Source organism: Providencia sp. PROV252 (assembly GCF_033676005.1).
Taxonomy (GTDB): Bacteria; Pseudomonadota; Gammaproteobacteria; order Enterobacterales; family Enterobacteriaceae; genus Providencia; species Providencia vermicola.
Genome location: NZ_CP096294.1, coordinates 57,672 through 288,357 on the forward strand (window position 1 = coordinate 57,672; position 230,686 = coordinate 288,357).

Genomic DNA, 230,686 nt, shown 5'->3' on the forward strand with positions numbered 1-230,686 from the left:
GGGTTGCATAAATGCCCCTTCACGATCTAATCGCTTACCTCCAAATACCAGTGTTGCTCCCTCTTTTACGGCTACTTCAACTTGATGAACAACTTCATTCACCGCTTTTTCACTACTTAATGGAGCAAGTTGCGTGGCTGGGTCCATTGGATCACCCACAATAATTTTTTCATAGATTGCTTTTGCTTTTGCGATAAATTCTTTCGCAACGTTTTCTAATACAATAATACGTTTTGGTGAAACACAAACCTGCCCTGCATTCCATAGACGGCCAGCAGTCGCTGACGCAACCGCGCTATCAATATCTGCATCAGCTAGCACAATAAAAGCATCACTTCCTCCTAGCTCAAGGGTTGATTTTTTTATTGCTTTACTGGCTTCAGAGGCAAAATTGGAACCTGCAGGTTTACTACCTGTTAAAGATACGGCTTTGACTCGTTCATCTGAAACAAGAGCAGAAACTTTTGAGCCAGGAATGAATAAATTGTTGTAAACCCCATCCGGTAGTCCTGCTTCAATAAATATTTTTTCCATCATTTCAGCACATTGAGGAATATTTGAAGCATGTTTTAAAACAATGGTATTTCCTGCCATTAAATTAGCGGCAGCTGTTCGAGTTATTTGATAAAACGGGAAATTCCATGGTTGAACCGTCAGGAGTACTCCGATTGGTTCATAAGTTAAGAAGGCTTTTCCGTGTTTAACATCAATTTCTTTATCCGCTAATAAACGGCTTCCTTCATTTGCATAGTAGTCAAAAATATTTGCGCATAATTCAACTTCGCTTATTGACTCACTTAATAGCTTTCCCATTTCTGTTGTACATATTTTTCCGAGAAGTTCTTTTTTATCTCGCATAACTTTTGCTATGTTATGTAAAATTGCCGCTCGCTCTGTAAATGAAGTTTTTTTCCAAGTCAGGTAGGCGGTATCTGCTTTGGTGAGAATTGTATCGACTTGCTCCGCACTCATTTCTTCATAAATCTTTTCTACTTTGTTTGTTGCTGGATTAACTGATTTTATTGACGATGTCATATTCATTTTTTATTCCTTGTTGCAACTATTAAAGATAAATAATTCAACTTATCTTAAATTACAGTTGATATACCAACATAAATTAGGGGGAAAATGAAATTCAATGGCATTTATTATCAATAATTGTGTTTAAGGGTTTTTGATTGTTTGTGAATGTTTTTTTGTGTGTTTATTTATGAATCAATAGAAACGATTCAGCTATAAACTATTCAATTAGTTATCCTTTTTTATTTCTTTAACGCCAACGAAACGTTTCGATACCGATCACAAATATCAATCATCAATATTGAGTTGTGACTCATCTAAACTATGATTAGGTGAGCGAAACGTTTCGCTTATCAGGAATGGCGGTGAAAAAATGAAAAAAGGTGTTCTGCTTAATGCCAATATTACCTCAGTGATTGCTAAATTAGGTCATACAGATCAAATCACACTGGCAGATGCAGGTTTGCCCATTTCAACAGGGCCTGAGCGGATTGATTTAGCAATAACGCAAGGATTACCCGATTTCATGGCTGTTTTGCGGGTCGTTACGCAAGAAATGCAGGTAGAAAAAGCCATTATTGCTGAAGAAATTAGCGCGATGAATCCCACCATGGAAACGGCAATTTTAACGCATTTGAATGACCTACAAACTGTGCAAGGCAATCAAATCGAAATTATCTATTGTAGTCATGAGCGCTTTAAACAGCTGACGCATGACAGCAAAGCGGTCATTAGAACAGGGGAATGTTCGCCATTTGCTAATATAATCCTTTGTTCTGGTGTGACTTTCTGAGGTGACTATGCAACCTTTATTAGAACTTATCGGTATCGATAAATCATTTCCAGGTGTGAAAGCGCTCAGTGGTGCGACATTAAATGTCTATCCTGGAAAAGTCATGGCGCTGGTGGGGGAAAATGGGGCTGGCAAATCAACCATGATGAAAGTGCTTACGGGGATCTATCAAAAAGACGCAGGTAAAATTCGCTTTCTTGGCAAAGAAGTGGCGTTTAATGGGCCTAAAAGTTCCCAAGAAGCGGGTATTGGTATTATTCACCAAGAATTAAACCTGATCCCTGAGCTGACTATTGCAGAAAACATTTTCCTTGGACGCGAGTTTGTCAGTGCGTTTGGCAAAATAGACTGGAAAAAAATGTTCAGTGAATCGGACAAACTGCTAAAACGTCTTAACCTTGATTATGATAGCCACCAAACCATTGCAGAGCTTTCTATTGGTGAGCAACAAATGGTGGAAATTGCCAAGGTTCTCAGCTTTCAATCCCAAGTGATCATCATGGATGAGCCGACTGATGCGCTTACAGATACGGAAACGGAATCATTATTTCGCGTTATTGAAGACTTAAAAGCACAAGGCTGCGGTATTGTTTATATCTCTCACCGTTTAAAAGAAATTTTTGAAATTTGCGATGATGTGACTGTTTTTCGCGATGGCCAGTTTATTGGCGAAAAACCCGTTAGCGAATTAGAAGAAGAAAAACTGATTGAAATGATGGTGGGAAGAAAACTTGAAGACCAATACCCACGCGTAGATGTTCAAGCAGGCGATACTCGTTTACAGCTCGAAAGTGTTTCAGGCCCTGGAGTAACAAGCGCCAGTTTTATTTTGAAAAGTGGTGAAATTTTAGGCGTTTCAGGCTTGATGGGAGCAGGTCGTACAGAATTAATGAAAATCATCTATGGCGCCGCACCAAAGAAAGCAGGCACTATCAGCCTTGATGGTAAGCCTATCACGTTAAAAACCCCGCAAGATGGCCTTAATAATGGCATTGTTTATATTTCTGAAGACCGTAAACGGGACGGTTTAGTCCTAGGCATGTCGGTTAAGGAAAATATGTCATTAACGGCATTACGGTATTTCAGCCGTGCAGGTGGAAGCCTGAAACATGGTGAAGAGCAACAAACGGTCAGTGATTTCATTAGGTTATTCAATATAAAAACCCCATCAATGGACCAAATCATTGGCAACCTTTCTGGCGGAAATCAACAAAAAGTGGCTATCGCCCGAGGATTGATGACTAGACCAAAGGTGTTGATCCTTGATGAACCAACGCGTGGTGTTGATGTGGGGGCAAAAAAAGAAATTTATCAGCTAATTAACCAATTTAAGAAAGAAGGGCTGAGCATCATTTTAGTGTCTTCAGAAATGCCTGAAGTGATTGGAATGAGTGACCGCATATTGGTGATGCACGAAGGTCATATCAGCGGTGAGTTCACAGCCAAAGACGCGACTCAGGAAGCCTTAATGGCTGCCGCAGTGGGTAAAAATTACGGCTCAGTTCAGGAGTTATCAGTATGAGTTCAACAACTGCATCATCAAAACGCTGGTTCAGCAAAGCTTGGCTAATGGAGCAAAAATCGTTAATTGCGCTATTAGTCTTAATTGCTATCGTATCAACATTAAGCCCTAATTTTTTTACGGTGAATAACCTATTCAATATTTTGCAGCAAACGTCAGTGAACGCCATCATGGCGGTAGGCATGACGTTGGTTATCTTAACGTCAGGGATTGACCTGTCGGTGGGCTCACTACTTGCACTGACTGGCGCAGTCGCCGCATCAATGGTGGGCGCTGAAGTTAATGCTTTAGTTGCTGTTGCTGGCGCTCTAGCACTTGGCGCGGCTATTGGTGCATGCACTGGGGTCATTGTCGCGAAAGGGAAAGTTCAAGCCTTTATTGCAACATTAGTGATGATGCTTTTATTGCGCGGTGTTACTCGTGTGTATACCGATGGAAGCCCAATTAATACAGGTTTTAGTGATAATGCAGATTTATTTGGTTGGTTTGGTATTGGTCGTCCATTAGGTATTCCTACCCCAGTTTGGTTAATGATCATTGTTTTTGCTGCGGCATGGTACATGTTGCATCACACTCGATTAGGTCGTTATATCTATGCGCTAGGTGGCAATGAAGCAGCAACTCGCTTATCAGGCATTAACGTCGATCGCATCAAAATTATTGTGTATGCCTTATGTGGTTTACTGGCGGCACTGGCAAGTGTGATTGAAGTTGCACGTTTGTCATCGGCTCAACCTATGGCAGGTAATGGGTATGAATTGGATGCTATCGCAGCGGTTGTACTCGGTGGTACAAGCCTTGCAGGCGGAAAAGGGCGTATTGTCGGCACGTTGATTGGTGCATTGATCCTAGGTTTCTTAAACAATGGCTTAAACTTATTAGGTATTTCGTCTAACTATCAGATGATTGTCAAAGCGGTCGTCATCTTACTTGCGGTACTTGTTGATAATAAAAAATAACCCTACAGGAAAACGATTATGAAACTGAATAAATTAGCTACATTGTTATCAGCTGTTGCACTGAGTGCAACCGTTAGTGTTAATGCGATGGCAAAAGACAGTATTGCGTTAGTGATTTCAACATTGAACAACCCTTTCTTTGTCACGATGAAAGATAGTGCACAAAAAGAAGCGGACAGACTGGGCTATGAACTGATTGTCTTAGATTCACAAGATAATCCTGCCAAAGAATTGGCAAACGTTCAGGACTTAACGGTTCGTGGAACTAAATTGATGCTAATCAACCCAACAGATTCTGATGCAGTGGGTAACTCTATCTTAATGGCAAACAAAGCAAAAATCCCTGTCATTACCTTAGATAGAGCTGCGAATAAAGGTGAGGTAGTCAGTCACGTTGCTTCAGATAACCGTATGGGCGGTAAAATGGCGGCGGATTATATTGCACAAAAAACAGGTAGCGAAGCCAAAGTTATTCAACTAGAAGGAATTTCAGGTACTTCAGCCGCGCGTGAACGTGGTGAAGGCTTTAATACGGGTGCGAAAGAGCACAAATTTAATTTACTGGCGAGTCAGCCTGCGGACTTCGACAGAACCAAAGGCCTTAACGTCATGCAAAACCTGCTTACTGCACACCCAGCGGTTCAAGCCGTCTTTGCTCAAAATGACGAAATGGCACTGGGAGCATTAAGAGCACTGCAAACTGCGGGTCGTACTGATGTTTTAGTTGTAGGATTCGATGGCACGAATGATGGCATTAAAGCCGTAGAAGGCGGTAAATTAGGCGCAACAATCGCACAGCGTCCTGATCAAATTGGTATTGTCGGCGTGCAGATTGCCGATAAAGTCTTAAAAGGCGAAAAAGTTGAAGCAACTGTTCCTGTTGAATTGGAATTAGTGGTAAAACAATAAGATAAAGTAACCGCCGCGACAGCATTTGCGGCGGTTTATTGGTTTTGTGGTTATAAAGTCACAATAAAAAGGATATAAATGTTATGGGTACAGCAAAACTGGTAGTTCTAGGTAGTATTAATGCTGATCATATTTTGAATGTTAAGCAATTCCCACAGCCAGGTGAAACTGTTCGTGGCGACAGTTACCAAGTTGCCTTTGGTGGAAAAGGTGCAAACCAAGCTGTAGCTGCTGGTCGTAGTGGTGCTGACATAACCTTTATAGCCTGTGTGGGTGATGACGATATCGGTGCAAGTATAAAAAAACAGCTTCATCTCGATAATATTAAAACGGAATGCATTGATGCGATTAAAGAGGAAACGACAGGTGTTGCTCTGATTTATGTCAATCAACAAGGGGAAAACATCATTGGTATCAATGCGGGTGCCAATGCGCAACTAACAACGCAGAGACTTGCGCAATATCAGCAAAAAATTATTGAGGCAGATGCCGTCTTAATGCAGCTTGAATCACCGATTGAAACTGTTCAGATGGCTGCTGAAATTGCAAAGAAAAACAATACTCAAGTCATTTTAAACCCAGCTCCAGCGCAATCATTACCAGACTCATTACTAACGCTGGTGGATATTATCACCCCGAATGAAACGGAAGCGGAACATTTAACGGGGATTGCCGTTAATGATGACCAAGGTGCCCAAGCAGCGGCAGAAGTATTACACCAAAAAGGGATCAGTAAAGTGATGATTACTTTGGGGGCTCGCGGGGTTTGGTATAGTGAAAAAGGCGTACAAGGTAAAATAATTGCGGGGTTTCGCGTAAAAGCAGTGGATACTATTGCGGCAGGTGATACATTCAATGGGGCATACGTTACCGCTTTACTAGAAGGTAAGGCTGATGAAGATGCTATTATTTTTGCCCATGCGGCGGCGGCGATAGCAGTAACGCGCCCAGGTGCTCAGCCTTCAGTTCCATGGCGCAAAGAAATTGACCAATTTTTAGCTCAATAGGATTAACTTGTGGCAACAATGAAAGATGTGGCTCGCCTTGCGGGGGTGTCGACATCCACCGTCTCTCACGTTATCAATCAAAATCGCTACGTTAGTGAGAGTATTACTCTGCGCGTTAAAAATGCAATTGAAGAGCTAAATTACGCCCCTTCGGCATTGGCGAGAAGCTTAAAAATGAATCGCACGAATACAATTGGAATGTTGCTAACAACCAGTAACAACCCATTTTATGCGGAAGTGGTGCGAGGTGTAGAACGGAGTTGCTACGAGCGTGGTTATAGCTTGATTTTGTGCAACACAGAAGGTGACCTTCAACGGATGAATCATAGTTTAGAGACCCTATTACAAAAGCGGGTTGATGGGTTATTGATCATGTGTACTGAAGTTCAAGGGCCATCAAAAGAGGTACTGGCTCGTTATCCTGCGGTACCGACGGTAATGATGGACTGGTCGCCATTTGAATCTGGCGGTGATGTTATCCAAGATAACTCATTTTTAGGGGGCGAAATGGCTACTCGCTACTTAATTAATGCAGGGTTCACTCGTATTGCTTGCATTGCAGGGCCGCAAGATAAATCACCAGCAAGAGCCCGTCACCAAGGTTTTATTCAAGCTATGAATGACGCCGGCATTGAAATTGATGAAGATTATCTGATTTTCAGTGATTTTGAATTCGCTGGTGGTTTTGAGTCAATGAATGCACTACTTGAATTACCTATCCCACCTCAAGCTATTTTCGCGGGTAATGATGCCATGGCAGTTGGGGCTTATCAGGCAATATTCCAAAAGGGGATGAAAGTGCCTGATGATATTTCGATTGTCGGTTATGATGATATCGATCTTTCTTCTTATATGATCCCACCATTAACAACCATTCATCAACCAAAAGATGAGTTAGGGCAACAAGCGGTTAATCAACTGATTTATCGAATGGATAACCCAGAGGCAGAGACCAGTGTGTTAGTACTCACCCCTGAGCTTATCGAGCGCCAGTCTGTTAAGAAGGTGAATTCTTAGCTTTTTTGGTTTTTCCTTTAATTAAGTTATCACCATCGGTTTTACTTAATAATAAGAAGACAAAAGCGGAAACCAGTGTAACCACACCAATAGTAATAAAGGTATAGTGGAAATTATCCACGGTATTACTATTAGGTTGGCCATCATAGAAATTCAATATCGCGGCACTCACGGCAATGCCAAAACTAATGGATAGTTGTTGGGTGACGGCTAACATACTATTTCCTGCGCTTGCATTATTGTCTGTTAAATCCGCTAAGCAAATGGTATTCATCGCAGTAAACTGAACTGACATGACCATTCCTAATATGAATAATGGCACAACTAATAAATAAATAGACATACTCGGGGATTGCAATGAGAACTGGGCAATCATTAACCCAATAATTACAGTGATCACAAATAACGTATTACGGTATCCATATTTAGTGAGGATTTTTGTGACCCCTGATTTTGCTGTTATTGAGCCAATAGCCAATGGTGCCATCATCATTCCAGCGACAACCGCTTCATAACCAAATCCAACTTGTAGCATTAATGGCATTAAAAATGGAATACTGCCTGTACCTAGACGTGTAGCAATATTACCACTGATACCAATCGAAAATGTTCGAGTTTTAAATAAATTTAATGGGATGATTGCATGCTTAATACGTCTTGCATGGAAAACATACAACAATAAGAAAAGAAAACCGCCAACAGTAATCGCTGCAGGAATAGATGCAGGTAGCGCTTTATCGCCAAATAAATCCAAGCTAACGGAAAGCATGACTAAACCAAAACCAAATAATAAAAATCCGAGCGTATCAAATTTTCGTTTTGGCATTTTAAAATCAGGCATGTGTTTTAGAGCATAAAAAATACCTAAAACACCAATAGGAATATTAATAATGAATATCCAATGCCATGTGGCATAAGTAACCAATATACCACCTAACAGTGGACCTAATATTGGTCCGACTAATCCTGGGATGGTCACAAAGTTTAATATCGGTAATAACTCACTACGTGGATACGCCCTTATTAATGCTAATCGAGCAACGGGCATCATCATTGCACCACCAATTCCTTGAATAACTCGGGAAGTCACTAAAAAATTCAATGATGGGGAAAGGGCGCAAAGTAAAGAACCAAAAGAAAATAATGAAACGGCTAAAATAAAGATACGGCGAGTACCAAACCGATCAGCAAACCATCCACTAATAGGAATTAGCAATGCAACCGTCAATGTATAGCTAACAACGGCAGATTGCATTGCAAGGGGTGAATGATGAAGGCTTTTCGCAATATCAGGTAAAGCCGTATTCAAAATAGTGGCATCAAGCGCCTGCATGAAAAAGGCCATTGCCGCAATCCATGGAAGGCCAGACATATTTTTGGCTGTTTTGAACATCGAGTACCTATCTAAAAAGTTAAAGCCCGCTGGGATAAGTTACCTTGTTAGGTTATTTTTCGTTCACTGTTAATAGCTTATAGCAAAAATCGAGAGCTTTGGTACTTTGACCTTGGATAATGGCATTCGCTAATTGCTGGTGGATATCAACTTCGATAACTTCATTGTCAGTAATGACATCAAAATAACGTTGATAAATAGAACGAAATAAATTAGCAAAAGAGATTAGAAAAGGGTTTGCACAGGCTTTATAAATTGTTAAATGAAAATAGTAATCCACTTTTACCCAACGTTCTCTATCGAACTCTTTTGCGAGTAACAACATTTCATTCGCTAAAAGCTGTAAAGATTGCTTCTGTTCGGGTGTTGCATGTATAGCTGCAAGATAACAAGCTTGGGGTTCAATTGCGAGACGAACAATTTTGAAATGTTTAATCACAACGGATTGTTCTTCGCTATTTGCCCACCAAGTTAATAAATCTTGATCCAAAAAATTCCAATTTGATGAGGGCATAACACGAGTTCCTATTTTAGGACGTGCTAATACCATGCCTTTAGCAGCTAATATTTTGATGGCTTCTCTTATTGCAGTTCGGCTGGCTTGGTACTTTTCTGATAACTCTAATTCACTTGGTAAAATGGAATCAGGCAAATAGGCACTTGTTAAAATCTGTTGGCCCAGATTTTCTGCAATAATATAAGAACGATTTTTTTGCGAAGCCGTTTGTTGCTTACTTAATTCCATAATTCATCTCAAATCTTATTTCTTGGATATCTATATTACGTGAGTAAAGGACAAATTGCTGCTGAAATAGTCAATCATCGGGTGCAATTTAGCTTATAACTTCTTTTTTGGCTAAAAAAAACGCGAACGAAAAAAAAATGCAAAAAAGGGGTTGCCAGATTTTTCTGACTCCCTATAATGCGCATCCACTGACCGGGAACAAGACAACGCAAAGCGCGGTGAACACTGAAACGGCAGCGAGAGATTCTGAAAAGAAAAAGCAAAAAATTGCTTGACTCTCACGGAGGAAAACGTATTATACGCCTCCTCGCAGCAACGAACCAGAAGGTCAAACTTCACGACGAAATGCTGCAACGCTCTTTAACAATTTATCAGACAATCTGTGTGGGCACTCACAGGACACTATCAAAAAAATATTTGATTTTAAGTCTTGAAGAGTGACTAACACGTTAATTCATATATATGAACTAATAGGTAATATGTTTTCGTAAGAAGACATACGACAGTAAACATTCTTTGAGCATCAAGCTTTTTAATTGAAGAGTTTGATCATGGCTCAGATTGAACGCTGGCGGCAGGCCTAACACATGCAAGTCGAGCGGTAACAGGAGAAGCTTGCTTCTCGCTGACGAGCGGCGGACGGGTGAGTAATGTATGGGGATCTGCCCGATAGAGGGGGATAACTACTGGAAACGGTAGCTAATACCGCATAATCTCTAAGGAGCAAAGCAGGGGAACTTCGGTCCTTGCGCTATTGGATGAACCCATATGGGATTAGCTAGTAGGTGAGGTAATGGCTCACCTAGGCGACGATCCCTAGCTGGTCTGAGAGGATGATCAGCCACACTGGGACTGAGACACGGCCCAGACTCCTACGGGAGGCAGCAGTGGGGAATATTGCACAATGGGCGCAAGCCTGATGCAGCCATGCCGCGTGTATGAAGAAGGCCCTAGGGTTGTAAAGTACTTTCAGTCGGGAGGAAGGCGTTGATGCTAATATCATCAACGATTGACGTTACCGACAGAAGAAGCACCGGCTAACTCCGTGCCAGCAGCCGCGGTAATACGGAGGGTGCAAGCGTTAATCGGAATTACTGGGCGTAAAGCGCACGCAGGCGGTTGATTAAGTTAGATGTGAAATCCCCGGGCTTAACCTGGGAATGGCATCTAAGACTGGTCAGCTAGAGTCTTGTAGAGGGGGGTAGAATTCCATGTGTAGCGGTGAAATGCGTAGAGATGTGGAGGAATACCGGTGGCGAAGGCGGCCCCCTGGACAAAGACTGACGCTCAGGTGCGAAAGCGTGGGGAGCAAACAGGATTAGATACCCTGGTAGTCCACGCTGTAAACGATGTCGATTTGAAGGTTGTTCCCTTGAGGAGTGGCTTTCGGAGCTAACGCGTTAAATCGACCGCCTGGGGAGTACGGCCGCAAGGTTAAAACTCAAATGAATTGACGGGGGCCCGCACAAGCGGTGGAGCATGTGGTTTAATTCGATGCAACGCGAAGAACCTTACCTACTCTTGACATCCAGAGAACTTAGCAGAGATGCTTTGGTGCCTTCGGGAACTCTGAGACAGGTGCTGCATGGCTGTCGTCAGCTCGTGTTGTGAAATGTTGGGTTAAGTCCCGCAACGAGCGCAACCCTTATCCTTTGTTGCCAGCGATTCGGTCGGGAACTCAAAGGAGACTGCCGGTGATAAACCGGAGGAAGGTGGGGATGACGTCAAGTCATCATGGCCCTTACGAGTAGGGCTACACACGTGCTACAATGGCGTATACAAAGAGAAGCGACCTCGCGAGAGCAAGCGGAACTCATAAAGTACGTCGTAGTCCGGATTGGAGTCTGCAACTCGACTCCATGAAGTCGGAATCGCTAGTAATCGTAGATCAGAATGCTACGGTGAATACGTTCCCGGGCCTTGTACACACCGCCCGTCACACCATGGGAGTGGGTTGCAAAAGAAGTAGGTAGCTTAACCTTCGGGAGGGCGCTTACCACTTTGTGATTCATGACTGGGGTGAAGTCGTAACAAGGTAACCGTAGGGGAACCTGCGGTTGGATCACCTCCTTACCATTGAAGTGTTTTTGTGAAGTGCTCACACAGATTGTCTGATAGAAAGTAGAGCAATAGGCTATACGTGGGAGACTTATTCGCAAGAATAGGGCTTACATGAAAAGCGCAAAAAGTTTTTGTGATTTTCGTGTCCCCTTCGTCTAGAGGCCTAGGACACCGCCCTTTCACGGCGGTAACAGGGGTTCGAATCCCCTAGGGGACGCCAATTGCGCCGATATCGAGTGAAAGACGATGTCCCCAATAATGATTAAGCCAATTATGTAGATAGTTGGTTTAACAATTATGCTCTTTAACAATCTGGAACAAGCTGAAAATTGAAAACAACACACATTGTTTATCGCTTAAACAATGTGAGAGTCTCTCAAAAATCTCAACTTGAATAGTGTATTTTGACCTATCGAGTCGACGAGCGAAATGAGTTCAAGGCAGCCCGCGCACAGCAAGCGCAGCGTACTTAAGGTACGTGAGCATGGCGCGCACGGACTAACGCCGAAATCATGAAGCACAGTCACTCGTTATCAGAAGACACCTTCGGGTTGTGAGGTTAAGCGACTAAGCGTACACGGTGGATGCCTAGGCAATCAGAGGCGATGAAGGACGTGCTAATCTGCGAAAAGCGTCGGTAAGGTGATATGAACCGTTATAACCGACGATATCCGAATGGGGAAACCCAGTGCAATTCGTTGCACTATCGTTTGATGAATACATAGTCAAACGAGGCGAACCGAGGGAACTGAAACATCTCAGTACCTCGAGGAAAAGAAATCAACCGAGATTCCCCTAGTAGCGGCGAGCGAACGGGGAGCAGCCCAGAGTCTTAATCAGCATTAGCATCAGGAGAACAGTCTGGAAAGGCTGGCAGTAAAGGGTGATAGCCCCGTATCCGAAGGTGTTAGTGTTGTGAACTCGACGAGTAGGGCGGGACACGTGTTATCCTGTCTGAATATGGGGGGACCATCCTCCAAGGCTAAATACTCCTGATTGACCGATAGTGAACCAGTACCGTGAGGGAAAGGCGAAAAGAACCCCGGCGAGGGGAGTGAAATAGAACCTGAAACCGTGTACGTACAAGCAGTGGGAGCACCCTTCGGGGTGTGACTGCGTACCTTTTGTATAATGGGTCAGCGACTTATATTCTGTAGCAAGGTTAACCGTATAGGGGAGCCGTAGGGAAACCGAGTCTTAACTGGGCGAATGAGTTGCAGGGTATAGACCCGAAACCCGGTGATCTAGCCATGGGCAGGTTGAAGGTTGGGTAACACTAACTGGAGGACCGAACCGACTAATGTTGAAAAATTAGCGGATGACTTGTGGCTGGGGGTGAAAGGCCAATCAAACCGGGAGATAGCTGGTTCTCCCCGAAAGCTATTTAGGTAGCGCCTCGTGAACTCATCTTCGGGGGTAGAGCACTGTTTCGACTAGGGGGTCATCCCGACTTACCAACTCGATGCAAACTACGAATACCGAAGAATGTTATCACGGGAGACACACGGCGGGTGCTAACGTTCGTCGTGAAGAGGGAAACAACCCAGACCGCCAGCTAAGGTCCCAAAGTCATAGTTAAGTGGGAAACGAAGTGGGAAGGCTCAGACAGCCAGGATGTTGGCTTAGAAGCAGCCATCATTTAAAGAAAGCGTAATAGCTCACTGGTCGAGTCGGCCTGCGCGGAAGATGTAACGGGGCTAAACTATGCACCGAAGCTGCGGCAGCGATATTTAGATATTGTTGGGTAGGGGAGCGTTCTGTAAGCCTGTGAAGGTGTACTGTGAGGTATGCTGGAGGTATCAGAAGTGCGAATGCTGACATAAGTAACGATAATGCGGGTGAAAAACCCGCACGCCGGAAGACCAAGGGTTCCTGTCCAACGTTAATCGGGGCAGGGTGAGTCGACCCCTAAGGCGAGGCAGAAATGCGTAGTCGATGGGAAACGGGTTAATATTCCCGTACTGGTGATAATTGCGATGGGGGACGGAGAAGGTTAGGCTGGCCGGGCGACGGTTGTCCCGGTTTAAGGATGTAGGCAGGTGAATTAGGCAAATCCGGTTCACTATATGCTGAGGTCTGATGACGAGTCACTACGGTGGCGAAGTAGCTCATACCCCGCTTCCAGGAAAAGCCTCTAAGCTCTAGATTATCATTAATCGTACCCCAAACCGACACAGGTGGTCAGGTAGAGAATACTCAGGCGCTTGAGAGAACTCGGGTGAAGGAACTAGGCAAAATGGTGCCGTAACTTCGGGAGAAGGCACGCTGGCATTAGGTGAAGTGGTTTACCCATGGAGCTGAAGCCAGTCGCAGATACCAGCTGGCTGCAACTGTTTATTAAAAACACAGCACTGTGCAAACACGAAAGTGGACGTATACGGTGTGACGCCTGCCCGGTGCTGGAAGGTTAATTGATGGGGTTATCCGTAAGGAGAAGCTCTTGATCGAAGCCCCAGTAAACGGCGGCCGTAACTATAACGGTCCTAAGGTAGCGAAATTCCTTGTCGGGTAAGTTCCGACCTGCACGAATGGCGTAATGATGGCCAGGCTGTCTCCACCCGAGACTCAGTGAAATTGAACTCGCTGTGAAGATGCAGTGTACCCGCGGCAAGACGGAAAGACCCCGTGAACCTTTACTATAGCTTGACACTGAACATTGAGCCTTGATGTGTAGGATAGGTGGGAGGCTTTGAAGCGTGGACGCCAGTCTGCGTGGAGCCAACCTTGAAATACCACCCTTTAATGTTTGATGTTCTAACGTTGCCCCATTATCTGGGGTGCGGACAGTGTCTGGTGGGTAGTTTGACTGGGGCGGTCTCCTCCCAAAGAGTAACGGAGGAGCACGAAGGTTGGCTAAGCATGGTCGGACATCATGCGGTTAGTGCAAAGGCATAAGCCAGCTTGACTGCGAGAGTGACGGCTCGAGCAGGTACGAAAGTAGGTCTTAGTGATCCGGTGGTTCTGAATGGAAGGGCCATCGCTCAACGGATAAAAGGTACTCCGGGGATAACAGGCTGATACCGCCCAAGAGTTCATATCGACGGCGGTGTTTGGCACCTCGATGTCGGCTCATCACATCCTGGGGCTGAAGTAGGTCCCAAGGGTACGGCTGTTCGCCGTTTAAAGTGGTACGCGAGCTGGGTTTAGAACGTCGTGAGACAGTTCGGTCCCTATCTGCCGTGGGCGTTGGAAGATTGAAAGGGGCTGCTCCTAGTACGAGAGGACCGGAGTGGACGCACCACTGGTGTTCGGGTTGTCATGCCAATGGCATTGCCCGGTAGCTAAGTGCGGAAAAGATAACCGCTGAAAGCATCTAAGCGGGAAACTTGCCTTGAGATGAGTCTTCCCTGACTCTTTAAGGGTCCTAAAGGAACGTTTAAGACTAAGACGTTGATAGGTTGGGTGTGTAAGCGTAGCGATACGTTGAGCTAACCAATACTAATGAACCGTGAGGCTTAACCTGACAACACCGAAGGTGTTTTAGAGAGACGAGATAGTTTTCGAATGTGAGTGAGAAGCCGAAAGGTGACGGACACAGCAGCTTGTTCAAGATTGATGTTCTGGTTTAGCGAAGAAAAGCGCTGAACGGGAACGAACTGAATTTGTCTGGCGGCAATAGCGCGGTGGTCCCACCTGACCCCATGCCGAACTCAGCAGTGAAACGCCGTAGCGCCGATGGTAGTGTGGGGTCTCCCCATGTGAGAGTAGGGAACTGCCAGACATTAAATTAGTGAGAAAGCCACCCAATGGGTGGCTTTTTTGCGTTTGGGGAAATAAAAATGATGCTGTTTACGGTGGTTGAGCCGTTCGGTATGCTTCGCTTTGTTTACACTCTGCCCGCTATTTTTATGGTTGAAAGAGGAAGAGACTCAAAAGCCATAAGTTAATCAATAATCCACTCAGCAATTAACGTGTTTTTGATGATACTGTGCTGCGTAAGTGGATTTGATAAAGATTAGCGGGGATTCCTATTGTTGGCTCTGTCTTTTTCAACGCTGGTAAAGTATGGAGATGAAGCGACAAAGCCCCTCGTCAGCTAGTTATAAGCCAATCAGTAGTTCACTTAGCAATTAACAGGGGTTATCACATTGCTTATTGTTCCCACGCTTTTATTCTGCTTTTTACCATTCAATTGATTGCGTCTATGCATAGATAGTCGCTATAGCGATAAATCTATTTATGGAGTAGGTAGGTTAAAAGATAGGTGGCTTTCATTTACGGCTACTTTTTATCTCATTAGTAATAGATAAATTATGATCTATTAAAAATAATAATGACTTAACGTAATTATCTGGCTTGTTTGTTCTGATCCCGTTATATAATATTTATCAATTTTATGGTTTTTATGGTTTTAATTAATGGGGCAGAAATGTCCATTTTTTAAACGGTAAAGCTATAAAAATCAATAAATAAAAGAATATTAATTAATTTTACTCATATGATAAAACCTTATTCTGTGAGCGAATATTGAGTAAAAAAACAGGCAATTGTTTATTTTTTTATATAAAAATTGTTAAATTGATGTTTCATTTACTTGCATTTATACTGATTCAAAGTCGTTAATGGTGTATCTAGTTATCATGTTATCGATGAAGTTTGCTTATAAATGAAATTCTCAAAGGAAAGAAACTCGCGTTCTGATACGAAAGATAGACCGACTAAGCAAGTTATACCTTCTTATGCGTTGTATTTCTTGTAAACAAAACCTCTGTACCAAAGGTGGATCACATGAATAAAACAAAAAGCGCTAACCATAAAATTTTTGATCAAATCCTTTCTGTGAATAATCAGAAAGAGAAAGAATTTAACAATGGCCAAGATGGTGCAACGATTCTTTCTTTATTAGTGATGTTTTTTGTACCCTTTTTACTGCTAAATGCTGCGAGAGGCTTCCTTGGAATTGAGTATAGTTTTGCGTCCGTTGTGGGTATGTTAGCAATCAGTGGAATTATCACAGTAGCATTGTTTAAAATGCTAAAATTAGGTTCCCTATTTGCAGATAAACATGTTGTATTAGACCAATTACTTTCTCGTTATACGCCGAAAAATAAACAAGAATTCAAAAAATTACAAGAAGAGAGAAAAACAAATTCGGTTGAGTTTTATTCACTTGTAGAAAATTGGGCGGATGTAGAAAGACAACACTACGCAAGATAACAACGAATAACGAAAACAAAAATAAGTCCTTAAATATTATCAATATCCTTCTCTTCTCTATGTAGAAAGAAGGATTTTTTTTGCTTTGGTGAACTTACTATGGATTTTATTCAGGCTATAAACTTAAAGAGGTAAGGACAAAATTATAACCACCTACATAGAGGGTAGTTTGCTCTAGGCCTATAAAGGCTTGTTACCGACTGCGTCTAAATGACGCTTCTAGTTGTGTGTCTTTGTTACTTTGTCTTACCCTTGAGGGATCTATATGCTCTTTCGTACTCAGTTTATCTGAGATTAAATCTGGCTTTTCTTGCTCTTTGATATACTTCTGAATTGTTGCTTCATTTAGCCCTACCGTACTTACATAGTAGCCTTCTGACCAAAACTTCCTATTGCCAAATTGATATTTTAAATTCGCATGTCTATCAAAGATCATCAATGAACTTTTACCCTTCAAATACCCCATAAAGCTTGAAACACTTAGCTTAGGGGGATACTGACTAGCATATGAACATGATCTGGCATCAGATGGCCTTCGATTATTTCAACGCCTTTATACTTACAAAGGTCTCGTAAAATCTCACCTGCTCTTGAGCGAATATTATTAAAAATCACTTTCCGTCTGAATTTCGGCGAAAAGACGATATGGTATTTACACAGCCACTAAACTGGTTAAAGCCTTAAATAAAAAAACGGCTCGATATTCTGAGCCGTTTTGGGTGGCAATTAGGTGATGCTAGTGTGATTTACCTTGTTCGATACCCAAACCAATTTGTGAGCGAATAAACTGCTCTTTAAAGCGTTCTCTTTCCATTTTTCCTTGTTCTGAATTATCAGTCACAGAGAATAACCATGAAGCAATGAAAGCAACAGCCATGGAGAAAATAGCAGGGTATTCATAAGGATAGATTGGTTTTTCATGATGAAGGATACTGACCCAGATGGTTGGTCCTAAAATCATCAAGACAACCGCGGTAATTAACCCGAACCAACCGCCTGCTAGTGCACCGCGAGTGGTGAGTTTGCGCCAGTACATGGACAGTAAAATAATCGGAAAGTTACAACTGGCTGCAATGGAAAATGCCAAACCAACCATGAAGGCAATGTTTTGTTTTTCAAACAAAATACCTAGGCCAATTGCAACAAAACCTAAGATCACGACTGTAATTTTTGAGACGCGTAATTCGTCTTTTTCGTCTGCTTTACCATTCTTCATTGCCATCGCATAAAGGTCATGAGATACCGCTGAAGCACCAGCAAGCGTTAAACCTGCAACAACCGCAAGGATAGTGGCGAAAGCAACTGCAGAAATAAAGCCAAGGAAGAAGTTACCACCAACGGCATCAGCAAGGTGAACTGCTGCCATATTGGTACCGCCAATCAGCGCGCCTGCTGCATCTTTAAATGCAGGGTTTGAGCTGACAAGGACAATCGCACCGAAACCAATAATGAAGGTTAATATGTAGAAGTAACCGATAAATCCTGTTGCATAGAACACGCTCTTACGGGCTTCTTTTGCATCACTAACTGTGAAGAAGCGCATAATAATATGAGGAAGACCTGCCGTACCGAACATCAAGGCTAAGCCGAGTGATAAAGCAGATATTGGGTCGGAAACGAGTCCTCCTGGGCTCATAATAGCAATGCCATTTTTATGAACGGCAACGGCTTCTTTAAATAAGGTATTAAAGTTAAAGCCGACGTGCTTCATGACCATTACTGCCATGAATGTGGCACCCGCTAATAATAAAATTGCTTTGATGATTTGCACCCATGTGGTCGCTAACATTCCACCAAACAGGACATATAGCACCATCAAGATACCGACAATCACAACAGCAACATGGTAATTTAGACCGAATAATAATTCGATTAATTTACCTGCACCTACCATTTGGGCAATGAGATAGAGTGCGACGACGACCAGTGAGCCTACTGCAGATAAAATTCGAATCGGTCTTTGTTTTAGTCGATAGGATGCAACGTCTGCGAAAGTGTATCGACCTAAATTACGTAAGCGCTCAGCAATTAAGAATAGAATGATCGGCCAGCCAATTAAGAAACCAATTGAGTAGATCAGCCCATCATAACCAGAAGTATAAACCAGCGCAGAGATCCCTAAGAAGGAGGCGGCGGACATAAAGTCCCCAGCAATTGCCATCCCATTTTGGAAGCCTGTAATTTTCCCACCTGCTGTATAGTAATCAGAGCGAGAACGCGTTCTTTTCGACGCCCAATAAGTGATATATAACGTAAATCCGACGAACAACAAGAACATCACAATAGCTTGAATATTGACAGGCTGACGTTCAACATCCCCTGTCAATGCATCGGAAAATGCCATTGATGAGGTAAAAAAGAGAATGAGTGAGAGCAAAGATTTCATTTTTCTACCTCTTTTAAAATTTCGGTCGTTAAACGGTCGTATTCACCATTAGCACGGATAACGTATAGCCCAGTTAACACAAACGAAATGACGATCAGTCCAACACCCACAGGGATCCCCCTAGTGATATATGAACCTTCCGCAATTGGTGTACCTAACCAGCTAGGGTCAAAAGCGATAAGAAAAATAAAACCAACATATAGGACAAGCGTTATTACTGATAACAACCATGAAAAGCGACTACGTTTTCTAACCAGTTCTTTGAAGCGAGGGTTATCCTCTACCTTTTCGTAAGCAGTAGCATTCATCAGAGTTCTCCTCTGTTATACTCGTCATACTTCAAGTTGCAGCTTTGTTGACTTCACTCACTCACACGAGTCACATACTTATGTATGCTCCTCGTGATTTGTTCGCTTGTCGCCTAGCTGCACCTCGAATTATTTAGAGTAAACCATCTTGTTGGGATGTATGTAAGGCCGCCTCTATGAGTTGGCCTTTTGGCGTTATGACATACTCATAGACTGTTTTTCTTCGAGTAGTTTTTCGACAACACCTGGATCTGCCAGCGTGGAGGTGTCTCCAAAGTTGCTGGTGTCCCCTGATGCAATTTTTCGTAGGATACGGCGCATGATTTTACCAGAACGGGTTTTCGGCAAAGAATCCGTCCAGTGAAGAACATCTGGCGTTGCGATTGGGCCTATTTCTTTACGTACCCAATTACGAACTTCGGTGTACAGCTCAGGAGAGGGTTCAACTCCCGATATTAATGTGACATAGGCATAGATTGCCTGCCCTTTAATATTATGAGGGATACCAACCACAGCGGCCTCTGCTACTTTTGGATGTGAGACGAGGGCGGATTCAATCTCTGCGGTTCCTAAACGGTGACCTGAGATATTCAATACATCGTCAACGCGGCCTGTGATCCAGTAATAACCATCTTCATCACGACGAGCACCATCCCCACTAAAGTACATGCCTTTAAAGGTAGAGAAATAGGTTTGCTCGAAGCGTTCGTGATCGCCAAATAAAGTACGGGCTTGACCTGGCCATGAATCGACAATGACTAAGTTACCTTCGGTTGCCCCGTCGATAGGTTCACCGAGGTTATCCACGAGTGCAGGACGGACACCAAAGAAAGGTAATGTAGCGGAACCTGGTTTTAACATCGTTGCGCCTGGCAGCGGCGTGATCATAAAACCACCCGTTTCGGTTTGCCACCATGTATCGACCACAGGGCAACAGCTGTTACCAATTTTCTTGTAGAACCATTCCCATGCTTCAGGGTTAATTGGCTCGCCAACAGAACCAAGAATACGTAATGAACTACGGTCGGTACCTTCAATCGCTTTGTCGCCTTCCGCCATTAATGCACGGATAGCGGTTGGTGCGGTATAAAGAATATTGACTTGGTGCTTATCAACGACCTGACTCATTCGATTAACGGATGGGTAATTTGGCACACCCTCAAACATCACGGTTTTTGCGCCATTGGATAATGGCCCATAGAGTAAGTAGCTATGACCCGTTACCCAGCCTACATCCGCAGTACACCAGTAGACTTCACCTGGATGGTAGTCAAAGGTATATTTAAATGTGAGTGTGGCATAAACCAGATAACCGCCAGTGGTGTGAAGAACCCCTTTGGGTTTGCCTGTTGAGCCAGAGGTATACAGAATGAACAACGGATCTTCCGCGCTCATTTCCTCTGGTGGGCAATCAGCGCTAACGCCTTGAGTGACATCATGCCACCATAAGTCGCGTCCTTCTACCCAGCTTGGAACATTGCCTGTACGTTGGTAGACAATGACATTCGCAACAGTAGTGACTTGCGGGTTAGCTAGTGCGTCATCCACATTTTTCTTCAATGGAATCGCACGCCCTGCGCGTAAGCCTTCATCTGCGGTGATAATCAGCTTCGCTTTACAGTCAATAACGCGACCAGAGACCGCCTCAGGAGAGAAGCCCGCAAAAATGACTGTATGGATAGCACCAATACGTGCACACGCTAGCATGGCGACCGCCGCTTCGACGACCATTGGCATGTAAATCGCCACGACATCCCCTTTGCGGATGCCTTGTTTCTTTAAGACGTTCGCAAACTGGCTCACATCATGATGCAGTTCGCGGTAAGTGACATTTTTTGACGATGAAGGATCATCGCCTTCCCAAATAATCGCTACTTGATCGCCTTTTTCAGCCAGGTGGCGATCCAAGCAGTTTGCACTTAAATTTAAAGTGCCATCTTCAAACCAGCGGATATCAATATGACCAGGGTCAAAAGAGGTATTTTTGACACGGGTATATGGTTTAATCCAATCAACGATTTTTCCTTTTTCGCCCCAAAATCCTTCAGGGTCTTGAATCGAACGTCGGTACTCATCGTTATACTGTTGTTCTGTAATCAGGGCATTTTTTGCAATTTCAGCAGGAACGGGATGTTTAGTTATTTGAGTCATATTATTATCTCCTTGCAGATGTTAATACTATGTCAAAAAATAGTTAACTAAAGCACGAAATATAAATTTGTTTTTCTTTTGCGCGGAAGATCACGTATTAATTGTAATGAGATTTGCAGGATTATCATTTGATGCTAAATCCCATATTGAAATATTAACCTAAAAATATTGAAATTGTTGGATGTAAAGAAAAATAAATCGTGCAGATATTGGTATTAGTTACTGTATAAACTAATTCTCATAGGGAATGCAAAAGACCACAATTTTAACATGGGTTTGATAATGATTTTCATTAACAGTAAAATAACTATAATAGAAAGAAATTCACAAGGTGCGAAACTACGCAAGTGCCATACCCTATGAACCTTGTGGTGAAAATGAGAAACATAGTGGTATTTACGTCACTGGAGACAATAAAATGAGTTATACATTACCAGCTTTACCTTATGCTTATGATGCGTTGGAACCACATTTTGACAAGCAAACCATGGAAATCCACCACACTAAGCACCATCAAACCTATGTGACTAACACCAACACGGCGTTAGAAAAATTACCTGAATTAGCAGGTCTTGATATTGACGTTCTCATTCAAAAATTAGACCAAATTCCAGCTGATCAACGTACTTTTGTGCGTAACAATGCGGGTGGCCACTCAAACCACAGCATGTTCTGGAAAGGTTTGAAATTAAACACTGAATTAAAAGGCGACCTGAAAGCGGCTATCGAGCGTGATTTTGGTAGCGTTGATGCATTCAAAGAGCTATTTGAGAAAGCCGCAGCAACTCGCTTTGGTTCTGGTTGGGCGTGGCTGGTTCTGAAAGATGACGGTAAATTAGCCGTTGTATCAACTGCTAACCAAGACAGCCCATTAATGGGTGAAGCGATTTCTGGCGCTTCAGGCTACCCAATCATTGGTTTAGATGTGTGGGAACATGCATATTACCTGAAATTCCAAAACCGTCGTCCTGATTACATCAAAGCGTTCTGGTCAGTGGTTAACTGGGACGAAGCAGCGGCACGTTTTGCAGCAAAAGCTAAATAATTAGACTTTTTAATTAAGTCACAAGTGGGCGTAGCATCGATGGTGCTGCGCCTTTTTTATTTCCTGTCCATTTGATTGTTATCTCGATTGGCATTCTTTATGATAAGGGCTTCGTCACCAATTTATGTGGAGAGCGCCGCCCATGTCATTCTTACCCCAAGTCTTTATCGGTAAAGTCCAAGCAACGCAATCTTGCGGTCGAAGTGCGATTCATAAACATGCGGTAGATGGGTTATTGGCGTTGGGACAGCTTGGGTTAGAGGGCGATGAGCAAGCAGAAACACGTTTTCATGGCGGGCCTGATAGAGCGCTTTGCCACTATCCTCGTGACCATTATGAATTTTGGCTAAATGCGTATCCTGAACAAGACGATTTGTTTATGGCATCAACATTTGGTGAAAATATATCCACGATGGGAATGACCGAAGAGAATGTATTTATTGGCGATATCTATGCATGGGGAGATGCGCGAATTCAGGTTACTCAACCCCGCTCTCCTTGCTATAAGCTCAACAGCCTAACTGGTGTGGAAAACTTCGCTCAAATCATGCAAGACAACGGCCGTTGTGGGTGGTTATATCGCGTAATTAAAACGGGGAATGTCAGTGCTAATTCACCAATAACCCTATTGAGCTGCAACAGTGAGGTTTCAGTACAAGAGGCGATAATGATTGCATTTCACGCCCCTTATGATGAACAGCTATATCATAGACTCCTCAGTGCAGCGGGGTTATCTGCCAGTTGGAGCCTAACGATGCAAAACCGCCTCGATAATCATCGTATTGAAGAATTTAGCCACCGTTTATTTGGTAAACGGAGTTAGGAGTGACCGATAAATTGCTGGTACCAAGGCGTACCAGTCATAAGTTCCGCATGGCTGCCTTGAGCAATAATCTCTCCATCTTCCATATACACGATGTTATCTGCTAAACACGCAAGGTGAGGGTGATGGGTGACGACAATACGTGTTTGTTGTGTGGCCTGAGTAATGAGTTCAATCACTGACGCAGTATTGATGTTATCAAGGCTTGCTGTTGGTTCATCCATTAAAATGATGTCTGGATGGCGAAGAAGTAGCCGTGCAATACATAGGCGCTGTTTTTGCCCACCTGAAAGTGCCATACCACTCGCACCGACGTCTCGGTTTAAAAAATCAGGAATATCCTCAAAATTTAACCGTGAAAGCAGAGTGTTAACCTCTCGGTCATCAATATTAGGCTCTTCTAATGTTAGGTTTTGGCGTACATTACCGCGAAATAGCGCGCTGTTTTGCAATAAAACCCCCCGCTTTGAACATAATGCTTCTTGGGATAACTCCATCAGGTTTTTATTACCGTAACTGACGGCACCCTGAGTCGGATCTTGCAGACGAGCGAGTAAGCTTAAGAGTGTGCTTTTCCCTGCGCCAGATGGGCCAACGATGGCTGTGAAAGTATTATGAGTAAAATTGACAGTAAGATTATTTAAAATTCGTTTCTTTTCATCATTATAGAAAGATAATTGGTGGCAACGGATATCGTTACTTTCAGGTGCAGGGGCTCGATAGGGGAACGTTAATTCAGGGGTAATCAATGCGGATTCGACCTGTTTAATCGATTGTTTTGCTTGTCTTACTGATTGATTTAAATGCGAAAGAAGCCAAAGAGGTTCAATAAACCGAGCTAATAACACCATCCCAGCTAACCATAAGCTCAATGGCATGTCACCCTGGTTCATTTTTTGAATACCTAAATAAAATAAAGCGATAAAAATGATTTGTATAGTGCCTGAAAATAGTAAATGGAATGGCAAACTTTGGCGCTGTAATTGTTTTTGTGTTTGGTACTGTGACGTTAATGCACAGGTGAGTTGTTGGTGCTGTATCTGGCTTACCCCAGCTCGCCGGATTAGCGGCTGGTGGAGTGCAAATTGGTCGAGTTGGCGAATAACATCTTGTTCAGATGCATGGGTTTGTTGCTCAAAAAAAGCCATTTTTTGTCCGCAAAGGCGTAAGGTAAATAATAAAACCAACCCAACAAATAAAAGTATGCATCCAAAAATAGGTTGGTAGAGAAATACGCCTAATACGACAGTAAATGGCGTGATTAGTCCGCTAATTATGGGGTGCAATAAATGAGCGGGAACTGACATAATGTGTGAAACAGGCCCAGCCACTAGGTGATTGACATTTTTTATTGGCTGTAATGACAAGGGTAAGTGGCGAATTAACGCGTTAGCAAGGTAGCGCATCACTAATCCCCCCGCTAAATAGCCTTTTTGGGTGGCAATAAAGGTGATCATGACGGACATCAGACTGCATACCGTCAGTAAAGTCGTCGGTACTATGATGTCTGATGACCAACTGAAAATAACATATACCAGTAATAACCCGCAGATCCCATCTAAAATAGCCGCAAATACCATCCAAAAAATGGCGCTGCGCACCGTATACAATAAGGATTTAAGCATGGTTTTCCTCCAAAGCACGCAGTAATTGCTGATAATCCATTGATGTATTTGCTAAGTCTTCGTGGGTACCTTGGGCAATTAGCTGGCCTTCTTTCAGTAGCAAGACTCGATTAGCGAGGTTTAAGCTGCCTAGATGATGAGTCACTAATACGCAAGTTCTCGCGTCAGATTGCAGTAGTGACAATACTCGTTGAGCATTTTGTGGGTCTAATGCAGAGGTGGGTTCATCGAACAGCAATAATGGTGCAGGAGATAATAAAGCTCGGGCAATGGCGAGCCGCTGAGATTCTCCTCCCGATAACAGCATCTCTTTTCCAATCACACTATCGAGGCCTTTAGGGGATTGTTGCACCAGTGGCAATAAATTGAGGGCTTCAAGGTAGTGGTTCATGTCACTTTCTGTGGCGTGAGGGGCGAAAAGCTGTAAGTTTTCCCTTAGTGAGCAGGGCATTGGCTGCGGGTTTTGCATTACAATGGCAACTTGTTGATTTAACGCGGTTAACGAGAGTTCAGGTAACGGTATTTGGTTAAATAAAACAGTACCTTGTGAAGGGTCTAAAAAACGAGCCATGAGCTGTAATAATGTACTTTTTCCTGCACCCGAAGGCCCGACTATTATGATGAGTTCACCATTAGCAATATCGATATCAACTTGAGATAAAAGGGTTTTGTCACTAAGTACAACGCTAACTTGAGTCAGTTGGAGGTGGCAAGCTATAGTATCGAGCGTTTTTTTGCCGTAGTGCATTTCAGGCTCATTCAATAATTTTTCAATACGTTGTGAGGCACTGACCGCAAGGTTTAATGCATCAGCACCGTGCCCCATAGCTGCAACGGGTGTAGCTATGCTTTGTATTAATAAAATAAATAGAATAACTTGCGCGAGTGAAATGGGGCTGGGAAGCAATATCGCCCCCAAAACAACCCAGAAAGACAGTAAGGTGGCACTGATACCGATTTGGGTGAGTGAACTTAATGCACCAATTTTACCAATCCAACGCATAAAAGCGGTTTCAAAATCTTTCAGTGCGAGTGATGCTCGTTTTTGTATCCCTTGGTTTGGGTATTGCCTAGCGAGTAAAGGGTTATCGGCTAATTCAGCATATTGGCTATAGAAGTACCTTATGGTTTCATTGCGAGCGGTATATAAGTGTTGGTAGCGTGGTGCTTGCATTGCGCGGAACAAAAAAACTGCGGCAACTAAAGGGGTAAGGCAAAAAAGTGTGAGTAATACGTTTTGCCAGAGCAAAATGAGTATGGCAACAACGGGTACGATCATCAGTTTGGTGAGATCGGCAGGCGCGTGAGCCGTTAATTGGTGGAGATAGCGCACATCACGGTCAATCACCTGTGAAATACCCTCTCTCCCTTGCTGGGTGAAGTGATTTAAGGGTAATTTTCCTATTTTATCAATTAGTTGTAATTGAAGTTGGTGGCACAAACGGTTGTCTGTTTGGTGAGTGAGGTACATGGCGAGCGTTTGGCAAATTAACCAGCTTATTCCCCCAATGCAGGCGATAATGACCCAGTGGATATATTGATGAACGGGTGATACGGCAATTTGGCTGATGGCTACCCATGGTATGAGAGAGCAAAGACCTGCGATGGCTTGTAAAATCACAGCAACCAGTAAAATTGAGCGGTAGGGACGAAGCAATGTCCAAAGTGCGCGGTACATACAAACCTCCATAGCGAATCTATCACTGTAATTTATTTAGCTTTATTTAAGGGATTTAGTTGTTTTGCTGACCAGACTATTTGTTTTGTTTGCAGGGCAGAAAAGAGTGACGTTTCCTGTGTTTTGAGTAAGATAACGAAATGACATCGCAAGAGGATTGGGGAAAGTAAGATGCAATATGATTTAAATGACCTCTATTACTACGTCAAAGTGGTCGAACATGGCGGCTTTTCCCAAGCAGGTTTAGCATTAGGGATCCCAAAATCCAAGCTGAGCCGACGTATTGCTGATTTAGAGCAAAAGCTCAATGTTTCATTAATTTACCGCTCAACACGTCAATTTCATGTCACGGAAGTGGGGCAAGTATTTTACCAGCAGTGTAAAAATGTGGTGGATGAAGCGGAAGTTGCCCATGAATTGATTTGTTCTGTTCAGTCACACCCTAAAGGCACGATAAAGCTATCGTGCCCAGTTGCGTTATTACAAGTTTATCTCAACGAATTACTTATTGATTTTATGGTGCAATACCCTGATATCGATATACAGATTTTAGCCGTTAACCGCCCCGTCGATGTCATTAGTGAAGGGCTGGATTTAGCCCTTCGCGTGCGTTCATTACCGTTAGATGATTCAGGACTAATGATGAAAGTATTGGGGTATTCACGGCGAATATTGGTGGCTAGCCCACAATTATTTGCAGAGCAAGGTGCACCCGTTGAGCCTGAAAAGCTGGTGGATTACCCTATTTTGGCGAATACAGAACATTCACAGAATTACACACTGACCTTAAAAAATAGCGATGATCTCAGCTTTACGCAGCATTTCACCCCTAAATTGGCCACAACTGACGTGTTGACCTTGTACCGTGCGGCGTTGAAAGGTGTTGGTATTGCGAGATTACCTTATGGGGTGGTGGAAAAGGAAATTGCGTCGGGGGAGCTGGTGGAAGTGTTGCCTGAATGGCGTTTCCCTGAAGATATTATTCATGCGGTTTATCCGTCACGTAAAGGGTTACTGCCATCAATCCAATTATTATTAAATTATTTAGCAGATAATATTTCACCGTTAGTGAAATAAAAATCCCCCGATAGCCTAGTGCTACCGAGGGATAATGCGTTATTTATTGCGTTTCAGGAATACGACCAAATTTACCACTGTTGAAGTCATTTACCGCTTCATTAATTTCTTCCATGCTATTCATAACAAATGGGCCATAACCAACAACAGGTTCATCAATAGGGTCGCCGCTTAATAGCAACACCAATGCGTCTTCTGTTGCTTCTAACACAATGTTGCTCTGCGTATCATCAAGGATCATCAGCTCGCCTTCATTTAAGGCAGAACGCCCATCAACAAATATCGAGCCACGTAGCATCACTAATCCTACATTACGACCAGATTTAGTCTGAATACCAACTGTTTTGCCTTTATTGAGCTGTAAATCCCAGACATCTAATGGGGTAAAGGTTTTTGCTGCCCCTTTATGACCTAAGTAATCCCCTGCGATAACGCGCAGTGTGCCTGCGTCATTGGGCAGCGTGACGTTCGGCATCGTTTGGCTTTCCAGTAGCTGGTAGCCAGGTGCGGCAGATTTGTCTTTTGCAGGCAAATTGACCCACAATTGCACCATATCAAGGGTACCGCCTTTTTTCATAAAGTCATCAGACTGGTATTCTTGGTGCAAAATACCCGATGCTGCCGTCATCCACTGAACATCCCCTGGGCCAATGACGCCACCTTCCCCCGTAGAATCGTGGTGAGCGACTTCCCCATCATAGACAATCGTGACCGTTTCAAACCCACGGTGTGGGTGTTCACCGACGCCACGATTCGCGGCATCTGAGCTTGGGAATGCAAATGGCCCTGCTCTATCGAGTAGTAAGAAAGGGTTTAGGTATTTCCCGTGGTTGCTGTAGCTAAACATTGAGCGAACAGGGAAACCATCACCAACCCAATGGCTCCGTGGAGATTGATAGATGCCAATAATTTTTTTCATGGTGAGACTCCTAATTCTGTTTTGATGAGCCAATCATAAAGCAGTGGTAAAACGTCGAGTAGTAGCAAAAATAGGTTTCATTGTTCTAATAAAGGAACAATTAGGGTTAGGGGTATTGTTCTATTTATAGAATAGTGTTTATCAAAACTCGGACTACTCAGCCTAAAATCGATGAATTAATCTAAATAACACGAAAAAAGAGCGAGTATCGTTCTATTTTTCATTCTAAATAGATTTCTTACTTCATCGATTGAGAGGCTTTATTATGAGTATTCCAGCGAATTTTAATGGTCAGCGTCCTGTTATTAACCCAGATGATGCAGTGATGTTATTAATTGATCACCAAAGCGGGCTTTTTCAAACGGTCGGTGATATGCCGATGACTGAATTGCGTGCTCGCGCCGCGGTTCTTGCCAAAATGGCTTCACTGGCAAAAATTCCAGTGATTACTACGGCTTCTGTACCACAAGGCCCAAATGGTCCTCTGATCCCTGAAATTCACCAAAATGCACCACATGCCCAATATATTGCGCGTCGTGGTGAAATCAATGCGTGGGACAACCCTGAATTTGTTGCAGCTGTGAAAGCGACAGGCAAAAAACAGCTGATAATTGCAGGCACCATCACCAGTGTTTGTATGGCTTTCCCTGCTATTAGTGCAGTGATGGATGGCTATCAAGTTTTTGTTGTGATTGATGCATCAGGCACTTACAGCAAAATGGCGCAAGAAATTACGTTAGCGCGCGTGGTTCAAGCAGGTGTAGTACCGATGGATACGGCGGCAGTTGCATCTGAGTTGCAAGGAACTTGGAACCGTGAAGACGCGGCGGAATGGGCGATGGCGTACACACAAATTTTCCCTGCTTATCAATTGCTGATCGAAAGCTACAGCAAAGCGCAGGACGTTTTGAAAAATAATGAACAATTAGATTCAGAACGTTAGTGCGCGATGACACCCATATTTAGCTCACAAAATTAAATCAGCCCGCCTTTATGAATGATAAAGGCGGGCTATTTGCAATTGTATTCGACCTTTAATCTGTCGAAGTTGTGTAATAAGCACATCATTAATTTCATAAATATCTAATGATGTATTTAATGCGCTTATAAACATGGGGGAATAGTTTCCCCCATTGATCCCGATTTAAACGGTGAATACTACAGCTGAGGACGTTTTACAAAGCCAATCGCTTCGTACACTTTGTCCAAGGTTTCCTGTGCACGAGCAGCGGCTTTGGTGGCACCTTCATCCATAATTTGGTTCAGCAATGCTTCGTTATCACGGAACTCATGGTAACGCGCCTGTAAGCCTGTCAGCATCTCAGATACCGCTTCTGCAACGGCACCTTTAAGATGACCGTACATTTGACCTTCAAATTCTGCCTCTAATTCTGCAATTTTCTTACCTGTCACACCCGCCATGATATCCAGCAAGTTGGAAACACCAGGTTTGTTTTCTAAATCATAACGAATGCGAGGCGGCTCTTCAGAGTCTGTCATGGCACGTTTGATTTTCTTCACAACCGATTTTGGGTCTTCAAGTAGTGCAATGACGTTATTGCGGTTGTCATCAGACTTGGACATTTTCTTGGTGGGATCTTGCAGTGCCATGACACGTGCACCGCCACCTGTTGGGATGAACGGATCTGGAACTGTGAAAATATCACCATAAATGGCATTGAAACGCTGTGCGATATCGCGGCTCAGTTCGAGGTGCTGTTTCTGGTCGATACCAACAGGTACTTGATTAGTTTGGTAAATCAAAATGTCCGCCGCCATCAATACGGGGTAATCAAATAAACCTGCGTTGATGTTTTCGGCATGGCGCGCTGATTTGTCTTTGAACTGCGTCATACGGCTTAATTCGCCGAAATAAGTGTAGCAATTCAGTGCCCAGCTGAGCTGTGCATGTTGTGGCACATGGGACTGTACGAAAATAGTACTTTTTTTCGGGTCAATGCCACAGGCTAAATAGAGCGCAAGGGTATCGAGGGTTCTTTTACGCAGTTCGACTGGGTCTTGGCGAACGGTGATTGCGTGTTGGTCAACGATACAGTAAATGCAGTCAAAATCATCTTGCATCTGTACCCACTGACGTAATGCACCCATGTAGTTACCGATGGTTAATTCACCGGAAGGCTGTGCGCCGCTGAATACGATAGGTTTCTGGGATTGCTTTAGTTTTTCAGTGGGAGTGCTCATTTTAAATTATGTCCTTGCTTATTTTATTTCAGATAAACCGATTGCAGGTAATAGGCCTGAAAAATGGGTTAACACGCAGTCAGGTTCAGTCAATGCAATAGATTCACCATAGTTATAACCGTAGGTCAGACCGACACACGGGCATTCAGCGTTTCGCGCTGCGATAATATCATTACGGGAATCACCGACAAAAAGCAATTCTTCTTTGCGTAAACCGAAAATCCCCATTGTTAAATAAAGGGGAGCAGGGTGCGGTTTTAAGGCTTTAACATCATCGCTGCCTAGCACAAGGGAGAAATAGTGGTCGATATTCAGTTTTTTTAGCAGTGGGGCAATGAAGGGAGTTGCTTTGTTTGTCACAATTCCCATTGGTAGCCCATGTTTTGCCAACTGTTCGAGCGTTTCTCTGACTTCAGGAAACAACTCGCTGCCTGTTGTGACAGACACGGCATAATATTTATCAAAGCTTTGGCGAGCTTGTTTTTGCAAATCAGGGGTGATGGTGGCATTAGCCCAAGTGAGCGCCCGTTCAACTAAGACATCGACACCATTACCAACCCAAACTGAGACGCGTTCTTTGCCCGCAGGGGGGAAACCAAAATCGTTTAGCATGTTGTCGATGGCTTCTGCTAAGCCACCTGCACTGTCAACAAGGGTTCCATCTAAATCGAAAGCAACGGCTTTGATATTCTCTAATACAACTTGAGTCATTGAGATACCTTTTGTAATTCAACACGCATTGCATCGATAACGGTTTTGTAATCTGGTTGATCGAAAATAGCCGAGCCTGCGACAAACGTGTCGGCACCCGCTGCGGCAATCTCTGCGATATTATTCACTTTCACTCCGCCATCGACTTCCAAACGAATATCATAACCACTTTCATCAATTAATTTACGGACTTGGCGCAATTTATTGAGGGTTTGTGGGATAAAGGATTGGCCACCAAAGCCCGGGTTAACCGACATCAGTAAAATCATGTCTACTTTGTCCATTACATAATCAAGGTAGCTCAGAGGGGTTGCTGGATTAAATACCAGGCCCGCTGTACAGCCGCTTTCTCTGATTAATTGCAATGAACGGTCAACGTGATCGCTGGCTTCAGGGTGAAAGCTAATATGTGTTGCTCCTGCTTTTGCGAAATCAGGAATGATTCTGTCGACAGGTTTTACCATCAAATGCACATCAATTGGTGCGGTAATACCGTAATCACGCAATGCCTTACAAATCGGCGCACCAAAAGTCAGATTAGGAACATAATGGTTATCCATAACATCAAAATGCACGATATCTGCACCTGCCGCGAGAACCTTGGCGGTATCTTCGCCTAAACGGGCAAAGTCAGCAGATAAAATAGATGGGGCAATGAGGAAGTTTTTCATTATTGTCTCCGAGTATTAGTCGTTATCTGAGAGCCATTCAGCGCTAGGTACAGGTTGTTGCGTTTTTTTCTTATTCGTTTTTCTAGGAGAAAGGCTATTAAGTTCATTCGTATATAAAGCCAGTAATTCATTGACTTTACTACGGTTTAATATATTTCTACTAATGGTGCGACGTACTTTAACAATATGCAATTGAGCTTGATGATACCACTCTCTGGTTGAGGGGGTATCATGATTTGATATCAACACAGGGATTTTGCTTTCTGTTGATAGTTTATGTGCCAAAATCGCCAAATTTTGTTGTTCTAGCGCACTAAATGAATTGGTGTGGTAAGCCGTAAAATTAGCGGTCTCAGACAGTGGTGCATAAGGGGGATCGCAATATATGACGGAGCCCTCCCTTGCATTTAACAAGGTTTCACCATAGTGCTGGGTGATAAAGGTGGCTTGTTGCGCTTTTTCGGCAAACCACAAAAGTTCTTCTTTGGGGAAGTAGGGTTTTTTATAGCGGCCAAAAGGCACGTTAAATTCACCCTTTGAATTATAACGGCACAAACCATTATAACAGTGGCGATTTAAGTATAAAAAAAGCACGCTGCGCTTTTCCGTATCATCGGAGTTATTAAACGCTTCGCGCATCAAATAATACTGTTCTGAGGTATTAAATTCAGGTGTGAAGATGCGCTGGGCTTCTTCAATAAAAAAGTCAGTTCGGTGTTTAACTGTATTATAGAGATTGATGAGGTCACTGTTGATGTCTGCCAGTATGTATGAATTATAACTGGTATTCAAAAACACTGACCCTGCACCAACAAAAGGCTCAATTAAGCAATCGCCTAGTGGAAGGTGTTTTTTAATTTCTTCCACTAGGGGGTATTTACCCCCAGCCCATTTTAAAAAAGCGCGTTTTTTTTTCATGCCGTCTTATTATTACAATCGTTTAGAGTAACTGCATTTCTACTCTGTCAGGACAACATAATGCGCCCGGGGGAAAACGTTGTTATTTTTGATCCTGTTTGACTTGTTTCATATTTCTCACCCACGGTTTTTTCGCTTGAACAGCAGCAGGTAATGTCCCTATTGCATTTTTTGCGTCAGTGACTGAATTATAGTTACCGTGAATAAGAACATACCAAGTTTGCCCATTACGAATAGTTTTATAAACTTTGTAGTTGGCAAGTTTGTTTTCTTTTGCAAAAGCTTCTAATGTGTCTGAACGGCTGGCGCTACTTAATTGAAGCGTATAGCTTCCAGCAGGTGCAGACATAACATTACTGCTTTGATTATTGGTCGTTGCAGCGGCTTTTGTAGGTTGCTTCGGTTGAGCTGGTTGTTTCGGCTCTACCGTTTTAGGCGGTGTTCTTTCTGGTGTCACAGGTTTTACCGTTGGCTGTTGCTCAACAGGCTTCATAACAGGTGGGTTCAGTGGTGTCACATTCTGTGGCTGCGTTGTGTCTGGTGTAGAGACCTGGCCTTGGTTTAAGGCGTCAACAACATCACCTGGAATTTCGATTCGCTCACCTAAACCATTTGGCTGCGTTTGGCGCTCACCTTGGGTTGGGGTTGGTGTGATTTGTGAACCCGTAATTTCTTGGGCTTGTCCTTGCTGGGTTTGACCTTGAGAATTAGTCAACGAGGAAGAACCCGATAAATCAATGTTTTGCCCACTATTATTACTGGTTGTTTGCTGACGTTCGTGTTCTGTCGGGGCTTTTAATGCAGAACTGATGGCAATAATCAGTAGTAATAAAACAAGTACACCGACACCAATCATGATGTGCTGGCGTGATAAGGCAATTTTTGGTTTTACAGCCGTCGATTGACGAGAACGCCCTGTTGGCCTATCTGATGTATCTGGCCTAAGGTCATTTTGACCTTGTGGCTGGTTATCTGGTTTAAATTCGTCCATTTTCCTCTCCCGAATAAAATTTGCCCATAGTAGAGATAAAATGTCTCTTATCAGTACAACCTATAACGACCAAATAGAGCTTTATTGCTCACTTTTAAAGCATAGATTCTTTCACGATACCATACTAACCCGAATGGTATTTTTTGTATGCTTTTTTGAAGTTCGTGTAGAGGCGTAGGCATACTGTATAATTTAACGACTTTGAACTGCATCTACCAGTAACATTTTAAAACACCAGTATAAATTAGGCATTTTCTTTGTTTTTGGCGATGCACAAGGCCATTTTGTCATAATTTTATGGTGTACAGGATGTTATTGCGGCAATTACCGTTTGCGAATCAAGATCTGAACGCATTTCTGAGTGCCCGATAGTGGTTGGTAGGATTAAGTGTAATTTTCCCCCCATCACTTTTTTATCACGCATCATATGCGGTAGGTAATCATCCGGCTTCATTTGTGAAGGGCCTTTGACTGGGAGTGAGGCGCGTTCTAACAGTGTAATAACGCGTTGTGTTTGTGCTGGCGTTAATTGGCCAATCAATTCAGCGGTTTTAGCCGCCATGACCATTCCCGCAGCGACGGCTTCACCATGTAACCAGACACCGTACCCCATATGTGCTTCGATAGCATGGCCGAAGGTATGGCCTAGGTTAAGTAATGCTCTAAGGCCACTGGTTTCTTTTTCATCGGCAGCCACAACTTGTGCTTTGAGTTCACAGCAACGGCGGATACAGTAAGCCATTGCTTGGTTATCCAGAGCAACCAGTGAATCAATATTGTTTTCCAACCAAGTGAAAAATTCACCATCAAGGATGATGCCATATTTAATGACTTCAGCGAGGCCAGAAGCTAGCTCTCTTGGTGGGAGTGTTTTTAAGCAATCGAGGTCGATGACAACAGAGGCAGGCTGGTAAAATGCCCCAATCATATTTTTCCCTAATGGATGATTGACTGCGGTTTTACCGCCGACAGAAGAATCTACTTGAGATAGCAATGTCGTTGGAACCTGAATAAAGCGAACACCACGTTGATAGCTTGCAGCAGCGAAACCTGTCAAATCACCGATAACGCCCCCACCAAGAGCGATGAGGGTAGTATCGCGGTTATGGTGTTTTTCCAGTAATGCAGTAAATACATCATTCATAATAAACAATGATTTATACTGTTCGCCATCGGGTAGGGTGATGGAATCCACTTTGACACCAGAAGCCTCTAGAACACGTTTTATCTTCTCAAGATAAATGGGTGCCAGTGTTTCGTTTGTCACTATCATTGCTCGTTGACCTGCAGCTAATGGCCAAAATGCACCTGTTTGGTTATATAACCCAGGGGCAATATTGATTGGATAACTGCGTTCGTCCAGCGTAACGGTGACCTTTTCCATCTTGTTCTACCTTGAATTCATTACTGACAAAATAACACGATGATAAATTAGTTTTTTTCTAACATTTCGATGATTTGGCTAGCAACGACTTTGGCGCTTTGTTCATCCGTATGAATAGTAATATCTGCGATTTCTTCATACATAGGGTTGCGTTCGTCAGCCAATTTCTCGAGTACTTCACGCGCAGGTTCATCAACCTGTAGCAGTGGTCGTTTTTTATCACGTTGTGTACGAGAAAGTTGCTTCTCAATTGTGGTTTCGAGATAGACAACGACACCGCGAGCGGATAAACGGTTACGGGTTTCTTTAGACTTAACAGAACCGCCACCTGTCGCTAATACAATGCCTTGTTTCTCTGTGAGTTCATTGATGATTTTTTCTTCGCGATCACGAAAGCCTTCTTCGCCTTCAAGGTCGAATACCCAGCCGACATCCGCGCCGGTGCGTTTTTCTATCTCGTGATCAGAGTCGAAAAACTCCATATTAAGCTGTTGTGCCAACTGACGGCCAATAGTGCTTTTGCCAGCGCCCATCGGTCCAACCAGAAAGATATTGCGTTTCTCTGCCATGTTTTTTGGTATTACTACGATTATTCGTTAATGAACCCGCCCCGCCAATAAAAAATTAGCAGCGGGACCTAAACTGAAACCTCATTAGTGATGATGTGAGATCAGATAGGAAAATTATCTCAACACATCAACTAGGATTGCAACTATATAAATGTGGCACTAAGCGAACAAAGTGCCACATTTTCAATTACAGGTTTCTATATTTGAGCCGTCGTTATTGCCTAATGCATTGTTTAGCATGGTCTTTAACAGATTTAGAATACCATTAGGTGCATATAATTTCTGTTAATTGTAGAGCAAAATTATTGTGGCTGTTTTATAAGCGACTGACAGCTTGTTCTTTAATCTAAGGATAGTTAGAACATTCAATGGATAACCTTGTATGCTAAAACGACGTCAGCGTCAAATTTATCCGGTAGGTTTATGGCATAAAAAAAGTTTTTTTTTGTGCACTTTGACTTATTGTCTATTCAACTAATTGAAGTATAGATGTTATTTTACTCATACTAAATATTGATAAGTTTTGGTGTAATAAAAACGACAAGAACCCGTCTGTCGATATGTTCTGCGCTATTTGTAAACAATGCTCCTAAAAGAGGGACATGAGAAAGGAAGGGCAGACCCGTTTGTGTTGTTTCTTGTTTTTGCTGAAAAATTCCACCCAATATTAGGGTTTCATTATTTTTAATGGTGACTGAGGTGGCGATTTCTTGTTTGTTTATCGCTAAATGGTGATTTTGACTGCTAGTGAGCGCGGTATCTGGCGAGTTATGGCTAATTTTTAGGTTCAACTCTACTTTTTCATCACGGATAATCGTGGGTGTTACATCCATACCTAAGACAGCATCCTTAAATTGTACATGGGTCTTCTTTTCACTACTGGTGACATAAGGGATTTCGGTGCCTTGCTGGATGCTAGCGGCTTTTTGGTGTGAAGCCATGAGACGTGGGCTGGCAATAATAGATAATAAATTTTCTTTTTCTAACGCATTGAGCTTCATTTCAAGTAAACCTTCGCTTAGTTTTAAGACGTTAAATGAAAATTGCCCAGGTGCAAAGTGGTAGCGATTATAGCGATTAAGCCGGCTGTGTGTTGTATTGCCTGCAAGTAATCCCCATTCAAGGCCTAACTCCTGTAGTGCCGTTTTACTACTACTAATAATATGCGCGGTGATATGAACTTGTTGTTGAGGTAAATCTTTTTGTTTTATCCATTCTTCAATGAGTGTGAGGCGTTCTTGGCTATCTTTGATGATCACGCTATTTGTTGTCGCTTCGTGATGAATGGTTGCGTTTTTTGACAATAAAGCTATCTCGGGCTGTTTTAGTAATTGGTGAACCTCTTGCGCTTTTATTGAGACTAATTTGAAAATTTTCTCAATCAAAACCTCGTTATTGGTCTCTAAAGGTAAAGAATGTTTGGTGGCTTGAGGGGAAATATTTTCCTCAATTGGCAATAGTGGGACAAAAGGGTCGCGAATTTGCTCTGCAACAGCAGAGCTAAACATGAATATCAAAAAAACAGTTATTAGCCTTACAGCGGGGATTAAGGTGTTATTCATGGCCATTTTCATCCTTGAGAGTGGTTAAATGAATTATTGATGACAGTGTCATTGAAGCAACCAATAAATTTTTTTTCGGGTTAAGGGTGACCTCTGAGTAATGCCATTTATGGGGAGAGGGCGAGGAAATCAGCTTTTGAATAAAATGATAGATATCGGTGAAGCTGCCTTGTATTTCCATAAAATAACCTTCGTTGTTATTTATAGGTTGAAGCTTATTGAGTGTAACGGCGGACTGACTCATGAGTGCATTAAAATGCGAAAATAGTGCTAGAGGGCGGTTATCAAACACAGTGTGTTTTTCAATATTTTCAATTTGTTGTGCTAACTGATAGAGTGCAGGCAGTTGTTGAATTCGTTGTTCTTCCTTTTGAATGTAGTCAGATAAATGAGTTATTTCATTTTCTAATTCAATAAGTTGTATTGAAGACTTTTCCCAATAAATAAAATAGCCCGCAAATAGAAACAACCCAATAAAGACAACAACGGGTAAGGTTTGTCGCCAAAAAGAGCGATACCAAAAGGCATGGAATGTTTCATTCATTTGCCTCTCCTTGATGTTTTGCTGAAATGTGCAGACTATTTAATTGCTGATTTCGGCTGAGTTGTTTTAATTGAATTTCACTTAAATTTTTTTGGTTTTCCAGTTGTTGGCTAAAAAGAGCCATATTTTGAAAGTCATAGCTATTAGCTTTGATATTAAGTTGATCATTAATTAGCTGAAAAGAGGTCAGCCAGCTTTTTGACGGCGTTATCGTTGGTAAGCTACGCAGTAAAACCAGTAGTGCACGGTTGTTTTGTTCGATGACTTTATATTTGTTTTGTTTTTCCATTAGCTGGTTTAATTGAGCCTGTTGATGCGCTATCTTCAGGCTTAATTGCTGGATTTGCTGGCTTTTTTCTTGTGTACTATATAGTGAAACTTGTTTGTTATTAATGTTAATTTGTTGAAATATATATAAAAAACAACAAGCAGTAAGTGTGGAGCAGCACAGTGCGCTAGTGAAAAGAATAAACTCACGTTTTTTTTTCATTATTTTTTGTTGCCGCCAAGGTAAAAAATTGACTTGGTATAGATTTGTGTTTTTCATGTCTTAAATATCCCCATGGCGTAGCGCCAGCCCAGCTGCGATCACAAAGTCCCCTAATTGGCGTGGCAGTTTTAGATTATGGTGTTGAAAGGCTTGTCGTAATTCCCATCTGTATGATTGCCATTGAGCATGGCAGTCATGGTCGGTTTGTGGATTTGTGATATCGAGTGGTTGGTCTATATTTGGATGATCGGTAATGAGGTAAACAGGCAAAGTTGAGGCGTGACTTTCTGCGTTCAGATGAGGTAAAAGCTGTGAAAGGGAGGTGATTTCATTATCTAGAACATGATTATAATTTGTAGGTAGGCTAATGGGCCCTGACCATAACCATTCACCTTGCCTATAATGAACTAACCATGCATCATCAGGTAACTGGCAATGGCGAGCAACATAACGTAATGCGACAGGGGCGACATCAATTGCCAGTAAATTAAATCCACTTTGTGTTAATAAGTTTTGCCAAAAGGTGATATCAGCTTTTCGAGCCCCATTAAGGTAAACGTGTTGATTGATCACGCGATAGTCAATGGCGAGTTCATGAACATTCATTGGAAAGCATTTTTTAGCTTGAGATTGCAGATACCAGCTTAGTTCAGGCTGTTGCAGATGGACTTGGTTCGGCAATGACAGTTGCTGTTTTAACGTACGAACAGCGGGCAAGGCGATAGAAACGGTACAGTTTTTCGGTAATTTCTGACGCCACTGCGTTAAAACTTTCAGTAGAATTTGGTGTTGTTCTGGATCTGAACTCTCAGTTATTTCGAAAGGGAGTTGCTGTTGCCAACATTCACATAAAGACCAGTATTTACGGCGTTGTTTTGTGGCAACTAATTGAATTTTATTTTGATAGATATCGATCCCAATGTTCCATTTTGATGTGTACATAGTTAATTTCCTTATCATTAACGGTTAAATTACGTTTTCTATTGTGCTGTATAAGCTTTATACTATGCGTTAGTGATATCTAAACCCTCTTGTTAGCCGAGCATGGGAATTTTCCGGTGAAGTTCGTAAAATATTTTTTTATTCTTGTTTTCTGTTGCATTTTTTTGGGAACCGCCTCGATTTATGGCATGTATAAATATGTCGAAGGTGAGCTACCTGATGTTGCAACGATGAAAGACATTCGTCTGCAAATTCCAATGCAGGTATACAGCGCTGATAACGAGTTGATTGCCCAATACGGTGAAAAACGTCGGATTCCACTCCCATTAGCGGAAATTCCACCATTAATGGTGAAAGCGTTTATCGCGACAGAAGATAGCCGTTTTTATGAACATCACGGTATTGACCCGATTGGTATTTTCCGTGCGGTATCAGTGATGGCGTCATCTGGTCATGCGTCACAAGGTGCGAGTACCATTACTCAGCAGCTGGCGAGAAACTTCTATTTAAGCCCCGAAAAAACCTTAATGCGTAAAGCCAAAGAAGCATTCTTAGCGATTCGCATCGAACAGCTTTTTTCGAAAGATGAGATTATGGAGCTGTACCTAAATAAAATTTATTTGGGTAACCGTGCTTATGGCGTTGGGGCTGCGGCTTACGTTTATTTCGGGAAAACAGTGGATGAGCTCACATTGAGCGAAATGGCCATGATTGCAGGGCTACCAAAAGCACCCTCAACATTTAACCCATTATATTCTTATGATCGTGCCGTCAATCGTCGTAATGTCGTGCTTTCTCGTATGTTGGAAGAAAAGTACATTACGAGAGACCAGTATGAGCAAGCGAGAAACGAAAAAATTGTGGCGTCTTATCATGCGCCAAAGATTGATTTTTCTGCACCTTATCTTGCCGAAATGGCTCGCCAAACGCTGTATGATAAATACGGCGAAGATGCGTATACCGACGGTTACAAAGTGTATACCACGGTGATCCGCAAAGATCAGGAAGCTGCAACTGATGCTGTTCGCAATAACTTGATCGATTACGATACTCGCCATGGTTACCGTGGCCCAGCAGAAGTGCTGTGGAAGCCCACTGAAATGGCATGGGCAGCTGAAAAAATTATTGAAAAGCTGAAGAAATCCCCTGTTTACGGGCCGCTTATGCCTGGGGTCGTGCTATCCGCAACGGGTTCTGAAGCGAATGTTATGTTAGCAGATGGCTCAAAAATTGATATTACGATGACCGGTGTACGCTGGGCGCGTAAATTTATTTCTGATACGCAACAAGGCGCATCCCCAAGAGCGGTGAATGCGGTTGTTCAAGTGGGTGAGCAAATTTGGGTTCGTAAAGTGAAAGATAATTGGTGGCTGGGGCAAGTTCCTGATGTAAATGCTGCTTTTGTTGCACTTAACCCTAATGATGGTGCGATTATCGCATTAGTCGGCGGTTTTGATTTCAATATGAGCGAATTTAACCGCGTGACACAATCACTGCGCCAAGTGGGCTCGAATATAAAACCCTTTTTGTATACTGCGGCAATGGATAAAGGCCTTACACTATCTTCTTTGCTGAATGACGTGCCTATTAGTCGTTGGGATGCGGGGGCTGGCTCTGACTGGCGGCCGAAGAACTCGCCTCCACGCTATGATGGTCCAATCCGTTTACGTCAAGGGTTAGGGCAGTCAAAAAACGTGGTAATGGTTCGTGCAATGCGCGCTATGGGGGTCGATTACGCAGCTGATTATTTGATGCGTTTTGGTTTTCCGCGTGAAAATATTAACCGCACAGAGGCGTTAGCCTTGGGTGCGCCATCATTTACACCAATGCAAATGGTGCGTGGTTATGCGGTTATGGTCAATGGCGGGTATCTTGTTGATCCGTACTATATTTTGAAAATTGAAAATCACAATGATGAAGTGATTTTTGAAGCGAATCCTAAGCTAGCATGTCCTGATTGTACTAATATTCCAGTCATTTACGGCGATACAGAACGTACCATCGAAATAAAAGGGATTGATGATGAATCTACAGAAGAAGTCACTCAATCAGGCCATAATGTTGTGAATCAAGAGCCAACAATGGAAGTGGCAACCTCGGGTGACGAAAATGTGAGTTCAGAGCCTCAATACGCGCCTCATGTGATTAGTACGCCGCTTGCGTTCTTAATTCGAGATGCGATGATGACGAATATTTATGGTGAACCAGGCTGGTCTGGAACGGGCTGGCGCGCAGCAAGAGATTTAGGTGGACGCCGAGATATTGGTGGTAAAACAGGGACGACTAATAGTTCAAAAGATGCTTGGTTCTCGGGTTATGGTCCGGATGTTGTGGCATCAGCGTGGATCGGGTTTGATGATAATAGACGGACACTCGGCCGAGGTGAAGCAGGTGCGAAAAGTGCTCAGCCAATGTGGGATGATTTTATGAAATCCATCCTGACAGGTGTTCCAGTAAAAATGATGAAACCGCCGAAAGGGGTTATCTCTGTGTCAATTGACAGTCGTACGGGCAAATTAGGCTCTTCACGCCGTGAATATTTTATCGAAGGGACTGAGCCTAAAGAGTATTCTGTACAAGAAGTGGGAACAACCATTTCAACAGAAGGCGGTTTGAGCCAAGAGTTGTTCTAAGAAAATACGTTTAGTAATATCGTGATAAGCACCCCATTGTTATTAAAACATGGGGTGTTTTTTTATGCTCAAAAACACCAAATGAGTGTAAAATAGCTGATAACGATAAGAATAGGCGTAGAAAAAAAACGTGGCTTATATAAAATACAAAAAACAAGTAGTATTACTTACTGCTACAGGCTGCTGACAAACCGATTAGGTTTGACTGCAGGTTGGATAGGTTTTGAAAATAAACGAGAAAAATCAATTTATTGATTTTTGGCTGATAACACAAAGCAGGAAAAACCACGCTTTTATCCTGCTTTGTCAGCAACCTCAAGTAGTATTACTTACTACTTTTTAAGTAACGTTCTAAGTAGAAAAGTGCGCTAATATTTCTCGCTTCGTTGAAGTCTGGGTGTTCCAGTAGTTCCATCATACGCGCAATTGGCCACTTAACTTGTTGCAGTGGTTCAGGCTCATCGCCTTCAAGCTTTTCGCTATAAAGGTCTTGTGCTACTAATATGTTCATTTTACTGGAAAAATAAGATGGTGACATAGTCAGTTTAGCGAGCTGAATGATGCTGTTTGCGCCATAGCCAACTTCTTCTTTGAGCTCGCGCTGTGCTGCTTCTAGCGCAATTTCGCCTGGGTCAATAGCCCCTTTAGGGAAACCGAGTTCGTAGTTTTCAATCCCAACGGCATATTCGCGTATCAGAATTAAGTGGTCATCAATAATAGGAATAATAAGAACGGCTTCGCGTTTTGCTGGGCGCATTCTTTCATAGACTCGTTTTTCACCGTTGCTAAATTCGAGATCAACTGACTGGATACTGAATAATTTTGATTGAGCAACATCTTGAATATTCAAGATTTTTGGTTTTTTTAGCTCTGTCATAACGATTTCCAAACAAGATGGGTGGAACCTCTTGCTAAAAGCATGTTTCATTTATTTATGTGGTAAATTTACTCTGCGTTGCCAGTATGTTGGCATCATTATGTCACTATGACCTATATCAAAAAAAAATGATAGAGATGATCGAGTAGATAAAATATTGTTAACTTGCTTCGTGCACAAATGTAGCACAGATAAATAAATAAAGATTTTTTTACAACGTATTGTAAGTTAAAGAAAAAAGTATAAATAGAATAGGAATCGGCTTATTTTGAGAAGGCAGTAGGATTGCTATGCTTTTCTTATTCATTTTCTGTTGGGGAAACAATGTTAAACCATGTCATTATAACGGCTATAATTGTTATTAGCCTAACTATAATGGCTTCCTTCCTGTATTTCAGGCGGGGGCGGCATTCTGGCATCTATCAGATACCTTCGGTAGCCGCACCTTCCTTTCGCAAAATGATTGATTCAGATTACCAAACAATCACTCAGTATTTAAATTATTGCGCTACAGCTTCGAATTCCTCTTCACAAAGTCCTTGGCAAATTAAGCGAAATTCGACAATTGGTACAGTTTGTCATTCGGTAACGCGTTTTAATTTACGCCAGGAGCAAGGGAATAGCTGGCGTTATTTTATCGATACGATTGAAGTGCAGCTTCCATCACAGTTGGAGCCATATCTACAGCGACAAAATGTGATGGAGATTGTGGATACAGATCATCTGCCATTGATTATTTCAATGAATAGCCATTCACTTCGAGATTTTAGTAATGAATGGCTCGGTAACTCAGCATCGACTACGACCTTACCTGAAGCGGCTATTCGAGAGCGTGGACAACAGAATGTAGAATTATTACGTGTCCGCCAAGAAACAGCGGAGGAACATCGTCTACACAACTCCACGGGGTGGTTAGGCGCAGGGTTGATTTGTTTAAGTTTTGTATTGGGTTATCTCACGTTAATTTCGATTCGGATTTTGCAAGGATGGGGGTTAGCGAGTGCAGTACTGATTTTTATTATTGGTACATTAGTGCTCTTTCGTTCAAAAATGTTCCCTCGTAAGTACCAAGATATTCAATGTATTTATGGGCAGCCGAAGCGTTGGGAATTGTATGGTGAATTAGATAAAAAATATTCCACGAGTGCTTCCGTTAGCGGGACAGATTTACATTACCCTCTGCATTGGGAGGAGTATTTAAAATACGAATCAGATAAACCCGTTAATATTGATTTTTACCCTACGGGGGAGGTTGTTCGTCATGGGCAGTACCTCTCTTTACATGAAGAAGAACGTTATTACCCTTACAAGCGTTACAAAAAAAATGTCCTGATGTTTATTGGTGCGTTATTGGTGATTGTGTTGGTGTTTTCATACCAATCTATGAGTCTACCCATTAAGTTGGGTTTTGCTTGGTTTGGCGGAACACAAAAAATTAATGTAACGGAAGTGACGGAGCTTGTTTCTCATAAGCTCAATGTGGGGGATACCCTAACAGCACAGGGGCAGGGGATGTGCTATCGTCCACCGAATTTAGATGACACTAACCAGGCGAATTTTGTCCCATTTGATTGCTCTGGCATCTATTGGAATAACATCAATGTGTCGACAGAGCCGCAGTCTGAGATTGCTGATCTATCGATATCTTTGCTCAATATAGTTAGAAATCAATTACATCCTGATAAAAATTCTATTGGCGTGAACCCAAGGTTACAGCGCGATATTATGAAATCAGGGATGAACATTATCTTTGATTTTTCAGCCATTATTATAGAAACGAACAAGTTGTGTCATGATGAGAACGCTTGCCTAAAACTCAAAAATGCGCTGACAAACCTTGGTAGTACAGATGATTGGCCGACCTTAGTGAGTAAGGCGTCATCGGGGAAATTAAGTGGTGCGCATGTTTTATTACGAGCAGGAAGTGCCGAGGCCTTGGAAAACATCGTTGAAGACACCACATATGACTTTATCAGAAAAGAAATAGACAAAGAAGTGCGTAAAATTAATAGTCCTTCCCCAGGTGGCGTATTGTTTGTGAGTGATGAAAACAAGCCTCTGGTGGATTTAATGATAGGGCCATCTTTTAATTTTAATGAATTATCACAGTTGGAACGTTGGAAAGAGCTCCACCGTTTATCGAATTTGTTAAGCAATACTCCCTTTAGTGTGGAAGGCATTGTGACTAAATTATCGACAGATGCTAATGGCACTTTGCATATCGTGTTACATGAAGAGCCGAATGAAGATATCGTCTCTCAATATGTTTGTAGTGCGTTTTTTATCTTGTTTCTTATCTTTTGTGTATTACTAAACGGCTCACTAATTGTGTTCCGTATTTTGAATAATAAGAAGCGATTACGTAATATCACGCAATATTACGATAAATGCTTTGAGGCTAATAACCCTTCCAATCGTCATTAGCATTATCCCGAAATGGTGGGAGCCTCATTGAGTTTGATTCAGACTGATAGTGAGGAGGCACCATGAATCAATCGTCTATAGAACCTGTTCGCCTCGATAAGTGGCTTTGGGCTGCGCGTTTTTATAAAACACGTTCCATGGCGCGTGAAATGATTGATGGGGGCAAAGTTCATTATAATGGACAAAGAACTAAGCCTGGAAAAATCGTTGAACTCCATGCTTTAGTGAAGCTGAGGCAGGGGAATGATGAGAGAACGATTGAGATCCTTGAAATCAGTAGCCAGCGTAGAGGTGCGCCCGAAGCACAATTACTTTACCGTGAAACCGCCGAAAGTATTGAACATCGTGAAAAAATAGCGTTAGCGCGCAAAATGAATGCGTTAACCATGCCCCATCCAGAGCGCCGCCCAGATAAAAAAGAGCGACGAACTCTGCTAAAATTTAAACAAACGAATTCTCATGAGTCATCTGAATGATGGCCTGAGCAACTGCCCGAGCAATAGAGAGAAATTATGTCAAAACAAGACCAACTCCACCGTTTTCTGTTTGAACAGCATTCCGTTCGTGGAGAAATGATTAGTGTCGATGAGACCTACGAGCAGATTTTAGAAAATCATGACTACCCTGTTGCAGTAAAAGGCTTATTGGGCGAACTGCTTGTTGCTACCAGTTTATTAACAGCAACACTGAAATTTGATGGTGATATTACCGTTCAAATTCAAGGTGATGGCCCAGTTAAAATGGCTGTTATTAACGGTAATAACCTACAACAAATGCGAGGTGTTGCGCGTGTTGATGGCCCCGTTGTTGCGGGTAGCACACTGAACCAAATGATTGGCGATGGCTTTATGGTGATCACGATAACGCCTAATCAAGGTGAACGTTACCAAGGGATTGTAGCGATTGAAGGCAACTCCATCGAAGAAAGTATTGATGCGTACTTCCGCCAATCAGAGCAGCTGCCAACGCGTTTATTTATTCGTGTGGGTGAAGTGGATGGCAAAATGAGTGCGGGTGGGATGTTGCTGCAAGTTTTACCTGCCGCTGATGACACCAGCCACGATTTCTTTGATCACCTCGTACAACTGACGGCAACTATTAAAGGCCAAGAGCTGAGCACTCTGGGCGTCAAAGAGGTTTTACATCGCCTTTATCATGAAGAAGATGTCACTTTATATGACCCGCAATCTGTGGAGTTTCGTTGCACCTGCTCAAGGGAACGTTGTGAAAGCACATTAGCAACTTTGCCAAAGGAAGATGTTATCGATATTTTGCACAAAGATGGAAAAATTGATATGGAATGTGAATTTTGTGGCTCACACTACGTATTTATTGAATCCGATATTGAAGGGTTAAATGATGAGCGAAATCAGCAACTTCACTGATACGATTTAGCAACCTAATTATGTGACAAGGGTGCAATTCTGCACCTTTTTTTTATAATTTTAAAGCATTATTACGTGCTCTAAGTCTCATTATGAATTAAAAAAAATTATACATTTTCAATTCTTTGATAACTATCGCTGTTAATTAGTCGTAAAGAATTATGATCATCTGCAGATTAGTTATGTTTACCAGGAGCAATATAATGAGCGCTAAAAGCATTACCCTGAAGGAACTTGAAAAGTACGGTATTCATGATGTAGCTGAAGTGGTTTATAACCCAAGTTACGAGCTATTATTCACGGAAGAAACTAAGCCAGGACTTGAAGGTTATGAACGCGGCACGGTCACCACATTAGGTGCGGTTGCAGTAGATACAGGTATCTTTACGGGTCGTTCACCAAAAGATAAATATATCGTTCGTGATGATGTCACTCGCGATACTGTATGGTGGGCAGACCAAGGTAAAGGTAAGAACGACAATAAGCCAATGTCACAAGAAGTGTGGAGTGATTTAAAACACATTGTAACAGAGCAATTGTCTGGCAAACGTTTGTTTATCATTGATGCATTCTGTGGAGCGAACGCAGATACACGTCTGAAAGTCCGTTTTATTACGGAAGTGGCATGGCAGGCGCACTTCGTTAAAAACATGTTCATCCGCCCATCAGATGAAGAGTTAGTTGGCTTTGAGCCTGATTTTATCGTGATGAACGGTGCAAAATGTACGAACCCGAACTGGAAAGCACAAGGTTTGAATTCAGAAAACTTTGTGGCGTTCAACTTAACTGAGCGTATGCAGTTAATTGGTGGCTCTTGGTACGGCGGCGAAATGAAAAAAGGGATGTTCTCAATGATGAACTACCTGCTGCCATTAAAAGGCATCGCATCAATGCACTGTTCAGCGAACGTAGGCGAAAAAGGCGACGTTGCGATTTTCTTCGGTTTATCGGGTACTGGTAAAACTACGCTGTCTACCGATCCAAAACGTAAGTTAATCGGTGATGATGAGCACGGTTGGGACGATGACGGCGTATTCAACTTTGAAGGCGGTTGCTACGCAAAAACTATCAACCTGTCTAAAGAAGCTGAGCCAGATATCTACGGCGCAATCAAGCGTGATGCACTACTTGAAAACGTGATGGTATTGGCAGATGGTACCGTTGATTTCAATGATGGTTCTAAAACGGAAAACACGCGTGTTTCTTACCCGATTTACCACATTGAAAACATTGTAAAACCTGTTTCTAAAGCAGGTCATGCAACAAAAGTTATTTTTCTGACGGCAGATGCGTTTGGTGTGTTACCACCTGTTTCTCGTTTAACCCCAGAGCAAACACAGTATCACTTCCTGTCTGGTTTTACTGCGAAATTAGCAGGTACAGAACGCGGTGTTACTGAACCAACTCCTACGTTCTCAGCGTGTTTCGGCGCAGCATTTTTATCACTGCACCCAACACAATACGCGGAAGTATTAGTTAAACGTATGGAAGCTGCGGGTGCAAAAGCATACTTAGTGAACACAGGTTGGAACGGAACAGGTAAACGTATCTCGATTAAAGATACCCGTGCCATCATTGATGCAATCTTAAGTGGCGACATCGAAAAAGCCGATACCATTAAGCTGCCAGTCTTCGATTTAGAAGTCCCTACAGCATTACCAGGCGTGGATACCAATATCCTCGACCCACGTAATACTTATGCAGATAAAGCGCAGTGGGATGAGAAGGCGAAGGATTTAGCGAACCGTTTCGTGAATAACTTCGATAAATACACAGACACGCCAGCAGGTGCTGCTTTAGTAAAAGCAGGTCCAAAACTGTAATTTGCGAATGCGTTTTGTGTTATAGAGAAAGGCGCTACGTTGTAGCGCCTTTTTTGTTAGTGATTACTCAGCAGAAGGTAGGTCGAATAACAGAATTTCGCTGTCTTCATCAGCCTTGATGGTTAAGCGAGCTTCTTCCCAAATCGCTAAACCATCACTGGTAGAGGCTTTTTGGCCGTTAATTTCAACGGTGCCTTTGACGACTTGGATCCACACCACTCGTTTTTCGGCGATCTCGTGGGTTTGTACGTCGTTTGCAGGCAATGCCCAGCGCCATAATTCCATGTCTTGATACACTTTCAGTGAACCGTCACGGGCGTCTGGTGACAGAACCAACTGTTTACCATCAAGTGAATCAAAGCGTTTTTGTTCATAACGTGGCTCAATACCTGTTTTCTCAGGAATGATCCAAATTTGGTAAAGATGCAGCTCTTTATCACTGTTCGGGTTGTATTCTGAGTGGCGAATGCCCGTACCTGCACTCATGATTTGGAATTCACCCGCTGGAATTTGCTCCATATTGCCCATGCTATCTTTGTGCTCGACGGCACCATTAAGCACATAGGTCAAAATCTCCATGTCTTTATGGGGATGAGTACCAAAGCCTTGGCCTGCGGCAATAAAGTCTTCGTTAATCACTCTCAGAGCTGAAAAACCCATAAATTTTTCATCATAATAGCTAGAGAATGAGAAAGTGTGCCAGCTATCAAGCCAACCATGGTTAGCATGACCACGTTCATTTGCTTTGCGTAAATAGATCATTGTGTTATCTCCTAGTTGGATACCCAACCGTGGTTGAACTTCTCTCTAAATCAATTGCAAACAGTTTAACCGTTTCGCTAAGAGAGAAAAGTAGCCGCCATTAACCATAGGATCCAAAAAATTTGAATAAGTGTATTTGAGATAAGTTAAGAAAATGGATGGAGAAAGGGACGGGGGGAGTTTTAGTCAATTAACCAATTGATGCAGATAAAAAAATAGCCAGCACAAGGCTGGCTAAAGTAAACACTGGAAGCAATGTGAGCAATGTCGTACTCCCAACAATAAGTGACTAAGTAACCTTATCGAGGAAGTGATGATAATGATAATGCTTATCACTATCGTTTGTAAAGCATTATTTTTAACCAAAATAATATATCTTATAATTAATACTGCAATTATATGATTTCTATGAAGTTAAATATTAACCATTATTTTTCAATGGATTAAGGGATTTTTCCTAAAAAGATGTTAACAACAAAACATTGCGGATAACTATTAACCTTAAATTATTTATGGTTAACTGGCAGACTTTCTGCGCAAGCTGCCGCAGAGCTCCATGCCCATTGGAAGTTATAACCGCCTAACCAACCTGTCACATCCACAACTTCACCGATAAAATACAACCCTTCTGTTTTTAGTGAACCCATTGTTTTTGATGATATTTCATGGGTATCAACACCACCTAGAGTGACTTCAGCTGTACGGTAGCCCTCAGTCCCATTAGGTTGAACTTGCCAAGCATGTAGTGTGTTATGCAGCGCTTCAACTTGTGGGTGGTTCAATTGCTTTAGGGCGCATTCAGGGATTTGCCCTTGCGCTTGCATGATTTCGATTAACCGCTTAGGTAATAATTTTGCGAGGGTGTTTTTTAAAGATTGATTCGGGTGCTCTTGTTTTTCTTCCATTAAAAAATCGCTGAGCGAAAGGGTCGGAAGTAAGTTAATACTTACATACTCTCCAGGGTTCCAATAGTTAGAAATCTGCAAGATAGCAGGGCCAGAGAGGCCGCGATGAGTAAAGAGGATATTTTCTTTAAATAGCGTTCCGTCAGCCGCTGTCACAGTTGCCGCGACAGAGATCCCTGATAGCACTTGCAGCGCTTCTAAAAGGGGCTTGTGCAGTGTAAATGGGACAAGGCCTGCACGGGTTGGAATAATCGAGTGGCCAAATTGTTCTGCTAAGCGGTAGCCGAATGGTGAGGCACCAAGACCTGGCATCGATAACCCACCCGTTGCTACAACTAGTGAGCGAGCACTTACTTGGCTTCCATTCACGGTGACGAGAAAGCCCTCTGGCGTTTTTTCGACCTCGGTGACTTCACTGCGAAGTTTGATCGAAATATTCGGTAAATTACACTCATTTTGCAGCATATCGACAATATCTTGCGCACTATTGTCGCAAAAAAGCTGCCCTAAGGTTTTTTCATGATAAGGAATATTATATTTGGCAACTAACCCGATAAAATCCCATTGTGTATAGCGAGCAAGTGCTGACTTACAAAAATGTGGGTTCGTGGAAAGATAGTTGCTGTGCTCAGCGTACATATTCGTGAAATTGCAGCGTCCGCCTCCGGACATCAATATTTTTCTGCCTAATTTTTTGCCGTTATCAAGGACAAGTATGTTGAGTCCGCGTTTACCTGCGAGTGAGGCACAAAATAGACCCGCGGCACCTGCACCTAAAATAATAACGTCGATGTTTTTCACAATGGCTTTCTCTATAGCTATTTGATTTTTAGCACAATTAAATTATGAGTATGGGTATTTTACGTCATCTTGCGGTGGTTGTAATGTAAAGGTTCGAGCGAGATCGGATGAAAAGTGTGTAAGACGTATTATAATTAGAAAAATTCGCGCAAAAAGAGCAAATAACTTTTATTTTCGGGAAAAATCGTTAAAAAAGTTTCAAAAATTCAGAATAAGTTTGTTTTAGCTAATGCATTGATATTTATGGGGTAATTGCTATGAGGTACTTTTTTGATGGGTAGTTAAATCAAAAAAAGGTTAGATTTTGCTTCCACCGCCAGCGTTTGTCACTGATAATGCGCCGCGTTCATGTCCAACATATAATGGCTTAACGTCTATGCTACATCTTTTTACAGGTTTAGAATTTCATACAGGTCTATTATTAGTTCTAGCACTGTTATTTGTGCTAGTCTATGAGGCTATAAATGGCTTCCATGACACCGCTAACGCGGTAGCAACGGTTATTTATACCAGAGCAATGCGGGCACAGTTCGCAGTTGTCATGGCAGGGGTTTTTAACTTTTTTGGTGTCTTGCTGGGAGGGTTGAGCGTTGCCTACGCGATTGTCCACCTCTTACCAACAGACCTCTTGCTTAATGTGAGCTCTGCTCACGGCCTTGCAATGGTTTTCTCATTGCTACTGGCTGCAATTATTTGGAACCTTGGAACGTGGTACCTCGGTATCCCTGCATCCAGTTCCCACACACTGATTGGTGCCATTATCGGGGTAGGTTTAACCAATGCGATAGTGACAGACTCATCAGTGGTTGACGCTCTGAATATACCGAAAATGATCAGTATTTTCATGTCGTTAATTCTTTCTCCAGCGATTGGTTTCGTGATTGCCGGTTTGATGATTTTCTTTTTACGCCGTTATTGGAGCGGAACAAAGAAACGTCGCCGTATTCACTTAACACCTGCAGAACGTGAGAAAAAGGATGGTAAGCGTAAGCCGCCATTCTGGACCCGTACCGCGCTGATTTTATCCGCGGTTGGCGTCAGTTTCTCGCACGGTGCGAACGATGGGCAGAAAGGTATCGGTCTTATCATGCTTGTGCTGATTGGTGTTGCGCCAGCTGGTTTCGTCATGAATATGAACTCGAACGGTTATGATATCGCGAGAACTCATGATGCTGTAGTCCACCTGCAACAATACTATGAAACACATAAACCTGCGTTAAACCACGCGATAGAAAATGCCCCTGCAGTTGCTGAAAGTAGTAATGAGCCTGGTGGCGAATTCCATTGCGATAGTTCACGTACAGGTGCAATTTTAAATCAAGCTCAGACGATGCTAAACGGCATTCAGAGCTACGAAGAGCTAACGCCTGACCAGCGTAACCATGCGCGCCGTTTATTGATGTGTATCTCTGATACAGCGAATGCGGTAGCGAAATTACCAGAGACGAGCTCGAAAGATGCAAGTTTACTGAAAAAACTCAGTAATGACCTGCTGTATACTGTTGAGTATGCACCTCTGTGGATCATCATTGCGGTTGCTTTAGCCCTGTCTTTAGGCACCATGTTTGGTTGGCAGCGTGTTGCAGTCACGATTGGTGAGAAGATTGGTAAGAAAGGCATGACCTACGCACAAGGTGTTTCTGCGCAGGTGACTGCAGCAGTGTCAATTGGTGTGGCGAGTTATACGGGTATGCCTGTTTCAACAACCCAAGTTTTATCTTCCGCTGTTGCGGGAACCATGGTTGTTGATGGCGGCGGTGTACAAACTAAAACAATCAAAAGTATTGCGTTAGCGTGGTTACTGACTTTACCTGTCTCGATTGTTTTATCTGGTGGGTTGTACTGGTTATCTCTGCTGTTTATCTAACAGCACTTCACTTGGCTTCACTGTTGTGAAGCCGTCGAAAGTGACATGAACACAGTGATATAAGAATACAAAATAGTGATGATCGTAAGGTCATCACTATTTTTTTACGTCAAGAAAGCGGGTTAACCCGTCATTAAAAGATAAACTAAGCTCACAACAACAAGAATACTGAGCCGGCTTATTGTCATAAATTGTTTACGGATTCGTTCACAACGCGCAATGACTTCAGGGTCATAGTGCTCAAGATACTGTTTGCTATTGATATATCGGACAAGCCGAAGTTGTTTGTTCAGTTGACCATGGGTGGTGAAAAAACCATTCCCATCAACGGATTGGTAGAGTAACGGATCGGAATCCCGCAAAATAGATAATAAAACACGAATGGACGAAAAATAACGCATCATATTCAAGATGCATAAAATGCAGAGTGCCCAAAATAAAGCAATCATACTGAACATAATCCCCTCCTTAGAAACCCAGCTCACAGCACTTGTCAAAAAGGAAATACAGCAAGATATTTTATTTATACTCAGTCATTTCATTGTAGGATAAATTATTGTTTAAAAAAAGTGCAACCCCTGCAAATTTTTGATTACTTTTTGTTTATATTGAAAAAAATACTTCATTGCTGCTTATCATTGGATATCACACTTTAGTGTGAAATTATGTTGTTTCTTGTCTGTGGAAGTGTAGCCATAACTCGAATTACTTAGGTGAATATATTAATATTGAAGGAATGATGTTATTGTTTTATAAAATGTTATATACACTTATGGTTTTAAGGTTAATCTGCTTAGATGTGATCAGTGCAACACTTAATTATCACAGTTAGCAGGTATAGTATTATTAAGATGTGGTGAAGGCATAACCACTGGATTAATCAGCATTCGGAAGGAGTTTACTTATGGCTTACAAACATATTCTTGTTGCGGTAGATTTATCACCTGAAAGTAAAGTATTACTGGATAAGGCTGTCTCTATGGCAAAACCTTACGGTGCCAAAGTATCCATGATCCATGTTGATGTTAACTATTCAGACCTGTACACCGGACTTATTGATGTCAATTTGGGTGATATGCAGCAGCGTATCACTGATGAGACGCGTAATGCGCTGAAAGATTTATCTGCAGGTGCGGGTTATGATATTCAAGAAACGCTGAGTGGTAGCGGCGATCTTGGTCAAGTACTGGTTGATGCCATTAAAAAATACGACATGGACTTAGTGGTCTGTGGTCATCACCAAGACTTTTGGAGCAAACTGATGTCATCCGCACGTCAGTTAATCAATACAGTTCATGTGGATATGTTGATTGTTCCGTTAAATGACGATGAAGAGTAATCTATTCTCTCTTGTTTGAAATATTATTCACTAAAAACGCTTGCTTATGCAGGCGTTTTTTTTGTGTCAAAATATGACATTTAGGGTAGATATTGGCAGGTCAAGCAATTTTTTTTGCATTATAGTGAAAAAAAACCTTGAGTTTAGAATACAAACTAATGATATATTCAATAGGCAAAACACAAATCAACCTCACATTTCCTAAAAATAATGACAAGAAAGAGTGAGGCACATCACAACAACTACATGTTAAAAAAGGAAGACATAGATGACACAATCACTATCTTCATTCTTGGAGTCTGTCCAAAAAAGAGACCCTTCACAGCCAGAGTTTTTACAAGCTGTGCGTGAAGTATTCACTTCCCTTTGGCCTTTCCTTGAGCAAAATGCAAAGTACCGTGACCAAGCACTGCTTGAGCGCTTTGTTGAACCTGAAAGGGTTATCCAATTTCGCGTATGTTGGATGGATGACCAAGGCAAGGTCCAAGTTAACCGCGCATGGCGTGTGCAATTTAGCTCAGCCATCGGTCCATTCAAAGGCGGTATGCGTTTCCACCCATCTGTTAATTTATCCATTCTGAAATTCTTAGGCTTCGAACAAACACTGAAAAACGCACTAACTACCTTACCAATGGGCGGTGGTAAAGGCGGTTCAGACTTTGATCCGAAAGGAAAAAGCACGGGTGAAGTCATGCGTTTCTGCCAAGCATTGATGACGGAACTGTATCGCCACATTGGTTCAAACACTGACGTACCTGCAGGCGATATTGGTGTGGGTGCGCGTGAAGTTGGCTTTATGACGGGTATGATGAAAAAGCTGTCTAACGACACCTCTTGTGTATTTACAGGGAAAGGCTTGTCTTTTGGTGGTAGCTTAATTCGCCCTGAAGCAACGGGTTACGGTTTAGTGTACTTCACTAATGCAATGTTACAGCGCCATGGTTTAAGCTTTGATGGTATGCGAGTTGCGGTCTCTGGTTCAGGTAACGTGGCACAGTACACCATTGAAAAATGTATGGAACTGGGTGCGAAAGTGGTTACTGCATCGGATTCTAGCGGTACGGTAGTTGATGAGGCTGGCTTCACTGCAGAAAAACTCGCACGCTTAGAAGAAATCAAAAACAATTATGGCCGTGTTGAAGAATACGCGAAAGAGTTTGGTTTAACTTACTTAGCGGGTCAGCAACCATGGAATGTCCCTGTTGATATCGCATTGCCATGTGCAACACAAAATGAGCTGGATGTTGAAGCAGCGAAAGTGTTAATCAAAAATGGCGTTAAAGCGGTCGCAGAAGGCGCAAACATGCCAACGACGATCCCTGCAACAGAGCTGTTCCTTGAAGCAGGCGTGTTGTTTGCTCCAGGTAAAGCTGCTAACGCAGGCGGTGTGGCAACATCAGGTTTGGAAATGGCGCAGAATGCGGCTCGTCTTGGCTGGAAAGCAGAGAAGGTCGATGCGCGCTTACACCACATCATGTTGGATATCCATCACCACTGTGTTGAGTTTGGTGGTGAAGGAAAACAAACCAACTATGTTCAAGGTGCGAACATCGCGGGCTTTGTAAAAGTCGCTGATGCAATGCTTGGGCAGGGTGTGTTGTAATCCTCTGACAAAAAAACGTACGCGAAAGGGCGGTTGTATCATACTGATAATTCACCTGTACATACGCCCTTCGCCGTTACGTTTAATCGTTATTTTTAATGCACGGATAGATATCGAATCGATGGCTTTTTGTTGTAACCGCTGACGGTGCTTTTTGTCCCGCAAGGGGCTCTGCATAGTCAGGGCGTTTGACCACTACACGGCGTTTTGCCAAGGCAATTGCAGGCGCTAATAATGCATCTGCATCATCATCTGCTCCCACCAACGACTGAAATACCCGCATCTCTTTCTTAACTAACGCACTTTTTTGCCGATGTGGATACATCGGGTCAAGATAGATAACATCTGGTGCAGGAGTGATTTCACTCAATGCGGTTATACTTGATGTGTGGATCAAGGACATACGTTCTTGTAGCCACGGGCCGATTTCGGCATCTTGATAACCACGTTGTAAGCCATCGTCCAGCAATGCCGCAACCACAGGGTGGCGCTCTAACATTCGAACGTGACAACCAAGAGCGGCGAGCACAAAGGCGTCTCGGCCTAACCCTGCGGTGGCATCAATTACATCAGGCAAATACTCTTTTTTAATCCCAACCGCTTTTGCGACTGCTTCACCACGTCCACCGCCAAATTTTCGGCGATGAGCCATTGCTCCCGAAACAAAATCGACAAAAATACCACCGAGTTTGGGTTCATCAAGTTTGCGGAGCTGCAAATTTTCGGGGGTAAGCACCAGTGCCATAGTGGCATCTGGTGTATGGGAAAGCTGCCATTTTTCAGAAAGTTGAGAAAGGGTGCCTTGATCGGCACCCTCTTCACAGATCAACTGGATCTTAATGTGATTAGCCATGAATACCGTAGCTCTTCAACATCGCATCAAGTTCTGGTTTACGGCCACGGAAACGCTCAAACAACGCCATTGGCTCTTCAGAGCCGCCACGACTTAAAATATTGTCGAGGAACGATTGGCCTGTTTGGCGGTTAAAAATGCCTTCTTCACTAAAGCGTGAGTATGCATCTGCTGCGAGTACATCAGCCCATAAATAGCTGTAGTAACCTGCTGCGTAACCGCCTGCAAAAATATGGCTAAAGGCATGTGGGAAGCGAGCCCATTTCGGTGAAGGTACCACCGCGACTTTATCTTTAATCGCATATAGCGTCGGCATGACTTGCGCACCTTTTGCAGGGTCATACTCTGCGTGTAAGGTGAAATCAAACAGACCAAACTCTAATTGGCGCAGGACAAACATTGCGGATTGGTAATTTTTCGCGGCTAACATGCTACTTAACATTTCGGCTGGTAATGGTTCGCCAGTTTCATAGTGGCCAGATATAAATTCCAGCGCTTCAGGCTCCCAACACCAGTTTTCCATAAATTGACTTGGTAATTCGACGGCATCCCAAGGCACCCCATTGATCCCTGCGACATCAGCGACATCGATTTGCGTCAACATATGGTGCAAGCCGTGACCAAATTCATGGAACAGGGTGATGACTTCATCATGGGTGAAGAGAGCGGGTTTATCGCCTAATGGCTGGTTAAAGTTACATGTCAGGTAAGCCACTGGGTTTTGCAGTGAACCATCTTTATGCACCATACGGCCAACACAATCGTCCATCCAAGCTCCACCACGTTTGTGTTCACGTGCATAGAGGTCAAGGTAGAAGCTACCACGTAGGGTATTAGTATCATCATACAGTTCGAAGAAACGCACATCTTTATGCCATGTTTCGACGTCATTACGTTCTTTGGCGGTTAAACCATAGATGCGGTGAACAACTTCGAACAAACCATTTAGAACGCGTTGTTCAGGGAAATAAGGGCGTAATTGCTCATCACTTAATGAGAATTTATGCTGTTTTTGTTTCTCGCTGTAATACGCTAGATCCCACGATTCTAAAGACTCAATGCCATAATGTTCTTTAGCAAAAGCGGTGAGCTCAGCCAGTTCGTCTTTACCTTGCTGGTGGGCGCGATCGGCTAAGTCATTGAGGAAGCCTAAAACTTGCTCTGGTGATTCTGCCATTTTTGTTGCTAGGGATTTATCTGCGTAATTTTTGAAGCCAAGCAGTTGGGCAAGCTCGTGGCGTAACGCCATTAACTCATCGATAAGCTCGCTATTATCCCATTTGCCCGCATTTGGTCCTTGGTCTGAGGCGCGAGTACTGTATGCATGGCTCATTTCACGGCGCAGTTCTGCGTTATCCGCGTAGGTCATGACAGGCAGGTAGCTTGGCATGTCGAGAGTTAAGAGGTAGCCTTCTTCGCCTTTGGCTTCCGCCATGGCTTTTGCGGCGGCAATGGCGCTTTCTGGCATACCCGCTAATTCTTTTTCATCTTTAATGAGTTTAGTCCACCCCATGGTGGCATCAAGCACATTATTGCCGAATTTAGACGCGATCTCCGACAAACGTGCAACAATTTCACCGTAACGTTGCTGTTTTTCAGCAGGTAAGCCGATACCTGATAATTCGAAATCACGTAAGGTGTTTTCGATAGATTTACGTTGTGATTGGCTAAGTGAATTAAACTCAGCACTTTCTTTTAAGGATTTATACGCTTGGTATAAGGGCTCATGCTGGCCCATCCACGTACTGAATTCAGACAATAGTGGTAAACATTGCTCGTAAGCTTCGCGCAGTTCAGGGCTATTTTTCACGGAATGCAGATGGCTCACTGGTGACCAAACGCGAGACAGCTTATCACTCGCTTCTTCTAACGGCTGACACAGGTTATCCCATGTATAGTGGGCGGTTGCATTCAGGAGGTTTTCAACTGTTTGGCGGTACTCGGTGAGCACATGTTTGACAGCAGGAAAAACGTGAGCAGGTTCAATGCTAGAAAAACGGGGTAATGCAGAATCGGCTAATAATGAATTTGTCATAAAAACATCCTGTGATTGCAGGCTTGTGCTCGTAGGCCAAGGCTTACAGTGTTGACAATAAAAGTTAAATGGCGAGCTTATCTCCAAACAATTCATGTTATCGGGTGATAAAACCAGCACACCATTATGAATATAAGAAAGTATATGGGGGCGGATATGGAAACCTCAATATCAAGATAACGTTTTTTCTTATCAGTGCTTATCAATAAATGGGGTTTTTGTTGGCTTTTATCAATAAAGAGGATAGTTGTAGTTTCAATGCTTTGGAAAATAATGAATTCAGTCTATAATCACTTTCCAATCTATAGAGGAAGATCGTCGTCTCCGGTGAGGCGGCTGGATTTCAAATCCAGTTGGGGCTGCCAGCAGTCCCGGGCAGGTTCGACTCCTGTGATCTTCCGCCACTCAATGGCTATCCTGAAAACATTCTCTGTATTCTTATCATCTTAATAGCTCCTCTTTTTTCAATAAATTATTGTTGTTTTATTCTATACTTTCTGTAATTTAGTAAAAAATTATTTTTATTTACTAAATTCGGGGTGTTGTATGGATAGTGAAAATATTATTGTCTTAGCATTGAAGCAGTTATCTTGGACACAAAAACAATTAGCTCAGTTTTTAGCTGTTTCACCGACACAAATTAGCAAGTGGAAGAAAGGTGAATATATGTCTAACGAGATGGAAACATGCATTCGTGAAAAAATTGGTTTAGGTAAATTATCTGCTGAGCTTGTTTTGCGTGTTGGTAGTATTGAAAATGCTATGAAATGGGATCGTATTATCAAAATTATTGCTGATGATGAAAAAGAAAATGCAGAAACAGGCTATATTACGGTTCCTTTAGAGGATGATGTCGATTTTTTAAGCTCTCAAATTATAAAAATTTTTACTGAACTAGGTATTAGCATACCAAGTCAGTTTCCTAAGGAGCTTGAGGTTACACACGACGATGAGTGCGATGATAATTTATTTGATGTTATTAGCACTAATCAATATACAAAGCTTATTCGAGCTATCTTCCAATCGTTAAATGATGTTTATGGTTTTTATGCAGCGTATATAGAAGATTTAATTTTTGACGATAAATTAGAAATATATGACTCTGAAGCTATGAATATAGAGCCTTGTTTAATTTATTTAGCAGCATCCAAAATTGATATGGATAGTAACTTTGCACCTAATTTTAATTCTTTTAAATACAAAATTAATCGTGAATATATCCAGTGGATTAATCTTGTAAAAGAACGTGCATTTAGGGAACATATCCCACTACGTGCGGAGTTATTAGATATTGTTTATAAGTGTCATGATGAAGTTGGGCATGATGCTGAAGCACAAAGCTTAGGGGTCAATGAACATCGGTTGCACCCTGATATTTATATGAATGAATTACTCGTCGGTATGCGGTTAATTCATCAAGTTTTACCAAGAATTATGGAAAAACTTGAGATTACAGATTTTGTTCCCGATGATCCAAATTTAAGGGTTTAATGAAAACATACTTTAAGGCATCGAAAGGTGCCTTAAGCAGTTGTATTTTTGCTGAATAAAATCAGATAAGACTCTGACTAGCTAACTGATAAATATATGGATATTAAGACTCATTTTTTACCTTATTATATAAAAATAATGTATTGTTTTTAATGGTAAATTTGCTAATATAAAGTTGTTATTACCTATTTTTTAAAAGGAGTCGACTATGTTTTTAAAACAGAAGCTGTTGCGCTCCATTGCGAACAGAAAAGGTACTGTGATTTTACGTTCAGAATTAGAGCATCTAGGCAGTAAATCACAAATTGGCAAAGTGCTAGCGGCACTTGTTGAAGAGGGTATTATCATTCGAGTGAGTTTAGGTGTTTATGCGAAAACTCGTTTTAATCGATTTGCAGGTAAAAGGACGGTAGCAGCACCATTTGAGTCAGTTGTGGAGGAAACCTTTCAAAAGCTTAATGTTCAAGTAACTCAAGGACAGGCTTTAAAGGACTATAACGCAGGTAAAACGACTCAAATCCCAATGCAACTACAAATTCGAACTCCAGGAAGGAAAATATCTCGAAACATCACTGTTTCAGGTAGAAATGTTCAATATGAAAAAAATTACGGAAGACCAAATTGCTGATATTCAAGATGCAGAGGCGGCAGGGTTATTGAATGGGCTACCTGCATTTGTTGCAGAAAAAGATGTCCATGTAACAGATGCGTTGCGTGTTTTGGCAAGCTTGAATATCGTGCATGAAGCTCAGCTGAAAGGATTTGATTCTAGAAGTAAGAAAGTACCAAATGAACCCATCAATATTGATTTACCAGTCAGGTTTGTTTTCGCTGGTGGTACTTGCTTATCGAAGGCTTATAATTTAATTAACCGAATGTCAGAAGATATTGATATAAAAGTTATTCTTCAAGAAGTCCCTTCTAATTATAAATTAAAAAGAGAATTCCCTTCAGATAAAGCACGGCTAAAAGATATTCATCATCAACTTACTAAAAACCTTGAGGTTCTTGGCTTCTATCTCACAGATAAAGCTGGTGGAAATCCAGAAATTAATGATAAACATCGTCATTATAATGTTGATTTAAGCTATAAAGGGCACTTCAGTAGCGGGGGAACTAACCCTTTGCGTAGCTGCATCAAAGTTGAACTGATAAATCGTCCCATTAATTTAGAGACTAAAAAATTAAAAATTAATTATCTCTATCAGCAATTAATAAAAGGTAATAACTACCCTGATTTTGATATCGAGTGTATTAATATTGCAGAAACGCTTGCTGAAAAAGTGCTATCTCTTTTAAGACGATTTGCAATGTATTGTGCGGGTGTCAAACAATCTGAATTCGATGAGGCGTTAGTAAGGCATATTTATGATGTTTGGCGTATTAATACTATCCATCCAAACGCTATCCATGCAGCAGCAGGTATGTTTGAATATACAGTTAATACTGATTTAGAAGAATACGCTTGGCAATTTAAAGCGTTTGTAGATAGCCCTCACAGAGTATTAAGTAAATGCTTAAAAGTGATCAAAGACAGTGAGGATGATAAAGGGCAGTTGCTAAGCCAAATATATAAAACAAAATTAAGCCCACTGGTCTATTCTCAAGAGCCACATTCATATGAAGAGGCATCTAAAAGTTTTATTGAGGTTGCAGAGCATTTATTGCATCAATTAGCTAATAAATAAGTTCTTGGTAGTTATAGAGTTAATTATTTCATTACTATTTTCCCACCAGTGTTTGCCCCCAATTTTGCGCAGTAAAAGCACCAAAAAAATTTGGGGCAAAATTGGGGGCATAATTCTTCAGGGATTTTTTAATATTTCCTTAATAAACAGTTATTTAGTGACACTTGCTCCTGTGATTCGTAATATTCGCGCTAGCAAGTGACGCGTCCATTAACAATTTTCACTATGGTAGCGGACTACGAACTTTTCAGTTGTCGTGGCTTATCACAGGTTTCGTGGGGCTGATTTTCTAACTAGAAATCACTCTTAGAGAAACCCGTCATTTCATCCAGTTCCATTTCGCGACCTAAGGCCGTCATTGGGTGGACAATCACTAAACCGCGTACGGATTTCTTCAGTTTGCCAAGATCAGCTTGTTCTTTCTTAGTGATGGCGCGTTTGAATGGCATATTCACCAATTTTTGTGCTTCTTTGCTTAGCTTCTTGTTACGCAACGCTTTCAGATGAGTAATTTCAATTTCTAGCGTCGCTTTTTCTTTCTCAAGCTCTGCGTATTTTTCTGCTTCGCTCGTCAGTTGCATGCTTGCCATCTGGTGACGAATAAGGTCTAAACGGTCGCTAAGCAGTTTAATTTGTGTTTTTTCGATTTCTTTCATTATTAATTAACCGTGAATAAATTTCTTGTCGGCGAGTATACACTATTCTGAGAAGGAGGGTGAAAAGGGATAGGTGGGAACCGCGACGTAAAAATTTTATTTGGATGTGAAAAATAGTTAAATATTTGTGAGAATAAAGTTTTATTTAATAAATAAACGAATAGGATTTATCTTATAATTTTAGTTTTATTAAATTCTATCTTAAAAAATGCCCCATATACACTCGAAAAAGGTTTGAAATTTACGATAAGTATAAAATACAGATACACTCAATGGCGTGTATATGTGAATAAATCTGTCAATATAAAATAAATATACCCTCTAATAACCTGACTTATGATAAGTTTTGGCGATCAATATTATTACATTGATTGTTAATTTCTATCAATCGATGGGTATTTGATCGACCAAAACGATTAGCCAATAATCATTTTCATTGTTTACACTAAGTGAAATTTTATAGTCCATTAGTAATAGCATCGGTTTTAAAGCGTCACTTATTATAAACAAACCGGAGGAAGGATGTTGGATAAACCACGATCTCACAATATTTCCATTTATATAGGCTCATTATTAAGATGCTACCGAAAATCGTTGGGAATAACGGGAGCTGAACTTGGTGCACGCTTAAACATAAGCCAGCAACAAATTTCACGTTATGAGTGTGGAACAAATACATTAACTATTGATGGGTTAATGAATTTCTTATTTGCTCTAGGACTTAAAAACTGTGATATAGAATATTTTATGGAAAATATCCTAACATTTTATAAAAGTGAGCCTGAAAAACCAACGTATGAAAATTCATTTATAACAGTAAGAAAGAGATAGTTATTTCTCTTTTTTTAAAATTATATTTATTAATAAAATTTAAAAGTGTTTATCAATATAAAAACAATCATTAGGTTTCAAATCTAATGATTCTATTCGTCACGCGTTAATAAAAGTTTTTGTAGTACACATGTCCATTAGGAAATATTAATAAAAAGGTAAATTTCATGAAATTTAAAGTTATTTCTTTATCAATCGCTGCTGCGCTGTCTTTATCTTCAATGGTGGCTTCTGCTGCTACAACGACAGTAAATGGTGGCACAGTTCATTTTAAAGGTGAGCTAGTGAATGCGGCATGTGCTGTTGACGCGGGTTCCGTTGAACAAACTGTGCAGCTTGGTCAAGTTCGTACTGTTAAATTAGCACAAACAGGTGATGTGAGTACGCCTGTTGGTTTTAACATTCAATTAAATGACTGTGATACCACTATTGCGACATCTGCAAAAGTTGCATTTACCGGTGTGTCTGCAAATGCAGCAAACCCGACAGTTCTATCTGTAGCCTCTTCTGCTGCTGGTTCTGCAACGAATGTAGGTATCCAAATTTTAGATTCTAAAAGCATTCCTCTAGGCCTTGATGGTGCAACATTTAGCACCGCGATGACATTGAAAGATGGTACTAACATTCTGCCATTCCAAGCTCGCTACTATGCACTTGATGCAACTACCGCGGGTGTGGCAAACGCAGATGCAACATTTGCTGTTCAGTACGAGTAATTTTTAAGCAGATTTAGGATGTCGAATTAGTTAGCCAAGGACGGCTTTATTTATCAATAAAATTAGAAAGGTAAAGTCTCATGAGAGAGGTGATGTTTGCGCTACTACTTTTATTCGCTCCACTCCTTGAGGCTGGAAACAAGTGGAATGTTCAGTTACCAGGCGGAGGAATGCACTTCCATGGGGAACTCATCGCAGAAGCGTGTAGTGTCGAAACTTCAGACAAAAATTTGACTGTAAATATGGGACAACTACGAACGAATATGCTGACTGCCCCAGGTCAAGAAACCGCGCCTGTTCTATTTGATATCCATTTACGCGAATGCAGCAAAACCGCGACTGAGTATGTCTCCATCACTTTCTCGGGGATCGCAGATAATACCAACCCAGATATTTTTGCTATTGGTGATGGCCCGAATAGCGCCAGTGGCGTAGGGCTAGCTGTTTTTGATTCCGCTAACACCTTAATTCCTATTAATAGTACACCTCGGAAAATAGCACGCGTTATTAATGGTGATATGACGTTGCACTTTATCGCTAAATATCGCGCGACGAGTTATCAAATTACGGGTGGAAAGGCAAACGCACAGGCTCTTTTTTCGCTGACCTATGAATAAAACATCCGTAAATAATTTATATACCTATTTAATTTTTTGTTAGAAAAGGACAGACGTAACAATGAAAAACGTAACAATCCGCAAACTAATTAGCGCCTTATTAATATTACTCTGTTCAAATATATATACTCAGGCATATGCCGGTGTTGCATTAGGCGCGACACGTGTTATTTACCCTGCTGGGCAAAAACAAGTTCAGCTTGCAGTGACAAATAATGATGAAAAAAGCGTTTTTCTTATTCAATCTTGGGTAGAGAATACATCAGGGAAAAAAGATAGCCAATTTGCGGTTACGCCACCCTTATTTACCATGCAAGGTAAAAAAGAAAATACATTGCGTATTATTGACGCCACTAATAACCAATTACCTCAAGATAGAGAAAGCCTTTTCTGGCTCAATGTAAAAGCCATTCCTGCCATGGATAAATCCAAGCTGAATGAAAATACGCTTCAATTGGCCATCATCAGCCGGATCAAACTGTATTATCGCCCGACCAATTTATCTGTTTCGCCTGAAACTGTTGCGGAATCATTACGTTTCAGGCGCCAAGCTGGCAGCGTTACCGTTATTAATCCTACACCTTATTACGCAACAGTAACGTCATTAAATATCGGTTCAACCAAACTCGATAATGTATTGGTTCCTCCGTTTGGTGAGGCATCTGTCTCTGCGCCAACCAATGCGAATGGTGGCATTACTTTCCAAACGATTAATGACTATGGTGCGTTAACTCCCAAAATGACCAGAAACATCCAGTAAAAACGTTTTTTACTCACTACTACTTTGATTTAAATAACTTACTGGGCGACATGGTTGTTCAGGGAGAGGGAATATGTCATATCTGGCATCTGAAAAAAGGCAATTCATTTCGGGAAAAGAATCATTTTTTGGATATATATCCGAACGCCATTTTCCCTTAATTCCATTGACGCTATTAATTAGTGCTTGCCTGTATCCTGCTTGGGCTGAGGCAGAACTCTACTTTAATCCACGATTTTTAGCAGATGACCCTTCCGCTGTTGCAGACCTATCTGCTTTTGAGCAAGGCCAAGAAGTACCAGAAGGAACCTATCGTGTTGATATTTATTTGAATGATGGCTATTTATCAACCAAAGATGTTCGTTTCGTCGCAAATAAAAATGAACGCCAGCTTATGCCTTGTTTCACACTCGGCGAATTAGCAAAAATGGGTGTTAATACACCCGCAATTTCAGGAACAAATACCCCAGAGCAAAATAACTGCCAGCCTTTGAATATGCTTATTGAAGACGCGACAGCACGCTTTGATGTTGGTTTGCAACGGCTCTACATTACGGTTCCACAAATATTTATGGCTAATCGAGCTCGAGATTTTATTCCCCCAGAATATTGGGACTCGGGTATTACGGCGGGTATTTTAAATTATAGTTTAACGGGAAATAGTGCACGTAACCAAAATGGTAAGCACAGTAGCTATACCTACCTAAATATGCAAAGCGGGCTAAACCTTGGGGCATGGCGCTTACGAGATAACTCGACGTGGAGTCACAGCTCAGGAACGTCGACGACTGAAACTCGTTGGGAACATATTAATACCTATTTGGAGCGTGGGATAAATCAGATACGCTCCCGCTTAACAATAGGTGACAGTTATACCCCCGGTGAAATCTTTGATAGCTTTAACTTTAGAGGAATTCAGCTAGCTTCTGATGACAATATGCTACCGGAAAGCCAAAAAGGGTTTGCGCCAGTTATTCGCGGTATTGCTCGTGGTACGGCTGATGTCTCCATCAAACAAAATGGCTATGAAATCTACCGCAATACTTTCCCGCCAGGGCCTTTCATTATTAATGATTTATATGCCGCAGGAAACAGTGGTGACCTCAACGTTAGTATTACTGAAGCGGATGGTTCGGTGCAAAGTTTTACGGTGCCTTACTCATCTGTACCATTACTTCAAAGGGAAGGGCATACCCAATATGCAGTCACTGCGGGTGATTACCGAGCAGGAAATGGCCAGCAAGAAAAACCGAGTTTTATGCAAGCGACATTAATGAGAGGTTTATCGTACGGGTGGACACTTTATGGAGGTTCGCAACTCGCTAGTCGCTATCAATCCTTCAACATCGGTATGGGGAAAAACATTGGTGTATTTGGTGCGCTGTCTATCGATATTACACAGGCAAATGCGAAGCTGCCTGACGATAGCAATCATCAAGGGCAATCTATTCGTTTTCTTTATAACAAGTCGATGAATGAAACGGGCACAACCATACAATTGGCTGGCTATCGTTATTCAACCAAAGGCTATTATTCATTTGCGGATACCACTTATAAGCGCATGAATGGTTATAGCCTTGCGACACAAGATGGTGTCATTCAAGTCACTCCAACATTCTCGGATTACTATAATTTAGCCTATAACAAACGTGAAAAAATCCAGCTAAGCCTCACCCAACAATTAGGTGAGCAATCAACATTGTATGTGACAGGAAGCCATGAAACGTATTGGAACACGAGTAAGTCCGATAAACATTTACAGGTTGGTTTCAATACACTGATTGAAGGTATTAGCTGGGGGATCAATTACAGTCTGTCTAAGAACTCTTGGCAAGAAGCAAATGACCAGATGTTAGCGATGAATGTGAATATCCCATTTAGCTATTGGATGCGATCTGACAGCCAATCAATTTGGCGTAATGCGAGTGCTAGTTATAACGTCTCCCATGATCTAAAAGGCCGTATCACTAACATGGCAGGCCTTTATGGCACATTACTTGAAGATAATAACTTAAGTTATAACGTGCAAACGGGTTACGCAGGGGGCGGCCAAGGTAACTCTTCGGCATCTGGTTACACGGCGCTGAATTACCGCGGTACATATGGCAATGCTAACGCGGGTTACAGTTATACCGATAACGTACGCCAAATGTATTATGGTCTGAGTGGTGGTGTGTTAGCTCATGCTAATGGCATCACGCTGAGTCAGCCAATGAATGACACTGTTGTCCTCGTGAAAGCACCGGGGGCGGGAAACGTAAAAGTTGAAAATCAGACAGGGGTTAATACTGATTGGCGTGGCTATGCCATCTTACCTTATGCCACCGATTACCGAGAAAACCGTATTGCGCTGGATACCAACACATTAGCCAATAATGTCGATTTAGAAGACCCCGTTGTCAGTGTCGTTCCTACTCGAGGTGCAGTTGTTCGCGCTGATTTCCACCCTCGAATTGGGGTAAAAGTACTGATGACATTACTAAAAAGTGACGGAAAGCCCGTGCCATTTGGCGCGATTGTTTCTTCAAGTGATAACAATGGTAGCAGCATTGTTGCTGATGACGGTCAAGTTTACTTAACGGGGTTATCACTTTCTGGTCATCTTATTGCCCGCTGGGGAGAAGGTCCCGACTCACAGTGCCAGATTAACTACACATTACCTGAGCAAAGCCAACACGAGATGCTCAGTAAGTACCGCGCACTGTGCCGCTAAGGAGCCAATAATGCCGAATAAGTTCATGATTTTTTCTGCCTCTCTATTTGCACTTTTATCATTATCTCAAAGTGCATATGCGGCAGACAGTACGATCAACATTAAAGGGTATGTGCGAGATAACACGTGTGCGGTTGCACCGGGGTCGCAAAGCCAAGTTGTTGATTTACTTAATAACGCGGTGAAGCAACTTTATGCGGTGGGGGAAGTGACCCCTGTCATTCCATTTAATATTGAGCTCACCCCTTGTGGCAACTCGGTTACTGCGGTGAAAGTGGGTTTTGTGGGAATTGCGGATACCAACAATCAGACCTTATTGGCGTTAGACCCCGGAAGCCTCAATGCATCAGGCGCAGGTATACAAATTTTAGATGGTGCCAGAAAACCACTCGCACTCAATGCTACCAGTAACAACATGGTTTGGACCCCTTTAGTGGCAGGTAAGAATAATACACTGCATTTTTATGCTCGATTAATGGCGTCTAAATTACCAGTCACAGCGGGGCATGTTCGAGCTACCGCCACTTTTACGCTTGAGTTCCAGTAAGCAGAGGATGTCATCATGAACATTAAATGGAAGGGAGCAGCCCCGTTTATCTGGCTGATTTTATTTTCACTAGCCACATCCTCATATGCCGCTGATGTGACGATTACAGTGAATGGGAGTGTTGTTGCGAAGCCATGCACTGTTGCAACGACGAGTGCCAATGTTGATTTAGGTGATTTATACACTTTTAATTTAATCACGCCAGGTTCTTCCTCAATATGGCACCCCGTTTCATTAGATTTAGTCAATTGCCCTGTAGGAACGTCCACGGTGACCGCCACTTTCAGCGGTATCGCTGATACGACGGGTTATTATAAAAATCAGGGAACAGCAGGCAATATTCAGCTACAACTCCAAGATACCGCGGGTAATAACTTAAACAATGGTGCGCAAAAAAAACTGCAAGTTAACGACTCTTCATTATCCACCCGTTTTCCTTTGCAAGTCAGAGCGCTTTCCGTTAAAGGCCAAGCTACTCAAGGGAATATACAGGCTGTTATTGATGTTACCTATACTTATCAATGAGTTAATATTATGAATATAAAAAAATGTGTTCAGTTATTTGCAGCAGGTTTAACGATTTATACCGTGGGTATTTCTTTGAGCTATGCTTTCACCTGCACAGATTCTACGGGGAATATTGTAAATAGCGATAAAGGTACGAAAATCGCAGATGTTTATGTAAACCTACAGCCTAGTGTGCAGCCTGGGCAAAATCTAGTTGTTGATTTATCACAGTCCATTTCATGTAAGAATGATTCACCAACAACGCGTCGGGACTTGGTGAGTATGATCAGAGGGTCTGCATTTGGCGGGGCACTTGCCAGCTTTGATGGTTCACTAAAATACTATGGTATCAACAATAAGTTTCCATTAATACAACCCACTCACCAGCAAAGTTTTCCGCTAGGGAGTTATGCCCCTTGGAATACCCAATTATTCCTAACACCTATCAATGCCGCAGGTGGGATTGCCATTAAAAAAGGCTCTCATTTTGCCACCCTTGTTATGCATCAGGTGGGCTCTGATATTATTGGAGGAGGAAATGTACGGACGGCTACCTTTACATGGAACCTCTACACCAATAATGATGTGCTCATTCCTATTGGTGGATGTGATGTATCTTCACGAAATGTTATTGTAAATCTACCCGAATACCCTGGCACAGCACCTGTTCCGCTTTCGGTCCACTGTGCCTCAGGGCAAAACCTGTATTATTATCTTTCAGGGACCACAGATACTCGTTCAAATATTTTTGCGAATACATTTTCGGGAACAAATGCGGCAAAAGGCGTCGGTATTCAACTGGTCAGTAATGGGAATGCGATAGCTGTTAATCAAAAAGTGGCTTTAGGTAGGGTCACCACAGGTGCTGTTAGCCTTGGCTTAAGTGCACGATATGGACGTACTTCAGGCCAAGTTTCAGCAGGGAAAGTGCAGTCTATTATTGGTGTCACTTTTACTTATGATTAGCATGCTGGTTGAATTATTGGTTAAATCACTGGTGGGGTTTAATTCTCCACCCATCAATATTCACCATTGCGAGCCAGATTATGAAATATAAAATTCGATATAAAAACAAGGTGATTGGGATTACTGCATTAGAAGGGGGAGATCCTCCGATGGGGTTTGTGTTTGGTATGCTGGAGCCAACTGTATTTTATACCGCAGATATCGATAAAGTACATTTGAGCCTATATACCGACGAAACCAATGAAGAAATTGCCTGTAACTCTATCTCGTTTGACGATTATTCCGCAGAACTGGGCGAGCAATGTATCGAGGTCACTGTTTTAGTTGAATCCGCCGAAGAATATGCGAAATTTTTTAAGCATCACCTCGATGCTTATGAAAAACAATTTGGGTAGTACACACCTATCGCCTTCATTATTTACCATTCATTGTAAACTCTGATATTTTAGCTTATTTAATAACCATATGGCTGCCTATCACTATGGTCTCTGGATAGTCTTTGGAATTAAAAGTACTCACGCCATATTAGGGTGTAGCTAACGTTTTTTAATCGAGCGTTAAGATCTTTGATTTTGTCGTCAAAAATTACCTAAGTGATTCTTCTTCCGATCTCTCTAATATGAATGGGCGTGTATTAGCCGTTTGGGGAGCGAATGACCTGAATGTAGATGCACAATTGGATGCATGCCTGACCCCAAAGCGAGCGTCATAGTATTGCCAAATGCAAGCCATGGGTTACTTCGTTCACCTGAGTTTAATTACCAGCTTGAAAGTGATTGGCCCGCATGGCGGAAGGGGTATTTTCTTTGGTCTGGACGTGAGGCATACTCCCCTAATGGATTGAAGGTCATTGTTGAATGGATAAAAAATGAAAAGCCAAACTTAATGCCATATGATGTGGTATGTAAGTCTGGTGGGTAGCAAGGTTTTATCTGTATGGATAGGTGAGAATAAAATCGGATTGAGTCCCTAAAAAGACCAGCCATGGTGATAAAGACTGGCTGTAATATTCTGATCGTTTAAACTAGGCTTTTCCAAATTATGTCAGGAGACAATGATGAGTAAAGAGCAAGCCAACAGCAGCTTATTCAATGATGATCCTGTACTACACGCAACATGGTTATATTACCAAGAAGGTAAGAGCCAGACTGAAGTTGCTGCCCTAATGGGAGTTTCTCGTGTAACGGTCGTCAAATACCTGCAAACTGCTAGGGAAAATGGCTTAGTACAAATTAATCTAGATACCAATGTCTTCGGCTCCATTGATGCGGCTTTACGTATTCGTGATAAATTTGGTTTGCATAGAGTTATCATCGTGCCAGATGGTGAACATGCAGGAAAACGAACAGATTCCAAATTGATGCGTTCTCGTCTTTCTCGCGCTGGTGGGATGTATTTGAACCAAGTCATTGAGAATGATGATGTTTTAGGTGTCGCTTGGGGAAGAACTATCCATGAGATGAGTAAAACGATGACACCTAATTCATGTAAAAATGTCACCGTTATTCAGATGCTCGGTTCTATGCCTTCTCAGCCAGACCTGACAATCCTTGAGTCTTCCTCACAGATAGCGTTTAAACTTTCAGGAAAAGTCGCTTCACTTCATGTTCCCGCCGTTGTTTCTAGTGCAAGACTCGCGATGGAATTACAGGCTGAGCCGATCATTCGTGCGAATTTCGAGGTATTAACCCATTGTACAAAAGCGTTCTTTGTTGTTGGTAGTGCGCTGGATGAAAATCCATTAATTCGTGTGGGTGTATTGAGCAAAAGGGAGATGCAAAGTTATCGGGATGCAGGCGCGGTTGGGGTCATTTGTGGGCGCTTTTATGATAAAGACGGAGTACCTGTTATTGGTGATGTTGACCAACGTATTCTCGGGATCAGTCTTGCTCAGCTAAGGCAAATTGAGCGTAAAATATTTTTAGCAGGTGGCGAGAATGGCTATGCCGCAACGTTAGGTGCATTGTTGGGTGGCTATGTGACAGATTTAATTGTTGATGAGGGAACTGCTGAGTTTTTATTAGCGTGTGAGTTGCCCAACGATAAGCCATGATATTTGCCCCACGATAGACATCATGGGGCGAAATATTTTACTGATTCGCGGCGATGATGAGGACAATGCCTGCGATATACAGGAAGAACATTGCCATGATCAATTTATTCGTGCCAGCGGGTGCGTTGGCAAATTCACGCCAAACAAATACGCCCCAGATAACCGCAATCATCGTCGCCCCTTGGCCTAACCCATAAGATATTGCATACCCTGCTTGGCCAGAGGCAATGAGGCTGAACCCTAAGCCGATACACCAGATTATGCCGCCTAACCAGCCACACAAATGGTCACGTAAACTACCCGAGAAATACATTTTCCCTTGAACGGGCTCCCCAACAATGGGTTTTTTCATCACGAGCGTATTAAGCACAAAGTTGGATAAAAATAGACCCAGTGCAAATAGCACAAGTGCAGTATAAGGTGTCATCAGCCCTGCTTCAGGTTCACTTAAATTGCCAGAGATGGACTGTGCTAAGAAGCGGAAAAATGACCCCATGATGATACCCGCAAAAATAGCGGTTATCAGACCTTTATTACGTCGACTTTTATCTGATGACTGAGTGACTCTGCTGTATGTAATCGCGGTTAAGATGATAGCTGCAACAACACAACCAACGCCTAAGAATAGAATGGTTGGATCACCTTGCGGACTACCTATATAGGTGGTGATCACGCCAAGAACCAACGCTAAACCTACGCCAACAGGGAATGCGACGGCCATTCCCGCTAAACTAATGGACGCGACAAGAAGGATGTTTGAGACGTTAAAAATCATCCCTGCAAGTATTGGAAGGAAGATAATATTGATATCCGCCTGCAGAATATCCGAAACAAAGTCTCGGCCTTCTTCTCCGATCGAACCGAGAGTGAAAGCGAACAGCAATGAGCAGACTAAAACGCCGATGGAATAGTCCCAATAAAATAGCGGAAACTCCCATTTGTTATTACTGACCAGTTTTGTTGTGTTAGCCCATGACCCCCAACAAATCATCGTGATAAAACACATAATTATTGCTATAGGATATGATTCCACGATAAACATACATAACTCCTTGAGGTAGTTATTATTAATCGTTATAGGTAGAGGTTGACAGCCATTTTCGACCATGGCTGTCATCGATGTGAAAATAGGTGAATTTAATCGTCGGTTTTTAAGCCGTACGTTTTAAATTTTCCGATGACTTTTGTCATTTCTTCTTTAGATAATGTAGGGACTTTGCTGTGTAGTCCGCCTGTTTTGATGTAAAGCTCAGCTAGCGTTTCAGTTTCTCCTGCAAGCCAAAGTGTTTTTTCCAATGAGGTTTCCATGGCTATCATCCCGTGATGTTGCATAAGAAGCGACTTACTGGATTTAATACCTTCAAATACGCTGTTGGCGAGCTCAGCACTGCCAAATGTATGGTACGGAATACAGGGAATATGATCTGTTCCTGTCACAGCTATCATGTAATGAATTGCTGGAATATCATGGTTCATGATAGAGACGGCAGTACAGTTGACCGCGTGAGTATGAATGACAGCGTTTAACTCAGGCCTAGCCTGATAACAAGACAGATGAAATAACCATTCGCTTGACGGTATTTTCCCAGGTTCTGAAATGCCCTGACCATCCACAAAGACAATCATATCTGGCGTCATTTTCGCGTAAGGTATGCCGCTTGGTGTGATGAGCATGCCATCAAGATACCGGACGCTAACATTACCTGATGTCCCCTGATTGAGCCCTGAAGCATTCATCTCTAGACAGGTAGTAATGATATCCGCTGCTAACGTGAGTCTTTTCATCTTCGTTCCTTAAAAACCTGCATCTTATGCATGCGGGCTCAATTAAATAGCCGCATTTTTTAGATCAGCAAACATGCTACTGAGTGCAGGCTCATTCGCGCCACACACTCCCCGTTCGGTGATTAAGCCTGTGATATATCTAGCGGGAGTGACATCAAAAGCATAATTCCCACATGATGTTCCTTCGGGAGCCGTATTCACCCAACTTAGTTCGCCTTGAGGGTTGATCCCATAGACATGTGATTGCTCTGTGCCATTACGTTGTTCAATAGGAATTGTTTTCCCGTCCTTAAGTGTCCAGTCAATTGTTGGTGAGGGAAGCGCCACATAGAATGGAATTTGATTATCATAAGCAGCGAGGGCTTTAAGATAGGTACCAATTTTATTGCAGACATCTCCTTGCGTTGTGGTTCGGTCAGTTCCGACGATGCAGAGGTCAACTTCTCCGTGTTGCATGAGGTGACCGCCAGCATTATCCGCAATCAGCGTGTGTGGTACGCCGTGTGAGCCTAATTCAAATGCAGTTAGTCCCCCTTGATTACGTGGGCGAGTTTCATCTACCCAAACGTGCACTTTAATGCCTTCTTCATGGGCTTTATAGATAGGCGAAAGCGCGGTTCCCCAGTCCACTGTTGCAAGCCAACCTGCGTTACAGTGAGTGAGAATATTCACGACGCTACCCGCAGGTTTTTTCTGTGCGATTTCTCGAATAATTTCAACGCCATGACGGCCAATTTGCTCACACAGTTCGACATCTTCATCTGCTAATTTTCCAGCAAGCTCCCAAGCGATATCACGGCGTTTTTGTTCTGGTGCATCTTTCAAACTTGCCATCATTCTATCGAGAGCCCATTTTAGGTTGATAGCCGTTGGGCGAGTTTTAATAAGAAGGTCATAGCTCGATTGCAGGTTTTTATCACTCGGATCGTGTTGCATACCAAGTGCCATTCCGTAGGCGGCAACAACGCCGATCAGCGGTGCACCGCGTACCCACATCTCTTGGATGGCGGTAGCCACTTTTTGTGCGGAGTTGAGTGTTAGCAATTCAAACTTAAACGGTAGTTTGGTTTGGTCGATAATTTCTACGGCCTTTCCATCTTTGGAGACCCAAACGGTACGGTAGTGTTTCCCTTCAATATTCATGCGTTCCTCTTACTGTTTTTTGGCTAATTGAATAACGGAAGCCATGTCTTTATAGCGATAGGCATGGACAATGAGCTCGCGAGCCAGGGTGAGTGCGCGTTGTTCGCATTCCGCGCGAAGTGCTATGTCTTTAATCTGTTTGAACTCCGCAACGCCAGCAAATCCAACGATTCGGCGGTTCATTTCCATACCTGCATTGACTAAAGTATCTTCGAGAAGAGTGGTGAAGAATTGATCTTGGGCTTCTTGTAAGGCTTGATGGCCAAGCTCATTTTGATAGAGCGCTAAAGGCCATGCATCGCCTTCTATTTTGCTATTCCACAGTTGGCGGAAACGTTGCACAAACACAGACCAGGTTGTCTCAACTTGGTTGAGAAGCCAATTTTGATATTCGACGCGGTTTGATGTGTTTTCGTCCCAGGCTGGTCTCGAGAAGAAGGCCATGAGTAGATTACCCATGTAGTTTCCGATATCGAAAGCCATCGGCCCCATAAACCCAAACTCAGGGTCAATGACTTTTGTATCAGTCTCTGTCACCATGACAGACCCTAAGTGTAAATCCCCATGTAATAATGCCTGTGCTTCAGTCATAAATTTGTATTTATAACGCATGGCAACTTGGATCATTTCTTTATCTTGCCACATCTTTTCGACAGCTTGATCAAGCTCAGGAGATAGCCAGTTGTTACGTTCAGCGTTGAAATATGGCTCAGTAAAGATAAGGTCTTCTGTAATTTTGCAAAGCTCATGGTTGAGTGCAAATTTGGCTGTCAGCGCTTTTTTCTGATCAGCTGGCATACCGATATCAGAGGTATAAAAAAGGGTTTTGGCGATAAAGGTTCCAATATCTTCAGCGAGATTTGGAAACTTTTTCCCTGCCATCACCTCTTTACGAAGGATGATGTGGGGTGAAAGGTACTCCATCGCAAATAGAGCCATCTCTTGGTCATAAAAATAGACTTCAGGGACGAGCTCGTGACCTGCACAGCGGGCTTCTTGCGATAAGATATTATATTCAAAACCAGCTCGAGTCAGCGATAATGGCCAACTTTCCCCACCTGCACGAACCCAAGGCAGAGCTTGTTTAACGACGATTGTTTTGAGCGTTCCTTTTACAAGGAACACCATGTTCAGATTACCATCACCCACTTCACTGACTTTCCATTGTTCAGGCGTTCCGCCCAACTCAGATGACTCGGTCAATTGAGAAGCTAGATAAAGTGGCAGTGTTTCACATGTCAGCGGCTTGTAGCCTGCTGGAATTGAGTCCAACATAACAAATCCCCTTACTCTTGTTATTATCATCATTGCTTTACATGTGTAAAGTATACATTATCAAATGTATATTAATGTGATCGGTGTTTAATTTTCGATAAGCCTTGTTTTGAGTTGATTCTGTGCATTTTATCTATTGGTATGGTGAGGTGTCTTTTGATTTATCTTATCTTATGTATATTTAGTTATTCATTTGTATTGTTTGAGATGGTGAAAACTATTGGTTAGAGTGTGGTTGGCATCAAGTTAATGAACTTTTGCCCTTTAATTTGCATTCATATGCTGACTCCGTACAGACTCAAAAATTACAGGTATAATCCCCCATTATCTCACTGACAATTTTATTGATGCGGAAATAGAAATGGCAAAACTCACTTTACAAGAACAGATGCTACAGGCAGGGCTGGTCACCAGTAAAAAAATGGCTAAAGTTCAACGAACTGCGAAAAAATCACGGGTACAAGCTCGGGAAGCCAGAGAAGCGGTCGAAGAAAACAAAAAAGCACAGCTTGAGCGTGACAAACAGCTGAGTGAGCAACAAAAACAAGCTGCACTGTCAAAAGAATACAAAGCGCAAGTGAAGCAGCTGATCGAAATGAATAAAATTGAAATAGCGAAAGGCGATATCGCTTTTAACTTCACCGACAACAATGTTATTAAACAAGTGATGGTAGATAAAACCACACAAAAACAATTGATTAGTGGTCGCTTGGCGATTGCTCGTTTAATCATTGATAACAGTGATGTAAATGGCTACGCGATTATTCCTGCGGTTGTGGCCGATAAAATTACTCAAAGGGATGTGGATAGTATTGTATTAAATAATGCGTTGAGTGAAGAAGCTCAGGATGAAGATGATCCGTACGCTGAGTTCCAGATCCCTGATGATTTGATGTGGTAATACTCGTCATACTTCAAGCTGCAGCGTTGTTGACTGCGTTCATTCGCACTAGTCACATACTTGTGTATGCTCCTAGCGTCTCATTCTCTTGTCGCCTAGCTGCAACTTGAATTATTTAGAGTATTAAAGTTTGGGCTATATAGAGTATTAGAACGGGCTATCATGAATAAAATGAAGTGGTTTGTGGCTGATCGGATGTGTAAAACGTAGCTCGCTGGCGTGTAACATCAGCCTTGGTGCATGCTCTGTACCTGGTAAACACTCGCCGCCATATAAATCGCACCCCAAAATGGGATACCCCAAATATTGGCAATGAATACGTAGCTGGTGGGTGCGCCCCGTTTCAGGGGTGAGCTGCACTCGTGTTAATGGGACAGTTGTACCACCCACTATTTCTTGTTGAAAGCGTTCCAGTACCAAATAACGGGAACGTGCGGGTTTTCCATTCACTTTGCAAATAGACATCCGTGGAAATAAAGCTGGGTCTTTTGCTATCGGCGCATCAATTATCCCTTCGTTATCATTCAAGTGCCCGCACAGTAGCGCTTGATAAACTTTAGCAACAGTACGTTGGCTAAACTGTTGGCAAAGTGCGGCATTGATGACTTTATTAAGGGCAATGATCATCAGCCCTGAAGTGCCAAAATCTAATCGATGGACAAGGGTACAATCTGGAAATAACTTCACCAGTCGATAATGTACAGAATCTAAATTCTGAGGGTTTTTCCCTGAAAGGCTGAGTAATCCCGAAGGTTTATTGATAATCAGTAAATGTTCGTCTTGATAGAGGACATCAACCTGCTCATAGCAAGGCGGGGCAATAAAGGTATCAATAATCGTAGACATCGACTTCTCTAAATAAAAAAGGGGAAAGAATAATAACTAATTTATCATCTGCCGTCGCCTTGGGGGGTTGTAAATTTATCATCCAGCTAAAAACCAAAGGCATGGTCTGAGCCTACATTGTGCTTTATACTGCCGTCAGAGAAACTGAGTTTAAAACGATTAATTAGGTGGTAATGCAATGAAAGGAACAATCACAACGTGGTTTGAAGATAAAGGCTTTGGATTTATCAAAGATGAGAACGGAGATAACCGTTATTTCCATGTGATTAAGGTTGCTAACCCTGAACTGATCAAAAAGGGTGCAGAAATCACCTTTGAACCAACAACCAATAATAAAGGCTTGTCTGCTTTTGCTGTTAAAGTGATCCCTGAAAGCAAGTATATTTTTATTGCGGGCGAGCGTTTGAAAATCACTTCAATTAAATCTTTCCTTGTATACAGTGAAGAAGTTCCCGCAGATGCGGGTATTGATAAAGCGAATACCGTGTTATCGGTAGGTGCGCTGATGAGCAGCATTCGTCCAAAAACGGAAATTAAACCTGGTGATATGCGCTCACTGAAAAAATTAGCTATCACTACGCTACATGGCACCACATTGACGTTTTCAGAAGATGAAATCGATATTGAAGAAACGGTAAAACGGTTGAATTCATGTAAGAATTAGTCCTTGGATAGAGCAGAAAATTGATGAGTACCAGAGCGCTATTTTATATGGCGCTCTTAGCTAGATAACGTTAATAAATTCCCATTGTTATAATATCGTTTGTTATTCTAGGTAAATCCACTTAATATCGATGTAGTGTGTTAAAGAGGCTGGCTTCTTTTTTGGGTTTAAACGCGTAATCGCCTAAATATCGATGATAAATTTAATTTACGCATACTCGTAATATTGGTAAAGGTAAATACATCACGAGAATAGGCTGATAGTCGCATTTTGGCTTACTTTTTCATTGGTTTATTAAGTTGAATTTTTATTTTTTTAGAGATAAATATTGGCTTGGCCATTACTTTTTATGGGTAAAACTAAAATCATCCATATTTATAGTTTATTGTTTCACTCATATTATGAGTTTTTATAATTAAAATTAATGTGTTTTGTGTCAATTTGTAATTCAATGTAACTTTATGTGTTTTAATCCTTATGAGAGTAATTAATCGTTCGGAATTACTCTCAATAATACACTTCATAAATTATAATATACTAATAATATTTAATTAATATATTTATCATATAGTTAATTATCCATTCCTTAACTTAAATACACGTTAAATGTGTATATCAATCAGTTAAAGTGATCGATATTCATCATTTAATAGTCTACACCTATCAAATAAAGCGATTCGATCGATATAAACGTTTTTACTCTTATTTTAATGTATTTATTATTAATAAAAGTTAAATGTTTAATTAATTATTTTATATTGGAGTGTGGTTAATGAAATCTAATATAATTAGTTGTCATGTCGGTATTTTTTTAAGACGTGCCCGTAAAGAAAGAAACATGACAGGAAAACAGATGGCTAAATTAATGAATATTAGTCAACAGCAAATCTCACGTTATGAAATAGGGACCACAGCTATCACGTTAGATCAATTAGAACAATTTTTGAGAATATTAGATAAAAGATGGATTGACGTACTTCGATTTCTTGAAGATGAATCAGTGATTGGAATAAAAACAGATAAAAACGAAAGTAAAAATAAATACCTTTCATGGAAAGGCTATTCTACTAAAAGCTTCATTAATAATTTCTAATTATTAGAACAGGCAGAATAAAATAATCAGGTTTTCTGATTATTTTATTGATTATATTTTATAAAAAGCACGGTTAAAAGTGTTTTTTATACTATGTAATTATTTTTTGATATAAATTAAATTAGAGAGAATAATATGTTAAATAAAAAAATGGCATCTGTTTTGCTATCAACAGTTATTGCTGCGTCTTTTGCAACCGTTGCTAATGCCGATACACGTACAGCTCAAGCGACTGCAACTTGGCAAGCAACCGCAATTAAAGATACAACAAGTATGTTAGTTGTTACTCCATTAAAAAGTTTAACGTTTAATTATGCTGAAGGCCAAAAAAGCTTTAACCAGCAAAATGGTGCGTTCGATATTGCAATTCAAGGGCAAGCAGGCGCTACAGACTTTAAATTAGCATCAAAAATTATTGCGAACACATTAGCAAGAACAACTGACGATTCTAAATTAACGGTTGGTGTTAAATGGAATGGTGAAGATCTTAATAAAAATACAGATTTAGTTTTAATTGATACATCAAAAGGCTTAACTTCTGGTTTAGATAACTTAGCTGCTGATGGTATCTATAACGGTTCTGAGCGTGCAACAGACCGCGGTGAATTCACATTTGTTATTGCAAGCGCAGAAGCTGCTGGTGCAGCAACAGACTTTAAAGCACTGACCGATGGTACATGGGATGGTGATGTAAAAGTTCAATTTACCGCGACTTGGGACGGTACTTTTACTCCAGCTCCTTAATTATCCCTTTATTGGATAATTGAATACTACGATAAAGATACTATAGGGAAATAATATCTTTATCGTTATTCCTTTCTTAGAAATTTATGATTATGAAAAAAATAACATTAGCATTAATTTTATTATCATGGCTCCCATTAAAAAATAGCTTCGCTGTTAATGTGGGGAATATTACTGAGATAATACCATCCGATGAAGACACGATAGCGAAAGAAATTGAAAATACAGTTGATACAGCAAGGCTGGTAAATCTAACAATCGAAAAAATTGACTCTCCACTTGAAAATGGAAAGGTTATTCCTGTCAATGATCCTAATGAAATATTGTCAACACCAGCTAATTTAATTCTGCCAGGTAAAGCAAAAGATGTGTTTAAAATTATTTATCAGGGGCCAAAGGACGATAAAGAACGCTATTACCGATTAAATTGGAAAGATGACCCTATTGGTGAAAGTGGTGTTACACAAAGTTCAAAATCAGCATCAGCAACGACATCGGCAACAATTAGCACGATTTTAGTTGTCGCACCAAGAATTGAAAATTTTAATTACCAATATATTAATTCCCAAGTTGCGAATACGGGTAATAGTTCTTTTCGTGTTGTGGCTTCAGGACCGTGTTTAGCAGAAAAACAAAAATATGCAGTGGATGGTGTTTGCCGTGAGCGATATTACCTCATGCCACATTTAGCCGTTAAATTGCAATTTGTCGATCTCTCAAATAAAAAATCAAGCGTAGGTATTTGGCACAAAGGAGAGTTCATTGTTGTCAAATAATGAAGAATGGACTTAAATCATGCGTAAGAGTGCTATTGCTTTATCAATATTGAGTATTATTTTTTCGAATTCGATTAATGCTGATGAAATGAAAAGTATTAAGATTGGCGGATATATTATTCCTCCTGCATTTGTGAGTGCATTGGAGGAAGGAATGTCTGTGCCTGTTTTTTTACGTCTGAATGATGAGGCTAAAAAAAGTCAGAGTGAAAGCAAAATTGCGGATGCAGTTATTGTCATTGATCAGGGTAAAATTAAATTATCAAGTCTTCATCTCATTGAGAATGATCAGGGTGCGAAACTCAATAATTTATTAGTTGATAAGCTTGAAAGTAAGCAAAATGCTATTTTTAATGAAAATAATGGGATTGTTATTGATAACAATGCCGTTCTTCAATTAAACATCTCTTCATTCAACCTATCATTAGATGTTGATAAAGCCGCATTTGCAGCAAAAGAGCATGCGAGACAATCTGTCTTAGGAAATTCTTCAGTTAATTCATTTTCAGCCGTCGCCAATTATGATTTAGGGGTGTTTCAGAGCCGAGTCAAAGACGCGAAAGATTCATCAAGTAGCTATTTTAATTTAGATACCTTATTTGCTGCTGCAGAGCACCATTTTAATGTGAACGCCTCAGCGTACAGTATTGGAAAATCGAATTCGAACGTTGAACTTTACCGTGCAATGTATGAACGTGATTTTAATGGATTTCGCTTCGCGCTAGGTTTAATGAGCACATGGAATTTACAATCGATTGCCAGTTTAACCGCCCTTAGTAGCAGTAAAATTTATGCCGCTTCCATCGGGAATAATTCATCCAGTATGGTGGTGAATAAACAACAGTCATTAACACCCATTTATGCTTTTTTAAATAGTCCTGGGGAAGTGCGTATTTACCGTCAAGGTAAATTATTGAACATTCAAAATTTCCCGATGGGTAATTTTGAGGTTGATACGAGCGTATTGCCTTATGGTATTTACGAAGTCACTATCGAAACGGTTGTTGATGGGAAAGTTGTCACCACACAGCACCAAACAATTAATAAATCCTTCGGTGCGATAACGGGAAATTACGACAAGCTAAATTGGGAAATTTACGGTGGATATATTGATTTTGATAAGCGCCATTATGTGAGAGGTGAAGGCTCACCTAGTCAGACCCCTGAAAAAAGTTATTTAGCGGGTGTTTCTTTTGCTTATAACTTCCCAGTGTTATCGGGTATTCGTTTCCAAATGTCCAACTATGGGTTTGATAAGTTTGTTGTACAAGAAACCAGCGTTAATGCCACTTTAAATAACTATATTTCAGTTGCTTGGCAGGGCATGTTAGAAAATCATGGCAGTCACCGTAATATTGCGACGGTTTCGGTCAATATCCCCGAAGGGTACGGTTCTTTATGGGCATCTAAAGAAAAGACCGTCGTGACGGGCGATTTACCGCTTTATGATGCGGATAGCTATTCTTACGGCGGCACGATTAACTTTGACAAAATCATTGATAGAACAGGCTCGTTTACTATTAGTAACACCAAAGACCGCCGTGTCGGCAGTGATTCAATCAACTATGAGTACGCGAACACATTATTCTCGGGTCGTTATGGCACGGTAGGATTAAGAGCGGGTGTTCAGCGTTATCATTATGATAATCAAAACAGTACCAACGAAAAATACGTGAATCTTGATTTCTCTTTGCCGCTCTCTACATGGCTTAGTACTGGCGTTTCTTCGACAAACGGTAACGTAAAAGCCAATATTTATGCGAATAAGAATTTTGAAAATTCCGTGATTACCAATGCAGGTGTTTCAGTTTCAAAATTAGTTCGTGATAAAGATAATGGCGAGTCTGATTTTTCAACGTTGGGCTATGCGTCTTACGACACAAAATATAATTCAGGGACTGTGACGATTAATAGGCCTGATAATAACCGGCTCAATGGTAACTTAACTTCGCGCGGCTCAGTAGCCTATAGTGACGGAATGATCACGCCTAGCGGGCAGCAAGGTAAATCTGGCGTGATTATTAATTCAGATATTAAAGGTAGTGGCAGTATGGTCGCGAAAGTGAATGGCCAAAACTACCCAATTAGTGGAAAAAATACGTTTATTCCATTGTCTCCTTATTCTGATTATGACATCCAATTAATGAATGACGGCAAATCAAAAGACAGTTTTGATATTGTTTCTGGTCGAAACAAGTCCGTTACATTATATCCAGGAAATATTGCCCTTTATCAACCTGAAGTTAGGCAACTAGTGACCGTATTTGGTCGTCTGAAATCGCCTAATGGCGAATATATAAAATATGCTTCCATTCGAAACCATATCGGTCGAACAAAAACCGACCAAAATGGTGAGTTTTCCATGGACGTTGATGTTCGATACCCAGTGATATCGTTATTACAGGACGACCAACAGACTATTTGTGAAGCAGACTTAAACCTGCAAGGTGCACGCGGTGCATTGTGGGTTGGCGAGGTGACTTGTGAGCCTCAAGAAGCATTTGCTAAACGTTAATTATCTCTTTAAAGGCTAATTTAATATGCGATTATTATCGATAACAGCACTCTTTTTTTCATTCGCTGTTTTAACGCCGAATTCTTTTGCAGCAACCGCACCCCTGCAAGAATATGTCATTGTTGAAAACCAAGTTGATAATGAATTTTTTATTGTGGCAAATAGGGTTGATCCGCGTTTTTCGGGTTCCAATGTTTTCACAAAATATCAGCGTAATAGTCAATTAAGTTTAGGCTATATGGGATATACCGGTACACCATTTAGCTCAACGTATAATATAGGCGATATTTGGTTAGAAAATTCCCCTGTCAACCAACCGTTTATTGGAAACCGTTGTATGACGAACAACCGAAATTGCCCTGCAACCTCTTATTGGCCTGCTCAGCAATTACGGGACAATGGCGCATATAAAATACAGCAAACAGGTACGCCAGGTGAATCGGGTTATTCAAGGCCTATTTTCTCGGAAGCATTTTATCGTTGGTTAGCGGAAATCCCGCCAGGAACCGAATACACGTTTGATTTAAGAACATGTACAAGTCGTGATGATTATAATTTAAGTAATACAACGTGTATGACCAGCGGGGGGCGAACAAGTACACAGCAACACTACATTCCAACCAATAAAAAAGGGAACATTATTTTGAAAGGCACTGGCGCCTTGCAAGAGGTGTTTGTGGACAGCAATGGGAATCCAACCATTGGGCTGGGTTCTAATTTTTGTTCCACAGGTATTGTGGCAAATGCTTCTGGTGTGATTTGTAAATTAGTGGAGTTAGAAACTAAAGGTTCATCAATTAGTGGCTCATTTACTGTCCGTATGTATATTGATAGTGCAAAGTTAGGTTTAGCGAGGGCGCCAGCTGCGGCATCTATTAAATATAAAGGAACTAACAGTACACGTTGGACAAATTGGTCTTCAACAACAAATATGTCTGAAATTTTTAATAATGGCTCACAGAATATTGAAGTCTTTCTTTCCAATGCGTATTTAAAATCGATTGTTGATGCCTCGCCAAATTCAACCGTGACATTGGCAGACAGTGTTTATACATTTGGTTTTCAATCTCCACTGCCACAGTCTGGTTTTTATGAATTTACGCCATCAAACTACTTAATAATTAAACCGAGAGATTATGGAATTAGCATTATTCCTGCAGACTTTAATCCAAATCAATCGAAAACGGGTAAGGTCGGTAGCGAAGAGCCGCCGATAGAATTTAATTATATTGTGACGACCAGTGGCCCAAGACAGGCAGACTCTATTACGGCAAAAGTTGAGGGGCCCCAAACAACATTAAAAGGTCAGTCGTACTGTTTATTCACTTCAAGTGATAACAAATTTAATGTCCCTTTTTCTGCCTACCTTTCATTTAAAAATGGCAGTGGGGTGAAGGAGTCATACCGCGCTAGTTGTGATAATAATGAAATTTCATTGAAAAACGCATTATGGGCGGAAACCCCCTGGGACCGGCCAAATGAAGATCTCGGTTCTTTTTATCGTACTGATTTAGACTTATCATTCCCAATGAATGACGCTAATTCGTTTTTCACATTAGACGGTATTGATTGGTTAGGGACAGTTTCAGCAAGTGGGACGATTACCGTTAAGGCGATTTGGACGGGACCTGATATTCAATAACTTTAATGGCTATTTTGTGGCTACTTGTAAAGACGCAAGTAGCTTTTTTATTGGTACCAATTCTTCCTTCAATTTAATAGCGGATTTTTATTATGAAACGCTTCTCTTTGCTTAAAATCCTATTTTTGATGGTGTTGTTTTCGTTTTACAACAACGCATTTGCGTTATATATCAACTCAGATATTTCTTCGATGGATTCGGGCCAAGAGTTTTTTTCTAAGCCATACGTTAATGATACGAAAAAAACGAATTTATATAATTTTAGCGCTTATAAAATTGATAGACCAGGTGGCCAAGAACAGGGTGAGCCGATACTCAATGGTGAAATTATCTTTACTCCGCTGAAGAAAATTTTATTACCAGGAGAGCAGGAGTTTTTTAAGATTTTTTATCGAGGGCAAGCGGATGAAACTGAGCGCTATTATAAGATTATTATTAGCGAAACGCCTTTGGATATGCGTAATGATGACGGGAAAAAAAAGCAGCCATTATTTTACCCAACGGTTAGCTTAGAAACCTATTTTGTCGTGAGACCTAAAAAACCTGACTTTAAATACAACCTTAATTCAAATGATGGGGTACTAAAAAATACGGGTAATACTTATTTTAGGGTGTTATTACATGACAGCTGTGATGCTGATGATGACTCGGAGCCTTACGTCTTTTATTTGTTGCCTAATCAAGAGTTTAACGATGTACGCTTAAAAAAGAAAAGCCGAAAATATATAGTTATTTTCGATAAATATTACTCGGTCGGGAATTGTGAATAATTAATGCAAAAGAGGCTTTTAATAAGTAAAAGCCTCTTTATAACACTATGGTGTAGACATAATAATTGTTGCTGCAGAGTTAAACTGGCCTTCGATGAGCTCATTTGGCGATAAATTTGGCTTCTTTACTAACGTAAACATTAATGTATCTCTGCCATGGCCATTTTCGATTTTTGAATTGAAATGCCCATTCATTGGGGAAACACGTTGTCCTTGATGATAAATCTCTACACCTAATCCTGGCATGATCGGGCCTTGACTGCCGATATCACCTGTTCTGACGAGTAGCGCATCTCCTGAAAAGGTTGATGTTTCACCACTTAAAATCATTTTTATTGGTGCTGTTAGGTTATTATCTTCACAGCTATATGTGATCTCAACATTACGCTGAAAACGGCTCGCACTACCCACTGTTGAAATACCTGATGCATTAACCGTTTCAAAATCAACAATAATGATTTGGTTATCATTGATATCACATGTCCCTGTTCCTACAACCACATCATTTCCAGCATAGAAATTCCATTTAAAATAAGCGTGGTCAATATGTTGGTTGCTGCCTACAAATGTTGCATATTTATGGAGATCAAGCGTCATCAATAAATCTCCTTTTCTGACTAAAACTGAAGGTGTAGGCTTAACATTCACTTGCAAATATAACTTAATTTGCAAGGGCTCAGAAGCGGTGGTTAACCGGAAAACTGGAATTTCTTGACCACTAAATGGTGCTAAATAATAAGCACCGCGTACAACAACACCAGCTTTTAATTCAGGATTATTTTTAAACGCAGGGCCTAAGTCAGCGCCTGTGACATTCAGGTAGTCGACATAGGCGGAGGGCGCTTCATTGCGGCAGGTCATAAAGTCGCTCACATCCGCGAATTCATTAATTCGATTAGGTACAGCAAAAATATCATTATCAAGAGGAACATCTTGTATGCTTTGTGTTCCGCCGCCAACCTCTTGGCCCCCATTTGTTTTACATTGGAATGCAAATATGGTCGGGGAGAATAATAAGGTTGCGAGAAGTAATATTAATATCTTCATTGTTACTGATACCTTAATCATAAATTAAACTAAAAATAGCGGTTGCAGTAAAATGGCCAAATGCAATACTTTTATTTTTTATTGCATCGGGTTCCCCTTGCACATTCGCATTAAAACTTAATATATTTGTGCCATTCTCTAGATTGTATGCGGGCGTCGTACTATTAATGGGAATTTTTTTACCATTGTATTCTAAAATTTCAATTCCTATACCCGAAGCCATGCTGCCAGAATCTAATGCAAGGAGGCCTGGTAAATAGCTATTTTCGGTTCCAGTAAACTTAACTGTCACTGTTTTAAAGATACTATTATCACAGTCATCTAGGTGAATATTAAAATTTTCCAGTGGTGTTTTTTGGTTAATATAGAGATACTTATTGACGATAGTACCAAAATCTACAATGATATTTTCATCACCAGGCCTTACCGTGCAAGCTTCAGCGACAAGCTGCCCTCTTATCTTAATTTCACCGATTTGGCCATTTTTTGCATGGCTCGGTAATGAAAAAAATAACAAACTGAATAGCATGAAGAGTATTATTTTTTTAAATTTGTAAAAATTGAAATTTAAGTTATTCATATAAAGACCTTCAATGCTCTATCCGCTAATTGAATTAGCTTATTCATAGGTTATTTGGAAAGAAATAATGCTTCGGTATGCGCCTGCCTGTAATTTTTCTGCAACTCTGACGGGGGCTACGTAATAAGTTAAAATATTTTGCCCAGACGAAATAAGTTGTGGTTCGCTGTACTCACCAAAGGCGATTTCTTTTCCTTTTGGGTTGGTGATTTGTAATCCCAATCCAGTAACACCTTCTACGCTGGCAATGTTAGGGCGAAACGGAATGACAGGGGCAATAAACCGAATTTTCATCCCTGGCTGGGAAGTGCTCCATGTGACATTGCCCGATTTATCATTTCTTAGGGCGGTTGGTGTGTCGATACAATCCAGCAATTCAATATTAATCGGGGTTTTATGGCCTTGTGCGCCAATTGCTTTTAATGACGCAGTTTCAACATTCCCCAAATCAACAGATTGAAATGCAGAGTCCATCGATAAATGGCAAGCACTCTCAGTTAAGGAGCCGTAAACAAAAATTTTTCCATTGGCGCCTTCGACATCCCAATTTCCTGTGGCGTCATGAAAGGCATTCGAGGACGCCCCATATATGACAGACGGTGGAAATATCAGAGAAAGCCCGAGAAGTAAGGTAAGACTTTTTTGATTAATCATCTTTTCCTCTCTATTTATTTTCAGGAACAACCTGACATGTGCTGGCTTGGCATTTGAATTGCAATTTAGGACGGCCACCGTAGTCATTGATGTAGGTTAGTACTGGGTTCGCACCAACGGTGGAACTTGGGACACCTAAATTTTCTTCGCTAAATGGTGCGACCATAACGGCTTTAAAGTTTTGATTTACTGGTGAGTTGATACGCTCCGCAGCGCCAATAATGGTGATATAAAAAGGCGTTGGATTTTTAATAATATATTGGTCGCCTTGTTTAATAAGCTGTGTTTTTTCCTGCCAAGGGTTATTCAACATTTCCGTTTCACTTAGCATGATACTTTTCGGGCGGTAAAATAATTTAATTTTGCTTTGTAATGCTAATTGTAAAACATTCGGCTTATCACTTTTAGGTGGTATCTCTCTTAAATTAAAGTAATAAACGCTTTCTCTATCTTGAGGTAACTGGTTTATTTCAGGAAGCGCTTCAACACGAACTTGGCTTGATTTTTCGGGTTCAACTCTTTGCACTGGGGGTAATACTGCAAAAGGAGAGGTAACTTTCACTCCTTGAATATTTTCTACCCAGCCTTGGGCTAAATAAGGCAGTTGGTTATTTTTATTGGTAATAGTAATTGAAACGCTTTTTTGATCGCCATTAAAAATAATGCGAGTTCTATCTAAAGCAATTGCTGAGAAAGCGCTTCCGCTAACTAAACTGCTTAATAAAATAGTACTGATATATAAATTAGTTAATTTTTTCATAGCAATCACTCAGTTACAGATTATTATCTGTTTCATTACGTTTATTTGATAGTGGCTTACAAGGAATGAATAATCCTTGGCTAATTGTTTCTAAGTTCTCAGGAAAATGGATTTCACATTGAGCTGCGCCACCCCAATGAATAATCATGACTTCATTTGGATTGATACCACTGACGTAGGCATATCCATTATCAGTGACGATCCCTGTTTCTTTTCCTTTCAAATTAGTAATCTGAGCACCAAATGGCGGCGCAGAGCCGTCAGACATACGCATTGAAAGCATCATTTTTTCACCAGACAATACATTAAATTTACGGTAGCCAATTGCGCCTTCTGTTAATGTGGCCTGGACAATAGAATCAGTCACCTCGGCATTATTCGGTAATGCATTTAAATCGACTTTAACTTTACTGCGGTAGTAACTATTTAAGTCAGGCACGACCACTTTACCGAATGCATTCGATGCAATAGGGATACCACGGTCTGATACGGGGATTTTAGCTACGCCGTCAGTGTCTATGAGTAAACGAGTGCCGCCAATATTTGAAACTCGGTGAGCATCCGCACCTTTTAACGTCATAGTGAATCCGCCTTGAGCCCCTAATCCAAATGACGTGTAATTATTGTGAATATAGCTGGCATTTGCGGTTAACTTCGTATTATCGCCGTAATGAGTAATATAGGTGCTTGCGGTTCCACCTTTATTGGTTGACCCTGCGCTGACTTGGTAATTGGTTCTATCAGACAGCTTGTCATAATAAGTTGCCCGGTTAACGGTGTCGTCCCGTGTTGCTTGTAATGAATAGCCGATATTGGCACCATTTCCCCAAGGCATTGATGCTGAAATATAAAGACCGTCATCATTTGTTTCGTTATATTTATTGCGGTACGCCGATAATGAAATATTAATATTTTTCAGGCTTCCCCAATCTAAGGTTTTTGTTACCATTAAATTGTAGCGATTGCTTTCTGGCTTATCCCAATAGGTTTGGTGCGAATAATTTAAATAAGCAGTGATCCTTGGTTCTCTAAAATTTTTATTTAGAGAAATCACATACATTTCCTTATTACTGCCTTGGCGTTCGCCTGAATCTTTAGCCGTTAAAAAATCAGTCACAGTCATAAAACTGCGCTCAGAGAAGCGGTAACCTGCGAATTGGACTTGGCTATCATAGTCATCAAAGCGCTTCGAATAGTTTATCCGATAAGAGTTACCTGTCAGTTTTTTATCATTCGGAATATTTGCAATAGAATGCGTAATATCGAAAGACAAAGCACCAAATGCTAATAGATCGCGACCTACACCTACGTTGAATGCATTATAGTCTTGGCTATTTAATGAGCCTGCGAGCAATGACCAACCATTGGTGACTCCCCATGACATTTCACCACTTGCGAATGTGTCTCCGTTAACATGGTGATCCATATCGGTTGGTCGACCCATTGCTAATTTATATCGAATACTACCTGGGCGCGTTAAATAAGGGATATTAGCCGTTTCAACTTGATATTCTTGAACAGAACCATCCTGTTCTTCGATTCGAACATCCAGTTTACCCGTCGTTGCATCGCTTAAGTTTTGGACACGAAAAGGCCCAGCAGCAACTTGTTCTTGGTAAATAACTCGCCCTTGTTGACTAATAATGACCGTTGCATTGGTGGTTGCAACACCTGTGATTTCTGGCGCATATCCACGTAAGTTCGGTGGAAGCATTAAGATATCTGAGCGTAAGCTAATCCCAGTGAATCGAAAACTGTCGAATAAATCCGTATTAAAATAGTCTTCACCCAAAGTTAGTTTTGCTTTAATGCTAGTTAAAGCTTTATAAGCATAAAGTCGGCTCCATTGGAAATCATGCTCATTTTTACTGTTTGAGCCAGTTTCTCGTTGAGCACGTCCCTGCCAATCGCCCCTGAAGCGCCATGCACCGAGGTTAACACCCGCAACACCATTTGCCGTCACATTATAATTACTATTGTTATCATGAGGTTTATTGGCTCTTGCATTAATGTTGTAGTCTAAAATAGCTCCTGAAATCCCCTCATCCCAAAGAGAGGGTGGATCCCAGTTAGCGGTTCTATATTCAAGATAGGCTTGAGGAATACTTAGGTATAATGTTGCGTCAGATAAATCTCCCTGAGCTTGAAAGCCAGGTAGACTGAGTAAATCAAGACACTCATTATTATGCCACCACGTAATTTTCTTCAATGAGTCCGCTGTTAGCCCTAATTGTTGGACTTGTTCTTGTGTAATACATACAAGGCTTGCTTCAGGGTCATTTTCAGGCGCATAAAAAGAAAATCGTTGTTCAGGCAGAGTTTCTTTATTTAATTGTATTTTTAGAGGGTAAGTGCCAGGCATAATATAGCCAGCACGTGAGAATTGCTTAATATCGATGTTTTTTTTGTCTTCTAAATCAAATAATGCTGTATTAAATTGTATAGTATCAGCAGCATATAACTGGGCAGATAATGACCCAAAAGCGAACATTATCGTTGTCGTTATTATATTTATTTTGTGTTGTTTAAAAAACATAAAAAACATCCCTAAAACACCAATATAACTTTTAGAATTAATAATAATCGACCTTGAACCTTAATAAGGTTTGGTAATTACCCGCTTTAACAGGATGATAATTGGTGACTAATTGCATTTGATATTTCAGTATCATTGTGCCAGGGGTAATTCCTTGTGCAGGCAATGGCTTCCCTGGTGTAATGGAGTATCCCGAGATATCATGCAGTGCCAATTGCACTCCTTTTGCTTCACCCGAGAGTGTGAAAAAATCACCTTCTGATGGACCATCAAAAGTGACTTCGAGTGAATTCCATTCGTTATTATCTTTTGAATATTTTTCCCAACGGCAATCAACGAGCTTAATATTGAATTCTTTTATGGGGCCTTTCCCAACTTCGCGAATATAGCTTATTGGAAGAACCCCCATATTAATGGTCTGATCCCTTGACCCGATATCTATTGCACAGGCAGTATCGACTATTTCGCCGTTCATTGTGACTTTTCCCCATCCATGAGGTGATGCCGCCATTTGTGGCGAAAGAAATAATGTAAGAAGCAATAGAGACGATACATTTCTTGGCGAATAGATAAATCCTTTCACTTTAACCTCTGACTTAATTAGGTGACTAATAGAGGAATACAGGAGTATTCCTCTTTAACTAATCAATTAGTTATAAGTTAAGGTAAAGTTAGTTACGCCTTCGAATTTACCTAATGGAATTTTATCTACTGCAACGTTTGCACCTTGTACATAAGCGCTATAACGTAGAGTGTTATCACCCGCTTGTAATTGGTGTTCTTGTGCTGTTGCAACACCCATATCTAATGCTGCTCCGTTTGTATCAGTTAATTGAATACCGACGTTACCCGCAATAGTTGGATCGGTTGCATCTAAGCCAGTTACACCTAATAATTTAGAGTTGAATGCAGCACTAGAACCAGAGAATGTGATGCTGACTTTGTCATTATAGACTTTGTCATCTGCATCTTTAGGGAATACACAGTCTTCTAATTCAATGTTGAATTGTTTAGCACTAGAAGTACCGCCATTTGCTAAAACAGAGTTAGCGATTTGGCCTAACCATACAGTTTGGTCAATAGAGTCGGAACTAATTGAGCAAGGTGCATCGATGATTTCACCTTTAAATGTAACTTTACCATGCCCTTGATCAGCGAGTGCTGGAGAAGCGATAGCGGCAGAAACAAGTGCTGCTAAAAATACTTTTTTCATTTGAACCTCATTTATATATAACAACGTGATGATTACCCAACAATTAAGTGGGCATAGTTAAAATTTTATATTTTTTAAATAACTATTTGCTGTATAAAGAATTTAGAATAATTTCTGATTGCCGATTAAAAATATAATGGCAATTATCTTGCTCATCGAAGAGGTTTTCATTGTTATGAATAAATGAATTAGCATTAGGATGTTCTTCATTTATTTTCAATGTTATACTTTCGAAAAACGCACTAGGGTTAGTATCTAGATAGAATAAGATTGAAAATAACATCCCACAGTTAATGCTACATATTCCTCTTTCATATCGAGAGATTTGTTGTTGTGATATTTTTAATTTTTTAGCTAGATCTTTACCGCTTAGCCCTTTTTCTTTTCTAAGGTGGAATAACTCCAAACCAATTTGCTCAGTTAGTATTTTCTGAAAATTATCTATACTGGTTTTTAACTTGTTATTTTTCATATCTCACCAATAAAGCTTTATGTAATTTGGTTACACAGTCAGACCCGCTTGCAAAGTAAACGATTTGCTTTCTTTTTGCTCAGGAAACGCAACAAAATAAATCAAAATGTTGCGTTAAATTGGTTTTAGCTAATTTGTTTAATATATTGGAAGTGTCAGAATTAAAATCTTTAATTTATATTATTTGTTAGTAAATCTGGAGTATTTATCTAGTGGATTTTGTTGGCGAAAATATCACAGGTGATAACTTTTTGTTGTAGATGACAATTTTTTACATAATTTACTGGTTACCTCTAAAATAAATAATACAAACAGAGTTTTATGCTGTTTGATTTTGGTTAGTCTCAGAATTATACTTATTAGGCATTTTAAACATTTTGATTTATTATGTTGCATTACCATTTGATTTTAAATCATTTTTTATTTAATTCATTGATTTTTATTTATTATTCAAAATATTTTTTATTATATTTCTTGTTGTTTGGTTATGATTTTATATTATTTTTACATTTGTCTGATTTAGAGGTTATTTATGAAATTAAAAGCTAAAACAATTTGATTTTAATTTTTTTATTTATTAAATATCTTTATATGATTCTCTAAATACGAGTTAAAATGTAATTTACACGTATATATATTGATAATATATTGTTAAATTCATGCGGCTGACTAATTACTCATATTTCGAGTATTTAAATTATGATAGTTGGTAAAAGAAGAATAAATAAAATTATTAACTAACCTTATTTTGGCGGGTTGAAAAATAACGTATTGATGGCTCTATTTAGTGGTATTCAAATTAATCATCACATCAAACATTCATAAGAATACCTCAGTTTTATAAAACCAATTGGTTAAATAACTGAGGCATTCTTGGTGTTTAATTCATTTTATAATATTGAACTTTAGTTCCATGTTGATACAAGTCATTAAATTGTCTATTGATTAGACCAAATGCCACTAAAACGTTTTTCATTACTTGCGGTATAAATTACTGTATGGGCAATATTTCGATGCCCTAAATAGTCTTGAATTAATCGGGTATCTCTACCGAGGTCAGCTAATGCATACCCACATGCATGTCTTAACATGTGCGGGTGAAGTTTGACGGGTAGCCCTGCGATTTTGCCGTATTGTTCAAATAAACGGTAGATCTGGTAGCGAGAGATTTGGCTCCCTTTTTGTGAGATAAACAAGCAATCTGAGCTGGACGTTTTCCAAGAATTTCGCTCTAACAACCACCTTTCTATTGCAGTAAACTCTTCAGGAATTATCGGTTGAACAGTGGATAAACCTCCTTTTAACCGTCTGATGTAGATTATTTTTTGTGCTAAATCAATATCTGCCATTGTGATGTGAGTAAGTTCGCTAACCCTTAGACCATGTAGGAAGCTCATTAATAACAAGCAATAGTCGCGATTGGGATATCTCCCCTGTTTGGTTGCATTTAATAGAGCGTTAACTTCTGTGCGTGTAATAAATTTGCGTTTAGTCATTATGATCTCATTTATACCTCGTTACATTTCGCTATATACCAATGATAAATTAACTAAAAATAATTAATTTTCCTAAAATTAAACACAATATGTCATAAGCACACGTGATGATACCTAAATGTGAGTGATTAATCATGGTGACTTTTCATACTCTCTCACCGCGTTAAAAAGTGTAAGAAAACAGAAAGAATGGAATTCTTGAAGGATAAAATTTATTTTTCTAAAACAGGTCTCACTCACTGAAATAAATTGATTTATGGGTGGATGTTGTTGCGTTGGTGCTAAAGAGGAAGGGGATGTAAAGGGCATCTACGGGGAGGAATCTGCCAAGCAGTACCATAAATGACGCTGCTTGGCGGTTTTAATTTACGATTATTCTTTCTTCTCTTTTTCTTCTTCTAATACTTCGCGATACCAACGAGGATGGTGTTTCCTTGCCCATCCACGCGTCACCCAGCCTTCAACCATGTACGGATAGAGCCTTTTACCCAAAAGGCAGCATAAGCATGAACAACAACCGTAATTATCAGGGCTATTGCAGAAAGTGAGTGTGCCAGTAATGCTGTTCGAATTATCGAAATTGAAAAATAATCAGCGAAATAAGGACGCCAAATAATAATTCCACTTACCGTTAAGACGATAAGGCACAGGCTGAGAACCCAATAAATCCCTTTTTGGCCAAGGTTATAATGGCCGATATCGCCAGCTTCCTCATTACGTAATACCTTGTGAATATTTTTAGCCCAAATAAGGTCTTGCTTATCCACAAAGTTATATTTTAACTATCTAAAAAACATAAAGATAAATAAAAATGCCATGAGGCTACCGACAAAGGGATGCAGTATGCGAGATAACTGGGGCGTCCCTAAAATATTCATAAACCAGTTTTATGAGGGAAAAAAAGAAACCTAATCCACTGAATGCCGTAAAGATAATGACGACTAACAGGTTACATTGCACCTTCTCACAAATTTACCTCCCTGAGTTCTACATAAAGGCCCTATTTGGCGTATAATCAGCAAATTGATTATTTTGTGCTATTTCATCATTATTAATCGTCATCAGGTTGTTGGCCCCTTCAGTACAATGGGATTTTTCGGCAAAATTGGTCAGGTGGGATATGTTGGAATTTTTAAAAAATTACGATAATTTAACGCTAAGTGAAAAAAAGGTATTAAAATATCTGAACGATAATATTGCCGATATACCCTACTTAAATATCAATGAGTTAGTCGCAAAAACCTATGTGTCGAAAACAGTCATTATTAACTTATCGCAGAAATTAGGCTTCAGTGGTTTTAAAGAGCTTAAATTTCAAATTAATAATTATATTCTGTCCAAAAATAAAACTGAAAAAGTCACGCCCGCGTCCTACAAAAAACAACTCGAGAAAAACATTAATAAAAGTTTTACGCTGATTAATGAAGATCAAATTAATGACTGTGCGAATATTTTACATAAATCGCGAAATATTTTTATTGTTGCGAGGGGTACCAGTAAGGCCGTAGGGTATTATCTTGAGCACTTACTCTTTGCATTAGGTCTGCACTGTTTTTTTATTAATGACTACAATTTGTCTGATTCTTTCACTCGACTCGTCAGCAAGGATGATACGGTGATATTTATTTCACTTTCTGGCGGAACAAAAAAGATTATTGAGACCGCCAAAATTGTCCAATTGAAAGGCGCAAATATCATTAGTATGACAGCATTCAATACGAATGAATTAACCAGTTATACCGATAACACGCTTTTTTGTTTTGCAGACAGTTACGATACTAAAAGGGATGATACCAAGTCCCGTATTGGTTTTTTTATTTTAGTTGATTTACTTATCAATGAGTTAGAAAACCTACTTTAGGCGAATTTCTTAACCTACTCTTCCTATATTACCGCCTTTTTATTGTTATTTTTAACAATAATGCCGTTTCAAAATGACTTAGGTCATAATTTATGACCTAAGATAATTTTTAAAACCGGGACATCATTTCTTTTATAAAACCCCCAAGCTAGTATGCCTTTAATTCTAATAATAGAAGTCATAAGGAAAAAGTATGGCCAGAAGAAAGTTTGGTGAATCTATCCAACGCTTTGGGAGAACATTACTCCTTCCGATTGGTGTGCTTGCACCTATCGGTATGATATTGGGTATCAGTGGTGCGTTAGTGCAAACGTATATGATTGCACGCTTTCCTTTCCTCGGAAATGAAACAGTTAACGCTCTATTAGTTAGCATTCGTTCTATTGCAGGGGTGATTTTCGATAATATCCCATTGCTGTTTGCGATGGGGGTCGCTTATGGGATGAACCAGAGAGATAAGGGGATTGCCGTCTTCGCGTCGGTAGTTGGTTACTTATCCTTGATCATTACCATGAATATTTGGTTGGTGCTCACCGGCAAACTCGCTGATGCAGCGATTATGAGCCAAGTGGGGCAGATTAAAGTTCTTGGCATACAAACGCTGAATATCAGTGCGGCAGGGGGGATCATTACGGGTTTAATTGCCTCTTGGGCGACTGACAAGTTCTATAACCTTGAGCTTCCTACCGCGTTTGCCTTCTTCTCGGGGAAAAAATCGGTATCCATTATCATGATTGGTTTAATGATCATGGTTGGTGCGTTATTACCGTTTATCTGGGAAGTCTTAGTCCAAGGATTAATGAAGTTATCTGCTGTATTCTTGAGCCCTGTCGGCCCATTCTTTACGGCAGGTGGTGAACGTTTATTCATTCCGTTTGGCTTACACCATGTCTGGAACGTGTTGTTCCGTTTCACTGAAGCGGGCGGTACCTATGTTATTGATGGACAAACTTTTGTGGGTGTTGTCCCTGCGTTAACTGAAGTGTTATTCAAACAAGGTCCTAACAGCGAATATTGGGCGATGATGCCAAGTTTGACTCGCTTTATGGCGCAACAGCAAATGTTAGTAACACTGTTCTTATTCCCTGCGATTGCGCTGGCAATTTACAGAACATCGAAGAAAGAAAACCGTGCAGAAGTGAAGTCGATGTTGGTGACAATGGTATTGACCGCGATGCTGGGGAACGTGACAGAACCGCTCGAATTTACCTTCGTATTTATTGCACCACTGTTGTATCTCATTTACGCGATTATCGTGGGTATCGGTGCAGTGTTACTTTCTTTCGCGGGTGTTGCTATTGGTTATATTCGTGGAACGGTATTCGACTTCACGATATTTGGATTGTTATACGAGCATACAAACTGGATATTCTTAGTCATCATTGGTAGCTGTTTAGCCGTGGTCACTTACTTTATTTTCTACTGGGCGATTATCAAATTTGATATTAAAACGCCAGGCCGTGAAGAATCCAGCAACCTGAAAAATACCTTAATTAAAGAAAAACGTTATGGTGAAATTGCAGAAATTTTAATCCAAGCGTTAGGTGGAAAACAAAATATTCGTAATGTAGATAACTGTATTACTCGTATGCGGATTGATGTTGGCGAAGTGAATCAAATTGATAAAGATTTAATGTTGGAATCAGGATGTACCGCATTCTTCTTTCCATCGGCAAACCATGTCCATGTCGTTTATGGGCCGAAGGTTGAATTCGTTCGCAATGCTGTTGATGAAGCAATGAAGAAATAAAGAAGGGATACGAAATGAGAGCATTATACGATTCTAAAAGTAAAACAATTGATGATAGAGGTATTAAAGCACTTTTATCTGATGAAGCAAAATATACAACTTGGTTAATGTTTGAATCTATGTTGGCTCAAGCTCAAGCGGAGCAGGGGTTTATTCCCCAATCCGCAGCTGATGAAATTAAAGAAAAGGCGATTATTGAAAATATTGATTTTGAAGAAATGAGCCGTATTTATCAACAAATCGGCCATGGCTTCGTGCCTTTTCTGAAAGTATTAGTGAATGCTTGTTCAGAAGAGAGTGGAAAATATATCCACTACGGTATTACCACACAGAATATCCAGCAGAGTTCCCAACTGTATATGATGAAAACGGTACACAATAAGTTTATGTTGTTGCTGAGTGAAATCATTGAAAATCTTTCTGGTTTGGCAGAAAGAACTAAGCATATGGTAATGCCAGGCAGAACCCATGGACGCCATGCGATCCCGATTACTTATGGCTATAAAGTGTCGGTGTGGATAAGCGATTTTATTGATTGTTATCAGCGCATGAAAGAGTGCGAAAAGCGCGTATTCACCATCATGATGGGGGGGGCGGTTGGTGCTTTTAACTCGATGCCAGGTATCGGTTTAGAAGTGCAAAAACGCGTCGCTGAGCTAACAGGTATGCATGCGATGGAAGTGCCATCGAGAAACCTAAGCACCCATAAACTAGAATATATGGCGAATTTAGCGCTGATGGCGAATATCTGCCATAAGATTGGTGAAGAAGTTTACAGCACCACATTGGAGGAAATTGCTGAGGTTTCTGAAGGATTTACGAAGGGTACTGTGGGCAGTAGTACGATGCCACACAAGATTAACCCGAAATTAGCAAAAGGCATTATTGCAAATTCACAGAAACTGTATTCTTTGCCAAGTGTGGGGATGTACTCAGCGGTACGTCCTTATGAAGGTGACAGCAGTTCTTATATGTTATTCGATGGCTTAATTGAAGAAGCGTTAGAGTTAACGACAGAAATCTTATTAAGAACCGAAGAGCTTTCAAGAACTCTCGTTCCTCATGAAGATAGAATGCTGCATAACGTATTGAGAAATAAAGGGTTAGATAACACCGAATACGTAATGATGAAAATGGCAGAAAAACTAGGGAAAGATAAAGCCCATGAGCTGCTATACGAAGAAGCGATTAAGACTGCAGCAGATGGCGAGGATTTCTATACTAACCTCACCAAAAACAGTGTGATATCCGCTGCTTTTAGCAATGATGAAATTAAAGCGATGTTAGATCCACGTTCTTATATAGGTTTGTCTGTTGAGATAGCAGAAAAAGAAGCGAAACGTGGCCTCGTTATTTCACAAGAAATTAAACATAATTATAAGTAACAGTGATTAACGGTAATGACAGAGCCACCTATTTAGGTGGCTCTGAGGCTGTTGACAAAGCAGGATAAAAACGTGGTTTTTCCTGCTTTGTGTTATCAGCGGAAAATCAATAAATTGATTTTCCGTATTAATATTCAAAACCTATCCAACCTGCAGTCAAACCTCATCGGTTTGTCAGCAGTCTGAGAGCCACCTATTTAGGTGGCTCTTTTTTTATAGAAAATAAGAAGTTATCGCTGACTGTATTTTTTAAGGTTGTATTAATTGATAAATTTTTCATTTAACACCTTTTTCATTTATACATGAGATAGCGCGTTTCAAAATTAAGGGATGACAATTTTACTCTCTTAAATAAAGGTGAAAATCATTTATGTCTAAACAATATCGCTTTATTACTAAAGCTGTTGATTTTCTATTACCCAGACTTAAAAATGCGGATCACAGCTAAAAGTGCGATTTATATATATACGACAGGTGCTTTTGATATTGTCCCTTTAGGTTTAGAGTCAGAAGGACTTTGGTAAAAATTATCGCTAGAAAAATAGTGGGGTGTTTGTTAGGCAAAAATGCCGTTTAATCCCTCTTTTGCCTAATTGTTTTTCAAATGCTTTTTTAATTGAAAAAGTGCTTGTTGTCTTATTTCATTACGCTGTAAAAACCGAAAAATCGCAGCCATTTTTGTTGCTTCTAATCTGCTTTGTTGAATGCGTTTTTCAAGCACTTTAAGCACTCTCATCTTCGACTCTTGATGCGCAAACTGTTTCTGTAAAATAAACAGATTTATCCAAATACCATGTCGAGATGCAAAAAACTCCAGTGTTGATTCATAAGGTTGCCCATTTTTACCTGCAAGTAATAAGCCGCTCAATAAACGGTGCATCATCTGGGTATTCGACGGCTTGTTCCCTTGAATTAGTGTGGTGATCCCTTGCTTAAATTGCTGTTCTGAAAGATAAATTAATTGCTGGTAACGTTTTTTAGGATTGGTGGGGAAAATCCAGGCAAAAGCCGCCATGGCAATTAATGGGCCAGAGACTACCGCAATGGCATTGCCCACATTTTGCGCCAGTGAAAGGGAAAAAGGATAGCTGGGTTGTAGCAATATCAGTGAAACCATAATGTAGTCAAATGCGATTAGGGCTAATTTATTGTGTGAATAAATCACAACGCCACTAATGATGACTGGAATGATCAACAATGCCATTTGCCATGATGATGAGGCGAAAGGCCATAAATACCAAGTGCAAATTAATGCGGCAATCGCACCAAAAAATTGCCCCGTAAAGATGTATTTCATAAACCTTGCAGGGTAATCAATGGAGGCAAACAAGGCGAGCATGACTGATAGCCCCAGTGTTAAGTAGGCCAAGGCTTGCCATTGTGTCCATAACCATAAAAAGCCAACCGCTATAATGGCGATAAAAGAACGTGTAAAAGCATGCCAAGCAGAAATTTTATTTTGATGGAGTTTTAGCTTGTCATGCTGACTCGGGCGTTTGGTTGATTTTCCGAGAGCCGCATAATAAAGAGGGATTAAGAGCATTTTTAGTACGCCAGTTGGGCACAAAGACAAAAGATGTTTCCATTGTCTATCCGTAGGCTCTTGCGATGGAAAATAGAAAGGTGGCATCGATTGGAATTGTTCTAAATGTAGCAATATCTGGCTTTGAAAAATAAGCTTCTGCCGAGCTTTGGCGACTTGTTTGCGGTGGTAGCGCCAGCCAATACGGTTCGCTTCTAAAATGTCTTCATAGCTCGTCATTGCTTGCCAAAGTTGGTCAATATCCTGTTGCTTTATCGGGCTTTTTTGTTCCAAAGCTTGATGCAAAATTGAATAAAACTGCGTATCGACTTGATTTTTAAGGGCAATGACGGGCTCTTGTTCACGTTTTGGAGTAAACAAAAAATTGAATACGACCGCTGAAAGTACCCCGACAAGAATTGTCCATAACCTGTCCCAAGCAACCATAAATAACCCATCGGTGCTATGGACACTCAACATACTGACCATGACCGCAGAGTAACCCGCCAAAAAGGTGCCATAGGCGACGAAGCCTTTTTGTAGCTGACCGATGCCACTACACGCGCCTAACCATATGGCTAATCCCACAATAAATAACAACGGGTTAATGAGATGCAGTTGAATTAATATCACCCCAGCAAGTACACCAATGACGGTGCCCGCAAAACGCCACCAACTTTTTTCGAGTAAATTTTCCCGCCAAGGTTGTGCTGAAGCCCAGACCGTCATGGCTGCCCATTGTGGATGAACTAATCCCAAATATTGAGCAATAAAAAGTGCAGCGATAGAAGCACAAGCGGTAATAAAGGCAAAACGAAAGCGTATTGGATTAAACCCTAAGCGAAGCAGTAGATTTGTATTATGTGGCATAGATTATCGGTGAGTTTGGCGTGTTAAAAGGTTTAATAGTTGATAAAATCAACTAAAGGCAGTGTGATTATCGACTAATTAGTTGATAAAATCAACTAAAGAGGGATTTATGCGTACAGAACAGGCAAGGGTGTTTGGGGTGATCAGCCGAGCGGCTCATCATTATATGAAATGGATGGGGGAGCCTTATGGGCTCAATGCTATTGAATGTTTGATGATTTTGCATATTCATCAATATGATGCTTCGACACTCGAACAAATTTCGAAGGCGATGGTGGTGGATAAGTCAGTGACAACTCGGGGGGTGAGTAAGTTTTTGGCAAAAAATTGGATAGTAAAAACCCATAGTCAAACCGATAAACGGGCTTACCACATCTCGCTGACACCGCGTGGTTACACTATTGTGGGGGAATTAAATGATAAATTAGATAAGTGGAATGATTACTTAGCTACTGGTTTATCTGAAGGTGAAGCGCAGCAATTATTTGCCTCTTTAGAAAGCTTGGCAAAGAGGGCGGTAGAAAGTTCGGTAACGGATTTTCCTTTGATATGTGAAGGGAAAATGACGTGAGATGACATAAAAAAAAGCCAGTTGGGTTTAGCAACCAGCTGAGTGGTTAAATCGAATTATTGTTTAAATACTGGGTTTATATGGGGCGCGGTTCATCCCTTCCCAGTAAAACTCTAGTTTGTTTGTTGCTGATTTATCACCGAATTTTAAATGAGTTTTTAGATTTCCAGTTCCATAATGGGGGTGAAGGTGCACATCAATGGAAAACTAATTTGGGTAATAATATTTAACCAAGTTATTATTTTATAGTTTTTGGGAATAGAATCCCGTGACTCGGTTTTCATTAAATAGCTACGAATAAAATAAATAAAGAATATGCTTAAGGTATATTTCAATGGAAAGGCCTAGGGATTCCTTTCCGCTAATGCAATATTAATAGAGTGATGATTAATTTATTATTTCATTTGATAGAGTATTTAATTAATAACCTTGTTTTTTTATGAAATCGTCGAGAAATTAAAATTACGTTATAATTTATATGGTTATTTTATTTTTGTAACTGTCAGTGTAATTTTTTCTGATAAATCATCAGGTAGCTTTGTTATTTTATTACTCATCATGATGAGTTCACTGTTTTTCTCAATTCGAATGCTAATACCTAACTTCGCCGTGCTGTTAGCAACTTTTTCGGGTAAATTGATTTCAAAATTGATGGTTTTATTCGCACCTTTAGAACGTAGTTGATAGTTTAATAAATTCTCTGTTGGTGATAGTGAAGTATCTATTGGGCTAATAGATATGGTTATCTCAGAGTTATCAGGAATGATTGATGGTGAGTAAATAACTCCCTGTAGTTGATGGCTTGAAGAAATTTGAAGAACTTTAGGGAAATAGCTACAACCGAGTAATGTGCTAATAAATAATAGAGAAAATAAAGGTTTATATGTTTTTTTTAGCGTTATAATGATTGACATGATAATAACTCAACTTATTGAAATTAACGGATAAAGACTTTCTGAAAAAAGCATTTAATATATGCATATAATGTATTTCGTGGCTTATGCTTAGATAAAACAGGTATCTCTGATTTTTCGCCAGTATATAAAATACCAATTCTTGGTAATGTCATAATAAGATTTTCATCTAATTCAACTTTTTTAAATGATTGACGTAGCTGCCTAACTAACTTGTAATAGCTACTTTCAGTCACAATAGTTCCTCTTTTTTCCCAGATTTCATACATAACTTCTCTCTTGTTACTTGTCTTAGTAAGTAAAATTTTCAATAAACAGGATTCATTTTCCGTAAGATTCGTTAATGTTTTCCCTCGTGATAGGGTTCTTTTTAGCGAGTCATAAACGACTTGTTCAGATAATAAGACTGTTTGCTCTATTTGCTTGTCATTAAGGTTAATCATAGGTTTTCCCATAAATGATAAATTGGTAATAAGTGATATCTATCCTAACTGGCGATAATATATGCATCAATATAAAGAAACGATGATTGATAATAAATTAAAAAAATTAAGTCGTTTTTTTATATTAAGATAAAGTGCAATGAAGGTATGAATTTAAATCATTTATGGTATGAATTTATATCATAAATAAATTTGTATTTTTTATTTTTTAAAAGGGAATAATGATTGCTTGGCTATATATTAAAAACGCATGATTGAAAATTATTAATAATTATGGGAATACCCACTTAGATAAAGTGGGTATTCCCACATTTAAATATCGTCAATATCAGTATCGTCATCATCAGATTCTAGTTTTACCTGCCCAATATTACGATTAAGTTGTGTTGATAGCGGGCTATTCATCAGGCTGATGGACATATAACGTTTTAGTGTTTCATTGAATCGTTCATAGAGTGAAGAAGGCGTTTCATCAGCTTGTAGTTTTAGCGCTTGTAACGTACCTGCAATGAAACTTTCTTTTTCTTGTTTCTTTAAATGCGTCATGGTGTTAAAAATGCAACTGAAGAAATCTTTATCGCTGTTTTTTTGTTCTAATTGCCGAATGAAAGTATCAATTTTTATTTTTTCCTCTGGAGACATTTGAATATTCTCACCCTGTTTTTTTGTCGAAGTGGAAGCGTTGATTGTGTGAGATGAGGATGCCATTTTTTGTTGAATGGTTTGTGTTGATGATAAAGTCACACTTGATGTAAATAATGGTCGGTTATTGATCGGTAGGTTCATGTTTGCCTCGGTGAGTACTGAGTAATTCAATGAGTTTTTGATAGTTAGCCTTGTGTTCTTTTAATAATTGGCAGCGGCTGGAGACCGAAAAAATTTGTGGCAATGTGTTCTTTGCTGCAATGTTTGGCGAGAAATAACAAATTTCATTATTGAACTCCAGTGCGATGGTGTCGCTAGAGCTATTACTCTCAATTGTAAGCTCTGGATATTGGTCACTAAAAATGTGCTGCATATTTGCAGGCAAGTGTATCTGGTGATGACGTGTTTTTTCTTGTTGCAAAAGAAAGTAGTGTGCAACAATTTCTTTGACTCGCATGTCACTAAAAAAATTTACAAGTAATGTTTCAAGTCGCTCTGAACTTTGTTTAACTTGGTTCTGAAAGGCATTTTCACTTTTATCTATACAGATAAGAAAATCGGCTAATAATTGTTTTATACCGTCGTTATACCCTTGCTGATAAGCAATTTGGTAAATTTCTGTTTTTTCTGTTACCGCCTGCTGATAGAGGTCATTGGCCTTTTTTTGGGCGTATTCAATGACTGTTTTTTGGTATTTAGATGCATTCAATGTGCGCTTTTTGATCAGCACTTTTTCTTGAGCTGTGTCTTTAACTGGCGATAGTTGTTTCATTTTTTGTACTTCCACTGAGATAATGGCAAGTTTTTTCAATAATATTCCAAGGTAATATTGCCTGGTGACAATTAGGGATCATTTGCTGAACTTGCTGACTAAACATATATTTTGCACGCTGAACATAGGCGTGGCCGAAAGGGGCTAGGCACAGCAAAATTTGTGCTGCACCTGATGCAATTAATTTACTTTCTGTATTATTGTTTAACACTTCAATTGGGTTTAATGGTTGAAGAAAATAGTGCTGTAACATTTTGCTATTAGGTGGTTTTCCAAAAAAAAACTCTGATTGAACTTGTAATAAAGCACCTAAATGAACAGCAACAATCGGCAATTTCTTCCAATGTACTGATAATGCTTTGGGTAATAAGCGGGTTTGAGTACTTGGCATCTGTAAGTCATATTGTTCAATAAGCTTTTGGTTATGCTGCTTTTGCAATAATGGTGGTAATTGGATGTAAATCAATCCATTAAACTCGGGATGAAAATAGTTACCAGGAGCAAGAAAGATATCTCCTTGCTCAATGAGTAATTTACTTAGCATCTGCATTGAGTGCATTCTCCATTTCCATTACTGGTGTTTTTTTATTATTGCGGTATTTCAAAACACAGGCCAATACACAAAATAAGAGAATAGCTAGACTAATAATTGCGCTAAGTATTATTGGATAAGTAGCGTTTTCTGAAGGTGATTTTATTTGGTACTGTAATGGTGGTCGGCTGACAATGACGACAGAAACGTTATCGTACGTCGTTTCTGCAAAACTATTATTTAAAAATAGTTTGATTTTATTCATCATCATTTTCGGGTCTTCACTCCCTGAATAGGTCACCAAGCTGGATATTTTTTGTACTTGTTTAACCGCGCCATTACCATTTAATGGATAGCTCACATGAACCCTTGCATTGACGACATTAGGAATAGAAAGCAATGACTGTTCAAGGCGTTGTTCAATCAAGGAAAGTAATCGAGTCCGTTCAGCCTGTGGTGAAGCAACCAGTGAATCCCCAGGAAAAGCTTGAATGATTTCAACGGGGTCTTTTGACGGTAAGTTGTACTGGCGCAGTAAGTCGACTGCTAGAACAAAATTTTCTGGGGAAACACGGATAGAATCCCCACTTTTATTATCATGTTTACGGTTGGCTTCAATACCATGTTCTTGCAGTACAGCAAGAACTTCATTACTTTGTCGTTGACTTAAGTTACTGAGTAGTAATTGATTATCACAACCCAGTAATAAACTGATAAAACTAATTAATAACAGTTTTTTTAAAATATTCATGATTATTGCGCTTTTAACACTGTATCAATAGCAGAGACACTTTTATGGGTGAGTGTGCTAATCATACTCATGGCTAAATTATAATTGCCGACTTGATTTTGTATTTCAATGAGCTGAGCGGGATTACTGGCATCCACATTATTTGCTTTGTTTATTAGATTGGCTTTTTCATTACCAACCGCAGCAGTATATTCTGCAAATAATTTTTTTACCTTATCTTCAAATGAGCCAGTAGATATCGATGAGGTAATATCATCAATAATGTTAGGTGTGGTAGAAAGAGATATTGGAGTGATCATAAATTATATCCTATAAAATAAGAGCACCATTGTAATAGGTGCTTTTATTCAAAAATTAAACGTTACGAATAATCGCTTGAGCAGCATCTTTGATTGATTTCATTACATTACTTTGCAATTGACGTGCCATATTATAATTGCCACTTAATGCGGTAATTTTACCGAGTACTAAAGGGTTATCGACCTCAATATTTGGGTTATCAATCATCCCCTTTAGCTCATCTGCGATAACCTTAGTGCGTGCACTAAGGCCTGCGGAGGAAGCATACATCATGCCCCATTTACTGTTTGCAGTCGTAGTGTTATTTGTTGTGGTAGTATTATCTTCTAATGTTGATGTTTGCCATTCACCACTAGTTAAACCAATAGCCATACTAATTTTCCTCTTGTTGCTTACTTCTAACGTGTTTTGGAATTAAATAACCAATGATTATTACCTAATAAAATGTAACCATTGTTATTTGAAATGAAAGATTTTCCTGCTAACTCATCATTTTCTAATGAGATAGAGAACTGAATTTGCTGTTCCCCCCATTGCTGATAGAATGAATTTACGAAACTAATTAATGATATGATTTGCTTATCATTTAGACTGCCATTTATACCAAAAATAGTTTTGTTGTTTTCGGTGATTTTATTCCATTTAACATTACTTTCTGTTAATCCTAGTTCGGCATTTTTTATTAATTCGTCTAGTTTTTTTATTCTAAATTCACTTTTTTTATAGCATTGAAAATAATTTAAAAATATTTTATCAATAATATCTTCTTCTTTTTTTGAAATATTTTTTTCTATTATTTTAATAATAGGGTGACAAGGGTCATCTATATCTATTTTTAATAAATTAGGGGTAATATCTGAGATCTTATTCTCTATTTCAGTTTCGAGGTTTTGAATTTTGTCAACCTTAAAATGGCTACGATACTTTGATTTTAATAAGCGTTGCATACTCCAGTCAAAGTCCCGCTGTGTTTTTACTAAGATTAATACCCCATTTTTACCGTCATCAGTGATTACTGCAGGGTGGTGGTTGCCACTAATAATATCCTCAATTGATTGTATTTTTTTATCCTTTGCCATCTCGGAATTGTATGGAATAAATAGACAACTGATGAAAATAATAATGATTAATGATATACCCGCGAGCATTTTTGGATGGTATGGCGATTTTTTAAATTTATTCACTCGCTTTTCTGGTTTAATAGCGATATCTGAGGATGCCCCTTCAACTGGTGAGATGGCCCAAGGGGTATCAATATGTTTAATTGCAAAAGGGAATAAATCTTCCAGTACCGTTTCATGCAAGTTAATAGGGATAATTTTGCTTTGAGCTTGAGTATGAAGATCAATGGCGATTTGGCCTTCATAGGAAATAATTGAAAACGTAAAAGGTTCTTGATGACTCGGTATTGAATAAATGGTAAATCCTTCATCAGAAATATTCGTTCTATAATTATCTTCTTCACCAATAATAATAAGGTTAGCATCTAATGTTATTATTATTTCCTGATCGCGCATTTCCCCATTGGCGATTCTCATAATATAGGTTCGATTGTTCATATCTGTCATGCATGTTATCTCTATAAAAATAAGTCAAGTGTATTAAACAGAATAAATATCGAGCAGTCAGCTGAATAAATCTTACTCATTTGTACCTATGGCAGGGTGAAAAGGGTATGAAGTATTCCATTTTATTCCTTTGTATTTTGGGAAGGTGTCCTGCAATCTGCTCTAAAATCAACCAATAGATAGGGCTTATATAATGTCAAAGAAAGATATTGCTGCATTATTAGAAAATGGAAATCTCTATTTTTCTTTACAAGATAAATTATTTCTGGCAGTTAATTTTGCAGAGGGAGCGGCTTTTAGTTATAAATCTCCATATTCAAAATTAAATATTCAATTTGAAAAAAACGCTATATTTATCGCTAATGATGACGCGTTGGATAAATCAGCGAATCCTGACTGGGAAATTTATTCAATAGAATTGTCTGAGCTAATTGAAATCCTTGCTGTTATTGATACTGCAATGAAGCAATCTTTTCTTTCAAAAAAAGATAAGCTTTATTTAAATGATGAAATAACTCAAGAATTTATTCCATTAGATGAAGCGTTTTTTACAGAGATATCTATTAAAAATGTTGTTATCGATTTAGTTATTCGAGAGCAGCCAGAGTTTGAAATTTGGTGTAATACATTACGTAAATACGAAGCTTACGGCATGATGCGTTTTATTCTTTCTGCTGTGCAAAATGATAAAAATGCCAATATCAATCAGCTTTGTGCTCGCTATGGTGTATCTGCTTCTTATTTTAGGCAACTTTATAGAGAAAACTTTAATAAAACAGCAAAACGAAAAATAATGAGTGTTCGTATGGCAAACGCGATTTTGCAATTAATTGAAAGTGAAGGCTCAATTTTAGATGTGGGACTAGAAGCAGGCTACTGCTCAGCCTCTCATTTCACTAATGATCTTAAGAAAGAGTTGGGACTAACTCCTTCAGAGATTAGGCACCTTGGAGCAAATTTATATGAGCAGTAAAAGAAAGGGAGCAATATTTATTGCACTCCTTTTGTTGAGCGTCAATGTTCATTCGGCTCAATCTGAAACCTTCATTGCAGAGCCGATGGCACAAGAAAAGAGCAATGATACGTTCGTGGCGAATAATATTGCCGTTGGTAAAGTTTTTGAGGCTGTCGCGGAGCAATTAAATAAGCCGATTATTTTAAGCAAGTTAGCCGCACAGAAAAAAGTCACGGGTAATTTTAATCTTGCCAATGCTGACGAAATGTTCAAAGCCTTAACTCGTCGTATTGCATTGGTATGGTATGACGATGGCGCCAGTATTTATGTTTACGATAATAGTGAAATGCGTAGTGCGCTTGTGCCAACCCATAAAGTCAGCAGCGGGCAGGTACTTAATTATATTCAGCGTAATGGAATTTATGATGAACGTTTTCCTGTACGTTCCCAAGGTGCTGATAACTTGCTCTTTATTTCAGGGCCCCCTCTGTATGTTGAGCTTATTAAAGCGGCTACATTGTATCTTGAGAAACAACTAACCCAAGAAGAGTCAACAAGCGGTGAAGTTGCTGTTATTTCATTGAAACATGCCTCTGTCACCGACCGGACATATTCATCCCGCGGTCAGAGTATGACGGTGCCTGGCATGCTGACAGTTATTAGTACGTTGCTTAAAGATAGTGGTAATACGGTAGATGAAACCGTTAACATCCAGCCTGCAAAACTTAATGTATCTGGGGATTCAATTGATGAACTGATGGATGCGCCAATAGGGGAAGAAAGGCAGGAAAAAAAGCAGGTTATTGTTAACCGCTCTTCGGGTAAAAACGCGCTTTCATTGGTGGCTCATCCAGATAGTAATAGCTTAATTGTTAAGGGCAGCCAAGAGCAAATTAACTATGTAAAACAGCTTGTTCGTACACTAGATGTACGTCGCCGCCAAGTTGAACTCTCATTATGGATTATCGATATCACTCGTTCTGAGTTAGATAATTTAGGCGTGAGTTGGGAAGTAGGGTCATATAAAGCGGGGCGAGGGGCGATGGCCTTTAACCGCAGCACATTATCCAATAGCCAAGACTTTCTATTACAGATAGATGCGTTAAGTAAAAAGGGAGATGGACGTATTGTGTCTCGCCCCGTTTTACTAACCCAAGAAAATATCCCCGCATTATTTGATAACAACACCAGTTTTTACGCCAAATTACAAGGTGAGCGTATTGCGACGTTAGAGCAAGTGACTTACGGCACCATGATCAGTGTCATGCCTCGTATTTCAGCGGGTCAGCAAGTTGAAATGGAAGTGAATATTGAAGATGGTGCACAAAGCCATGGCAGTGATGGCAAGGCTTCCAGCGTTGAAGGGCTGCCGTCTATTAATCGCACAAGTATTAATACCGTTGCACGGATTGCGCAGGACAGTAGTTTACTGATAGGTGGTTACACTCGTGAGCAATATATTGAAAATGAAAGCAAAATCCCTGGATTAGGGGATATTCCTTGGATTGGCGGGTTATTTAGTAGTTCCTCAGTTAACCAACAGAAAATGGTTCGCCTATTCCTTATTCAGCCACGTTTATTGGATGAAAATGAAGCGTGGGATGGTCGGCAATTTTCAGAAAAAACACGTATCACTCAACGTGATAGTCAATTGCACGGCACGGTACAGTTTTTACAGCAATATATGAGTGAATCATGGCAATAACGCCGATGAATTACAGCAATCGGTTTTTATCCAACACCCAGGATAAAAGCCGTGCATCATCAAAGAGCAATAGTGATGATAGCGACGAGGTTGCTCGTGGTTTAGGTGTCATTGATAGTAGTAGTGAATACGCATCAATGGCTATGCTAGCTGCGAGCCATGTGCGTCGAGGAAACTCTCGAAAGGCACCTGATGAAGAATGGACTCGTTTTTCTGAACGCATTTTAGATAATGATGCAGATGAAAAAGTGATGAGAATCGAGGGGTTGCTAAATAAGCAGCTTATGACACCGCAGCAATTGCGTGCATTATTATTGCAGTTTTTCCCAGATCCAAGCGATTTATTAATGGCGCTAGCAACATTAATTCATCGAAGAAAGTTAAAGCAGGAGCAAATTAACAACCTCGAGACATTAAATGAGTCTCTTCTGAATGATGAAAATGCGCGTAGTGCTCAAGCTGGTGCAAATGTAGCTCTATTAGCGAAAGCATTTGCTGAAAAACTAAAACAAAGTGCTGGGAACCTGAGGGCTGTTTATCGTGAGTTTATTAATTATGATGGCCCTGTGGTTTATTTATATGAACAGTGGGTTGAAGAATTAGAGTTTCAAGAACGTGAAAATATGATGCGCTATCTCGCTAGAGCATTGGCATGTGATTTGCAGGCCTTGCCATTGGGAGATGTCAATGTCAGTGAATTTGGTAATTTTTTTATTCGGGTGGGACGGCTAAGAGAATTACAATCACTTGACCATATATTTAGTCAGCAATTTTTTTTATCAGCATGTTTTCAAAATAATATTGATATAAATAAGCCTATATTGGAAAAATCTCTTAGCCAAGTTTTTACCAGCGGGATCCGCGGGCAAACAATATTTGAAGAAAAAGTAGTTTCTTTTATTAATAAAGAACTTCGTATTGCTCATACCGAAATACGTGCTCAATTTTTGCAGTTATTACTATTGGCTTTTTCAATGATCCCTGTAGCGGTTTTTCCATCATTGGAAGAGAGAGAACAATTATTGGAATCTTTAAAAAAATATATGAGCGATATTGTGGCTAAAGAACAACAGAAAAAAAATAAATAGGAAATTTATCAGTCTATGAAAAATATAACAGGGTTTTTATTACAGATCCGACAACGACCTGAATTAATGGTATTGGTGATTATGGTGATGGTTATCGCTATGTTAATTATCCCATTACCAACGGTGTTGGTCGATTTATTAATAGGCCTGAATATTATGATTTCAGTACTTGTTTTTATGAGTTCTTTTTATATTACTCGAGTACTTAATTTTCAGTCGTTTCCATCCATTTTATTAATTAGTACATTATTTAGATTGGCTTTATCAATTAGTACAAGCCGCTTAATTCTATTAGAGGCGGATGCAGGTGATATTATTGCCACGTTTGGTGATTTTGTTATTCAAGATAATCTTGTGGTTGGTATGGTGGTCTTTGCCATCGTAACGATTGTACAGTTCATCGTGATTACGAAAGGTTCAGAGCGTATTGCCGAAGTGGCTGCACGATTTTCTCTTGATGCGATGCCAGGCAAACAAATGAGTATTGACGCAGACTTACGTGCTGGTGTGATAGATGAAGCTACAGTTAAAGAAAAACGTAGTGATCTAGAGAAAGAAAGTCAGTTATTTGGTTCGTTTGATGGTGCGATGAAATTCATTAAAGGGGATGCCATCGCAGGGATCGTGATTATTTTTGTCAATTTAATTGGTGGCATTTCGGTTGGTACAGCTCAACAAGGGATGGATATATCAACGGCGTTGAATACTTTTTCCTTATTGACGATAGGTGATGGTTTAGTTGCTCAAATTCCTGCTCTATTAATCTCGATAAGTGCAGGTTTCATTGTGACTCGGGTGGGTGGTAATGATAAAAACCTAGGGGAAAATATCGTTTCTGAGTTATTTGCTAATGATTTTACGATATTAATTACGGCATTAATTGTGTTATTCATGGGGTTCTTGCCAGGCTTCCCAACCAGTATATTTTTATTCCTTTCGGCGCTGTTATTTGGGTTGTTTTCTGTACGTTACTATAAAAGCTACAAGAAAAAGCCACAACAAGATCTACAAGAAACGGAAAGTGTTAACTCAGATGTGACAGAAGGGGAAACTCAGCGCGCTAATCAGGAACTTGCAGAAGAATATATTCCTGAAACATTGCCAATTATTATTTCTGTTAATCAAGAGTACAAGCCGCATTTAGAAAAGCATAATTTTCTAGCAAGAATGAAGAAGGATGTGTTTATTCGCTATGGATATCGGATACCCGATATTGCGATTAATTATTCACCTATTGTACCTGAGAACAAAATCGTCATTTTAATCAATGAAGTCAAAGCTGGTGAATACAGTATTTGCTTCCATGGCCATCGTTTATTAACACAAACAGAAGAATTAGTTCATCTTGGTATAGAGTTGACTGAATATACCGATGAATATGGTACGACAAGTTTTTGGTTTGCTGAGCGAGATAAAGAAAAGATTGAGCAACTTGGCCTATTTAGCCGTGATGATGTAACAGAAATGATTGATTGCATTAGTACCTTGATGCTACGCCATATTAATGAGTTTTTTGGTATCCAAGAAACAAAAAATTTACTGGATGATCTCGATAAGAAATACCCTGAACTGTTAAAAGAATGCTATCGACATGCCACGGTGCAGAAAGTCACTGAAGTTTTCCAACGTTTATTAATGGAAAAAATATCCGTGCGGAATATGAAGTTGATTATTGAAAATTTAGTGCAATGGATACCAAAAGAAAAAGATAGCCTGATGTTGGTGGAGCATATTCGTAGTGGAATGGCTCGCTACATTTCTTCTCGATTTGCGGTTGATGGGCGGCTCAATGTACTGATGGTCAATTCAGATTTTGAAGACACCATTCGTCAAGGGATCCGCCAATCTTCTGGGGGGGTGTATTTACACCTTGAACCAGAAACCAGTAATCAATTAATTCAAGCGGCGGAATTGGCCTTAGAAAATAGTTATTTGTCGATTAGAGACGTCAACATGCTAGTACCCGTAGATATCCGTCGTTTTGTGAAAAAAATTTTGGAAGGGCGATTTCCTGAATTAGAAGTGCTTTCTTTCAACGAAGTCTCTGAAACCGTGAAAGTGAATGTGATTAAAACAATTTAATTAATAAGGAGTAAAATATGAAATATCGATTTATAGAATCATTAAATAAATATTTATCTACAGAGGGACGTAGTGACTTAATTAACCCAGATTTAGACTGCCATACTAATATCCAATTAGAGATGAATGATTCACCTGCTATTAATATCGATCTTTCTTCAGATGATATTATTATTTGGTGCGGTTTAACTCCATGTAATTATAGCCGCTTAGAATCAGTAAGCAGTTTATTATTAAAGTCGATAGTTGAATATGCACCACGTAATTTTCAACCAGGGCAACCTGCATTAAACTTGGTGGATGATAATTTTATTTTATCTGCGGTATTAAAAGAGTCTGCATTAAATGAAAACTCAGTATTCTCAGATAGTTTTGATGAATTCTTTGAGCGTGCGAATGAATTGCGCATTCAACTTTCAGCCTAAATTATCTTGATAGATGATGAAAATTTTTGATATCTGCGCGCATCCTGCGCGCATTCACGGTTGTTTGATTGAGGCGCCTTTGCAAGGGGTATTCATTGGTGAAATCTGTTTCATTGAACGCTCAATTTCTCATCCAGAGATCATTGCGAAAGCACAAGTGGTGGGTTTTAAAGAAGGTTTAACGGTATTGAGCTTGATTGGCCGAATACAAGGTTTAACACGCGAAGTCGTAATTCGCCCTAGCGGTTACCCCTTTGTATTTCCGGTAAGTGAGTCTTTGGCAGGAAAAATTTTTGATGCATCAGGTGAGCAAGTTGGTCAATTGGCTGAAAGTTCTAGGGAAGAAACAGGTCTCAATAGTCGCTTACAACGTATTGATAACCCGCCAATTAGTGTCACACAACGGCGGCCTATCAATGAGCCTTTAACCACGGGGGTTCGTGCTATTGATGGGCTACTAACATGTGGTTTAGGGCAACGTATTGGTATTTTTGCCGCCGCGGGTAGCGGAAAAACGTCATTGATGAACATGATTATCAACCATGCTCATGCTGACATTCATATAGTGGCTTTAATTGGCGAACGTGGTCGAGAAGTTATTGAGTTTATCGAAGAGCTAAAAAGCTCTCCTCATGCCGCCCAGACTATTTTGGTGTATGCCACATCGGATAGCCCTCCAGTTGAACGCTGTAATGCCGCATTATTAGCTACCACAATTGCTGAGTATTATCGGGATCTGGGGCGCAATGTTTTGTTATACGTTGATTCAATGACGCGTTATGCAAGGGCGTTAAGGGATGTGGCGTTAGCAACGGGGGAATTGCCAGCAAGACGAGGCTATCCTGCTTCTGTTTTTGAACAATTACCGATGTTATTAGAGCGCCCAGGACGTGTGAAGCACGGAGCTATCACTGCTTTTTATACTGTTTTGTTGGAAAGTGAAGACGAAGCAGACCCGATTGGCGATGAAATTCGTTCGATCCTCGATGGTCACATCTATCTTAGCCACAAATTAGCGGGGCGTGGGCATTATCCAGCAATTGATATCTTACAAAGTATTAGTCGTGTTTTCTCGAAGGTAGTATCCCCAGAACAGGCGAAAGCAGCTGTTGAAGTACGTGAAATGCTTGGCACATTACAACAATTACAACTGTACTTGGATTTAGGGGAATACAAAGAAGGTGAAAACAGTGATAACGATAGAGCGCTAAGCAAACAACTTGAAATTGAACAGTTTTTAAAGCAAGGCATGGGGGAATCGAGTGACTTTGAAAGTGTGTTCAATCAGCTCCATCAGTTAACAATATGAGTGTAAAGAATTTATTGCTGCTAGTTGAGCGCCGTTTAGATAAAACTCGGCAAGAGCAAGGAAGGCTGAATACAGCTATTTGTGAATTACAACAAAATTTGCTGAGTATAAAAGAGCGTACTCAAATTTTAGCGGCGCAGGTTGTTTTGTATGAAAAGTCCCAAGAATTAAAACCCGTTGAGTTTTGGGAGCGACAGCGTTTGAAAGCGGCGGTATTGGCCGAGATTGCGCAATATGAGTATCAAAGCGATAGCATGTTGACGCAAATCGAAAAATATCAGCTGTTAGCTGAACGAATAAAAGCGCAATCACTTGTATTACATCGAAAGTGTGAAAAATTCCAAAAATATCTCAAACAGCAGAGAGCTGAACAGTGCTTAAAATTAGAGCGTCAGCAACAACATGAAATAGAGGAGCTATTTGTTAATGTCCGTCATTAAACCTTTTCACAATGAAAAAACAATAGGTAGTGCCGCTGAATTACCAGCAAGAAGCGACCAGTCAGGACAACGTTATCGCCAGCCAACAGCAGCGAATAGAAATATACCTTCTTATCAAAAACTAGCGATGAAGGCCGCTAGTGTTTTTGAAAAAAATACAGGTGCTAAATCAGAAGATAAAGGTCGTTTAGTGGGGGGGAATAATGACTCAAAGCTCTCATTTTTCACGGGGCAGGGAGTGCCGATATTACAGGAGGAACCGTTAGCTATTTCTTGTGACATGCATTTATTTAACAGCGTAGTTGAACCTGAAATTCAAACAGAAACTCTTTTGGAGCTAGGTGATGAAATAGAGCTCTGCAACCAACAAGAAACATCAAGGGATTATGAATTGTTAGATGATGAAATTCCTTTATTCAATATGAGTGGCATCCCATTAGCGCCAAATAACAATATTGTTCAGAAGCCGAACCAGTTATTGATGTCATTGGCAAAAGAGAAAGGGAATTCATCTGAACTGCCTGATATTCATTATGTTGATGAGCAAATAATAGTTAACTCACTGTTGTTGAAAAGAGAATCGAAAGGTGATTTTTTCGCGAAGAAACCATCGATGGTATTAGAGAATGACGGCCATCAAGTGGGAGGAAATCCAGCAACAGAGCGATTAGTAATGGGTATGCAAGAAAGTAAACAGGGCATTGAACACTCAAAAACAGTTGCTCAGGAAGCTCACGTGAATATGCAACCCGAAATTACAGTTAAAGATCCGCAGTCCGATACTACCGCTAAATTAAGTTCTGCAATAATGCAAGAGCGCGTCATACAAGATTTGACGAAAAGTGAGAAAAACCAGTCCGTTTTACAAGAGAATGAAAATATTGATGTCATTAACATATCTCGAAATAGTCTAGGGCCTACGGAACTTGGAACCACGGTACAACCTCAGGCTCAAACATCAGTAGCACGTGAGTCATCTTCTGTGGCATCTCAGATAGATAAATGGGCAGGTCATAGCGCTGCAATTGCGGATTCTCACATTAAAGAGACTTTGCCGCGAACGTTAACTTATACCTTCCATCAATGGAAAAATACACCGTCTGTGACCTTTGAATTGGCGACAAAAACAGAGTTTATTGCCACAACACAGAGCCGTGAAGTGCAGCATAGCTTACAAGAAAATAAGTATTTACTCGGTGGTGAGAAAAATATTTATTTCAGACAAGACCAAGAACGTGGCCAGCAGCATAGGCAACAACAGGAACAGCATCAGCAAGAAGACGATTAAGTATGTTGAAAATTCGACGAGTTGGTCAGCAAGAAAAGCAACTAAAAATTTGGCAGCAGCAATATCACGTTGATGTGGTTAATTCTCTCACTCACTCAGGACAACGTTATTTTAGAGTGTGTTTACAGAATAAATTGCAGCGAGTAAACGTATTAGTTCAGATTGAAAAATGGTGTCAGCATCGTTGGCCAGAACTTGTTCATTACGCGTGGGGTAACTTGAGTGTTGATACGCTGTGCAATGTTTTTATGTTTGAAAACAAGCATCAACATTTTTTTGAGGGGCAGTTTACATGTTCTTCGGTAGAAATCATTGATGGTAATGATATTCAAGGGTTCAGATTATCGGCAAAAGAAACCTGTCTCGGTGAGGTACTGCTGTGTACTCCATTTGATGGCCTAGCGGTGCGAGAGCAAGCCGATAATGGCATCACTAATGTCTCAGTATCGGCAGATTGGGTTTTAGGATACAGCCATATTCGCTTGTCACTCTTGCGTACTTTAGCGTTAGGTGATGCGCTTTGTATTCAACAATTACAACTGCATATGTTGGTTGGCGAACGTGTATTTGCACGGTTTCAAAAACAAGAAGAAGGTTTATTTATGATTGAAGAAATATTGTCTCCAGAAGAGGGTGAAAATATTCAATTGGTGGACGATTATCAAGATGAAATTGAACGTCCATTTAATATGGCAGATATGAGTATTAAATTAACGTTTGTACTTGGCCACAGTGATATTCCTGTTACAGAGCTTGGTAATATACAACTTGGTTCAGTATTTTCCATTGGTGAAAATAAAGAACGAGAGGTAAAGATATACGCCAATAAGCAATTAGTGGCAGAAGGAGAATTGATTTATTTAGATGGTGAGAGTGAATTAGGCTTAGAAATTACCCGCATAATTAGTCTCGGTGATAAAAGGGTATAATATGCCAACGGTTCCACAAGAAATACCTTTATTAGCACTTATTGCATTTTCAACACTACTCCCCTTTATTATTGCAGCAGGTACGTGTTATTTAAAAATATCGATTGTATTAGTTATGGTGCGTAATGCGATAGGCGTGCAACAGGTACCATCAACGATGGTATTAAATGCGATAGCTTTATTATTATCCATTTTTGTTATGATGCCGGTATTGCAAGATGTGAACAATTATATGCGTCAAGAAAGTGTTGATTTTAGCAATGTGGAGTCCATAGATCACTTTGTTGATGATGGACTGGGGCGCTATAAGAGCTATTTACAGAAATATTCAGAACCACAGCTAGTTAATTTTTTTGAGTCAATACAGCAGGGACGTAGCGAAGAAGAAATTCATGAGGATGGTACGCCTCCAACTTTATTTTCTTTATTACCTGCATATGCGCTCAGTGAGATTAAATCCGCATTTGAAATTGGCTTTTATATTTACCTGCCTTTTGTGGTGATTGATTTAGTCATCTCCAGTATTTTGCTTGCACTCGGTATGATGATGATGAGTCCAGTGACGATTTCTATCCCTGTAAAATTAATTTTATTCGTTGCTATCGATGGGTGGACATTAATCTCTAAGGGGTTGGTGATGCAATATATTGAATTAGCTCAGCATTGACGTGGAATATTGATATGGACGAAATCGTGTATGTTAGTAATAAGGCGATGTTATTAATTGTTATCTTATCTGCGATCCCAGTTATTGTTGCGACAGTAGTAGGGTTATTAGTGGGATTAATACAAACGGTAACTCAGCTTCAAGAACAAACTCTCCCTTTTGGTATTAAATTATTGGCGGTATTTGGTTCACTATTTATGATTTCAGGGTGGTTAGCCGATAAAGTGATGAATTATGCCACGGAGGCGATCCGTATGGCGATCCCTGCGGTAGGGCTACTGTAATGAGCCAAGAGTTAGTTTCGCTAGCATCCTATTTATTTTTTTTGTTCCAGCAAGGACTAATTAAGTTAGCATTAGCTTGGTTAAGAATTGCACCTGTTATGTTTTTTTTGCCTTTTTTTAGCAATAAACTGCTAAATGGCGGGATTATTAAAAATTGTGTCGTGATTTATATTGCCTTGGGGTTGTGGCCTTTTTTTATGGGAGTAGATCTTCAAGGGGAGCAAGCAGGGTTAGCTGAAGTTTTTTTATTTGAAATCGTTGTTGGTTTAACATTGGCTTTTATTTTAGGCCTACCTTTCATGATTGCTAATGTGATCGGTGAATTGATTGACACGCAGCGAGGTGAAACGATCAGTAGTATTATTGACCCAGCAAGTGGGACTGAAGCTTCAGAGCTGGCTGTATTCTTGAGCTATATTGTGTGCATGGTGTTTTTATCTCAAGGGGGAATGTACCAACTTTCAACCATATTTGCTCAGAGTTACCATTTACTACCGCTGGGACAAGGTTTTTCCTCTTTTAATAGCTTAGCATTAGGGGAATGGCTAAATAGTATGGTTCTTAAAGGTGTGATTTTAGCTGCTCCAATAATTGTAACCTTATTTATTACCGAGGTAGCTCTTGGGTTATATTCCCGTTTTTGCCCACAGTTGAATGCATTTTCATTATCATTAGCAATAAAATCAATAATTGCATTTATCGTATTTTTACTTTATTTCCAGAATGAAGTACCAGATATATTAATGAATATGGTTTCATTAACGCCATTGAATACGATTTTTCTTTCTAATTAACGGTATACAGTTTAATTATTATGGCAGAAAAAACAGAGAAGCCTACTGATAAAAAAATAAAGGATTCAGCAAAGAAAGGACAAAGCTATAAAAGCAAAGATTCGGTTGCCGCGATTGTATTAGTCGTTAGTGCTTTTATCTTTGATGGTATGACAAGTTTATCTGACTTGGGTCTATTAACAAAAAAGATATTACTGTCTCCAAATAATATAAATATTGATACATTACTTTGGGAATTCTTTATTGTTTTTATTGGTATTTTATTACCAGTTTTATTGGCGTGTTTTTTAGCTGGAACGTTGGTCTCATTATTACAGAGCCGTTTTAGGCTAGCGACAGAGGCAATAAAACTGGATTTAACAAAATTAAATCCTATTGCAGGGCTAAAAAAAATAAGTTCTTTGAACTCGTTAAAAGAACTTATTAAAGCTATTTTATACTTGCTTGTCTTTATTGTCTCCGCATTGGTTTTTTTCTATCTTTGGCGACATGACATTTTTATGCTTTATCGTACTACCATTGAAGGCATGATCCAGCAATGGGCAGATTTATCAACGACCTTTATCATTGTATTTTTAGCCGTAGCCTTGCTAATTATTATCGTTGATATGATTACTGAATTTTTCTTATTTATTAAAAACTTAAAAATGGAAAAACAAGAAGTAAAGAAAGAGCACAAAGACAATGAAGGCGACCCTCAGATTAAAAGTGCGCGACGAGGTTTACATCAAGAATTACTTTCTGAAGAAGTTAAATCAAATGTTCGTAATTCTACATTTGTGATGGCTAATCCAACGCATATTGCATTGCTCATTTATTATGACCCTGATATCGCACCGCTACCTTTTTTATTTTCTAAAAGTAGAGGGTTACAAGCAAAAGCGATCATAAAATATGCCGAAAAACAGGGAGTGCCTGTTGTTAGAGATATTCCTTTAGCAAGAAAAATATGGCGAAGTTATAAAAAAGATAGGTTTATTGATGAAACTGGATTAGAAGAAATCATGAATATTGTTTCGTGGCTAATTCGAGTTGAGCTTATTCGCATGGGGGTAGATATTGATAATCTACTCGAGGGGAAAATGATAAATAAATGACGAATTTATAAAGTAAGACGAATAATAAATATAAATTAATAAATAAAATCGTTTTTTTAAAGCGGAGATTTTTTTGATTAATTATGATGCAAATAAATTTATTTTTCATCATATATTAAAGTTTAACACAAAGGTAAATATATGAATAACACTCAACATGAAGAAACACAAAATATTGATATGGAAGCATTACTTTCTAGTATCACTACCGCTTTAATGGAAGGTTCAACCTATAAAGATATTCATGGGATCCCACAAAGTACAATGGAGGGAATTTATTCTTATGCCTATGAATTTTATCAACAAGGAAAGTTAAAAGAGGCTGAAACCTTTTTTCGTTTTTTAAGTATATATGATTTTTATAACACAGATTATGTGATGGGTTTAGCTGCTGTTTACCAACTAACGAAACGTTATGACAAAGCCACTGAGTTATATGCTTTGGCATTTGTGTTAGCTAAAAATGATTACAGGCCTTTGTTTCATGCAGGGCAATGCAATTTAATGATGAAAAAAAGTAGTGCGGCGTTGCACTGTTTTGAAAGTGTTTTAGAAAGTAGTACTGATGCCGACTTACAGAAAAAATCACAAGCCTATTTAAATGCATTAAAGAAAGACTCGCCAGAAAAAACGGATTCAACAGATTCTAAAATATAACGAGGAAATGATATGGTCGATATTACAAACCTTGGTAATAATGAACGAATAAAAAATATTTATACCTTTTTACAAAACAGTAACCCATTAGGGACTGGAGATGAAAGTGTTAAATCAGTATTAGCATTAGAAATAGCCTGTGAGGAGTTGACATCTACAGAGCAGATGAAGAAGCAGCGCAATGAAAATATTCCTAAATTATTAAAACCAAAAATGATGATGATGAAAATGAGTCCACAAATAGCAGGCTCAAAATCACAAAAAGGCTTTAATGGAACCGCATTACTTATTGAAACATTTTCAACACTGCGCCAATTATTACATGAAGGTAACTTAGGTGAATTAAAAAATAGACTTGAATTAATCAATGCCGAATCAGAGTCTTTACGTCAGCAAGGTAGTGAATTACTTAATTCATTTGCAAATTCAACAAAGGAAGCTGAGAGCTACACTATTCAGACCCTAGAGGTTGAAAAAAACTTAAATCTCGCGAAAGAACAGTTAAACGGCATCACAGATAAGCAAAAAAATCTTCAACAAACCATTACGAATAATAAAGATCGTTTGGCTAATATTAAGCTTGAATTAGCCGAAAATAAAAAAATATTAGCGCAGATAAACGCTTTAGAAAAGCCGATAACAGAGGAAGCCTATCTAGTTGAAGTTGCCGCTGAAGCAAAGATTGCAGAGTTGAATACACAATTTAATCAATTAACCAATGAACTAGCAACATTGGAAGCCTCATCTGTTTTATTAAATAATCAAAAAAGTGAATTTAATTTAAAAATTGATACGTTACAACGTGATTTTGAATCGTTAGCTGATAAATCTATCGAGTTAACTAAGATTTCTGAAGATAACCGTAACAAACTAACTCAATTTATAGAAACTTCCCCTCGAAATGTTGAGCTGGATGGTGATAAATGGGAAAACACGCTGGCATTGTTGACCTTGTTGACAGCTCAACTCAAAAAAGCGATTAGCGAAGACTCTGTTCGTAACATGAAAGAACAAGAAGAAGTCATGATGAAAATCAATGAGGCTTCTCGTAGAGACTCGGAAAAAAAAGCGAAAGAAGCGGAGGCGTCCGAACGTAAAGCGGCTGAAGCGAATAAAGCGGCTTCATGCACGAGTAAAATCTTTAGTTATATTTTGTTGGCTGTTTCAGTTATTGCCACAGTTGCAACGCTTGGGGCAGCAACGCCGCTTACATTAGCCGTTGCTGCTATAGGGATTGCGATAGCGGTTACAGATATTGTATTAGAAGAAACAGGTCATAGCAGCCTAATGCAAATGTTAGCTGACCAAATTTCTTATGCTGTGACGAACATGCTGATTGAGTTTGGTGTACCAGAGGAGAAGGCTAAACAAATTGGCAGCATTGTTGGCATGATTGTCGCGGCAATTGCTTTTTTGGCACTTTCCTTGCTCTCAATGGGCTCTGCGATAAAAAGTATTCCGAGCATGATAAAAAATATACCGAAAATGATAAAAAATATTATCAAATCAGTGCCTAAAAGTTTAACCAGTGCACTCGGTAAAGCGGCAAAAGTGGGTGACGCAGTAGCAGATAGCGCTGATAGTATGGCAAAGCTTTCTAAACTCGCTAAATTGTCGGATAAATTTGATGAAGTAAAACATACTGCGAAAGCGGTTAGCCAAATTGCAGATAAAGCGGATAAATCGTCAGATGTTGTGTCCATTGGTGGCCAAATGGTGAAGGTCGGTGACTCAGTCGCGGACAGTGGTGATAGCGTGGTAAATCTATCCAAATTCGCTAAATTGTCAGACAAATTTGATGATATTACTGATGTGTCTTCAAGTGCTAAGCATGTCGTTGATAGCGTAAATAAACAAAGTGTGGGCATGGCTCGTCTTGAGGTTGCAATGAAAGGCACTGGTGCTGTTATGAGTATTGCAAATACGGCAGCAACGGGTGGACTACGTTTAGATGCTGCCGCGAATATGCGTGATATGAAGGCAATGTTGGCGGGTATGATGCTGAATGATAAGTCAATTCAAACATTAACAGAGCTACTCAATGCTCTTATTAAAGCAATGTCAAAAGAAACCGAGAAATTAAGTGAAATGTTCAACGGTATTTTGGGCTCTCTTCAGAAGTCGAATGACCAAAAAGTTGAAATGTCGAAAATGGCACGTTTTGGATAAAACTGAGAGGAAAAAATGGAAATTAATACTAATAAAGAAAGCATTATAAATATATTAGCCACTAACCATGCTTCGATTATATCGGCAGCATTAAATGACTCGAGTTTAGAAGGTATTACACCTAAAAAAGTATTAACGGTACAAGAAATCGATTTGTTAGTGAAACAAATCAGTACAGAAAAAACTGAACTTAAAGAAGCGATCGCAATAAAAGATATTAATGTGGAGCACATATTAGAGGCATTAACCTTATTAGGTGCTTCAGAAAGAATGGCATTACTGGGGGATGTTCATCAATTTATTACGATTACACCAGAAAAAATGCAGCAATTAGTGGCTAAAGTATTAGCAGAAGAGATAAATATTACCGAGCAAGCCTTCCAGACAGCCCAATTACCTGATGAAATAGAAATAAAGCAAATAGGGCTTGCCGTACAGGTAATATTAGGAAGTTCATTACTTAAAGATGTTTTCAATAATAGCCAAAGCAATGTGGAACTTAAAGAGAATGAAGTTAAGTCGACAGGAGAATTAAAATCAAACCAATTCATTGGGATTATTAGCAGTGATATATTATTAGCGTTAAGCTCAATTGTTCGTAAAGTATTATCTGAACTGAATATCTCCGATCGTCGAATTAGTGCCGATTTCTTATCATTAAATGCCAAAATGGTAGAAGCCGCTGCAGACTCTACCATTAAAGAAGGTGAAAAAGCATTTTATAGTTCATTGGCAGGGTTCTGTACTTCTTTTGCTGTGAGTTTGGGAAGTGGGTTGGTTCAAGCTAAATCACTGCACACACAACTTAAATCGACAAATACTAATTTGGTGAAGGCGAACCAGAATAGCGCTTTAACTGATAACTTGAAGGCATTGAGTCAAAGTGGGGCTTCGACGAAAAATAATACGATTAGCCTTAAAGGTAAAGATGGCAGCTCAATAGATATGGTGGACAGCCCAAGTTCAGCTCAGAAAAATTTAGTAAATCAACGAAATACAGAATCTGCACAAAGGACTAATAAGTTAGGGCTGGCGGAAAGCCAAGAGCATGATCGTATTGTGAATAAATCGAGAACATACAGCAGCATAGCAGAGCAAGGCGGGCGCCTATCCGATAATGTAGGGCAAATGGTGACATCAGGGACTCAAATTAGCGTTAAAGAAGAAGAAGCAAATAAAATGAAGCAACAGGCGACGGCTGATATCGCACGTACTATTTCAGCAGATAAAGATAAACAAGTAGATAAAGATAAAGACCTCGTGAAGCAAATGAGTGAGTATTTACGTGAAATTAGAGAAGCCAATTTGCGAACATTCCAGAGTGTTGTAAGGGGCTAACCATGGAAGTAATATTTCAACGAAATTATATTGGGTATCCAGAAGTAAAGAATGCAGTTGTTGTTGGAAAGCTGGAAACGATAACTCACCAGGATGGAAATGAATTTGCCATAGACTTAGACGCAGATCTTTATAAACAAGGAATGGTGCTAGCGAGACAATTGGGTGGTTTGGAGTTGAATGAAGCTTCTTATAGAAAATCAGTCTCATTTAACGATATTGAAAAGGAGATAAGCCATACAAAGCTAGTTTCAAAGATTTCCTCAGACTCATATAAAGCATTAAAACGTGAAAAACGAAGTGTATCAGACACTGTAATTGATGGTCGACCTCATATTAAGGGGTTAGAAACAATGATTGTGAATATTCATGATAACTATCAAAAACAGTATGGTGAATTAATTAAAGCATCGACTCAGTTTATGCAAGATATTAATACGGCGATTGGTAAGTTAAGTAATCATATGAAAGCGGGGAGCGATGGTAAAATTGAATTCTATGCGAAAAGTTTTATCTTAGATTTAAATAGTGCCGCTGCAAAGTATTCTGGGAGACCTTTTACAGGAAATCCAAATGATGCTAATCACTTGGATGGCCATTTTAATAGCTTTAGTCTTGATGAGAGCCAAGCGACACCCCTTCTAGAGTTACCATTAGAAAATGGCGTTTTCGAATTTTGGGAGAAAAAATTATCGGGTCAAGGTTTTATAGTTAAAAAAACAGGTACACATGTAAAAATATATCCAGACCTTAAACCTATTGCAGAAATATTTAATACTGTGCGTGGTCTTAATGGGTGGGCAGATGGAGCACAAGTTCAGTCTCAGCAATTTCAAAGTATGCAAACCGGAATAGATAGCCAAAAAAATGCTGTTAATAATAGTGTTTCCCGATTATTAGAAACATTTCGGCAAGATAATAGCCATTTTGAGACATTAACTCAGTTACTCATTCAACTAGTTAGAGACTTGAATCAAAATAATAGTGCTTTAGTTAATTTTTAATTTATAAGTACGACAATTTTTTATTAAATCATAATTTATTGTGAGGGTATTGTATAATGTCAATTTCTCCTATATTAAAAAATGCAGTAACTCCCAGCATGGACATGAATAGGAATTTAGTCAATAACAGTAATTCAATAGCACATAATATTTCCTCTGTTCTACCTGCTAGTTCAACAAATGCATTACCATTGAACGGAGAAGGTAATATAAAAACCGAAACACCCAATATGAATAAAGAGGATTTGCATAATCTCAATGTTCACAAGCAGGCTTCTATTATTTCTGAGCTATTAAATAAAAGTGATTATAATATCACAGCGGAAATGGTGATGAATGCATTAAACTTTGGTGGGATGGGAAATATAACTCAACAAGCTATGCATTACCGCCCTGAAAGTAGTTTGATTATTTTAACGTTACTGGAACCTCATGAAATGGCGGATGGGTTATTAGAGTCCGCCGCAAACATGGTTCAGAGTTTGAATCAAACAACGAATGATAATTCTAAAGCAACCCTTAAAAAATCATTGGAACTGTTCGATAAAAACATCCAGAAATCTTTGTCTGGTATTAAAGGTAATCATTTTCTTGTTATGGGAGAAAGGTTTAAAGAGGCCTATGTTAGGCCAGGATTTGAAAATGTTTTAAAACAGCACTTACCAGAGAAAATGGTAAAACAGCTTTCAATGGATAATTGTTTACTCTCTGAGCAGAATAAACATAAACAAGCAGAAATCTCGGTTTTAAATAGCGCTTATCAGAACGCAGGAAATGGCCCATCTGTTGATAAAGCCCATTATATGCACAATATGTTCAGTATATTGGAAGAAAGCTTAGAAATTGTTAAGACACTAAAAGTGCAAGTTAATTGGGAAGAGCGAGCCGTAATACCGAAAGTAGAAAGCCAGCCGTTATCGTCACCACCAGGGGACGAAGTTGATGGCGCAAGGGGGTTGCCTCAATCCTCGGATTTGACAAGCAGTCATATATCAGGTAGTTACAACACAACAAATAACTATTACTTTAGTTCTCCACTCAGTGAAAATATCACGAAGATCAGTCATGAATCTCCCGAAGTGGATCACTCGTCACTCGAAGAGTCTAAACAGACCAAACAGAGCGAAGCTCCCGTATTAGCACCTGTCAAAAATCAATTTATAGCGAAACTGTCGCACACGATATTAAGCCAACCCGCGAAAGAGCCAGAAGTTGATTACGAATTTCCAAAGGTGGATAACTCTATTTACCAGAGCAAGGACTTTGTTGCGAGCACGCTACACGGAAATCAACCACCTGTGAAAGAACCAGAAGTTGATTACGAATTTCCAAAGGTGGATAACTCTATTTACCAGAGCAAGGGCTTTGTTGCCAGTACGCTGCGTGGCAACCAAGATACACAGGCAAAGGTAAAGCCAGAACGTCAATCAGCCAAACAAGAGGCCATACAGCAGTTTTTACCTAAAAATGGTCATCTTTTAGGGAGCTACTTAAGAAACGGCGAAGTGCCCACCAAAGTCACATTATCAACGGAGGGCGCATTAACACGTAGTCAATCGGATAAAGAAATTTATCGTGGTACACGTGAAGCAACAAAAGTGGTTGTAGATACAGCGTCTTATCTGCCGAATAGCGAGACTCCGGTGACATTAACGGAACGAGGCGCATTGACGCGCGATCAAAGCAAAAAAGATGCTTACACCACAGGCCAGTGAGGGGTTAAATGGATATTAAATCAAACAACATTCACTGGTTATGGCTGGTGGAGCAAATCCAGCAAATACGGACTTATTCAGGGATCACGAATAGCTACACTATGGACTCTGCACTGATCGTAGACGTACATATTGATTCGCTGGAAATGTTAGAGTTAATCACTGCTATTGAGCAATATACTGGGCAGGGAATTAATGATGAAGTCTGGATGAAGTGGCGTTATTTACGCGATATCGTCGATTACCTTTCAAATGTGAAATAACACCAAAAGCCACTGGATATTTAAAAAGTGGCTTTTGGGCTTTTCATTTCTCTTTTAATTCGCTTAAGTCTTTTAGCTAGAGTAATCATAAAAAGATGATATTTTGAATTATTTATTTCTAATTTTTATCAATAGAAATTTAATAATTGATTTCTTAAATATAAAATTTGAGATTAGTCATCGTTATATCAATAAGCTAACATCGAAATTAACTATTTTTTATAAAATAAAATTAACATTAATTTTTCATGCCTTGAAATCGATCACAAAATAAATAGTTCAATAAATGTAATGTTCGAAATAATAATTTCAATTTAAGGGGTTGAAATGGACGCTATTTCGAGCAGGTATCAGTTCATTCAAAAAGTTGCTATAGACGCGGGGAAGCTGGCAGTTGTTTATTACCATCAACGTGGGCAATTAAATATTGAAAAGAAACAAGGTGATGGGCAAGATCTTGTTACAGTTGCGGATAAAAACACAGAAAATTTTATTCGCGAAAAAATTAACCATCATTTCCCTGATGACGCCATTTTTGGTGAAGAAGGCGGTTTTTCTCAAGGAAAGTCAGGCTATACCTGGGTGGTTGACCCAATTGATGGTACCAGCGCTTTTATTTTTGGCCTTGCGTCTTGGTGTGTTTCCATCGCATTGCTTGATGAGCACAAAAATACAGTGATTGCGGCAGTTTATGATGCCGTTCATGATGACCTATTTCATGCAATGCGAAACTATGGCTGTTATTGCAATCAAACACGTGTGCACGCGAACCCTGCCCATTCACTAAATGAAGGTTTATTAGGTGTGGGCATTTCAACCAGAATGTCACCTGAAACTATTATTCCATTTCTAGATAAGTTACTCCATGCGAACGGCATGTTTGTACGCAATGGCTCGGCGGCATTGATGTTAGCTTACGTTGCGGCAGGTCGGCTGATTGGCTACTTCGAACCACACCTCAACTCTTGGGACTGCCTCGCTGGGTTGTTATTAATCCAAGAAGCAGGCGGCACGACCAATGATTATTCTTCGAATCCCGATTTTCTGATGAAAGGCGGTTATGTTTTAGCGTCGAGTCCTGATGTTTATCAGCAACTTGATGCGTTCCTTAAGTAGTTAAAAAATAAAATAATTAGAATAATTAAGAACGATAAAAGGGCAATAAAATGAGTTCTAAACTTTCCTTTTTTGATATTAAAAGACTCCCGATTGGCAAGGTCCCTCTCTCTGTACAACGTGATTTATGGCTACGCAAATTTATGGAACCCTTCTTGGTGATGTGCCTCGCCTACACAGGGATCTACTTTTTGCGTTATAACTTCAAAGCAGCAACACCATTTATTATTGAACAAACGGATTTTACGTTAAGTGATTTAGGCACCGTAGGGTTCGGTTTCTCGATCACCTATAGCTTAGGGCGGGTATTACTTTCCTATTATATTGACGGGAAGAATACCAAGAAGATACTCAGTTTCTTGTTATTGCTGTCCTGCGCCTCTTCATTTGCCATAGGGATGTTCTTGCTATCTTCAGGGCATTCGCTGGGGATATTTATTTTCCTCTGGGCGCTGACTGGGTTATTCCAAGCACCCGGTGGGCCTTGCTCAAATTCAACCATTAACCGCTGGACGCCAAGAAAGAATCGAGGTCGTTATATTTCATGGTGGAATGCTTCTCATAATATTGGTGCAATCCTAGCTGGTCCTATTGCTTTGTTTGGAATGGAATACGCCTTTAACGGTAATGTGGCAGGGATGTTTATTTTCCCTATTTTATTTGCCGCTGTTATCGCAACTTTTGGCCTGTTTTTCGGGAAAGATGATCCGTCGGAGTTAGGGTGGAATACGCCAGAAGAGATTTTTGATGAGCCTGTGTCTAAAGCAGATACCGCGGCAGAAAGCATGACTAAGCGTGATATTTTTGTTAAGTATGTGCTGAAAAACCCAGCTGTTTGGTTTTTGTGCTTTGCGAACTTGTGTGTGTACACCATTCGGATTGGCGTGGACAACTGGAGTGTGGCGTATGTTAAAATGGCGCTCAACTGGGATGATATTTCTGCGATTGGTACAATCACGGCGCTCGAACTTGGTGGCTTTTTAGGCTCACTAACATGGGGTTATGTCTCTGATAAAATGGGGGGAAGACGTGCGTTGCTCGGCATGTTGTGTATGATTTCAGTGATTTTCCCATTGATAGCCTATCAGAACATGACCAGTGTCTGGGGAATCTATATTGCGCTGTTTTTTGAAGGATTCTTTATTTTTGGCCCCGTGATTTTAATTGGTATCTCCATTATCGGTTTTGCCCCGAAATGTGCGACAGCGGTGGTTAACTCCATTCCTGGCTTCTTTGGTTACCTGTTTGGCGACGGGATGGCAAAAGTTCTTGTTTCCCGTATTGCAGACCCAAAAGGAGATGGCATTTCACTGGGCGGTCTCACATTGCATGGTTGGTCAGATACTTTCTATTTATTATTTGCTGCAACAGCGGTAGGTATTGTGATGTTAGGCGTTGTGGCCATTTATGAAGAACGGAAAATTCGTTTAGATAGAGCGGTAGAATAACGATTTTTAGAGACTCAACCTCTTGTGCCTTAGCGGGCTCGAGAGGTTTCTGTTTTTACCTTCAGTCATTTCCCCCTGTATTTTCAGTCATATAAATTTCATATTTCTATCATCAAGTGATAACGCTCACAAAATAGGATCACCTTGTTTGCTTAATTCTACGCGCGTAGACTATGCTTTAAGCAAATAAAATCACAAACTATATTGTCTTGATTAATCGGCTTTGCGCCAATACCAAGGGTTTATGACTATGGTCACACAATCAAATGTTGAGACTAATCAACAAGCTGCACAAGAGCGGTTAAATACTCCAGAAGGGAAGAAAGATTTCCGCCGAGCGATTTTCTCATGCTGGTTAGGGACAACCATGGAGTACGCAGATTTTGCTCTTTATGGTTTAGCGGCAGGTATCATTTTTGGTGATGTTTTCTTCCCTGATGCGACGCCGATTATGGCATTGCTCTCAAGTTTTGCAGCCTATTCAGTTGGGTTTATCGCCCGCCCAATAGGTGCATTATTTTTTGGTTGGTTAGGTGATAAGCATGGCCGAAAAATGGTCATGGTGATCACGATTGCATTAATGGGGTTATCGACCACATTAATAGGTGCGATACCTAGCCACGCACAAATTGGTGTTTGGGCGCCAGTCTGTTTGGTTATTTTGCGATTTGCTCAAGGGTTAGGTGCAGGGGCTGAGTTATCTGGTGGTACGGTGATGTTGGGTGAGTATGCACCAGTAAAACGCCGAGGTTTGGTTTCCTCGATTATTGCACTCGGCTCAAACAGTGGAACATTACTTGCCTCCATGATTTGGCTGATAGTGTTACAAATGGACAAGGAAAGCCTGATGTCTTGGGGCTGGCGTATTCCGTTCCTCGGTAGCATTTTAATTGCGTTAGCCGCATTATTTATCCGCCAACATATGCGTGAAACCCCCGTATTTGAACGCCAAAAAGAATTGCTCGCAGAAGAGCGCCGTAAAGCATTGGAATCAGACACCATTATCCATGCTGTTGATAATCGCTCATTTTGGCAGAAAACTCGTGCATTTTGGACGATGGTTGGCTTGCGAATTGGCGAGAATGGCCCGTCTTATCTTGCTCAAGGTTTTATTATTGGCTACGTCACAAAAATATTGCTGGTGGATAAATCCGTTCCCACCACGGCGGTATTAATCGCATCAATTTTGGGGTTTGCCATTATTCCATTCGCGGGTTGGTTATCTGACCGCTTTGGTCGTCGTATTGTTTACCGTTGGTTCTGCTTCTTGTTGATGCTGTATGCCGTGCCTGCTTTTATGTTGCTCGATTCTCGTGAACCAATGATTGTTATCCCAACGATTGTGGTTGGGATGGGGTTAGCATCACTGGGGATTTTCGGGGTACAAGCAGCTTGGGGTGTGGAGTTATTTGGCGTACGTAATCGCTATACTAAAATGGCTTTCGCTAAAGAACTCGGTTCTATTTTATCTGGTGGTACTGCGCCTCTGGTCGCTGCGGCATTATTGTCTTGGACAGGGCATTGGTGGCCAATTGCGATTTATTTCATAGGAATGGCGTGTATTGGGCTCGTGACAACATTCTTTGCACCAGAAACACGAGGTCGTGACCTTAACTTGCCTGAAGATGCCATATAAGTGGTATATAAAAGACCAGACGACTGCTATTCTTTGGAGAAAGTAAGGGTAACAGAATAAGGAATGCAGAGTGTCTGATGCAAATAGCCGTAAAGTGACGCGGGTAGATGTTGCCCGCGAAGCGGGAACATCGGTTGCGGTGGTCAGTTATGTGATAAATAACGGTCCCCGTCCCGTTGCGGAAGCAACAAAACAAAAAGTGTTAGCAGCAATCAAGAAAACGGGGTATCGCCCCAATGGGATTGCAAAAGCACTTGCATCAGGCAGTACGCAGACTTATGGACTAGTGATCCCCGATATCTCAAACCCTTTTCTGGCTTCGATAGCTCATGCACTACAAAGGGAAGCTTTTAAACATGGCCACGTTTTATTACTTGGAGATGCAGGTGATTCGCGAGCTCGCGAAAAAGAGCTAATTAATAATTTGTTGTTACGGCAAGTTGAAGGGCTGATTTACACCAGTGTTGATAGGCACCCTTATATTGACCTGATTCAGTCGTCAGGCACACCATGTGTGATGCTTGATAGGGTGGAAGCTTCAGAAGGTGTGAGTACGATCCAAGTGAATGAGAAACTTGCCGCTTATAAAATCACCCGCCATTTGATAGAGCATGGATATAAAAATATTGGCATTATTTGCGGTCCAAATGAGATGCTTAATACGCAAGACCGCTTTAGTGGCTGGCAAGAGGCATTGGCAACAGCAAACCTTCAAGTACAGCAAAAATGGATTTTAGCGGGGAAATATACGCGCGATTGGGGCTATCAGGCAATTTATCAAATGCAGCAGGTTGGGTTGCCAGAAGCCATTTTTGCAACAAATGAATTACAGGCTTTCGGTTGCTTAAAGGCGTTAGCGGAGCTAAAAGTGCGTGTTCCAGAGGATATTGCACTGGTTTGTTTTAACGGTACTGTTCAATCTGAATATACGGTTCCTACGCTGACAACAGTCCGCCAACCCGTTGATAAAATTGCCGAAAAAGCGATACAAATCTTACAAAACTGGCCATATAAAGAAGCCGTATGTGAGGTCGAGTTTGAATTACAGATTGGGCACTCTTGTGGGTGCTAACGATTTAATATTTCAGGGAAAATTATGCGTGTAATTATTGATTGTGATCCAGGAAACGGGGTTGCTGGCGCGAATGTTGATGATGGGCTCGCACTCGCACTTGCGATTGCGGCACCTGAAATCCAGTTAGAGATGATCACCACGGTTTCTGGCAATACGCCTAGCAATGTGGGGTATAATGTTGCCAGCCATTTGGTGCGCTCATTAAACGAAAATATCCCCGTTTATCGAGGCGCATCATCTGCTTTAATCGAAGCTAGCGCGCCATGGCGGGAGCAGTTAGACAATGGTGCACAAAGAGCCAAGCTTACTCATCTATGGGACAACCTTCCTTCTGTGCCAGTGTTACCTGAATCGATTCCTGAAGCAGCTTTGCGCATTGGCAAATTGGTTTGTGAAAATCCGAACCAAATCACAGTTATCGCTATTGGCCCTCTCACTAATATTGCGATGGCGATGCAATTATTCCCTGAGCTCGCGGCTAATGTTGCTGAAATTGTTATTATGGGGGCCGTATTTAATGTGCCAGGTTATGTGAAAGACACCAACTTTGGCCTAGACCCAGAAGCGGCTCATGCCGTATTAAACAGCGGCGCGAATATCACGTTAGTTCCTATGGATGTAACGGTACAAACTCAGATGGTGCATAGTGACCTTGATAGGTTTGCTGAGCTCACTTCACCGTTGAGTCAGTTTTTGGTGAGCACAATGCGCCCATGGATCGATTATTCACGAACAACGCGGCAGCTTGCAGGGTGTTGGATCCACGATGTATTAACCATCGCATGGTTATTGGATAAAAGCGTAGTAACTTATGAGTTGCAGCAAGTGGATATTGAGTTACAAGGGGCATTAAGAGGGAAAAGCTACCGTCTTGAGCCGTTGCGACTACGCGTGGGGATCCCAGCGTTAAAAACAAAACCCATCAAGGTGCTGCAATCAGTTGATAACCAAAAGTTATTAGCGTTAATCTTTCAAACCATTAAAAATTATTCAACAAAAAAATAGCGCCGATCGGCGCTATCAGACTGCGGACAAACCGATATTAGGTTTGACTGCAGGTTGAATTAGTTTTGAAAATAGACGAGGAAAATCAATTCATTGATTTTCGGCTGATAACACAAAGCAGGAAAAACCACGCTTTTATCCTGCTTTGTCAACAACCTCATAGCGCCGATCGGCGCTACTTTGCATGAGTGTTATGCAACCGATTTTTGCATAACACCATGGGCAAGGTTACCTTTATGGAAGCTTGCATGTCTTGGTGAAATACGTGCAACGGCTTCTGCGGAGCAAGACGCATCAACCAACACAAAACTTGCATCATCCCCTTTTGCAGGCCACACCTGCGTTCCTTTTTCATCTAGCGGCAGAATATTGCCAGTCGCGATTGCCAGTGAACGTGATAACGAAAGTTCGTCAGGGCGGGTATAAAGCTGTGCGTATAAATTGGCTTTTTCCAGCATATCCCCAAGGCCAAATGGCGACCAATGGTCAACCACGCTATCTGTTCCAGTCATCACAAATACACCATTTTTATTGAGTGTTTTCAGTGGCATATGCAGTGTGCCAATCGGTACGGTTGAGGCAATGGTGATTTGTTGTTCTGCTAGCTGCTTTGCCGTTTTTTCAGCTTGTTCAGGGCTTAATGTTGCCAGTGCAAAGGCATGGCTGATGGTGACTTTTCCACGTAAGCTGCGGTTTTCATCCACAGTTTTAATCATATACTCGATAGCAGCAAAACCTGCTGGGCTGGTTTCATGTAGATGAATATCCACGCCTTTATTGTAATCCAAGGCGATTTGGAACATGGCATCAAGGGATTTTTCCATCGCGCCATCGACATTGGTTGGGTCTAAGCCACCGACGTAATGAGCGCCGGCTTGCATGGCTTCACGCATTAATGGCACTGATTTAGAGAGTAATAACCCATGTTGCGGGAACGCGACAATTTCGCAGGTCAAATCTTGTTGATGTTCGCCCAGTACTTTTTGTAGCGCTTCTAAATTTTTCAATCCAGAAACAGGTTCGATATTGCAGTGACTGCGTGCAATGGTGGATCCTTGGGATTGGATCAAGTTGATCAGCGCGTGCGCTCTTTCTTCGGTGAAAGGTTGCAACTCGGGCAACATTTTTTGCTCAAGTGCGATCATATCCATAATTGTTTTACCTTCACGAGATGCAGGGGCTTGCCATGGGCCACCGTAGAAGGTTTTATCGAGGTGAATATGCATATCGCGAAACGCAGGCAACATTAGTTTGCATTGTGCGCTATAGGTATTTAAGGCGCTATTGGTATGTTGTTTATTCGGTAAAACCGCAACAATTTTGCCCTGATCGATTTCAATGGTTTGTAAGGCTGTTTTCGTGCCGATTACTGTTGAATCACGGAAGTTAAACCCTGTTTCCAGTAACACATCATCGAGGTAGTAGTGCTTGTCGGTGATACTTGAAATAGCGGATTGCCCAGCGGGTTCGTTTTGTGCATTGGCGATACTCGACATCGCGCCAAACAAGGTGCAAGCGGCAGCCACTTTTGCACCTGTGGATAGGAACTCTCTTCTGCCGGATGGTCTTTCTGCTGTCATAGAAACTCCTTTTTGGGATGGCACTTAACCGCCCAGATCATGTTCAAACGATCTGGGAGATTATTAAACTGCGAGACGGATAAGACATTCGCGGATCCTGATAAGAAGATCTGCGAATCTAACATTTACCCTTTAACGATGTGGGTACCTGTTTCGCCGCGTAAGGCCTCAGGTAATTTTTCAGGGGTAGTGATAATTACACGCTTGCCGCCGTTGGCAATAAACGACAGGCTTGCTTCAATTTTTGGCAACATACTACCTGCAGGGAAATGGCCTTCTTCCATATAGCGTTGCATATCGCTGGTGGACGTTTCTCCGAGGGTTTTTTGCTCTGGTTTACCGAAGTGTATGCATACCTTTTCGACACCTGTGGTGATAATCAAAATATCGGCATTCAGTTCTTTGGCGAGCAATGTGGTTGATAAGTCTTTATCAATTACCGCATCAACGCTTTTGTATCCACCATTTCCATTATCAATAACAGGAATACCCCCTCCGCCAGCAGCAACGACCACATAATCGTGCTCTGTTAAGGTGCGTATGGCTTTTGATTCAATCACTCGCTTTGGTTCTGGAGAGGCAACAACACGGCGGTAACCGCGGCCAGAGTCTTCCACAAAATGCCACGTTGGGTTGGTTTGTTGCAGTTCGTTGGCTTGTTCTTGCGTGAAGAATGCACCGATTGGCTTTGTTGGTGCACTAAAGTTCGGGTCGTTTTTATCCACTTCCACTTGCGTGACAACCGTTATCGCTTGACGATTATGGCGCTTTGCAAGGACGTTAGTGAGCGCTTGCTGAACTAAATAGCCAATCCCACCTTGTGTGTCTGCAACGCAGTTAGCGAGCGGTGTTAATGGTAAGCCTTCGGTTTCGTGGGCGATTTCAGCACGACGTAAATCCAGCCCAACTTGAGGTCCATTTCCATGAGTCAAAACAATGTTGTAGTCACCTTCAAGCATGTCACTAATATGGTGTGCGACTTCTTGGACGGCTTTTTCTTGAGCTTCGATAGACTGGCTGTTGTTATCTTTGATAATACTGTTGCCCCCGATGGCAACAACCACGAGTTCTTTCATTGTTAATATTTCCTGATACAGAGAGTTCGGATAGTAGGTGTACAGCGCACACCTACTAGGCAAGGTTGGCTGCATTACACTGACTTGCTGAGCTTCTCAGACTTTTCAGCTTGTTGTTCTTCAACCGATTTACGGCTATCTAAAAAATGCTTGAGTACAAATAAAGCCGCCATCATGAGGTAAGCGTAAACAAACATCAAGGTTGAACCCGTTGCAATTCCTACCGCTGGGGAGTGAATAATTCCAAAGAATACTAATATTGCACCTGCAGCTGCGGCAATCGCACCACGTAATGGTTGATTGAGGATGGCGAAGATAGCAATACAACCCCACAACATACTCGCTAATGGTGCGCCGTTACCTAAATGAACAAGTCCTTGGTAATAAACGCCTTTATGTAATAGAACTTCAGTACCAATCGCACTTGCAGAGGTGCCTGCAGCTCCCATCACACTGTTCACCATGGTAAGCGCCCAGTTGGCAATCCATGGGAACAAACAGATAAAGATGACAGGGACTTCCACTTTTGGCGTTTCTCGCACCACCTGGTTAGCAGTAACAACCCCAATAAACACCAGAATTGGCACGATAGCGGTCATTGGGATGATAGCTAACATAAATGCACCAATACCGAATAATGGCACGATAAACATGGTGATACCGGATGCTAAGGTATAGCCCACGCTTGCGCCCATTGCTTTCCAACCTGCGTGGCCCACGTAAACAGTGACAGGGAATGGGTTACCCATAAAGCAACCAACTGTGGAAGATAAACCGTTCGCTAACATGACTTTACGTGTGTTGTATTCATCACCTGCGGCGTGCGCACTTTCAATGTTTTCAAGGTCAAAGATATAGTTTGCTAAGCCCAATGGTACCGCAGATGCTAAGTATGGCAGCGCGTGTGGTAAGCCTTGGAAGAAGCTATCAATGTGGATACCAGGAGGGTTAAAACCAAATGACGCCATAGAATCTTTAATTGCTTCGGCACTTTGTAAGCCAGAAACCCATGCCAATACGGTACCTGCGATCAACAGCAGCAAACCTGTTGGAACGCGAGCAAAGATAGGCTTTTTACCGAACCAGTTAATGAAGATTAACAGTAAAACCACAAAAGAAACGGTCGGTGCTTCAAATGCTTGCAGCATTGGGTTCATCGCCAGAAGCAGTAAACCTAAGCCAGACAAACAAGATAACAGCACGGTACGTGGGATCATCTTACGGATGGTTTCACCTAAGAATGAACCACCGACTAAAATCATCGATTCTACAAAACACCAAACCAAGGCGATTTGAATGGCAAACTCGGCATTCTGCGTGGTTTGGTACACGGGCATAATAACTAAGAACGTCACGGTGAAGATGGACGGCGCACTTGGGCCAGAAGGCAGTGCGGTCACATCATTACGACCCGTTTGTTTGATCATTTGCTGACCAAAGTAGGCATAACTGATGCTGGCGAGTAAAACGGCGAAGCCAAAAGCGGGAGCGATGCGGCCGTAAACAATTTCGGATGGGATCCCAACGACGAAAATTAATAAGCCCATCATGGTGAGGAGGTTGGTTAAGTTATTGGTCATTAGGCCAAAATAGGCGGCTAAATCCCCACGTTTCCATTTGATGTTAAGTATACTCATTTTAAGTATTCCCCTGTATACCCGTCATTACCCTTCATACTTTAAGCTGCAACTGCGTTGGCTGCTCTCGGCTACTCAGGTCACATACTGATGTATGCTCCCTGAGATATCCTTGCTTGCTGCCTTGTTGCAACTTAAATTATTTTGGGTAATAACTTACTTATTTTAAGTCGCAACTGAGTTGGTTTTATTTCACTTTGGTATGCTAATAACTTGGGTATTGATGTTTTATTATTGCCCGACTTTAGTCGGGCGTTATTTTTTATTACTGGAAACTAAGCGTATTTCTGTGCGTAGGCCAACATGGCTTTTTCAAAGCAATCAAACGGCGGGTGAACGATACCTGCGCCAATCATGCCGATACCTGCATCTTTATGTGCAATTGCTGTATTGATGACAGGTAAAATACCGCTAGCTGAAACTTTCGTAATATCAATGGCGGTTGGGATCCCCATAAAGCCGAGTAATGGGATAGTCACATTCGGGTTTTCGCCTAAGGTGATTTCGCGCATTTGACGAGAGAAATCCACCGCTTCTTCTACTGTACCGCCGACTAATGCGACGATTGCGGGGGCCGTTGCCATTGCGAAGCCGCCGATACCATAGGTTTCAGTGATTGCTGAGTCACCAATATCTAAGCCCGAATCTTCAGGTTTATAACCTGCGAACATTGGGCCGATAACTTGCTGTGAAGGGCCTGTAAACCAATGACCTGGTAAGCCACTGATACGCAAGCCAAACTCATAACCGTTACGCGCCATCGTCGTGACCACAGTGCTGTACTCAATGCCGTGTGCCGCATCCATTGACGCTTTACACATGGCCATCCATGTTGGGCCTGAGAAATAATCACTGCTTGCGACGAAATCAAACACGTCTTTTTGCTGTGCGACAGAGAAATCGGTTTGGATAATCCCAGTGGTTAGCGCTTGAATAAGCAATGTAGTGCCCGCGTTATTACGGTTATGGCACTCATCCCCCATATGCAGCGCTTGTGCTAACATCAAACGTAGGTCAATTTCACCAACAATTTTCATGGCGTCGCGTAGCATTGGGCCCAAGACATCACGCATCCAATTTAAGCGGTCAATCACGCTTTGGTCGTTTGCACCCATGCGCAGAATTTTGGCCATTTGCTCACTCAGGTTTGTGAACGCGCGGTTACCATAAGTCTTGTTTTCAACGATATGCATAAACATCGATGCAGACGTCACTCCAGCCATGGAGCCCACACAATCGTGCTCATGGCACGGAGAGAAAATAATCTCACCTGATGCCGCAACTCGCTCAGCATCCGCTAAATCTTTCGCAAGGCCTTCAAAGACCAGAGCACCTGTTACCGCACCTTTCATTGCGCCGCACATGTCTTTCCATTCCACTGGCGGGCCTGCGTGTAAAATGGTGTTTTTTGTCATCCCTGGCACAACGTTAATCGCTTGGTCGTAGCCGATTAATACAGGTTGGGACTGAATAATACGTTCAAGAGCTTGTGCGTTAGCGGCTTCAATTTTTTCTTGCAGCGCGGCATTTCCTTCGATTTGGTCGAGAGCGCGAATAACCGCAACGTTGCCTTGCCCTGGTGGTGTCCATGTTAAATGCGTCACCGGAACATGTTGTTTTTTCAGGTCATCACTGAACATCTCAATACCCACATTGATGACACTTAATGGTTGCTTAAATAATGTTGTCATTATGCATTCTCCCCTTTCCACACAAACTCACGTCCTAATAACCCAGTATTGGTGCTGCTGCTTGCCCAAATCACGCCTGCATCAGTCAGCATTTTGACCTGTGCATCCATATTTGGTGTGTCTTGGTCTGTACCTAGCACATATCCTAAAATTTCTAATTCACGGCCATCATTCTTGGCGATATTTTTGGCTTCTTTGATAGCGTCAATCATTACGCCAACAGGGTCTTCGTGAGAACCAAAGCCAAGGACAAAGTCCATCATGATGACGCCAACTTCTGGGTCGCGGGCTTCTTGTAGTAAACGCTCAATACGGTTTGTTGGGTCGATCATTGGGTGTGGTTTACCATTGGTAAAGTCATCATCACCAAAGTCGAGGAACGTGTGGGCAATACTTTTGTTTAAATCTTTTAAGCGATATTCAGGGTTTGGCTGGATATTGCTGTAAACATCGTCATATTTTTCCAGTGCCGCAAACATGGCTTCATCACACAGTGTACCGCCACAGAACAGGCCGCGAATGTATTTTTGCTCAGGTTTGAGTTTAGCTCGCACTTCATCGATTAATGGCAGGTTCAGTGGGTGCAGGTCTAAGTCTTCTTTACGAATTCCTGTTAGCAGAACCGCTTTCAGTGCCGCCTCTTTGGTGCCTTGTGCAAAGGTTAGTCCTGGTTTATCTTCTGGTAGTGGCTGGCTACCTAAGAAACAGACAACAACGGGTTTATGGCATTTTTCAGCTTGCTCCAGCACTTTTTTTGCAACCGCTGGTGCTGGTGGCTTAGAAATTAACGCGATAACTTTCGTTTCTTCATCCGCATCAAGCATCTTCAGGGCATCAATCATCATGATACCGCCAATTTTTTCACTTAAATCGCGACCGCCTGTACCGATTAATTGAGAGACGCCAGCGCCGAACTCATGGATACGCACGCTCAGCTCTTGGCTACCTGTACCCGACGCACCAATAATCCCAATACTGCCATGGCGTACATTGTTACCAAAGCACAGTGCGGTGCCATTGATAATCGCGGTCCCGCAGTCAGGGCCCATCATTAATAAGCCTTTTTTACTGGCAAGTTGTTTCAGAGCCAATTCATCTTCAATGGAGACGTTATCTGAGAACAACATGACGTTAAGGTCATTTTCTAACGCAATACGCGCTTCACGAGCAGCAAATTGCCCATTGACAGAAATCACCGCTAAGTTGGCATCTGGAATGTGTGTTTTCGCGGAATTGATAGTGGCGTATTTTGCTTCATGGGATCCGCCACCTTGGTTTTTCTTATTAAATAATTCTTCGATAGCAATTAATGTTGCATCGTTGGCTTCATCACTTGGCCCTTTAATCACAATCATTAAATCGCCATTTTTGGCTTCTTCTAACTCAGCAGTTAATAACCCTAAATTACGCAGAACACCTTTATTCATCTCCGTTGCCATCGCGACAAAAGCTTGCTCAACATTATCGAGCTGATTGGCTTTAGTCGAAATAGACATCAGTGACACGGAATCAAAATAGGTATTTTTCTTTATGACAACTTTAGTCGACATGTCTTTCTCCGAAATAGTGAGTGAGATACAAAGCGTCGCGAAGGCCAAATAGCATGTCGCTGCCTGAACTCGACCCGATATTTAAAATCTCTAAAAATTGTGGATAAATATTTGTCTCTTGCGCATCAACTAATGATTGAATTAATTGCTGCATGTTTTCGCGATATTCTTGGTTTAAGGCCTTTTCTAACGTGATGGCGCTAATGGGGGTCGTTTGGCTTTTGCTTTGTGTTATCCCTTGATAAAAAGCAGGGAATAAAGTGCAAGCAGGGTGACCTTTTAATAACAAAAATGCCATTAACCCAACTAAATAATCATCACCAGAAGGCGTAAGCCCAATACCTAACCCAACAAATTGCTTAATAACCTTGGTAATACTTTGTTGGTCTTTGTTAATTAATGACTCAATTAGATTTAAACGTAATTGAACCAATTGTTTTGATACGCTTAGATAAAATAAGTTATCTCCCTGATAATTAAATAGAGAGCTTGAGTTATCCTGTAAAATAAAATCTAAACTTTTAATTTGGTTTGTTATATATAACAAATAGTTTTCGTTAATTAATTTTTTAGAATCAAAATCAATTTTTAATGGTTGCCAGTGTTTACATAAAGAAAACGAAATTGTGTAATTTTCACCAATATTCCATTCTTTATTTGAGAGATAAATAGGGTCTCCTGCTTTTAATTTTAAAAGAGAAAAGTCAGTATTTATTAATCGGCAACTATTTGGTGCATTATCTAACGAAGAGCAAAGTAATGAATAAAGGGTATTCTCTACCGTAAAATTAATCGCTTTATTGAATACCTGCTCTACTTTTCCTAAAGACTGCGGCTGATGTAAAAGGTTGAGAAAATGGTTATCAGCCGTGAGCCCGTATAATATTTGCCGATGGGATATGGATGCGTTCACATGCCTCCTTATCTCTACTCGTCATACTTCAAGTTGCATGGGTGTTGACTGCACTGAGCTAGCCGAATCATATACTTATGTATGCTCATCGAACTATCTTCGCTTGTCGCCTACATGCAATTTGAATTATTTAGAGTATATGGTTTAGTTACGCGCCCGCGGCAACCAGTAGTTCAGCAATTTCGTGATAGCCTTTCTCACGTGCAAGTTCTAACGGTTTTTTGCCATATTTATCCGTCATATGCGGGTTTGCACCATGTTCTAATAGCAGCTTAACGATTTGCTGTTGCTTCTCGCCACCGTCATTTAAGACGATAGCTTCAAGGAGCGGAGTCCAGCCCACAAAGTTGGTGTGGTTGACGTTAATTTCTGTTTTTTCGAGCAGTTCACGGACTATCTCAACGTGGCCTTTTTCACTTGCTGGCGTGATCCCCACACCACCAAAACGTGTTAATAAATCTAAATTTGGTTTTGCCGGTAACACTAGGCGTAATAATGTTAAGTCGTTATTCAAGCAGCTTAATAAAAATGGGTTAAAACATGTTTGGTCTTGTTTATCGATGTCTGCGCCTGCATTAATTAGAAAAGAAACACATTCATAATGTTTATTGAGACTTGCATTCACAATAGCGGTACGGCCTTGGCGGTTGGTTGTGTTGATATCCACACCTTTTTCAAGGCAACCTTTTAATAAATCTAATTGCCCTTTTTCAGCAGCGGTTAAAAATTCTTGAGAAAGTGTGCTGGCGGTCATTATTTTCCCCTTAGGTTGGCTTATTGATATTGCCAACATAGATAAAGACAATTTAAAGATTATTTATGATGGTTAGAGCATACCAATTGCGATTAATAAAAAGAATCCATTTAAATTTAATTCATCAATGGGAGGCTCTATTGTTGAATAAAATTCAATAATAAGCCTTTTTTGTGCGTGTACGCATTATTTTTCATCCTTTTTTGACGTTTTTTGCCTGTTTTTTACTCGTTTTTATCGATTATTTTTAATTAATAGAGAACGGTGAGACGTCATTATTCTGTTCTGTGACGTACATCAAATTGAAGGTTTTATGATTGTTAAATTTGTGATTAATTTGATCGCGATCAGGGTAAATGTTAATACTTGGTTTGGGTATTTAATTCAATAATATTAAGTATTTTGATTATTAATAGTCTCTCAGCTTTTGTGGTTAAAATGACAGCTTAAGACAAATGAGATTAAAACACTTCTTCTTGGCAATTATTCTGTTAAGCTATCAATAAATCGGTTGAAAAATAGCCTGGTTTTCAATCTATTGAATAATATTCACATAAAAAGCCAATTTGATTAAAATTAAAACATTTTGGGAAGGCGAGTATGAACTCAATTTTTACTGAAGAAAATTTATTGACCTACACTACCGCAGCTAAATTTGCGAGCTTCAGTAAAGCCGCAGAAGCATTAGGTATTACTACATCGGCCGTGAGTTATACTATTAAGCGTATTGAAACTTATTTGGATGTCGCGTTGTTTATACGTGATACTCGCAATATTGAATTAACGGAAGCGGGTTATTATTTTTATCGTAAGGCAACGGACTTACTGAATAACTTTCATTCCATTCAAAAAAGTATTTATTCTATTGAACAAGGTATTGAAGCGCGGGTGCGCATCTGTATTAACCAACTTTTATATACCCCTTACCATACGGCTAAGTTACTGCAAATATTAAAGAAACAATTTGCTACTTGCCAAATTACCGTGACTACCGAGGTGTATAACGGTGTATGGGATGCAATTATTAATAACCATGCAGATATTGCGATTGGCGCACCGGGGACATTAATGGATGGCGGTGGAATAGATTATACGGAAATAGGCGCGATTCATTGGCAGTTTGCCATTGCGGCAACACACCCACTCGCATTAATGCCAGAGCCGATTGCTGAAAGCCAGTTGCGTCTTTATCCCAATATCATGGTGGAAGACACCGCAGATACGATAAATAAACGAGTTGGATGGTTACTGCATGGGCAAGAAGCGATACAGGTGCCAGACTTTAATACCAAATGCCAGTGCCAAATATTGGGCGAGGGGATCGGATTTTTGCCAGACTATATGGTGAAAGAGCACGCTAAGAGTGGCCGATTAGTGGTCAAAAATATTCAAAACCCGCGGCAAGATTCTAATATGCTATTAGCCACACAGCATTCAGCAACAGGGCAAGTGACTCAGTGGATACGCAAATCGTTCACGGAAAATGGGGTTTTAGCCGATCTTTACAGTGACTTGCTAAAACCTATTAGTGGGTAGGTAGGGGGTGTTTATCTTTGCCACGGATTTTCACCGCTAAAAGGTCAAAAACAATCCCAAAAATGGATGAATGTGTAAGTCGAGATTTGTGCTCAAAACTGTGCTTAAAGGCTGCCCTACGGGTTCGATTAAAGCTCGTTTCACTCATTTGATGCTACGTTGAGAGGCCCTTGCCTAGTTGACTAGGCGGCGACCCTCTCGCCTTGCCTAAAATGGCTTTAATTCGAATGAAAATTGACCATCAAAGATAAACAACCCCTAGTGCGTGGCAACCGCCAACGCTTTATTGATGGCATCGGGGATCACGCTTCCGTGGCTTTTACCCTCAAATAAAGTGAATTCACAGACTCGCTGATGGGTTTGAATTTCAGTGCACACTTGGCGGGGACTGATCCAACTTTTGCGGTTTTGGTAGTTTTGGACTTGTTCTGCCGTTAACTTGGACAAATCAGGGGTCTCTTCTAAGCCACCCAAAGTGACAAAAATAGGTGCTGTGGCTTGTTTTTCAGTGAGTTTCGCTAGCTGCACCATTTCACCTTTCCCCCACCACAATGACGGACTTGCTGAAACATAGTACTGAAAATCATCGGGTTTTTGTTGATAAGCCATTAAGGTGAATAACCCACCAAATGAATGGCCGAATAAGGTTTGTTTTTGCTTATCAATAGGAAATTGTTGTTCAGCCCAAGGGCGCAATGTTTGGCTTATAAACTGGTACAGCGCAGGCGAACCGCCACCATGGCTAAAATCTTCCCCAGATACAGGTGGAGTATAGTCATAGGTGCGTAAAGCCTTTGGAAAGGCCTCATCAACGGGGTAACCGATGCCGATAATAATGGGTAGTGAGTCTTTATTGAGTGTTTCCACGGCACGGTTGACGACTTTTGGATATAACCCATTTCCATCAAGCATATACAGTACAGGGCGCTTGGCCGTGACGTTATACGGCACGGCACTGTAGATGCGTAGTGCTCGGTCGCCATAAGCCATATCCGTCTGTTTAATATCGTAAAATTGTGCGACGTTATCATCCAAAGGCGGAATACTTTGGCTAGGGCGAGCAATGGCATTACTGGCGATACAGAGCAATAAGCTAGCGGTGAATAATTTGTTCATATACTCGTCATCCTTCAAGCTGCATGGTTGTTGACTACGCTCGGCTACCCGAATCACATACTTTTGTATGCTCATCGGGATATCTTCTCTTGTCGCCTACATGCAACTTGAATGATTTAGAGTATCGAATAGGTAGCCTACAAAAATTAAAATTAGAAACTGACGTTAATGTTCGCCCAATAACGGCGTCCATCTTCCACATCCCAGTTTCCATCTACTTTATCAATTTTAGGGCCTTTTTCATTACCAATATTGAGCACCGCAAAGTTCAACTTGGTATTTTTTAATACTTGATAAGTTGCGCCCACATCCATGGTGGTATAGCCGCTACGGTAACGAGGAACTTTTGAACCGTTGCGCTGTGCTGCCCATACTTGTTCACCAGTATATTGTGCACGCGTATACAAATTGAGATCTTCGTTAAACTGCCAATCTAATTTCGCATTAGCCATATGTTTTGGTGTTTTATCCAATGGATAGCCTTTAAGTGAAATACCATTACCGAGTTTTTCATCATCACTTTTACGCTCTGAATCAGTGTAGGTGTAGTTGGCGCTGAATTTCCAGTCTTTAGCAATTGGAATACCTGTTGCGATTTCAACTCCTTTAACATTTGCCTTACCGACATTGTCATAAGTATAGAGATTTAGGTTTGAAAGCGGGTCTGGATTGCCAGTGTTATAGCTGGTTAACTTGTTTTTAAAGTCAGTATTAAATAGGGTCAGGCTGGCATCAAAGCCCGACTCATGGTTATAGGCAATGCTGATTTCTTCACTAACACTTTTTTCAGGTTTCAGGTCTGGATTACCATAAATAATCCCATTTCCACCTTCTGTAGAAGTGCCATAACCTTTACTGACCTCACGTAGTGTTGGCGCACGGAATGCAGATGACACGCCACCTTTAATGGTGATTTCGTCAGTTAGATAATAAACCGCGTAACCGCGAGGGTTCCAGTGGTTACCGTAAGTTTCATGGTGATCTAAACGTAATCCACCCGTTAGAATGAGGTCATCAGTTGCAGTAAATTCGTTTTCAACGAATAAAGCAGATTGGTCGACACTCATGCTGCTATTTTCAAATTTTCCTTTTGAAACCAATGAGCTGTCTTTGAGTTTTGAGTATTGGTATTGACCACCGACTGTTAAGATGTTGTCAGGTAAGAACGCAACAACTTTACCATCTACCACTGTATTAGTAATTTCAGGTACACGGTCTTCATAGCGGTATTCAGTCAGCTTAGTGATGGCATCTTTAATTTCTGTTTTGGTTTTTTTCTTCGTACTTTCTTGATAGACACTTAACTCTGTATTAAACGAATCCCATTCACCTTTATAAGTCAGCGCGGCGTGGTTTCGGTTATTGTAGAGTTCGGTTTTTTTATTATATTGTTTTGATTGTCCGCGCATTTCATATTCAGCAAGGGATTTGCCCGGGGTTTCTTCTCTTTCTTGCAGTGTTCTACCTGCTTCTAAAAGGAAGGTTTGGTTTTCAGTTGGTGTAAAACTTAGCTTAGCGGTGAGACTTTTGTTGTCTTTTTTGTAGTGTCCATCTGTAATTTTATCTTCCTGACGATAATCACCACCACCGTATAACTGCAAGCCTAATTTATCTTTAACGAGTGGGCCTGACAGATAGAAGTTACCGTCGGTGGAATTACCGCTATCACTGTTTTCTTGGATAATCGTGCCTGTTGTTACGCTACCGTGCCATTCATTAGTTACCTTCTTGGTGATGATATTGATAACACCACCCATTGCATCGGAACCATACAGGGAAGACATTGGTCCACGGATCACTTCAATGCGCTCAATGGCTTCGACGGGCGGCATAAAGCCCGCTTCAAAACCACCGCTGCCATTTGGGCGTGATTCACGGCTATTTTGGCGACGGCCATCAACCAGTATTAAGGTGTATTCACCGGGTAAGCCACGGATATTAATATCTTGTTTATTGGCTGAACCCACAATGCTGACACCTTCTACGTCTTTAACTGCATCAGCAAGGTCGCGCACAGGTTTATTTTGTAACTGTTCGGCGGTGATCACCGTAATACTGGCAGGGGCATCGCGTAATTGTTGTGAATAACCTGATGCGGTGACGATAAGTTTGTCTGAATCTTCTGCTGCTGTCGTAGTAAATGAAGCCAAAGCCGCGCAAATACCTGCGGCGACAAGTGTGTAGTGATGTTGCTTAGTCATAGTAATCCCTAGCAAATGTAAATGAGAATGATAATTATATTGTTTGCGAATAGTATCACTAAAACATATTGGAAATAAATAATTGGCTAGCTAATTTATGGTCGATATTTGATCTCAGTTAATAATTTTCCCGTATGGCAAAAATGCACTTGATGATTTTTGCCAAGCTTAACGAAAAATTAAGGTTTAACTTTGGTTTATGGAGTTTAGGGTTAAGCGAAATTACAGTAGCGCGAGCGTCTACTCGGGAATTTTATGACTTATGAAACACATTTTTTTAGCCATTTCATTATTTTTCATCTGCTTGAATATGCAGGCAGAGGAAATTCGCCTAAGCGTCACAAACCCAAAAAATGTGATGGCGGTTGATGTCGTCAGCATTCCTGGCAAATTTGTGGCAAAAAACGAAATTTCGATTGGTTCTCCATTGCAACAGCAAATGGTTACTGCAGTGTTTGTGGAAGAAGGGGAATGGGTTGAAAAAGGGCAATTGCTCGCGACGTTGGAATCACCGATCCAAAGTGCAGGGGTTAATCAATTAAAAGCAGAAATTGATAAAGCTGCGGCATACATTAAACAACAAGAAGCACTCAGTGCTCAATCTCAACAAGAGCTGCAACGCTTATCACCGCTGGCAAAAACAGGGGTGATTTCGGCGAATGAATTTGGCAAAGCCAAATCAGAAGCAGCCGCACAGAGTGCATTGTTAACAGCAAGCCGTGCAGAGCTGCGCCAACTCAAAGCCCAGTTAATGCGTGAACAAAGCCAAGAAGACAAATCGAAAATTATTGCCCCTGTTTCGGGGGTGATCAGTGAACGTCACGCCATGAATGGTACGTTGTCAGATAACAGCTTGTTATTTAAGTTGATTGAAAATAATGAATTAGAGTTTGAAGCGCAAGCTCACCCTTCCGAGCTTTCTCGCATTGTGGGCAGTAATCCCGTGGTGATTAACCTTGATGAAAACCAATCAACATTGGGGAAATTACGTTATTTGTCGCCAAAAATAGATGCATTAACCCAACTTGGAAAAATCCGTGTGGCGCTTACAGAGCCGACTAAACAAGTGCGTCTAGGTGAAACGGGCACCATGGTGTACAGAAATTCACCCCGTGAACAGCTATCGCTACCTTATAGTGCCATTCGTACAGAACCCAATGGCGAACGTTATATTTTTACTGTGACAGACGGCAAAGTGGCGAAACAAAAAATACAAATTGGCAAAATTCAGCAAGGGCGAGTGGAAGTGTTAACACCATTAGCGCCGAGTTTAGATGTTGTGGCTTATGCACAAGCTTTTTTATCAGATGATGACATTATTGTGCCTGTAAAGGATAGCCAATGAAATTACAGCTATCTTCTTGGGCCATTACTCGGCCGATTCCGACAATAGTGATGTTTTTGGCATTAACTATCGCAGGGTTATTCTCCTTTAATCAATTACCTGTAACTGCCAACCCTGTGGTGACGTTTCCGATTGTCACTGTCACCGTAACACAAGATGGTTCTTCGCCAACAGAGCTGGAAAATGCAGTAACAAAGCGGGTTGAGCGCGCAGTATCTGGAATACCTGGTATTCGCCATATTACCTCTTCCATTAGTGAAGGGGCATCGAGCACCACCATTGAGTTTGACCTCAGTGTTGATGCCCACGTTGCGACCAATGATGTACGTGAAAAAATGGGGCAAATCCGTGGAGAGCTACCCCAAACAATAGATGAGCCATTGATTAACCGCGTCGATGTCGAGGGTGGGGCTATTCTACGTTATGCCGTTTCGTCGGAAACTGAATCTCTCGCGGATTTGTCTTGGTTTGTGGATGACACTGTGAGTAAGCAATTGATCACGGTTCCAGGGGTGCAAAAAGTCAGTCGCTTAGGGGATACCGAACGCGTGATCCGCATTGAACCCGATGCGAACAAATTAGCTGCGATGCAAATCTCCATAGCCAGTATTAATGAATTACTGAAAAATAATCACCAGAACTCAGCGGGTGGTAACTCAAAATATAACTCGTTGCAGCATACCATCCGCGTATTAGGTGAAAAATCGGCCGCGGATGAGATTAAAAACATCATGTTACCCGTTGATAACCAGCAATCGGTACGGTTAGGCGAAATTGCCAATATTTATGATGGCCATAAGAATGTGAAATCTATTTCGCAGTTCAATGGTCAGGACGTGGTGGGTTTTGCGGTTTATCGTGCCAAAGGCTCCAGTGATACCAAGGTGGAGCAAGGCGTCGCTGAAGCGGTCGAAAAATTACAAAAAGCGAATCCAGATATTGATATTCGCCTGATTTCCTCAACGGTTAAATATACAGAATCGAGCTTCTTTTTAACCATTCAGACCTTATTAGAAGGGGCTTTTCTTACCGTCATTATCGTCTTTTTCTTTTTGAAAAGCTGGCGTGCAACGTTGGTGGCGGCAGTGGCATTGCCGTTATCGATATTGCCGACCTTCTTTGTATTAGCTCTGTTTGATTACAGCTTGAACAGTATTACGTTGCTGGCTTTGACATTGGTTATTGGGATATTGGTAGATGATGCCATTGTTGAAATTGAAAATATCCAAAAATATATCGAGCGTGGCGAACGCCCCTATTTAGCGGCACTAAAAGCATCTGATGCCATCGGTTTTGCAATTGTGGCAATCACATTAACCATTGTGGCGGTGTTCTTGCCTGTCAGTTTTATTGGGGGGTTTGTTGGGCAATATTTTGTGCCATTTGGTGTGACAGTTTCAGCGGCTGTGCTCTCTTCATTGTTAGTGGCTAGATTGGTGACGCCGTTAATGGCGGCTTATGTGCTGCTACCGCAAAAAGGCGCACACGACGGCGTAAAAATTCCAAATTGGATAGCGCGTTATACGCGGTTTTTATTACTCACGTTAAAACACCGAAAATTAGCATCTGCATTGGCGGGGGGCTTTTTAATTGGTTCAGTCGCAGTGACTAGCTTGTTACCTGTCGGTTTTATGCCAGATGGTGATATCAGTATCAGCCAAATCAATATTGAGCTGCCACCAGGTACGCCGGTTGAGCAAACGCAGCAAAAAATGAATGAAATAACAAAACAGTTAAAAGATAGACCTGAAATTATTTCAACTTATACAGTGGCAGGGATAGCGGACGACTCAGAAGGGGTTGCTCAACACAAAGGCGAAATGATCCTCACTTTGGTTGAACCAAGTGAACGTGAATTATCACAAAAGCAATTTGAGCTTGAAATAGGGAAGTGGCTAAGTGAAAAAACAGATGCACGTTATACCTTTAGCAACAGTAATGGTGGCAAAGAGTTCTCCTTAATGTTTACAGGGACGGATCCTCAAGAGCTTGAAGCATCAATGCAAAAACTGCGTGATGCCATGGCCAAAGTGGAAGGGTTGAAAAATGTTCAGGTCATGAAACCGCTATTACGTAAAGAGCTAATTGTTAAGCCCAATTTAGTGGATATTGGCCGAACGGGTGTCAATGTTGAGGAGATCGCCAATACATTACGTATTGCGACCATGGGGGAGGCTAACTCACGTAGTGCCAAATTTAATTTACCCGATAGGCAATTGGCGGTGCAGGTTATTTTACCTGAGCATCAACAAAATAATATTGATGTACTGAATAATTTATATGTGAATAGCACAGGGGAGCAAGCTGTACCGTTAAAATCGGTCGCTAAAATCGACTCCAGTGATGGGCCTTCACAAATCGAGCGGATTAATCGACAAAGACAAATGTCGATAGAAGCCAATTTAGAAGGGCTAACACTTGGTGAGGCATTGGAAATTGTGGCGCAACTCCCTGAATACCAACAATTACCCCACAGCGTTTCACAAGTGGAATATGGCGATATGGAATATATGATTGATATGTTCGAGCGCTTTGGTACCACAATGGTATTTAGTATTTTGTTGGTCTTTGCCATCTTAATTGTGTTGTTTAAGGACTTTATGCAGCCAATCACCATACTTGCCGCGCTACCGTTTTCTATTGGCGGTGCCATCATCGCCCTTGTTTTATATGGTGCGATGATCGATTTACCTGTGATTATCGGTATTTTGATGCTGATGGGGATTGTGACCAAAAACTCGATTTTGCTGGTGGAGTTTATTCTGGAAAAGCAGCGCTCGGGAATGCCAAAAGAAGCAGCAATCATAGAGGCAGGTCAGGAGCGTATTCGACCAATTATCATGACGACATTTGCTATGATTGCAGGGATGATCCCCTTGGTATTAACCAGCGGTGCGGATGCAGGGTTTAGGGCACCAATGGCGATTGCGGTGATTGGTGGCTTATTGAGTTCGACAATTTTGAGTCTGTTATTTGTGCCGGTGATTTACAGTTTGATGGATGATTTAAAACATAAATTATTACCGCAACTGGCAAAACTCACCTCTGTGACGCAAGAAGACCGCAATATTAAACAGTGGTAAATAAAAGCCGGCCAATGTGCCGGTTATTGCTTTAAACATTGAGATTGCTGGAAAATTGCCGCTGGCCTATATTTAGTTCTTGAGTGTCGTATTGATTAGGAGTAGACCATGAAAATAGAGGCTATTAGCTATATTAAAAAGCATGCTGCAGGGCTTGAATTATCAGAGCCTATTTTAGTAACTCAAAATGGCATTCCTGCATATGTCATTGAATCTTATGAAGATAGAAAAAAGGGATGAGGCAATTGCATTACTTAAATTACTTTCTATTTCAGAAAAAGATAGTAAAGAAGATAAATTATATTCACGTGGCCAATTATTGGATAGGCTCTAAACGACCATGATTGGAACGATTGGATGATAGTTAATTTTAAGTATACAGAAACGTTTATTAGCTCGTTAAAGGAATTAGGTATCGGGAGAAAACAGGCTAATTTACTCCTTGATAAATACGAGAAACATTTACCCCCATTTCCAGAGTGTTGTTCAATACCTGAATATCTTCAAGATATTGGTGTCTCAAGGTATAGAGGATACTTATCACCAGAAAACTATACAATCCTCTATACGTATGAAATAGCCGAAAATACGATGATATCCCATGCCATCATTCATCAACGTCAAGATATGATGAGATTATTATTTAATCGAATGATAGAGCGCTAAATATTTTAGTCATATTTAAAATGCATCAAAAAAAGAAGGGTTATTATCGAACTAATGTATTCAATATATTTAATTGATATTGATTTTGTTCAAATTGAATGAAAGTTATCTAATTATGACTAATTTCATTTAAATTAATCATAAAATGAATCTATTATAATAAGTTGTTATTTTTTTATTTATTTGATATTTATCAATGAATTATTTATTTTTTATGGTGATTGTTTTATTTGTAAAATATTAGCCCTTGCTTTATTGTATTTACTTCCTGAATATAGGGGGAGGATTAATATTGATTTTAGACCCTGAGAGTTATTATGAGTCAATCAACCCATTCAGAAACAAATAATCAAAAAACGAAAAATGAAAAACGCCGAACAATATGGATGACCATTGCGACAATAATTATTATTTTATTATTTGTAGCCTATGGTGTGTATTGGTTTTTAGTTTTGCGTTTTCAAGAATATACCGACGATGCTTATGTCTCGGGTTTGCAAATCCCCATTATTGCGCAAACAACAGGCAATGTTACCCAAGTCAATTTTGAAAATACTGATTTGGTGAAAGCGGGGGATGTTCTGGTGGTGTTGGATAAAACCAACGCTCAACTGGCATTCGAACAAGCTAAGCACGATTTAGCGACCACGGTACGCAAAACCAAAGAGCTCTATATCAACGGTGATGAGTATCAGGCGCAAATACAGAAAAACCGTATCTCACTTGCGCAAGCTCAGAAAGATTACCAACGCCGTGCTGCACTTGGGCGCAGCGGAACAATTTCAAAAGAAGATTTGCAACATTCCCAAGAAGCAGTGCAACTCGCACAAGCGGCATTGGATATTTCCATTCAGCAATACAACGCAAACCGCGCGTTATTGCGCAATACCTCATTAAGAAAACAGCCTGCCATTCAGCAAGCCGCTGATAGTGTGCGCAGTGCGTGGATCAATTTACAACGTACTGAAATTAAAAGCCCAATGACAGGCTACGTTTCGCGCCGAAATGTGCAAGTGGGTTCCCAAGTCAGCCCACAAAGCTCTTTAATGGCGATTGTGCCTGTTCAACCTGTTTGGGTGGATGCTAACTTCAAAGAAACCCAGCTGGAAAAAGTACGCATTGGGCAGCCTGTTACCATTAACAGTGATTTTTATGGTGATGACATCGTGTATAACGGCACAGTAGTTGGCTTAGATATGGGAACAGGAAGCGCATTTTCATTATTGCCCGCGCAAAATGCGACGGGGAACTGGATCAAAGTGGTTCAACGCTTGCCTGTAAGGGTAGAGCTTGACCCTGAGCAGGTGGCAAAACACCCATTGCGTATTGGCTTATCAATGAATGTCACCATTGATATTAAAGACCAAAATGGCCCTGTGTTAGCCGAAGTTCAGCGTACAACGCCCGCGTTTGAAAGTGATGTGTTAGTGCTAAAATTGGCAGATGTCGACCACATTATCGATAGCATTATCAGTGATAATGCGGACTAGCTCGTAAGGAGTGATTGTGGCAGATATCCAACCCCTAAAAGGTGCGAAGCTAGTTTGGGCTACCATTGCATTATCTCTTGCGACTTTTATGCAAGTGCTCGACTCCACCATCGCAAACGTCGCTATCCCGACAATTGCGGGTAACCTTGGTGTTTCCGTCTCGCAAGGGACATGGGTGATTACCTCGTTTGGGGTGTCGAACGCCATTTCGATTGCTATTTCGGGGTATCTTGCTAAGCGTTTTGGTGAAATTCGCGTTTTCTTATGGGCGACGGCACTTTTTACTTTATTTTCATTACTTTGTGGCTTCTCGGATAGCCTTGGAATGTTGATTTTATATCGCGTTTTACAAGGTGCTGTTGCAGGGCCTGTTATTCCTTTATCCCAAAGTTTGATTATGCGGTGTTACCCACCGAAAATGCAGAATATGGCATTGGCTTTTTGGTCGATGACCATCATTTTAGCACCTGTATTTGGCCCCATTTTTGGTGGTTATATTAGTGATAACTTCCATTGGGGTTGGATATTCTTTATGAACGTACCTCTCGGCATTTTCGTCATTATCGTGGGTTCGATTATCCTTAAAGGAATGGAATCGACGGTGGTCAAAGTGCCGTTCAATGTCATTGGCCTGGCGTTATTATCCGTGGGGGTTGGTTGTTTACAAGTACTACTGGATAAAGGGAAAGAGCTGGGGTGGTTAGCTTCAAATGAGATTGTGGTTTTAGCCGTTGTTTCTGCTATCGCTTTAGTATTCCTCGTGATTTGGGAACTAACGGATAAAAACCCGATTGTCGAGCTGTCTTTGTTTAAATCGCGCAATTTTACTATTGGCACTATTTCGGTCAGTTTGGCCTATATGGCGTATTTTGGTGCGATAGTGTTATTACCTCAATTGCTGCAAGAGGTGTATGGTTATACCGCAACGTGGGCGGGGCTTGCACTTGCGCCGATTGGCTTGTTACCTGTTTTATTTTCAGCGCCAGTGGCAAAATTATCCGACTTTTTGGATATCCGCTGGATAGTGACCTTTAGTTTTGTTTTTTATGCCATTTGTTTCTTCTGGCGAGCGTATACCTTTGAGCCGAGTATGGGGTTCTCCGCGGTAGTTTGGCCGCAACTGGTGCAGGGCATGGCGGTTGCGTGTTTCTTTATGCCATTGACAACATTGACCTTATCGGGACTTCCCCCTGAAAAACTAGCATCGGCTTCCAGTTTGGCAAACTTTTTCCGAACGCTCGCTGGCTCAATTGGTACATCAATCACGACCACGATGTGGAGCGACCGTGAGTCTGTGCATCATAGCCAACTCACTGAGTTTATTACGGATTACAATCCTGAATCTTTAGCAATGTACCAAGGCATGGCTGCTCATGGCTTAAGCACAGAGCAAACTTCAGGTTTTATTGCACAGCAAATTACTAGCCAAGGGTTAATCATCGCGGCGAATGAAATTTTCTGGCTATGTGGTTGGGTATTTATTGTGCTGATCATTACCGTTTGGTTTGCTAAACCGCCATTTGGTAATAATGCGAAGTAATAGTGAATGATTGGGAAGCGCTGTTGTGGGGCTTCCCAATCATTTTATAGCTGAGATTTTGGGATAATATTATCAAACTGAAGTACAGGGCGGTTGGCCTCTATTTCGGTTAATGGCTCAATTTCTTTTAATGTATTTAAACAGCGAGTAACGAGGTTCTGGTAGTCTTTGGTACCGTTACTTTTCCACTCAATTTCCTTTTCTGATAGTGTTCGTAACACTTTTGCTGGGGTACCCACGATTAGGCTATTTTGTGCAAATATGGCCTCCGCTTTAACAAATGCACATGCGCCAACAATCGAATTTTCCCCAATCACCGCACCATCCATAATCACGCTATTCATCCCAACTAAAGCATTACGTTTGATATGGCAGCCATGCAAGATAGCCCCGTGTCCGATATGCCCATCTTCTTCAATAATGGTGTCGAACTGTGGGAACCCATGCATCACGCAATTATCTTGCACGTTAGCCCCATCTTTAATAATTAACCGCCCAAAATCGCCCCGTAAGCTGGCATTAGGGCCAATATAAACATTTTTACCAATTACGACATCACCAATAACGACCGCAGTGGGGTGGACAAAACTATCTGGACTAACAACAGGCGTGATACCATCGATTTGATAAAAAGGCATAAGGGCTCCTTAACGGTTAATTTAGGCGGCGATTTCCCGCAGTACCCCACCAAAACGCCGATAATAGGCACTGGAAGGTTGAGGAAGTTCACCCACTGTCGTTTCGCTATTTTCTGAAACATATTGCGTTGCAGCTTGGTCGATACGTTGATAAATATTGGTGCACAAATGACGCGCAATATGCCCTTCCCATTGAGGCGGTAAAAGTTCGTCAGGCAATAGCGGGTCTTTGAGCGTGACGCGACGATAAAAGTGGATTAAAAGCAGCCGTAACTGAAAACAATGCTCAGGGCTGATGTGTGTTCCCGTATTATCCTTGAGTAACAAGGCCAATGGCCTGAATAAGGAAATAAATTGGTGATAATGCTCTGAAATATCTTGCAAAGACCATGCCTGAGACACGAGGTCTTTCAGGTTTTTTTCTGAGCGGCTATAGGGGTAGTCTGCATGAAAATAAATGGCTTGCTCAGTCGCATTAAGCTCATTTAATAACGCTGGTACATCACTTTGTGCACAACTTGGTGCTGCCATTAAGGATGTATTAAACTGCCCGAATCCTAGCCAGCTAAGCTCTTTTTTTAATCGAACTTTTTCTTCTTTATCTGCCGCTTCTAATAACAATAAGTCCCACTTTCCATCCCAATCAGGTTGCTCTGCGAGGTAAATTTTTTGCTCTGCCCGCCGAAACCGACTTTGCCCACGGGCTGAGATTCGGTAGTAGCTGCGTCGGCCAATTTTTTCGACATCTAACCACCCCTCTTTTTGTAAGCGGAAAACAGAGGTACGCACAAAGCGGTCAGTAAACCCCATAGGTTCTAATAATTTAGTTAGGCTACCTAACCAAACCTCGCCTCCTCGGTGATGTAGTGCATCACCGTATAAGGAACTAATGAGCGACGTACCACTAATGGGCTGACTGGCGATAGCATGTTGAATAAATTGGTCGAGCTTGGTATTCATTTATGTTTCATCCATAAATTTTTTGTATCAGAATTCTTCCTGAATAGTAGACATAAAAGTGAATATTGTCTCGTATCGTTTTTTATTAAAGCGTGTTGCATTAGGATGGCATATTAGGTAACCCATTCTTAATATGCCTTAATTCGTTGATTAAATTGCAATTCGGGTATCAATGACCCGCTCGGCTTTACCTTGTGAACGTGGAATATCACCACAATTCACGATACTGATCCGCGTGCTGATCCCAACCATGGATTTGATACGGTGTTTTAAATGATGGCAGATATTACAGCGCTCATCGTAAGTGAGTTGCTCTGGGTGTTTGAGCTCAACGCGGACTGATAAGTTATCCATATTGCCTTGGCGACCGATTTCGAGCTGATAGTGCGGTGAGAGTTCTTTGAACTGCATAATTTGTTCTTCAATTTGAGAAGGGAACACATTCACGCCGCGAATGATCATCATGTCATCAGAACGACCCGTGATTTTGCCAATTCGACGCATGTTGCGATTGACGCCCTTCATTAGGTGGGTTAAATCCCGCGTACGATAACGAATTACAGGCATTGCCTCTTTTGTCAGAGTAGTAAACACTAACTCACCATGTTCACCATCCCCTAATGTTTTGAGGGTTTCGGGGGAAATAATTTCAGGGTAAAAGTGGTCTTCCCAGATAGTTGGGCCGCTAGAACCTGAGTCAGCACACTCCATAGCAACACCAGGCCCCATCACCTCTGATAATCCGTAGATATCTAATGCTTTGATACCAAGGCGAGTTTCGATTTCAGTGCGTAGAGATTCTGTCCAAGGCTCAGCACCGAATACGCCTAATCTAAGTGAGCACTTACTAGCATCACCACCCATGATTTTCTCAAGTTCATCAATAATACTTAGGCAATAGGATGGCGTCACCATAATGACATCAGGCTTAAAATCGGCAATTAATTGTGCTTGTTTTTCTGTTTGCCCACCTGACATTGGAATAACGGCGGCACCAAGGCGCTCAGCACCGTAATGCGCCCCTAAGCCACCTGTAAACAAGCCATAACCATAAGCTACATGGACTTTATCGCCACGTACTGTCCCCGCAGAGCGTAAACTGCGTGCAATCAAATCCGCCCAATTATCAATATCACGTTGTGTGTAGCCGACAACGGTTGGACGCCCAGTGGTACCTGAAGAGGCATGAATACGAATGATTTGATCCATAGGGACGGCGAAGGTACTGAATGGGTAGTTTTCCCGTAAATCCTGCTTAGTGGTATAGGGGAATTTTTCGATATCACTTAATTGTTTAAAATCATCAGGGTGTACACCCGCGTCATCAAACTTTTTACGGTACATTGGTACATTTTCATAGGCGTGAGTGAGTGTCCACTTCATTCGAGAATACTGTAATGACTCGATTTCATCACGTGAGGCAAATTCAATTGGGTCGATGCTATTTTGTATCATGCTCATAATTGCCATTCCTCATAATTATTATGTTAACCAGTTTTCGTTGATGACGTTGCTGGTTTTCGCCTGAGCAGGTGTCGGATTTCAGGCGGTTATTATTGATATGAATGCGTTTTTTCAGACTCGTTCGATAATCATGGCGATGCCTTGCCCTACGCCAATGCACATGGTACATAGGGCGTAGCGACCTTGTTTGCGATGAAGTTCATTCATCGCGGCAATGGCGAGTCTTGCACCGCTCATCCCTAATGGGTGACCTAAGGAAATCGCGCCACCATTGGGGTTTACGTGCGAAGCGTCATCGGGTAAACCTAACCCCCTCAATACGGCGAGAGCTTGTGCTGCAAAGGCTTCATTTAGCTCAATAACATCCATTTGGTCGATAGTTAAACCCGCCATTTTCAATACTTTTTGTGAGGCAGGGAGCGGGCCAATCCCCATCAATCGAGGCTCAACACCACAAGTAGCAGTGGCAACAATACGGGCGCGTGGGGTTAAACCTTGCTGTTTCGCAATTGTTTTGGATGCAATAATTAGCGCAGCGGCGCCATCATTTACGCCAGAGGCGTTTCCTGCAGTGACAGTGCCATTTTCACGAAACGGTGTTTTCAGCTTTTGCAGTTGCTCAAAGGTGGTTTCTGCACGAGGATGTTCATCTTCAGTGACCACGATTTCATTTTTGCGCTGTTTAATGGTGACAGGGACAATTTCTTGCGCAAATATACCGTTAACTTTAGCCCGTTCAGTGCGCTGCTGGCTGCGTAGTGCAAATGCATCTTGGTCTGCACGGTTGATCTGGTAGGTTTCTGCCACATTTTCAGCCGTTTCAGGCATGGAATCAGTACCGCATTGTTGTTCCATTAATGGGTTGATGAACCGCCAACCGATTGTAGTATCAAAGACTTGGGCTTGGCGTGAGAAAGCCGATTCTTGTTTCCCCATAACAAACGGTGCGCGGCTCATTGACTCAACGCCCCCTGCAATCATTAACCCTGATTCACCTGCTTTAATACTTCTCGCGGCAAGCGCGATTGCATCTAGCCCAGAACCGCATAAGCGGTTAATAGTTGTGCCTGAAACCGAAATGGGCAAGCCAGACAGCAAACCCGCCATGCGAGCCACGTTACGGTTGTCTTCACCCGCTTGGTTTGCGCAACCTAAAATAATGTCATCAGTCAGTGACCAATCTAACTGCGGGTTCCTTGCCATTAACGCTTTTAAGGGTAAAGTCGCGAGATCGTCAGGACGCAGGGAAGAAAGAGCACCACCATAACGGCCTATCGGAGTACGCACACCATCACAAATATACGCATCAATCATGGCAAGCCTCCTCTAAGCGGTGCCCTAAACGATGAGAGCGCCCTTGGAATAAGGCAAGTGTTTTGCCATCTTGGTTAGTTATTTCGACGTCATAGAGCCCGTTACGTTTGCCTTGATATTTCACTTTTGCGGTGGCAGTGAGTAAATCCCCTTCAAAGCCTGGACGGATGAAATCAATGGAACACATAGACGCAACAGCAGCATACCCTTGGCTATTACAGGCGTAGGCAAATGCGGTATCGGCAAGGCTAAAGAGTTGCCCACCATGGCAGGTCTTATGGCCATTAAGCATATTTGCAGTGATTGGCATTTTTAATTGGGCAAAGCCATCTTCGACTTTCTCAATCGACATACCCATTGCCTTTGCACATGCATCATCACGATACATAATATGAGCGGATTGTTGAGCAGTCGTGATATTCGGCACAGAAATCATAGCAACTCCTTGAAAGATAAAGACTGATAACCTGCAGCTAACTGCCTAAGTAATGGGTTGGGACGATAACGGCTATCCCCATAAAACTGCGCAAGTTGCTCAAGTACCGATAACATACGCGGCCAACCGAGTTGAGCTCCCCAAGTTAATGGGCCTTTGGGATAATTCACCCCAAAGCGCATGGCATTATCGGTATCTTGTACAGTAGCAACCCCTTTATTCACGACATCGAGTGCTTCATTACATAACATCGCAACCGTTCTCATCGTTAACAGCGCAGGGTAATCAGGTAGTACAATCACGTTTTTCCCAAGAGACTGAAAAAAGGCGATCGCGTGTTGGTTTTGTTGCGTATTGTTTTGCGTTGCGCAGGTGAGCGTGATGGCGCTTGCGGAAAGATAATTTGCCGATAAATCAAATAAAACCACCGCTTGCCCTGATCGCTGTGCATGAAATGATGCCAATTCACCATTTGTTAACATAATCATAACGTCATTAACAAGGAGGGTGGGAGATTGATTTGGCTGTTGTGCTAATCCTTCGAGTGAGATCCCATTTTCAGATAAAAGCTGCGCAAACTCAGGAAATATCTGCCAATCGCCACCAACTTTTACAGTTTGAGGGTGGTTAAGATGAACTTTTGCGGCAAATGACGCAGTAGGTTGTGGTTTATTATCATCATAATGATAGAAACCTTGTTTTGATTTTCGACCAAAATGCCCTGCTTGCACTAATTCCAATTGCATTAATGAGGTTTGAAAGCGTGGGTCATAACCGAAGGCCTGAAATACGGATTCAGTCACGGCATAGTTGACGTCATGGCCAATGAGATCAGTGAGTTGCAATGGCCCCATTGTAAAGCCTCCTGCATCCCGCAGCACACTATCTAACGTGGCTGGGGAGCCCACTTGCTCTTCGAGGGCGCGTAAGGTCTCTGCATAAAAAGGCCTTGCTACGCGATTGACAATAAACCCAGGTGTTGAGCGGCAAATAACGGGTACCTTACCCCATAAGAGAGTCAATGCTTTCAACTGTTCAATAACTTCAGGTGATGTTTCTAGGCCACGAATCACCTCAACCAATTTCATCACGGGAGCTGGGTTAAAAAAGTGTAAGCCAGCAAGCCGTTCAGGGTGTTTCAATTGGCAACCAATCGCTGTAATCGACAATGACGATGTGTTACTCGCAAATATTGTTGATTTATGACAAATGCCTTCAAGTTCACCGAAGATAGACTGTTTTATTGCTAATTTTTCTGCAACAGCTTCTATGACAAGTTGGGCACTAGACAACTCAGACAAGTGTTGAGCGACATGAATGTTAGTGATCAGCGTTTCTATCGTTTTTGACTCAGCCTTTCCTTGTTCCACACGTTTACGTAAGCGTTGCGTCATCGTGTCTAATGAACGGGTTAATACATCTTGGTTAATATCAAACAGTAAAACGGTAAGCCCTGCGGTGGCAGCTACCTGCGCAATACCAATACCCATAGTGCCAGCGCCGATAACCGCAATTGTCGTGATGGTAGAAGTTGTAGGGAGTGTCATGGTTATCGCCCCTTAAACTGCGGTTCGCGTTTGTTTAAAAAAGCACTTACCCCTTCGCGGTAATCTTCGCTACGTCCACCTAAACGCTGCAAATCGCGCTCAAGGTCTAGTTGTTCATCTAGGGTATTGGTTGCTGCGCAGTAAATGGCTTTTTTGATTAGGCCGAGACCGTAGGTAGGTTGTGTCGCAAGGTGTTGAGCTAGTTGCTGAACAGTGTCTGTGAGTGCTTCATTTTCAGTAACTTGCCAAATCATTCCCCATTGCAATGCTTGCTCTGCGCTGATTTTGTCCCCCAATAATGCCATGCCCATCGCTCTGGCGTGCCCAGCTAGCTGGGGCAAAAACCAGCTTCCCCCTGAATCGGGAACTAAACCCAGGCGGCAAAATGACTGAATAAAACTGGCACTTTTGGCGGCGATAACAATATCTCCAGCTAATGCGATAGCTGCACCAGCGCCTGCCGCGACACCATTGACGGCGCAAATAATGGGTTTTGGTAAGGCCGTAAGACGGCGGATCAGTGGGTTATAATAGGTTTCTACAGAAAAACCGAGATCAGGCGCTTCGCTACCGACGTTGACATTACGATCGTTGAGATCTTGACCTGCACAAAAACCACGGCCAGCCCCTGTGATCACTAAGCAACGCACCGTGTCGTCACGTTCTGCAATTTTGATGGCATCACTCAACTGACGATGCATTTCATCATTGAAACTATTGAGCCTATCAGGGCGGTTTAAGGTTACCGTAAGAACCCCATTTTCCAGTGCGGTGAGGATCATCGCTTCGTTTGTCATGGTTATTGTCCTGTAAACTGAGGTGGGCGTTTTTCAAAGAAGGCTGCGATCCCTTCTTGCCGATCTTGCGTGCCTGCTAAGGCCACAAAATATTGGCGCTCTAGTTTTAGTCCCTCAGTAAGGTGGTTATCTTGGGCGTGGACTAAGGCTGCCTTTGCCGCACGCACGGCTAAAGGCGCATGCTCTGTAATGCGTTGTGCAAGTCGTTGAGCACGTTCGACCACTAAATCGTCAACGCAAATTTCACTGATTAAGCCCACTTGGAGTGCGTGTTTGGCACTAATCGGTTCCCCTGTCAGCACCATTTGCATCGCTAAAGATTTGCCTACAGCGCGGATCAAACGCTGTGTACCGCCCGCTCCAGGCATTAAACCGAGGGTAATTTCGGGTAACCCAAAACGGGCGGATTCCCCTGCAATCACCATGTCACTGGCGAGTAGTAGCTCGAAGCCTGCCCCGAGTGCATACCCATTGGTGGCAGCGATAATTGGCTTTGATATCATGGATAAACGACGCCATACTTGAGGGCGTTTATCCGTTATCGCGTTAGCGACAGTTTGCTGTTGTAGCTCTTTAAGATCCGCGCCAGCAGCGAAGAAACGCGGGTTGCCAGCGATGACTATCGCACCGATTTCCTCATTGTTATCAGCGGATTCAAGATGTTGTACCAGCAACTCAAGGCATTGGGTGCTAAGCGCGTTACGCACTTCGGGGCGATTCAACGTTAGAGTAAGAACACGCTGATTTTGCTGAGATAAAATCCAGGGGTTTTTCATTGCGCTTCCTATACGTCAAAGTCTAAAACAACGCCATCACCCTTTGGCCAGGCTTGGCAACTCAGGATGTAACCATCGGCAATCTGGTCTGGTTCAAGACTGTAATTGACGCCCATTTCCACTTCTCCTGAACGCAATTTGCATTTACAGGTTGCACACACGCCCCCTTTACAGGCATATGGCAGGTCAGCGCCTTGGCGTAATGCCGCATCCAAAATGCTGTCATCTTGACTGTCCATGCTGATATTCAAAGTGCGACCATCAAGGTGAATACTGACTTGGCGAGTTTCATTGGACTTGGCGGCAGTGGGTTTAAATTTTGCTCCTGATGTGTTGAAACGCTCAGTGTGTACGAATTCTTTTGGTATGCCGTAACTCACGAGGGTGTCATGCACCTCATCCATCATACTTTCAGGGCCGCAGATAAACGCGTGGTCAAATTGTTTAAAATTTAATAGTGTGTTACCTAATGCCAAAAGCTGTTGCTGGCTAATACGCCCGCTAAGGAGTTCACTGTCTTGAAGCTCTTGGCTAAACAGATAAAGCACTTGGAAACGCTCAGCAAAGCGGTTTTTTAAGTCTGAAATACTCTCTTTAAACATCACAGAACGGCTATTACGATTACCATAAATCAACACAAAATGGCTTTTAAGCTCTGTTTGCAATGTGGCTTTAATGATTGAAAGCAGTGGGGTGATCCCAGAGCCCGCAGCAACGGCAAGGTAGTGTGCATGGGTATGCGTTTCAGGCTGGTAGCCAAACTGCCCTTGTGGGATCATTACATCGAGGCTATCGCCGACATTCAGTTGTTGGTTGATAAAATTAGAAAAGCGTCCTTCATAAATGGCTTTTACGCCAATTTTTAGTGTCTCTTCGTCAGGTGAACTACAAATGGAGTAGCAGCGGCGCAAATTTTCACCATTAATTAAGGCTTTTAAGGTGAGATGCTGCCCTGGACGGTAACGATATTGTTCGCGTAAGGCATCAGGAATATCGAACGTCACCGCAACGGCGTCAGGGGTGTCGCGCTCAATGGCGGCAATACTTAAACGATGAAATACAGTCATATGAGTGCCCCTAAATACATTTAAAGTAATCAAATGGCTCTAAGCATTCGGCGCACTTATACAATGCTTTGCATGCGGTTGAACCGAATTCGCTAATTTTTTCAGTCTGTTCGCTATCACAGCGTGGACAACGAATGGCTCCCTTGTGCTCAGGGTGCTCGCAAGAAGTGCCTTGTGGCGGCGCAATACCAAATTCACGCAAGCGCCTTTTGGCATCTTGGCTCATCCAATCGGTGGTCCAAGCAGGAGCTAACATGACTTCAATATCAACCTGTTCAAAACCCGCATTGCCCAAAACCGTTTTAATTTCATTGATTAAAAATTCGGTTGCAGGGCAACCCGAATAGGTCGGTGTAAAAATGACTTTCCAACCCTGGTTATCTGGAAGCACTTTGCGGATCATGCCAAGATCAGTAATAGAGAGTGCAGGCAGCTCAGGATCGGAAATTTGGTGCAGCTGTTGCCAGATCTGATGAACTTGGGGTGATTGAAGCTCGTTGAATTGCAGTCTCTGTTCCATAGCATCACCACTGGCTATTTGGGTAAGCGCGTTGCATAAATTGCAATTGCGTTAACAGCAGGCCGAGATGTTCAGTATGGCTGCCTTGCTTACCCCCTAAACGATAAGCGTCTTTCTCAGGTACGCTAAGCGTGGCTTCATCAAAGGTTTCATTGATGGTGTTTAACCATGTGTCTTTCAAAGAACGAGGATCAACGGCAAAACCCGCTTCGCTGAGGGCAATTTCAATGTTATCTGCGTGAAAAAGTTCACCAGTAAAGCGCCATAATGCATTAACAGAATCTTGCATTCGTCGATGACTTTCCTCTGTACCATCCCCTAAACGGATCATCCAATTACGGCTAAAGCGCAGGTGGTAAATTGCCTCTTTGAGGGATTTTTCTGCAATAGCCGAAAGTTGTTCATCGCGGCTATGGATCAGGGCTTGGTAGAGTGGAACGTGATAAGCGTCCATAAAAAATTGGCGTACCAGTGTGTCATCAAAGCCGTTATTTGGCTGTTCAGCGAGTAATAGATTGCTGAATTCTCGTTCATCACGTAAAAAGGCCAGCTTATCTTCATCATAATCGGTGCCTTTTAGCTGGGCGGCGTAGCTTAAAAAATTGCGTGCTTGCCCCAGTAAATCCAGGCCAATATTAGAGAGTGCGAGATCAATTTCGATTTCAGGTGCATGCCCACACCACTCACACAGACGTTGTGCAAGAATTAATGGCGAGTCACCGAGCCGTAATGTGTAATGATGGAGCTGTTCTTGATGATTCATGAGGTGCTCCTTACATGTTTTTAATGCCATCAGGGATGGTGTAAAAAGTTGGATGGCGGTAAACCTTGGTGTCCGCAGGGTCAAAGAATGTGCTTTTATCTTCAGGCTGCGATGCAATTAAATGGGCAGCTTTGACGACCCAAATCGAGCAACCTTCGCTGCGTCTAGTGTAGGCATCACGGGCGTTTTCTAGCGCCATTTGGTCGTCTGAGGCATGTAAGCTTCCGACATGGCGGTGAGCCAAACCTTGTTTACTGCGAATAAAAACTTCATATAAAGGCCAATCTTGGTTATTCATGGTATTTTCCTTTTCTGAGCATTGGTCAGTAAACTACGCTGCGGATTTTATGGACTTTTGCTTGCGACTATGTGCCATGGCACCTTCGCGTACCCATGCTCCGTCTTCCCAGCCTTTACGCTTTGCACCCAGGCGCTCATGGTTACAAATGCCGTTACCTTTAATCACTTGGTAAAACTCTGCCCAATCAATTTCCCCGAAGCGGTAGTGACCCAGCTCGTCATCCCACATGAGATCAGGATCAGGAATGGTCATACCGAGTGCTTCGACTTGTGGCACAGTGTTATCGATAAATTTTTGACGGAGTTCGTCATTACTAAAGCGTTTGATTTTCCACGCCATACTTTGTGCACTGTGCGGAGAATCGGAGTCATTCGGGCCAAACATGGTGAGAACAGGCCACCAGAAGCGATTTATTGCATCTTGTAACATCGCCTTTTGTGCTTCAGTGCCTTCTGCTAGGGCCATCACGGCTTCATAACCTTGGCGTTGGTGGAAACTTTCTTCTTTACAAATTTTCACCATTGCACGTGCATAAGGGCCGTAGGATGCACGGCATAGCGCGACTTGGTTCACAATCGCGGCTCCATCGACTAACCAGCCAACTACGCCTACATCAGCCCAACTCAACGTGGGGTAATTAAATATCGAGGAATACTTCATTTTTTCATCAAGCAGCTTTTGGTAGATATCTTGGCGAGAACAGCCAAGGGTTTCTGCTGCGCTGTATAGATAAAGGCCATGGCCAGCCTCATCTTGAATTTTGGCGAGTAAAATAGCTTTACGGCGCAGCGTCGGTGCGCGGGTGAGCCAATTGGCTTCCGGGAGCATTCCCACGACTTCGGAGTGGGCATGTTGGCCGATCTGGCGAATAAGGTTCTGCCGATAGGCATCGGGCATCCAGTCTTTGGGCTCGATGGAAATATCCGCTTCGATTTTGGCCTCGAAGTTAGCCTGATTTTTCTCGTTCATTGATTTTTCCATTAAGTGATTCGAAAAATATTTTTTAATTTAAAATAATGAATCATTTATATTTAACATTGATGCTAGGAATATTTAACATAAAGATCAATGTTCATTAACTTAATTCTGCGAGGCACTTCACAAGGTTTTATTGTAAACAGAATAAAATCAATAATATATATTCATTGTTTTTTGTATGGATTTGAGTGGGAACTTAGATTTATGCAAATTTGTTTTTAATTTGTTAAATTTAAATTAGCATCTATGATTATTTTTATGATACATATTTAAATATTGGTTTTGTTTATTTCCTTTATTTCTGGAGTGAGATATGCAGCATTTAACAAGTTACATTATGGGGAAGTGGGTACAGGGTAATGGTAAAGAGCGGGCGATCTATCATGCACTTACTAATCAGGCTTTATACGCGGTGACAACCGAGGGGCTTCCTTTATCTGACAGTCTGGCCTATGGGCGAGAAGTTGGAGGGGAGGCGCTATCTGCTATGTCATTCCAGCAACGGGGGCAGATGCTTAAAGCGGTGGCCAAGTATTTGTTGGAGCATAAGGCGGAACTCTATGCGATTTCAGCGCAAACAGGGGCAACAAAAGCAGATAGCTGGGTGGATATTGAAGGGGGTATTGGGACGTTATTTGCCTATTCAGGTTTGGCAAGTAGAGAGCTCCCCGATGACACCATTTGGCCTGAAGGTGACACGGTTCCTTTGTCTAAGCAGGGGCAATTTATTGGCCATCATATTTTGACCTCTCGCCGTGGCGTGGCGCTGCATATCAATGCTTTTAATTTTCCTTGTTGGGGAATGCTAGAGAAACTGGCACCTACGTGGCTAGCGGGTATGCCTGCCATTATCAAGCCTGCGACAGCATCGGCTCAAGTCACCCAAGCGATGGTCAAGCTGATGGTCGACAGTGGTTTGGTACCTGCGGGGGCTATTCAGCTGATTTGTGGTGGCGTCGGGGATATGTTTGATCACCTTGATTTTGAGGATGTCGTCACGTTCACAGGGTCAGCCTCCACAGGGCAAAAACTTAAATCCCATCCGCGTATCATAGAAAAATCAGTGCCTTTCACCATGGAAGCCGACTCACTGAACTGTGCAATCTTAGGGAATGATGTGCAGCCAGAACAGCCTGAATTTGCATTGTTTATTAAAGAAGTGACCAGTGAAATGACCGCAAAGGCAGGGCAAAAATGCACGGCCATTCGTCGTATTATTGTACCGAAAAATCAGTTAGACAATGTTAAACAAGCACTGCTTAAACGGTTATCGGCGACGACAGTTGGTGACCCCGCAGTTGATGGGGTACGCATGGGGGCGTTGATTAATTTAGAACAGCGCCAAGATGTGCAGACGAAAGTGGATTATCTACAAAACAATGGCTGTGAAGTACTCTGTGGTGGGCAGTTTGAACAATTAGCGGTCATCGGTGCTGATAGCCAAAACGGTGCCTTTTATCCACCGACATTATTGTACTGCGCAGAGCCATTTAAATCTTCGGCCGTCCATGAAACTGAAGCATTTGGCCCTGTTGCGACGTTAATGAGTTATGAAAGCCTTGAACAAGCGGTGCAACTTGCCATTCTCGGGGGCGGTAGCTTGGCGGGCACATTAGTGACAGCGGATGCACAGGTCGCTCAATCAGTGATCCGAGCAAGTGCACGCGCACATGGACGCATGTTGGTATTAAATGAGGCATCGTCGGCAGAATCAACAGGGCACGGCTCACCACTACCTCTACTAGTGCATGGTGGGCCTGGGCGTGCAGGTGGCGGTGAAGAACTGGGTGGATTGAGAGCGGTGAAGCATTATATGCAGCGCACAGCCATTCAGGGGAGCCCATCGATGTTAACCGCGATTAGCCAGCAGTGGATCCGTGGTGCGGAGATGGTAACTGATGTTGTTCATCCATTTCGAAAACATTTTGAAGACTTAGTGATAGGCGATACGTTGCTCACAGCAAGGCGTACGGTGACGGAGGCCGATATTGCTAATTTTGCTTGCCTCAGTGGTGATAATTTCTATGTGCACGTGGATAAAATCGGGGCGGCACAATCACTGTTTGGTGAACGTATTGCCCATGGGTATTTTGTGGTTTCAGCCGCAGCAGGTCTGTTTGTTGATGCAGGCGTTGGGCCAGTTATCGCAAATTATGGCATGGAAAATTTGCGTTTTATCGAACCCGTAAAAATTGGCGATACGATACAAGTTCGTCTAACGTGCAAGAAAAAGATAAAAAAACCACAGAAATTAGCCGAAGATAAACCAAATGGTGTTGTTGAATGGGATGTGCAAGTCTTTAACCAAGACGATACAGCCGTGGCACTTTATAGCATTTTGACGCTGGTGGAACGCCGTCATGGGGATTTTCATTAACCATGATTGTGATGAAACGGTTACAAACAAATAGGTGCTTTTTCAATCATTTTCTGTTGTGATGGGAAATCGCTAACAAAATGTCAGGAAACAGAAATGAAAACGCACCATCAAGCGGTTTATCAGCAATTTGATGAGCAAGCCAACGCCTATTTAACCAGTCAGGTTCATGCGCAAGGTGAAGATTTACTCGCCTTGCAGAGGTTGTTACAGGGGTGCCAAGCTGAGGATGTCCTTGACCTTGGCTGTGGTGCAGGGCATGCGAGTTTTTATACCGCGCCATGGGTTAAATCTGTCACAGCATATGATCTGTCCGACTCGATGCTGAGTGTTGTGGCGAAAAACGCGCAAGAGCGCCAATTAACCAATATCGCGACCTGCAAAGGCACAGCTGAACAACTGCCGTTTGCAGATAATCATTTTGATCGGGTGATTAGCCGCTATTCTGCACACCATTGGCATGATGTTGAAAAAGCGCTGCGTGAAGTCCGCCGTGTATTAAAAGTGGGTGGAAAAGGCATTTTTATTGATGTGGTTTCACCAGGTCACCCATTGTTGGACATTTATCTCCAAACCGTTGAAGTTTTAAGGGATACATCGCATATTCGCGATTATTCCGCAGGGGAATGGGCAGGGATGTTCAACAATGCAGGGCTATTTGTTAGTGGTGTTCAAAGTTTCCGTTTGCCCCTTGAATTTACCAGTTGGGTTGAACGGATGCGAACGCCACAACCTTTAGTTGAGGCAATTCGCCAATTTCAAAACACGCTCAGTGATGAAGTGAAACACCATTTTGCATTACAAGCAGATGGCTCATTTACCTCTGATGTGATGCTATTTGAATTTCATCGCCAATAAGTGCTTATTTTGCGATAAACTGCGCTTGGTTAAGTTGGCTGAGTGCGGTGTTCACGGCAAAAATTTCCCCTCGGACATCAGGCACACCAAAGGCTTTTAAACGCGCACTGTGTTTGGTTAAATATGCGTTTGCCTCTTGCTCAGAAGCAAACATGTAAACTCCACCTGCCATTTGAGTTTGTTGGTTTTCAGTCCAAATCTTCCAGATAAAACCAGGTTCTTGGTTGATTGACTGAGCTAAATCATTCATTGCTGCCGTCATTTCTTCGCCCCATGGGCCTTGGTATGGGAAGTCTACCTGTAAAATTACGCTCATCGATTGCATCTCCTTATCATTAGGCTTGCATAATAACCCTTAACACAAATAATAACTTTGCTATTTATCGTATTTAAGACTATTGCGTTTACCTGCTTCAAACGCATCCAGTGTGTTTAAACGCGCCTGTTTGTGATCAACGATAGGTTTCGGGTAATCAATGGCTATATTGTTTTCTTCTGCCCATTCATGGGGGGTATGGATATATTTATCAGGGACGCCATTTAATTCAGGGAGCCAATAGCGGATAAACGTGCCCTGAGCATCAAACTTTTTCCCTTGTGTGGTCGGGTTGAAAATACGAAACCAAGGGGAGGCATCCACACCTGTAGAGGCTGACCATTGCCAGCCGCCGTTATTCGCCGCTAAACTCCCATCAATCAGCTGGGTCATAAAGTATTTTTCCCCTTCCCGCCAATCAATGAGTAAATCTTTGACTAAGAAACTCGCCACAATCATTCGTAACCGATTATGCATCCAGCCTGTGGTATTCAGCTGCCGCATGGCTGCATCAACAATTGGGTAGCCCGTTTGTCCGATTTTCCATGCCTCAAAATCGGTAGGTGAATCATTCCAATGAATATATTGTGTCCAATGAATAAAGGGCTGGTGGCGGCACAGGCGAGGAAATGCCACTAAAAGGTGAGTATAAAATTCACGCCAAATTAATTCATTTAACCAAGTGAATGCGCCGCTATCAGGGTAGTCAAGAAATTGTGGGTTTTCAGCTTGCAAACGATTGATGCACTGGCGAGGGGATAACACTCCAATCGCGAGGTATGGCGATAGCTGGCTAGTGCCATTAATGGAGGGGAAATCTCTATCATGTTGGTAATCTGTAACTTTTTTAGCGCAAAACTGCCTGAGCTGCTTTAAGGCAGCTTGTTCACCTGCAGGGAAAGATTGCGCGATGTTTTGATCCTCATGAGGAAATAGCGGCAGGATTGTTTTAATCTCTAACGGCTTTGAGCGCTGAGCAGGGGCACGTAAGGAACGGTAGTCTGTGACAGTGAGTTGGGTTAGAAAAGCACGGCGAAATGGGGTATAAACTTGGTACATCTCACCTTTTTGATTTGTTACTGCGCCAGGTGGGAGCAACAGCGCATCATCAAAAGTATGGACATGCATTGGTGATGCGTGTTCTATCAACCACTCATCACGTTTCTTTTCATTCCATTCATACTGCCGATTGAAAAACAAGGCATCCGCCTGCTGTTCTTTGGCGTAATTTAGTACCCATTTAGCGGCATCTACAAAATTATCCACAGTATGGCAAATGAGTGGGATACCTAACTCAGCAAGGGAATGTTGTAATTCGACAAGGTTTTGATGAATAAAGGCGATTTGCCGTACAGAGACATCATGCTGTTTCCACTGTTCGGGCGTGGCGGTATAGAGGGCGATGACATTGGCCTGCGGGTCAGCGCAGGCCGAGGAAAGGGCTTTATTATCTGTGACGCGTAAATCATGACGAAACCAGATAAGATGCTTGGCTGCCACCGCTTTCCTCCTAGGCGTTAATCTAATTTAGGATGCTGGTTAATTAACGACTGGCGTTTTTTCTCAAGTTCAGCAATTTGTTGGTCAATATCTTCAACTTTTTGCTCAATATTGTCAAAATGTTCACTCAAGATTTCTTTCGCCTCGGCTTTATCCGACGCCGCTGGTGTTGCACCCCGCAACGGTTTATTGGCTGTTTCTGGCATGCGAATACCTGTGTATAAGCCAATCAATGCAATCACCATCAAGTAATAGGCTGGCATGTATAAATCTGTGGTTGATTCGACTAACCAAGCTGCAACAGTTGGGGTAGCACCTGCAATTAATACTGAGATATTAAAGGCAATGGCTAAGGCACTGTAACGAATATGCGTTGGGAAAATCGCGGGTAAAATTGATGCCATGACTCCAGTAAAACAGTTTAGCAATATCGCAAGGATCAGTAATCCTACAAAAATTAACCCAACTGAGCCGCTGTTAATTAGCATAAAAGCAGGGTAAGCCAATAGCACTAAACCTACGCTACCGATAATAACAAATGGGCGACGGCCAATTTTATCACTGGTTAAGCCAATCACGGGTTGAACAAATAGCATACCAATCATAATGGCGATAATTATTAGCACACCATGGTCAGTTGAATAATTTAGGTTATGTGATAAATAACTTGGCATGTAAGTCAGCAACATGTAATACGTGACATTAGTTGCAATCACTAAGCCAACACAAATTAATAAGCTTTTCCAATGCTTCGATGCCACTTCGCGTACTGAAACTTTGGGTGGATTTTGAATATTGGCTTTGTCTTGTTTTTCCAGTGACTCAACGTGCTGTTGGAAAGCGGGCGTTTCTTCAAGGGAATGGCGAAGATATAACCCAATGATCCCTAAAGGTAAGGCTAAGAAGAACGGAATTCTCCAGCCCCAATCATGGAAGTTTGCCTCTCCAACGATACTGGAAATTAGCACGACTACACCTGCACCTAGCACGAAACCTGCGATAGAACCAAAGTCTAACCAACTGCCCATAAAGCCACGCTTACGGTCAGGTGAATATTCGGCAACAAAAATTGCAGCCCCTGAATATTCCCCACCGACAGAGAAGCCCTGTGCTAATTTAGCAATTAATAACAAGATTGGTGCCCAAATACCGATGCTTTCATATGATGGGATCAAACCAATACAGAACGTACTTATCGCCATAATGATAATGGTCATCGACAACACTTTTTGTCGACCATACTTATCACCTAAGATACCAAATACCACTCCCCCTAATGGCCTAACTAAGAAGGGCACGGAGAATGTCGCTAGTGCAGCAATCATCTGGACGCTCGGTGATGCGTCTGGAAAGAAAACTTGACCTAATACGTAAGCTAAGAAGCCATATACACCAAAGTCAAACCATTCCATCGCATTACCCAGTGAAGCAGCGGTAATTGCTTTTTTTAATTTACCATCATCAATGATTGTAATGTCATTAATATTTAATGGTTTTTCTTTTTTCTTCTTGAATTTCATGAAACCATCCTCTTATTTGAATTTCAACAACGAGATAAATCACATTTAAGGTGTGGGTTTTCATACTTAAACAACGTGTAAAGTCCTATCATTTATAATAGTCGCTGTATGAATTTTTGTTCAGTTTTTAAAATTTAAAATTGAGCTAGATAATGGAGTAATACAGTAGAGTTAGAGAGAGAAATAGAGAGCACTTTTTTTTGTAAATAGAGCAAAATAACCACCTGAGAATAATCAAACTAGTTACCAATAATACATTAATATCGCTAGAATGTAAAATACTTGGCTTTTAATGCCGAAAAAAAAGAATTTTTAGCGTTTTATTTTAGCGGGTTAGGTTTATAACAACATGTTACTTATATCAATAATGCATTAGGCTAACAATGTTGATTATATATAATAAAAACCATAACAATCAATATGTTGTATTTTATTTTTGCTGATTTGAACTATGCTAAATACTCCATGAATATAGGGGGTAATATGAACAATTCCGTGAAAATATCAGCGATTAATGTTTATCATCCTGCAAAAATTAGGGGGAATGAATATTTTATCAAAAAGCATGGCGATATTAAAAATATTAATAATCTATTTGAATCATTAGGTAAGCGACAGCGTTATGTTTCTGACCTTGAAAGTGAAAATGTATTAACGATGGCATTTAAATCAGCAGAGCCGATAGTGGATGATAGTAATATTGATATTATTATTTTCGTATCAACGACGGTAGAGTATTTATCGCCAACTCACGCATTATTTATTCATCGAAAGTTCAATATTAAACACAATTGTATTTGTATCGATATGAATATAAATTGTTTAAGTATGCTGGCAGTTCTTGAACAAGCGGCCATGATGCTGAAATTAAAAGCGTCCTATTGCAGAGCATTGATTATCTCTACAGATCAAGTTTCTCGATATGCAAAACCACATGAGTTTTTCCCTGAGGCTTTATTTGGGGATGCGGCGGTTGCAATGATACTCGATAAAGTAAAGGACAACTCAGGCGCTGGGCTCATCGATAGCCAATATTACACTGATAGTCAGTATGCCGATACGATTGTATTTCCACACTATGGATTGTCGCATAGCCAAAATATGCAAGAAGAGAAATTTCACTGGGATAATTTTACAGGAGAGCTCTGTGTGCCCTTTGCGATAGAAGCCATTCAATTCCAGTTGGAAAAACATCATTTAAAATTGAATGATGTTTCTTGTTTTTTCTTTTCTCAATTATCAAAAAATTATATTGGAATGATTAAAAATGCATTAAATCTTTCCTGGGAGCAGATTGAATATATTGGTGATGAGTATGGTTATACAGGCGGAAATAGCCCATTAGTTGCCTATGCACATCGTTTGAAAAAAGGGTTACTTCATGAAGGTGATATTATTGTATTTTGGTCATTTGGTGCTGGGTATCAAACAGGTGTTTTACTGTGGAAAGTATAACTTAATCATTCTCAAATTGATTAGGTAATTATGCTAATCATTTTACGATATCTATATGGCAGTGATTAATATTAACAATAGTCTCTTAATTTATTCCGTTATCATCATCTTCTTTTGATAATAACGGAGGATTGTGTCGTTCTGTTTTATAATGGATTTGATAAGTAGGAATGAATAATTGACTTGGTTACAATCAAATAAATGATTTTAAATAAGTTTGATAATCAGAGAGTACAGTAAGATTTAAAATGAATTTTACCAAACTCTAAAAGAATACGCGCTGTATTTTATCAAGCGTGTATGACCTCCGACTGAGAAGAGTGCCATTATGAAAAAACAGAGTGTTGCATCCTATATTGCAAAAGTACTTGATAACGCAGGTGTTAAACGTATTTGGGGCGTTACTGGAGATTCATTGAATGGCTTAACCGACAGTTTGCGCCGACAAGGGGCAATTGAATGGTTAGGCACTCGTCACGAGGAAGTGGCGGCATTTGCTGCGGGCTCAGAGGCCCAGCTTACTGGGCAACTAGCCGTTTGTGCAGGCTCTTGTGGGCCTGGAAATATGCATCTTATCAATGGACTATATGATTGTCATCGTAACAGAGTACCTGTATTGGCGATTGCAGCACATATTCCATCAAGTGAAATTGGCAGCAATTATTTCCAAGAAACCCACCCAACAGAACTATTTCGTGAATGTAGCCACTATTGTGAGATGGTCTCTAACCCAGAACAAATCCCACAGGTGCTTGGCATTGCAATGCGTAAAGCAATTCTGAACAAAGGGGTATCCGTTGTTGTCATTCCAGGGGATATTGCATTAAAAGATGCACCAGAGACCGCCAAAGAAACATGGTATCAGCCTCAAGCCCCATTGATCATGCCACAGCGCTCTGAAATCGAACAATTAGCGCAAGCTTTAAATGAAGCCAAAAATGTTACATTATTTTGTGGTAATGGTTGTGCAGGGGCACATGATGAAGTAGTCAAACTGGCAGAAACGCTAAAAGCACCTGTAGTTCATGCACTGCGCGGTAAAGAACATATTGAGTGGGATAACCCGTACAGCGTGGGAATGACAGGTTTAATCGGTTTTTCATCGGGTTACCATGCAATGATGAACGCCGATACGGTTGTTTTACTCGGAACGCAATTCCCATATCGTCCTTTCTACCCAAATGATGCAAAAATTATTCAAGTTGATATTAATGCAGGGAGCTTAGGTTCTCATTGCCATATCGATATGGGGCTGATTGGTGATATTAAAGCAACTCTGGATGCCTTGCAGCCGCATCTACAAACTAAACAAGATAAAAAGCACCTTGAGAACGCATTGAAGCATTATGAGGAAGCGCGTAAAGGGTTAGATGATCTCGCAAAACCAGGGCATGAAGGGCTCATCCATCCACAGTACTTGGCAACTAAAATTAGTGAACTGGCCGATGATGATGCAATCTTTACTTGTGATGTGGGTACGCCAACGGTCTGGGCAGCACGCTATTTGAAAATGAATGGTAAGCGCCGTTTAATTGGCTCGTTTAATCATGGTTCTATGGCGAATGCGATGCCACAAGCAATTGGTGCGCAGGCTGTTGATAAAACACGCCAAGTGGTTGCCATGTGTGGTGATGGTGGATTTAGCATGTTAATGGGGGATTTTATTTCTCTTTCACAAATGCAATTGCCAGTAAAAATCATTATTCATAATAATGGGGTATTGGGCTTTGTAGCAATGGAAATGAAAGTCGCGGGTTTCTTAACAGCAGGAACAGATTTGCATAATCCGAATTTTGCTGCAATTGCGAACGCTGCAGGTATCAAAGGTATTCGTGTGGAAAAAAGTGAAGATCTCGACAGCGCACTTAAAGAGGCTTTTGCCCATGATGGCCCTGTGGTGGTGGATGTCTTAACTGCAAAACAAGAGCTTTCAATGCCACCAGAAATTGCTGCTCAGGAAGCCAAAGGTTTTAGCTTATATATGCTAAAAGCCATTATGAGCGGGCGCGGTGATGAAGTGGTGCAATTGGTGAAAACTAACTGGCTACGTTAATACCTGTTGTTCGTTCATAAAGAAGCCTAATCAATTGATTGGGCTTTCTTTTTATCGACCATAAATTAATAGCCTGCTGCAGATTGACTACGCCACAAATGAGCAGCGACAAGTGCCCGCCATGGGGAATATTGCGCTAACCATTTCTCTGTCTCTTTCGCGGTCGGTTGTTCTTGGCTGTTTAATAAGGTTTGTAAATTACGCCTTACCGCGACATCGCCATGCAAAGAGCCATTGAGATAATTAAAGCCCCGCAAGAGTGCATAACTGACCGTCCAAGGGCCAATTCCTTTAATTTTGAGCAGTTGTTCTGTTACCACATCGGCATTGTCATGGGTCACTTGTACAGATAAATCAATCTGTTGGGTTTTAATTGCTTCACATAACGCTCTAAGAGCAACAATTTTCCCTAATGAAAACCCTGTTTGTCTGAGTGTATCATCACTGACTAAACCCACTTGTTGGATATCAGGAAAACACCAAATTCCTGATGAGTGCTGTGTGCCCACGGCTTGTATAAAGCGCCGACGGATAGCGATAGCGGCATGGACACTAATTTGTTGCCCAATAATCGCCCATACTAAAGCCTCGAAAGCATTAGAGGATTGATAAATTCTTAATCCCTTTTGTTTTTCAATGAGTTGACCAAGCACTGGGTCTGTTAGGTAGTGCATTTCAAATTCATTAATGGGTTGATGTAAACCCAATAAGTGTTTCCCAAGGGTGCTGAGTTCTGTTTCAGTTGGGGAAATATTCGAAGAATCAATATCTAAAGAAATTGTTGCATGCTGGCTTTCAATGGCTAGCTGAATGTTGGCGGGATGATTTTGCCAAATTAGGCCTTTTTGCAAACAATTGTCGACAACAATCTCTGCCACATTTTGTTGGTCTCTTAAATGGAAGGCAAAAAAATCCGCAGAGCGATAAGGTTGTGGAAGAGGTAAATTAACAGTGAATGTTTGCATTATGATGACCTGATAAGATTTTTCTTTAATCCAAATATATTGTGTATTGGTGCATTAGGTAACTCATATTTTAGTGAACAAATATGTTATCTTAGTAAGATGGATTATTTCGTCACTGACATGGTGTTTACAGCGAATAAGGAAGTGAAATGAAAACTGAAGATCGCAGTTCATCTCATAACCCTCCAGCCTCTCCTAAGCCTGAACTAACAGGGATAGGTGGTTGGCTGATTTTACCCATGTTAGGGATCGTGCTATCCGTTATTATTCTTCCATTTGCAATTTACGGGCAAAATATCCAGGTTATTGAGTATTGGGATGAGTTAACGAACTCCCAATCCGATACATTTATACCCTTATTTAAAGAACTTATCTATTTTGAGCTTTTAGGGAATGCGATTTTATATACTTTATTGCTTTTCTTGTGTTACGTCTTTTTTACGAAGAAAAAGCTCACGATCAAAATTTACATTTTCTTCCAGCTATTTGCTTTAGTGCTGACTATTTCAGATATTATATTGGCAGGAACATTATTAGATTTAGAGGTTGAAGCATCGGATATTCGCGACATTTTTCGTGCCCTGATTGGCTGCGCAATTTGGATACCGTATTTTTTGGTTTCTAAGCGGGTAAAAAATACTTTTGTGAATTAAATACCGTCATTGAGGTGAAGTGATGATTTATTGCAAAAGAGTGTATGACCCTGTGACTAAGAATGATGGCTATCGTGTCTTAGTCGATAGGCTATGGCCTCGAGGGATTAAAAAAATCGATTTACAGTGTGATGAGTGGAATAAAGAAGTGGCTCCCTCTAATGAGTTACGAAAATGGTTCCATCAACATACCGATCAATTCGAGCAATTTGTGCAGCGCTATTGCGAAGAATTGAATAACACCGAGGCTTGGCAAAGGTTAGTTGAGCAGGCGGAGCAAGGTCATGTGACATTATTGTATAGCGCAAAAAATACAGAACATAATCAAGCGACTGTACTCAAAAAATACATTGAAGAAAAAATACAGAATACAAAGGTTTGTTAAATGGAGAATTCTCAATCCACGGTTCAATTAGAGCAGGTTGTCGCTCAAGTCGTCCCGCAGGCCCCGAAAAAAATGCTTGAAGGACTCGGTGGTTGGTTGATTTGGCCAGTTATTGGGCTGTTTTATATGTTGTATAAAATGGTCATGATGTTAATGCAAGAAGTCTCTCAAGTAAAAACGGTTTGGCCGCTTGCTACACAAGTGGGCTCTGACTTTTATGTGCCAGGTTTTTCAATGGGTTATTACCTATTGCAAACGGGTTATGGGGTTATCATTGCATTACTATTGTGGACTTTTATTGCAGCAGTTAAATGGAAAAAAAGTGCGAAGTGGTTGTTTATCATAACCATGTTGCTATATACCTTGATGGTGTTTGTTGCCCGCTTTGTATTCCCTTATACATTCGGTATGGAAATTAATTACTCAAACATTATCACTGCGATTAATGGCAGCTTCTATTGTGTGTTATGGATTCCGTATTTTTTAGTTTCTAACCGCGTTAAAAACACGTTTATTCGCTAATAATTAACCACCTCTTTCGAAGGCGGTTAATTATTCTATTCGTTAGAAAGATTCAATGTATGGGTAATATTGCAGCGCTCAATAAAGGCGTTATCATGGGAAACCAATAGCAATGTACCTTGGTAATTGTTTAATACATCCTCCAGTAATTGCTTCGATTCTAAATCCAGATGGTTATCTGGCTCGTCGAGTAACAAAATCGCAGGTGGATTCGGGCTATGGGTCAGCGCTAATAATGTGGCTTTGAGCTGTTCGCCCCCACTCAGTTGTTGTAGTGGTAGCAAGGATTTATCGCCTCGAATCCGTAACATGCCTAGTTGTGTCCGCCATTGTTCAACCGTAAATATGGGCTGGTGTTGGTGGAGTGCCTCGCCAACGGGTAGCGTTTTATCGAGTAAGTTTAGGTGCTGGTCTAAATAGCAAAAACATCCACTTAGGCGGGATTCGCCCGATTGGGCTTTCAGGTGCCCTGCAAGTACTTTAAGTAAGGTGGATTTACCACAACCATTATCACCTTGAATATGCCAATGCTCCCCACTGTATATGGTGAATGATAGAGGTGATAAATGGCCATAGGGCAAGCAAAGATCGGAAGCGAAAACCGTCACTTTTTTCCCCTCACACTGGTAGGCAATGACCATTTTTTGCTGCTTGATATGGTGTATTTTCTCTTGGTGTTCTTGTTGTTGTCCTTGCAAATTATCCATCACCCGTTGATGGCGGTCGGCAACATTAGACTGCCTTTTTTCCGCACGGTTTTTCTGCATATCGAGTAGCAGTAAGGACTGAGAGCCACCATAACGGATTTTTTCTCCTTGTTTTTTCCGTTGAGCGGCTTTTTGTAACGTGGTTTGTAGTTGCTTTTTTTCTTGGTTAATACGTTTTTCTAAACGCGCAGCTTGGGCATCAATCGCCGCGATTTCGAAATTCTTCTGCGTGTCATATAACGCATAATTTCCCCCATATTCTTGTAAACCTTTCTCGGTGAGTTCAAAAATCGTTGCCATTTCACCCAGCAATGCTCTGTTATGAGAGATAACAAGGCTACCTGCTCTGTGTTCAGTCAGTTTTTGGCTTAGCCATTGACGGCTTCTGGTGTCTAAGTGGTTATCTGGTTCATCAAGCAGTAGAAAGCTATCTTGCTGTAAAAAGGCACGACATAGAGCAAGGCGCGTGCGCTCGCCACCACTGAGATGGGCGATAGGGGTTTCCATCGAAACGGGCAACCGTGCGGAATCTAGCAAATTTTGCCATTGAGACGGTAAATGCCATTTGTCGTCGACTAACTCAAAATCGGGTTGAGTTCCATTACCCGCTTCAATACGAGAAAAGGCGTGATAGAGCGAGGTAATACCTAAGGCATCGACGAGAGTTTCTCCTGTTAAGCGGGTGAGTTGATTAACATGGATAAAAGGTATATTCCAATGTACATCACCTTGTGTTGGCACGAATACTTGAGCCAGTAACTGCATGAGTACGGATTTACCTCGACCATTATGGCCAATTAAGGCATTTTTTTGACAAGATAATGTCCCGCTTAGAGGGGGGAACAGGGCCGTTTGGTTAAATTCGATATTCAGTTGTGAAAAGTGACACGCAATTGTCATAGGCACCTCCAAAAATAAAGAGTGCAGACAACGTCGTTGACTTATCAAGAAGCGTCGATGAATAGCGTTGCCTGCCAAGAACAGAAAAATGAATACCAAGGTGGTATTGGAAAATATTTTCTGGCAGTGCTTAATTCATCGTAGGGAGTACCTGCTAAGTTAAGTGATGGGATAAAAGCCGTGCATATTATAGACAAAGAAAATCAATTTAAGCAACATATAGACTTAAAATATAAAAAAGCCAGTCAATTCAAGTTGACTGGCTTTGTACTAACAACGAGATTTTTACGATTATGCAGAGGTGTGCTCTGACAACCATTGTGCAATGCGCTGTTTTTCTGAATCATTCAGCCACATGCCCAATTTAGTACGACGCCAGATAGCATCATCCAATTCTGTTACCCACTCATTTTCCACTAAGTAACGTAGTTCGGCTTCATAGACGTTGGCACCGAATGATTCGCCGAGATCACTGAGCGAGTTTGCGCCATTCAAAATCAGTTTGCTGTTACTGCCGTAAGTTCTTGCATAACGCAGTGCGATCCCTTCTGGAAGCCATTGATAATGTTGGCGTAATACGCGAGCATAGCCATCACGGTCGCAACCTTCGATATCACCACCTGGTAATTGACCATTTTTCGTCCACGGGCTACCTGCGTTCGGGTAATAAGTGGCGAGCTTATTCACAGCAGCTTCAGCTAGTTTACGATAAGTGGTTAATTTACCGCCGAATACAGACAGTAACGGTGCTTGGCCTTGCTCATCGTGAATATCTAATGTGTAGTCACGGGTAATTGCTTGCGGTGAGTCAGACTCATCATCACACAGTGGGCGAACGCCTGAGTAATCCCATACCACGTCTTCAACGGTTAACTGTTTTTTGAAGTGATCGTTGTACACTTTGAGTAAATAGCTGACTTCTTTGTCATCAATTTTGACGTCTTTTGGATCGCCTTTGTATTCCACATCTGTTGTACCGATGATTGAGAACTCATCCATCCACGGAATAACAAAGACAATACGGTTATCCTCGTTTTGCAGGATGTAAGCTTGTGGTTCATCGTGAGCGCGTGGAACAACGATATGGCTACCTTTAATTAAGCGAATGCCGTATGGCGATTTTAATTTCAAGCCATCGTCGAAGAATTCTTTCACCCATGGACCCGTTGCATTCACCAGTCCTTTCGCTTTCCAAGTGAGAGTTTCGCCTGTACGTAAGTCTTGTGCTTCAACAACCCATAAGCCATTTTCACGATAAGCACGAGTCACTTTTGTGCGAGTGCGAACTTCACCATGCTTACGTACCACTTCTTGAGCGTTTAGAACAACCAAACGCGCATCATCAACCCAACAATCTGAGTACTCAAACCCTTTGGTTAATTCAGGTTTCAGCACAGAGTTTTGGCCGAATTTTAAGCTTTTACTGCTTGGTAGGCTCACACGTTTACCTAAATGGTCATAAAGGAACAGACCGATACGGATCATCCACGCAGGGCGTAAATGAGGTTGGTGAGGTAAACGAAAGCGCATTGGAAACGCAATGTGCGGTGCCAGTCGTAATAAGACTTCGCGCTCAGCCAGTGCTTCACTGACTAATCTGAATTCATAATGTTCTAGGTAGCGTAAGCCACCATGGATCAGCTTTGAACTCGCTGATGAGGTTGCACTCGCTAAGTCTTGAGCTTCGAGCAGCAATACCGATAATCCACGACCTGCAGCGTCAGCTGCAATACCAGCGCCGTTGATCCCGCCGCCGATGACAATCAAGTCTTTAGTTTCCATGCATCCCCCTGAGATGTTCGAAACACTTTCAATAATGTTCGTTTTCGCTCATTTGATTGTAGTCAAAATGAATAGTGATGCCAACTATTATTAATAAGAAAAATAACAACTGCGTGATATTGGTAACAATTTTTTTTCAATAACCACAAATAAAATAATGGTATATAGGCAGGAAAAAACATTTTTGAGCGAAAAAGAAAAAGGAAATAACAGTTAGAAAGTTAAAGTAGAAAAGGGATATCATTAAGAGTGGTGGTAGTTAGCACTACCACCATGAGAATAACGTATTGATTAACAAAGCTCTAATTGAACGTTATGTTGCTCAATCACTTTGATAATGCTGTCTGGCGGCTGTTTGTCGGTAAATAAATAGTCGATTAAGTTCATATTACCGAGATTGACCATTGCATTACGGCCGAACTTAGAGTGATCGGTGACTAACATCACGCAACGTGAATTTTCAATAATGGCGCGTTTTGTACGCACTTCATGATAATCGAACTCCAGTAGCGAGCCGTCCATATCAATGCCGCTAATGCCCAAAATGCCGTAATCTAACCTGAATTGAGAGATAAAATCGAGGGTCGCTTCACCCACAATACCACCATCACGCGAGCGTACTTCACCCCCCGCTAAAATTAAGCGGAAGTCTTCTTTTGGCATGAGTAACGTGGCGACGTTTAGGTTATTGGTAACAACACGCAGGTTTTTATGGTTAACCAACGCATGGGCCACAGCTTCAGGCGTGGTTCCGATATCAATAAATAGCGTCGCACCATCAGGAATTTGGCTCGCGACATGCTGCGCAATACGGGCTTTTTCATCTGACCACATGATTTTGCGGTCATGATATGCCGCGTTTACGGAGCTTGAAGGCAGTGCTGCGCCACCGTGGTGCCGCTGAATCTTATTTTGTTCAGCGAGGTCATTGAGGTCTCGTCGGATGGTTTGAGGGCTAACCTCAAAATGCTCGACAAGTTCTTCAGTACTGACATATCCCTGAAGACGCACAAGTTCAACGATTGCATCATGTCTCTGGGTTTGTTTCACAGCGTTAGCCTCTAATTATTAAAATGTATTATCTGGAACTCTGGTGTTTAATAAAGCTGTGCCTATTATCCCACACTCCCATCAATAAGCCGATAATTAACCCTGAAGTGTGTGCGGCATTCGCAATATGCATCCCTAAAATATCGAAGTAACCAAAAAAGAGCCAGATAATTGAGAAAATCATTAACCCTCGGGGAACATTCACGCCGCTTTCTGGGTTGCGCTCACCTGTTAGCCAAACGTAGCTAACTAGGGCATAAACGACACCCGATAAGCCCCCAAAGTTGTTTTCGCTAAACAGCGATTGTCCCCAGTTACTAAACAGGGCGGAGACTAATAAAATAGTAAAGAGCTTTCCTGTTCCCAGCTTGCGTTCAACTTGGCCAGCTAAAAACCACCATAACGCAAGGTTAAACCCAATATGTGACAGTGAAAAATGCACAAAGGCGGGGCTTATCCAACGCCAAAGTTCTGATTGTTGGTCTCCAATTGGCCACGCTAAGTAACGTAATACTTCACGAGCATCGGTCATTTCTACCCAAAGATATACAATAATCGATAGCAGAATAACAGCAATTGTGAGTGGCCCTGATTGTTCTTTCAGGTAACCCCAAGTGAGAAAATTGCGGTATTGAAATTGCGCATCGGTATTACCTGTTTGCCAGCTAGCAGCAAGGTAGCGCTGGTCATTTGGGTTTTGCAGGAAAGTATCAAGCTCTTGACGGACTTGATTAAGAAATTGGTCATCTTCCAACCAAAGTTCATACAGCGCTTGTTCTTGGGAGGGTTTAAGGCTTAAATGGATATTTTGCCCTGCCATATAGTCAACAAATGCTTGCGCCATTCTTGGGTTAGCAAAGGAAGTGATGTGGATCATGAATGCGTTTTCTCGTCTAGAGCGCCGTGACGGCTTGTGGATATTCCCTTAACCAGGCTTCAAACCCGCCATTAATGCTGTAAACAGATTCATAGCCGATGTTTATCAGGTATTGTGCTGCGCCTTGGCTGCTGTGCCCGTGGTAGCACATTACCATAACGGGTTGTTCATAATCTGTTTGTTCTAAAAATTGACTCAGCGACTCATTGGTGAGGTGATAAGCACCGCTAGCATGACCTGCGCGGAAGCTTTGTGGATCACGTACATCAACAAGTACGGCAGAGCTTTCCAACCAATGTTGATAAGCTTGCTCTGGTGTTAGTGTCTCAAAATGGTCCATAAAATACCGAATATAGCGGGGAAAACCCCATAAAAAACGAATACGGCACCTGTAAGCAGAAAAACAGGTGCCAGATATCAGTGGCAATTAGTAGAAAGAGTGCTCGCCACGTTGGTGTTCAGTCAGGTCTTTAACGCCTTTTAACTCACCATCAAACATTTTCAGTAATTCTTTTTCGATACCTTCTTTTAAGGTGACATCGACCATAGAACAACCGTTACAACCACCACCAAATTGCAGGATAGCAAAGCCTTCATCGGTAATTTCCATTAGGGAAACACGGCCGCCGTGGCTGGCTAATTGTGGGTTAATTTGTGACTGTAAAACGTACTCAACGCGCTCGATTAATGGTGCATCATCAGAGACTTTGCGCATTTTTGCGTTTGGTGCTTTAAGCGTCAGTTGTGAACCCAGTTGGTCGGTAACGAAATCAATTTCGGCTTCTTCTAAGAAAGGCGCGCTAATTTCATCAACATAAGCAGATAATTTTTCGAACTTCAGTTCCTTATCTGTTGCTTCAACGGCACCTGGCGGGCAGTATGAAACGCCACACTCAGCTGTTGGTGTACCTGGGTTGATGACAAATACACGGATTTGGGTTCCTGGCTCTTGACTTTCCAACAACTTGGCAAAATGAGCCTGTGCTGCTTCAGTAATATTAATCATAATCATTTGCTCAATAATAGTTGACTGCTTTAGTTGGTTATAATACGCCCATTTACCCCTTTCCTACAAGGTGCGACAGAGTGACCACGCATCAACAGTGCGCGCTCCCGCACAAATCAACAATTGTGCGGCTGTATTCATTGTCGAACCTGTCGTAATAACATCATCGAGAATGGCGACATGTAGGCCAGAAACCGTAGTTTCTAAGGTAAATGCTCCCTTTAGGTTTTTTCGGCGATGTTCACGTTTTAATGTAATCTGCGCCAGTGTATCACGACTACGGAGTAATGAATTTTGCGAATAGGGGATATTTAACCATCTGGATAAATTTTCGCCTATTAATGCCATGTGGTCAAATCCTCGCCACCATAATCGATGACGATGCAAGGGAATGGTCATAATGAGGTCGGGTTTTTGCCATGTATTTTCGCGGTAACCCTGTAGCCAAAATAAAACAAAAATGCGCGCTAAAGCAAAAGCGAGCTGCGATTGTTGATTAAACTTAAAGTGATGAATAAGCTTACGTAATGGAGCTTGATAGGGTGCGGCGGTAATTAAACGTTGCCAAGCAGGGGGCTGTTTTAAGCAACGACCGCATTGCAGTGTTTCGAGTTCACTGGGCAGTGCACAGCGTGGGCAGCACTTCGGCATAGTCGGTAAGCTTTTCAGGCAAAAACTGCAAATACCTTGGCAGCTTAAATTGAGTGATTGATGGCATAGCCAACATGCCCCTTCCATTGATAGCATGATGATATTCCGTTAAAAAATGTTGATTGAATAAAGAGAGTGTAACCATGGCAAAGCTATATTGGCAGACCGTCGGCGAAGGAAAACAAGATCTTGTGTTGCTGCACGGGTGGGGGTTGAATGCGCAAGTTTGGCAAACAATTATTGTGCGAATCGCGCCGCATTTTCGTGTTCATCTCGTTGACTTGCCAGGTTATGGGCGGAGCCAAGATTTTGCACCAATGAACATTCAATCCATGGCAGATATTTTGTGGGAACACGCCCCGAAAAACGCCATTTGGTTAGGGTGGTCGCTGGGTGGACTAGTTGCCAGTCGAATTGCACTGGATCACCCTCATGAAGTTCAAGGGCTGATTACCGTTGCATCCTCCCCTTGCTTTAGAGCTAATGAGGATTGGGCGGGTATTCGGCCTGAAGTATTATTGGGCTTTGAACAACAGCTTGCCGCGGATTTTCATCGAACCGTTGAGCGCTTTTTAGCGTTGCAAACTTTAGGTACCGAAAGCGCCCGCACCGATGCACGCACTTTAAAATCAGTGGTGCTTGAACAACCTATTCCAACGGTGGAAACGTTAAATGCGGGGCTTGAATCATTGCGAACAGAAGATTTACGTGAAGAATTGAAGAGTTTACCTGTGCCGTTCTTACGGATTTATGGTTACCTTGATGGTTTAGTGCCGCGAAAAATAGTGCCTATGTTGGATGCGCTTTATCCAAACTCTCCATCCGTGATTATGCGCAATAGTGCCCATGCACCGTTTATTTCGCACCCTGATGAGTTTTGTGAATATTTACTGGATTTTCAAAGCCGATTGGAAGAGTAAAGCGAGTAAGCCGCTGAGGTTGTGGCTTATTTCATCTTATAAACAAAATGGGCGCAGTCGGTGCTTTCTGGGCAGCCTTTGCAGCTGGAGCCCGTTAAGCAGGCGCTTATATCCACCTGCTCAATTTTTCCTAAGCTTTCCAACTTTTCCACCATCGCTTTTATCATTGGCGTTGGGGTGTTGAGTTGCTCGCTAAGTAACGCGATGTCAGCTTGCCCGTATAAAGCAATCAAATCTCTCACTTGTAGCAAGCTGATCATCGTTTAGTCCTTAGTGGCAGGTATTGCTAGAGCAGCCAGAGCACTGCTGTGCGGTTTTGCTTTTAATATTCAACGTCACGCGGCTACGCATGCGACGTAGGAACATGAACAGGGCAATATTAAACACCACAACAGCCACAATAGTCATTAAGCTACTTTGTGGGTGCTCACTGAAAGTTGCGGTTTGGTAAAACAGTGCTGACAGGCTATAGGCCACATTCAGTCCCCAGAAGATGGAGAAGCTCATCCAGCTTTTGTTCGTTTCGCGAGCAATTGCCCCCATGACCGACACACAAGGCACATACAGTAAGACAAAAATCAGGTAGCTATAGGCGGCGATACCTGAGCCAAATTTCGCGGCCATAGTGCCCATTGAGCCTGATTCCATTTCGCCATCCCCTTTGCTAGCTTCGATTGGGTTCGATAACGCGCTTAGGGTAAAGGTTTCTTTTAAGCTATCCCATGTTTCAGATACTGCATCTTCCAGCTCATTCCATAAGTTGAAGGACTCTGCATCGAACGGTTCCGAGGTAATCGCTTCGGCGGTGTAGAGGGTATTCAACGTCCCAACAACCACTTCTTTTGCCATCGCTCCCGTAATCAAGCCCACGGTTGCTTGCCAGTTGTCGGCGTGAACACCGATTGGCTGCAATGCAGGGGTGATCACTTTACTGACTGAAGCTAGAGCTGAGTCATTAATGTTATCAACAGGTTTACCTGAGAACGAGAAACTATTGAGTGCGCCGATAAAGATACTCGCCACAACAATGACTTTACCTGCACGCACCACGAAGCCTTTTAAGCGCTGCCACGTTTGAATTAACAACGTTTTGACGTGCGGCACGTGGTACACGGGTAGTTCCATCACGAATGGCGATGCTTCGCCACGCATGAGGGTATGTTTGAGTAAAAGCCCCGTGAGGATAGCGACCACAATCCCTAAAATATACAGGGAGAACACGACACTCGCGCCATTTTTACCAAAGAAAGCTGCGGCAAATACCGCGAAGATTGCCAGCCTTGCGCCGCAAGACATAAACGGCGCCATCAGAACGGTAATCAGCCTTTCACGTGGGGCATCAAGGGTACGAGCGCCCATAATCGATGGGACGTTGCAACCAAAGCCGACGATTAATGGAACAAACGATTTGCCCGGTAGGCCTAGCGCCTGCATCAATCTGTCCATCACGAAAGCGGCTCGTGCCATATAGCCTGAGTCTTCAAGGATGGAAAGGAACAGGTACATCATCCCGATTTGCGGTACCAATGGCAGAACGGTATTAATACCGCCACCAACACCTTGAGCCAAGAAGATAGTGAGCCAATCAGGGAAACTAAAGTAGGCACCAACCCACTGAATACCATGGATAAATATTGCCTCAGAGGCACCTTCAAAGAACGGCTGAAGTGCCCCACCAATATTGATGGCAAGGACGAACATCAGGTACATCACAAACAAGAAAATGGGGACGCCTAGCCAACGGTTGAGGATAAATTTATCCAGTGATTGCGTCAGTCGGTTAGGTTCAGCGGCACTATTGTTGATCGCCGCTTGGCAAATGGTCGCAATAGATTGATAACGCGCATCAGCAATCAGAAGTTCAGGTTCTTCATTTAATGTTTCAGTGAGTTGCTGGCGAGTGGCTTGTAATTGCGTTTCTGAAATTTCAGCACGTTGGCGACTATAAATATCCCCTTCTAGAATTTGCAGGGCTAACCAGCGGCGTTGTTGGTGGCTAAATTGTTGAGCTGAAATTTGTTCAGACAATGAATCAACAGCTTGTAATAGCTGTGGTGGATATTCAACAAGGGCTTTTTGGTTATTTTTTGGATGAGTATCAATGGTTTTTTTCAGTTTATCGATACCTGTTGCACGGGTTGAAACCATTGGGATCACAGGGCAGCCCAGCTGTTTTTCCAGTTTAGCAATATCGATATCAATATGTTGGCTTTGGGCGATGTCCAACATATTCAAGGCGACAATACAGGGGACGCCTAACTCAACGAGTTGTAATGTGAGATAGAGATTGCGTTCTAGGTTCGACGCATCGACGACGTTAATCAACATGTCAGCTTCGCCACTTAAAATAAAGTAGCAGGCGATTTGTTCGTCGAGGGAGGTTTGTTCCGAAATGGTCGTGAGCGAGTAGGTGCCAGGGAGGTCGACAAGCTCAATTTTGTGGTCATCCGTGTGAAAGCGGCCAACCTTGCGCTCAACGGTGACGCCAGCCCAGTTACCGACGCGCTGTCTTGACCCTGTTAGCTGGTTAAAAAGGGTTGTTTTACCTGCATTGGGGTTACCAATTAAGCCGATAGTCAATCGTTTCATAGTGTTTGCCAATAATCAAAAAAGAAGACTTAAGCGGTAGGCGCTTCATCAAGGTTTAGTAGGGCGAGGTCCTTTTTGCGTAGCACTAAGCTAACGCGGTGAGTTTCGATTTGTACAGGATCGCCAAAAGGCGCTAAACGCACCACTTTAAAAACGGAGCCCGGTAATAAACCGAGAGACAATAATTTTTGTCGGTATGCAGGGCTTATTTCGGGGGAGAAGCCCAGAATTTTGTAACTGCATTGAGGAAGTATAGCCATAGTGTCTTCCTATTATCTTCCTAACGATTCAATTCATAATGATACGGATAATTATTGTTAGAAAAGTTTGTGTCCACAAGCAAAACGCAGAGTAAAACAAAAATAAATCTAATTAACAATGAGAATCATAATCATCCACCTTTTGTTATATTTAGCCTCTTTTTTCGTCAATTTGACTTGATGTGGATCAACGAAGCATGGAGTTAGCGGTGTTTTTTAGATAGCGATGGAATAAGGCGAAAAGAATTGGCTGGGTTGATTTTCGAACAATATATTGGATTTGTTTATTAATTTAGTAGTGAAGATATTTCTAGAAAATACTAAATACCCCAATGAATTTATTGGGGTATTTAGCTTAATCAGACTACTTTTTTTTGCCAAACGCAGCGGCAAGTGCATCGCTCATAGCACTGTTACCTGATGAATTCACGTTTTGGCGTGAGTTGCCACGAGGTGCAGGGGCTTTACGTGCGTTTTTATCTTGTGCTGGTGCCGCTTTGCGAGGTGCGCTATGAGAATCCCCTGCTTGTTCGTCCAAACGCATGGTGAGGGCAATACGCTTGCGGGCAATATCCACATCTAACACTTTCACTTTCACAATATCGCCCGCTTTCACCACTTTGTGTGGGTCTTCGACGTAACTATTGGAGAGTGAAGAGATATGCACTAAGCCGTCTTGGTGTACGCCGATATCCACAAACGCACCAAAGTTGGTCACGTTGGTCACCGCACCTTCTAAAATCATGCCAGAAACGAGGTCATTCATTGTTTCCACACCTTCTGCAAAGGTAGCGGTTTTAAATTCAGGGCGTGGGTCACGACCTGGTTTTTCTAACTCTTTGATGATATCTGTAACGGTGGGTACACCAAATTGTTCTGTGGTGAAATCACGCGGACTCAGTGTGTTGAGCACTTGTGAATTACCCATAATGTCTTTCAATGGCTGGCGGACGGTTTGCAGAATTTTTTCAACAATAGGGTAAGCTTCAGGGTGAACTGTTGACGCATCCAGCGGGTTCTCACCATTGGTGATACGCAGGAACCCTGCACATTGTTCAAAGGCTTTAGGCCCAAGGCGAGCTACTTTCAACAACTGTTTTCGGTCATTGAATTGGCCATTTTCATCGCGCCAATCAACCACGTTCTGCGCTATCATTTTGCTCAAGCCTGCAACACGGGTAAGCAAAGCGACTGACGCGGTATTTAAGTCTACACCTACGGAGTTTACGCAGTCTTCGACAACGGCATCCAGTTTACGGGCGAGTTGGGTTTGGCTAACATCATGTTGATATTGACCCACGCCAATAGATTTCGGGTCGATTTTAACCAGTTCAGCTAGCGGGTCTTGTAGACGGCGAGCAATCGATACGGCACCACGCAAAGACACATCCAAGGTTGGGAATTCTAGCGCGGCTAGCTCAGAGGCGGAGTACACTGATGCACCCGCTTCACTGACAATCACTTTTTGCGCAGTGACTTCAGGGTATTGTTTTTGCACCTCCGCAAAGAAACGTTCAGTTTCGCGAGACGCGGTACCGTTACCAATCGCCACTAATTCAACGTTATGTTTCTGGCACAATGCCGCCACGATGGTTGCTGCTTTCGCTGCTTGCCCAGTGTGCGGGTAGATAGTATCGGTCGCGATCAGTTTTCCTGTCGCATCCACAACCGCAACTTTCACCCCAGTACGTAGACCAGGATCGAGGCCCATCGTTGCACGCATACCTGCGGGCGCAGCCATCAGTAAGTCGCTGAGGTTACGGGCAAAAACATTAATCGCTTCTTCTTCGGCTTTTTCACGTAAAGCGCTCATCACTTCTGTTTCTAAGTGCAGAAGCACTTTGACACGCCATGTCCAGCTAATGACCGCTTTACGCCATTGGTCGGCAGGGGCGTTATTCAAACGCACATCTAAGTGGCGAGTAATAATCTCTTCGCAATAACTTTCTTTGGGTGGCTCATCGAATTGAGGGTCACAATTTAACGAAAGCTGTAAAATGCCTTCGTTGCGACCTCGGAACATTGCCAGTGCGCGGTGTGAAGGCACTTGGGAAACGGGTTCTTGGTGTTCGAAGTAATCGCTAAATTTGACGCCTTCTGCTTGTTTGCCTTCTGCAACGACGGAAACGAGGTGCGCATTTTTCCAAATATAGTCACGAACTTTCGCCAATAAAGTTGCATCTTCGGCGAAACGCTCCATCAGGATGTAACGAGCACCATCTAAAGCTGCTTTCACATCCGCCACGCCTTTATCTGCGTCGATATAAGTTTGAGCAAGGGCTTCAGGGGATTGGCTTGGGTCTGTCCACAGCGTATCCGCTAATGGCTCAAGTCCTGCTTCAATGGCGATTTGCCCACGAGTGCGACGTTTTGGTTTGTAGGGTAAGTAAAGGTCTTCAAGTTCGGTTTTATTGAGCGTGCTGTTGATAGCAGCGGCGAGTTCAGGGGATAATTTCCCTTGTTCTTCAATCGATTTGAGAATGGTTTGCTTACGATCGTTGAGTTCGCGTAAGTACCCTAAGCGGCTTTCTAGCTGGCGAAGCTGAGTATCGTCCAACCCTCCGGTAACCTCTTTACGGTAACGCGCGATAAACGGGACAGTATTGCCTTCATCCAACAATGTGATGGCAGAAAAAACCTGTTTCGGTTGGGCTTGCAGTTCTGCTGCAATAATTTGGCTTAGAGTTTCATTCATGTCGTGTTTAAATACCTACTGAAAGAACAGTTAAAAAATTTACTGCACTGTTATACTTGGTGGTAGCGAGAATTTCCAGACTGAATTTCGGTCTATTGGTAGGAAAGTCTCAGATTATGTTCTATAAAATATTATCATTTTTGTACTTATTGACTAATATTCTAAGGTTATGGCGAAAAGTCTATTAATAACGCGTGAAGGTTGGGATACGCTCGACAAAGAGCTTAAGTATCTGTGGAAAGAGGAACGGCCTAGAGTGACCCAATCGGTCTCAGAGGCTGCGGCACAAGGCGATCGCTCAGAAAACGCTGAATATATTTATGGTAAAAAAAGGCTGCGTGAGATAGACCGACGCATTCGTTTTTTATCTAAAAGATTGGATCAACTCAGGATTATCGAGCCAGATCCTCGCCAAGAAGGCCGTGTCTTTTTTGGTGCATGGGTTAAACTTGAAGATGATAATGAAAATATCAGAATATTCCGCATAGTTGGCGCGGATGAGTTTAATCCTGCAAAACAATGGATTTCAATTGACTCTCCTGTTGCACGCGCTCTGATTGGTAAGCAGGTTGATGATGAAATTACGGTGAACACGCCTGGTGGGGATGTCACCTATTTTGTTTTAGAAATAAGCTATAAACCACTAACCGCCTGAAGTGTAAAATGATTCATTAAATCTATGGTTAATGGTAAATTAGTGAACATTAAACGTGTTTTTGTTTACTTTTAGAACAATAATTTGAAAGATGCACATCTTGAGGGCTACAAAATGCAGGAAAGTTATAAAGTTCTTGTCGTCGATGATGATATGCGTTTACGTGCACTGCTGGAGCGTTACCTCACTGAACAAGGCTTTCAGGTCAGGAGTGCTGCAAACGCCGAACAAATGGACAGGATCCTGACGAGGGAATCTATTCATCTGATCGTGTTAGATTTAATGCTTCCAGGTGAAGATGGCCTATCAATCTGCCGTCGTTTACGTAGCCAAAATAACCCAATCCCGATCATTATGGTTACGGCAAAGGGTGAAGAAGTTGACCGTATTGTTGGTTTAGAAATCGGGGCGGATGACTATATTCCTAAACCGTTCAACCCACGTGAGCTGCTGGCTCGTATTCGCGCCGTATTACGCCGCCAAGCAAATGAATTGCCAGGTGCGCCATCTCAGGATGACGCAGTCATTACCTTTGGTAAATTTAAGCTAAATCTTGGAACGCGTGAAATGTTCCAAGGTGATGAAAATATGCCACTGACCAGTGGCGAGTTTGCGGTATTAAAAGTGTTGGTTTCTTATCCAAGAGAGCCGCTATCTCGTGACAAGCTCATGAGCCTAGCAAGAGGCCGCGAGTACAGTGCGATGGAACGTTCAATTGACGTTCAAATTTCGCGTCTGCGTCGCATGGTTGAAGAAGACCCAGCGCACCCACGCTATATTCAAACGGTTTGGGGCTTGGGCTATGTGTTTGTTCCGGATGGAAGTAAAGCATGAAGCGACTGAGGTTCTCACGACGTAGTACATTTTCTCGTTCGTTGTTTTTATTTGTTGCGCTGCTGTTCGCGAGCTTAGTGACCAGCTATATGGTGGTATTGAATTTTGTTGTGATGCCTAGCTTACAACAATTCAATAAAGTCCTTGCGTACGAAGTTAGAACATTGATGACCGAGAAAATGGTTCTACAAGATGGGACCTCAGTGCGGGTTTCCCCCGCTTTGCGTAAGAAAATCTACAATGAATTAGGTATTACGTTCTATGCCCATTCTGCTGCCATGGAGGAAGGGCTGAATTGGGCTAAAGAGTATGATTTTCTGAGCGAACACATGTCGCAATACTTAGGCGGTAAGGCAAATGTTCATCTTGAGCTTGGCCGTGAGTATCCGATTTTGTGGTTAACGTCTTATCTCGCCCCAGATATTTGGGTGCGAGTACCTCTGACTGAAATTGGTCAAAACCAGTTTTCCCTTGTTTTCAGGTATACCTTAACCATTTTCCTCACGATCTTTGCAGGGGTATGGCTGTATATTCGCTACCAAAACAAGCCATTACTTGAATTGGAGTACCATGCAGGGGAGGTCGGAAAGGGCTTTGTATTGCCCCCGATGCAAGAAAAGGGGGCAACGGAAGTTAGGGCAGCAATTCGGTCTTTTAACCACATGGCTGCTGGGATTAAAACCCTTGAAAATGACCGAACTGTCTTGATGGCAGGGGTTAGCCATGACTTAAGAACACCATTAACTCGTATCCGCTTAGCGACAGAAATGATGAGCCCAGAAGACAGCTATCTGGCAGAGTCTATCAACAAAGATATTGAAGAGTGTGATGCGATTATTGGCCAATTCATGTCTTACCTGAAAACAGGTCAAGAGATGGATATGGAATTCTGCGATCTCAACGCGATTCTGATGGAAGCAGTCAATTCAGAAAGCAGTGTGGTTGGCGAAATCGAAACAGCGTTAGAACCTGGATCCATGATTGTGAACGGTAACCCGTTGGCCATCAAACGTGCAATCACTAATATGATTGTAAATGCGTACCGCTATGGAAATGGCTGGATCAAAGTCAGCAGTGGAAAAAACGAAGATTTTGTCTGGTTCCAAGTGGAAGATGACGGCGCGGGTATCAAAGACGAAGATATCCACCGCTTATTCCAACCGTTCGTGCAAGGCGAAAAAGCACGAAGTAATACAGGGACAGGCTTGGGACTAGCGATTATACGCCGTATAGTGGACGCCCATGAAGGGAGCATTGAGATCCATAAAAGTGAGCGCGGCGGGTTTGCAATACGGGCTTTACTTCCTCTTAAAGAGAAAGAAGACTGATATGCCTACAACTTGCACTATTTAGATCTATCTTTCTAAAATAATGCCATTAATTGGGCTCAAATTGTTTTGGGCCTTTCCCTGAATTTTCATATCTGCACGGTTGCGTCCAGCTGCTCGGTGCTGGATTCTTAATACCACCCGCTTAATAAATTTCCTTCTTATCTGTTCATTTATCAATGCCAGAATCGTTATATAAAAGACGCAATAGGTACCTTGCTTGGATAATCAGTGCAAATAAAATCATTATGGTAAATATTATGTCAGTTCATATTAGTGCAACTAAAATCATTCATAGTTTATCCAAAAGCTTAAAAACATGCTCAAATTTTTTATTTAATAAAAATAAAGGGAGTGTTTCGGGGCAGATGAAAAATGTAATGAATACGAATATTACAAATGTTTTACAAAAGGAAAAGAAAATAACACTGAAGGAACCGGTAGTTGGCAACTCGATTACAAAAGTTGCTGTACAACCATCAGAAAAACAAGCTGAACCAAAGCTATCCACCGCTTTACCAATGTCGATATCTCAGCCAGTATCACCACCACCACCACCACCACCACCACCACCACCACCACCACCAATGCTTGATACTCTTCCAATACAACGATTACCAACAACTGAATTACCTAAACATGAAGTGTCAGTTAGGACAGAGGCAAACCATACGGTATTAAATCGACAGTTGACAGATAAAGTCGCCTCAGGTTTATTTGAAGAAATGGCAACCTTGCAAAGGTTTAAGGATGCGGGAAAGGAATGCAATAAGCCAGAATATGCCGCAAAGGAACTGACTGAAAGTGAAGCAGCAGTGCTAAAATTGAAAAATTCAGTTATTAAAAAGAATCAAAAAGTAGCAGGTTTTTCTGCTGCTAGTCTTGAAGAAAGTTCACTATTTAGGAAACTACAGGCAAAAGCGAAAATGGAAGACGATATTAGTCCTAAAAAACCTTCTTTAGAATCAACTTGTTCTCCTGCTATTAACAAATATATTGAACATGAAAGACAGTCGAAAAAAGATCTAGAAGCAAAAAAAGAAAGTATGAAAGCTGAGCTGATTGCTAGAGTCGCTAATCCAATGCTACGTAAAACAGGGATTAAGCTATCGTAATGTTATTTTGTTTTTTCTTTCGATAAACTCGCGAATGCGGGTTTATTTTTTTTTAGATAAAATAATTTAAGACTTTTTTATGACAATACATCATTTCGTTATTATGGATGTTTTTTTTCTGACTTATTGATTTTATTTGAAATTAAACATATTCCTTTTTGTTTTTTTCCTAAGCTAGGTGTGAATACAGTCAATTGTCATAAAACTGTCATAAAAACGACATGTTGTCGTAACTAAATTGTCCTATTTTTCCTACCGTGACATACACCCAACAATTTTATACTTGATTGTTTCTATACATCCCCGGAGGGATTATGAAAATGACGCGTACCACCTTAGCAAGCGTAATGGCAGCAACTTTGTCTCTGACTGCAATGTCTTCTTTTGCTGCTACCAGCCTGACCGGAGCTGGCGCGACCTTCCCTGCTCCTGTTTATGCGAAGTGGGCAGACTCTTATCAGAAAGAAACAGGTAATAAAGTGAACTATCAGGGGATTGGCTCTTCTGGTGGTGTAAAACAGATTAATGCAAAAACAGTTGATTTCGGTGCGTCTGATGCGCCATTGACTGATGAAAAACTAAAAGAAGATGGTTTGTTCCAATTCCCTACCGTTATTGGTGGTGTGGTGTTGGCGGTTAACGTAAAAGGCATCGAATCAGGTCAACTGACTTTAGATGGCAACACATTAGGTGATATCTATTTAGGTAAAATCACCAAATGGAATGACCCAGCTATTGCAAAATTAAATCCGAAAGTGAGCTTACCAGACCAAGCTATTGCGGTGGTTAGACGTTCTGATGGTTCAGGTACTACATTTGTTTTCACCAGCTACTTAGCAAAAGTAAGTGCGAATTGGAAAGATGAAATTGGTGCGGGCTCAACCGTTAACTGGCCGAAAAACAGCGTAGGCGGTAAAGGTAACGATGGTGTTGCCGCATTCGTACAACGTCTGCCAGGCTCTATCGGCTATGTGGAATATGCTTACGCAAAACAAAATAATCTTGCGTATACTAAGTTAGTTTCTGCGGATGGCGAAGCGGTATCACCAACAGGCGAAAGTTTCAGCGCAGCAGCGAAAAAAGTTGACTGGTCGAAGTCGTTTGCTCAAGACCTGACTAACCGTGATGGTGCAAACGCATGGCCAATCACGTCAACAACGTTCATCTTAGTACACAAAGAACAAGCCAATGCTGAAAAAGGCAAAGCCGTTCTCGACTTCTACAACTGGGCGTACGATAAAGGCGGTAAACAAGCAGAAGCGCTGGATTACGCCGTTTTACCTCAAGAGGTTGTAACAGCTGTTCGTGCAGCATGGAAAACAGAAATTAAAGATAGCCAAGGTAAAGCATTGTTCTAATGCACCTCGGGTTGGAAATGGCGGGTAAGTACTGAGGAACAGGGCTTACCCGCTCATTGTTGTAACACAATCCTACAGTACAAGTAGGAATGGAAAGAGAACAAAGCGCATGGCCGAAAAAACAACGGCATTTAGAGCTCCCAGCAAATCAGGTGATGTAATTTTTGGTGCACTGGTAAAGATTGCCGCGCTAATCACTTTGTTAATGCTAGGTGGCATCATTATTTCCCTTATTTTTGCGTCTTGGCCAAGTATGCAGAAGTTTGGGTTTTCGTTTTTATGGACCAAAGAGTGGGATGCGCCTGCAGAACAGTTCGGTGCCCTTGTGCCAATCTATGGCACCATTGTAACCTCGTTAATCGCCCTGATTATCGCCGTCCCCGTCAGTTTCGGTATCGCGTTGTTCTTAACGGAGCTTGCGCCAAACTGGCTAAAACGTCCATTAGGGATTGCTATTGAATTGCTTGCCGCCATTCCCAGTATCGTTTACGGGATGTGGGGCTTATTCGTTTTCGCACCACTATTTGCAGAATATTTCCAAGAGCCAGTTGGCAACGTGATGTCGAGTATTCCAATTGTCGGTGAATTATTTTCAGGCCCTGCATTCGGGATAGGTATTTTAGCGGCGGGGATTATCCTCGCGATTATGATTATTCCATACATTGCGTCTGTTATGCGTGATGTGTTTGAACAAACCCCTGTGATGATGAAAGAGTCAGCCTACGGGATTGGCTGTACCACTTGGGAAGTGATTTGGAACATCGTATTGCCGTATACCCGTAACGGGGTAATAGGCGGGGTGATGTTAGGGTTAGGCCGTGCATTGGGTGAAACCATGGCGGTAACCTTCGTGATTGGTAATACCTACCAGCTCGATAGTGCATCCCTCTTCATGCCAGGAAACAGTATTACTTCCGCACTAGCGAATGAATTTGCGGAAGCAGAAAGTGGCTTACATACCTCAGCGCTGATGGAACTTGGGCTTATCCTGTTTGTTATCACGTTTATTGTGTTGGCGATTTCCAAGTTGATGGTAATGCGTCTTGCGAAGAATGAGGGGCGTTAATATGTCAGAATATCAACCTTTTATCGTCAATGAGAAAGAACGCGCACGCCGTCAAGCATGGCGCCGCCAAGTTAACAGAATGGCACTGCTTGTCTCAATGTTGACCATGGCATTCGGGCTGTTCTGGTTAGTGTGGATTTTATTTTCGACGGTGACCAAAGGGATTGACGGTATGTCCCTTAACCTGTTTACCGAGATGACGCCACCACCAAATACAGAAGGTGGTGGTTTAGCGAATGCGATCGTCGGAAGTGGTTTATTAATCCTGTGGGCTACCGTGATTGGAACACCTTTAGGGATTTTAGCGGGGATTTACTTGGCAGAATACGGTCGTAAATCATGGCTAGCATCTGTGACCCGCTTTATTAATGACATTCTGTTATCAGCACCATCTATTGTTGTTGGTCTGTTTGTGTATACCATCGTGGTTGCGCAAATGCAGCACTTCTCTGGATGGGCAGGGGTGATTGCGCTGGCATTGCTGCAAATCCCTATTGTTATTCGTACCACTGAAAACATGCTGAAACTGGTACCAGATAGCTTGCGTGAAGCGGCTTATGCTCTTGGAACGCCGAAATGGAAAATGATTTTATCCATTACATTAAAGGCATCTGTATCTGGGATTATTACAGGGATCTTACTGGCAATTGCGCGTATTGCGGGAGAAACCGCACCGCTCCTGTTTACTTCACTGTCGAACCAGTTCTGGAGTACAGATATGAGCGAACCCATTGCTAACTTACCTGTAACGATTTTCAAATTCGCAATGAGCCCATTCTCCGAATGGCAAGAGCTCGCATGGGCTGGGGTGCTGTTAATTACCCTGTGTGTCCTGCTGATTAACATCATTGCCCGCGTTGTGTTTGCACAGAAAAAACACTAAGCGCCCAGATAAATAAAGATTTAGAGAGAAAGTAACCATGATTAATGCAAATGAAATTGCAAACAGTAAAATTAAAGTCCGTGACCTCAATTTCTTTTATGGCAAGTTTCACGCACTGAAAAATATCTCTTTAGACATTGAAAAAAATAAAGTAACAGCGTTTATCGGCCCATCAGGTTGTGGTAAATCGACGTTATTGCGTACGTTTAATAAAATGTATGAACTGTACGGTGAACAACGCGCTGAAGGTGAAATTTTACTGGATGGTCAAAATATCCTGACGGACAAACAAGATATCGCATTATTACGTGCAAAAGTGGGGATGGTGTTCCAGAAACCAACGCCATTCCCAATGTCCATCTATGACAACATTGCATTTGGTGTGCGTTTATTTGAAAAGCTATCTCGCGTGGAAATGGATGAGCGCGTGCAGTGGGCACTTACCAAAGCAGCGCTGTGGAATGAAACCAAAGACAAATTGCACCAAAGTGGTTACAGCTTGTCGGGTGGTCAGCAACAACGTCTGTGTATTGCGCGAGGTATTGCAATTCGCCCAGAAGTGTTATTGCTGGATGAGCCTTGTTCAGCATTGGACCCTATTTCCACAGGGCGTATTGAAGAGTTAATCAGTGAGTTAAAATCAGAGTATACGGTCGTGATTGTTACCCACAACATGCAACAAGCGGCACGTTGTTCTGATTACACAGCATTTATGTATTTAGGTGAACTGATTGAGTTTAATCATACCGATAAGATGTTCACCACCCCAGAAATGAAACAAACTGAAGATTATATTACTGGCCGCTACGGTTGATATGGAGCCGACGATGGATACGCTGAATCACAATAAACATATATCTGGGCAGTTCAATGCGGAACTGGAACATATCCATACTGAATTAATGACAATGGGAGGGCTGGTCGAAGAACAGCTCACCAAAGCCATTACGGCAATGCATAACCAGGATGAAGCCCTAGCGCGCGAAGTTATCGAAAATGACCACAAAGTCAATATGATGGAAGTGGCCATTGATGAAGAGTGCGTCAAAATTATTGCCAAGCGCCAGCCAACGGCGAGTGACTTGCGACTGATTATGTCAATTTCAAAAACGATTGCGGAGTTGGAAAGGATCGGCGACGTTGCTGATAAAATCTGCCAAACTGCATTGGAGAAATTTTCGCAGCAACATCAGCCGCTTCTCGTGAGTTTAGAATCGCTAGGCCGCCACACAGTGCAAATGTTGCATGATGTGCTAGATGCGTTTGCGCGAATGGATCTCGAAGAGGCGATTCGTATTTACCGCGAAGATGAAAAAGTTGACCAAGAGTACGAAGGCATTGTCCGTCAGCTTATGACCTATATGATGGAAGACCCGAGAACAATTCCAAGCGTATTGACGGCGTTGTTCTGCGCACGCTCAATCGAGCGTATCGGCGACCGCTGCCAAAATATCTGTGAGTTTATTTTCTACTATGTGAAGGGGCAAGATTTCCGGCATGTAGGTGGTGATAATTTAGAAAAAATGCTCACCAAATAAATTTTCGTCATCCTTCGTGCTGTGGCGGTGTTGGCTGTACTCGGCTACCCGGGTCACATACTTGTGTATGCTCCCCGAGATATCCTCGCTTGCCGCCTAGCCACAACGCGAATGATTTAGAAAATTAAATACTCGATATGTTTTGTGTAGTGGCGGTGTTGGCTGTACTCGGCTACCCGGGTCACATACTTATGCATGCTCCTTGGGATGAGTTCCTTTGTCGCCTAGCCACAACGCGAACTATTTAGAGCACTTATGTGTAGAGTAAATACTTTCGGAAACCTATTTTCCACGATTAATAAATTGAATTTTTCTTCTACAGACTTTCTTCTTGCTCAATAAGAGTCTATTGATGGTGTAAGCCATATTCGGGGGCCTTTGTTACAAAGTTTGCCCCTTTTTTGTACTTCTTTATATTCCATTTGGTTATAAATATATTATTTAATATTATTTCAGGTGCTAAGAGATAGTTGATAGCTTGTGATGGTCGATTTACATAAATTTACCACTAGGGGTATTCAATGAAAGCTCGTATTCTGACGACTGTTTTACTTACAGGTTTGGCGCTGACAGCGAATGTCGCTAGCGCAGATAAATTAGATGATATTAAACAAGCGGGTGTGATCCGTATTTCCGTATTTGATAGTAACCCACCGTTTGGTTTTATTGACCCACAAACAAAAAAATTAGCGGGTTATGACGTTGATATCGCACAAGAAATTGCAGATGGTTTAGGTGTAAAACTTGAACTGCGTCCAACGAACCCTGCAAACCGCATCCCACTGCTGACATCGGGTAAAGTAGACTTGATTGGTGCGAACTTTACGATTACCGATGAGCGTGCAAAACAGGTTGATTTCTCAATCCCTGATTTCGCCACGGGCCAAAAATTTATTGCCCGTAAAGGTGTATTAAAAACCCCTGATGATATCAAACCACTGCGTATTGGTGCAGATAAAGGAACGGTGCAGGAAGTGACGCTGCGTGAACGTTTCCCTGACACTAAAGTGATTTCTTATGATGATACTCCGCAAGCATTCGCAGCGCTGCGTAATGGTAACGTGCAAGCTATCACGCAGGATGATGCAAAACTAGTGGGATTACTAGGTAACTTACCTGAGAAAGTCAAAGCGGACTTTGAAATTTCCCCCTTTAGCTTAACCAAAGAGTATCAAGCTCTGGCAGCTAGCAAAGGCGAAACGCGCTTAGTGGAAAACGTGAATGAAACGCTGCTGAAATTGGAAAAAGACGGTAAAGCTGAAGTCATTTATAACCGTTGGTTTGGTCCAGACACGAAAGCGGCACAACCACGCGGTGACTTCAAATTTGCCCCATTGAGTGAGCAACAACCACAGTCGTAATCGACAATAGCAAGTACTGAGTGATTTGAAACCCTGCACTGTGTGCGGGGTTCTTGGTTATACGGGGTGAGGTTTTTCGTCACAGGGTGTGAAAGAAATAGGTCGTGAACTATGTTTGAGAAATTTGTCAGTGGTGATTTTTGGTCTGCACATCTTCTAGCGCCTCAGTACCTTGAATGGTTCGGTTATGGCTTTGTTTTAACAGTCTGGATTTCGATTTGCACCATTATTGCCGCCACCTTTTTAGGGTTTTTAGTTGCATCAGCAAAGGATAGCCAGATTGCTCTTTTGCGTTGGGCAGTCAGTATCTATATTTCTATTTTTAGAAACACGCCTTTGTTGGTGCAGTTATTTTTTTGGTATTTTGCCTCGGGGGAAATACTGCCTTCAGCCGCAATGGAATGGCTAAATACTCCCCATGAAATCAACATATTTGGGCTTACCGTGGGTTAGCCGTCCTTTGAGTTTTTAGCAGGTTTTATTGGGTTAACGTTATATACCGTCCCTTTTATTGCGGAAGAAATTCGTGCAGGGATCCGTGGGGTACGCCAAGGGCAAAAATATGCCGCGTTCGCACTGGGGCTCACTTCATGGCAAGCAATGAAATTAGTGGTCTTGCCTCAAGCAGTCAAAATCGCAATGCCGCCGTTGTTGGGGCAATATATGAATGTCGTGAAAAATTCCTCATTAACCATGGCAATTGGCGTCGCGGAGCTCTCTTATGTGTCTCGTCAAGTTGATAGCCAAACGTTACAAACCTTCACCGCATTTGGTGTGGCCACCGTGTTGTATATCGCCATTATTGCCCTGATGGAAGGCTGGGGACAATGGCGCTTGCAACGAAACTTGGCTCAGGGGGTATAATATGGACTTTTCAGTGATCGAGCAAAATTGGCAATATTTACTGTTTGGTACTTTCCCTGATGGCCCGTTAGAAGGGGCAGCGTTGACACTCGTGATTAGCCTGCTAGCAGGGGCGGCATCGATTGTCTTAGGGACACTAGGTGGTATTGCTTTGGCAATGTTACGTGGTTTTTGGGTTAATTTATTCGCGGCAGTTTTAGGCTTTTTCCGTGCAATTCCAGTCATCATGTTAATATTTTGGACTTACTTCTTGTTGCCCATTTTGTTAGGTACGGAAATTCCTGGGATCACCACGGTGGTTTGTGCACTCGCCTTAATCACTTCTGCTTATTTAGCACATGCTGTGAAAGCAGGGATCTTAGCGATAGGTGCAGGGCAATGGCAGGCAGGGTTGTCCCTTGGTTTTAACCGTTGGCAGGTATTGTGGAATATCGTTTTACCTCAAGCATTGCGAATGATGGTGCCGTCATTTATCAACCAATGGGTGGCGCTGATTAAAGATACCTCATTAGCCTATGTCGTTGGTGTGGCTGAGTTATCTTTCTTAGCAACTCAAGTGAATAACCGCGAAATGGTTTACCCGTTGGAAGTTTTCTTATTCGTGGCATTTATCTATTTTGTGATGTGTTTTACGGTAGAAATTGTTGCCAATGTGGTGGCGAAAAAACTCAGTGCACAAAACGGCCCGCACAAGTCTGTGGTAAAACGCAGTTTATTGTTTTGGCGTAGACAAAAATTACTGGCGCTATCCTAAATTTTAATGGCGGTTTTTATACCGCCATTCTCCAAATTCTATTTTTATTCTTTTTCTTGATTCATCGCGTTGTATCAGTTAGTTAGGACATTTTGCCTGTTGATTTTTACGCAATCGTTTTCTTTTTCGATTTTTAATTGTAGTATAGGGCGAAAAAAACTTTTTTTGGGCGCGATATCTAATGAGTAATCAATCTTCTAGCTCGGCACAATCGCAGAGCTTGTTTCAGCGTGTTTTTAAATTGCAAGAACACGGCACAACCGCACGAACTGAAGTTGTTGCTGGCTTCACGACCTTCCTGACGATGGTGTATATCGTCTTTGTTAACCCACAAATTTTATCAATTGCAGGCATGGATATTAAGGCCGTGTTTGTTACCACCTGCTTGATTGCCGCTATAGGCAGTATTTTGATGGGCTTATTGGCTAATTTACCGATTGCGGTCGCACCAGCGATGGGGCTGAATGCCTTTTTTGCGTTTGTGGTAGTTGGCGCGATGGGGTATTCATGGCAAGTCGCAATGGGTGCTGTTTTCTGGGGCGCAGTTGGCTTGTTTATCCTGACATTATTCCGCATTCGTTATTGGATTATTGCCAATATTCCCCTGAGTCTACGTGTGGGGATCACCAGCGGTATCGGTCTGTTTATTGCGATGATGGGGCTGAAAAACTCGGGTATTATCGTGGCAAACCCAGACACTTTGGTATCTATTGGTAACTTAACACATCATAACGTATGGTTAGGGGCGTTGGGCTTCTTTATTATCGCCATCTTAGCGGCGCGTAATATTCATGCGGCGGTGTTAGTGTCGATTGCGGTGACCACCTTAATTGGTCTGGCGCTGGGCGATGTAAAATACACAGGCATTTTCTCTATTCCACCAAGTGTTACCAGCGTCGTTGGGCAAGTGGACTTCGCTGGCTCATTAGATTTAGCGTTATCTGGCGTGATTTTTGCTTTCATGTTAGTCAACTTGTTTGACTCATCGGGCACCATGATTGGTGTGACTGACAAAGCGGGGATCACCAATGAACGTGGGACTTTCCCTCGTATGAAGCAAGCCCTATATGTTGATAGCTTAAGCTCTGTAGCGGGTTCGGCGATGGGAACCTCATCAGTCACCGCGTATATTGAAAGTTCTTCAGGGGTATCAGTTGGTGGGCGTACGGGGTTAACGGCAGTTGTTGTGGGTATCTTATTCCTATTAACCATGTTTATCTCTCCACTTGCGGGTATGGTTCCTGCTTATGCAACTGCAGGTGCATTGATTTACGTGGGTGTGTTGATGACTTCAAGTCTGACTCGCGTGAAATGGGATGACTTAACTGAATCAGTACCTGCGTTTATTACCGCAGTTATGATGCCGTTTAGCTTCTCGATCACAGAAGGGATCGCGCTAGGGTTTATCGCATACTGTGCGATGAAAATTGGGACAGGGCGCTGGCGTGACTTGGGTCTGTGTGTGATTTTAGTCGCGGTTATGTTTCTGCTTAAAATGGTTTTAGTCGACGCCTAATACTCGTCATACTTCAAGCTGTGGTGTTGTTGTCTTCTCTCGGTTACTCGGGTCACATACTTATGTATGCTCCCCGAGATAACCTCGATTGACGCCTAGCCACAACTTGAATTGTTTAGAATATTATTCAGTCTAATTTGTTTAGTGGCACAAATTTTTTAACATTATTTAATGAGCTCATCATTTCTCTTTCTTCTATTCGAATCCCTCTACATGCAACACAAATTATTTAAGGTATAATCTATAAAGTACTATTGCGAAGGCAGGGTGGAATAAAAAATCCGCTGAAATTGCAAACTAGTGCTTTCCCCCTTTATGGGATCCTGCTAGATTTCGCAGCAGAAACTGACTTTATCAAGGTATCAGACCATGAATGCACCAAAAAAACCGACAGCTAAGCCAAAGAAAAAATACCGTAAAACCAAAGAAGAATTGAACGCGGAAGGCCGTGAACGTAAACGCGAGAAAAAACATCGTGGTCATAAAGCTGGCAGCCGTTATGAAGAACAAGCATCCAACAAGCAAAATGGTGGGCAAAACGCCTCTGCTGACCCGCGTTTAGGCAGCAAAAAACCAGTCCCTTTAATTGTGGATGAAAAACACATTACCAAACCTGTTGTTGAGAAAAAACAGCCAGTCGTTAAAGAAAAACTGACGCCTGAAAAAGAGTTAGAACTGTTAGAAAGCGATGATCGCTTAGATAGCTTACTTGCGCGCCTAGAAGATGGCGAAGCGGTTAACGCTGAAGAGCAAAAATACATCAATACTTGTTTAGACCGTATTGATGAACTAATGAGTATTTTAGGCATTGAATATGCTGACGAAGAAGAAGAGGAAGAAGACGAAGATAAACTCGATGACATCATGCGCATCTTAAAAAGCAAATAACTTCGTTTAATCATCCCTCGCGCTAGCGGGGGATGCGTCTGTTTTTTCGACAAACACACTTTTCTTTGATGTTGCATCAAGTCTCTTTTTTCTAACATCTTTATAATACTCGTCATATTTAAAGCTGCAGCGTTGTTGGCTACGTTCATTCGCACGAGTCTCATACTTATGTATACTCCTAGCGACTCATTCACTTGCCGCCTAGCTGCAACTTGAAATATTCAGAATCTATAACGTTATGTATGCTATAAAATTTTTATACCACCGAATAACAAATTAAATAAGGTGCAACCCGTTGTCATGGTTTGAGCTTTTGGTCAATTGAGGAATGTTATGTCAGAGCAAAATATTGTTTGGGATCTTTCTCTCATTCAAAAATACAATTATTCAGGGCCACGTTATACGTCGTATCCCACCGCTTTGGAATTTAATCAAGACTATGATGAAAAAGCGTTTATTAGTGCGACAACGCGTTTTCCAGACCGCCCGTTATCGCTCTATGTCCATATTCCTTTTTGCCATAAGCTGTGTTACTTCTGTGGTTGCAATAAATTAGTGACACGCCAAAAGCATAAGGCGGATGAATATTTAAAAGTTATTGAAAAAGAAATTATTCAACGTGCATCTTTACTAAAAAACCGCACTGTCACACAAATGCATTGGGGCGGAGGTACACCAACTTATCTTGATAAAGCCCAAGTTAGTCATTTGGTCGGTTTATTGAAAAAACATTTTCATTTTGCAGATGATGTGGAAATGTCCATTGAAGTTGACCCGCGTGAAATCGAGCTTGATATGATTGATCACCTACGCCATGAAGGATTTAATCGCCTAAGCATGGGGGTACAAGACTTCAATAAAGAAGTTCAGGTGTTGGTAAATCGAGAACAAGACGAAGACTTCATCTTTGCCTTGATTAAACGCGCTAAAGAGACAGGCTTTACATCAACCAGTATTGACCTAATTTATGGTTTACCAAAACAGACGCCAGAAAGCTTTGCTTTTACACTGAAAAAAGTCGCTGAGTTATCACCCGACCGTTTAAGCGTGTTTAATTATGCTCACTTGCCAAATTTATTTGCCGCGCAGCGCAAAATTAAGGATGCGGATTTACCAAGTGCAGAACAAAAACTCGATATTCTACAAGACACGATTGCGACGTTAACCAAAGGCGGCTATCAGTTTATTGGGATGGATCACTTTGCCCGCCCTGAAGATGAACTTGCTGTAGCGCAGCGTGAGGGGATATTGCACCGTAACTTCCAAGGCTATACTACCCAAGGTGATTGCGATCTCTTAGGGTTAGGCGTTTCGGCGATCAGTATGTTAGGGGATAACTACGCGCAGAATCAGAAAGACTTAAAAACTTATTATGCACAAGTTGAAGAGCAGGGACATGCCCTGTGGCGAGGTTTAGTCCTAACTGATGATGATTGCTTGCGCCGTGATGTGATTAAAACGTTAATTTGTAACTTCCAACTAGATTTTGCACAAATAGAAGCTCTGTACCCGATTGATTTTAAATCTTATTTTAAAGAAGATTTGGAATTGCTAAAGCCAATGGCAGAAGATGGGCTGGTGGAAATAACCGAAACAGGTATTAAGGTGACACCGCAAGGGCGCTTGCTGATCCGCAATGTTTGCATGTGTTTTGATGTGTATTTGCGGGGGCAGATGAGGCAGCGGCAGTTTTCCCGTGTCATCTAAATACTCTTCATATTTCGCCCTGTCGCGTTGTTGGCTGCGTTCGCTAACCCTAGTCACATACTTTATGTATGCTCCTAGGGCTTAGCTTCTCTTGCCGCCTAGCGATAGAACGAACTATTTTGAGTATTGAATATTCGTCATATTTCGCGCAATAGCGGCGTTGGCTTTATTCGGCTACTCGGGTCACATACTTTTGTATGCTCCCCGAGATATCCGAATTTTGCCGCCTTGCTCTAGCACGAACTATTTTGAGTATTACATTGTGATATCAATTCTAGTTATCAATTCTAGTTATCAATTTTTTCAATTAGCTGATAAGCGGCATTAATGCGGTCGGGGATCGGATACCATTTATTGGCAAGGATCACCACGGCGACTTGTTCTTCTGGAAGAAACACGGCATAAGTGGCAAAGCCATTGGTTGACCCTGTTTTATTATAAAATGCACGGGTTTCTGGTGGCATTGCGGGTTTAATTGCTTCGACTTTTTGTGGCTGTAATGCCATTTCATCACGGTTACCTTGTTGTAATTGTGATAAAGAGACTGGCCACGGGTAACTTTCCCACATCATATCTTGCACAAATGAATCGGTTAGATATAACCCCGTGTGGGTATCTTCAACGGCTTCTTGCCACGATTTTGCGACTTTTACCGTTTGCATATTAATTTCAAGAAAACGAATTAAATCTTTCGCGTTCGATTTTAAACCATAAGCCTCAGCATCTAGAATTTGCGGGGTGACTCGTACAGGTTGGTCTTTTTTATTGTAGCCCTGTGCATAATTTTTTTGTTGATTCTTAGGCACATGAATATAAGTATGCTTGAGGCCAAGGGAAGGCAGCATCAATTTTTCCATGGCTTGTTCAAAAGGCATTTTTAACTGTTTTGCTGCCACAATACCTAATAATCCCACCCCTAAATTAGAGTATGAACGAAACTGACCAATCGCTTTTTCAGGGATCCAGTTTTGGTAATAACGCGTTAACTCCATTGAATTTGTTATTGTTTCAGGTACAAACAAAGGTAAGCCCGATGTATGGGTTGCAAGATTCATAACGCTAATGTGGTCAAAGGCAGAACCTTTTAATTCAGGCAGATAATGACTCACTGTTTGTGAAAAATCTAATTTTCCCTGCACTTGTGCATAGGCAGCCAAAGTTGCTGTGAAAGTTTTAGACAGCGATCCAATTTCAAACAGCGTATTGTTATTGACAGGCTCTTGGGTTTGTTTGGATTGCACGCCATAGTGGTAAATATAGCGTTTACCTTCCATGGAAATGGCGACAGACATCCCTGGAATACCTTGCTTTTTCATCAACGGTTTAATGATGTTATCAACATCCTGTTGGCTTAACGCGTTGGCTGAAAGGGTCGTAAAAGCCAAACTAAGAGCGACAAAAATCCGCCCCTGACGAAAAAGATTTCTCATAGAGTTGTCCAATTAAATAAAAGTTTAAGTTATTGATAGCTGATTTTGAAAAGTACTTCAGTACGACAAATAAGTGCCGTAATATAGCATTTATTCGGTTAAAGTAGCCGTTGAGCAAGAGTATGCGTGTTTTAAGCTATTTTTTAAAACGATATAAAATTCGATGAGCCAAAAGAAAATCTTATGTCAGGAAATTACCGTCATCGCCTCCCACTTAATGCACTTCGTGCATTTGAGGCATCTGCCCGGCATTTAAGTTTTACGCGAGCGGGGCTTGAATTGAATGTCACTCAGGCTGCAGTAAGCCAGCAAGTTCGGTTGCTGGAAGAACAGCTAGGCTTGGAATTATTCATTCGGTTATCAAGAGGGTTAGCATTAACAGATGAAGGCTTGGCTCTGTTACCTGTGTTGAGTCGTTCTTTTGATCAAATCGAATCGTTATTGTTGCAATTTGAAGATGGTCATTATCATGAAGTGTTAAGTATCTCAGTCGTGGGAACCTTTGCAGTAGGTTGGCTATTACCGCGTTTAAGCAAATTTTCTGATTTATACCCCTATATTGATTTACGTATTATGACCCACAATAACGTGGTCAATTTAGCGGCGGAAGGGGTTGATTTCGCCATCCGCTTTGGGGAGGGCTTATGGCCATTAGTGGAAAATACACCTTTATTTTCGACTTCCCATACAGTGCTATGCACAGAAAAAGTCGCTGCTAATTTAATATCACCACTGGATTTAAAAGATCACAATTTACTGCGCTCTTATCGTAAAGATGAGTGGGAAAAGTGGTTTCTTGCTGCACAAGTCGAGCCATGGCGAGTGAAAGGGCCTGTGTTTGACTCCTCTCGCTTAATGGTTGAGGCCGCAATATTAACGGATAGTGTTGCATTAGTGCCAAGCTGTATGTTTGAGCACGAAATTAGCGCTGGAGCACTCGTTCAGCCTTTCGATATTGGTGTGACATTAGGGGGATACTGGCTAAGTCGTTTAAAGTCGAAGCCGATGACATCGGCAATGATGATTTTTCAGCAGTGGATATTAGAAGAGGCACAATTAAGTTAAGCCAGCACAACAATGTGACTGGCTTAGGTAACGTTAATTTGCAGTTTATCTGAGGGCCATGCTTTAAAACACAAGCGTTTCGGCCTCATATAAACTTTTTTTGTCATGAATAAAGTTATTTGCATGATTTAATGGATTATAGTCGGTGAAAAAATAGGCGGGGTCGATATCGAATATTTGGCAAAGTTGGAATAACGTATCAACATGGATATTTACCTCTCCATTTTCATAGCGAGATTGATGTTGTTGGCTAATTCCTAACAAGGCACTGAGTTCCTTGCCACTCATGCCGTAACTTTCCCTTAATGACCTAATTTTTACACCTACTGATGTGGATATTTTTTTGCTCATAATGTGCCTTAATAAATAGTTAATTAATATTTAATTGGGTATTTTTACTTATTCTAATTTGGTTAATTCTTTTATATCTTTATTAGAAATTAAATCATAAAAGTTAATTTCAAAGTAATTAACATATTGTGCTAAACGGTCTAAATTAATACGATTGATTCCCCGTTCGTATCTTGATTGTTGTTGTTCACTAATTCCAAAATCATTAGCCATTTTAGATAATGGAATACCTTTCATTTTTCGATAATAAGTTATTTTACGACCGACTAATTTTGATGCAGGATAATTTTTCTGCATAGTAAACTCCTTTTATATCGGAACAACTATTTAAAAATGACTACTTTGACATAAAAAAGAATTTTAAATTAAAATTAGTTTTTTATATTGAAAGACTACTCTAACAGAGTGTAATTAATATAAAAATAGATATTGATCATTAAAATAAAAAATTTTAAAGAAAGTTAAATTATAAATACTGAATTTATTTCATATTGAAACATGAGCTTCTTATTATGAAGATATTTAAATGAACTGTTTCTAATCTATTATATCTAAACTGATGTACAATATATAAATTATTAATATTATTTGTTGTTATTCATATGAAATATTTATTATGACAGTACTATTTGCTGCGCCAGCTGTGATGTTATTGGCTGTTTTAATGTAACGAGCTTTCCAATTAAACAGATATTCATTGGTTTGGATATTATTTTGTAGGCTGGTTTTGACCTTTAGCTTAATGGGTGTATTGTTTTTGTCCAGTAACTGGATTGCGATACCTGTCGCAGAATTTGCCCCCGTTAGTTTTATTTTTCCTGTTGTCTCATCAACATACCCAGCACTGCTGGTGACAGTAGCTTTAATATTGGTGCCCTTATCACAGGTTAATATCACGGGGATATTAACCATCTCACTGGTATCACCGATATTCTTAAACTGAGTATCAAACCAATCTCCAAGCTGTACGGAATAGTTAGCTGAAGTTGCTGTACACTTTACAACATTTATTCTGATACCATTTGTGGGCATATAGAGCGTGGATAAAATAAACGTTGAATTTGTCTTGGTATTTTCTTGTGAAAATTGGGCGAGCTGACCCCCTCGGATATAATTACTTGTAGTAACTCGACCTGTTTTCACGATTTCAGTTTTCCATCCTAGGTTTTCAAATCCCCATGACTGATCCGTATAGGCAATTCGGAAGGGAAACCAGATATTGCTGCTGTTAATTCCCACGCGAACACCAATCCCAGGGATATTAGTTGGGGCAATATTATTGGTTGAACTCCAGCCGTTTAAAAAACGCCCAACTTGCCATGCACCACAATCACTATTTGTCCCCGAGTGCGAACTACGCCACCCACTAAACATTGAGGTATTGATTGTTGCAAGCACAACATTGGTTCGCATATCATCATATTGTAGTGTGATAGTTTGATTTTGTAATGTACGTTGTAAATTATTAAAATTTGGGTTTTGATAGCAAGCTGCATTTGTATAAGCAGAAATGGATGATAAAAATCCAATAATAAATAAATGATAAACCTTCACTCATTTTCCTTTATGATTAGTTTTAACTTATTTAAAATTTCTTGATTCTCTTTTTCATTTAAAATAAAAAAATGTGCTAGCTCAACGCCAAATATATTAGCATACTCATTTAACCTGTCTAAATTAATTCTATTGATCCCCCGCTCATATCGAGATTGTTGTTGTTCGCTAACACCAACGATAATTGCAAGTTCATGAAGGGACATGCCCTTCATTTTTCGATAATAAGTTATTTTATTTCCAATAATTCTAGATACTGGATAATACTCAGGCATTTAACCACCTCTAATTAGAAATAGAACAAGACACTATTTATTAATGATAAACAAAATTGAATTCTAGATGGCTACGAAATGAACCTGGCTCCATACCACTGCCATAACCGGCTACGCGAGCAGAAAATGGAAACTCCACACTGCGTGTTTGGCTGTTCACGGGAATAGTGATTTTTGCACCATTTTTAAGGGTGGTTTTGCTGGTGCCATCCGCTAAATTTAAGGCGACATTTTTTGCCGTACCGTTATTAATAAAATAGTCGGGAGTGATGGTATCAGGTGTACCAGATAAGGTCATAATGGCTTCTTGAGTCGCCACTGGGCAATTTTTCAATTTTACTGAAAAATCCACCCAAGGGGATTTTTGAGTATCTTTAATATTCCAAATATTGATTTTTTTCAGGTCAATCACATAGTTTGTGGTATCTAATTCACACGGCATAGCCGTAACATAGCCATGAACATTGATATTAATTTGCTGGTCGGCGGCAAACAGTGAGCCAGATACCAGCAATAATGAAAGTGCAAATTTTTTCATTATTTCATTCCTTTTCTTATAAATAGGTAATGGTGGCGGTAATATTGGCAGAAATAGATCCTGGTACCACATTACCCACGGCACTGTAAGCACGGGTACGTAATGGAATGGCAATATCTGACTGTCCATTCAATGGCACCTGTAAGACTTTTAAATTACCTAGGGGAGTAGCTCCGTCATCACTTTGTAATTGCACGGCGACATTTTTTGCGGTGCCTAAGTTTTTATATAAGCTATTGGTGGTATCCCCTGTTTCAGCGGTACCTGTAAAGGTCAATTTGATTTGGTTCACAAATGACGAGCAGTTATTTAAGTTAATATTAAACGTATTCCAAGTAGAACCTGTTTGTGCGCCATTAAAAATATCAATTGGCAAACGTTTCAAATCAATATCGATATTATTACCGCCAGAAATATTACAGGTGGCGGCTTTAATATTACCGGTGAAATTAACAGTAATATTTGTACCTGCAAAAGAGGATAAATGCACAGCGAATAAATTTATCGACAAAATAGCGAGTAATATTTTTTTCATACAATTATTCCTACTCATAGCGAATATTAATAGTGGCAGTGCCATTTGCAGGGCCTGGGGTAATTTTATCGGCAGTTTTAATATAGCGCGCTTTCCAACCGAAAATATAATCGCCTGCGGCGACATTATCTTTTATGGTTCGTTTACTGTTTAAAGGGATATGGTTTTTATTAGCATCAATAATTTGTATCGCAACCCCAGTAGCTTTATCGGCTCCCCCTGACAAGGCTAATTGGCCTTGTGCTGCATTAACAGCGCCACTGGTTGCTGTGACGGTTGCTTTAATATTGGTGCCAGCCATACAGGTTAATGTAATGGGGATATCGACTTCTGTACTGGTACTACCAACTGAAGGGAATTGAGTATCATACCAATCACCTAAATTAATCGTTGGTACGGGGCTTTTTAATGAGCAGCTTAATACGTTTATACGAATGGCATTAGCAGGCATGTTTAGAGTTGTTAAATACCATGTACCTGATACTCCACTATTAGTTTGGGTTAGCTGTGCAACGCTTCCTGAGCGAATCACACCCGAGCTAGTCACTTGCCCAGTTTTTTTGATTGTAATATGCCAAACAGTATCATAGACAATCCAACCTAACTGCCCTGAGCCTTGGGGCCCAAACCGGCGATTAAAATTTCCACCAATACCCCCTGTTGCAACTGTAATGCCAATTCCGGGTATATTTGAAGGTGCGATATAATTATTAGGCGTCCAACTATTGATAAAATTTCCTTGTAAATAGGAATTACCACAACTGGTATTTTCACCATAAGTCTTTGTTGATGAAGCGGATAAGTAACGTACATTAAACGAACCAAGATCTCTCGCTGCGGTATCATCATATTGAAGGTTATAGGTAGCAGATGGAATATTAGCCTGTATATTTCTGAAATTAGGATTTTGCGTACAAGCCGCAGTCGCATATCCTGAATATAAATATACACAACTAGCCGCTAATATTGATTGAAAAATTAATTTTCTCATTTTCTATTTCCTTATTATTGGCAAACCGCAGTGGTTTTATATAAGCCCATATAATCCGAAATACCTGCTAAGTTATAATTTACTTGGCATTGTTGTTTCTCGTTATATTGAATAATAAACTGCCCACTTTCTGCTAAGCCGGATAAATACACTTCACCGTCATTACCGACAAGGCTATTTAATTGGTTGTTATCGTTAAAGATGGCCTGTGCCCCAAATGGTACTGGTTTACCGTCAGCAAAGGTCAGCGCCATAATCGCACGGTAACCAACGTTTGCCGCAAAGCTGGCTTTCACTAAGGCGCCACGGCTTGGTGCGACGGTTTGGCTGGTTAACTCCATTTCGGTATTGTCGGGTAACGCGGAAGTATCGATATCCACGGTATTTTTACGGTAAGCCGTCATGTACGGCACTAACGCATAACCTTGGTTATTGGTTACCACGCCAGCTTGATTCATAATCGGTACATCCCCTGCATTCGGGATTTCCACAAGGGCGGCGGTCTCACCCAACTGTTGCCCTAACACTAGCCCGTTTGAGTGTGCGACTAAGCTGCCGTTCACCCCGTAATAGAGGTTATAGTTGTCTTTGCTGTAACCCGAACCACCAGACACTTCACCATATTGCCCTTTATAGGAGGCATTTAAGTTACCTGTTGTTCCCGTTTCTTGATTGGTAAAGCCTTGTTGCATACTCCAATTTAAACGGTTATTAAGCTGGGATGCAGACACCCCCATGCTACCTGTGCTGGAGTCACGGCTGCTATGGTTGCTAACAAAGTTGATGTACGCCGTGTCATCAAACAAGCTAAACGGAATATTGACCGAGAACGTGAATAAGTGGTCTTCATCACTCTGGTTTTTCGTTCCCGTAGTGTATGAATAGCTGCTGGTGTTCTTGTTATAGGTATAATTCAGCCCATAGCTGATCCCTTGCCAGCTATTGTTATAACCCAGCGTAGCAGACTGGGTTTTTCGGTCGCTGTTCCAATAATCTTCGTTGACGTAACCCGCTGAAATTGAACCGTAAGTGTCCCCAAGATTTTGGCTCAAAGTAATTTCCCCGCGATTACGGCGGCGTTCAATTTCAGGCACATAGTTGGTATCACGGAAGGTATCGAACACTTCCGATAAGCTGTAAAATCCTTCTGTGGAATAACGATAACCCGCTAAGGCGATATTGGTGCCGATATCATTCAGGTTTTTGTTATAGCGAAAACGGTAGGATTGCCCGCGCTCTTTGATGTCGCTACGCAACTTAGCGTAGGACTGGGTGACGTCAATAGATACCGCCCCAAATCGACCTAAGTTTTGCCCCGCACCCACTGAATAAGATTGATAATCTTCACTTAACTGGCTACCACCGTAGGCGGTCACGCCATGGGGTAAGCCATAAATCAAGGTAAACTGGCCAAATTTGGTTTTATCTACGTTGCTATCGTAAGAGCGATATTCACCCGCGGTGGCGCTATAGGCTAAATACCCTTCGCGTTGTAATACAGGGAGTGATGCAAACGGCACAATTTGTACTTGTTCGCTGCCATTCGACTCTTTTATCGTCACATGTAAGTCACCGCTGCTCCCTGTCGGGTACAGATCGCTGATCTCAAATGGGCCTGCGGCCACGTCCGTTTGGTAAATGGTATAGCCATTTTGGCGAATGGTGATTTGTGCATTGCTGCGTGCTATTCCACGTACCACAGGGGCATAACCGCGTAAGCTTTCGGGGTACATATCGTCATCGGTAGCGAGTTGCGCCCCACGAAACGGCACGCTGTCAAACACTTGAGATGGCGATGTGCTATCTCCCAGTATTAACTGGCTTTTTAGGCTGTTGATACCACGGGATGCATAGGTGTAAATGGTATCCCATTTATTGGATTGCCCGCTGCTATTTGACCATGTGGTGTAGTTACGCAGGCGCCATGCCCCGATATTAATCCCTGGGCGCAGGTTCACGTAGTTTGACGTGGTATCTTCGCCGCCTTTACGGTCAGTATTTTTCGACCCACTGTAGCTGTAATTGAGCAGCAGGGCGGTGATGCCATTATCGATATCCGCTAAGTCCACGTAACCCCGCGGGTTTTTCGCCAGTGCGATTTGTGGAATGCTCAAATATAAACGTTGAGAATCAAAATCAAAGTCACTTTTGGCATCAGGAATAGCGGACAAATTGACACAGTTATTTTGGCTATTATTTAATTCAGGGTAATCCGCAATTTTAATATCAAAACTTTTTAAATCATCGAGTGTTAAACATGGTGCTAATTTATTATCACTATTTTTATCAAACTTTAAACTTTTCGCGCCAATTAAATTGGTGTTCACATAAATATCGACATAATAGCTGCCAGCTAATTGTTGGTTATTTTCAAATTGGCTTAAGTCCACCGCTTCTTTATTTGGCAATTCTAAAAAGTCAGGGTCAAAATACGTTTTTCCCTCAGCCGTATTATTGTTGGTCGGGTTTTCGGCGTATAAAGGTGCCGTATAGCCTAAATAAATGAATAGGCTAAGGCATATTTTATTTATTTTCATGTTCACAACCTACAAAGATATTGGGCTATATTTTTGCTTCAGACGCCTCAGCGGCAGAGCCATAATCATTAATCACTTCCCATTTCACGGTGCCGTGGGCTGCGTTGTCATTGACGTCAAAGGTGGCGCTAGAAAAGGGTGCTGCATAGGAGACATCACTCACTTTTTTGCCATTAAAGGTAATGCTTTGGAAATTCATAAAATAGGGTGTCGGGTTTTTTACGGTTAATTGATTACCCGATTTAGACCATGTCAGTTTTTTTTGTTGTTCTTCAAAGTTCACGTCTTTAATCGCTGAAGGGCGGTAAATCAATTTCATTTGTGTTTTAAAGGCAATTTGCAACGAATTTTCCGTGCGCTCGGTGGCAGGAATGGTTTTAATATTGAGCCAAAATAACGATTCTTTATCTTTGGGTAAGGTGTTCGCCGTTAAAAAGATACGCAGTGCATTGGTTTTATCGGCATTTAATCGGAATAATGGTGGTGTAATAGTAAAATCCGATTGTTTTTTCTCGTCGATGCCATCAATCCACGATTGAATTAAGTAAGGGATTTTATCGGGGTTTTCGACACTGATACTGACATCTTTATTCCCTTCATTATAAATCACGCGGGTGCCGCCAATAATGACGCCAGCATTGGCGGTTTGCATAAATAAGAATAAAGATATAAAAAAACAAATTAAGCGTTTCATATTATCACCTAGTAATGCAGGAATAAGGTTTAAGTCCGTTTAAACCTTAAAGTCCAATTAGTTATAATTGATTGTGAACGTTGCTGTGCCGTTAGCTGGACCCGTTGTTACCGTGTCAGACTTCGCAATATAACGCGCTCTAAAATCTAAGTTATTTTCCACATTTTGCTGTAATGGGTAGTTTTTAGATGCCGTAAACAGCGGAACAACGGTATTTATATCATCAGTAATTTGGATCCCTACACCTGTAGCCACACCCGCTTCTTCTTTTAGCTTGATAACCGTGTCATCTCCTAAATACGAGTCAGCATCGAATTTTACGGATGCCGTGGTGACGGTGGCTGGGCAGTTAATTAATTTAATGGTGAATTTAGTGGCAGCCGCGGTGCTCCCCGCACTAGGTAATGCCGTTTTAGAGACTTTCCCTAAGTTCACTTTTAATGCATCAGAGCCTGCCGCTAATTCACAGGCTTGGTCGGTAATTTCACCCGTGAAATCGATAGTCCCGTCAGCAGCGAATGCATTATTAATAGCAAAAATAGACGACGTCGCAATTAACGTTGCGATGATATTCTTTTTCATTTATGACTCTCCAAGGAAGATATTTTATTTGATGGTATTGAGAGCGAGCTAAATATTCGCTTACTCAATTGGAGAGTATTTTGTGGTTATTTTTTCAAATAAACAAGTCAACTAAAAAATAGCATTAAATAATAATTTAATTTTATTTTTGGTTGTTTTAAAATAGAAAACACATTATGTGTTAGAGAATGGGCTTATGTTTTAAAATAAAAGAATTTTCATTTTTTATTCATGAATCACTAAAGTTAAATAAAAATAAAAACCCAGTAATAATTTTAGCGTGATTTTTAAATTTTATTCCTCTCGCATAATGTGATTTTTGGGTTTTTAATCTTAAGTCAAATTTTATTTTTGTTTGAAAAGAGAGCGAAATAACGAAAAACAATGATTGATATCGTAATATCTGAAAAGGTTGCTCAAAATAGTATACTCGAATTTCATTGTTTTTATAAAAAACATCTTCGTTATTACTAAAAATGCTTACAGTTATAGAATAAAAAATTTACGATATAGAAGATGTTTATTTTAGTCGTTATTTTTTAGGTTTTAATCATAAAGTGAAAATTTTGTGTTACTGAGTGGGTTTAAATACTGCCTTTCACAATTGGCATGTTTCCTGTCGTTTTTTTGATTTTTTAGGTCGTAATAAAATAATGTGTTCATAGGGTGTTTAATAATTTCACTTGGCTAAATAAGATATGTGATTTTCTTAAAAAAGAATCATTAATGTACTGCATTAAATAGAATATCGTATTTTAATGGTCATTATAAGGAGTGGGATAGGGGTTAGTTTGTCTAAAATAGAGAGTGCTTATTTTTTTTAATATGAAACGTTAATAAAACTATTTTATAATTAATATAAAGGAGTAGAGTTTTCCTCTACTCCTTTTTGAATAATTGCCAAAATTAAATGAAGTTATTTAATTTTATTGTGGTTTATTCAATGCCTAATTCTTTTAATTTACGGGTTAGGGTATTGCGCCCCCAGCCTAATAAGCGAGCAGCTTCCTGTTTATGTCCATCGGTGTGTTTCAGTGCGCAGTTAAGTAGAGTGCGTTCTAATAGTGGCACTGTTTGTGCTAATAAATCATCTTTTCCAGCGGATAACGCATGGTCAGCCCACTTTTCCAATAATTCAAACCATTGTGCATCTGAGGTGAATTGATGCACGGGTAAAGGAGCCTTTGCAGGTTCATTGGCCTTTGGTTTATTGGTTTCAGTGTTTTGTATTGAGTGCTCTTCCAGTAAATCATCTGGCAAATCTTGCGGTAAAATTTCTTGGCTTGCCGCCATAACGGTCAGCCAGCGACAGACATTTTCCAATTGGCGAACATTTCCTGACCAATAATAGCGCTGCAGAATTTTTTCACTGTTAGGGTGCAGTACTTTACTTTCTACACCTAACTCTTTTGCGGTATTTTGTAAAAAATAGTGTGCAAGGCGTGGAATATCTTCCGTTCGTTCTCGCAAAGGAGGAAGTTGTACTCGAATCACATTTAATCGGTGAAATAAATCTTCACGGAATAAACCTTCTTTAACCCGTTTTTCAAGATCTTGGTGGGTGGCGGCAATAATTCGCACATCCACTTTCACAGGAGTATAGCCACCAATACGGTAAAATTGCCCTTCAGCAAGAACACGTAATAACCGTGTTTGTACATCAAGGGGCATATCCCCAATTTCATCTAAAAATAATGAACCGCGGTTGGCTTGTTCAAAACGCCCTTGACGAACTTGGGTTGCTCCTGTGAATGCGCCTTTTTCATGACCAAAAAGCTCCGACTCGATGAGATCTTTTGGAATAGCGGCCATATTCAGGGCAATAAATGGCTCACTAACTCGTGGACTATGTTGGTGCAACGCGTGGGCAACAAGCTCTTTCCCTGTCCCTGACTCACCGTTAATCAGTACGCTAATTGATGAGCGCGATAAGCGGCCGATAATGCGGTACACCTCCTGCATTGCAGGCGCTTCACCGATCATGGTGGATGAAACAATCGGCGCTTTTTGTTTTGTTTCACGCCCCGTGTGGTTCTGTTCACGGCTATGATTTAACGCACGTTCAACCAATGCCACAGTTTCATCGATATCAAACGGTTTAGGCAGGTAATCAAAGGCACCAGATTGATAGGCATTAACGGCAGCATCGAGGTCTGAGTGAGCTGTCATAATGATGATCGGCAAAAGGGGGTGTGATTGTTTAATGGTATTGAGTAGCTCAATACCATTGGTTCCAGGCATGCGAATATCGGATAACAAAACATCAGGGAGTGCGTTTTCCAATGCAGCAAGTACTGCATCAGCACTGTCAAAGCAGGTGCAGACAAATTCTGCACTGTTGAGTGCTCGCTCTAAAACCCAGCGAATGGAACTGTCGTCATCCACGACCCAAATTTTTCCCTGCGACATGGTTATCCCCTATTTTTTGATGGGTAGATAAATAGAAAACTCAGTGTGCCCTGGCCAACTGGTAAACTCGATTTTCCCTGCATGTTGATCCACTAAACTTCGCGCAATTGACAGCCCAAGCCCTGTCCCATCAGGTCGGCCACTCACCATTGGGTAGAAAAGCGTATCTTGGATGGCCAATGGAATGCCAGGGCCGTTGTCTTCGATATCAATCCTCGCAGCTAACCGATAACGCTCACCTTGTAGCATGACTTGAAATGCAGTGCGCGTGCGTAGTGTGATATGACCGCCCGTATCAGCGACGGCTTGTAGAGCGTTGCGGGTGACGTTCAGTAAAACTTGTTCGATTTGATCGGGGTAATAGTCTAAATCGGGCAAACTTGGATCATAGTCGCGAGTTAATGTGACATTAGCAGGTTTTTCGAGGGAAACTAAGCGCACCACGTTTTCCATAATATGGTGAATACTTTGCTGAGTTTTTGGTCCTGGATACTGTGGCCCAAGCAATCTATCGACCAAGGCTCTTAAGCGGTCGGCTTGTTCGATAATGACTTGAGTATATTCATTTAATTGTGGGGAGGGCAGCGCCTTAGATAACAACTGCGCAGCCCCCCGCAACCCACCCAGTGGGTTTTTTATTTCGTGAGCCAGACCGCGGATCAGTTCACGCGCGGCAAGTTGCTGTGCATTTTGCGCCAATTCTTGGCTAAGGCGTCGCTGGCTATCGAGTTGTGACAGCTCAACTAAAATAAATTGTTCTGAAAAAGGTTGTGCGCTGAATGACATTACGTGGGAATGGTTATTAAACACCAACGTGACCTCATTTTCAGTAAAACTGTGGCCTTCTTTTAAACTATTGAGCATTAATTCATCATTGAGTGAGCAATAGCTAAATAAGAGTGGAAGGGGAGTCCCATAGAGTTTGCGCTGACTTTGGGTTAGGATTTGCAATGCGGCATGATTGGCGTAATGGATAACCAAATCGTAATCCAAAATAAGCACGCTATTAATAAGGGAGTCGAGGATTTGTTCGGGTGCTGGCAAATGTTCGGTTTTCATGTCATGTCACTCCTGCACTATTTTGGTGCATTATACCTGATAGACCAAACAACCGATATTTGATTTTTGTTTCTTTGGTGCAGTTTTAGAGAGAAAAGGCCCCATCAAAAGATGGGGCAAGTGCTTCACGGCAACAAAGACTATCAGTGGAACGGCGTGTTACACACTGTAGTACATTTCAAATTCGAGCGGGTGTGGTGCCATACGGACACGTTGAATGTCAGCACGGGTTAATTCAATGTACGCATCGATAGCGTCATTTGTGAATACACCACCACGAGTTAAGAACTCGCGATCTTTATCCAGTTCCGCTAGTGCTTCATCTAAAGAACCTGAAACAGTTGGGATTTCTTTTGCTTCTTCTGGTGGTAAGTCATACAGATTTTTATCCATTGCATCACCTGGGTGGATCTTATTGATAATGCCATCAAGACCCGCCATTAACTGCGCTGCAAACGCTAAGTATGGGTTAGCTGCTGGGTCTGGGAAACGCACTTCAATACGACGTGCTTTGGTACTTGCAACCACAGGAATACGGATAGATGCAGAACGGTTACGTGCAGAGTAAGCTAGCATTACAGGAGCTTCAAAGCCTGGAACTAAACGTTTGTATGAGTTTGTTGTTGGGTTTGTAAATGCGTTCAGCGCACGAGCATGTTTAATGATACCGCCGATGTAGTACAGCGCCATTTCAGATAAACCGCCGTATTTGTCACCCGCAAACAGGTTCACGCCGTCTTTTGATAAAGACATGTGGCAGTGCATACCTGAACCGTTATCACCGACTAATGGCTTAGGCATAAAGGTAGCTGTTTTGCCGTATGCATGGGCAACATTGTGCACAACATATTTATAAATCTGGGTTTCATCCGCTTTTTTGGTCATCGTATTAAAGCGGGTGGCGACTTCGTTTTGGCCTGCAGTTGCCACTTCATGGTGGTGAGCTTCAACAACTAAGCCCATCTCTTCCATTGTGGTACACATTGCAGAACGCAGGTCTTGTGATGAGTCTACAGGTGGTACTGGGAAGTAACCACCTTTAACGGCTGGACGGTGGCCTTTATTGCCGCCTTCGTATTTTGTGCCAGTGTTCCATGCCGCTTCGATATCATCGATATGGTAGTAGCTGCCGTGCATGTTGTTGCCGAAACGAATATCGTCAAAAACGAAGAATTCAGGTTCTGGACCAAATAACACGATGTCAGCGATACCGCTTGAACGCAGGAAATCTTCCGCACGTTTAGAAATGGAGCGTGGGTCTCTGTCGTAACCTTGCATGGTACCCGGCTCTAAAATATCGCAACGGATAATTAAGGTCACATCAGCAAAGAATGGGTCTAACATTGCAGTAGATGCATCTGGCATCAGTACCATGTCAGATTCGTTGATGCCTTTCCAGCCACCAATTGATGAACCGTCGAACATCTGGCCTTCTTCAAAGAAGTCTTCGTCAACTTGGTGAGCAGGGATAGTGATATGTTGCTCTTTACCTTTTGTGTCGGTAAAACGCAGATCAATAAATCTTACATTGTGCTCTTTAATTAACGATAAAACATGTTCAGCGGACATTCTCGGCTCTCCTGGTCGGGTCTAATCAACAAACCGCATCATATTTTGCGTTTGTTGGTTTGTCTGGCATGGCGGCGGTGATTAATCACATTAATGCACGTTGCTCGCTCACTATAAATACTATAAGCGAAAATCGTGCCAACTTTTAAAAGAAGAGTAAATACGGATTGTTACGAGAGAATGTCAATCGATTGAGTTAAAAATAGTCACAGTTTGCACTTAGTTGGTGCATTTTTGATGATGAGCTGCACTGTTTCGGTGCAAAAAGAAAAGGGTAGAGAAAAAAGCCAGCTTTGTGCTTAATAATAAGCCCAAAGCTGAATTGGCAAACATTATTTAATGAGTGAGGAGGTGTTATTCATCATCACTGTTCGTTAATAAGGTATTCACTTCTTCAATCTGTTTTACGGCATCATTGATAATGGAAGCAATTTGACGCGTTTGTTCTTCATTCAATTGTTTCAGAACCATTTTGTGGCGCAGTAGGGCTTTAAAGCGGCTGACTGCCATTTCAATGTCTTCTGCTAAATTGCTGCCTTGTTGCATATCACGTGCTTTCGCCAGCTTACGAGCAATAACCGCTTCTGTTTCTTTATTCTGTGCTAAGTGCGCAGAGCCTTCTGGCGTAATAGTAAAACTTTTGCGATTGCGCTCAACAATTTGAGACTCTAAAAAGCCTTGTTCTTCTAACAGTGTTAATGTTGGATAAATAACACCTGGGCTTGGCACATAAAGACCGTTCGAAGCTTCTTGAATATCTTTGATAATTTCATAACCGTAGCTCGGTTTTTTCGCCACTAATGAAAGCACCATGATATGAAGATCACCGTGGTCGAATAAACGGCGCAGGCCTTTGCCTCTTCCGCGGCCTCTTTGGCGCTCATCACTGTGGCCATGACAGCCTTCACCGTGGCAACGTTCGCCGTGTCCGTGCCCATGACGGCCTTCACCGTGGCAACATTCACCATGCCCATGGCGGCGTTCACCGTGCCCGTGACGACCTTCGCCATGGCAACAGCCATCGTGGTGGCCGCGCTGATTTTCGTCATGGCGCGCATAATATACATGACGACAAGATTTAATTAGCATATAGTTACTCCTTAGTTTGTAACTTTAGATATATCGAATTCATTTTATGGCTTTACTATATTTAGATATATCTAAATAGTCAATTTAGATATATCTAAATAACACAAAAAGACATTAAAAATAGCGATTAAGAAAGAAAGTCTATTTTTTGTTCTTTTTTTGGGCTGCTAATATTAAGTTTTTAGCGTATTATTCTGCCACTTCGTGGTTTCGCAGAGATGATGCTCATTATTTTATGAGGGAATCTGGTACTGTTACGCAACTGAATGTTTTTTCGTTAAAAACTTTTTATACAGTGATGGGTTTCACATTTATTCCACTTGTGCGGAAAAACGTGTAAAATAACAGCAAATTAACGTAGAAAGTATGTTTGGGTAATTAGAATACCGCAAAAAGCATATTCCTTTCCTGTCAATTAAACGGTAAAAATCCTTGTCAATTCAAAACTTAAGAAACATCGCCATCATCGCTCACGTTGACCATGGCAAGACCACACTGGTGGGTAAATTATTGCAACAATCAGGCACGTTCGGTGAACGTGAAACGGTTGATGAGCGTGTTATGGACTCCAATGACTTGGAGAAAGAGCGTGGTATTACTATCCTTGCTAAAAATACCGCTATCCAATGGAATGGTTATCATATCAATATCGTAGACACCCCAGGTCACGCCGATTTCGGTGGTGAGGTTGAGCGCGTTATGTCTATGGTTGACTGTGTGCTGCTGGTTGTTGATGCGATGGATGGCCCAATGCCACAAACTCGCTTTGTAACGCAAAAAGCGTTCGACCACGGTTTACGTCCTATTGTTGTTATCAATAAAGTTGACCGCCCAGGCGCACGTCCTGATTGGGTTGTTGACCAAGTATTCGACTTATTCGTGAACTTAGGTGCAACGGATGAGCAACTCGATTTCCCTATCGTTTACGCATCTGCATTAAACGGTATTGCTGGTCTTGAGCACGAAAACATGGCTGAAGACATGACTCCGCTGTACGAAGCTATCGTAGAGCATGTTGCGCCACCTGCAGTCGATGTCGATGGTCCTTTCCAAATGCAAGTTTCGCAGTTGGATTACAACAGCTACTTAGGTGTTATCGGTATCGGTCGTATCAAACGTGGTGTGGTTAAACCTAACCAACAAGTGACTGTTATCGACAGCGAAGGTAACACTCGCAACGGTAAAATTGGTAAAGTTCTGACTCACTTAGGTTTAGAGCGTATCGATTCACAACAAGCTGAAGCGGGCGATATCGTTGCGCTGACAGGTTTAGGCGAACTGAATATCTCTGACACTATCTGCCAAGTGGGTAGCGTTGAAGCACTGCCTGCGTTAGCGGTTGATGAGCCAACAGTTAGCATGTTCTACTGTGTTAACACCTCACCTTTCTGCGGTAAAGAAGGTAAATTCGTGACTTCACGTCAGATCCTTGACCGCCTGAATAAAGAACTGGTTCACAACGTTGCACTGCGTGTTGAAGAAACTCAAGACCCTGATGCATTCCGTGTATCTGGTCGTGGTGAGCTGCATTTATCTGTTCTGATCGAAAACATGCGTCGTGAAGGCTTCGAGTTAGCGGTATCTCGTCCAAAAGTTATCATTCGCGAAATCGATGGTCGTAAACAAGAACCATTCGAACAAGTCACTTTAGACGTTGAAGAACAAAACCAAGGTGATGTCATGAAAGCGTTAGGTGAGCGTAAAGGCGACCTGCGTGACATGATGCCAGATGGTAAAGGCCGTGTGCGTCTTGACTACATCATCCCAAGCCGTGGCCTGATTGGCTTCCGTACCGAGTTCATGACAATGACTTCAGGTACTGGCTTACTGTACTCAACATTCAGCCATTACGATGATGTTCGCCCAGGTGAAATCGGTGGTCGTCAAAACGGCGTGCTGATCTCTAACGGTCAAGGTAAAGCGGTTGCTTACGCGCTGTACAGCCTGCAAGATCGCGGTAAATTATTCTTAGGTCACGGTGCTGAAGTGTATGAAGGCCAAATCATTGGTATTCACTCACGTTCTAATGACTTAACAGTTAACTGCTTAACTGGTAAAAAACTGACTAACATGCGTGCGTCAGGTACCGATGAAGCAACAACTCTGTCACCACCAATTAAAATGACTTTGGAACAAGCGCTTGAGTTTATTGATGATGACGAATTAGTTGAAGTGACTCCGCAGTCTATCCGTCTGCGTAAACGTCATCTGACTGAGAACGATCGCCGTCGTGCAAACCGTTCTAAAGAAGACTAATTTTTAGTTAAAATAAGTAGTAAAAAGGCGCCATTTAGGCGCCTTTTTTTATGGGGTAAGTTGTGGGTAAACTCCGGGCCCGATAGGTAAGCCTGCAAAGTACCAGCCTACTAGCAATAACATCCAAACAATAAAGAATACAATTGGATACGGCAATATTAAGGTATAGTAGGTCCCTAGCTGCGCATTTTTATAGTAGCGTTGTAAAAAGCCTAAAAAGAGCGGAAGGAACGGTGACATCGGCGCAAGGGGTAACACAGCGGAGTCAGCGATACGAAACACAATCTGTGCGAAAGCAGGGTGAAAGCCAAGTAACACAAACATCGGCACAAATATCGGTGCCAGTATTGACCAAATAGCAGAACCACTGGCGATAAACATACACAGAA

203 protein-coding genes, 2 tRNA genes, 3 rRNA genes and 4 pseudogenes (2 of these 212 only partly in view) are annotated in these 230,686 nt (G+C 41.4%); 106 read left to right on the plus strand and 106 right to left on the minus strand.

The genetic code is table 11. The annotated features are described in order from the left end of the window. Positions 1 to 1,041, minus strand: partial view of an NAD-dependent succinate-semialdehyde dehydrogenase gene (locus M1F05_RS00230; RefSeq protein ID WP_206085498.1) — the 5' portion only. The gene continues 354 nt to the left of window position 1, outside the view; the window shows 1,041 of its 1,395 coding nt (coding positions 1-1,041); its start codon is at positions 1,039 to 1,041; its stop codon lies off the left edge, out of view. Positions 1,042 to 1,393: 352 nt separating this feature from the next. On the opposite strand from M1F05_RS00230, the gene rbsD reads away from it, so the two are divergent. The 6 genes from rbsD to rbsR all read left to right on the plus strand — a co-directional run bounded on the left by rbsD (position 1,394) and on the right by rbsR (position 7,227). Continuing rightward, positions 1,394 to 1,813: a D-ribose pyranase gene (rbsD, locus tag M1F05_RS00235; protein WP_206085496.1), complete on the plus strand. Its 420-nt coding sequence runs from the start codon at positions 1,394 to 1,396 to the stop codon at positions 1,811 to 1,813. 7 nt (positions 1,814 to 1,820) lie between these two features. Beyond that, positions 1,821 to 3,335 carry a ribose ABC transporter ATP-binding protein RbsA gene (gene rbsA / locus M1F05_RS00240; RefSeq protein WP_206085487.1) on the plus strand — a complete coding sequence of 505 codons (1,515 nt, stop codon included), beginning with the start codon at positions 1,821 to 1,823 and terminating at the stop codon, positions 3,333 to 3,335. Beyond that, positions 3,332 to 4,294, plus strand: a complete 963-nt coding sequence (rbsC, locus tag M1F05_RS00245) for a ribose ABC transporter permease (protein ID WP_047756542.1) — start codon at positions 3,332 to 3,334, stop codon at positions 4,292 to 4,294. The genes rbsA and rbsC overlap by 4 nt, the downstream gene beginning before the upstream one ends. A gap of 18 nt (positions 4,295 to 4,312) precedes the next feature. Beyond that, positions 4,313 to 5,203, plus strand: a complete 891-nt coding sequence (gene rbsB, locus M1F05_RS00250; protein WP_206085485.1) for a ribose ABC transporter substrate-binding protein RbsB — start codon at positions 4,313 to 4,315, stop codon at positions 5,201 to 5,203. Positions 5,204 to 5,286: 83 nt separating this feature from the next. Further along, positions 5,287 to 6,210, plus strand: coding sequence for a ribokinase (rbsK, locus tag M1F05_RS00255; protein ID WP_206085484.1), 924 nt, complete (start codon positions 5,287 to 5,289; stop codon positions 6,208 to 6,210). A 9-nt stretch (positions 6,211 to 6,219) separates the two neighbouring features. After that, positions 6,220 to 7,227, plus strand: a complete 1,008-nt coding sequence (gene rbsR, locus M1F05_RS00260; protein WP_412990641.1) for a ribose operon transcriptional repressor RbsR — start codon at positions 6,220 to 6,222, stop codon at positions 7,225 to 7,227. Here the strand turns inward: rbsR and mdtD are convergent. After that, the gene (gene mdtD / locus M1F05_RS00265; RefSeq protein WP_206085483.1) at positions 7,208 to 8,620 is read right to left on the minus strand and encodes a multidrug transporter subunit MdtD; all 1,413 of its coding nucleotides are present in this window, start codon (positions 8,618 to 8,620) and stop codon (positions 7,208 to 7,210) included. The genes rbsR and mdtD overlap by 20 nt on opposite strands. A 52-nt stretch (positions 8,621 to 8,672) precedes the next feature. Then, positions 8,673 to 9,365, minus strand: coding sequence for a FadR/GntR family transcriptional regulator (locus M1F05_RS00270; protein WP_206085482.1), 693 nt, complete (start codon positions 9,363 to 9,365; stop codon positions 8,673 to 8,675). A gap of 533 nt (positions 9,366 to 9,898) precedes the next feature. On the opposite strand from M1F05_RS00270, the gene M1F05_RS00275 reads away from it, so the two are divergent. The 5 genes from M1F05_RS00275 (at position 9,899) to M1F05_RS00295 (ending at position 16,583) form a co-directional block, all read left to right on the plus strand. Continuing rightward, positions 9,899 to 11,438: ribosomal RNA gene (locus M1F05_RS00275) — 16S ribosomal RNA — on the plus strand. Positions 11,439 to 11,570: 132 nt separating this feature from the next. Then, positions 11,571 to 11,646, plus strand: a tRNA-Glu gene (locus M1F05_RS00280). A 337-nt stretch (positions 11,647 to 11,983) separates the two neighbouring features. Next, positions 11,984 to 14,889, plus strand: a 23S ribosomal RNA gene (locus M1F05_RS00285). A gap of 142 nt (positions 14,890 to 15,031) precedes the next feature. Beyond that, positions 15,032 to 15,147 (plus strand): 5S ribosomal RNA (rrf, locus tag M1F05_RS00290). Together the 16S, 23S and 5S rRNA genes with 1 tRNA gene alongside form the textbook arrangement of a ribosomal RNA operon. Positions 15,148 to 16,154: 1,007 nt before the next feature. Continuing rightward, the gene (locus M1F05_RS00295) at positions 16,155 to 16,583 is read left to right on the plus strand and encodes a hypothetical protein (RefSeq protein WP_206085221.1); all 429 of its coding nucleotides are present in this window, start codon (positions 16,155 to 16,157) and stop codon (positions 16,581 to 16,583) included. A gap of 193 nt (positions 16,584 to 16,776) precedes the next feature. Here M1F05_RS00295 and tnpA read toward each other — a convergent pair. From tnpA to acs, 4 genes and pseudogenes are all read right to left on the minus strand, one after another. Then, positions 16,777 to 17,243 (minus strand): annotated as a pseudogene (tnpA, locus tag M1F05_RS00300) (IS200/IS605 family transposase). 76 nt (positions 17,244 to 17,319) lie between these two features. Continuing rightward, positions 17,320 to 18,969, minus strand: a complete 1,650-nt coding sequence (gene actP / locus M1F05_RS00305) for a cation/acetate symporter ActP (protein ID WP_206085220.1) — start codon at positions 18,967 to 18,969, stop codon at positions 17,320 to 17,322. Beyond that, on the minus strand, positions 18,966 to 19,277 hold the full coding sequence (locus tag M1F05_RS00310; RefSeq protein ID WP_206085219.1) for a DUF485 domain-containing protein: 312 nt from the start codon (positions 19,275 to 19,277) through the stop codon (positions 18,966 to 18,968). Before M1F05_RS00310 ends, actP begins: the two co-directional genes overlap by 4 nt. 195 nt (positions 19,278 to 19,472) lie before the next feature. After that, the gene (acs, locus tag M1F05_RS00315) at positions 19,473 to 21,428 is read right to left on the minus strand and encodes an acetate--CoA ligase (protein ID WP_206085218.1); all 1,956 of its coding nucleotides are present in this window, start codon (positions 21,426 to 21,428) and stop codon (positions 19,473 to 19,475) included. A 418-nt stretch (positions 21,429 to 21,846) separates the two neighbouring features. Between acs and sodA the strand changes: the two genes are divergently transcribed. After that, on the plus strand, positions 21,847 to 22,473 hold the full coding sequence (gene sodA / locus M1F05_RS00320) for a superoxide dismutase [Mn] (protein ID WP_206085217.1): 627 nt from the start codon (positions 21,847 to 21,849) through the stop codon (positions 22,471 to 22,473). Between the two features lie 142 nt (positions 22,474 to 22,615). After that, positions 22,616 to 23,296 carry a 6-hydroxyaminopurine reductase gene (gene yiiM, locus M1F05_RS00325; RefSeq protein ID WP_206085216.1) on the plus strand — a complete coding sequence of 227 codons (681 nt, stop codon included), beginning with the start codon at positions 22,616 to 22,618 and terminating at the stop codon, positions 23,294 to 23,296. Here the strand turns inward: yiiM and M1F05_RS00330 are convergent. Both M1F05_RS00330 and M1F05_RS00335 read right to left on the minus strand, forming a co-directional pair. Then, positions 23,293 to 24,921, minus strand: a complete 1,629-nt coding sequence (locus tag M1F05_RS00330) for an ATP-binding cassette domain-containing protein (protein WP_206085215.1) — start codon at positions 24,919 to 24,921, stop codon at positions 23,293 to 23,295. The genes yiiM and M1F05_RS00330 overlap by 4 nt on opposite strands. Continuing rightward, entirely contained in the window at positions 24,914 to 26,599 is a 1,686-nt protein-coding gene (locus M1F05_RS00335; protein ID WP_206085214.1) for an ABC transporter ATP-binding protein, read from the minus strand. Before M1F05_RS00335 ends, M1F05_RS00330 begins: the two co-directional genes overlap by 8 nt. Positions 26,600 to 26,770: 171 nt before the next feature. Between M1F05_RS00335 and M1F05_RS00340 the strand changes: the two genes are divergently transcribed. Further along, positions 26,771 to 27,676: a LysR substrate-binding domain-containing protein gene (locus tag M1F05_RS00340; protein WP_206085213.1), complete on the plus strand. Its 906-nt coding sequence runs from the start codon at positions 26,771 to 26,773 to the stop codon at positions 27,674 to 27,676. Positions 27,677 to 27,719: 43 nt separating this feature from the next. On the opposite strand, the gene M1F05_RS00345 is transcribed toward M1F05_RS00340, so the two are convergent. Beyond that, a complete protein-coding gene (locus M1F05_RS00345; RefSeq protein ID WP_206085212.1) occupies positions 27,720 to 28,595 on the minus strand; it encodes a pirin family protein in 876 nt (291 codons plus the stop codon). Between the two features lie 265 nt (positions 28,596 to 28,860). Here M1F05_RS00345 and M1F05_RS00350 point away from each other — a divergent pair, with 265 nt between their 5' ends. Then, complete coding sequence (locus M1F05_RS00350) at positions 28,861 to 29,538, plus strand: hydrolase (protein WP_206085211.1); 678 nt, start codon at positions 28,861 to 28,863, stop codon at positions 29,536 to 29,538. A gap of 215 nt (positions 29,539 to 29,753) precedes the next feature. Here the strand turns inward: M1F05_RS00350 and trpS are convergent, their stop codons facing one another. The 11 genes from trpS to pilM all read right to left on the minus strand — a co-directional run bounded on the left by trpS (position 29,754) and on the right by pilM (position 39,579). Next, entirely contained in the window at positions 29,754 to 30,797 is a 1,044-nt protein-coding gene (gene trpS / locus M1F05_RS00355) for a tryptophan--tRNA ligase (RefSeq protein ID WP_206085210.1), read from the minus strand. A gap of 18 nt (positions 30,798 to 30,815) precedes the next feature. Continuing rightward, positions 30,816 to 31,508, minus strand: a complete 693-nt coding sequence (locus M1F05_RS00360) for a phosphoglycolate phosphatase (RefSeq protein ID WP_206085209.1) — start codon at positions 31,506 to 31,508, stop codon at positions 30,816 to 30,818. Further along, positions 31,505 to 32,179, minus strand: coding sequence for a ribulose-phosphate 3-epimerase (gene rpe / locus M1F05_RS00365; RefSeq protein WP_206085208.1), 675 nt, complete (start codon positions 32,177 to 32,179; stop codon positions 31,505 to 31,507). The genes M1F05_RS00360 and rpe overlap by 4 nt, the downstream gene beginning before the upstream one ends. Before the next feature lie 15 nt (positions 32,180 to 32,194). Next, the gene (gene dam / locus M1F05_RS00370; RefSeq protein WP_206085207.1) at positions 32,195 to 33,097 is read right to left on the minus strand and encodes an adenine-specific DNA-methyltransferase; all 903 of its coding nucleotides are present in this window, start codon (positions 33,095 to 33,097) and stop codon (positions 32,195 to 32,197) included. Positions 33,098 to 33,179: 82 nt separating this feature from the next. Then, a complete protein-coding gene (locus M1F05_RS00375; RefSeq protein WP_206085206.1) occupies positions 33,180 to 34,088 on the minus strand; it encodes an SPOR domain-containing protein in 909 nt (302 codons plus the stop codon). 295 nt (positions 34,089 to 34,383) lie between these two features. Further along, positions 34,384 to 35,472 carry a 3-dehydroquinate synthase gene (gene aroB, locus M1F05_RS00380; RefSeq protein ID WP_206085205.1) on the minus strand — a complete coding sequence of 363 codons (1,089 nt, stop codon included), beginning with the start codon at positions 35,470 to 35,472 and terminating at the stop codon, positions 34,384 to 34,386. Positions 35,473 to 35,519: 47 nt separating this feature from the next. Continuing rightward, positions 35,520 to 36,041 carry a shikimate kinase AroK gene (gene aroK / locus M1F05_RS00385; RefSeq protein ID WP_047756505.1) on the minus strand — a complete coding sequence of 174 codons (522 nt, stop codon included), beginning with the start codon at positions 36,039 to 36,041 and terminating at the stop codon, positions 35,520 to 35,522. A gap of 506 nt (positions 36,042 to 36,547) precedes the next feature. Continuing rightward, positions 36,548 to 37,603: a secretin N-terminal domain-containing protein gene (locus tag M1F05_RS00390; RefSeq protein ID WP_206085204.1), complete on the minus strand. Its 1,056-nt coding sequence runs from the start codon at positions 37,601 to 37,603 to the stop codon at positions 36,548 to 36,550. Next, entirely contained in the window at positions 37,596 to 38,147 is a 552-nt protein-coding gene (locus M1F05_RS00395; protein ID WP_206085203.1) for a hypothetical protein, read from the minus strand. The genes M1F05_RS00390 and M1F05_RS00395 overlap by 8 nt, the downstream gene beginning before the upstream one ends. Continuing rightward, on the minus strand, positions 38,140 to 38,694 hold the full coding sequence (locus M1F05_RS00400) for a PilN domain-containing protein (RefSeq protein ID WP_206085202.1): 555 nt from the start codon (positions 38,692 to 38,694) through the stop codon (positions 38,140 to 38,142). The genes M1F05_RS00395 and M1F05_RS00400 overlap by 8 nt, the downstream gene beginning before the upstream one ends. A gap of 3 nt (positions 38,695 to 38,697) precedes the next feature. Then, positions 38,698 to 39,579 carry a pilus assembly protein PilM gene (gene pilM, locus M1F05_RS00405; RefSeq protein ID WP_206085201.1) on the minus strand — a complete coding sequence of 294 codons (882 nt, stop codon included), beginning with the start codon at positions 39,577 to 39,579 and terminating at the stop codon, positions 38,698 to 38,700. Between the two features lie 116 nt (positions 39,580 to 39,695). Here pilM and mrcA point away from each other — a divergent pair, with 116 nt between their 5' ends. Next, positions 39,696 to 42,212 carry a peptidoglycan glycosyltransferase/peptidoglycan DD-transpeptidase MrcA gene (gene mrcA, locus M1F05_RS00410; RefSeq protein WP_206085200.1) on the plus strand — a complete coding sequence of 839 codons (2,517 nt, stop codon included), beginning with the start codon at positions 39,696 to 39,698 and terminating at the stop codon, positions 42,210 to 42,212. A 325-nt stretch (positions 42,213 to 42,537) separates the two neighbouring features. On the opposite strand, the gene nudE is transcribed toward mrcA, so the two are convergent. After that, positions 42,538 to 43,089, minus strand: a complete 552-nt coding sequence (gene nudE / locus M1F05_RS00415) for an ADP compounds hydrolase NudE (protein WP_206085199.1) — start codon at positions 43,087 to 43,089, stop codon at positions 42,538 to 42,540. Between the two features lie 324 nt (positions 43,090 to 43,413). On the opposite strand from nudE, the gene M1F05_RS00420 reads away from it, so the two are divergent. From M1F05_RS00420 to pckA, 4 genes are all read left to right on the plus strand, one after another. Then, positions 43,414 to 45,513: an IgaA/UmoB family intracellular growth attenuator gene (locus M1F05_RS00420; protein WP_206085198.1), complete on the plus strand. Its 2,100-nt coding sequence runs from the start codon at positions 43,414 to 43,416 to the stop codon at positions 45,511 to 45,513. A 62-nt stretch (positions 45,514 to 45,575) separates the two neighbouring features. After that, positions 45,576 to 45,989, plus strand: coding sequence for a ribosome-associated heat shock protein Hsp15 (gene hslR, locus M1F05_RS00425; protein WP_047756490.1), 414 nt, complete (start codon positions 45,576 to 45,578; stop codon positions 45,987 to 45,989). A gap of 36 nt (positions 45,990 to 46,025) precedes the next feature. Continuing rightward, positions 46,026 to 46,898: an Hsp33 family molecular chaperone HslO gene (hslO, locus tag M1F05_RS00430; protein WP_206085197.1), complete on the plus strand. Its 873-nt coding sequence runs from the start codon at positions 46,026 to 46,028 to the stop codon at positions 46,896 to 46,898. A 203-nt stretch (positions 46,899 to 47,101) separates the two neighbouring features. Further along, complete coding sequence (gene pckA / locus M1F05_RS00435) at positions 47,102 to 48,721, plus strand: phosphoenolpyruvate carboxykinase (ATP) (protein WP_206085196.1); 1,620 nt, start codon at positions 47,102 to 47,104, stop codon at positions 48,719 to 48,721. A gap of 63 nt (positions 48,722 to 48,784) precedes the next feature. On the opposite strand, the gene M1F05_RS00440 is transcribed toward pckA, so the two are convergent. Continuing rightward, on the minus strand, positions 48,785 to 49,483 hold the full coding sequence (locus M1F05_RS00440) for a pirin family protein (protein WP_206085195.1): 699 nt from the start codon (positions 49,481 to 49,483) through the stop codon (positions 48,785 to 48,787). A 506-nt stretch (positions 49,484 to 49,989) separates the two neighbouring features. Then, entirely contained in the window at positions 49,990 to 51,189 is a 1,200-nt protein-coding gene (locus M1F05_RS00445) for an NAD(P)/FAD-dependent oxidoreductase (protein WP_206085194.1), read from the minus strand. 376 nt (positions 51,190 to 51,565) lie between these two features. On the opposite strand from M1F05_RS00445, the gene pitA reads away from it, so the two are divergent. Next, on the plus strand, positions 51,566 to 53,056 hold the full coding sequence (gene pitA, locus M1F05_RS00450) for an inorganic phosphate transporter PitA (RefSeq protein ID WP_206085233.1): 1,491 nt from the start codon (positions 51,566 to 51,568) through the stop codon (positions 53,054 to 53,056). Between the two features lie 122 nt (positions 53,057 to 53,178). Here the strand turns inward: pitA and uspB are convergent, their stop codons facing one another. Next, entirely contained in the window at positions 53,179 to 53,514 is a 336-nt protein-coding gene (gene uspB / locus M1F05_RS00455; RefSeq protein WP_206085193.1) for a universal stress protein UspB, read from the minus strand. 446 nt (positions 53,515 to 53,960) lie between these two features. Between uspB and uspA the strand changes: the two genes are divergently transcribed. Both uspA and gdhA read left to right on the plus strand, forming a co-directional pair. Further along, positions 53,961 to 54,395: a universal stress protein UspA gene (gene uspA, locus M1F05_RS00460; RefSeq protein WP_206085192.1), complete on the plus strand. Its 435-nt coding sequence runs from the start codon at positions 53,961 to 53,963 to the stop codon at positions 54,393 to 54,395. Between the two features lie 268 nt (positions 54,396 to 54,663). Next, complete coding sequence (gene gdhA / locus M1F05_RS00465; RefSeq protein WP_206085191.1) at positions 54,664 to 55,998, plus strand: NADP-specific glutamate dehydrogenase; 1,335 nt, start codon at positions 54,664 to 54,666, stop codon at positions 55,996 to 55,998. Between the two features lie 82 nt (positions 55,999 to 56,080). On the opposite strand, the gene rsmJ is transcribed toward gdhA, so the two are convergent. Both rsmJ and prlC read right to left on the minus strand, forming a co-directional pair. Beyond that, the gene (gene rsmJ / locus M1F05_RS00470) at positions 56,081 to 56,851 is read right to left on the minus strand and encodes a 16S rRNA (guanine(1516)-N(2))-methyltransferase RsmJ (protein ID WP_206085190.1); all 771 of its coding nucleotides are present in this window, start codon (positions 56,849 to 56,851) and stop codon (positions 56,081 to 56,083) included. Continuing rightward, positions 56,844 to 58,886, minus strand: coding sequence for an oligopeptidase A (gene prlC / locus M1F05_RS00475; RefSeq protein ID WP_206085189.1), 2,043 nt, complete (start codon positions 58,884 to 58,886; stop codon positions 56,844 to 56,846). The genes rsmJ and prlC overlap by 8 nt, the downstream gene beginning before the upstream one ends. A gap of 309 nt (positions 58,887 to 59,195) precedes the next feature. Between prlC and M1F05_RS00480 the strand changes: the two genes are divergently transcribed. From M1F05_RS00480 to M1F05_RS00495, 4 genes are all read left to right on the plus strand, one after another. After that, a tRNA-Sec gene (locus tag M1F05_RS00480) sits at positions 59,196 to 59,290 on the plus strand. Positions 59,291 to 59,432: 142 nt separating this feature from the next. Further along, complete coding sequence (locus M1F05_RS00485) at positions 59,433 to 60,377, plus strand: helix-turn-helix domain-containing protein (protein ID WP_206085188.1); 945 nt, start codon at positions 59,433 to 59,435, stop codon at positions 60,375 to 60,377. A 208-nt stretch (positions 60,378 to 60,585) separates the two neighbouring features. After that, positions 60,586 to 61,005, plus strand: a complete 420-nt coding sequence (locus M1F05_RS00490; protein WP_166266154.1) for a DUF6088 family protein — start codon at positions 60,586 to 60,588, stop codon at positions 61,003 to 61,005. Beyond that, a complete protein-coding gene (locus M1F05_RS00495; RefSeq protein ID WP_318825966.1) occupies positions 60,974 to 62,065 on the plus strand; it encodes a nucleotidyl transferase AbiEii/AbiGii toxin family protein in 1,092 nt (363 codons plus the stop codon). The genes M1F05_RS00490 and M1F05_RS00495 overlap by 32 nt, the downstream gene beginning before the upstream one ends. Before the next feature lie 293 nt (positions 62,066 to 62,358). Here the strand turns inward: M1F05_RS00495 and M1F05_RS00500 are convergent, their stop codons facing one another. Continuing rightward, the gene (locus tag M1F05_RS00500) at positions 62,359 to 62,721 is read right to left on the minus strand and encodes a YibL family ribosome-associated protein (protein WP_206085186.1); all 363 of its coding nucleotides are present in this window, start codon (positions 62,719 to 62,721) and stop codon (positions 62,359 to 62,361) included. Positions 62,722 to 63,243: 522 nt separating this feature from the next. On the opposite strand from M1F05_RS00500, the gene M1F05_RS00505 reads away from it, so the two are divergent. From M1F05_RS00505 to M1F05_RS00555, 11 genes are all read left to right on the plus strand, one after another. Beyond that, entirely contained in the window at positions 63,244 to 63,552 is a 309-nt protein-coding gene (locus tag M1F05_RS00505; protein WP_206085185.1) for a helix-turn-helix domain-containing protein, read from the plus strand. A 167-nt stretch (positions 63,553 to 63,719) separates the two neighbouring features. Beyond that, complete coding sequence (gene fimA, locus M1F05_RS00510; protein ID WP_206085184.1) at positions 63,720 to 64,268, plus strand: type 1 fimbrial major subunit FimA; 549 nt, start codon at positions 63,720 to 63,722, stop codon at positions 64,266 to 64,268. A gap of 80 nt (positions 64,269 to 64,348) precedes the next feature. After that, complete coding sequence (locus M1F05_RS00515) at positions 64,349 to 64,885, plus strand: fimbrial protein (protein WP_206085183.1); 537 nt, start codon at positions 64,349 to 64,351, stop codon at positions 64,883 to 64,885. Between the two features lie 61 nt (positions 64,886 to 64,946). After that, positions 64,947 to 65,645, plus strand: coding sequence for a fimbria/pilus periplasmic chaperone (locus M1F05_RS00520; RefSeq protein ID WP_206085182.1), 699 nt, complete (start codon positions 64,947 to 64,949; stop codon positions 65,643 to 65,645). A 73-nt stretch (positions 65,646 to 65,718) separates the two neighbouring features. Continuing rightward, the gene (locus M1F05_RS00525) at positions 65,719 to 68,358 is read left to right on the plus strand and encodes a fimbrial biogenesis usher protein (protein WP_206085181.1); all 2,640 of its coding nucleotides are present in this window, start codon (positions 65,719 to 65,721) and stop codon (positions 68,356 to 68,358) included. Between the two features lie 10 nt (positions 68,359 to 68,368). Next, positions 68,369 to 68,905, plus strand: coding sequence for a fimbrial protein (locus M1F05_RS00530; RefSeq protein ID WP_206085180.1), 537 nt, complete (start codon positions 68,369 to 68,371; stop codon positions 68,903 to 68,905). A 21-nt stretch (positions 68,906 to 68,926) separates the two neighbouring features. After that, positions 68,927 to 69,430: a fimbrial protein gene (locus tag M1F05_RS00535; protein ID WP_206085232.1), complete on the plus strand. Its 504-nt coding sequence runs from the start codon at positions 68,927 to 68,929 to the stop codon at positions 69,428 to 69,430. 15 nt (positions 69,431 to 69,445) lie between these two features. Further along, entirely contained in the window at positions 69,446 to 70,378 is a 933-nt protein-coding gene (locus tag M1F05_RS00540) for a fimbrial protein (RefSeq protein ID WP_206085231.1), read from the plus strand. 80 nt (positions 70,379 to 70,458) lie between these two features. Then, positions 70,459 to 70,773: a hypothetical protein gene (locus M1F05_RS00545; protein WP_206085179.1), complete on the plus strand. Its 315-nt coding sequence runs from the start codon at positions 70,459 to 70,461 to the stop codon at positions 70,771 to 70,773. 289 nt (positions 70,774 to 71,062) lie between these two features. Continuing rightward, the gene (locus M1F05_RS00550) at positions 71,063 to 71,299 is read left to right on the plus strand and encodes a hypothetical protein (RefSeq protein ID WP_206085178.1); all 237 of its coding nucleotides are present in this window, start codon (positions 71,063 to 71,065) and stop codon (positions 71,297 to 71,299) included. Between the two features lie 136 nt (positions 71,300 to 71,435). Next, positions 71,436 to 72,431, plus strand: coding sequence for a sugar-binding transcriptional regulator (locus M1F05_RS00555; RefSeq protein WP_206085177.1), 996 nt, complete (start codon positions 71,436 to 71,438; stop codon positions 72,429 to 72,431). Positions 72,432 to 72,468: 37 nt separating this feature from the next. Here the strand turns inward: M1F05_RS00555 and M1F05_RS00560 are convergent, their stop codons facing one another. From M1F05_RS00560 to mtnK, 4 genes are all read right to left on the minus strand, one after another. Then, on the minus strand, positions 72,469 to 73,473 hold the full coding sequence (locus M1F05_RS00560) for a multidrug DMT transporter permease (protein ID WP_206085176.1): 1,005 nt from the start codon (positions 73,471 to 73,473) through the stop codon (positions 72,469 to 72,471). Positions 73,474 to 73,568: 95 nt separating this feature from the next. Then, entirely contained in the window at positions 73,569 to 74,216 is a 648-nt protein-coding gene (locus M1F05_RS00565; RefSeq protein ID WP_206085175.1) for an L-fuculose-phosphate aldolase, read from the minus strand. A gap of 42 nt (positions 74,217 to 74,258) precedes the next feature. Continuing rightward, positions 74,259 to 75,359, minus strand: coding sequence for an S-methyl-5-thioribose-1-phosphate isomerase (gene mtnA / locus M1F05_RS00570; protein WP_206085174.1), 1,101 nt, complete (start codon positions 75,357 to 75,359; stop codon positions 74,259 to 74,261). A gap of 9 nt (positions 75,360 to 75,368) precedes the next feature. After that, positions 75,369 to 76,634 (minus strand): S-methyl-5-thioribose kinase, encoded by a 1,266-nt coding sequence (gene mtnK / locus M1F05_RS00575; protein WP_206085173.1) that lies wholly within the window; start codon positions 76,632 to 76,634, stop codon positions 75,369 to 75,371. A gap of 361 nt (positions 76,635 to 76,995) precedes the next feature. Here mtnK and M1F05_RS00580 point away from each other — a divergent pair, with 361 nt between their 5' ends. After that, on the plus strand, positions 76,996 to 77,535 hold the full coding sequence (locus M1F05_RS00580) for a DUF2058 domain-containing protein (protein WP_206085172.1): 540 nt from the start codon (positions 76,996 to 76,998) through the stop codon (positions 77,533 to 77,535). Between the two features lie 147 nt (positions 77,536 to 77,682). On the opposite strand, the gene M1F05_RS00585 is transcribed toward M1F05_RS00580, so the two are convergent. Beyond that, the gene (locus M1F05_RS00585) at positions 77,683 to 78,381 is read right to left on the minus strand and encodes an RluA family pseudouridine synthase (protein WP_206085171.1); all 699 of its coding nucleotides are present in this window, start codon (positions 78,379 to 78,381) and stop codon (positions 77,683 to 77,685) included. Positions 78,382 to 78,559: 178 nt separating this feature from the next. On the opposite strand from M1F05_RS00585, the gene M1F05_RS00590 reads away from it, so the two are divergent. The 7 genes from M1F05_RS00590 to M1F05_RS00620 all read left to right on the plus strand — a co-directional run bounded on the left by M1F05_RS00590 (position 78,560) and on the right by M1F05_RS00620 (position 86,585). Then, on the plus strand, positions 78,560 to 79,045 hold the full coding sequence (locus tag M1F05_RS00590) for a cold-shock protein (RefSeq protein WP_206085170.1): 486 nt from the start codon (positions 78,560 to 78,562) through the stop codon (positions 79,043 to 79,045). Positions 79,046 to 79,817: 772 nt separating this feature from the next. After that, positions 79,818 to 80,138: a helix-turn-helix domain-containing protein gene (locus M1F05_RS00595; RefSeq protein WP_206085169.1), complete on the plus strand. Its 321-nt coding sequence runs from the start codon at positions 79,818 to 79,820 to the stop codon at positions 80,136 to 80,138. A gap of 135 nt (positions 80,139 to 80,273) precedes the next feature. Continuing rightward, positions 80,274 to 80,882: a common pilus major fimbrillin subunit EcpA gene (gene ecpA / locus M1F05_RS00600; RefSeq protein WP_206085168.1), complete on the plus strand. Its 609-nt coding sequence runs from the start codon at positions 80,274 to 80,276 to the stop codon at positions 80,880 to 80,882. A gap of 92 nt (positions 80,883 to 80,974) precedes the next feature. Next, positions 80,975 to 81,658, plus strand: coding sequence for a hypothetical protein (locus M1F05_RS00605; protein WP_206085167.1), 684 nt, complete (start codon positions 80,975 to 80,977; stop codon positions 81,656 to 81,658). Between the two features lie 19 nt (positions 81,659 to 81,677). Further along, positions 81,678 to 84,173, plus strand: coding sequence for a TcfC E-set like domain-containing protein (locus M1F05_RS00610; RefSeq protein ID WP_206085166.1), 2,496 nt, complete (start codon positions 81,678 to 81,680; stop codon positions 84,171 to 84,173). 25 nt (positions 84,174 to 84,198) lie between these two features. After that, positions 84,199 to 85,815: a fimbrial protein gene (locus M1F05_RS00615; RefSeq protein WP_206085165.1), complete on the plus strand. Its 1,617-nt coding sequence runs from the start codon at positions 84,199 to 84,201 to the stop codon at positions 85,813 to 85,815. A gap of 92 nt (positions 85,816 to 85,907) precedes the next feature. Continuing rightward, positions 85,908 to 86,585, plus strand: a complete 678-nt coding sequence (locus M1F05_RS00620) for a fimbrial protein (protein ID WP_206085164.1) — start codon at positions 85,908 to 85,910, stop codon at positions 86,583 to 86,585. 45 nt (positions 86,586 to 86,630) lie between these two features. Here M1F05_RS00620 and M1F05_RS00625 read toward each other — a convergent pair whose 3' ends face one another. The 10 genes and pseudogenes from M1F05_RS00625 to M1F05_RS00670 all read right to left on the minus strand — a co-directional run bounded on the left by M1F05_RS00625 (position 86,631) and on the right by M1F05_RS00670 (position 96,315). Then, positions 86,631 to 87,632: a fimbrial protein gene (locus M1F05_RS00625; RefSeq protein ID WP_241016866.1), complete on the minus strand. Its 1,002-nt coding sequence runs from the start codon at positions 87,630 to 87,632 to the stop codon at positions 86,631 to 86,633. Positions 87,633 to 87,645: 13 nt separating this feature from the next. Continuing rightward, positions 87,646 to 88,212 carry a fimbrial protein gene (locus tag M1F05_RS00630; RefSeq protein WP_206085162.1) on the minus strand — a complete coding sequence of 189 codons (567 nt, stop codon included), beginning with the start codon at positions 88,210 to 88,212 and terminating at the stop codon, positions 87,646 to 87,648. 39 nt (positions 88,213 to 88,251) lie between these two features. Next, positions 88,252 to 88,866: a fimbrial protein gene (locus M1F05_RS00635; protein WP_206085161.1), complete on the minus strand. Its 615-nt coding sequence runs from the start codon at positions 88,864 to 88,866 to the stop codon at positions 88,252 to 88,254. 10 nt (positions 88,867 to 88,876) lie between these two features. Further along, positions 88,877 to 89,626, minus strand: a complete 750-nt coding sequence (locus tag M1F05_RS00640; protein WP_206085160.1) for a fimbria/pilus periplasmic chaperone — start codon at positions 89,624 to 89,626, stop codon at positions 88,877 to 88,879. Positions 89,627 to 89,639: 13 nt separating this feature from the next. Continuing rightward, on the minus strand, positions 89,640 to 92,171 hold the full coding sequence (locus M1F05_RS00645; protein ID WP_206085159.1) for an outer membrane usher protein: 2,532 nt from the start codon (positions 92,169 to 92,171) through the stop codon (positions 89,640 to 89,642). A gap of 28 nt (positions 92,172 to 92,199) precedes the next feature. Next, entirely contained in the window at positions 92,200 to 92,745 is a 546-nt protein-coding gene (locus M1F05_RS00650) for a fimbrial protein (protein ID WP_241016864.1), read from the minus strand. A 66-nt stretch (positions 92,746 to 92,811) separates the two neighbouring features. Beyond that, on the minus strand, positions 92,812 to 93,375 hold the full coding sequence (locus tag M1F05_RS00655) for a fimbrial protein (protein WP_094960889.1): 564 nt from the start codon (positions 93,373 to 93,375) through the stop codon (positions 92,812 to 92,814). A gap of 82 nt (positions 93,376 to 93,457) precedes the next feature. Beyond that, a complete protein-coding gene (locus M1F05_RS00660; RefSeq protein WP_206085158.1) occupies positions 93,458 to 93,847 on the minus strand; it encodes a helix-turn-helix domain-containing protein in 390 nt (129 codons plus the stop codon). A 938-nt stretch (positions 93,848 to 94,785) separates the two neighbouring features. Further along, entirely contained in the window at positions 94,786 to 95,343 is a 558-nt protein-coding gene (locus M1F05_RS00665) for a tyrosine-type DNA invertase (protein ID WP_206085157.1), read from the minus strand. A 372-nt stretch (positions 95,344 to 95,715) separates the two neighbouring features. Beyond that, a pseudogene (locus M1F05_RS00670) lies at positions 95,716 to 96,315 on the minus strand (formate dehydrogenase subunit gamma). Positions 96,316 to 96,463: 148 nt separating this feature from the next. On the opposite strand from M1F05_RS00670, the gene M1F05_RS00675 reads away from it, so the two are divergent. The 3 genes from M1F05_RS00675 to M1F05_RS00685 all read left to right on the plus strand — a co-directional run bounded on the left by M1F05_RS00675 (position 96,464) and on the right by M1F05_RS00685 (position 100,339). Continuing rightward, on the plus strand, positions 96,464 to 97,204 hold the full coding sequence (locus M1F05_RS00675; RefSeq protein WP_206085156.1) for a MurR/RpiR family transcriptional regulator: 741 nt from the start codon (positions 96,464 to 96,466) through the stop codon (positions 97,202 to 97,204). 193 nt (positions 97,205 to 97,397) lie between these two features. Beyond that, the gene (locus M1F05_RS00680) at positions 97,398 to 98,954 is read left to right on the plus strand and encodes a PTS transporter subunit EIIC (RefSeq protein ID WP_272573805.1); all 1,557 of its coding nucleotides are present in this window, start codon (positions 97,398 to 97,400) and stop codon (positions 98,952 to 98,954) included. Between the two features lie 14 nt (positions 98,955 to 98,968). Next, positions 98,969 to 100,339 carry an adenylosuccinate lyase family protein gene (locus M1F05_RS00685; RefSeq protein ID WP_206085154.1) on the plus strand — a complete coding sequence of 457 codons (1,371 nt, stop codon included), beginning with the start codon at positions 98,969 to 98,971 and terminating at the stop codon, positions 100,337 to 100,339. A 589-nt stretch (positions 100,340 to 100,928) separates the two neighbouring features. Here M1F05_RS00685 and M1F05_RS00690 read toward each other — a convergent pair. Beyond that, the gene (locus M1F05_RS00690) at positions 100,929 to 102,731 is read right to left on the minus strand and encodes an FUSC family protein (protein WP_206085153.1); all 1,803 of its coding nucleotides are present in this window, start codon (positions 102,729 to 102,731) and stop codon (positions 100,929 to 100,931) included. A gap of 109 nt (positions 102,732 to 102,840) precedes the next feature. Here M1F05_RS00690 and M1F05_RS00695 point away from each other — a divergent pair, with 109 nt between their 5' ends. Continuing rightward, complete coding sequence (locus tag M1F05_RS00695; RefSeq protein WP_206085152.1) at positions 102,841 to 103,302, plus strand: MarR family winged helix-turn-helix transcriptional regulator; 462 nt, start codon at positions 102,841 to 102,843, stop codon at positions 103,300 to 103,302. Positions 103,303 to 103,784: 482 nt separating this feature from the next. Here the strand turns inward: M1F05_RS00695 and M1F05_RS00700 are convergent, their stop codons facing one another. The 9 genes from M1F05_RS00700 to M1F05_RS00740 all read right to left on the minus strand — a co-directional run bounded on the left by M1F05_RS00700 (position 103,785) and on the right by M1F05_RS00740 (position 109,227). Then, positions 103,785 to 104,216 carry a hypothetical protein gene (locus tag M1F05_RS00700; protein WP_206085151.1) on the minus strand — a complete coding sequence of 144 codons (432 nt, stop codon included), beginning with the start codon at positions 104,214 to 104,216 and terminating at the stop codon, positions 103,785 to 103,787. Between the two features lie 23 nt (positions 104,217 to 104,239). Continuing rightward, positions 104,240 to 104,659, minus strand: coding sequence for a winged helix-turn-helix domain-containing protein (locus tag M1F05_RS00705; protein WP_206085150.1), 420 nt, complete (start codon positions 104,657 to 104,659; stop codon positions 104,240 to 104,242). Positions 104,660 to 104,971: 312 nt separating this feature from the next. Continuing rightward, on the minus strand, positions 104,972 to 105,445 hold the full coding sequence (locus M1F05_RS00710) for a hypothetical protein (RefSeq protein WP_206085149.1): 474 nt from the start codon (positions 105,443 to 105,445) through the stop codon (positions 104,972 to 104,974). Further along, positions 105,426 to 106,076 (minus strand): hypothetical protein, encoded by a 651-nt coding sequence (locus M1F05_RS00715; RefSeq protein ID WP_206085148.1) that lies wholly within the window; start codon positions 106,074 to 106,076, stop codon positions 105,426 to 105,428. Before M1F05_RS00715 ends, M1F05_RS00710 begins: the two co-directional genes overlap by 20 nt. Then, positions 106,054 to 106,635, minus strand: coding sequence for a hypothetical protein (locus M1F05_RS00720; protein WP_241016863.1), 582 nt, complete (start codon positions 106,633 to 106,635; stop codon positions 106,054 to 106,056). The genes M1F05_RS00715 and M1F05_RS00720 overlap by 23 nt, the downstream gene beginning before the upstream one ends. After that, the gene (gene sctJ, locus M1F05_RS00725; RefSeq protein WP_206085147.1) at positions 106,610 to 107,359 is read right to left on the minus strand and encodes a type III secretion system inner membrane ring lipoprotein SctJ; all 750 of its coding nucleotides are present in this window, start codon (positions 107,357 to 107,359) and stop codon (positions 106,610 to 106,612) included. Before sctJ ends, M1F05_RS00720 begins: the two co-directional genes overlap by 26 nt. 2 nt (positions 107,360 to 107,361) lie before the next feature. Next, positions 107,362 to 107,658, minus strand: coding sequence for a type III secretion system inner rod subunit SctI (gene sctI, locus M1F05_RS00730; RefSeq protein ID WP_206085146.1), 297 nt, complete (start codon positions 107,656 to 107,658; stop codon positions 107,362 to 107,364). 55 nt (positions 107,659 to 107,713) lie between these two features. Next, positions 107,714 to 108,031, minus strand: a complete 318-nt coding sequence (locus tag M1F05_RS00735; RefSeq protein WP_206085145.1) for a type III secretion apparatus needle protein — start codon at positions 108,029 to 108,031, stop codon at positions 107,714 to 107,716. A gap of 26 nt (positions 108,032 to 108,057) precedes the next feature. Further along, entirely contained in the window at positions 108,058 to 109,227 is a 1,170-nt protein-coding gene (locus M1F05_RS00740) for a PrgH/EprH family type III secretion apparatus protein (protein ID WP_206085144.1), read from the minus strand. Positions 109,228 to 109,420: 193 nt separating this feature from the next. Here M1F05_RS00740 and M1F05_RS00745 point away from each other — a divergent pair, with 193 nt between their 5' ends. From M1F05_RS00745 to M1F05_RS00860, 24 genes are all read left to right on the plus strand, one after another. Next, entirely contained in the window at positions 109,421 to 110,200 is a 780-nt protein-coding gene (locus M1F05_RS00745; protein WP_206085143.1) for an AraC family transcriptional regulator, read from the plus strand. Next, the gene (gene sctC / locus M1F05_RS00750) at positions 110,190 to 111,887 is read left to right on the plus strand and encodes a type III secretion system outer membrane ring subunit SctC (RefSeq protein ID WP_206085142.1); all 1,698 of its coding nucleotides are present in this window, start codon (positions 110,190 to 110,192) and stop codon (positions 111,885 to 111,887) included. The genes M1F05_RS00745 and sctC overlap by 11 nt, the downstream gene beginning before the upstream one ends. After that, a complete protein-coding gene (sctW, locus tag M1F05_RS00755; protein ID WP_206085141.1) occupies positions 111,878 to 112,975 on the plus strand; it encodes a type III secretion system gatekeeper subunit SctW in 1,098 nt (365 codons plus the stop codon). The genes sctC and sctW overlap by 10 nt, the downstream gene beginning before the upstream one ends. A gap of 15 nt (positions 112,976 to 112,990) precedes the next feature. Beyond that, positions 112,991 to 115,057 carry an EscV/YscV/HrcV family type III secretion system export apparatus protein gene (locus M1F05_RS00760; protein WP_206085140.1) on the plus strand — a complete coding sequence of 689 codons (2,067 nt, stop codon included), beginning with the start codon at positions 112,991 to 112,993 and terminating at the stop codon, positions 115,055 to 115,057. A 17-nt stretch (positions 115,058 to 115,074) separates the two neighbouring features. Beyond that, positions 115,075 to 115,482: a type III secretion system protein gene (locus tag M1F05_RS00765; protein ID WP_206085139.1), complete on the plus strand. Its 408-nt coding sequence runs from the start codon at positions 115,075 to 115,077 to the stop codon at positions 115,480 to 115,482. Between the two features lie 16 nt (positions 115,483 to 115,498). Then, complete coding sequence (gene sctN / locus M1F05_RS00770) at positions 115,499 to 116,791, plus strand: type III secretion system ATPase SctN (protein WP_206085138.1); 1,293 nt, start codon at positions 115,499 to 115,501, stop codon at positions 116,789 to 116,791. Beyond that, on the plus strand, positions 116,788 to 117,231 hold the full coding sequence (locus tag M1F05_RS00775; protein WP_206085137.1) for a hypothetical protein: 444 nt from the start codon (positions 116,788 to 116,790) through the stop codon (positions 117,229 to 117,231). Before sctN ends, M1F05_RS00775 begins: the two co-directional genes overlap by 4 nt. Then, positions 117,218 to 118,519, plus strand: coding sequence for a hypothetical protein (locus M1F05_RS00780; RefSeq protein WP_206085136.1), 1,302 nt, complete (start codon positions 117,218 to 117,220; stop codon positions 118,517 to 118,519). Before M1F05_RS00775 ends, M1F05_RS00780 begins: the two co-directional genes overlap by 14 nt. A 2-nt stretch (positions 118,520 to 118,521) precedes the next feature. Continuing rightward, on the plus strand, positions 118,522 to 119,448 hold the full coding sequence (locus tag M1F05_RS00785) for a FliM/FliN family flagellar motor switch protein (protein ID WP_206085135.1): 927 nt from the start codon (positions 118,522 to 118,524) through the stop codon (positions 119,446 to 119,448). A gap of 1 nt (position 119,449) precedes the next feature. Next, complete coding sequence (locus tag M1F05_RS00790) at positions 119,450 to 120,115, plus strand: EscR/YscR/HrcR family type III secretion system export apparatus protein (RefSeq protein ID WP_206085134.1); 666 nt, start codon at positions 119,450 to 119,452, stop codon at positions 120,113 to 120,115. Positions 120,116 to 120,129: 14 nt separating this feature from the next. Beyond that, positions 120,130 to 120,399: a type III secretion system export apparatus subunit SctS gene (gene sctS / locus M1F05_RS00795; RefSeq protein WP_206085133.1), complete on the plus strand. Its 270-nt coding sequence runs from the start codon at positions 120,130 to 120,132 to the stop codon at positions 120,397 to 120,399. Then, positions 120,399 to 121,193, plus strand: a complete 795-nt coding sequence (sctT, locus tag M1F05_RS00800; RefSeq protein ID WP_206085132.1) for a type III secretion system export apparatus subunit SctT — start codon at positions 120,399 to 120,401, stop codon at positions 121,191 to 121,193. The genes sctS and sctT overlap by 1 nt, the downstream gene beginning before the upstream one ends. A gap of 20 nt (positions 121,194 to 121,213) precedes the next feature. Continuing rightward, positions 121,214 to 122,290: an EscU/YscU/HrcU family type III secretion system export apparatus switch protein gene (locus M1F05_RS00805; protein ID WP_206085131.1), complete on the plus strand. Its 1,077-nt coding sequence runs from the start codon at positions 121,214 to 121,216 to the stop codon at positions 122,288 to 122,290. Positions 122,291 to 122,431: 141 nt separating this feature from the next. Next, positions 122,432 to 122,947 (plus strand): type III secretion system translocator chaperone SicA, encoded by a 516-nt coding sequence (sicA, locus tag M1F05_RS00810; RefSeq protein WP_206085130.1) that lies wholly within the window; start codon positions 122,432 to 122,434, stop codon positions 122,945 to 122,947. Between the two features lie 12 nt (positions 122,948 to 122,959). Further along, a complete protein-coding gene (sctE, locus tag M1F05_RS00815; protein WP_206085129.1) occupies positions 122,960 to 125,116 on the plus strand; it encodes a type III secretion system translocon subunit SctE in 2,157 nt (718 codons plus the stop codon). A 15-nt stretch (positions 125,117 to 125,131) separates the two neighbouring features. Next, the gene (locus M1F05_RS00820) at positions 125,132 to 126,454 is read left to right on the plus strand and encodes a type III secretion target, IpaC/SipC family protein (protein ID WP_206085128.1); all 1,323 of its coding nucleotides are present in this window, start codon (positions 125,132 to 125,134) and stop codon (positions 126,452 to 126,454) included. Between the two features lie 2 nt (positions 126,455 to 126,456). Beyond that, positions 126,457 to 127,458, plus strand: a complete 1,002-nt coding sequence (locus tag M1F05_RS00825; protein WP_206085127.1) for an IpaD/SipD/SspD family type III secretion system needle tip protein — start codon at positions 126,457 to 126,459, stop codon at positions 127,456 to 127,458. A 56-nt stretch (positions 127,459 to 127,514) separates the two neighbouring features. Then, positions 127,515 to 129,173, plus strand: coding sequence for a hypothetical protein (locus M1F05_RS00830; RefSeq protein WP_206085126.1), 1,659 nt, complete (start codon positions 127,515 to 127,517; stop codon positions 129,171 to 129,173). A gap of 8 nt (positions 129,174 to 129,181) precedes the next feature. Next, positions 129,182 to 129,436 (plus strand): acyl carrier protein, encoded by a 255-nt coding sequence (locus tag M1F05_RS00835; RefSeq protein ID WP_206085125.1) that lies wholly within the window; start codon positions 129,182 to 129,184, stop codon positions 129,434 to 129,436. A gap of 327 nt (positions 129,437 to 129,763) precedes the next feature. Further along, positions 129,764 to 130,552 carry an inositol monophosphatase family protein gene (locus M1F05_RS00840; protein WP_206085124.1) on the plus strand — a complete coding sequence of 263 codons (789 nt, stop codon included), beginning with the start codon at positions 129,764 to 129,766 and terminating at the stop codon, positions 130,550 to 130,552. A 50-nt stretch (positions 130,553 to 130,602) separates the two neighbouring features. After that, positions 130,603 to 132,000 (plus strand): hexose-6-phosphate:phosphate antiporter, encoded by a 1,398-nt coding sequence (gene uhpT / locus M1F05_RS00845; protein ID WP_206085123.1) that lies wholly within the window; start codon positions 130,603 to 130,605, stop codon positions 131,998 to 132,000. 250 nt (positions 132,001 to 132,250) lie between these two features. Next, positions 132,251 to 133,636 (plus strand): MFS transporter, encoded by a 1,386-nt coding sequence (locus M1F05_RS00850; RefSeq protein ID WP_206085122.1) that lies wholly within the window; start codon positions 132,251 to 132,253, stop codon positions 133,634 to 133,636. Positions 133,637 to 133,706: 70 nt separating this feature from the next. Next, positions 133,707 to 134,708 (plus strand): LacI family DNA-binding transcriptional regulator, encoded by a 1,002-nt coding sequence (locus M1F05_RS00855; RefSeq protein WP_206085121.1) that lies wholly within the window; start codon positions 133,707 to 133,709, stop codon positions 134,706 to 134,708. A gap of 24 nt (positions 134,709 to 134,732) precedes the next feature. Next, positions 134,733 to 135,716, plus strand: coding sequence for a nucleoside hydrolase (locus M1F05_RS00860; RefSeq protein ID WP_206085120.1), 984 nt, complete (start codon positions 134,733 to 134,735; stop codon positions 135,714 to 135,716). Between the two features lie 191 nt (positions 135,717 to 135,907). Here the strand turns inward: M1F05_RS00860 and M1F05_RS00865 are convergent, their stop codons facing one another. The 7 genes from M1F05_RS00865 to M1F05_RS00895 form a co-directional block, all read right to left on the minus strand. Next, positions 135,908 to 137,296: an amidohydrolase family protein gene (locus tag M1F05_RS00865; RefSeq protein ID WP_206085119.1), complete on the minus strand. Its 1,389-nt coding sequence runs from the start codon at positions 137,294 to 137,296 to the stop codon at positions 135,908 to 135,910. A gap of 125 nt (positions 137,297 to 137,421) precedes the next feature. Next, the gene (locus M1F05_RS00870; protein ID WP_206085118.1) at positions 137,422 to 138,372 is read right to left on the minus strand and encodes a carbamate kinase family protein; all 951 of its coding nucleotides are present in this window, start codon (positions 138,370 to 138,372) and stop codon (positions 137,422 to 137,424) included. Positions 138,373 to 138,446: 74 nt separating this feature from the next. Continuing rightward, positions 138,447 to 140,009: a xanthine permease gene (locus tag M1F05_RS00875; protein ID WP_206085117.1), complete on the minus strand. Its 1,563-nt coding sequence runs from the start codon at positions 140,007 to 140,009 to the stop codon at positions 138,447 to 138,449. 275 nt (positions 140,010 to 140,284) lie between these two features. After that, positions 140,285 to 141,700 (minus strand): DUF1116 domain-containing protein, encoded by a 1,416-nt coding sequence (locus M1F05_RS00880; RefSeq protein ID WP_206085116.1) that lies wholly within the window; start codon positions 141,698 to 141,700, stop codon positions 140,285 to 140,287. Next, complete coding sequence (gene fdrA, locus M1F05_RS00885) at positions 141,700 to 143,250, minus strand: acyl-CoA synthetase FdrA (RefSeq protein WP_206085115.1); 1,551 nt, start codon at positions 143,248 to 143,250, stop codon at positions 141,700 to 141,702. The genes M1F05_RS00880 and fdrA overlap by 1 nt, the downstream gene beginning before the upstream one ends. Next, positions 143,240 to 144,163, minus strand: coding sequence for a DUF2877 domain-containing protein (locus M1F05_RS00890; RefSeq protein WP_206085114.1), 924 nt, complete (start codon positions 144,161 to 144,163; stop codon positions 143,240 to 143,242). The genes fdrA and M1F05_RS00890 overlap by 11 nt, the downstream gene beginning before the upstream one ends. A gap of 148 nt (positions 144,164 to 144,311) precedes the next feature. Then, complete coding sequence (locus tag M1F05_RS00895; protein WP_206085113.1) at positions 144,312 to 144,917, minus strand: ankyrin repeat domain-containing protein; 606 nt, start codon at positions 144,915 to 144,917, stop codon at positions 144,312 to 144,314. Between the two features lie 600 nt (positions 144,918 to 145,517). Between M1F05_RS00895 and M1F05_RS00900 the strand changes: the two genes are divergently transcribed. Next, complete coding sequence (locus tag M1F05_RS00900; RefSeq protein WP_206085112.1) at positions 145,518 to 146,453, plus strand: LysR substrate-binding domain-containing protein; 936 nt, start codon at positions 145,518 to 145,520, stop codon at positions 146,451 to 146,453. A gap of 258 nt (positions 146,454 to 146,711) precedes the next feature. On the opposite strand, the gene M1F05_RS00905 is transcribed toward M1F05_RS00900, so the two are convergent. Together M1F05_RS00905 and M1F05_RS00910 are read right to left on the minus strand one after the other, a co-directional pair. Further along, positions 146,712 to 147,569: an alpha/beta hydrolase gene (locus M1F05_RS00905; protein WP_206085111.1), complete on the minus strand. Its 858-nt coding sequence runs from the start codon at positions 147,567 to 147,569 to the stop codon at positions 146,712 to 146,714. A 152-nt stretch (positions 147,570 to 147,721) separates the two neighbouring features. After that, positions 147,722 to 149,770 carry a TonB-dependent receptor domain-containing protein gene (locus M1F05_RS00910; RefSeq protein WP_206085110.1) on the minus strand — a complete coding sequence of 683 codons (2,049 nt, stop codon included), beginning with the start codon at positions 149,768 to 149,770 and terminating at the stop codon, positions 147,722 to 147,724. Between the two features lie 262 nt (positions 149,771 to 150,032). Here M1F05_RS00910 and M1F05_RS00915 point away from each other — a divergent pair, with 262 nt between their 5' ends. The 5 genes and pseudogenes from M1F05_RS00915 to M1F05_RS00935 all read left to right on the plus strand — a co-directional run bounded on the left by M1F05_RS00915 (position 150,033) and on the right by M1F05_RS00935 (position 157,894). Beyond that, positions 150,033 to 151,115 (plus strand): efflux RND transporter periplasmic adaptor subunit, encoded by a 1,083-nt coding sequence (locus tag M1F05_RS00915; RefSeq protein ID WP_241016862.1) that lies wholly within the window; start codon positions 150,033 to 150,035, stop codon positions 151,113 to 151,115. Beyond that, on the plus strand, positions 151,112 to 154,198 hold the full coding sequence (locus tag M1F05_RS00920; RefSeq protein ID WP_206085109.1) for an efflux RND transporter permease subunit: 3,087 nt from the start codon (positions 151,112 to 151,114) through the stop codon (positions 154,196 to 154,198). Before M1F05_RS00915 ends, M1F05_RS00920 begins: the two co-directional genes overlap by 4 nt. 108 nt (positions 154,199 to 154,306) lie before the next feature. Further along, positions 154,307 to 154,532 (plus strand): annotated as a pseudogene (locus tag M1F05_RS00925) (type II toxin-antitoxin system Phd/YefM family antitoxin). Positions 154,533 to 155,181: 649 nt separating this feature from the next. Next, positions 155,182 to 156,354 (plus strand): multidrug efflux MFS transporter periplasmic adaptor subunit EmrA, encoded by a 1,173-nt coding sequence (gene emrA, locus M1F05_RS00930; RefSeq protein WP_206085108.1) that lies wholly within the window; start codon positions 155,182 to 155,184, stop codon positions 156,352 to 156,354. A 16-nt stretch (positions 156,355 to 156,370) separates the two neighbouring features. Beyond that, positions 156,371 to 157,894 (plus strand): DHA2 family efflux MFS transporter permease subunit, encoded by a 1,524-nt coding sequence (locus M1F05_RS00935; protein ID WP_206085107.1) that lies wholly within the window; start codon positions 156,371 to 156,373, stop codon positions 157,892 to 157,894. Positions 157,895 to 157,938: 44 nt separating this feature from the next. Here the strand turns inward: M1F05_RS00935 and paaY are convergent, their stop codons facing one another. The 13 genes from paaY to paaA form a co-directional block, all read right to left on the minus strand. After that, entirely contained in the window at positions 157,939 to 158,532 is a 594-nt protein-coding gene (gene paaY / locus M1F05_RS00940) for a phenylacetic acid degradation protein PaaY (RefSeq protein ID WP_206085106.1), read from the minus strand. A gap of 21 nt (positions 158,533 to 158,553) precedes the next feature. Further along, entirely contained in the window at positions 158,554 to 159,492 is a 939-nt protein-coding gene (gene paaX / locus M1F05_RS00945) for a phenylacetic acid degradation operon negative regulatory protein PaaX (protein ID WP_206085105.1), read from the minus strand. 150 nt (positions 159,493 to 159,642) lie between these two features. Then, positions 159,643 to 160,953, minus strand: a complete 1,311-nt coding sequence (gene paaK, locus M1F05_RS00950; protein WP_206085099.1) for a phenylacetate--CoA ligase PaaK — start codon at positions 160,951 to 160,953, stop codon at positions 159,643 to 159,645. 114 nt (positions 160,954 to 161,067) lie between these two features. Then, positions 161,068 to 162,270, minus strand: coding sequence for a 3-oxoadipyl-CoA thiolase (gene pcaF / locus M1F05_RS00955; protein ID WP_206085092.1), 1,203 nt, complete (start codon positions 162,268 to 162,270; stop codon positions 161,068 to 161,070). Then, positions 162,263 to 162,706, minus strand: coding sequence for a hydroxyphenylacetyl-CoA thioesterase PaaI (gene paaI / locus M1F05_RS00960; protein WP_206085090.1), 444 nt, complete (start codon positions 162,704 to 162,706; stop codon positions 162,263 to 162,265). The genes pcaF and paaI overlap by 8 nt, the downstream gene beginning before the upstream one ends. Continuing rightward, positions 162,703 to 164,253 (minus strand): 3-hydroxyacyl-CoA dehydrogenase, encoded by a 1,551-nt coding sequence (locus M1F05_RS00965; protein WP_206085088.1) that lies wholly within the window; start codon positions 164,251 to 164,253, stop codon positions 162,703 to 162,705. Before M1F05_RS00965 ends, paaI begins: the two co-directional genes overlap by 4 nt. 2 nt (positions 164,254 to 164,255) lie before the next feature. After that, on the minus strand, positions 164,256 to 165,050 hold the full coding sequence (gene paaG, locus M1F05_RS00970) for a 2-(1,2-epoxy-1,2-dihydrophenyl)acetyl-CoA isomerase PaaG (RefSeq protein WP_206085086.1): 795 nt from the start codon (positions 165,048 to 165,050) through the stop codon (positions 164,256 to 164,258). A gap of 2 nt (positions 165,051 to 165,052) precedes the next feature. Further along, on the minus strand, positions 165,053 to 165,826 hold the full coding sequence (gene paaF, locus M1F05_RS00975) for a 2,3-dehydroadipyl-CoA hydratase PaaF (protein WP_206085082.1): 774 nt from the start codon (positions 165,824 to 165,826) through the stop codon (positions 165,053 to 165,055). A gap of 8 nt (positions 165,827 to 165,834) precedes the next feature. Further along, positions 165,835 to 166,893: a 1,2-phenylacetyl-CoA epoxidase subunit PaaE gene (gene paaE, locus M1F05_RS00980; RefSeq protein ID WP_206085080.1), complete on the minus strand. Its 1,059-nt coding sequence runs from the start codon at positions 166,891 to 166,893 to the stop codon at positions 165,835 to 165,837. 10 nt (positions 166,894 to 166,903) lie between these two features. Next, positions 166,904 to 167,413, minus strand: a complete 510-nt coding sequence (gene paaD / locus M1F05_RS00985; protein ID WP_206085071.1) for a 1,2-phenylacetyl-CoA epoxidase subunit PaaD — start codon at positions 167,411 to 167,413, stop codon at positions 166,904 to 166,906. Between the two features lie 4 nt (positions 167,414 to 167,417). Next, positions 167,418 to 168,176: a 1,2-phenylacetyl-CoA epoxidase subunit PaaC gene (gene paaC / locus M1F05_RS00990; RefSeq protein ID WP_241016861.1), complete on the minus strand. Its 759-nt coding sequence runs from the start codon at positions 168,174 to 168,176 to the stop codon at positions 167,418 to 167,420. A 10-nt stretch (positions 168,177 to 168,186) separates the two neighbouring features. After that, positions 168,187 to 168,474, minus strand: a complete 288-nt coding sequence (paaB, locus tag M1F05_RS00995; RefSeq protein ID WP_206085056.1) for a 1,2-phenylacetyl-CoA epoxidase subunit PaaB — start codon at positions 168,472 to 168,474, stop codon at positions 168,187 to 168,189. 33 nt (positions 168,475 to 168,507) lie between these two features. Then, on the minus strand, positions 168,508 to 169,446 hold the full coding sequence (gene paaA, locus M1F05_RS01000) for a 1,2-phenylacetyl-CoA epoxidase subunit PaaA (RefSeq protein WP_206085054.1): 939 nt from the start codon (positions 169,444 to 169,446) through the stop codon (positions 168,508 to 168,510). A gap of 322 nt (positions 169,447 to 169,768) precedes the next feature. Here paaA and paaZ point away from each other — a divergent pair, with 322 nt between their 5' ends. Both paaZ and M1F05_RS01010 read left to right on the plus strand, forming a co-directional pair. Beyond that, positions 169,769 to 171,832 (plus strand): phenylacetic acid degradation bifunctional protein PaaZ, encoded by a 2,064-nt coding sequence (gene paaZ / locus M1F05_RS01005; protein ID WP_206085047.1) that lies wholly within the window; start codon positions 169,769 to 169,771, stop codon positions 171,830 to 171,832. A gap of 48 nt (positions 171,833 to 171,880) precedes the next feature. Further along, positions 171,881 to 172,690 carry a class I SAM-dependent methyltransferase gene (locus M1F05_RS01010; RefSeq protein WP_272516279.1) on the plus strand — a complete coding sequence of 270 codons (810 nt, stop codon included), beginning with the start codon at positions 171,881 to 171,883 and terminating at the stop codon, positions 172,688 to 172,690. Positions 172,691 to 172,694: 4 nt separating this feature from the next. Here the strand turns inward: M1F05_RS01010 and M1F05_RS01015 are convergent, their stop codons facing one another. The 3 genes from M1F05_RS01015 to proP are packed head-to-tail and all read right to left on the minus strand — an operon-like array spanning position 172,695 to position 176,026. Further along, complete coding sequence (locus M1F05_RS01015) at positions 172,695 to 173,006, minus strand: monooxygenase (RefSeq protein ID WP_206085043.1); 312 nt, start codon at positions 173,004 to 173,006, stop codon at positions 172,695 to 172,697. A gap of 60 nt (positions 173,007 to 173,066) precedes the next feature. Next, positions 173,067 to 174,506, minus strand: a complete 1,440-nt coding sequence (gene phrB, locus M1F05_RS01020; RefSeq protein WP_206085041.1) for a deoxyribodipyrimidine photo-lyase — start codon at positions 174,504 to 174,506, stop codon at positions 173,067 to 173,069. A gap of 17 nt (positions 174,507 to 174,523) precedes the next feature. Further along, positions 174,524 to 176,026 (minus strand): glycine betaine/L-proline transporter ProP, encoded by a 1,503-nt coding sequence (proP, locus tag M1F05_RS01025; protein WP_206085039.1) that lies wholly within the window; start codon positions 176,024 to 176,026, stop codon positions 174,524 to 174,526. Between the two features lie 420 nt (positions 176,027 to 176,446). Between proP and M1F05_RS01030 the strand changes: the two genes are divergently transcribed. Both M1F05_RS01030 and poxB read left to right on the plus strand, forming a co-directional pair. Next, positions 176,447 to 177,481 carry a 3-oxoacyl-[acyl-carrier-protein] synthase III C-terminal domain-containing protein gene (locus tag M1F05_RS01030; RefSeq protein WP_206085037.1) on the plus strand — a complete coding sequence of 345 codons (1,035 nt, stop codon included), beginning with the start codon at positions 176,447 to 176,449 and terminating at the stop codon, positions 177,479 to 177,481. 328 nt (positions 177,482 to 177,809) lie between these two features. Continuing rightward, on the plus strand, positions 177,810 to 179,534 hold the full coding sequence (gene poxB, locus M1F05_RS01035) for a ubiquinone-dependent pyruvate dehydrogenase (protein WP_206085035.1): 1,725 nt from the start codon (positions 177,810 to 177,812) through the stop codon (positions 179,532 to 179,534). Positions 179,535 to 179,599: 65 nt separating this feature from the next. Here poxB and M1F05_RS01040 read toward each other — a convergent pair whose 3' ends face one another. Continuing rightward, entirely contained in the window at positions 179,600 to 180,499 is a 900-nt protein-coding gene (locus M1F05_RS01040; protein WP_206085028.1) for a DNA-3-methyladenine glycosylase family protein, read from the minus strand. Between the two features lie 149 nt (positions 180,500 to 180,648). On the opposite strand from M1F05_RS01040, the gene M1F05_RS01045 reads away from it, so the two are divergent. Genes M1F05_RS01045 through M1F05_RS01055 form a run of 3 tightly spaced genes read left to right on the plus strand, consistent with a single transcriptional unit; the run spans position 180,649 to position 182,059 of the window. Further along, positions 180,649 to 181,152, plus strand: a complete 504-nt coding sequence (locus M1F05_RS01045) for a DUF2569 domain-containing protein (RefSeq protein WP_206085026.1) — start codon at positions 180,649 to 180,651, stop codon at positions 181,150 to 181,152. A gap of 22 nt (positions 181,153 to 181,174) precedes the next feature. Next, the gene (locus M1F05_RS01050) at positions 181,175 to 181,537 is read left to right on the plus strand and encodes a DUF488 domain-containing protein (protein WP_206085024.1); all 363 of its coding nucleotides are present in this window, start codon (positions 181,175 to 181,177) and stop codon (positions 181,535 to 181,537) included. After that, complete coding sequence (locus M1F05_RS01055) at positions 181,538 to 182,059, plus strand: DUF2569 family protein (protein ID WP_206085023.1); 522 nt, start codon at positions 181,538 to 181,540, stop codon at positions 182,057 to 182,059. Between the two features lie 35 nt (positions 182,060 to 182,094). On the opposite strand, the gene M1F05_RS01060 is transcribed toward M1F05_RS01055, so the two are convergent. Next, positions 182,095 to 183,666 carry an ATP-binding cassette domain-containing protein gene (locus M1F05_RS01060; RefSeq protein WP_206085021.1) on the minus strand — a complete coding sequence of 524 codons (1,572 nt, stop codon included), beginning with the start codon at positions 183,664 to 183,666 and terminating at the stop codon, positions 182,095 to 182,097. 21 nt (positions 183,667 to 183,687) lie between these two features. On the opposite strand from M1F05_RS01060, the gene M1F05_RS01065 reads away from it, so the two are divergent. Beyond that, on the plus strand, positions 183,688 to 183,810 hold the full coding sequence (locus M1F05_RS01065) for a hypothetical protein (protein ID WP_272516277.1): 123 nt from the start codon (positions 183,688 to 183,690) through the stop codon (positions 183,808 to 183,810). A 147-nt stretch (positions 183,811 to 183,957) separates the two neighbouring features. Here the strand turns inward: M1F05_RS01065 and glpD are convergent, their stop codons facing one another. From glpD to M1F05_RS01095, 6 genes are all read right to left on the minus strand, one after another. Then, positions 183,958 to 185,448, minus strand: coding sequence for a glycerol-3-phosphate dehydrogenase (gene glpD / locus M1F05_RS01070; protein ID WP_206085019.1), 1,491 nt, complete (start codon positions 185,446 to 185,448; stop codon positions 183,958 to 183,960). Between the two features lie 291 nt (positions 185,449 to 185,739). Continuing rightward, a complete protein-coding gene (locus M1F05_RS01075) occupies positions 185,740 to 186,498 on the minus strand; it encodes a DeoR/GlpR family transcriptional regulator (protein ID WP_206085017.1) in 759 nt (252 codons plus the stop codon). 28 nt (positions 186,499 to 186,526) lie between these two features. Beyond that, on the minus strand, positions 186,527 to 187,375 hold the full coding sequence (gene glpG / locus M1F05_RS01080) for a rhomboid family intramembrane serine protease GlpG (protein WP_206085015.1): 849 nt from the start codon (positions 187,373 to 187,375) through the stop codon (positions 186,527 to 186,529). Between the two features lie 16 nt (positions 187,376 to 187,391). After that, positions 187,392 to 187,715 (minus strand): thiosulfate sulfurtransferase GlpE, encoded by a 324-nt coding sequence (glpE, locus tag M1F05_RS01085; protein WP_047756248.1) that lies wholly within the window; start codon positions 187,713 to 187,715, stop codon positions 187,392 to 187,394. 87 nt (positions 187,716 to 187,802) lie between these two features. Further along, the gene (gene nfuA, locus M1F05_RS01090) at positions 187,803 to 188,381 is read right to left on the minus strand and encodes a Fe-S biogenesis protein NfuA (protein WP_206085013.1); all 579 of its coding nucleotides are present in this window, start codon (positions 188,379 to 188,381) and stop codon (positions 187,803 to 187,805) included. Between the two features lie 63 nt (positions 188,382 to 188,444). Continuing rightward, positions 188,445 to 189,128: a DNA utilization protein GntX gene (locus M1F05_RS01095; RefSeq protein WP_206085011.1), complete on the minus strand. Its 684-nt coding sequence runs from the start codon at positions 189,126 to 189,128 to the stop codon at positions 188,445 to 188,447. A gap of 47 nt (positions 189,129 to 189,175) precedes the next feature. Between M1F05_RS01095 and bioH the strand changes: the two genes are divergently transcribed. Beyond that, positions 189,176 to 189,952, plus strand: a complete 777-nt coding sequence (gene bioH, locus M1F05_RS01100) for a pimeloyl-ACP methyl ester esterase BioH (protein ID WP_206085009.1) — start codon at positions 189,176 to 189,178, stop codon at positions 189,950 to 189,952. Positions 189,953 to 189,978: 26 nt separating this feature from the next. Here bioH and M1F05_RS01105 read toward each other — a convergent pair whose 3' ends face one another. The 4 genes from M1F05_RS01105 to M1F05_RS01120 form a co-directional block, all read right to left on the minus strand. Next, on the minus strand, positions 189,979 to 190,212 hold the full coding sequence (locus tag M1F05_RS01105; protein ID WP_206085003.1) for a FeoC-like transcriptional regulator: 234 nt from the start codon (positions 190,210 to 190,212) through the stop codon (positions 189,979 to 189,981). Positions 190,213 to 190,222: 10 nt separating this feature from the next. After that, entirely contained in the window at positions 190,223 to 192,541 is a 2,319-nt protein-coding gene (gene feoB / locus M1F05_RS01110) for a Fe(2+) transporter permease subunit FeoB (RefSeq protein WP_206085001.1), read from the minus strand. Between the two features lie 29 nt (positions 192,542 to 192,570). Further along, the gene (gene feoA, locus M1F05_RS01115) at positions 192,571 to 192,801 is read right to left on the minus strand and encodes a ferrous iron transporter A (RefSeq protein WP_047756225.1); all 231 of its coding nucleotides are present in this window, start codon (positions 192,799 to 192,801) and stop codon (positions 192,571 to 192,573) included. Between the two features lie 364 nt (positions 192,802 to 193,165). Then, positions 193,166 to 195,496 carry a Tex family protein gene (locus M1F05_RS01120; RefSeq protein WP_206084994.1) on the minus strand — a complete coding sequence of 777 codons (2,331 nt, stop codon included), beginning with the start codon at positions 195,494 to 195,496 and terminating at the stop codon, positions 193,166 to 193,168. Positions 195,497 to 195,665: 169 nt separating this feature from the next. On the opposite strand from M1F05_RS01120, the gene greB reads away from it, so the two are divergent. The 15 genes and pseudogenes from greB to hemN all read left to right on the plus strand — a co-directional run bounded on the left by greB (position 195,666) and on the right by hemN (position 211,363). Then, positions 195,666 to 196,151, plus strand: coding sequence for a transcription elongation factor GreB (gene greB, locus M1F05_RS01125; RefSeq protein WP_206084992.1), 486 nt, complete (start codon positions 195,666 to 195,668; stop codon positions 196,149 to 196,151). 114 nt (positions 196,152 to 196,265) lie between these two features. Further along, the gene (gene ompR, locus M1F05_RS01130) at positions 196,266 to 196,985 is read left to right on the plus strand and encodes a two-component system response regulator OmpR (RefSeq protein WP_042847751.1); all 720 of its coding nucleotides are present in this window, start codon (positions 196,266 to 196,268) and stop codon (positions 196,983 to 196,985) included. Next, complete coding sequence (gene envZ / locus M1F05_RS01135; RefSeq protein WP_206084984.1) at positions 196,982 to 198,313, plus strand: two-component system sensor histidine kinase EnvZ; 1,332 nt, start codon at positions 196,982 to 196,984, stop codon at positions 198,311 to 198,313. The genes ompR and envZ overlap by 4 nt, the downstream gene beginning before the upstream one ends. A 260-nt stretch (positions 198,314 to 198,573) precedes the next feature. Then, on the plus strand, positions 198,574 to 199,428 hold the full coding sequence (locus M1F05_RS01140) for a hypothetical protein (protein WP_206084981.1): 855 nt from the start codon (positions 198,574 to 198,576) through the stop codon (positions 199,426 to 199,428). Positions 199,429 to 199,742: 314 nt separating this feature from the next. After that, entirely contained in the window at positions 199,743 to 200,786 is a 1,044-nt protein-coding gene (gene pstS, locus M1F05_RS01145) for a phosphate ABC transporter substrate-binding protein PstS (protein ID WP_206084975.1), read from the plus strand. Between the two features lie 109 nt (positions 200,787 to 200,895). After that, positions 200,896 to 201,852 (plus strand): phosphate ABC transporter permease PstC, encoded by a 957-nt coding sequence (pstC, locus tag M1F05_RS01150; RefSeq protein ID WP_206084973.1) that lies wholly within the window; start codon positions 200,896 to 200,898, stop codon positions 201,850 to 201,852. A gap of 1 nt (position 201,853) precedes the next feature. Further along, a complete protein-coding gene (pstA, locus tag M1F05_RS01155) occupies positions 201,854 to 202,735 on the plus strand; it encodes a phosphate ABC transporter permease PstA (RefSeq protein WP_206084971.1) in 882 nt (293 codons plus the stop codon). Between the two features lie 37 nt (positions 202,736 to 202,772). Next, entirely contained in the window at positions 202,773 to 203,549 is a 777-nt protein-coding gene (pstB, locus tag M1F05_RS01160) for a phosphate ABC transporter ATP-binding protein PstB (RefSeq protein WP_206084970.1), read from the plus strand. Between the two features lie 13 nt (positions 203,550 to 203,562). Further along, positions 203,563 to 204,273: a phosphate signaling complex protein PhoU gene (gene phoU, locus M1F05_RS01165; protein ID WP_206084968.1), complete on the plus strand. Its 711-nt coding sequence runs from the start codon at positions 203,563 to 203,565 to the stop codon at positions 204,271 to 204,273. Between the two features lie 521 nt (positions 204,274 to 204,794). Beyond that, a complete protein-coding gene (locus tag M1F05_RS01170) occupies positions 204,795 to 205,634 on the plus strand; it encodes an ABC transporter substrate-binding protein (protein WP_206084966.1) in 840 nt (279 codons plus the stop codon). A gap of 111 nt (positions 205,635 to 205,745) precedes the next feature. Beyond that, a pseudogene (locus M1F05_RS01175) lies at positions 205,746 to 206,498 on the plus strand (amino acid ABC transporter permease). Between the two features lies 1 nt (position 206,499). Beyond that, the gene (locus tag M1F05_RS01180; RefSeq protein ID WP_206084963.1) at positions 206,500 to 207,252 is read left to right on the plus strand and encodes an amino acid ABC transporter permease; all 753 of its coding nucleotides are present in this window, start codon (positions 206,500 to 206,502) and stop codon (positions 207,250 to 207,252) included. 181 nt (positions 207,253 to 207,433) lie between these two features. Beyond that, positions 207,434 to 208,768 carry an NCS2 family permease gene (locus M1F05_RS01185; protein WP_206084961.1) on the plus strand — a complete coding sequence of 445 codons (1,335 nt, stop codon included), beginning with the start codon at positions 207,434 to 207,436 and terminating at the stop codon, positions 208,766 to 208,768. A gap of 369 nt (positions 208,769 to 209,137) precedes the next feature. Beyond that, the gene (yihI, locus tag M1F05_RS01190; protein WP_206084959.1) at positions 209,138 to 209,656 is read left to right on the plus strand and encodes a Der GTPase-activating protein YihI; all 519 of its coding nucleotides are present in this window, start codon (positions 209,138 to 209,140) and stop codon (positions 209,654 to 209,656) included. Positions 209,657 to 209,989: 333 nt separating this feature from the next. Beyond that, a complete protein-coding gene (gene hemN / locus M1F05_RS01195; protein ID WP_206084958.1) occupies positions 209,990 to 211,363 on the plus strand; it encodes an oxygen-independent coproporphyrinogen III oxidase in 1,374 nt (457 codons plus the stop codon). Between the two features lie 287 nt (positions 211,364 to 211,650). Here the strand turns inward: hemN and ampC are convergent, their stop codons facing one another. Continuing rightward, positions 211,651 to 212,793 carry a class C beta-lactamase gene (gene ampC / locus M1F05_RS01200; RefSeq protein ID WP_206084956.1) on the minus strand — a complete coding sequence of 381 codons (1,143 nt, stop codon included), beginning with the start codon at positions 212,791 to 212,793 and terminating at the stop codon, positions 211,651 to 211,653. A gap of 183 nt (positions 212,794 to 212,976) precedes the next feature. On the opposite strand from ampC, the gene M1F05_RS01205 reads away from it, so the two are divergent. Further along, positions 212,977 to 213,858 carry a LysR substrate-binding domain-containing protein gene (locus M1F05_RS01205; RefSeq protein WP_206084954.1) on the plus strand — a complete coding sequence of 294 codons (882 nt, stop codon included), beginning with the start codon at positions 212,977 to 212,979 and terminating at the stop codon, positions 213,856 to 213,858. A gap of 63 nt (positions 213,859 to 213,921) precedes the next feature. Here the strand turns inward: M1F05_RS01205 and M1F05_RS01210 are convergent, their stop codons facing one another. The 14 genes from M1F05_RS01210 to M1F05_RS01275 all read right to left on the minus strand — a co-directional run bounded on the left by M1F05_RS01210 (position 213,922) and on the right by M1F05_RS01275 (position 228,041). Continuing rightward, positions 213,922 to 214,209 carry a helix-turn-helix domain-containing protein gene (locus tag M1F05_RS01210; RefSeq protein ID WP_206084952.1) on the minus strand — a complete coding sequence of 96 codons (288 nt, stop codon included), beginning with the start codon at positions 214,207 to 214,209 and terminating at the stop codon, positions 213,922 to 213,924. Between the two features lie 48 nt (positions 214,210 to 214,257). Then, the gene (locus M1F05_RS01215) at positions 214,258 to 214,506 is read right to left on the minus strand and encodes a helix-turn-helix domain-containing protein (protein ID WP_206084951.1); all 249 of its coding nucleotides are present in this window, start codon (positions 214,504 to 214,506) and stop codon (positions 214,258 to 214,260) included. 297 nt (positions 214,507 to 214,803) lie between these two features. Continuing rightward, complete coding sequence (locus tag M1F05_RS01220) at positions 214,804 to 215,763, minus strand: fimbrial protein (protein ID WP_206084949.1); 960 nt, start codon at positions 215,761 to 215,763, stop codon at positions 214,804 to 214,806. Then, entirely contained in the window at positions 215,760 to 216,038 is a 279-nt protein-coding gene (locus M1F05_RS01225; protein ID WP_206084947.1) for a helix-turn-helix domain-containing protein, read from the minus strand. Before M1F05_RS01225 ends, M1F05_RS01220 begins: the two co-directional genes overlap by 4 nt. 40 nt (positions 216,039 to 216,078) lie before the next feature. Next, complete coding sequence (locus M1F05_RS01230) at positions 216,079 to 216,576, minus strand: fimbrial protein (protein WP_206084945.1); 498 nt, start codon at positions 216,574 to 216,576, stop codon at positions 216,079 to 216,081. A gap of 16 nt (positions 216,577 to 216,592) precedes the next feature. Beyond that, the gene (locus M1F05_RS01235) at positions 216,593 to 217,111 is read right to left on the minus strand and encodes a fimbrial protein (RefSeq protein WP_206084943.1); all 519 of its coding nucleotides are present in this window, start codon (positions 217,109 to 217,111) and stop codon (positions 216,593 to 216,595) included. A 10-nt stretch (positions 217,112 to 217,121) separates the two neighbouring features. Then, positions 217,122 to 218,102 carry a fimbrial protein gene (locus tag M1F05_RS01240; protein WP_206084936.1) on the minus strand — a complete coding sequence of 327 codons (981 nt, stop codon included), beginning with the start codon at positions 218,100 to 218,102 and terminating at the stop codon, positions 217,122 to 217,124. 14 nt (positions 218,103 to 218,116) lie between these two features. After that, entirely contained in the window at positions 218,117 to 220,639 is a 2,523-nt protein-coding gene (locus M1F05_RS01245) for a fimbria/pilus outer membrane usher protein (RefSeq protein ID WP_206084934.1), read from the minus strand. Positions 220,640 to 220,664: 25 nt separating this feature from the next. Beyond that, the gene (locus M1F05_RS01250; RefSeq protein ID WP_206084933.1) at positions 220,665 to 221,333 is read right to left on the minus strand and encodes a molecular chaperone; all 669 of its coding nucleotides are present in this window, start codon (positions 221,331 to 221,333) and stop codon (positions 220,665 to 220,667) included. A gap of 57 nt (positions 221,334 to 221,390) precedes the next feature. Beyond that, complete coding sequence (locus M1F05_RS01255; protein WP_206084931.1) at positions 221,391 to 221,915, minus strand: fimbrial protein; 525 nt, start codon at positions 221,913 to 221,915, stop codon at positions 221,391 to 221,393. Positions 221,916 to 222,851: 936 nt separating this feature from the next. After that, positions 222,852 to 224,324, minus strand: coding sequence for a nitrogen regulation protein NR(I) (gene glnG / locus M1F05_RS01260; RefSeq protein WP_206084929.1), 1,473 nt, complete (start codon positions 224,322 to 224,324; stop codon positions 222,852 to 222,854). A gap of 9 nt (positions 224,325 to 224,333) precedes the next feature. Continuing rightward, entirely contained in the window at positions 224,334 to 225,383 is a 1,050-nt protein-coding gene (gene glnL, locus M1F05_RS01265) for a nitrogen regulation protein NR(II) (protein WP_206084927.1), read from the minus strand. A 159-nt stretch (positions 225,384 to 225,542) separates the two neighbouring features. Continuing rightward, positions 225,543 to 226,952: a glutamate--ammonia ligase gene (gene glnA, locus M1F05_RS01270; protein WP_206084925.1), complete on the minus strand. Its 1,410-nt coding sequence runs from the start codon at positions 226,950 to 226,952 to the stop codon at positions 225,543 to 225,545. Between the two features lie 354 nt (positions 226,953 to 227,306). Beyond that, a complete protein-coding gene (locus M1F05_RS01275) occupies positions 227,307 to 228,041 on the minus strand; it encodes a PadR family transcriptional regulator (RefSeq protein WP_241016860.1) in 735 nt (244 codons plus the stop codon). 432 nt (positions 228,042 to 228,473) lie between these two features. Between M1F05_RS01275 and typA the strand changes: the two genes are divergently transcribed. After that, complete coding sequence (gene typA, locus M1F05_RS01280) at positions 228,474 to 230,297, plus strand: ribosome-dependent GTPase TypA (RefSeq protein ID WP_206084923.1); 1,824 nt, start codon at positions 228,474 to 228,476, stop codon at positions 230,295 to 230,297. A gap of 48 nt (positions 230,298 to 230,345) precedes the next feature. Here the strand turns inward: typA and abgT are convergent, their stop codons facing one another. Beyond that, positions 230,346 to 230,686 carry the end of a p-aminobenzoyl-glutamate transporter gene (abgT, locus tag M1F05_RS01285; protein ID WP_206084917.1) on the minus strand. It continues 1,186 nt past the right edge of the window, so the window shows 341 of its 1,527 coding nt (coding positions 1,187-1,527); its start codon lies beyond the right edge, outside the window; its stop codon occupies positions 230,346 to 230,348.

Coding starts and splice junctions, on each gene's coding strand:
- paaD (WP_206085071.1), bottom strand. CDS start 167,413: ATGGAACAGAGACTGCAATTCAACGAGCTTCAATCACCCCAAGTTCAT.
- sctT (WP_206085132.1), top strand. CDS start 120,399: ATGAGCCAAGAGTTAGTTTCGCTAGCATCCTATTTATTTTTTTTGTTC.
- uspB (WP_206085193.1), bottom strand. CDS start 53,514: ATGTTCAGTATGATTGCTTTATTTTGGGCACTCTGCATTTTATGCATC.
- pstS (WP_206084975.1), top strand. CDS start 199,743: ATGAAAATGACGCGTACCACCTTAGCAAGCGTAATGGCAGCAACTTTG.
- M1F05_RS00495 (WP_318825966.1), top strand. CDS start 60,974: ATGAAAAAAATTACGGAAGACCAAATTGCTGATATTCAAGATGCAGAG.
- M1F05_RS00760 (WP_206085140.1), top strand. CDS start 112,991: ATGAAAAATATAACAGGGTTTTTATTACAGATCCGACAACGACCTGAA.
- M1F05_RS01040 (WP_206085028.1), bottom strand. CDS start 180,499: ATGCAAACATTCACTGTTAATTTACCTCTTCCACAACCTTATCGCTCT.
- M1F05_RS00610 (WP_206085166.1), top strand. CDS start 81,678: ATGCGTAAGAGTGCTATTGCTTTATCAATATTGAGTATTATTTTTTCG.
- M1F05_RS00525 (WP_206085181.1), top strand. CDS start 65,719: ATGTCATATCTGGCATCTGAAAAAAGGCAATTCATTTCGGGAAAAGAA.
- feoA (WP_047756225.1), bottom strand. CDS start 192,801: ATGGCTATACTTCCTCAATGCAGTTACAAAATTCTGGGCTTCTCCCCC.
- M1F05_RS00790 (WP_206085134.1), top strand. CDS start 119,450: ATGCCAACGGTTCCACAAGAAATACCTTTATTAGCACTTATTGCATTT.
- sodA (WP_206085217.1), top strand. CDS start 21,847: ATGAGTTATACATTACCAGCTTTACCTTATGCTTATGATGCGTTGGAA.
- paaZ (WP_206085047.1), top strand. CDS start 169,769: ATGCAGCATTTAACAAGTTACATTATGGGGAAGTGGGTACAGGGTAAT.
- M1F05_RS00835 (WP_206085125.1), top strand. CDS start 129,182: ATGGATATTAAATCAAACAACATTCACTGGTTATGGCTGGTGGAGCAA.
- envZ (WP_206084984.1), top strand. CDS start 196,982: ATGAAGCGACTGAGGTTCTCACGACGTAGTACATTTTCTCGTTCGTTG.
- M1F05_RS00585 (WP_206085171.1), bottom strand. CDS start 78,381: ATGTCTACGATTATTGATACCTTTATTGCCCCGCCTTGCTATGAGCAG.
- paaY (WP_206085106.1), bottom strand. CDS start 158,532: ATGCCTTTTTATCAAATCGATGGTATCACGCCTGTTGTTAGTCCAGAT.
- sicA (WP_206085130.1), top strand. CDS start 122,432: ATGAATAACACTCAACATGAAGAAACACAAAATATTGATATGGAAGCA.
- M1F05_RS00965 (WP_206085088.1), bottom strand. CDS start 164,253: ATGACACTCCCTACAACTTCTACCATCACGACAATTGCGGTTATCGGC.
- M1F05_RS01140 (WP_206084981.1), top strand. CDS start 198,574: ATGTCAGTTCATATTAGTGCAACTAAAATCATTCATAGTTTATCCAAA.
- paaF (WP_206085082.1), bottom strand. CDS start 165,826: ATGAAAAACCCCTGGATTTTATCTCAGCAAAATCAGCGTGTTCTTACT.
- dam (WP_206085207.1), bottom strand. CDS start 33,097: ATGAAAAAAAAACGCGCTTTTTTAAAATGGGCTGGGGGTAAATACCCC.
- M1F05_RS00665 (WP_206085157.1), bottom strand. CDS start 95,343: ATGACTAAACGCAAATTTATTACACGCACAGAAGTTAACGCTCTATTA.
- M1F05_RS00775 (WP_206085137.1), top strand. CDS start 116,788: ATGAGTGTAAAGAATTTATTGCTGCTAGTTGAGCGCCGTTTAGATAAA.
- M1F05_RS00805 (WP_206085131.1), top strand. CDS start 121,214: ATGGCAGAAAAAACAGAGAAGCCTACTGATAAAAAAATAAAGGATTCA.
- M1F05_RS00295 (WP_206085221.1), top strand. CDS start 16,155: ATGAATAAAACAAAAAGCGCTAACCATAAAATTTTTGATCAAATCCTT.
- M1F05_RS00895 (WP_206085113.1), bottom strand. CDS start 144,917: ATGACCGCCAGCACACTTTCTCAAGAATTTTTAACCGCTGCTGAAAAA.
- M1F05_RS00690 (WP_206085153.1), bottom strand. CDS start 102,731: ATGCCACATAATACAAATCTACTGCTTCGCTTAGGGTTTAATCCAATA.
- prlC (WP_206085189.1), bottom strand. CDS start 58,886: ATGACAAATTCATTATTAGCCGATTCTGCATTACCCCGTTTTTCTAGC.
- uspA (WP_206085192.1), top strand. CDS start 53,961: ATGGCTTACAAACATATTCTTGTTGCGGTAGATTTATCACCTGAAAGT.
- M1F05_RS00530 (WP_206085180.1), top strand. CDS start 68,369: ATGCCGAATAAGTTCATGATTTTTTCTGCCTCTCTATTTGCACTTTTA.
- paaK (WP_206085099.1), bottom strand. CDS start 160,953: ATGAGCATGATACAAAATAGCATCGACCCAATTGAATTTGCCTCACGT.
- M1F05_RS00900 (WP_206085112.1), top strand. CDS start 145,518: ATGAACTCAATTTTTACTGAAGAAAATTTATTGACCTACACTACCGCA.
- rbsD (WP_206085496.1), top strand. CDS start 1,394: ATGAAAAAAGGTGTTCTGCTTAATGCCAATATTACCTCAGTGATTGCT.
- M1F05_RS01015 (WP_206085043.1), bottom strand. CDS start 173,006: ATGAGCGTAATTTTACAGGTAGACTTCCCATACCAAGGCCCATGGGGC.
- M1F05_RS00660 (WP_206085158.1), bottom strand. CDS start 93,847: ATGAAAAATAACAAGTTAAAAACCAGTATAGATAATTTTCAGAAAATA.
- M1F05_RS00345 (WP_206085212.1), bottom strand. CDS start 28,595: ATGAAAAAAATTATTGGCATCTATCAATCTCCACGGAGCCATTGGGTT.
- M1F05_RS00695 (WP_206085152.1), top strand. CDS start 102,841: ATGCGTACAGAACAGGCAAGGGTGTTTGGGGTGATCAGCCGAGCGGCT.
- M1F05_RS00740 (WP_206085144.1), bottom strand. CDS start 109,227: ATGACAGATATGAACAATCGAACCTATATTATGAGAATCGCCAATGGG.
- M1F05_RS00545 (WP_206085179.1), top strand. CDS start 70,459: ATGAAATATAAAATTCGATATAAAAACAAGGTGATTGGGATTACTGCA.
- proP (WP_206085039.1), bottom strand. CDS start 176,026: ATGAAATTCAAGAAGAAAAAAGAAAAACCATTAAATATTAATGACATT.
- rbsC (WP_047756542.1), top strand. CDS start 3,332: ATGAGTTCAACAACTGCATCATCAAAACGCTGGTTCAGCAAAGCTTGG.
- M1F05_RS00785 (WP_206085135.1), top strand. CDS start 118,522: ATGTTGAAAATTCGACGAGTTGGTCAGCAAGAAAAGCAACTAAAAATT.
- M1F05_RS00485 (WP_206085188.1), top strand. CDS start 59,433: ATGGATAGTGAAAATATTATTGTCTTAGCATTGAAGCAGTTATCTTGG.
- M1F05_RS00880 (WP_206085116.1), bottom strand. CDS start 141,700: ATGACAACATTATTTAAGCAACCATTAAGTGTCATCAATGTGGGTATT.
- glpG (WP_206085015.1), bottom strand. CDS start 187,375: ATGATCCACATCACTTCCTTTGCTAACCCAAGAATGGCGCAAGCATTT.
- M1F05_RS00825 (WP_206085127.1), top strand. CDS start 126,457: ATGGAAGTAATATTTCAACGAAATTATATTGGGTATCCAGAAGTAAAG.
- sctW (WP_206085141.1), top strand. CDS start 111,878: ATGGCAATAACGCCGATGAATTACAGCAATCGGTTTTTATCCAACACC.
- M1F05_RS01055 (WP_206085023.1), top strand. CDS start 181,538: ATGGAGAATTCTCAATCCACGGTTCAATTAGAGCAGGTTGTCGCTCAA.
- pstB (WP_206084970.1), top strand. CDS start 202,773: ATGATTAATGCAAATGAAATTGCAAACAGTAAAATTAAAGTCCGTGAC.
- M1F05_RS00780 (WP_206085136.1), top strand. CDS start 117,218: ATGTCCGTCATTAAACCTTTTCACAATGAAAAAACAATAGGTAGTGCC.
- M1F05_RS01205 (WP_206084954.1), top strand. CDS start 212,977: ATGTCAGGAAATTACCGTCATCGCCTCCCACTTAATGCACTTCGTGCA.
- M1F05_RS00820 (WP_206085128.1), top strand. CDS start 125,132: ATGGAAATTAATACTAATAAAGAAAGCATTATAAATATATTAGCCACT.
- M1F05_RS01215 (WP_206084951.1), bottom strand. CDS start 214,506: ATGCAGAAAAATTATCCTGCATCAAAATTAGTCGGTCGTAAAATAACT.
- M1F05_RS00700 (WP_206085151.1), bottom strand. CDS start 104,216: ATGTCAATCATTATAACGCTAAAAAAAACATATAAACCTTTATTTTCT.
- M1F05_RS00590 (WP_206085170.1), top strand. CDS start 78,560: ATGAAAGGAACAATCACAACGTGGTTTGAAGATAAAGGCTTTGGATTT.
- M1F05_RS01250 (WP_206084933.1), bottom strand. CDS start 221,333: ATGAAACGCTTAATTTGTTTTTTTATATCTTTATTCTTATTTATGCAA.
- M1F05_RS01105 (WP_206085003.1), bottom strand. CDS start 190,212: ATGATCAGCTTGCTACAAGTGAGAGATTTGATTGCTTTATACGGGCAA.
- sctS (WP_206085133.1), top strand. CDS start 120,130: ATGGACGAAATCGTGTATGTTAGTAATAAGGCGATGTTATTAATTGTT.
- glnA (WP_206084925.1), bottom strand. CDS start 226,952: ATGTCCGCTGAACATGTTTTATCGTTAATTAAAGAGCACAATGTAAGA.
- rbsA (WP_206085487.1), top strand. CDS start 1,821: ATGCAACCTTTATTAGAACTTATCGGTATCGATAAATCATTTCCAGGT.
- glnG (WP_206084929.1), bottom strand. CDS start 224,324: ATGTCGCAGGGAAAAATTTGGGTCGTGGATGACGACAGTTCCATTCGC.
- mdtD (WP_206085483.1), bottom strand. CDS start 8,620: ATGTTCAAAACAGCCAAAAATATGTCTGGCCTTCCATGGATTGCGGCA.
- phoU (WP_206084968.1), top strand. CDS start 203,563: ATGGATACGCTGAATCACAATAAACATATATCTGGGCAGTTCAATGCG.
- M1F05_RS01180 (WP_206084963.1), top strand. CDS start 206,500: ATGGACTTTTCAGTGATCGAGCAAAATTGGCAATATTTACTGTTTGGT.
- M1F05_RS01050 (WP_206085024.1), top strand. CDS start 181,175: ATGATTTATTGCAAAAGAGTGTATGACCCTGTGACTAAGAATGATGGC.
- fdrA (WP_206085115.1), bottom strand. CDS start 143,250: ATGTCGACTAAAGTTGTCATAAAGAAAAATACCTATTTTGATTCCGTG.
- uhpT (WP_206085123.1), top strand. CDS start 130,603: ATGAGTTCTAAACTTTCCTTTTTTGATATTAAAAGACTCCCGATTGGC.
- M1F05_RS00595 (WP_206085169.1), top strand. CDS start 79,818: ATGAAATCTAATATAATTAGTTGTCATGTCGGTATTTTTTTAAGACGT.
- M1F05_RS01245 (WP_206084934.1), bottom strand. CDS start 220,639: ATGAAAATAAATAAAATATGCCTTAGCCTATTCATTTATTTAGGCTAT.
- M1F05_RS00710 (WP_206085149.1), bottom strand. CDS start 105,445: ATGAACCTACCGATCAATAACCGACCATTATTTACATCAAGTGTGACT.
- M1F05_RS00850 (WP_206085122.1), top strand. CDS start 132,251: ATGGTCACACAATCAAATGTTGAGACTAATCAACAAGCTGCACAAGAG.
- M1F05_RS01210 (WP_206084952.1), bottom strand. CDS start 214,209: ATGAGCAAAAAAATATCCACATCAGTAGGTGTAAAAATTAGGTCATTA.
- M1F05_RS00505 (WP_206085185.1), top strand. CDS start 63,244: ATGTTGGATAAACCACGATCTCACAATATTTCCATTTATATAGGCTCA.
- pstC (WP_206084973.1), top strand. CDS start 200,896: ATGGCCGAAAAAACAACGGCATTTAGAGCTCCCAGCAAATCAGGTGAT.
- fimA (WP_206085184.1), top strand. CDS start 63,720: ATGAAATTTAAAGTTATTTCTTTATCAATCGCTGCTGCGCTGTCTTTA.
- M1F05_RS00615 (WP_206085165.1), top strand. CDS start 84,199: ATGCGATTATTATCGATAACAGCACTCTTTTTTTCATTCGCTGTTTTA.
- M1F05_RS00440 (WP_206085195.1), bottom strand. CDS start 49,483: ATGATCTATTTACGCAAAGCAAATGAACGTGGTCATGCTAACCATGGT.
- bioH (WP_206085009.1), top strand. CDS start 189,176: ATGGCAAAGCTATATTGGCAGACCGTCGGCGAAGGAAAACAAGATCTT.
- pstA (WP_206084971.1), top strand. CDS start 201,854: ATGTCAGAATATCAACCTTTTATCGTCAATGAGAAAGAACGCGCACGC.
- M1F05_RS00675 (WP_206085156.1), top strand. CDS start 96,464: ATGTTGGAATTTTTAAAAAATTACGATAATTTAACGCTAAGTGAAAAA.
- mtnK (WP_206085173.1), bottom strand. CDS start 76,634: ATGTTGGACTCAATTCCAGCAGGCTACAAGCCGCTGACATGTGAAACA.
- mtnA (WP_206085174.1), bottom strand. CDS start 75,359: ATGAATATTGAAGGGAAACACTACCGTACCGTTTGGGTCTCCAAAGAT.
- M1F05_RS00520 (WP_206085182.1), top strand. CDS start 64,947: ATGAAAAACGTAACAATCCGCAAACTAATTAGCGCCTTATTAATATTA.
- ompR (WP_042847751.1), top strand. CDS start 196,266: ATGCAGGAAAGTTATAAAGTTCTTGTCGTCGATGATGATATGCGTTTA.
- rpe (WP_206085208.1), bottom strand. CDS start 32,179: ATGAAAAACTTCCTCATTGCCCCATCTATTTTATCTGCTGACTTTGCC.
- M1F05_RS00840 (WP_206085124.1), top strand. CDS start 129,764: ATGGACGCTATTTCGAGCAGGTATCAGTTCATTCAAAAAGTTGCTATA.
- hslO (WP_206085197.1), top strand. CDS start 46,026: ATGTCAAAACAAGACCAACTCCACCGTTTTCTGTTTGAACAGCATTCC.
- sctC (WP_206085142.1), top strand. CDS start 110,190: ATGAGCAGTAAAAGAAAGGGAGCAATATTTATTGCACTCCTTTTGTTG.
- M1F05_RS00915 (WP_241016862.1), top strand. CDS start 150,033: ATGAAACACATTTTTTTAGCCATTTCATTATTTTTCATCTGCTTGAAT.
- M1F05_RS00680 (WP_272573805.1), top strand. CDS start 97,398: ATGGCCAGAAGAAAGTTTGGTGAATCTATCCAACGCTTTGGGAGAACA.
- M1F05_RS00550 (WP_206085178.1), top strand. CDS start 71,063: ATGCCTGACCCCAAAGCGAGCGTCATAGTATTGCCAAATGCAAGCCAT.
- M1F05_RS00395 (WP_206085203.1), bottom strand. CDS start 38,147: ATGAATGAAACATTCCATGCCTTTTGGTATCGCTCTTTTTGGCGACAA.
- M1F05_RS00330 (WP_206085215.1), bottom strand. CDS start 24,921: ATGCTTAAATCCTTATTGTATACGGTGCGCAGCGCCATTTTTTGGATG.
- M1F05_RS01275 (WP_241016860.1), bottom strand. CDS start 228,041: ATGCTAATTAAATCTTGTCGTCATGTATATTATGCGCGCCATGACGAA.
- M1F05_RS01095 (WP_206085011.1), bottom strand. CDS start 189,128: ATGCTATCAATGGAAGGGGCATGTTGGCTATGCCATCAATCACTCAAT.
- M1F05_RS00870 (WP_206085118.1), bottom strand. CDS start 138,372: ATGAAAGAACTCGTGGTTGTTGCCATCGGGGGCAACAGTATTATCAAA.
- M1F05_RS00340 (WP_206085213.1), top strand. CDS start 26,771: ATGCAATATGATTTAAATGACCTCTATTACTACGTCAAAGTGGTCGAA.
- M1F05_RS01225 (WP_206084947.1), bottom strand. CDS start 216,038: ATGCCTGAGTATTATCCAGTATCTAGAATTATTGGAAATAAAATAACT.
- M1F05_RS00655 (WP_094960889.1), bottom strand. CDS start 93,375: ATGAAAAAAGTATTTTTAGCAGCACTTGTTTCTGCCGCTATCGCTTCT.
- M1F05_RS01030 (WP_206085037.1), top strand. CDS start 176,447: ATGTTGTATTTTATTTTTGCTGATTTGAACTATGCTAAATACTCCATG.
- rsmJ (WP_206085190.1), bottom strand. CDS start 56,851: ATGGCTAATCACATTAAGATCCAGTTGATCTGTGAAGAGGGTGCCGAT.
- M1F05_RS00910 (WP_206085110.1), bottom strand. CDS start 149,770: ATGACTAAGCAACATCACTACACACTTGTCGCCGCAGGTATTTGCGCG.
- M1F05_RS01170 (WP_206084966.1), top strand. CDS start 204,795: ATGAAAGCTCGTATTCTGACGACTGTTTTACTTACAGGTTTGGCGCTG.
- M1F05_RS00555 (WP_206085177.1), top strand. CDS start 71,436: ATGAGTAAAGAGCAAGCCAACAGCAGCTTATTCAATGATGATCCTGTA.
- acs (WP_206085218.1), bottom strand. CDS start 21,428: ATGACTCAAATAACTAAACATCCCGTTCCTGCTGAAATTGCAAAAAAT.
- pitA (WP_206085233.1), top strand. CDS start 51,566: ATGCTACATCTTTTTACAGGTTTAGAATTTCATACAGGTCTATTATTA.
- glpD (WP_206085019.1), bottom strand. CDS start 185,448: ATGGAAACTAAAGACTTGATTGTCATCGGCGGCGGGATCAACGGCGCT.
- M1F05_RS01255 (WP_206084931.1), bottom strand. CDS start 221,915: ATGAAAAAGAATATCATCGCAACGTTAATTGCGACGTCGTCTATTTTT.
- gdhA (WP_206085191.1), top strand. CDS start 54,664: ATGACACAATCACTATCTTCATTCTTGGAGTCTGTCCAAAAAAGAGAC.
- rbsK (WP_206085484.1), top strand. CDS start 5,287: ATGGGTACAGCAAAACTGGTAGTTCTAGGTAGTATTAATGCTGATCAT.
- M1F05_RS00645 (WP_206085159.1), bottom strand. CDS start 92,171: ATGTTTTTTATGTTTTTTAAACAACACAAAATAAATATAATAACGACA.
- M1F05_RS01240 (WP_206084936.1), bottom strand. CDS start 218,102: ATGAGAAAATTAATTTTTCAATCAATATTAGCGGCTAGTTGTGTATAT.
- ampC (WP_206084956.1), bottom strand. CDS start 212,793: ATGAGAAATCTTTTTCGTCAGGGGCGGATTTTTGTCGCTCTTAGTTTG.
- ecpA (WP_206085168.1), top strand. CDS start 80,274: ATGTTAAATAAAAAAATGGCATCTGTTTTGCTATCAACAGTTATTGCT.
- M1F05_RS01120 (WP_206084994.1), bottom strand. CDS start 195,496: ATGAATGAAACTCTAAGCCAAATTATTGCAGCAGAACTGCAAGCCCAA.
- sctN (WP_206085138.1), top strand. CDS start 115,499: ATGAAAATTTTTGATATCTGCGCGCATCCTGCGCGCATTCACGGTTGT.
- sctI (WP_206085146.1), bottom strand. CDS start 107,658: ATGATCACTCCAATATCTCTTTCTACCACACCTAACATTATTGATGAT.
- nudE (WP_206085199.1), bottom strand. CDS start 43,089: ATGACAGAGCTAAAAAAACCAAAAATCTTGAATATTCAAGATGTTGCT.
- M1F05_RS00630 (WP_206085162.1), bottom strand. CDS start 88,212: ATGAATAACTTAAATTTCAATTTTTACAAATTTAAAAAAATAATACTC.
- paaC (WP_241016861.1), bottom strand. CDS start 168,176: ATGAATCATCAAGAACAGCTCCATCATTACACATTACGGCTCGGTGAC.
- greB (WP_206084992.1), top strand. CDS start 195,666: ATGGCGAAAAGTCTATTAATAACGCGTGAAGGTTGGGATACGCTCGAC.
- paaI (WP_206085090.1), bottom strand. CDS start 162,706: ATGATTTCTGTGCCGAATATCACGACTGCTCAACAATCCGCTCATATT.
- trpS (WP_206085210.1), bottom strand. CDS start 30,797: ATGAGCACTCCCACTGAAAAACTAAAGCAATCCCAGAAACCTATCGTA.
- hslR (WP_047756490.1), top strand. CDS start 45,576: ATGAATCAATCGTCTATAGAACCTGTTCGCCTCGATAAGTGGCTTTGG.
- M1F05_RS00360 (WP_206085209.1), bottom strand. CDS start 31,508: ATGACTCAAGTTGTATTAGAGAATATCAAAGCCGTTGCTTTCGATTTA.
- M1F05_RS01045 (WP_206085026.1), top strand. CDS start 180,649: ATGAAAACTGAAGATCGCAGTTCATCTCATAACCCTCCAGCCTCTCCT.
- pckA (WP_206085196.1), top strand. CDS start 47,102: ATGAGCGCTAAAAGCATTACCCTGAAGGAACTTGAAAAGTACGGTATT.
- M1F05_RS01235 (WP_206084943.1), bottom strand. CDS start 217,111: ATGAAAAAAATATTACTCGCTATTTTGTCGATAAATTTATTCGCTGTG.
- paaA (WP_206085054.1), bottom strand. CDS start 169,446: ATGAACGAGAAAAATCAGGCTAACTTCGAGGCCAAAATCGAAGCGGAT.
- M1F05_RS00735 (WP_206085145.1), bottom strand. CDS start 108,031: ATGGCTATTGGTTTAACTAGTGGTGAATGGCAAACATCAACATTAGAA.
- M1F05_RS00390 (WP_206085204.1), bottom strand. CDS start 37,603: ATGAATAACACCTTAATCCCCGCTGTAAGGCTAATAACTGTTTTTTTG.
- M1F05_RS00270 (WP_206085482.1), bottom strand. CDS start 9,365: ATGGAATTAAGTAAGCAACAAACGGCTTCGCAAAAAAATCGTTCTTAT.
- rbsB (WP_206085485.1), top strand. CDS start 4,313: ATGAAACTGAATAAATTAGCTACATTGTTATCAGCTGTTGCACTGAGT.
- M1F05_RS00685 (WP_206085154.1), top strand. CDS start 98,969: ATGAGAGCATTATACGATTCTAAAAGTAAAACAATTGATGATAGAGGT.
- M1F05_RS00620 (WP_206085164.1), top strand. CDS start 85,908: ATGAAACGCTTCTCTTTGCTTAAAATCCTATTTTTGATGGTGTTGTTT.
- hemN (WP_206084958.1), top strand. CDS start 209,990: ATGTCAGAGCAAAATATTGTTTGGGATCTTTCTCTCATTCAAAAATAC.
- M1F05_RS00335 (WP_206085214.1), bottom strand. CDS start 26,599: ATGTACCGCGCACTTTGGACATTGCTTCGTCCCTACCGCTCAATTTTA.
- paaE (WP_206085080.1), bottom strand. CDS start 166,893: ATGACTGTATTTCATCGTTTAAGTATTGCCGCCATTGAGCGCGACACC.
- pcaF (WP_206085092.1), bottom strand. CDS start 162,270: ATGATTGATGCGTATATTTGTGATGGTGTGCGTACTCCGATAGGCCGT.
- M1F05_RS00705 (WP_206085150.1), bottom strand. CDS start 104,659: ATGATTAACCTTAATGACAAGCAAATAGAGCAAACAGTCTTATTATCT.
- M1F05_RS00720 (WP_241016863.1), bottom strand. CDS start 106,635: ATGCACTCAATGCAGATGCTAAGTAAATTACTCATTGAGCAAGGAGAT.
- emrA (WP_206085108.1), top strand. CDS start 155,182: ATGAGTCAATCAACCCATTCAGAAACAAATAATCAAAAAACGAAAAAT.
- M1F05_RS01230 (WP_206084945.1), bottom strand. CDS start 216,576: ATGAAAAAATTTGCACTTTCATTATTGCTGGTATCTGGCTCACTGTTT.
- yihI (WP_206084959.1), top strand. CDS start 209,138: ATGAATGCACCAAAAAAACCGACAGCTAAGCCAAAGAAAAAATACCGT.
- M1F05_RS00375 (WP_206085206.1), bottom strand. CDS start 34,088: ATGGACGAATTTAAACCAGATAACCAGCCACAAGGTCAAAATGACCTT.
- M1F05_RS00640 (WP_206085160.1), bottom strand. CDS start 89,626: ATGAAAAAATTAACTAATTTATATATCAGTACTATTTTATTAAGCAGT.
- M1F05_RS00920 (WP_206085109.1), top strand. CDS start 151,112: ATGAAATTACAGCTATCTTCTTGGGCCATTACTCGGCCGATTCCGACA.
- paaX (WP_206085105.1), bottom strand. CDS start 159,492: ATGAATACCAAGCTCGACCAATTTATTCAACATGCTATCGCCAGTCAG.
- M1F05_RS01185 (WP_206084961.1), top strand. CDS start 207,434: ATGAGTAATCAATCTTCTAGCTCGGCACAATCGCAGAGCTTGTTTCAG.
- M1F05_RS00830 (WP_206085126.1), top strand. CDS start 127,515: ATGTCAATTTCTCCTATATTAAAAAATGCAGTAACTCCCAGCATGGAC.
- sctE (WP_206085129.1), top strand. CDS start 122,960: ATGGTCGATATTACAAACCTTGGTAATAATGAACGAATAAAAAATATT.
- M1F05_RS00635 (WP_206085161.1), bottom strand. CDS start 88,866: ATGATTAATCAAAAAAGTCTTACCTTACTTCTCGGGCTTTCTCTGATA.
- pilM (WP_206085201.1), bottom strand. CDS start 39,579: ATGTACACATCAAAATGGAACATTGGGATCGATATCTATCAAAATAAA.
- M1F05_RS00625 (WP_241016866.1), bottom strand. CDS start 87,632: ATGAAGATATTAATATTACTTCTCGCAACCTTATTATTCTCCCCGACC.
- poxB (WP_206085035.1), top strand. CDS start 177,810: ATGAAAAAACAGAGTGTTGCATCCTATATTGCAAAAGTACTTGATAAC.
- actP (WP_206085220.1), bottom strand. CDS start 18,969: ATGAAATCTTTGCTCTCACTCATTCTCTTTTTTACCTCATCAATGGCA.
- yiiM (WP_206085216.1), top strand. CDS start 22,616: ATGTCATTCTTACCCCAAGTCTTTATCGGTAAAGTCCAAGCAACGCAA.
- M1F05_RS00865 (WP_206085119.1), bottom strand. CDS start 137,296: ATGACAGCAGAAAGACCATCCGGCAGAAGAGAGTTCCTATCCACAGGT.
- M1F05_RS00765 (WP_206085139.1), top strand. CDS start 115,075: ATGAAATATCGATTTATAGAATCATTAAATAAATATTTATCTACAGAG.
- nfuA (WP_206085013.1), bottom strand. CDS start 188,381: ATGATTAATATTACTGAAGCAGCACAGGCTCATTTTGCCAAGTTGTTG.
- M1F05_RS00310 (WP_206085219.1), bottom strand. CDS start 19,277: ATGAATGCTACTGCTTACGAAAAGGTAGAGGATAACCCTCGCTTCAAA.
- M1F05_RS00350 (WP_206085211.1), top strand. CDS start 28,861: ATGAGTATTCCAGCGAATTTTAATGGTCAGCGTCCTGTTATTAACCCA.
- sctJ (WP_206085147.1), bottom strand. CDS start 107,359: ATGAATATTTTAAAAAAACTGTTATTAATTAGTTTTATCAGTTTATTA.
- aroB (WP_206085205.1), bottom strand. CDS start 35,472: ATGGAAAAGGTCACCGTTACGCTGGACGAACGCAGTTATCCAATCAAT.
- feoB (WP_206085001.1), bottom strand. CDS start 192,541: ATGAAACGATTGACTATCGGCTTAATTGGTAACCCCAATGCAGGTAAA.
- M1F05_RS00860 (WP_206085120.1), top strand. CDS start 134,733: ATGCGTGTAATTATTGATTGTGATCCAGGAAACGGGGTTGCTGGCGCG.
- glnL (WP_206084927.1), bottom strand. CDS start 225,383: ATGAAAACCGAACATTTGCCAGCACCCGAACAAATCCTCGACTCCCTT.
- glpE (WP_047756248.1), bottom strand. CDS start 187,715: ATGGACCATTTTGAGACACTAACACCAGAGCAAGCTTATCAACATTGG.
- M1F05_RS00515 (WP_206085183.1), top strand. CDS start 64,349: ATGAGAGAGGTGATGTTTGCGCTACTACTTTTATTCGCTCCACTCCTT.
- M1F05_RS00580 (WP_206085172.1), top strand. CDS start 76,996: ATGGCAAAACTCACTTTACAAGAACAGATGCTACAGGCAGGGCTGGTC.
- M1F05_RS00500 (WP_206085186.1), bottom strand. CDS start 62,721: ATGAAAGAAATCGAAAAAACACAAATTAAACTGCTTAGCGACCGTTTA.
- M1F05_RS00745 (WP_206085143.1), top strand. CDS start 109,421: ATGTCAAAGAAAGATATTGCTGCATTATTAGAAAATGGAAATCTCTAT.
- M1F05_RS00875 (WP_206085117.1), bottom strand. CDS start 140,009: ATGAGTATACTTAACATCAAATGGAAACGTGGGGATTTAGCCGCCTAT.
- M1F05_RS00560 (WP_206085176.1), bottom strand. CDS start 73,473: ATGTTTATCGTGGAATCATATCCTATAGCAATAATTATGTGTTTTATC.
- M1F05_RS00490 (WP_166266154.1), top strand. CDS start 60,586: ATGTTTTTAAAACAGAAGCTGTTGCGCTCCATTGCGAACAGAAAAGGT.
- M1F05_RS00715 (WP_206085148.1), bottom strand. CDS start 106,076: ATGAAACAACTATCGCCAGTTAAAGACACAGCTCAAGAAAAAGTGCTG.
- M1F05_RS00905 (WP_206085111.1), bottom strand. CDS start 147,569: ATGAACAAATTATTCACCGCTAGCTTATTGCTCTGTATCGCCAGTAAT.
- paaB (WP_206085056.1), bottom strand. CDS start 168,474: ATGAATAACCAAGATTGGCCTTTATATGAAGTTTTTATTCGCAGTAAA.
- M1F05_RS00420 (WP_206085198.1), top strand. CDS start 43,414: ATGTTAAACCATGTCATTATAACGGCTATAATTGTTATTAGCCTAACT.
- aroK (WP_047756505.1), bottom strand. CDS start 36,041: ATGGCAGAGAAACGCAATATCTTTCTGGTTGGACCGATGGGCGCTGGC.
- M1F05_RS00605 (WP_206085167.1), top strand. CDS start 80,975: ATGAAAAAAATAACATTAGCATTAATTTTATTATCATGGCTCCCATTA.
- M1F05_RS00565 (WP_206085175.1), bottom strand. CDS start 74,216: ATGAAAAGACTCACGTTAGCAGCGGATATCATTACTACCTGTCTAGAG.
- M1F05_RS01060 (WP_206085021.1), bottom strand. CDS start 183,666: ATGACAATTGCGTGTCACTTTTCACAACTGAATATCGAATTTAACCAA.
- paaG (WP_206085086.1), bottom strand. CDS start 165,050: ATGACAAACGAAGCGATGATCCTCACCGCACTGGAAAATGGGGTTCTT.
- M1F05_RS00400 (WP_206085202.1), bottom strand. CDS start 38,694: ATGAAAAACACAAATCTATACCAAGTCAATTTTTTACCTTGGCGGCAA.